We start from the raw sequence: 230,686 nt of genomic DNA, 5'->3' as shown, positions 1-230,686 counted from the left end.
TATTCTTTTTTTCCACATCTCAATTTAATTTGGATTTTATGGAAGAGTTTGTAGCATATATCGTAAAGAATTTAGTTGCTGATCCTGAAGCTGTGGAAATTCGTTCTATTCAGGATGAGTCAGGTGAATCTATAAAGCTAGAAATACGTGTGGCTCCCGATGATATAGGGAAGATCATAGGTAGACGAGGAAATACCATACACGCACTAAGAACCATTCTTAGACGTGTGTGCGCGAGACTAAAAAAGAAGATACAAATCGACTTGATTCAGCCCGAAGGCAGTAGAGAATCTGTTGACGAAAACGAGGATGCTTCTAGTAGTTTTTGTCTTGATTCAGACAACTCTAATGACTCAGGAATGGCCCATCAATGTTGTGGCCGAGGCAACTGCTGTTCAGCTGATGAGGAAGATTCGGAAGCATCTTCAACGCATCACCAATGCAGCCATAATAACCATTCTGAATAATATTCACTACTTTCTTACATTTCATAAATAGAGTTTGGCAATAGCTAAAAACCCCTTAACGGAGTTTTTAGCTCTTCGCGGTTAATAAGGATTGCTTATTAAAATTATTATTGACTTTCCTTTTCTGATCAAACTTATGTAATCCCGATATAATTAGTTGATGCACGACTTGTTCGAAAGTCCATCCCAAACGCACAAAATCATGTAAAAATGGGCTAGATTCTGTCATTCCTGGAATAGGATTCATTTCAGAAAGCCAAAAATTTCCTTCTCTATCTAAAAAGAAATCGATTCTACAGGATCCTTCACCTTGAATAACACGATATACACGTTCTGTAAGTTCTTTCACTCGCATTTTAAATTCTTCAGGAAGATCCAGATTATATTGTATTTTAGCACTAGATTTACCATTTAATCCGTATTTCTCTTCGTAATCAATAAATCCTTTTGATCCGCGACGTTCGTGTGGTTCAGAAATATAATAACAACTGGTGGCATCCCCAAGACAAGACACTTCGATTTCTCGAGATCCCAAACGGTTTTCTTCAATAAATACGTCGGTATCGTATAGAAATGCTTCAGATATTTTTGATTTTAGTTCTGTCTCATTATGAACTTCAAATATACCGATACTTGATCCTAAATGAGCTGTTTTCACAAACATAGGAAAAGTAAAAGTCTCTAAAATTCTGTGCATGCATATTTCCGGAGTCCGTTTCCAGGCATGTAAAGTTAACGGTTGATAAGGAACCACAGGGATCCCTACAGAAGCTGCAAGACGTTTTGTCATAATCTTATCCATACTGATGGCCGAGAAAAGCAATGATGGCCCTCCATAAGGCTTATCGATAGTTTCTAAAAATCCTTGAAGCATACCGTCTTCCCCACAAGGGCCATGTAGAATTGGAAGAATAAAGTCTAAACCAACTAAAGTCTGGGCAATTTCTGAAGATAGCACATGATGACATGTCCTCTCGCAATAACTTCCTTCATCAAAATTCGCTACTTTCGACCACAATCCCTGTCGATTAATAACAAAATACTGCATATCATAATATTGCGGGGAAAGATACTGAACAACATTTCTTGCGGATAATAAAGATATATCATGTTCGCAAGATTTCCCTCCGCAAATCACTCCTACAGATAATTTCCTTGGTTCAAAATCCCTTAGAGCATTTCCTACAGCATAAATATTCCCTGCTCCTAAAGATACACAGACATCATGAACGCGGACTTCTCGTTTTAAATACTCTACAACATTATCATAGGGAATATAGGTACAACAAACATAAGAAGATAAAGAAATTATCTCTGCCAGTCTCTCAGGAGAAGGTAAATCTAGTGGTGTTTCTCCTGCACTATAGATATCTGTAAGAACTACCTCATCAGCATCTTGAAAAGCGCTAAAAAACTCGTCTAAACAATATTGTAATCTAGAAAATCTATGGGGTTGACATATAGCGACTATACGACGCAATCCTATGGCATCTCGCAGCGCTCTTAAGGTACAAGAAATCTCAGAAGGATGATGAGCATAGTCCTCAAGGAACAAGAATCTCTCAGAAACATTCTTCCTTTCCATACGTCTTTGCACGCCAGAAAAACTTTTCAGAGCTTCTCTAATGCTTGCCTCTTCAATACCAAAGGTTAATGCTATACCCACAGCTACCGCAGCATTTGCGATGTTATGCTTGCCTATCAAATTGAGGTTTATATCCAAGTAATCTTTTCCTAGAAAAGATAGAGAAAAAATAGAACACCATCCTTCTTGACGATGCGAATAAATATACAGATTGCAATCTTGAGAAAATCCATAAGATGTTCCTAAAATCCTTCCCTTAAGTCCTGGGCAATCGCCATTATAAAAACATAAGTTCGGGTTATCAACTTTACGGGAGAACTCTTCGATTGTTAATGCAAGTTTTTCCTTACTTCCTTCAAAATTACTTAGATGTTCATTATCTAAGTTTGTAACTACCGCAACCTTAGGAAGGTAGTGTTTTAAAGAGCCATCACTTTCATCAGCTTCCGCAATAAAGTATTCTGACTTTCCGGAATATCCATTTAAACATAAAGAATTCAACCCTCCAATAGCATAAGAAGGATCTTTTTTTGCTGTTTGAAAAATTGCTGTAATTAGCGAGGATACGGTAGTTTTCCCATGACTTCCCGAAACTAAAATGCTGGTTTGCTCCTGCATTAAAAAGGCAAGAAGCTCAGCACGATGTAATATAGGCAATTGTTTTCGTAAAGCTTCCTTATATTCTACATTATCCTTAGCAATCCCCGATCCATAGATAATAGTACAATCTTCAGGAACGTGACTTTCTTTATGTCCGGGAAAATACGTTATACCTTTAGCAATAAGTTTATCTACAATAGCACCTTGATTTAAATCACTACCTGATACGGAATACCCACGGTCTAATAAAATATGAGCTAATGCACTCATTCCTATTCCACCAATACCTATAAAATGATAGTGGTTTTTCGTATCCATAGATTACCTACAAACATTCACAAATAAATTGATAAAAAGACTTCGCGGATTTGTTATGATAATAAGCTCGCAGCGCCTCTCGCCTATTTTTAATAGTTTCAGAATCTAGAGCAAGCAAAATGTTTTTAGTCAAAACCTCTTGAGAAAGTTGTTTTTCTAAAATCATCGACCCTCCCCCTACAGTATAGACAAGGAACTTTGCGTTTTCTTCCTGATGTCCGTAAGCCCCTGGATACGGGATGAGTATCGAAGGACTTTGCGCCCATAACAACTCATCTAAAATTGTAGCTCCTGCGCGACTAATTACCAGATCTGATGAAAGTAAAACATTGAGCATATCTTGCTCGAAATGTTTTACACAGAAAGATACATCACCACGACTGTAGATATGCTGTATAGAAACAACATCACCTTTAGGTCCTGCAATATGGTGAACATACATATTCGGGTAATCCTTGGCAACCTCTACAAGGGCAGATGGAACGTAATCATTTAATGTTTTAGCTCCTTGAGAGCCTCCCACAACACAAATTGTTGGAGAATGCGATGTGAGACGTTCTACAATAGGACTAAAAGAAGAAAAGGCTCTTTTTGGTAAAGAGATCTCTTGTGAAGGACAACGAAAATTCTTAGTTACTGGAGAGAAAGATACTCCTACACCTTTAGCAAAACGTGAGAAGAGCTTGTTTACTTTACCAGGAACAAGATTTTGCTCATGTAAAAATATAGGAATTTTCTTTTTTAGTGCCGCCATCAATACAGGAAGAGAATGATAACTACCGAATCCAATAACAACATCGGGATCAAAAATCATGAGCTCTTTTTTAGCTTTCTTATATCCCTTATATAAGGAACATGTTCTACGAATAGCTGTTACAGGGTTAGTAATTATCGGCAAGCCTGAGGGAATTTCTTTGTAATGTACATTTTGTTCATAAAGATTCGGGTGATTATCCAATCCCTTCCCTAAAAGAAGAACGTCTATACCTTCTTTACAAAATGCTTCTCTTGTTGCCAGAGCTGGAACTATATGTCCTCCCGATCCTCCGACGGCTAAAGCTATTTTGTTGATTTTCTTCATCACACACCCTTAATAGCAAGGTAACACCACACATATTAGCAATCAAAGAGGATCCTCCTTGGCTGAAAAAAGGAAGATTTACTCCCTTACTCGGTAATAATCCTGACACAACGCCTAAATTCATAAAAGCTTGCATTCCGATAATTACTGTAATAGCTATTGCTAACGAAGCTGCTTCTAAAGAAGATGCTCGAATAGCAACAACGTAACCGCCATAAACAAAATACATATATAGCAGAATCAAAAGCAGCATACCAATGAAACCAAATTCTTCAGCATATATAGCAGCAATATAATCATTTTGCGCTTCAGGTAGGTAAGTAAGCTTCTGTAAACTTGCTCCCGGTCCCTTTCCTAATAATCCTCCTGATCCCGCAGCAATTTTTGCCTGATATGGCTGATGGCCTCGCCCTTTAATATCCAATTCTGGATGGAGATAGACATTTAATCGATGCCGTACGTAAGGCATTCTATAGGCAAGAGCACCTCCAACAACAAGAATGCATAACAAAGGAAGCAACCAATAACGCAACCGCACAGCTGTCATAATAAATACAGGAATCAAAGAAAAAGCAATCACAGCTGCAGAACCATTATCAGGCTCTATGGCGATCAATAAAATAGGAATAAACAGCGTTGTAGTTAGCTTAAGAAATAGTTTAAAATTTTCTCGATATTGAGGACGGAAAACGAGGTATTCTATAGCCACACAAGGAACAAGGTACTTCACAAATTCAGAAGGCTGTAAAGTAAGTTGTCCTATACCTAACCAACGTTTCGCGCCATTTCTACACACTCCTATCCCAGGAATTAAAACAGCAATAAGAGCTATTCCTGCAATAAGCAATAATGTAGGACTCATTTTTAGAAAATCTTTCCATCCTGTCATATAAACTAAAGAAGAAAGACTTAATCCTAACAATAGATAAGTAATCTGACGAATTAAAGCTTTATGTGTACTGCAGGCTAGAGAACGATCCAGAATTTCAGCTGAAGAAGTATCGAAAACCATAACTAGACCCAGAGAAAAAATCCCTAACAAACATGAAACAATGAACCACTTCATATTGGGCCTAGAGAAAGATTACCGTATACGCAACTGATCTCCGGGTCTAAGTTTACGTGCCTTATTTTCGTCAAGATCATTCATCCTTAGTAAATCTTCAAGACGGATATGATTACGTAAAGCTATAGTCCAAGGACTATCGCCTTCTTGAACAGTATAGAAATCTTCAGCACTAGAGACTTTCACCTGAGGTTTTTTAGATTCTTCTTGCTTATCAGACACGGGCACCTTTAATACCTGACCTATCTTCAATTGTGTAGAAGATAGATCATTAATCTGCATAAGAACAGCTACAGTCGTATGATTTGCCTTAGCAATACGCTCTAGGAAATCTCCTTTTTTCACAATAACCGTCGCATAAGCTTCTTTGTTAGGAGCTTCTTTAACAACTTGGACTTTTGGTTCAGGAGTAGGATTTGTGATTGGAACCGGAGGAGTTGTCTGAGGAACATTAGGTACTGGAGAAGCTTTGACAACTACAGGTTTATTTTCTGCAAATTGTACTGCCAATTCCTCTTTAGAAACACGTTGAGGGACAGTCTCTACGGTAGGCTTTTCAAGCTTTTCTATTTTTTCTTGTACTTTTTCCGTAGAAGTAGGAACAAATTCAACAAGCTTTGCTGGTAAAGGAGGAAGCAATACATCTGCATTTTTCTTATCAGCATGTTTTGCTGTAGTGAATAATACTAGCACCAAAACTGCATTCACTAAAGTTGCAATTATAATCGTATCTCTACGGTTCATACTTGTAATGCCTCCATGTCACCAACCAATTGCTTAAAGCAATCTCCTCGTTCCTCAAAGCTCTGAAACTGATCAAAACTAGCACACCCAGGAGATAATAGTATTACATCACCAGGCTGTGCGATACTCTGGGCTATACCTACCGCTTCTTGTAGATCGCGGGCTTGAGTTAAAGGAAGACTACCAGATAAAGCTTGGGTAATTTCGTTTCGACATTCCCCCATAGCCACAATATGTTTTACCGTTTGAGTAAGGACTGGAATCAAAGAAGTAAAGTTACTCCCCTTATTCCTTCCGCCTAAAATAACAATGACGTTTTCTTTCACAGCTATCAGAGCTTTTTCTACAGAGCTCATAGTTGTAGCTTTACTATCATTGATATAACGCACGCCATCTTTTTCTCCCAGATATTCTATTCTATGGGGAGGTTTTTTAAAGGTTTGAATTGCCTGTAAAAACGCTTCCAAAGGAATATTCGATATCTCATTAGCTAAAGTGTAAGCCGCGCAATAATTATTCCTATCATGCAAGTATAGTGGTTTTAATGCACTCCCTTTATCTAAAATTGAAGCTATTTCTCTAGTATAATCCAAATAGGATTTTCCAGATGAAATACCTTCCCCAACCCATAAAGACTTAGATGATTGCAAACATTTAACAATGTTATTTTTCGCTTCGCTATAGGCTGCTAAGGTTTGATGATAATCTAAATGATTATCAGAAACATTTAAAATAGCAGCTCCTGATAGTACAGGGACCTCTATTTCTTGCTCAGCCAATTGAAAAGAACTAATTTCAACAACACGAACACCTTTTTGACGCATTGCCTGAAGAATAGGCACTCCTATATTCCCCATAGTAAAAGCATTAGTTCCTACAGAGCGTAGTAAATGGACTAAAAACAATACCGTTGTTGTTTTCCCTGCGGATCCTGTAATTCCGATGGAGGGATATCGATGAAATTCTGCATCCTGAAAAGCAAGTTGGACATCAGTGATAATAGGAATATTCCTACGTTTTGCTTCAATTACCAAGCCATGTGAAGGTTTGATCCCCGGGGAACGTACAAACAAATCGATATCTTCAGGAAATTCTTCAATATTATCTAGATGACGCTCATAGAAGAAACTACAAGAATTTAGAGCATCTAAAGATCCGTCGATTCCAACAACATAATCTCCTCGATTATGAAGAAACTCTGCTGCAGATTTCCCTGTAACACCTGATCCTAAAACTATAACACGTTGGTTGTGCACAAATTATCTCCATAATGCTGCGGTGATCCCTAAAATCATACAAAGCAGTCCCGCCACGTAAAAACGCAGGACAACTTTTGTCTCTGGAATACCTTTATACTCATAATGATGATGTAGAGGGGAACATAGAAAAATACGCTTTTTCCTCAATCGATAACTACCAACTTGTAAAATTACCGATCCTGCTTCTGCGACAAAAACACCGCCCAATAAAATTAAAAGCAATTCCGCACGAAGCATAACAGCACAACTACCTAATACTCCTCCGATAAGTAAGGATCCTGTATCACCCATAAATACCTGAGCAGGAGAACGATTATATTTTAGAAAAGCGAAGCTTATCCCTATTAATGCAGCTAAGAGTATGGATACATCTTGTGCTAAAGGAATTGTAGGACTTGCAACAGCAACTACTAACAAACCAAAAGCACTCATGCATGTAGTTCCTGCTGCCAAACCATCGAGACCATCGGTAAGATTTACAGCATTGCTAGTCCCTACGATTGCCAACATTGCTAAAGCAAAATAGAAAAGTTTACTTAAAATACCATGTCCAAAAGAAATAGCCCCAAAAAAAGGAACCTTTAATGTGTAAAATAGGGCATTACCTTTATATAGAGAAAATATAGCTAGGATTGTGAGTGCGGAGATTAATAGCTGCAAAACAAATTTCTGTTTTGCTGTTATTCCATGTCCTTTTTTTCTTTTCTTTTTTACTATATCGTCATACCAACCTAAAGCTCCCCAACTGACTATCAGAAACACGAATAGCCACGTTGCAAGTCCCCCTAAAGGAAGCCAAAAGAATACAGTAGTTAATAAAACTACACAAAAAAGTATACCTCCAGCTGTAGGCGTGTGTTTTTTATCTTGATGAAGGATATCGAGCTTCTCACAGTAATCCTTATGCACTTGATCGTAATGATTCTGTTTCTTTAACCAGCATATCATAGGTTTCCCTAAGAAAATCCCCAGGGAAAATGCCAGGCCAGATACTGTTGCCAATAAGAGAATCGATGATTCATTAAAATAAGGAAATACAGAACTCATAAGTAAAGTATTAAAAATTAAAAACAGCTTAATAGAGACTCTAAAGCTAAGGATCGTGATCCTTTTAACAAGACAATATCTCCTTGCTGAACGACTTTCTTTAAAATTTCTTCTATACTCTGAGCAGATGGATGAAAAGAAACTTCACAAGGACCTTGTTTTAATAAGTGCTGAATCGGTAACCATTTTTCTCCAATGAAGAAAATAATACCCGCTTTTGATAAAGCTTTTTCAGCAACAACGGTATGACCTGCCTCAGAATAATTCCCTAATTCTGCCATATGACCTAAGATGAGTATAACTTTCCTACCTTCTGAAGGATTAGGAATCGCATCTAAAGCAGCAATCATTGCTTCTGGGCAGGCATTATAGGCGTCATTGATTACTTGAATACCATTTCGCATGCTTTGCTCAAAACGCATGGGGGGGAGTTGTAAATCACAACAAGAGTGGGCAATCCTATCGACAGGAACATCAAGAAGCCAAGCCAAGGACAAAGCTATTAATAAATTACTATAGGCTGGTTGATACGGGAAAGAAATTGCAAAATCTATATCACCTTCAGGAGTACTTATGACCACGCTATCCTTACGAATAGCTTTATAATAAAAATCAGCAGTTTCGTCATGAAAAGCAAAAGAAAACTTCTCAGAAGATGGGGACTGTTTTACAAAGTGAGAATACCATGGAGAATCTTTAGGGAGAAGTTGTACGCGACTATTTTGTAAGATACGCCCTTTTTCTTCAGCAATGCCTTGAACTCCTCTATCAGAGAAATTCATAGCATGTTGATCCGCCACATTGGTAATCACAGAAACTTCAGGTTCCACTATAGAAAGTAAATCCTTCATATTTCCTGGTTCAGAAACACCCATTTCCAAAAGTATAAAATCCTCATCACCATCTGCCATTAATAGGCTTAAAGGAACAGTAAGTTGAGAGTTATAGCTTTTAGGACTGGCATATACCCTATAAACTGAGGAAAGGAAAGTTTTCGCAAATACTTTTGTAGTTGTCTTTCCAATAGATCCGGTAATACCGACGATTGTTCCCTGAAATAAATGACTTTGACTTTCTCCTGCTTCTTTCAATGCTTCCGTTGTGTCGTTAACAACAACTAACTCTAAACCAAAAGAATCTCCACAATAATCTTTAGAAACGACTGCCGCTACAGCTCCAGCTTGAGCTGCCTGTTTAAGGAAACGATGCCCGTCTGTACATTGTCCAGAAAGAGCAAAAAATAAGTCCCCGGGATGCACCCGACGGCTATCAATAGCAACCCCAGAAATCTTTTTACCAGACCTTGGATATTTCACATCGGATAGCATTAATGATACCCAATCTTCTAGTAAGATAGATCGCATTCTTCAGCCTTTTGTATCTTATTAAAATACATCTACTCAGAGCTATACTGTTAGAATAAACACATCATTTGTGAGTCGTAGGATTAAATCAGAGCGCATTTCGAATATTCCGTTCGTTAATATAAATAAATATACTACATGAATGCAAGCAACGTTATATATTCTCGCAAGATTTCCTACTGACTATAAAATCGTATTTCGCTTAAACTAGGATTTCCTTACGTTTTTTGGTGGCATAGCCAAGCGGTAAGGCCGAGGCCTGCAAAGCCTCTATCCCCGGTTCGATTCCGGGTGCCACCTTTCTTTTCATCTAAGGTATTGTACTCTAAAAAATGACTTGGTAGTGTGAGTTTTGCTTAAAACTTCTTTAGAGGCCACCAATGTTAGACAAGGAAAACTCCCTGTACGATACAGATAAAAAACTTTTCCTTGGAATAGACAAAGTTTTTCATTCCGTTAAGGATCACTACGGTCCCCTTGCCTCGTCTCTATCTTTTTTTGAAAACGAAGGTTATCTAGTTTTATCTCGTATAACCCTAGCCGATCCTCATGAAAATATTGGCGTAGATTTTGCCAAGGCTATGGCAAAGAAAATCCATAAGAAATATCTTGACGGTGTCACTACTGGCATCATTTTACTCTACACTATTCTTAAAGAAAGCTATCTTCTTCTAGACCAAGGTTTATCGCTTTATAAGCTTTGTTCTGCTTTAAAAAGAATGGGGGAAAAGCTTCTAACATCTTTGGAAATATATTCTTGGCCTTTAAAAGATAGTAATAAAGCCAAAGGGATCATCTTTTCTGCTTTTCCAGATCTTACAATTGCTACAGAGTTGTCAGAAGCTTTTTCAGCTGTAGGCACTGAGGGATTTATTTCGTTGTCGCAACTCGCAGTATCGAATATACAGATCACCCGGGGATTAAAAATTCCCTGTGGTTACATATCTCCTTATTTTATTTCTCAATCTACACAGCGTACAGTCATACTTTCCCATCCCCGTATCTTTGTTACTGATAAGAAAATTACTTCAGTACTTAGCTTCCTCCCTTTATTACAAGAATTACAAGAGAATGGCGAACAGCTGCTTATTTTCTGTAAAGGTATAGATCAAGATGCTTTTGCCACATTCATGGTAAATAAATTCGAAGAGCTTCTACAAATTGTTGTTGTTGATTTGAATCATCCCTCTCTTGATCCAACTTTTTTTGAGGACATCACCTTATTCACAGGAACTACAGTTTTCTCTCAAAACTTTTCTCCAGCTATGCAACTCCCTGAACGTACGTCTTTAGGTTCCTGTGCCTCTGTAGAAATCTCTCAAGAAGAAACGGTAATCATTCATGGAAATAGCGTATCTGAAGTTCTAGCATTAAAAATACATCAAATAGAGGAAGAGATACGCACTAACTCTTCTCAAGAAACAAAAACTTCATTAATGAAAAGAAAGCATCGCTTACAAAGTTCCGTTGCTATTGTTCCCGTCCGAGAAAAAAATAAATTTTTCTATTCCTTAGCTCTCTCTACATTAACATCTGCTTTAGATAAGGGTTATGTCACTGGAGGTGGTACGGGTTTATTCTATGCTTCTTTAAATCTATGTGAAGAAGATAAAGTTTCCGAAGAAGAACGCGGAGCCATGAATGTTGTACAAGCATGCTGCCGGGCACCTTTAGAGCAATTAATCAACAATTTAAAATTAGACAGTAAGGTTGTTATCAATAAACTCATATCATTATCGACTCCAAGTCTCGGCATGAATGTTCTTTCACAGCAAATTGAAGATCTCATTGCTTCAGGAATCTTAGATCCTCTAGCCAAAATAAAGGATATTTTTTCTTTAGCATTAGAAACGGGATTAAATATACTTTCATCAAAAGTAATCATTAATGATACAAAGTAAACTATTCAGAAATCTTTTATATCCCAATATAAGGTATTTCATTCTCTAAACATCCCCAGTTTTAATATTTTGAGAATGCGTCACCTTGCTACGGTTTCATAAGATCTATAAATAAAGCAGTTAATAAGAAAATCCCAACACAGTACTATGTCTATTTTAGTGTTTTATCCCAGAAATATTTTAGAAAGAGAACATTGTTTCCCTCCTTTCTAAATATCAGAACAACACGTTATCTTTGTTCTTTTGGAGAGAAAATCTCACAAGTATATTTCCTTTCTCTTTGAGGAAAGAACTCGAATTGTTGTTAAAGATTCATGGTAAAAAATAGGGATCTTAAAAGTAGTTTAGCGTAGAAAAAAGGGTCGATTTTTTTATCAGCTCATGCTTCTAAAATTAAGATGCCCTTGGGGGAACAGGTGATATGCATAACAAATCTTCAGAAGCTCATCGTATTATCCATATCTCTGATGTGCATTTTTGTGTTTTTCCCAAGAATCCATTGATCTGTCTTAATAAAAGATTTAAAGGAGCATTACGCCAAGTATTTGGTGGTGTTACATTCCAATCATTAACTATATCTGAACGTTTTCCTGACTTAGCTGTAAAATTACAAGCTGATAGTATTTGTATTACGGGAGATTTTTCTCTTACAGCTTTGGATGCAGAGTTCCTACTTGCTCAAAATTTTGTGAATGACTTAGAACAATACGCTTCCGTCTACGTACTTCCTGGCAATCATGATGTTTATACCCAGAAGGCACTGAATCATCAAACGTTTTATCAATACTTTCCTAATACACAATTGCAAAATGAACAAATTTCTTTTAATAAACTTATAGACCACTGGTGGCTAGTCTTATTAGATTGTTCTTGTTTGAATGGTTGGTTCTCAGCAAACGGGATGATAAAGTCATCTCAAATTTCTGTTTTAGAAAATTTCATTCTTAGTCTTCCTCCAAAAGAAAATATCATCATCGCTAATCACTATCCTCTTTTACCTACAAAAGACCCTTCTCATGATTTAATTAACCATCTACTTTTACAACATGTCCTGAAAAAGTATACTAATGTACGTTTATATCTTCATGGGCATAATCATCAGGCTGCAGTTTACAACTGTAAAGATCATGCACCAAATATGATTTTAAATAGCGGTTCTATCTCATTACCCTCTAACGCACGTTTTCATATTATAGACTTATATCCTCAAGGATATCATGTTTATACTGCAGCAATAACAAATCTCCTAGACACAAAAAAACCCTTAGAGATCTCTATAGAAGCTAGTCTGGAGTCGTGGTAGTTAAAAAAGAATAGAATGAAAAACAGAAGAAACTGTGTAGAAAAACTACACACCTTCTTCATAAATTTTTTCTGCGACAACTCGAAATACTTCTGGAGTATCAGGAACTTCGCAATGGGAAATGTCACGAGTAGATTCCGGCATAGCTAAAAGTTTTTCAACCCAAACTTTCCGTTTTCTTTGTTCTTCAAGAACTAAAGACTTATCTCGCAATTTTTTAAGTAGCTCTGCTTCTGCAGATAGCTCTTTCGTTTTTTTTGTTTCCATACCACGGAATCTAAAAAAATCATGTTTTTTACACAATAGAACTTCTTATAGTTAGCAACTACTTGGAAACTCGGGATTCATAACTCCCTGTACGTGTATCTATTTTAACAACTTCACCTTCTTCAATGAAAATAGGAACCATAATTTTTGCTCCTGTATTTGTCACTGCTGGTTTTAATACTCTTCCTGAAGCTGTATCTCCCCGTACACCCGGCGCTGTTTCAGCAATAGTAAGTTCCATAAAAATTGGAGGTTCTACCCCAATAACGTTACCGTTGTATAAGACTAATGTATAGATTGTATCTTCTAATAACCACTGACGGATATTTTCTATTTTGTCCCAGAAAATCATCTCTTGCTCAAATGTCTCATCATCCATGAAGGTAGCACCTTCTTGATCTGAATAAAGGAAACGCATCTGTTGTTCTCGTACATCTGCGGTTTCTACAAATTCTCCAGACTTAAATGTCCTTTCAATGACCCTTCCCGTCAAAAAATTCTTTACCTTAATCCTGTTAAAGGCTTGTCCTTTTCCTGGTTTTACAAAGTCATTTTGCAAAATCAAATAAGGTTGACCATCTATTTCTATTCTTAATCCTACACGAAATTCACTAGTACTTACACGAACCATGGGGCCATTTATCCTTAAAATTCTCCTATTTATGTTATCTAGGACATTTTCCTTTGTCCAGAAGAATGTCTCGTATAGCATAGGTCTATGCATCAACAAAAAATTATTGATTTTAGTTTAAACGTGCAAATTTCCTATACACCGTATAAAACAAGTTATTATTTGATCTCGATAATATCTAGTTGAACTAGGGAGCAAAAGCATGTTTAAGCAAAAAGACACAAATATCAATGAATCAAAAATAGCCCAGGATATGTTAGAGCGTTATTCTGGATCGACTATTGAAGAATTCTGTCCTTATCTTCTCTTAACGAATTTTGCTTATTACACCCATGTATTTGCAGAAGCTTATCAAGTACCCATTTCAAAGGGATCGATGTTTTCCGCAGCACACGCACCTCAGGTGAATGCTTCTATTCTTGATTTTAAGTTAGGATCTCCCGGAGCAGCTTTAACTGTAGATTTATGTTCATTTCTTCCCAATGTGAAATCTGCCGTGATGCTGGGCATGTGTGGGGGACTACGTTCACACTATCAAGTTGGGGATTATTTCGTGCCCATAGCCAGTATTCGAGGAGAAGGAACTTCTGACGTTTATTTCCCTCCCGAAGTCCCTGCTTTAGCAAACTTTATGGTTCAAAAAACTATTACAGAGATACTAGAAGAAAAAAAAGCTAATTACCATATCGGGATTACCCACACTACAAATATTCGCTTTTGGGAATTCAATAAGGAATTTCGAAAGAAGCTTTATGAAAATAAAGCCCAGACCATAGAAATGGAATGTGCTACATTATTTTCCGCGGGTTATAGAAGAAATCTTCCTATGGGGGCCCTACTGGTTATCTCAGACTTGCCGCTAAGAAAAGAGGGAATAAAGACTAAGGAAAGCGGAAATTTTGTATTGAAGACATACACAGAAGACCATATCACTACAGGAATTGATGTCGTCACCAAGCTAGACACAGTATTGAAAAGCCGTCCGACAAAAATCCAAAAAGGCTTACCCCATATGGAACTTGGAGAGGCTGACGATACTATGCCTAAAGATTCTGGAATCTCAGATAGTGATTATTGAGAAAGTATTCTTTGTAAAATACAGTCCGCAGTAAATCCACAAGCTTCTGCCACATCAGCGGGAGCTCCAGAATAACCGAATCTATCCATAGCAATAGCTAAACCATTAGAACCAATATATTTATACCATCCTAATGCAGACCCCGCTTCTATAGATACTCTTAAACCTAAATCACCACCAATTACACTCTCTCGATATTCAAAATCTTGTTGTTCGAATAGTTCCCAACAAGGGAAGGAAATTACACGAACTTTCTTATCTAAGTAGATTAACTCCTGAGCCACAGCTAAAGCTAAGTGCAGTTCTGATCCTGTAGCAAATAAAGTGTAATCTGGCTTGCCTTGAGTCTCTTTTAAAACAATATAAGCTCCCCGCTCCATACCTTCTTTAAACGGTCTGTTCGTTTGGGCTAGAGTAGGTAAATTTTGCCGGGAAAGAATCAATGCCGTAGGACCGAGATAGCGTAATGCTGCGTGCCAAGCTCCTTTCACTTCATTAGCATCTCCAGGACGGATAACTTGCAAACCTGGAATTGCTCTTAATGACATGATCTGTTCAATAGGTTGATGTGTTGGACCATCCTCACCAACAAAAATAGAATCATGAGTAAATTGGTAAATAACAGGTAACTTTGCTAATGCTGCCAAACGAATCGCATTCCTTAAGTAATCAGAGAATACTAAGAATGTTCCTCCAAAAGGCCGGAAAACTTGAGAATAGGCTAAACCATTCATAATAGCCCCCATACCGAATTCTCGAACACCGTATTTAATATTCCTACCCGAGAAGTCGTGACTATTAATATCTTTAGCATCTGCTATCCATGTTCCATCTGAACTTGATAGATCTGCAGACCCCCCAATAAGGGAAGGGATGTTCTTAGCTAAATTTTGAATTATCTTGTTAGACGCAGCACGGCCAGCTATGGCCTCTGGCATTTCTACACTTTCAAGTATTATCTCTAATTTTTCTGAAGATATTGGAGATTTTAGCGAAAGAAATTCTTGATGCAAATCAGGGAATTGACGTGACCAAACACGAAAATCGTCCTGCCATTCCTCTTGAACTTTACGATCTTCTTGTAATTTATGGGAAAAGAAAGACTTTACTACAGGAGAAATAAAGAATTTCTCCTCAGGAAGATGCCAGAAACGTTTTGTCTGCTCCACCCCATCTTCTCCTAAAGGCGACCCATGCGCCTTATGACTTCCTTCTTTAGGAGAGCCATGACCTATAATCGTATGAGCTACTATCAATACAGGACGTTGCTGTGATTGTTTAATTTTTATAAATGTTTCATGGATCGCGGAAAAATCATACCCATCTATTTCATAAACTTCCCAACCGTAAGATTCAAAACGTTTTTTCACGTCTTCAGAACTTACTTCCCCTAAGAAGCCATCTAAAACAATATTATTGTAGTCATATATAACTACGAGATTATCTAAACCTAAAGTTCCTGCTAAACTACAGACTTCATGGCTAACGCCTTCCATCATGCATCCATCACCAGATAAACAATATACTTTACTATTGAAAATTTCATGCTCGGGTCGATTAAAGCGAACTTGAAGCATTTTCATAGATAAAGCCATACCTACGGCATTCCCTAAACCCTGACCTAAAGGTCCAGTAGTGGCTTCAACACCCTCCGTTTCTCCAAATTCCGGATGACCGGGGGTTCGTGAATGCAACTGACGAAATTGCTGGAGATCTTCTAAAGAGACGTCGTATCCAGCAAGATGAAGACAGGCGTATAATAAAGCCGAGCCGTGTCCTGCTGATAGAACAAACCGGTCTCTATCAATCCATAAAGGATCTTTGGGATTATGTCTCAAAACATAACTATACAAGTATGCGGCAAGTTCCGCACAACCTAAAGGTAATCCCGGATGACCAGAACCAGCTTTTTGAATGATCTCTATGCTTAACTGTTTAAAAGTTCCCGAGATCTTTTCTAAGATATCTATATCTACTTCTCTGTTCACCATTTGTCGGACCTAAAAGTGCTTCACAAGAATACAAAGATCAAAATTATAGGGCATGCATTACCAAAAAGCAAGACTACTCAATTCATACACGCTTTCATAACTCTTATACGTCCATTGCACACTGATTTATCTCAACTGAACAAAACATTTGTCTATGTTTAAAAACAAAAAGATTCTTTCTTAGGACAGTATTAGAGACTAAAATCAATCTCTCCCATATAATTAGAGCAAGTTCAACATTTTTGACATTATAAAGTCATTCCTTATGTTAAGTAACACTCTTCGATCTAATTTTTTAAAATTTTACGCTAATCGCCACCACACTATCGTTCCTTCTTCCCCCGTTTTCCCTCATAATGACCCCTCTATTCTTTTTACCAACGCAGGAATGAACCAATTTAAGGATATTTTTTTAAACAAGGAAACTGTGAGCTATTCGCGAGCCACCACTTCTCAAAAATGTATCCGAGCTGGAGGTAAGCATAATGACCTCGATAATGTTGGACATACATCACGTCATCTTACTTTCTTCGAAATGTTGGGAAATTTTTCTTTTGGTGATTATTTTAAAGAGCAAGCGATTGCTTTTGCCTGGGAAGTATCTCTATCTATATTTAATTTCGATCCTAATTTTATTTATGCAACTGTTCATGAAAAAGATGACGAAGCTTTTGCTCTTTGGGAAAAACACCTTCCCTCGGAGCGTATTTTCAGATTAACTGATAAGGACAACTTCTGGAGCATGGCGGAAACCGGTCCTTGCGGATATTGTTCTGAGCTTCTTTTTGATCGCGGCGAAAAATTTGGCAAAGCAGCCTCTCCACTAGAAGATACTGAAGGCGAACGCTTTTTAGAATATTGGAATCTTGTTTTCATGGAATTCAATCGTACAGCCGAGGGTTCTCTATTATCTTTGCCTAGCAAACATGTCGATACGGGTGCGGGTTTAGAACGCCTGGTTTCTATTATTTCGGGGACAGATACAGTTTTTGAAGCTGATGTTCTACGTCTCCTTATCTCAAAAACAGAAGAACTATCAGATAAAACGTATCACGCAGACGAGGCTTTAGGCGCTGCCTTTAGGGTTATTGCAGATCATACGCGCTCGTTATCCTTTGCTATTGCTGATGGTTTGCTTCCGGGAAACACAGAACGTGGTTACGTATTAAGAAAAATTTTACGAAGAGCTGTTAACTATGGGAAACGTTTAGGATTTACTAAACCTTTCTTAGCAGAAATCGTCCCTTCTTTAGTCAATGCCATGGGAGAGGCTTATCCTGAATTACGCCTATCTCTGTCTCAAATTCAAGAAGTTATGACTATGGAAGAAGAGAATTACTTTAAATCTCTTCATCGCGGTGGGAACTTACTCCAACAGGTACTTAAATCATCATCGTCATCTTCAACCATTTCTGGGGAGGATGCCTTCAAATTAAAAGACACTTATGGGTTACCCATTGATGAAATTGCTTTATTAGCTAAAGATTACGATTTCTCCGTAGATATGGAAACCTTTTGTCAATTAGAAGAAGAAGCCAAAGAACGTTCTCGAAAAAATATTGCCAAGTCTCATAGTTCTACAGATGCAATTTATGATGCATTATCCCTAGGAGAGAATTCAGAGTTTGTTGGTTATAATGATCTATCCTGCGATACATTTATTGAAGCAATAGTTTGTGACGGCAAACGAGTGTCTTCACTTAAGGAGAAAGAAAAGGGCGCCTTAATTTTAAAAGTCTCTCCTTTCTATGCAGAAAAGGGCGGTCAAATTGGAGATGCTGGAGAAATATTTTGCTCTGATGGTACATTTATTGTTAGCCAAACAACTTCTCCAAAAGCAGGAATGATAATTCATCATGGAGAAGTTTCCCAAGGACAACTTTCTCAAGACCAAGCAGTAACCGCACAAGTAAATTGCATTCGCAGAAAGAAAATTGGCAATAATCATACCGGCTGTCATCTTCTACATAAAGCTTTAGAAATGACTCTTGGTGATCATGTTCGCCAAGCAGGATCTTATGTTGACGATTCAAAAATTCGCTTAGATTTCACTCACCCTAAAGCTATTGCTCCAGAAGATTTAGCTTCTATTGAACTTTTAGTTAATGAAAAGATCAGGGAAAATCATCGTGTAGAAACTCGTGAAGCTATGTATTCTGATGTTATGAATTCCAAAGAAATCAAACAATTTTTTGGAGACAAGTATAGCGATGTTGTCCGCGTAGTCTCAGCAGGATTTTCTCATGAACTTTGTGGAGGAACTCATGCAGAATTTACAGGAGATCTCGGTTATTTCCGTATCCTTAAAGAACATGCTGTAGCCACAGGAATACGCCGCATAGAAGCTGTAACGGGTAGAGAGGCTGAGGCTCTAGCACATCAAGACAATGAGGATCTCAATGAAATTTCTCTTATCTTACAATCTCCTCGAGATCAAATTCTGAATAAATTACAAAACATTCTAGAAGAGAAAAAAGAACAAGCAAAAGAGATTTGCGAATTAGAGAATAAGCTCATTAATTCTCTATTGGATAAGCTTATTGACCGTTGTCAACAGGTTGAAGATGTTTCCTATTTTATTCACCATTTACCTGAATCAGAAAGTCATCGTCTACAACAATATGCTAACTGCTTACATCAGAAAATACCCTCACGTTTAATTTCCTTATGGACGACTCAGAAAAATGGAAAATATATCATCTTTTCTCGAGTTTCTGATGATCTTGTTAAACAAGGGCTGCAGGCTAAAGATCTTTTAAAAATATTACTCACACCTTGTGGTGGTCGTTGGGGAGGAAAGGATATATTTGCACAAGGTAGTGCAGATCATCTCCCACAAGCAGACGCATTAAATAATACTTTATGGCAATGGATTTCGACCCAGTTAATTTAAATCTACCTCTCTTATCTGAAATAACTAACGCCTCTATTCCATTACTAATAGAAAACATCCGTCCCGGAGCTCGCGGATTCTTAGCTGCCAAGTTTTTCCGCGAGAGGGAAGAATCTGTAGTAATGATCACTACACGTTCTCGTATTGATGATCTTTTTGAAGATCTCTCCTCATTCTTAGGCTTCCCCCCTATTGAATTTCCTTCATCAGAAATTGATTTGTCTCCTAAGCTTGTTAATATTGATGCTGTTGGCAAACGCGATAAAACTCTTTATGAATTATATGAAAAGAAAGCTCCTTTATTTTGCGTAACAACCCTAAAAGCTTTATTAGAGAAAACACGCTCGCCAAAAGATACCGCGCATCAACATTTAGATATCCAAGTTGGAGATATGCTAGATCCCGAAATGATGATCGATCTATGCAAAAACCTGGGCTATCGCCATGAAACCCTCGCTAGTGATAAAGGAGAGTTTGCGTATAGAGGAGGGATTATTGATATCTTTCCTCTGTCTTCTCAAGAACCTTTTCGGATAGAATTTTGGGGAGAAAAGATTATCTCTATACGTCCTTTTAATCCTTCTGATCAACTTTCGACAGGGAAAGTTTCTAAGCTATCGATATCTCCAGCTACAAAAGATTCAGGGAAAGAAGTATTATCACACTGCCTATTGGATTATTTTAATACACCCCCAAAACTTATCTTTGATAACCTAACGATGCTAGAAGATGATTTTTCTGAAATTTCAGGAACATTATCCTCGTTACCCAACCGCTTTTTGTCGATTACAGATCTATGTGAACGCGCTTTCCAATCTCCCACTATTTTCTTTGAAGAGAAAAGTTTCCCTAATGTCCATAATCTTAAAAATAATGAAGTAAACATCGAAGTCTTTCATCGTCATATAAAAGCCTCTCGACTCGTCGCTCCATTTATTTATCCCAATGAAACTATCGATGAACAGGAAAATCCCCTTCTAGGTTTTCTAAAAAAACTTCAAGAATATATCCCTAATAAAGGCCAACCCTTTAATGTGGCCCTTTACAATACAAAAGCAAAATCTTTAAAAGAAGCTCGTGCTTTAGTAGAAACACTAGCAGAAAATTCTATACATATTTGCGAAAGACCTGGGAATCTCTCTTCAAGCTTTGCTCTTGTTGAAGAAAGATTTGCAGCGATTTCCCTTTCGGAATTTTCATCTACAAAAGTATTGAGAAGACAAAAACAGAGAAATTATTTTTCTGTAACCACAGAAGAAGTTTTTGTTCCCATTCCTGGAGAGACCGTTGTGCATCTTCACAATGGTATCGGTAAATTTATCGGGATGGAAAAAAAGCCAAATCATTTAAACATTGAAACAGATTATCTGGTTCTTGAATATGCTGATAAGGCTAGGCTATATGTACCTTCTGATCAAGCTTACCTAATTTCACGTTACGTAGGGGCATCTGAAAAAGCTCCCGATCTTCACAACCTGAATGGTTCTAAATGGAAAAGATCTCGAGATCTCTCTGAGAAATCCCTCGTGCTTTATGCTGAAAAACTTCTTCAGCTCGAAGCACAACGTTCTACTATACCTTCGTTTATCTACCCTCCTCATGGTGAGGACGTGATTAAATTCGCAGAAAACTTTCCTTATGAGGAAACTCCTGATCAATTAAAGGCTATCGAACAAATTTATTCTGACATGATGTCAGATAAGTTGATGGATCGATTAATTTGTGGCGATGCCGGATTTGGGAAAACAGAAGTCATCATGCGTGCTGCTGTAAAAGCTGTTTGTGACGGTCATCGACAAGTTATTGTTATGGTACCTACAACAATTCTAGCAAACCAACATTATGAGACTTTCTCACAACGTATGGCAGGATTACCCATCAATATTGCTGTTCTTTCACGATTTTCTGAAAGGAAATCAATGAAAAAGATCTTTGAGGATGCAGCCAAAGGCGATATTGACATCCTAATCGGAACACACAAGCTAATAAACAAAAATCTCGAATTTAAAAATCCTGGATTATTAATTATTGATGAAGAACAGCGTTTCGGTGTTAAAGTTAAAGACTTCCTAAAAGAACGTTATCCTACTGTAGATTGCTTGACAGTATCTGCAACACCAATCCCTAGAACATTATATATGTCTTTATCGGGGGCTCGTGATCTTTCTTTAATTACCATGCCTCCATTAGATAGGCTTCCTGTTTCCACTTTTGTTTTAGAGCATAATGAAGAAACATTATCAGCAGCCTTGCGTCATGAATTACTGCGTGGCGGTCAAGCTTATGTGATCCATAACCGTATTGAGAGTATTTTTAGATTAGGGAATACAATACGAACATTAGTTCCTGAAGCACGCATTGCTGTTGCCCACGGACAAATGTCATCAGATGAATTAGCTTCTATTTTCCAAAAGTTTAAAGACCAGGAAATCAATATTCTTGTCGCAACAGCATTGATAGAAAACGGTATCGATATTCCTAATGCCAATACCATTTTAGTAGATCAAGCAGATAAATTTGGTATGGCCGATCTTTATCAGATGAAGGGTAGAGTAGGAAGATGGAATAGAAAAGCCTATTGTTATTTCCTAGTTTCTCATTTAGATAGGTTATCAGGTCCCGCTGCAAAACGTTTAGAAGCTCTGAATAAACAAGAATATGGTGGGGGCATGAAAATAGCCCTTCATGATTTAGAAATTCGTGGAGCAGGGAATATCTTAGGAACTGACCAATCAGGTCACATAAGTGCAATCGGTTTCAATCTCTACTGTAAACTATTGAAAAAGACAGTCGCCGCATTAAAAAACAATACCTCTCCCCTGCTATTTAATGACGACGTAAAGATAGAGTTCCCTTACAAATCACGTATTCCTGATACCTATATTGATTTGGCTTCTATGCGTATAGAATTCTATCAGAAAATAGGTAGTGCTGAAGATACTGAACAGCTTGAACTAATAAAAGAAGAGATGAGAGATCGCTTTGGTCCTATTCCTGAAGAAGTTTTATGGTTATTTGCCCTAGCTCAAGTACGCCTGTTTGCTCTACAACACAACATCTCTAGCATTAAAGGTACGGGAAATGCTTTGTATATTCAACAATGTCATGGAAAAACAGAGCAAATAAAGAAAACATTACCGTATTCTTTGTCTCCAACTCCAGAGTTGCTAATATCTGAAGTTTTAGAATCTATAGAAAAAGCTTTTCCTCTAAAAACCCCTCGTTAAGGAGGCGTTATGTCGGGATTTTACGACGTTATAAAGCCGAAAACTACACGGCCACCTGTCTGGTTTTTACGACAGGTAGGAAGATATATGCCTCAATATAAAGAGCTCAAGGGCTCCCAAACATTGAAAGCCTTTTTCCACAATACCGAAGCAATTACCGAAGCAACTCTTTTAGGACCGAATTTATTGAAAGTGGATGCAGCAATTCTCTTTGCTGATATTCTTTCTCTATTAGACGGTTTTAACATCTCTTATGATTTCGCTCCCGGACCGCAAATCTTATTTTCTCCTAATCAAGAATTGATTTTCACAAAAGATCCCCAAGAGACATTTTCCTATCTTCTTGAAGCAATTAGGAATCTTGTGAAGCGTTTAAAAGTCCCTTTAATTGCTTTCGCAGCGTCTCCTTTTACTATGGCAAGCTATCTTTTAGATGGAGGAGCTTCTAAAGATTTCCCAAAAACGATGGCGTTTCTTTATCAATATCCTGAAAGATTCGATGCTTTGCTTAAAAAATTAACAGAAGGAACGATTGTTTATCTAAAGGAACAAATTCATGCTGGAGCTTCGGCTATTCAGCTATTTGAATCTTCAAGTTTACGTTTACCCTCAAAACTCTTTTCCCAGTATGTGACGACACCAAATACACGACTTATTTCTCAATTAAAGCAGAACGTCTCCTCTCCTATAAGTTTATTTTGCCGCTGTTTCGATGAAAACTTTTTAGACCTTTACTCTACGGGTGCGGACACACTACATCCTGACTATCATGTAAATCTTAATAAGATCTATAAAACAGTTGCAGATCCAGGATCTTTACAAGGAAATATCGATCCTGCACTATTTCTACTTCCTCAAGATGAACTTCTCGCTCATCTTGAAAAATACATTACCACTTTGAAATATCAACCTAATTATATTTTCAATTCAGGGCATGGCATTCTTCCCGAAACTCCCCTAGAAAACGTTCAAGCTGCGGTATTATGTTTAACGTCAATTTCAACTTCTTAGAAGGTCTCCATCAACCTGCACCAAGATACACAAGCTATCCAACAGCTTTAGAATGGAAATCATCCGATGCTAATCCTGCATACCTTGCTTTTGAACGTCTCCAAGAAGATGAACGTCCATTATCACTATATTTCCATATTCCTTTCTGTCAGTCGATGTGTCTATACTGCGGATGCTCTGTAGTAATCAATCGTCGCGAAGATATTGTAGAAGATTACATCTCTACTCTTATTAAAGAAATGGAACTTGTTCATACTCTTTTAGTGGGGAAACGGAAAACTTCACGAATTCATTTTGGAGGAGGAACTCCAAGTCGATTATCTAGAGCACTATTTGAGAAATTATTTTTTCATATCCATCGTTTATTTGATCTTTCTGAAGTTGAAGAAATTGCTATTGAGTTTGACCCTCGTTCTTTAAGGAATGATAGTGAAAAAGCTGAATTTATCCAGTCATTAGGATTTAACCGTGTCAGCTTAGGAGTTCAAGATACACAGGATGCTGTTCAAGAAGCTGTACGACGACGTCAAAGTCATGAAGAATCTCTACATGCTTATCAGAAGTTTCGAGAACTAGGTTTTGAAAGTATAAATATAGATTTGATTTATGGTCTCCCCAAGCAAACAAAAGTAACATTTACACAAACAATTGCTGATATTTTACAGATGCGTCCTGATCGCCTAGCGTTGTTTTCTTTTGCCTCCGTTCCATGGATAAAGCCTCATCAAAAAGCTATGAAAGAAAATGATATGCCCTCTATGGAAGAAAAGTTCGCTATATATTCTTATGCACGACATACATTAACAAAGTCGGGATATCAGGCAATTGGTCTAGATCATTTCTCTCTACCTGATGATCCCTTAAGCATAGCCTTTAAAAATAAAACTCTAATTCGTAATTTCCAAGGATATTCCTTACCTCCTGAAGAAGATCTTATAGGGTTGGGAATGACCTCAACAAGTTTTATCCGTGGTATATATTTACAAAATGCAAAAACTTTAGAATCGTACCATGAGCAAATCCTTGGAGGATCTCTAGCAACAATTAAAAGTAAGATTCTTTCAGAAGATGATAGAATAAGAAAATGGGTAATCCATAAGCTTATGTGTACATTTGTCGTATCCAAAGAAGAATTTTCAGATCTTTTTGGCTATCGTTTTGATGAATATTTTTCCGAAAGTCAAGAACGGATAGATGGTATGGTAACGACAGGACTAATCCAAAATAGCTCTTCTTTTCTTACTGTAACTCCCTTAGGAGAGCTATTTGTACGTGTAATTGCTACAGCTTTTGATGCGTATTTCTTAAAAACTGTTTCTTCAAGCCCTAGGTTTTCAAGATCTATATGAGAAAAGTCATTGTTATAGGAGCGGGAATTTCAGGATTAGCAACAGCGTGGTGGCTACATAGAAAATTCCCTAATAGCGAACTTATGATTATAGATAAGGCAGATCGTCCTGGAGGACTTATCTATACAGACCATCAAAAAGACTTTCCGTTAGATCTCGGTCCTAAAGGTTTTTTAATGCGGGGAGAGGGAGAGTATACTCTCGGATTAATCCATGATCTAGAATTACAAGATTTCCTCATAGCTAGTGATAAAACAGCAAAAAAACGTTTTATCCGCTATAAAGGGAAAACTCGCAAAGTCTCTCCTTGGACATTGATAAAGGAGGGCTTACCCTTTGCCATGGTCAAAGATCTCTTCGCCTCCCGATATACAAAAGATAGTTCTGTTTATGATTTTCTACGTCGTCATAGTACAACAAGTCTTATTCAGAATGTGTTAAATCCCGTTGTTACAGCAATTCGTGCGGGACATAGCGATCTACTTTCTGCGCATATGGCTTTTCCAACTCTTTCTCAACGCGAAGCAAAAACAGGATCAATATTACGCAGTTATCTGAAAGATTTTTCGAAGAAAAAAAATAAGGATGCTCCTTATCTCGCCTCCCTACGTCCGAATTTAGGAATTCTCATTGATACTTTAGTGAAGAAAATCCCAGCCACATGGAAATTCTCTTCACCAGTCACAAAGATAAACTGTTTTCCCTCGGAAGTTATGGTATCAACAGTAAACGAAACATTCTCGGCTGATTTGGTGATCTATACAGGACCTACAAATACTCTTCCTTCTCTTATTGATATTCCTGGTATCCAAAATCTCTCCAATAAAATACTCCATTGGGATCTTTCTTGTGTGACTTTAGGATGGGATAAGAATCCTCCTTCCATTCCGAAAGGTTATGGGATGCTCTTCGCCGATGAACCTCCCTTACTTGGTATAGTCTATAATACTGAAGTTTTCCCGCAGCAAATACCTGGAAAAACGGTCATCTCATTATTATTAGAAAATCGCTGGCATGACGAAGAAGCTTATGCTTTTTCTTTAGCAGCAATTTCTGAATATCTAGGAATTGCTACAAAACCTGATGTATTCTCATTATTCTCCCCAGAAGAGGGTCTTCCCCAGCATTGCGTAGGATTCCTAGAAATGAAAAAGCAGGTACTTCCTTCTATTCCTCATAATCTAAAAATTGTAGGACAGAACTTTGCAGGACCAGGGCTAAATAGATGTGTAGCTTCAGCCTATCGTGCTGTCGCTGCTATCTAAAGGAAGGAAACGTTCACAAAGAGAAAGCGTTGTGGTTAACATCTCTCCGAAATATTCCCGTCGCGGAGACATTTCGAGTAGTCTTTTTTCAATATGATCTAGGAGATGTTCAACTAACTTTTCTTTTTCATTAAGTTTCTTGTAAGCATAGGCGAGTCCCGATACCCAACGCATTTCCATAGCGACACGATTGGTAATTTCTTCGATAAGGATCACCTGCGGATGATTAGGTGTTTGCCAATCTCCTTTTATCTCTTCAAAAACCTCAATAGCTCGTGAAGTATTTCCAAATGCAAGATAAGCATCAGCAAGATCTAACTTCAAAGTATAGTATATATATGTCCAAGCTTTAGCATTTTCTCCAGATAAGGTAACTTCTGAAAACTCATCTAGAGCTTTTATAAACCAACTAATTTTCCTAATTAGTGAGGGTTCCACATATCCCTGAAGATAATAAACCAAAGATAATAACGAAGAATGAGGGAAGAGTTCTTGAAAACGAGACAAATGAAATAGAGCGGCATCTCCCCCCGAAAGATAGTCTTCTATATCATAAGCAAGAAGATACAAGCGATCTCCATACAAACGAAGGTCTAGATTATCGCAATAGAGATCGAGATTCTCTCTAAACTTTCTTGTTAATGCCCAAACCAACCTAACAGTAGACTGTAGCGAAGAACGTTCTTGAGAAAAGACACTGGTTAGCGATGCGTAAGCTTGCGCATTTTTATAATATAGAGAAACAAAACAACATTTCGCCAGATCTTCTAGCGATGTGGATGGATTTATCGCAGCGGTAGGAGATACTTCTTTAACTAGTTCCCCACGACGAAATGCCAACCATAAAGTTAAAGCTCTACTATACTCACTATCCACCACGCTCTCTTTAGCTTTTTCTAAATACTTTTGTTCAGCTAGATCTATGTGCAGATCAATGAGAGAAAGTATAGGACTATCGTTATGAATCTCACAACGCTTTATCATATCATAGATAAAATAGTGATAGAGATCCTCAATGGATATTCTACTGTTACTGCTTAATGATTCACAGACCTTAACAACATTAGATGAAGATGCGTGATCTTTATTTATAAATAACGCATCTAGAGATTTGAGAATCTTACGATGTAGAAATGAAAAATGAGATTTAGAGGTGAGCTCTTTATAAGCATCGATCTTTTTTTGAAGGGCATAGGTAAGAAACAATCCCAAACCAGCCTCTTCACGACTCCAACTTTTATAAGCCCTAAGAAAAAATTCCTCAGCATCGCCATATTTTTGTTGTCGGCAAGAAATACATCCTAAATATTCATATACTCGAGCTAAAGTCACTCCTAATCTAGAAGCATGATTTAAAGTAGATAAGAAAATTTCTCGAGATTTCATGAAATCTTGTTTTTCATAGCTATAGCAACCCAGGAAAAAACTATATTCTGGGAAATAAGCATGCTCCGAAACAAATATAGATTCTCCAGCAACTAATAGCCTCTGCATATCTGAGAAATTTTTGATCTGATGATAGATTTCTAATAATGAAAAGTAGCCGTAATAAAGTAATGTCGATTGTAAATAGTTTCCATGATCTATAAGGACTTCTAATTCACGAATGCCTTCTTCTTGATTCCATGGAAGCGTATACAAAGCATGAGCAAGAAGAAGTACATCAACTTCATGAGCACGTTGTACTTCTCCCTTTGCTATCCTCAATACCAATTTATCAATAGATTGCGCGTATTCTTTTTCAGCCTGACAATAGGGCAATAATAAAGATTCGCAGGAAGTCTTAGCCCCTCGCGCTTTTTCAATTTCCAACCCTAAGACTATTTTCCTTAAAAAAATCTTCTCTATATCAATAACATCAGGATGGGGACTACATGTACCTGCTTCAACATTATGAGAAAGTTTCTCACACAATCTTAAAGCTTCATCGTAATTTCCTCTTTCCTTCATTATGAGAATCTCTTGTTTTCGATCCTCATAACTACTGTGTAAAGTCATGCTATAGAGCTGAAGAAGGAGATTATCTTCTAAAGTTTCTCTACCACTGCTGATATTATGAAATTGTGTTATCAAATCCCTAAGGGAAACACCATCGGGATTCAATCTCTGCCAAGCAAGACGCATTTCAGATCTGATATGAGGAGGAATCGTAACTACAGATAATAATTTTCTTACTATATCTTTGCTTGTTGATCTATCGTCTTGTTTTATTTTCACCTGTACGTACTGACGCGTTAGTGATGCTACAGTTTCCCAATCTCTAGAGGATAACATTGTTTTTTCAGAAATTATACGTTCTACAAATGCTGAAAAAGCTTCATCACAATCAGTTCCTGACTTCAATACTGTATGTAGATCTGCAAAATAATGGCCGAAAGACAACTGCTGAGTTGGAGCGGCACTGACAACTCCTACACTCATAATCAAACAAAATTGAAAAACGCATACACAAGTGCGAAGATATACTTTCATGATAGATTTCTCTCTACCATAGTACTGGCAGGAAATATAAAAAAATTCGCAATAGTTCAAAAAAAACAAACTATATGCAAACCAAAAGTATAGGAAAAGACACTATTACTAAAAAAGAAAGTTATTTTTGAAATTTCTTTATAAATTAAATAGCGACAGAACCTCAACACTACCTAAAAACATACAAAAAAAAACCTCATTAATGAAAATCAAAAGTTTACTTCTTCCAAAAAAGACTCCAGCATTATATCAACTAACACACTGACAAACAAAGAAGTACGAAAAATAAAAAAAAGTAAAAATGATTCTCTGTTTTCTTTTCTCTAAAAAAATTGTTGCATGAATTTGAACAAACAAACTAATTAAAAATTAAAACAAGTAAAAATAGTTTAAAACAACAACTAGAGGACGCTTTTCATGGCGCTAAAAGATACGGCAAAAAAAATGAGAGATCTGTTGGAAAGTATCCAACATGACTTAGACAAAGCCGAAAGAGGAAATAAAGCAGCAGCTCAGCGAGTACGTACCGACTCCATCAAATTAGAGAAAATTGCTAAGCTGTATAGAAAAGAATCGATCAAAGCTGAAAAGTCTGGCTTGATGAAACGTAAGCCTGCGACAAAAGCTAAAAAAGCCACTGCCGCTAAAAAGCCTGCAAAAGCTGCACCTAAGCCTAAGGCAAAAGTAAAAGCTAGACCAAAAGCAAAAGCAGCTCCTAAAACAAAAGCTAAAGCAAAAGCCCCTGCAAAAAAGACTCCAGCAAAAGCAAAAGCCAAAAAAATCTCTAAATCTCGCTCCCTAAGAAAATAATTTTTTCCTTGTCTTGGTTTTTAGAGGGTAATTATATTTTATAACTTGCCCTCATTTTTTTCTTTCCCCCAGTTTTCAAAAGATTGTCCCTAGAAAGCATCTCTTATGATAAAATTCCATAGTAATTTTATCTGCGGAACATCCTACCCTTATTACATTCCTGCAGGTACGTGACGAGTTTTACATAAAACCCTACCTAAGGGGGGCTATGCCTACAGTAATGAATTGTAAACATCTAGGCATTTGTGGAGGATGTTCTTCTCCTCAGACTGCCTATGCTGATTCTTTAAAAACTAAAGAACACCTTTTACATGAACTTTTTTCTCCTATTTTTCCTTCTTCAGAAATTCTTCCTGTAATTCCTTGCAATCCAATATTGCGAGGGAGAAATAAGATGGAGTTCTCATTTTTTCAAACAAATGAAGGAAAGAAAAGTCTAGGATTCATTACGCCCACAAAACCTAAACAAGGTGTTCCCATTACAGAATGTCTCATGATTCATGAACACGCTGTCGATATTCTAAATCTTACACGCACTTGGTGGGATAATCATCCTGAACTGACAGCTTACTACCCTCCTTTTAATAAGGGTTCTCTCTGCACCCTTACTGTGCGTATCGGGAATCCAAAACAGACACTCATGGTTATTTTAACAACATCTTCAAGAGAAGAGTATGCTGTTAGAAAAGAACTTATTGAGGAGTGGAAAAATGCCCTTATAGCTTCTAATCTCCCTATTATCTCTATCATTTGGGAAGAAAAAGTCAGCGCAAAAAATGCTCCGACATATTTCCGTTCTCAATTAATGCACGGGGAACCATTTATTAAACAAACATTAACACTACCCAAAGATGGCAATTCTGGAGTGTTCCATGTACGTCCTAGAAGCTTCTTTCAACCTCAAAGTCTTCAAGGAGCAAAAATTATTGAAATTGCTAAAGAGTTTATGAATCCACAAGGATCCGAAACATTACTCGATCTCTATTGTGGCGCAGGAACTATAGGTATTATGCTCTCTGCCTACGTAAAAAAGGTTATAGGAGTAGAAATTGTCCCAGATGCTATAGACTCTGCAAAAGAAAATATTTTAATAAACAAAAAAGAAAATCTCATTGAAGTACATTTAGAAGATGTAAAAACATTTTGTAGAAGACATCAAGACTGTCCTCCTCCCGATGTCGTTGTTATTGACCCTCCACGTTGTGGAATGCAAAATAAAGTTCTTAAATATCTTCTGAGAATTTTTCCAAAAAAAATTATTTACATCTCTTGCAATCCTAAAATACAGTTTGAGGAATGTTGTAGTTTAATTTCTGCGGGTTATTGTATTAAAAAAATTCAACCTTTGGATCAATTTCCCCATTCTCCGCACTTAGAAAATATTATTTTGCTAGAAAGGGAAGATAGCCTCTAGGAAAAGCATTGAACGTACGCTTCCTATTATGTTAACCTTTCCCTGAAATAACCGAAGTAAAGGTGGTTTAATGTTATCTCGTTTATTCATGTGTTTTTTATTTCTGTTGAGTTCGTCATCTCTCCTTGCGGATGAAGAGGGCACTCAAGTAAAAAGTACTTTTGCTCAACCCGCTGTAATGCTAGGCATTGCCATTTTGTTCTTTTACTTCATTTTATGGCGTCCTGAACAAAAACGCAGAAAAGCTATGGAAAAACGCAAAAATGAACTTGCGAAAGGCGATAAAGTTACTGCTATGGGGATTCTAGGAACTATTGACGAAATCCGAGAACATACTGTAATCCTTAACATTACCTCTGGGAAAATCGAAATGCTAAAAGCAGCGATTTCTGAAATTTTGAAGCCGGATGGAACTAAAGCATAAGCTTTAAGATATAGACATTTACTTTCTGTGATATTAGAGAGATCTACATTGATTTTTTATAAGCCAAGTTATAACTTGACACCATAAGCTATTCAAAGAAGTCGAGGATTTTTAGGATCATGACTTGGCTTTCAGGCCTATATTTTATCAGCATTGCTAGTTTAGTATTTTGTGTTATAGGTTTGATACTTTCTGGGATCATTCTTATTTCCCGCAAATTTCTAGTTAAAATTCATCCTTGCAAGCTAAAAATTAATGATGACGACTCTCTTACAAAAACAGTAGATAGCGGTCGCACTCTGCTATCTTCTCTTTTAGATTCGGGGATTCCTATACCTTCTCCGTGTGGGGGTAAGGCTACTTGTAAACAGTGTAAAGTAAAAATCGTAAAAGACGCTGATCAACCTTTAGAAACAGATCGTGCTACTTTTTCGAAACAACAGCTAGAACAAGGTTGGCGTCTTTCCTGCCAAACAAAAGTTCAACATGATATGTGTTTGGAAATAGAAGAACGTTATTTAAATGCTTCTTCTTGGGAAGGTACAGTTGTTTCTAATGATAACGTAGCAACATTCATAAAAGAACTCGTTGTATCCGTTAGTCCTGAACATCCTATTCCCTTCAAACCTGGGGGATATCTACAAATTAGCGTTCCCGCGTATAAAACCAACACTTCCGATTGGAAGCAAACTATGGCTCCTGAATACTATAGTGATTGGGAACATTTTAATTTATTTGATCGGACTATAGACAATAGTCTCCTAGAATCAGATTCTGCAAATAAGGCGTATTCTCTAGCCTCATATCCTGCAGAGCTTCCGGTTATTAAATTCAATATTCGTATTGCAACACCACCTTTTATTAATAATGCTCCGAATCCAGAGATTCCTTGGGGAATATGCTCATCGTATATTTTTTCATTAAAACCTGGAGACAAGATTACTGTTTCGGGTCCTTATGGAGAATCTTTCATGAAAGAAAACAATCGTCCTCTGATTTTCTTAATCGGTGGTGCGGGTTCTTCATTCGGTAGAAGTCATATTTTAGATCTCTTATTAGACAAGCACTCTACAAGAGACATTACGTTATGGTACGGAGCTCGTTCTCTAAAAGAGAATATCTATCAAGAAGAGTACGAAAAATTAGAGAAGAACTTTTCTAATTTCCATTATCATTTGGTATTGTCAGAACCTCTTCCTGAAGATATCGCTTCAGGTTGGGATAAGAATGATCCCGAAAAAACAAATTTCCTCTTCCGAGCTTTTGAGCTTGGACAGCTAAGTAAATTGAGTAATCCTGAAGATTATCTATATTATGTATGTGGTCCGCCACTACACAACAGTAGTATTTTAAAATTACTCGATAACTACGGTGTAGAGCGATCTTCTATAGTTCTCGATGATTTCGGAAGCTAGTCTTTCTCCTTGTGTTTTTTCGCCATAGATATTTATCGGTTATTAGATCTTAACATTCGAATTAATGACATGATATAAATCATCATGGCGAGAAAACTAAATGTCATATGTACAGCCTGGCTTATTTCATAAGCACGACCACTTTTAAATCCATCTAAAAAATTTGCACTATTTGGCGATACAGTTGGAATAATAGGCCCGGTTTCATTTGTTCCATTTATTGCTCGACAACTAGGAGCAACTTCTAAACCTCCCAATGTTGTCATTGCTGATAAAAAAGTTAGAAAAATTCCAAACACAGTCGTGTTCACAATTCCAATAACTCTATAATGGCTATCAACATTCTGACGACGAACCCCCACTCTTCCTCTATTTTGGGGTTCTGTTTGTTCATTATTTTGATCTCCATTATTTCCAATCCATCTCAAGCATCGGTTAAATAAGACGTCGCGAAGTCCCGGAGCGGTATATTCTAACAGATCTCTACCGAGCATAGTCCACCCAAAGAATGTCACTAAACCATATAAAGCTACTGTACATTGTGTAATAGTAGAACGCGCAGCCATCCGAATATTGTTTACGACATCGTATAGGTTTACAATGGGGCCAAAAGCACGAAAACACAAAGCTGCTATACGCATATTTCGGTATCTTTCTCTTCTAGCACGAGGATTTGTTAGCATTAAAAACACACTACAAATGCCATCAATACCAAAAAAGAGGATGCTTACAGCTAATAAAGAGCCGTTCACAGTGGTATCAACAATAGGGAAAATCCATAAAATAGACACTGCATCAGAAACTCTCATGATATTAGTAACAACTTCTGCAGCCCTATCAAGAAAGTTTTGAGGAGGCAAGGCTATCTCTTCAGCCTGAACATCGGAGTCCGGCATATTGATTAACGTCTGTATCCTAGCAAATACATTGGGGCTAGAAGACCGCGTTATAGAAACTCCTTGAACACTATAACCCACAACTCCAAAACTTTCTTCTTGATCATGTCCACTCAATGGCGATGATTCACTAATCTCTACCACACTAGATTCAGAAGTAACATTAGTAGTAACAGCGTCGATTCCTGCAGTTAACATAAACGTGTTCACAATTGCATTGTTAAAAGCAGGATCATAAAAATTCACCCAGAAAAAGCCTAAACTTGCAGAAGAATAGGGTAGCGTTGTTACCCCAGATCTTGAAAATCCTTCGGCATCCATACAGGAAAAGAAATCCCCGGGAACTCTAAAATAAAAAGACCGAGGGTGATTAGGATAATGTGAAGGACAAATCCCTACTAAAACTATATTACGAGCGTGTCTTGTACGTTGAAGGGCTTCTTGAACATGTTCTGCACCATTTCCAAAAAAATAATGAATAAAAACACTGCCTCCAGGATGAGAGGCAAAGAAAGCCTCCCAAGTATCTAAGATAGCTTGAGAAACTGGGGATATCTGACTCGGATCTCTTCTACAGAAAAATGATGAGAACCTTCCACTTCCATCATTATAGATTCCTACAACTTCTCTACCTCCTAATAATTGGCTCAAATGCATAGCCTCATTTTGAGCTCCATAATATCCCGACTGACTGCCATTTGTATACCCTACTCCGACTAAAGGTGCAGGGATAGGTGATGTTGTAGAACTTTCATAAATAGCGTCAAAAATAGGCACTTGGTGTCTATTTGTAGAAGATGGCACTCCATGGGTAAATAAATATGTAGAGTCTTCATAGCTAGCATCTGGTTCTGAACTAATAGATACGGAGACTAACGATGCCTCGGGGCTCTCTGCAGCAATGTTCGCAGTATCAATAGACTCTTGTATAGATTGTATATCACTGAGTAGAAGGGATTCAGTTGCATTAGATTCCAGAGTAGATTCAGAATCAGTGGAAGAAGTGTTACTAAGTAAACTAGATCGATTTGAGAATGATGCTCCTTCATCTGCTAAAGAATATTGCGGAATAGATGCCGAGAATCTATCCGGAGTAGAATTACGTATGGGGGTAGACATAAAAAATTAACGGGTGTTCTTACATGTTTATCTCATGGATGAAAAATTAAAAAACCCCATGAGATCTGAACAAAAATCAGTCAAATAAATAAAAAGTATGACTTTATAATCTCCGAGAAACAAAATTCGGAGTCCAGTATGTTTGAGGCCCGTTAATAAGGAAGAAAAACAATGAAACTATTTAATAACTTTTGGGGACTAGCTCTCTACGAGAATCTAGAAATACCCATAACGGAGTATCTCAATACATTTGCCTAGGCAATTAGGCACCGCTTGTAAGCGCGCTTGTACTTATGCATTATTGATACCAAAATTACTAAATAACTTAAGAAGAGTGAAGTAAGTCACTTCACTTGGGAGAAAATTATATCCAAAGGAATTTATTTTGCAAGCATCAAAAAGAATGCAGGCAAAAAAAAAGGAGAATATTTCTATTCTCCTTATAAAAAACTCAGTTTACGAGTCAAAATAACTAAAAGCTTGGCAACGACCTACTCTCCCATACTCTTGTGTATAGTACCATCGGCGATAAAAGGCTTAACTTCTGAGTTCGGAATGGGGTCAGGTGTGTCCCTTTTTCCATTATCACCAAGCAAATTCTTGTAACGTAACAATTCACGTATACTAATAGACGCTTAAGAGGGTCTTTAGTATCAACTTACATCGATCGATTTATTTCAACAAAAAAGCCTATTGAGCTTTTTATATGATAAAAACCAAGTCAATGGACTTATTAGTATTGGTTAGCTAAACACATTACTGTGCGTACACACCCAACCTATCAACCACATAGTCTATATGGAGTCTCATAGGGATACCTTATCTTAAGGGAGGCTTGGCATTTAGATGCTTTCAATGCTTATCCTTTCCGAACGTAGCTACTCGGCTATGCTTTTGGCAAAACAACCGACACACCATTGGTTCGTCCATTCCGGTCCTCTCGTACTAGGAACAGCTCCTTTCAAGTATCCTGCGCCCACAAAGGATAGAGACCAAACTGTCTCACGACGTTTTGAACCCAGCTCGCGTACCGCTTTAATTGGCGAACAGCCAAACCCTTGGGACCTTCTCCAGCCCCAGGATGCGATGAGCCGACATCGAGGTGCCAAACCGCCACGTCGATATGAACTCTTGGTGGCGATCAGCCTGTTATCCCCGGAGTACCTTTTATCCGTTAAGCGACGGCGATTCCACTTTCCACCGCCGGATCACTAAGCCCGACTTTCGTCTCTGCTTGACTTGTAGGTCTTACAGTCAACCTATTTTATACCTTTACGCTCTACTCGTGATTGCCAACCACGATGAAATAAGCTTTGGGCTCCTCCGTTACTTTTTAGGAGGATACCGCCCCAGTAAAACTGCCCGTCTGGCAATGTCCATATTCCAGATTCATGGAATTATGTTAGACTCCCAACTTGTTAAGACCAGTATTTCAACGATGACTCCCACTCTCCTAACGAAGAGTGTTCATAGTCTCCTGGCTATGCTACACATAACAAATCAAGAATCAATACCAAAGTACAGTAAAGGTTCACGGGGTCTTTTCGTCCTTTTGCGGGTAAACAGCATCTTCACTGCTACTACAATTTCACCGAGTCTTTCGTTGAGACAGTGCCCAGATCGTTACACCATTCGTGCAGGTCGGAACTTACCCGACAAGGAATTTCGCTACCTTAGCACCGTTATAGTTACGGCGGCCATTCACCAGGGCTTGGGTTCAATGCTTTGCCTTGCGGCTGACATATTCCTTTAACCTTTTGGCATTGGGCAGGCGTCACACCATATACTTCCCCTTAGAGGTTTGCATAGTGCTGTGTTTTTGTTAAACAGTCGCCTGGGCCATTTCTCTGCGGCCTCCCGGAGCTCATACCGTAAAGGTAATCACCCTAGAAGGCTCCCCTTCTTCCGAAGTTACGGGGATAATTTGCCGAGTTCCTTAACGAAAGTTATCTCGCGCGCCTTAGAATACTCATCTCGCACACCTGTGTCGGTTTAGGTACGGTCACCATCAACAGCTAGAAATTATTTCTTGAAAGCATTGCGCCACACTATCAGTTCCTCCGAAGATTTCCCTTAACCACAACCTAACCTTATGTTAGCGGATTTGCCTACTAACCAGTCTCATTGTGATACGGACATTTCCAATCGTCCGCGTGCTTAACGTACTCCGTCATTCCATTGCTAAAGTTTTAGGTGGTACAGGAATATTTAACCTGTTGCTCCATCGTCTACGCATTTGTGCCTCGACTTAGGGGCCGACTAACCCAGGGAAGACGAGCTTGACCCTGGAAACCTTGTGCTTACGGCGAGGAAGATTTTCACTTCCTTTATCGTTACTTATGCCATGGATCTTCACTAGTATCCGCTCCAGTACTCCTTACGGTATACCTTCGCTGCTGAATACTACGCTCTCCTACCGCGTATATATAAAATATACACCCGCGATGTCGGTTTTATGCTTGAGCCCCGATTATTATTGGCGCGATGATTCTCGATTGGTGAGCTGTTACGCACTCTTTAAATGATTGCTGCCTCTAAGCCAACATTCCAACTGTCTTAGAATCATCACTTCCTTACTCACTTAGCATAAAATTTGGGACCTTAATCGGCGGTCTGGGCTGTTCCCCTCTCGACAACGAAGCTTAGCCCCCGCTGTCTATCTCCCGGACTCGCTTTTGGTATTCGGAGTTTGATTTCCGTTGGTAAGCCGGTAGGCCCCCGCTAGAATTCAGTGCTCTACCCCCAAAAGCTTAATATCCGAGGCTAACCCTAAAGTTATTTCGGAGAGAACAAGATATCTCCAAGTTTGATTGGCCTTTCACCCCTATTCACAACTCATCCAAACATTTTTCAACATGTACTGGTTCGGTCCTCCACAAGGTCTTACCCATGCTTCAACCTGGTCATAAATAGCTCACTTGGTTTCGTGTCTAAATCAAACGACTATACGCTCTATTAAAACTCGCTTTCGCTTCGGCTCCGGAATGTAAATCCCTTAACCTCGCCGTTTAACTTAACTCCCTGGCTCATCATGCAAAAGGCACGCCGTCAACCATCGCTTCCGAGGAAGCTATAGGTCTCCGACCGCTTATAAGCTACTGGTTTCAGGTTCTATTTCACTCCCTTAACAAGGGTTCTTTTCACCTTTCCTTCACAGTACTGGTTCACTATAGGTCATTGACTAGTATTTAGACTTGGAGAGTGGTCTCCCCAGATTCAGACTAGGTTTCACGTGTCTAGCCCTACTCAGGTATCGAATAGAGTCTCTTGTTCTTTCGCTTACGGGACTATCACCCTGTATCGTTCTACTTTCCAGAAGTATTCAACTAAAACTTAAGATCTCATGTTATCGACCCTACAACCCCACACCAATGATGTGGTTTGGTCTTCTCCCCTTTCGCTCGCCGCTACTTAGGGAATCTCTTTGATTTATTTTCCTCTGCTTACTAAGATGTTTCAGTTCAGCAGGTGTCGCCTTATATGCCTATGTATTCAGCATATAATGGTAGACGATTAATCTACCGGGTTGCCCCATTCGGATACCTCCGGGTCATAGCTTTATACCAGCTCACCGAAGATTACTGCAGGTAAACGCATCCTTCATCGCCTGTCAATGCCAAGGCATCCGCCAATAGCTCTTAACAACTTGGTCTGTAAATTATTGATCCATGCAAGTTAACTTCACCAAAGACAGATATTCTTAAACGTCTATTATTATATGTGAATTTACTTGTTACCATATTATTTACATAACATACTTGATCGTAAACTGAATGTTTTGAAAACAAACGCTTAACAATGCAAAAGAAATAGAATACAAGTTTTCAAAAGATGCTTGCCCAACCTAGTCAAACCGTCCTAAGACAGTTATCCTTATCCTTAAAAGGAGGTGATCCAGCCCCACCTTCCGGTAGGGCTACCTTGTTACGACTTCATCCCAGTCATCAGCCTCACCTTGGGCGCCTCTCTCCTTTGCAGGTTGAGTCAACGACTTAAGGCAAAACCAACTCCCATGATGTGACGGGCGGTGTGTACAAGGCCCGGGAACGTATTCACGGCGTTATAGCTGACACGCCATTACTAGCAATTCCGACTTCATGTAGTCGAGTTGCAGACTACAATCCGAACTGGGGCCAGCTTTGAGGATTTGCTCCATCTCGCGATATTGCTACCTTCTGTACTGGCCATTGTAGCACGTGTGTGGCCCTGGGCATAAGGGCCATGCTGACCTGACGTCATCCTCGCCTTCCTCCTGGTTAACCCAGGCAGTCTCGTTAGAGTTCCCACCCTAAGTGTTGGCAACTAACGATAAGGGTTGCGCTCGTTGCGGGACTTAACCCAACACCTCACGGCACGAGCTGACGACAGCCATGCAGCACCTGTGTATCTGTCCTTGCGGAAAACGACATTTCTGCCGCGGTCAAATACATGTCAAGCCCAGGTAAGGTTCTTCGCGTTGCATCGAATTAAACCACATGCTCCACTGCTTGTGCGGGCCCCCGTCAATTCTTTTGAGTTTCACCCTTGCGAGTGTACTCCTCAGGCGGCATACTTAACGCGTTAGCTACGACACGGATAGGGTTGAGACTATCCACATCAAGTATGCATCGTTTACGGCAAGGACTACCAGGGTATCTAATCCTGTTTGCTCCCCTTGCTTTCGCGCCTTAGCGTCAGGTGTAAATTAGAAAAGCGCCTTCGCCACTGGTGTTCTTCCACATATCTACGCATTTCACCGCTACACGTGGAATTCCCTTTTCTCCATCTACCCTCTAGAAAGATAGTATTAGATGCTGGCTTGGGGTTGAGCCCCAAGATTTAACATCTAACTTTCCTTTCCGCCTACACGCCCTTTACGCCCAATAAATCCGATTAACGCTAGCACCCTCCGTATTACCGCAGCTGCTGGCACGGAGTTAGCCGGTGCTTCTTTACCTGGTACGCTCAAATCAATTGGATATTAGCCAATTTCTCTTATTCCCAAGCGAAAGTGCTTTACAACCCTAGAGCCTTCATCACACACGCGGCGTCGCTTCGTCAGACTTTCGTCCATTGCGAAAGATTCTCGACTGCAGCCTTCCGTAGAAGTCTGGGCAGTGTCTCAGTCCCAGTGTTGGCGGTCAATCTCTCAATCCGCCTAGACGTCAAAGCCTTGGTAGGCCATTACCCCACCAACAAGCTGATATCCCATAGACTCTTCCTTAACCGAAAGGTCCTAAGATCCCCTTCTTTAATATGTTTTAGATGCCTAAACATACCACATTCGGTATTAGCGGTCGTTTCCAACCGTTATTCCCAAGTTGAGGACAGATTATCTATGTATTACTAACCCTTCCGCCACTAAATAACAACCGAAGTCATTATTCCGTTCGACTTGCATGCCTCATCCACGCCGCCAGCGTTCAATCTGAACCAAGATCAAATTCTCAGAAAAAATAAACTTAAAAATTAACGGATTTTAAAAATCCGAACAAGCATTCTTTATACTGGCTTGCATTCTATCTCATTTGCATTGTTAAGAAGAGAAGATCGGCTACGCCGAACCCTCATTTGCGCATCCACATCGAAGTGTAGACTCTTCCTTCTTTCGCTTTTCGCGGTGAAGAAGAAATCAATATCTTATATAAACGGTATTTATTTATGCAACATATTTTGCTCCACTTTTTTCAGAACTGCAAATTCTATAAATTGCATTTATGCCCTCACAATGCTATCACAGCCAGAAAAAACGTGTTTCTTATTTTTTTGTTTTTCGACCTTAATTTTATCGATTTCCTAACCTCGATGTAAACCCATTAAAATTCTATCTCGCGCTAAACAACCTGAGAAATCCTTTAAAACAAATTTATTATCTAATCTTTTTTTGATTCTAGTCTGACTAAGATTATAAATTCTAATTTCCTATTAAGGTATAGAGGTCTAACTCCGACAAGCAATTCATACTTTTCTTTCATTCCCTAACTATCGTTACATATCATTTAGGCCTTCCCCTTAATTAATAGGGGCCTGGCCTTTTCTATGTACAGAGGGTTATTCTGCTAGAATTTAAGAAGTATTTAGAGTCTTACGAAAGAAAAATGATTTAGGTAGCTATCTTATTTGTAAGCCCGATTAGCTTTAACTAACGAATTATGTTTGAGATCATAGGCTTTTTGTCTTGGATAAATATTATCGTCGAGATAATATTTCTCCTTAGCTTTCATAGCTTGTGGCGAACGTAGCTCAGTTGGTTAGAGCGTCGGATTGTGGTTCCGAAGGTCGCGGGTTCAAGCCCCGTCGTTCGCCCTTCTTTATCTTCTTTGTTTCTTTTGCGATTCTTGCTATAACCAAGTATTAGAATAAATTCTCACTCTACTAAAAACCTTGTGTCTATTCATGGTAAGAGAGCGACAGAAATCTAAATCTGCCTTATTTCCTTCGATTCCCTTCGCGGTTAGGGCGAGCATCTATTTGTTTTTGGCTTGTTTCTCAGGTCTGAGCTTATGGAGTTTTCATAATACACAGCCCTGCACCCAAAATTGGATAGGATTGCTGGGATGGTCTTTAAGTTCCTTTCTTTTATATTGCTTCGGAGCAGCATCTTTTCTTATTCCACCATATTTTTTATGGCTATCCTTTCTAAATATAAGAAAAACACCTTCAAAGATCTTACATCGTAAAGCCCTTGCATTTGCATGTATCCCTATTTGTTCGGCAATATTGCTATCGATGTTCTCTCCTGTACAAGTATTGCCCCATATTTTGGACGCTCGTCTTCCTAAATTTATTTTAGGAATTAATCCTCCTGTTTCTTACTTAGGAGGTATTCCTTTCTATATTCTTTATGCTGGACAATCTTTCTGTTTGAAGCATTTGATTGGTTCCGTCGGTACCGGTCTTATCTTTTCATTTATACTGTTCTTTTCTATTTTTTATCTCTGTGGGGGTATAGTCCTAATTAAAAAAAAAATTCTGCAAAGATTCCTCAAAAACAGATTTCAAGCCTGTTGGCGTATTTGCAAAAGCATTTTAAAAAGACTAACTAATAAGCAAAATTATCTCCCTAAACCTTCAATCAAAGTCCCTTCTGCTCCCATAGCAAGGAATGATGCAAGGAAACTTCCGACTCCAGTTGTTTCCCTGCCCATAGAAAAGGGAGACCTATTTGATGATCCACATATAACTCCCCAAGATTCTTCAGAAAAAGCAACTCTTTTTCTAGCTCCTCATCCTGAAAAACGTATTTTATCTACATTCACGAAACCACAAAATACAGCTCAAAAAGAATCTAAGATTACTGTATTGCCTCAATCCCTACCCCGACCAAGTAAGAGAGTTGAAAAATCTCCCCCTATGGATTTATCAACATTTGGAGGAGGGAATTCTGAGCTACCTCAATACCATCTGCTGAGCAAAAGCGATAATTCAAAACCAGAATCTCTTCGTGAAGAACTTCAAAAAAAAGGCATGCTTTTACAACAAACTTTAGAAAGTTTTGGAATAGATGCTGATATTGGGAATATTTGTTTCGGCCCTACTCTAGCTGCATTTGAAGTACAGCCTCATACAGGTGTAAAAGTTCAAAAAATAAAAGCTTTAGAAAATGATATAGCTTTGAATTTGCAAGCTTCAAGTATTCGTATTATCGCTCCTATTCCCGGTAAAGCTGCTGTTGGCATTGAAATTCCTAATCCCTATCCACAACCAGTAAATTTCCGCGACTTATTAGAAGATTATCAAAAACAAAATCATAAGCTACAGGTTCCTCTTTTACTTGGGAAAAAAGCCAATGGCGATAATTTCTGGGCTGACTTAGCAACAATGCCTCATTTAATTATTGCGGGAACAACAGGATCAGGGAAATCCGTTTGTATCAATACGATTGTCATGTCTCTGATTATGACAACACTACCTTCTGATATCAAACTTGTTATTGTCGATCCGAAAAAAGTAGAGCTCACTGGATATTCTCAACTACCCCATATGCTAACTCCTGTGATCACAGAATCTCGTGATGCTCATAGCGCTCTAGTTTGGCTCGTGAAAGAAATGGAACTCCGTTATGAAATTTTAAGATTTCTGGGTCTTCGAAATATTCAGGCTTTTAATGCTCGTGAACGCAATATTGAAGTAGAAACTTCTTTTGACAAAGAAATTCCGGAAAAAATGCCTTTTCTTGTTGGTATCATCGATGAGCTTGCCGATCTCTTACTTTCTTCTTCTCAGGATATAGAAACACCCATCATTCGTTTAGCACAAATGGCGCGAGCTGTTGGTATTCATTTAATCTTAGCCACGCAAAGGCCTTCTCGCGACGTAATTACAGGATTGATTAAAGCGAACTTTCCTTCTCGTATCGCATTTAAAGTCGCTAATAAAGTGAATAGTCAAATCATTATAGATGAACCTGGAGCAGAAAATCTGATGGGGAATGGTGACATGTTAGTTGTTTCTCCTTCCTCCTTTGGAGCAGTTCGTGCTCAAGGAGCTTATATTTGCGATGAAGATATTAATAAAGTTATAAAAGATCTATGTTCTCGGTTCCCTACAAAATACGTTATTCCTTCATTTGATACTTATGAAGACTTTGTTGGAGATGATTTAGCGGATAGAGATCCGCTATATAACCAAGCAAAAAATCTTGTTTTGCAAACAGGAAATGCTTCTACGACTTTCTTACAAAGAAAACTTAAGATTGGCTATGCTAGAGCAGCTAGTTTGATAGATCAACTTGAAGAGGCGAGAATCATTGGTCCTTCAGAAGGTGCGAAGCCTCGTCAAATCTTAATACAAATACCTCCGCAAGAAGGATAAGTTTATGGAAGGTTTTTTCCCTTTAGCCTCGGGTTCGAAGGGGAACTGTACCTATTTGGGAACGGACTCCTGTAAAATTCTGATAGATTTAGGTATTAGTAAGCAGCTTGTAACGCATGAACTATTATCTATGAATATCCATCCTGAAGACATTCAGGCTATTTTTATTTCTCATGAGCACTCTGATCATATTTCTGGAATTAAAAGTTTTATAAAAACATACAACACGCCAATTATCTGCAACCTTGAGACCGCACGCAGTTTATGTCAGTTATTAGATGTTCATCCTAATTTTAAGATTTTTTCTACAGGAACAACATTTTCCTTCTATGATTTAAAAATTCAAACTTTTAACGTTCCTCACGATGCCATAGATCCTATAGGATTTATTTTCCATTATCACGATGAAAAGTTAGGTTTTTGTACTGACTTAGGTTGGGCAACCTCATGGATCATTCATGAACTTTATGATTGCGACTATTTGCTTATAGAAGCAAACCATGATCCCGAACTTGTGCGGCAATCAACGCGTCCTGATATTTATAAAAAACGTGTTCTCAGTAAACTAGGACATATATCTAATCGTGAGTGTGGAGAACTATTACAAAAAATTCTTACTCCTAAAATTAAGAAAATCTATCTTGCTCATCTTTCTAGCGAATGCAACACTCCTCAATTAGCTCTGTCCGAAGTATCGTCTGCTATAGAGAACATCGTATCAGTTCTTCCTGTAATTGCAAAGAGTCAAGGAATTTCTGATCCTATTTATTTTAAATCTTTAGTAAACGCATGAAATTAGAATCCTCTTCATCCGAGACTCTATACATTTCTCTAGATCATAACTGGGAAGAAAGCACTCTCTATAGTATGGAGAGAGCCTCGCAACTACTTAATTTCAAATTTCTTCCTTTTCTTACTTTTACAGATTGGAAAGTAGAAGAAAAAGTCCGAAAATTATGTGATAAGGCTAAGAGAAAACGTTTCATTTCTCCACTAGCCAAATGGCTTGGGGAACTTCATAAACAAGATCTAATCACTCCTCCCATGTCTCCTATAGCAGTATGCTGGGTAAATTCGTATATTGGTTATGGGGTTTTTGCTCGAAAAAGAATCCCCGCTTGGACATATATTGGTGAATATACTGGAATACTTCGTCGCCGTCAGGCTATTTGGATGGATGAAAACGATTATTGTTTTCGCTATCCCCTATCTTTAGGATTATGGCGCTATTTCACTATCGATAGCGGGCGTCAAGGGAACTTTACTCGTTTTATTAATCATAGTGATAAACCTAATGCGGAGGCCATAGGTGTTTTCCAAAATGGATTATTTCATGTGGTTATTAGAACAATTCAAGTAATTGAAGCGGGCGAGGAATTATGTTATCACTACGGCCCGCTATATTGGAGACACAGGAAAAAACGAGAAGAGTTCGTTCCTGAAGAAGAGTAAATATTTAGCTCTTCTCGTATGTTCCCATTAACTCTGCACTGTCTACAACGTGATTTTCCATCACTTCAAGAAGCTGATCTCTGGTTACGTTTTCTTCTGCTGGTAAGATAGTATCTAAAGCATAGCAGTAGAAAAAGTAGCGATGTTGTCTATCTGGTGGGCAAGGGCCTTCATAACAAGCTTTTCCTGAAGTATTCAATCCCTGAACAGCAAAAATACTTGCGCCCTCTGCTAGTTCGGTTATGGTTGGAGAGAGGTTATATACCACCCAGTGAATCCAAAGACCATCGGCTCGTAGACTTCTAGGCACATCGGGATCTTCAATGATCAATGCTATGCTTTTTGCTTCTGCAGGAACATCTTTAAATATTAGAGGTGGAGAAATGTTAACGCCTTGACATGTATATTTTTTCGGAATTGGTTTCCCGTAGTCAAATGCTGGTGAGAGTAATTGCATAATTCATCTCCGTTTAGATATCTAGATTTTGCAAAACATTGGATTTAGCATCTTCTTCCAGTCTAAGTAGGGCAACTTCCCGATTTGTAGATAATACATCCTTAAACAAAGCTACCAAAGCTATAGAATTTAGAATTACCATACCCGCAAACCCTGTATCAGAAAGACTCCAAATCAATCGCATGTCTATAATTCCTCCGAAAGGTATAACTGCAACAAACAGAATCTTTAACCAGGAATTAGCTCGTTTCCCGGGTATCATATATTCTAAACTTTTTTCTGCGCAAGCAAACCAAGTCAAAGCTGTTGTATATCCAAATAAGGCCATCGCAAGAATAACAACAAGCCCTCCAAGAGATCCTAAACTTGATTTAAACGCATGTAGCACCATAAGCGTTCCTTCTTGTCCTGAAGCATAGGCTCCAGATACAATAAGTACGAGAGTTGTAATCGAACAGACTACCATAACGATAACGGGTGGCAAGAGAGTAACCAAACCATCAATCACAGGATTTTTACTTTGAGAGTCAGATTGCAAAATTGACACCATACCACTACCACAATCAGTTGCCATGATAGCGCGGCTCATTCCTGTTGAGATCACTTGAGTTATTGTATAACCTCCCAAACCTGCAACAGTAGCTTTTATTCCGAATGCAGACGAAACAACCAGTTTTAATGCAGGAAGAATCATAGAACTGTGTTGTGCAAGAATAACAAGACAAGAAATTGCGTAGAAGCCGGCAATAAAAGGAATTACTCTAGCTGAGAATCTAAGAATACGCGTATTTCCTCCCACGAGCACAGGAAGAATTGTTAAAGCAAGAATAAAGCCTATCAAGAACTTCAGGGGTGTACTTTCAGCACAAAGAGGAACGATACAATTAATTTGTGCAAAATTCCCTGCTGAAAATGCTGTGATAATTGTGAATAGACAGAAAAGACCAGCAAGGAACTTGCTCCCCATACCATAGGCCAGACATGCCGTTGGACCTCCGATAAATTCTCCTGACTTCCCGTGAAGTTTACGATATTTTATCCCTAAAAATGATCCCGAATATTGAACGATCGCTCCTAGGAGAGCTGCTATCCAAATCCAAACTAAAGCACCTGGCCCCCCGCAAGCAATAGCAATGGCCATACCCGCGATATTCCCTGTACCAAAATTTCCAGCAAGAATCCCCGCTACAGCTTCATAACGAGATACCTTACCGTCTTCAGTAGACGGGCTCTCCTGTTTATTTTTTAGCATGAGCTTAAAGCCAAGCCCTAATCCCGTGAATTGTAAACCACGAAGTTTCCATGTTAGTAGCCCACCAAGAAATAAAATCATGGGGAATACACAGAAGGAAATGCAAAAATTATTTAATTGTTCTAGAAAATGTAACATTGATCTCTCTTTTTATTGCTAATAGTGTTCTTAATGGAAGATCACAGCAAAATTAACTCGTGGCTTCCTCTCCTTGTTTAGGGGAAAGGAAGCTTCGTTGTAGAGAGCTTAAGAAGGTTGAGATATCACGATATCTAAAAGCTCAGGCCACCTTTCCCCTTGCACAATGGAGGCAACGGTCCCGGAATCTAATCCTAAGGTGGAGGCAAAAGCAGCAATATCTTCTTCAGTGATAACACCCTGAGAAGCAGCTTGAGAAAATACTTCGCTTAATTCGGACATAAACATATTCCAAATCCAATCACGGCTTTGCATTTTCTTCATACCCTCAATCAATGAAGGATTTTCAGCTAACAGCTTTAATAAAGCTAAAGGGTGAAGTTCTCTGATACGGTTTAAAGCACTCTTAATCTCACTTTGAGACATAGCTAACGAAATAGAGGATTTTTCAGAAGCAGCGTCAACGACGAAAGAGATGTCTCTTTTGTCTTGATCTGTTATCTGAGCTTCGTATTCCTTAAAATTAGCGTGCACTTTCTGTATGTCCTTCTTAGATTGACTACGTCGAGCAAATAATCTTCGCGAACGACGTGAAGGCTTCTTTTCACTTTCCGTGAGTATAACAGATTCGTTATTTATGTCCTTCGAGTTTTTTGAGTGCTGCTTAGATCCATAAGGGTTCAAGCAGCAACTACTCAAACTCAAGAGCAATACCAAACCGCCAAAACTGTACTTATAGATATATTTTTTCATTACTTTAGTTAAGTTTAAAATTAAAAGTTATACTATTATATCACAAACACATTAAAAATAGAGCATATTGGCATTTTTATTTTTTAATATTAAGATTTTTAACATCATAACGATATCTCTCTAATTTCTCTCAGGGAAATCATTCTTGAGTTTCTCGGGTTGATTTGTTATTGGCCATTTTGTTATCAACATGGGGCATTTAGTTAATCCTCTTTATCAAGAGAAATTAACAAAACAATTAGGTGCCAGAGGATCTTATGTTAAAAATCCTTATAATTCGAAGCTGCGCTTGTTTAGTAGCTTGTCTTTTAAGTTTTCCTTACATTTCTTACGGAGCTCCGACTTCATCAGCGATGCTCTCCATGAATACGCCTTCCGGCAAAGGGAAAATAGGGTCTGATTCTTGGATCGAATACAAGCTGCGTCAATATCCAGAACTACTTTGGTTAACAGAGCCGTCGACTGCAGCAAGTATTACCTCAACATCTAAAACAGCCTATTCTTTATCACTATTTGATAAAAAAATCCCTGCCTTTGATGTGGCTATACGTAGTTTGATATATCTCCATTTATTAATACAAGGCTCACGCCAATCTTATGCTCAGCTCTGTCAACTACAGCCGTCAGAAGATAGCATCACGTTTAAGCAATTCCAAACTACCCATAGACAGTTGATTTATTTCTTAAACTCTCCGAAACATTTTGATAACACTCTAAAAATCTTAGAGACAGCTATTGTTTTAAAACACATGGGGTGTTCTGCAAAAGCTGCTGCAAACTTTAAACCCTACTTCACAGAGTCTCGCGTTGATGCTTTCTATGCGAAAGCTCTACATGTGTTAAAGGCGTTTCCAGAATTAAGCCCCTCGTATTCTCGATTGTCTCCTGAACAAAAAGAGGTATTTGTTACCCTACGCCGCTTAGCTGATTATGATTCGCTCTTCAATCTTACAACGATGCCGAGTTCTCAACTTCTATCCATTGGCAGAGCCAAGCGTCCTTTAGTAGTTTTAGATTTATATCTCTATTCTCTGGATATCTGCGGCGAAAACAATTGTTCTCAAGAATTTTACTATAATTTTGCTCCTTTGTTATCCATGCTGCAACAACATGCGACTGTAGAGGAAGCCTTTTCCCGTTACTTCACATACAGAGCAAATCGCTTGGGGTTTGAAGGATCTTCCCGTAGTGATATGGCTTTAGTACGCTTAGCAACTCTTATGGAGCTTTCACCCGTAGAAGCTAATGCTCTTACCTGGAGTTTTAAAAATCTCCCTATTGATGAATCCGAAGGTTTAGTAAACAGTTTCTATACAACACAAGGGGAACACGTTCCTTTAGAAATCCGAGGCCTTCCTAATCTCATTACCGGTTTACTACAGGCAAATCATGGAACAGCAACAGCAAGTCCTGAAAGCCGTTTACGTCAAGTTTACTCTACAGCATTATCTTTAGTAGTAAAAAGTTTGCGTGTTCACAAGGACATGCTAAAAAAGCAATTGCTTGACCAAACAACTATTTTAGACTTTTCAGAAACTACGGTTTCTTGTGGAGGTTTAGATATCTTTTCTGAGAATATTGCTGTGCGAGTGCACTTAAATGGTTCTGTTAGCGTTACACTTTAAAGTGCAACGCTACATTATTATAACTTTTTAAAAAGATCAGCCATTTCTAAAGCTGTTTTCATCCCGGAAATTCCTAAATTTGACCCTTTAATTCCTGCACGTTGCCATGCAGAATCTATGCAGGGTGCTGTGATAACTGAAAAGGTAATTGGGAGATTAAATTCTATAGATAATTCGCTAATTCTTGCTGAAACCTGATCAGCTATATGGTCATAATGTGTGGTTTCACCTTTAATAAGGACACCGCAGGCTACTATAGCATCGTACTCTATACCTGAAGTAAGAAGTTTCTTCAATGTACAAGGAATCTCAAACGATCCGGGAACACGTACTATGGTCAACATATCTTCTGTTCCCCCTAGATCCAGAAAAGTCTGTTGTGCTCCTGAAACCAATGCGTCGGCTATAGGCCCATTAAAACACGCACCAACGATAGCAACCCGCATGCCTTTTGCCGATGCCACCCCTTTAAATGTTGTCATTATAATCCTAGATTATCTTGTGTTCACTTCCTCAATATAGGGGAAGTCTATCCAATGCCCCATACGCTCCTTTTTTGTGCGTAGGTAATACTCGTTTTCTTCGGAGACATTAATTGGGAGAGCAATTCTATCAACAATCTCCAACCCAAAACCCTGAAGCCCGAAATATTTGTGGGGATTATGAGTAATCAATTTGATCTTTGTCAATCCTAGATCAACTAAAATCTGTGCTCCTATTCCATACTCTCTAGAATCTACGGGAAAGCCAATTTCTAAGTTAGCATCAACAGTGTCATAACCGCGATCTTGTAAAGCATAGGCACGAACCTTATGACCTAAGCCAATACCGCGTCCTTCCTGTCCACGTAGGTAAACGACAACACCCTCTCCTTCCAACCCAATATATTCCATAGCGGAGCGTAGCTGATGTCCACAGTCACAACGCATGGATCCCATAATATCTCCAGTAAGACATTCAGAATGCACACGAACAAGAATATTTTCTTTTCCCCTTATATCACCTTTCACCAAAGCAATATGTTGGATACCGTCAAGAAGAGATTCATAAACATGAATATTGAAATCCCCGTATTCTGTAGGAAGACGAGCTGACGAAACAGGAATTACCAACCTTTCGGATAACATACGATAGGCTATCAAATCAGAAATAGAGATTACTGAAAGCTTGTGTTGTTTAGCGAATTCTATAATTTGGGGAAGACGCATCATGGTATGGTCTTCGTTAACAAGCTCTGAAAGAACCCCACAAGGCTGCATATTTGCTAAACGCATAAGATCTAAAGCAGCTTCTGTATGTCCAGCACGTTTTAATACGCCTCCTGGAGTGCCTACTAGCGGGAAAAAATGTCCTGGCCGGACAAAATCTTCGGGACGACTATTAGGATCAGATAATAGCTCTACGACTTTTGTTCTGTCCGCTGCAGAAACTCCTGTGGTTATACCTTTAGCAGCATCTACCGAAACTGTAAATGCTGTACGATAACGACAACAATTGTCTTCAACCATAAGAGGGAATTCTAAATCTTTTATTCTTTCAGGTTCTAAAGAAGCACAAATAATTCCTGTCGTATATTTAAGAAGAAAAGTCATCTTTTCTGTGGTCATCTTCTCACCAGCGATGATAAGATCCCCCTCATCTTCTCTTGAAGCTTCATCAACAACAATAACAAATTTCCCTTCAGAGATATCTGCGATTGCCTTTTCTATTGGGACAAAACATGATGCACGTGCATCCTCATCGGATTTTATCACTAGGGTTCCTCCCAATCACTGACCTCTATTCTCTAGGAATGCTAATAGAAATCCCCTATTCACTTCAATCTCTTCCCCTATTTCCTCTATCCAACAACTTCCCAACACGTTTTTAAAGAATTTCCTAAAATCTTAGAAAATTTAGGAAGAATTTTTTGAGCAGAATCTAAACGATACCCCAAATCTCCAAAAAGAGGCTTCCTTTGATCTCCAAAAATTTTTGGTCCCAGATAAACAATTAGAGCATTCGCTAAACGTTCTTTCAAAAATGCAGTGTGTAAAATAGATCCACCTTCAATAAGAACCTGTAAAATATGTTTTTTAGATAAATATGAGATTAATTCATGTAAATTTACTCTAGAATTTCGAGGTTCAGTAACTAAAATCTCTACACCTTGTTTTTCAATATTTTTAATATGATCTTTTGGACATTGCGACGTGGTTACATAGAGTGATTGTCCATGACTATGAAAAATTTTTGCCTCTGCTGTTACAGTACCCAAACTATCAATAACAACACGTAACGGTTGATGAGAATAGAGCTCTCCAGAAGGTTTCCTTGCAGTCAACAGAGGATTATCTTGTACAACAGTTTTAGAGCCCACAACAACAGCCTGAGAACTAGCACGTAATTTACCCACATCCATGCGAGCTTCCGGGCAAGTGATCCACTGAGATTCTCCATCCCTGTCGGCAGTCTGACCATCCAAAGTAGCCGCACTTTTAAGCACAATCCAAGGCTTGCCAAAGGTACGCTGGTAAATATAAGATTTTAAAGACTCCTCAGCCTCTTTTTTACCTAAGCCTTCAAAAACATGTATCCCTGCTTGCCGTAAAGCAAAAACTCCCTTACCAGCAACCCGATTATCAGGGTCTAATAAAGCAACATAAACAGTAGAAATTTTATATTTGATTAATAGATTCACACAAGGAGGTGTGCTTCCATAATGACAACACGGTTCTAAAGTTACATAAACATCACTATCTTCTACTGATACGGATGTAGAGTTTATCGCATTTTCTTCTGCGTGCGGTTGACCTTTTTTCTCATGATATCCCTCTCCTATAATCTGTCCATTTTTTACAATTACACAGCCCACCCAAGGATTCGGTGGGGCAGAAAATCTTCCCTTTTCTCCTAATTCTATAGCTCGATGCATAAAAAATAGTTGTTGCTCAGAGAAATCTTCCATATACTTTGCCTTTGTGAGAAAAGGTAATTAAAGAGATACAAGGATGTTGGATATAAAATTAATACGCAAGGCACCTGAAGAATGCGCAACCCGTCTTCGTAGGAAAGATCCTAATATTTCTCTTCTTCCTATTCTTGATTTGGATAAAGAAGTCCGTCAATTGAAAACAGATTCAGAAGCTCTACAATCTCAAAGAAAACTGCTGTCTACACAAATCCATAAAGCTAAGGCTCAAGGTGAAGATGTATCTAATATGATTGATGAAGTTGAAAAACTCTCTCAAGATTTGGAGAAATTAGAGGCTTTACTTGAAGAAAAAAATACTACTTTACAAGACCTTCTCGTACGTCTTCCTAATTACCCTGAAGAAGATGTTCCTGTATGTCCTGACAAATCGGGTAATCAAGTAATTAAAAGTGTGGGTTCTTTGCCGACATTTTCTTTCACTCCTAAACATCACGTAGAGCTAAATCAAAAATTACAAATTTTAGATTTTAAACTTCCTGCAAAAACTTCAGGATCTGGATGGCCTGCCTATAAGAATCAGGGTGTTCTTTTAGAGTGGGCATTACTTACTTATTTATTAAATAAGCAGCGCGAACATGGATTTCAATTATGGCTTCCTCCTCTTCTTGTAAAACGCGAAATTCTTTTCGGCTCGGGACAAATTCCTAAATTTGATGGGCAATATTATCGTGTAGAAGACGGGGATCAATCCCTTTACCTGATTCCTACTGCTGAGGTTGTTCTCAACGGATTCCATTCTCAAGAAATTTTTAATGAAAAAGATCTACCTATATATTACGCGGCATGTACACCATGTTTCCGTAGGGAGGCAGGGGCTGCGGGTGCTAATGAACGTGGGCTTGTTCGTGTACATCAGTTTAATAAAGTAGAGATGTTTGCTTTCACTACTCCAGAACAAGCTAATCAGGCTTATGAAAAGATGCTTGCTGTTGTGGAAGATATTCTCACAGAATTAAAACTTCCTTACCGTTTATCTTTACTTTCCACAGGAGATATGTCCTTTACAGCATCAAAAACCATAGATGCTGAAGTTTGGCTCCCTGGTCAACAATCTTACTATGAGGTTTCTTCTATCTCCCAGTGTACAGATTTCCAGTCACGTCGTTCAGAAACTCGTTATAAAGATAGTCAAGGGAAGATGCATTTTATTCATACCCTTAATGGTTCGGGTTTAGCAACACCTCGTTTATTTGTTGCAATTTTAGAAAATAATCAGCAAGAAGATGGCTCTGTAATTATTCCTGAAGTTCTACGCCCTTACTTAGGGAATCAGGAAGTATTATTACCTCAAAAATAGGATCTGTATTGAAAATATGAAAAAATCTAAGGCAATATAAACTATATACCGTACGGATAAGATTGATGAAGACCGATTATGACCATTTCAAAAACGGAACTCCTGAAGAACACCTCAAGACTGTTAGAGATCAACACGGGGTTTGTATTGGCGAGCCCCATACAACAATAAAAGGCTTTTTCTATCATCTAGCAAGTGATGCCTTATCTACGGGTATCTTCCTATTTTTCATCAGAACACTCGCCTTTCTTCTTCCTATTTCTCAAGGAACACAAACAGAGATTCTATTTTCACTAGGATTAGGATGGATTTTTTATCGAGGCTGCCTGAAGGCAAAAAAAGCCTGGTCCTACATGGAGCTTTCCCATCGTTTTATGCTTCAGGAAAAAGAAGAAATAGAAAAACATCCTGAACAAGAACGTTTAGAACTCAATGTTATCTTTAAAAATCAAGGATTCAAATCACCCCTTCTTGAAGAAATGGTAGATTATGTCAGTTCTGATTCTACGCTCCTTCTTGATACTATGATCCGCGAAGAACTTCATATTTCTATGGAGAACTTCCCTCATCCTTTAAAACAAGGTGGGACACGTACGCTCGGAGGACTTATCGGGCTAATTCTCTTCTTACCATTAGTCCTCTGTTCTAGTTATACAGTAGCAGGTGTATTATCCGGAGTACTTATCACCATACTCTCTGCCACAAAAGCAAAAATATTAGGAAATGATGTGATCACAGAAGTTGTGTGGGTTTTAGGTATTTTTATTACCTCCATAAGCATCGTTTGCACTTGTGTAAAATTTTTATAGAGCCCAGGTATCGTAGTGTTTTCACGATTATTCTCCACCCCATTTTCACCAGAAATATTAAACAATTTTTTTGAATCAGGCATGGCAGAAGATAATAGCCCCATGTTATCCCAAAAGAATCGGTTATTGAGTCGTAATCTTTCTTTAAAGTCCGCGTGTATTTCTTTAGGAACATATCTGTGTGCGTTAGCTTTTTATTGGTTTCGCATTGTTGATATTTCTAATTTATTTGTTGTTTTTACATTTTTTCTTGCTGGAACCCCAGCCCTGATAAAATCTTTAGATGATATCCGCAATAAGACTGTGAATATTGATATTTTAATGACCTCAGCAGCCTTTGGTTCTATTTTCATTGGTGGAGCTTTGGAGGGGTCTTTACTTCTTGTTTTATTTGCTATTTCTGAAGCCCTTGGACAAATGGTATCAGGGAAAGCAAAGAGCACACTAGCTTCTCTGAAACATTTAGCACCCACTATTGCCTGGATAGTTGGTGAAGATGGGAACTTAGAAAAAACGCCAGTAAGTCAAGTTCAAGTTGGTGATATTATCCGAGTCAAAAGTGGCGAGATCGTTCCCTTAGATGGAGAAATTATTCACGGTTCCTCTTCTATTAATCTTATGCATCTTACTGGAGAAAAAATTCCTAAATCTTGTCAGATGGGCTCCATAGTTCCCGCGGGAGCACATAATCTTGAAGGGAGTTTTGACCTGAAGGTTTTAAAAACAGGTGCAGACTCAACAATTGCCCATATTATTAATCTAGTTATTCAAGCACAGAAATCCAAACCTCGTTTACAACAACGTTTAGATAAATATTCTTCAGCCTATGCATTAACAATCTTCGGTATTTCGACATCTATAGCTGTTTTAGTTCCTTTATTTACCTCTATTCCTTTCTTAGGACCCAATAGTGCTTTTTATCGCGCCCTAGCATTTCTCATTGCAGCATCTCCCTGTGCATTAATTATTGCTATTCCGATTGCCTATCTAAGTGCAGTAAATGCCTGTGCAAAACATGGAGTTCTTCTTAAAGGCGGTGTCGTCTTAGATCGCTTAGCTTCTTGTAATTCTATTGTTATGGATAAAACAGGAACACTAACCACAGGAGAGCTTACTTGTATTGGTTGTGATAATTTTGGAGAAAAAAATCCCGATTTCTTTCCTGCCATTTTAGCTTTAGAACAATCTTCTATGCATCCTATTGCACAAGCAATTGCTGCCTATCTTATAAAGAATAATGTTTCTTCTCTTCCCGCTGAAGAATACTGTATGATTCCTGGGAAAGGAGTTCGGGGTATTTTCCAAGGTCAGGAGGCGTTTGTAGGAAGAGTCGATACAGCCCTACAAAAAGTCCCTCAAGATTACGTTCAGGAATTAGAAGAGCGTGTACATACTGCCAGACAACGTGGGGAAATATGTTCACTAGCTTATTTACAAGGAAGCTGCGCATTATTTTATTTTAAAGATACTCCCCGTCCTGATGCTGGGAAAATTGTGAAAGAACTTAGAGATGAAGGTTATCCTATTAGCATGCTCACAGGAGACCATCAAATTAGTGCGGAAAATACTGCGAAGCTCTTAGGGATTTCTGAAGTCTTTTCTGATCTATCTCCAGATGATAAATTAGAAAAAGTACGCGAACTCGCGAAGAAACGCCATATCCTTATGGTTGGTGATGGCATTAACGATGCCCCTGCTCTCGCACAAGCAACAGTTGGGGTTGCTATGGGAGAAGCAGGAAGTGCCACGGCAATAGAAGCTGCGGATATTGTTCTTCTCCATGATGCAATTTCTCTATTACCGTGGATCATAAGAAAAGCAAAGAAAACGCGAAAAATCGTCACACAAAACCTAGGCTTAGCCTTAGCGATTATCCTTCTTGTTTCATGGCCTGCCTCACTAGGAATTATTCCTTTATGGCTTGCTGTAATTCTCCATGAAGGCAGCACCATTGTAGTTGGACTTAACGCCTTACGGCTGTTAAAGTAAGCTTTTAGTATTTTGAGAATCTACGACTATAGATACTTTGTAAAATTCCTAAAGATGCCATTGTAGAAATCACTGAAGACCCTCCGTAAGACACTAATACTAAGGGAACTCCGGTAATGGGCATCAAGCCGCACATCATGCTGATATTGATTAACACGTGCATAGAAATATGCACGGTAATTCCTGCAGCTAATAATCTACCGAAATCATCAACAGCCACAGCTACAGTTCGGCAACCAAAACAAATGAGACAGTAAAACATCCATAAGGCAAAAAATAGGCCCATCAGACCGAACTCTTCTCCTAAAGCAGAAAATACTGAATCTGTATAACCGTAAGGCAACCATCCTCTACCAGCAAATTCCCCAGACTTCCATCCACGACCTTTAACACCACCTAAGCCAATAGAAATTAAAGACGCACGTTGATGATGATTCGAAGGGCTTAGCCTTTCGTATTGATATTCTTTAATCACCTTTAGTGCATAAGGCTTAACCTTCTCGTGAGAAATTATCCCTGAGAAAATCAGCAAAGAGCAGAACATGCCTAAACCTGCAATTGTCGCACAGATTTTCACAAATAAAGGGTGGATATTCCCTAAATAGAAAATTGCCAAAGCGACAGGACATAGCACCAGGGCAGTACCTAAATCTGGCTCTTTAAAAATAAGCAAAAAGGGAATACCAACAATAATACAAGCAAGTAAGGCTGTAGTCTTCGAAGAAATTACTGATTTGCGCACATCTAACGTATAGCTAAGCATGATTACAACAATAAGCTTAGCATATTCAGAAGGTTGAACACTCAAACCGATAAAAGGGATCTTGTACCATCTATGAACATTTTGCACTGTGGGGACAAAAAACAAACCTACAAGGCTCAAAAGCATGAGAATATAGAGAACCCATGCCCAGCTTCTTAAGCTATGGTAATCAAGATACATACATAAAGAGAAAGCTAGCCATCCCAAAGCAAAATGACGAATTTGCATGATGCTTTTATTCGTGAATAATCCCTTGGATGATGTGACTAGGATGGTAGAGGGATCCATCGAAGAAATAACAACTACGCTAATCATCATTAATAAAATAATGACAATAAACACCCAAGAATTGACATAGCTGAAATATCTAGCGTTTCTCATAATGCTCTTTATAGCTTAAGAGTGGGATACTTCCAATGAAAGTTATTTATTATGAAATAGCAGAAACTCCTTCCACGAATGAAACAGCAAAACAGCTTATGCATCTATGGAGTCCCCATGTTCTTACTGTTATTTCCACTCAAAAGCAAACAGCTGGGAAAGGTAAATTTAATAAAACTTGGCTTTCGTCCGATAAAGATCTTACCGTATCGCTGTGCTTTTTCATTACCGAATTAGATATCGATATTAGCCAATTATTCCGTTTAGGAACAGAAGCAGTTCTCAATCTTATTCAAGATCTGGGCATTCGTAATGGAACTATAAAATGGCCTAATGATATTTTAGTAAATGAAGAGAAACTCTGCGGGGTTCTTAGTGAAACTATGCCTGCGCAAGGCTATTTAGGAATAGTTTTAGGAATAGGGATAAATGGCAATACGAAAAAAGAAGAACTTACTTCTATAGACCAACCAGCAACATCCCTTTCAATACTATTAAATCGCACTGTAGATCTTGAAGAAATTCGTGAGAAGCTTATTGAACATGTAAAAAAAAGTATCTTACAAAGATTCTCAAAAATCCTAGCGAGAGAAATAGATCATAGGTAGATCAAGAAAACGAAATAGTCTAGAGGCTATCCACAACGACGGACTTGATCGTTGCTTTAGATATTTTTCAACGGCCTGCTCGTAAGCAGCGGTCTCAAAGGCAAATAAATTATCCCTAGCCCAAAAATCCTCTAGAGAACGAACAGTATCCTCACATTCATGATGTTCCCCTATAGATTCTAAAATCTGATGGACTAGTTTAGGAAGAGTTTCTTCCATTTCTTGAAATGCAAAAAGAATATCGTAACCATGTTTTAAAAACTCTCGCCAAGACATCTTATGATGCTGCATTAAAAACTCTGCTTCCTGAGATAATTGTGGTGAGGCAAAATTTACTGAAAGAGAAAGTAACGCCTGACGTTTTGCTATTGCATGAGCAAGCAAACACTCCCAAGAAAGCATAATATTCTTTATGAGATAATATAGCTGACAATATGCCCCAAGAAAAGCGCCGAATAATACGCTAAAAATAACTACAAAGACTAATCCTGCCATAGGTTGCATATGGCTCACCGGTGATAAAAAAGCAACAGAGCGCTACATATACGTAAGAATCTCAGCATCGGTAAGCTCACGATATTCCCCATAACGAAGACCTCCAAGAACAAAGCTTCCTATACGAATACGTGTAAGCTCTAAAATAGGTAACCCCGCAGCTTCTGCAAACAAACGGATTTCATGTTTCTTCCCCTCATTTACAATAATTTTGATTGTACCCCGACGGATCTTCTCAACAGAAACAGGACGAATTCTCTTACCATCAATAACAGTCCCTTCCATAAGATCTTCAAGATTTTTCGCAGTAATTTCGCGGTTTACCTTAAGCAAGTATTCTTTGGTAATTCCAAAAGAAGGATGGATAATCTTATTAGAAAATTCTCCATCATTCGTTACTAAAATCAGTCCAGAAGTTTCCTTATCTAATCTACCGACAGTAAATACCCGATAAGGAAGATGGGAAAACAAATCGATAACTAGTTTATCTCCTGGGAATTTTTTCTCGGAAGAACATAAATATCCCAAAGGTTTATGGACCATGAAATATACTTTCTTAGTCATACCTACGCGCTGACCATCTACCTTCACAGTATCCATTTCTTCATCTACTGTCACAAAAGGGCCAGGAGCCACACGACCATTTACAGTTACATGCCCTGAAAAAATAATCTCATCACACTTCCTGCGTGATGCAACACCAGAAGAAGCTAAAAACTTATTGAGACGAACCTTTGCCATAATATTCTCCATTCGAGACATATATTGTGCCCAAGAATGACAATAGAGGTCCACTGTTCTTTGTTATAAAAAAATATTGTCGGGGAAAAGATCTTTCTTCTAGACAAAAGTTTTTTTGTTCCTATGCTAGTTTTCTTAATCCACCACTCAGGAAGTCATGGCTTTTCTTATCTTATTACGACACGGAAAATCCGTCTGGAATGAAAAAAATCTTTTTACAGGATGGGTAGATATCCCTCTAAGTCAAAAAGGAATCGACGAAGCTATTCTTGCAGGTCAGGTAATAAAAGACCTCCCGATAGACTGTATCTTCACTTCTTCTCTAGTTAGAAGTTTGATGACGGCATTGCTTGCAATGACACACCACAACTCTAAAAAAATTCCTTATATTGTTCATGATGATGAGCAACAGAAACAAATGAGTAGGATCTATAGTGATGAAGAGAAGAATATGATTCCTCTTTATCGTTCTAGCGCATTAAACGAAAGAATGTATGGAGAACTTCAAGGGAAGAATAAAAAAGAAACTGCCGAGAAATTTGGTGAAGAACAGGTCAAATTATGGAGACGAAGCTATAAAATAGCACCTCCTAGCGGAGAAAGTCTCTATGATACTGGGCAACGTACCGTTCCCTATTTTGAAGAAACCATCTTTCCTTTATTGAAGAATTCAAAAAATGTATTCATATCTGCTCACGGAAATTCCTTACGTTCACTTATTATGGATATAGAAAAATTAAGTGAAGAAGAGGTACTCTCTTTAGAGTTACCTACAGGAAAACCCATAGTATATTTATGGACCGGCCACACATTCGAACGACATCCAGAACCATTTGGTTAAACAATCAACAAGCAATACCTCCTTCAGCTTCAGTTCGAGAGAGTTTGGAGACTTATTCTGATCCATTCTCTTTAACACCTTCATCAGCAATGAAATTGCTTAATGAAACTGAAGAGGTTGCTCGTAAGCTCGTTGGTTGTTCTGAAGAAACCCATACATTTCATTTTCTTCCGCATTTTCCCCATGCTGCAGCAATTATCGTAGCTGCTTTATTAGAAAACCTTACCTTTTTCCAAGGAAGGAATCATCTTTTAGTCTCCTCTCATGAGCAGCAATATAATATTGATGCTATTTGCCGCCGGCAAGGATTAGGAACTACTTATGATTGGGTAACAATAAACTCTTCAGGAAGACTTTCTCCAGAACAACTTACAGAGGCACTAACACCGCGCACCCTACTCTTTTCATTATCTGCTGCCAACGGTATGACAGGATTCATTGAACCTATAGAATCTCTACAACCCTTATGTAAAGATCGTGGCGTCGTTCTACATTTAGACCTTTGTGATATTTTAGGACGTGCAGCAATCACTCCAGAAATGCTCGATGCTGATATTCTTACATTTTCTTCTTTATCTTTAGGAGGAATTGGAAATGTCGGAGGAGTGTTTATTAAAAAATCTCTGAGTAAGTTCTTCAATTTATGGCTACCTACAAATTCTCCAGGAACTTTGTGTTTGGGCTCTGTAGCAGCTATGAAAACAGCATGTCAGGAACGTTTGTCTTCTTTTTCTTCATTGATCCTATCTTCGATAAATCTAAGAAATAAACTTACAAAAGCGCTCCAAGCGGCCTGTCCCAATGTGCAGTTTCTTTTCCCAGAATTAGAAAATAAACTTCCTAATGTAATGATTGCTACTATAGGAGATATCCCTGCTGAAAGCTTAGCTTTCTTCCTACACCAACAAGGCATCTATCCAGGACTTGGTTACGAGCGTTTCCAACCCCTATCTCAAATACTACAGAATTGTGGGGTATCGCCTTTTCTCTGTCACAGCGCTCTACATTTTTCTTTCACAGAGAGAACGAAAGATGAACAATTTACAACTTTAGGACGCGTTATCCAAGAGGGTAGCGCCCACCTTCAATCTGCAGTTGCGAGCTCAGTATGACAATTCCATTTCAACCTGTAGCCTCTTGGGCAAATGTATCTCCAAAAGTTATGAAGAAATTTCACAAATTTTATTGCGGAGGAACATTTTCAGCAGAAGATGCCGAAACAAAAGGAGCTAATCTGATTATCGGCAGTCAAGGCCATAGGCTTATGGGCAATTATGTGATATTTTATTGGTTAATAGATAAGATAAATGGAAAAATTATCGATGCAAAATTCCAATATTTTGGACACCCTTTTCTACTTGTACTTGCAGAAACAACATGCAACTTAGTTATTGGCAAAACTTATGCACAAGCTTATAACTTAACTGTTAATAACATCGATACTGAGCTACGTTCCCATCCTAACAAACCTGCTCTTCCAGACAATAGTTCAGCTTTATACCACTGCGTCATTGATGCTTTAGATATCGCTGCTGAACAATGTATGGAAATCCCCCTCGAAGATGGTTCCCTACCCCTAAAAGAATCCTTTTTACCTTCAGAGATTGAAGATGCTAATCCTTATACTAAAGAAGCTTGGGAAAGCCTCTCTTTAGAATCACAACTACACGCTCTACGAACAATCACTGAAGATAAAATATCACCTTATGTAGCTCTCGATGGCGGTAGCGTGCTTATTGAAAATCTTGAGGGGAATATTGTAACAATTGCCTATGCAGGAAATTGTTCTGGATGTTTTTCTGCTATAGGATCTACATTGAATTCTATAGGCCAACTCTTACGCGCCTATGTTTATTCTGAATTGCAAATTAAAGTAAATGAGGCATCTTTAGATTTTTCTATGTCTCAATACTCTGACGAAACTAATTAACTTTTATAGTTCGTGAATTGTCAATAATTCATATCTTTTGATAAAGAATGATGAAATGTTAATAACTCTATAATTATTTCATTATTTTTTCTTGAGGATTGTTGTGTTTTTTCAATTCCTAAAAAAGAAAGCTGCTTCGTTAGGCATCTCTCCTTTAGGCCTTTTAGTTGTGTCTACAGCTTTAGGGAGTGCCATCTTTTTCGGAAAAAACACTTCCAAATCTCCTGATTTTTCTCAGACATCTGAAAAAAAAACTACAGGTTGGTTTAAGCTTAGCCAAGTAGGAAACCCGAAATTACTAGAGTCCTTAGCAAAAAAAGAACAGATAGAAAGAGATCTTACAATGTTTCAATCGGTAGCTAATGCTACTGTAGCTCTATCTTTGCCTACAGAAGATGATCCTGATATCGTTCCTCAAGTTTCAGTTATTCTTTCGTCTCATAGAAACGAAGTATTCTCATCATCTTTGTTACTGTCTATCACGGACTATCTATCCAGTAGCATTCCTGGATTAAACAAAGAACATATTACCCTATCGGATAATCTAGGGAATATCTACTCCCCAGGAGAGTTTTCTACCAACTCTCTATTACTATCTACATGCGAAGATTACTTAGGCAAAATTTTCCCTAAGGAACATTTTGCTCTTGCCTATCTAATAACAAAAAACACTCCTACTGTGCAGCTAACGGTTAATGAGAAGTACCTAGCAAAATTCCCAAAAGAAAAAAGAGAAGCTTTTCTAGTTCATGCCGAAGATCATCTAAAGAAGATCTGTGGGAGTAATCATCCTATCATTATTGAGAAATTTCCTTTTTCACAAACGATACAAAAAGATCGCCTCTCCTATAAACTTCTCGTTGGAGGGACTATTCTACTTTCTAGTTTAGGAATTATTGCTTTGGCAAGCTTTTACCTTGCTTTTTACGCTTATGAGCACATTCCTTCAGAATCAAAAAAAATAAAACAGGGCATAAATATTGCAAAGCTGGTAGAGATACTACAAAAAGAATCTCCCGAAAAAATTAGGCTGATTCTCTCGTATTTGGATCCCAAGAAAGCCGATGAGATCTTCAAACATTTGCCTGAAGATGTAAAACACCAAGTACTGAAATTATAAACATTAAGAATTAGGTATATCTTGTGACACTGTCTCAATCCCCTTCAGATACTGATGGTTCGCTAGATTCCCCAGAGAGAAATAAAGACTGGGATGAAGGATTCTCCCAGGGCTTTTCAGAAGGAGAAACCTCAGGATATGATAAAGCTTTTCAAGAACTTCTATCCTTAATTCAGATATTTCGGAAATTATCGATTCGCATGCTTTCTGAAATAGAGAAGGTTCCTCAACAACTGAAACCCGATCTTGTAGAACTCGCAATTTTAACCTGCGAGAAATTCCTCTATAAGAAATTAGACAATGTTGAAGAGCTCGCACTTTTAATTTCCTCTGCTCTACAGCAACATACATCTTTGCGATCTTTATCTCCCATAAAGATCTTCCTTCATCCCGAAGATCATAAGAAACTTAATGATTGGATAGCAACGCATGAAGTCCCCATGATTAAACATGCGGAGTTTCTCCCTGATACATCTTGCAAAAAATCCAGCTATAAAATGGAGGTTCCCTCAGGAATCCTAAGACAAGAAATTGGAGAAGAATTAGATCATTTGCTTTCTGTTTTAACTGCATGACACATCTAAATTACGAAAAATCCCAACTTCAATATTGGCAGCCTTACCGCACTTGCGGACTTCTCTCTAGAGTCTCAGGGAATCTCTTAGAAGTTCAGGGGTTATCGGCATGCCTTGGTGAACTTTGTCGTATTTGCATGCCAAAATATCCCGATCTCCTTGCTGAAGTTATCGGTTTCCACAATCAGACAACATTATTAATGTCGCTATCCCCTATGCACTATGTTGCTTTAGGATCCGAAGTTCTTCCTCTACGTCGTCCCCCATCACTACATCTTTCTGATCATCTTCTTGGTCGTGTCATCGATGGTTTCGGAAATCCATTAGATAATAAAGAAAACCTACCAAAAACACATATAAAACCCTTAATCGCTCCCCCGCCATCTCCGATGTCCCGACAACCTATTCAAGAAATTTTCCCCACGGGAATTAAAGCTATCGATGCTTTCTTAACTTTAGGGAAAGGACAACGTATTGGGGTATTCTCAGAACCAGGAAGTGGAAAATCTTCGTTATTATCTGCGATAGCTTCGGGATCTAAATCTACAATTAATGTCATCGCTCTTATCGGAGAAAGGGGAAGGGAAGTACGTGAATATATAGAGCAGCATGCTTCAGGACTCAAACAACACCGAACTATTATTATCGCCTCTCCTGCTCATGAAACGGCACCAACAAAGGTAATTTCAGGCCGTGCTGCTATGACAATAGCAGAATATTTCCGAGATCAAGGTCATGATGTTTTATTCATTATGGATTCTCTATCACGATGGATAGCCGCCCTTCAAGAAGTTGCCCTAGCAACCGGTGAAACCCTAGCTGCTCACCAATACGCAGCTTCTGTTTTCCACCATGTATCAGAATTTACAGAACGTGCGGGGAATAACGATCGAGGTTCTATAACCGCCTTATACGCTATCTTACATTATCCTAATCATCCGGATATCTTTACAGATTATCTAAAATCGCTCTTAGACGGGCATTTCTTCCTTACTAATCAAGGGAAAGCTCTAGCTTCACCTCCTATCGATATTCTTCTTAGTCTATCGAGATCAGCGAAAAAACTAGCTCTTCCTCATCACTATGCAGCAGCTGAAAAACTTCGTGCCTTATTAAAAACATACCAGGAGGCTTTAGATATCATTCAATTAGGAGCCTACACTCCAGGACAAGATAAAGATCTCGATGATGCTGTAAAAATTCTTCCTAGCATAAAAAGTTTCCTCTCCCAACCATTATCAAGTTACTGTCAGTTAGAAAACACCTTGAAAGAGTTGGAGGCTTTGGTAAATCTTGAATAAAAAATTAGTGAGCCTTTCTACTCTATCAAAAATAAAAATCTATCACTCTTTATTAAAAGTACGCCACTTTAAAAGTAAAAAGTATTATCTATCTCAAGAGCTCGTAAATATAAAAGACCAGATGATGGTGACTTCTAAAATCAGAAAGGAAAGGTTTTTATACCGCAACAATATAGAACATTACAATTCGCTTTTAGAACACTTGCAAACATTACAAGTATCTATTTATAAACAACACAATATCTCCTGTAAGCGTCTACAAGAGCATCAAAATAAACTACTAGAACTAATTAACCGTAGAAAAATCATCGAAAAGATCAAGAATAATAAGTATTCTAACATCAAGAGATAGGAACGCAAGGCTAACTGTAATGACCGACTCTGTAATCTTTCCGTCTGTCGTGGAAATGTCTTCACTAACAGAAAAACTCAAATCTATTAATCAAGAGCATTTATTAGATTCATGGTCGTCTCTTTCTCAAAAACAACAACAACGCCTCTACTATCAAATTTCTTCTATAGATGTTGAGCTTTTCCATAAACAACGTCAGCTCATTACTTCTCCAAGATCTATCTTAAAAGATTTTCATCCTTTAACTTCCTTTGCTTCTTCTGGAGAAGATTCCGAAAGAACAAAAATAGGAACTAATCTTCTAAAAGAAAAGAAAGTCGCTTGTGTAGTTCTTGCTGGCGGGCAAGGATCTAGATTAAAATGTGATGGTCCCAAAGGGCTTTTCCCTGTATCTCCTATCAAAAAAAAGCCTCTCTTTCAGCTTGTTGCTGAAAAAGTCTGTGCAGCAAGTAAACTTGCGAATCAGCCTCTACCTTTAGCTTTTATGACATCTCCGTTAAATAATCGTCAGACACGTTCCTACTTCGAATCTAATGATTATTTCCATCTTGATCCCAATCAAGTGGACTTTTTCTGCCAGCCACTTTGGCCTTTATTATCCTTATCAGGGGATCTCTTTTTAGAAGATGCTGATACCCTATCCCTAGGGCCTAATGGCAATGGTTGCCTAGCAACTCTTCTATACACCTCAGGGCTTTGGGAAAAATGGAAAAAAGCCGGGGTCGAAATGGTTAGCGTTATTCCTATTGATAATCCTTTAGCTCTACCTTTTGATGTGGAACTTTGTGGATTCCATGGGATGGAAAATAACGAAGTAACTATTAAAGCTGCTTCGCGACAAACGGCAATTGAAGATGTTGGCATCTTAGTACAGTCTAATGATTCAGGGAAAACCTCAGTTATTGAATATTCCGAAATACCTCAAAACGAGCGTTTTGCCACAAATCAAGATGGCACTTTGAAGTATTGTCTAGCTAATATTGGATTGTATTGCTTGTCTATGGACTTCATTGCCCACGCAGCTCTACGTGAACTTCCTCTTTATAAAGCTCATAAACATGCAAAACAGTTAGGACTCTATTCCTCTGAGAAAAATTCTTGGAAATTTGAAGAATTTATCTTTGATCTATTTTGTTACAGCGAGCGTTGTCAAACTCTTGTTTATCCACGTCAAGAATGCTTCGCACCATTAAAAAATCTTGAAGGCAATCACAGTCCAGCAACTGTTCGAGAAGCTCTCTCTGCTAGAGAACGTCAAATTTTCCATAAAGTGACCGGGAAAAAACTTTCTCCAAACACAACATTTGAATTAGAAGCCGATTTCTATTATCCTTCAACCTCTACCTCCCTGCATTGGGAGAATAAAGCATTTTTCGAGGAACCGTTTTTTGAGGCCTCATGAAGGAAAAAATTGCCTACTTAGGTATGGGCATTTGGGGATTTTGTCTCGCATCATTATTAGCAAATAAGGGTTATCACGTTGTTGGATGGGCTCGCAATCCTGAATTGATTGCTCAGCTACAAATAGAACAACGTCATCCCCAAGCTCCTGATATTCCTATTCATCCTAATCTGTCCTTTACTACAGATATGGCAGAAGCTGTAGAAGGAGCTTCTATGATTGTTGAAGGCGTATCCTCAGCAGGCATACGTCCCGTATCCGAACAATTAAAAACAATCACAGATCTCAATGTGCCTTTTGTCATTACCTCAAAAGGTATCGAACAACATACGGGATTATTACTTAGTGAGATTGTTGTAGAAATTTTTGGTAAAGATGCTTCGCAATATCTTGGTTATCTTAGTGGGCCTTCTATAGCTAGAGAAGTTCTTAAAGGCTGTCCATGTTCCGTAGTGATCAGCGCATATAATCCAGATACTTTAAAAAAAATACACAATGCTTTCCTAACTCCAACATTCCGAGTATATCCCAATAGTGATCTTAAAGGTGTGGCTCTAGGCGGAGCTTTAAAAAATATCATAGCAATCGCTTGTGGGATTTCTGATGGATTCCATTTTGGAGACAATGCCAAATCAGGATTAGTCACTCGAGGACTTCATGAAATACGGAAATTCGCAACAATTATGGACTGCCGCCCTGACACTCTGAATGGTTTAGCAGGTCTTGGGGATCTCTGTACAACGTGCTTTTCTTCATTAAGTAGAAATACAAAATTCGGGAAATTAATAGCTCAAGGAATGACTCTTGAGAAGGCAAAAGCAGAAATTGGCATGGTTGTTGAAGGTGCCTATACTGCCCTTTCAGCATACCAAATTGCCAAACATCATAAAATCGATATGCCGATAACTACGGGCATCTATCGCGTATTATATGAAAATCTCGATATTAAAGAAGGCATCGCTGCACTTTTACAAAGAAATACTAAAGAAGAATATCTTTAAAAGAAGAAGATTTCTATCTTCCTCATCTCCTTAGATAGAAGTCCTATCTCTACAGAGTTTTCATTTGTACATTTTTTTATCATTTGTTAAAGATGAATTTATAACGCATAGTAAATAAGGCCATCTACTAAATGAATAGCAAGCTGAAAAAGCATCTACGTTTAGCATCCCTCTCTCTCCTAGCTTTATCAGGAATTTTTTCTTCCTCAAACCTTAATGCTATGCCGTCAGGAAATCCTGCTTATCCTGTCATCCCAGGAATTAATCCAGAACAGAAAGGAATGTGTGCATTCGAATTTTGCAATAGCTATAGTCTCTTTGCAGCACTTACAGGGAGCTTAAAAATAGGATTTTCTGGAGATTATATTTTTTCAGAAAGCGCAAGAGTAAAGAATGTTCCCGTAGTGACATCTGTTAACACAACAGGAACCGGACCTTTACCTACAATCACCTCAACAGTAAAAGATTTCGACTTCGATCTAAATGATTCTAAAGTTAGCGCTAGTTGTATTTTTGCTTCAGTAGCTTTTCAAGATACTTCACCTGCTGCTATTCCCCTATTAGATATCAGCTTCGATGTAAAAATCGGCGGATTGAAACAATACTACCGTCTACCTCTTAATGCCTATAGAGACTATACTTCTTCACCTCTTGCTTCTGAATCGCAAGTTACCGACGGTTTGGTAGAAGTACAAAGTAACTATGGTTTTGTTTGGGATTTAAGTTTGAAAAAGATCCTTTGGAAAGATGGGATTTCTTTCATTGGTATTGGTGGAGATTACCGCCATGCAGCATGTCCTATTAACTACATCGTAGTAAATAGCCAAGCAAACCCTGAAGTATATTTTGAAGATTCTAACGGTAAAATTAGCTATAAAGAGTGGTCAGCAAATATAGGAATCACTACCTATGTGAATGACTATATTCTTCCTTATGTTTCTGTTGCTGTAGGAAGTGCATCAAGGACGGCACCCGCAGATAGCTTTAAGCGTCTAGAAAGCCAGTTCTCTAACTTGAAGTTCAAAGTACGCAAAATTACAAACTTCCATAGAGTGAACTTTTGCTGTGGAGCAACAAGCTGCGCATCAGATAACTTCTTCTATAGCGTTGAAGGACGTTGGGGCTGCCAGCGTGCTATAAACGTAACTGCAGGATTCCAATTCTAATTATACGAGCTGATTAACGTACGATATACGTTATGTATCAGTTTCAATGATGCTGCAATTAAACTCCATTCCTGCTGCATAGCACGCATCTGAAGTTCTAACATCAATTGATGCGTTTGAGCTAAATCTCCGTAATTTTGCACATCAGAAAGACAGTTGTTAAAGAAATTCAACAAGCCACCCTTTGCAGTTCCTGTATTGATGTCAATTTCTCCATCAACAACCTTATGTTCCAAATCCTGCAATGTAATTATAGAAAAATCAGAACCCATAATCTTATAAGAAGGATCGTATTCACTATTCCCAGGAATAAAAACAAGAGCATTCAGATTCAACATCAGATTCTTCATCTGATTTATCATAATGCTTAGTTCATTATTATAGCCTGTAACGATGTCCTCGAGCTGTTTTTTTTGAGCATCAGAAAGAGAACTATTTCCCTGAATATTCTTAGAAATTTGCTTCAATAAAAGCTGTGCATTCTCAGCACTTTTAATATCATTTCTCAACTGTAAACGCTCTTCTTCATAGCGATCTACAATCATCTGATAACCAAATTTAAAATTCGCAGTTCCTGATGTTTGAGAAATATAAGATCCTAAATTATACATAATAGGAGCAGAGTTAAAACTCTTTATAGTCTCTAAAAGAGGACTAAATAAGTTCTGAGCATATCCTGAAAGATTTAATTCTCTTCCCAATGCATATAAAGCAGTTTCTTGAGCAGGGATATATTTATCTAAAAGGATATAAGCAAATGCCGATTGGAAAGGCATTTTATTGACTATAGAACCCTCTACCGGAGCAAGCTCTGGAGCTGTTGTTAACGCTTGCGGAGATATTCTATCCAAATGCTCTTGAAAAATCTTATTTGCTTCCTTACGTAGCTCTTTATTTTCTTTTTCTGTAAGTACAGTTTGTATTACAGCAAGTTCGAATCCTGTATCTAAAAAGTCATGCTTCAAAGAAGATACAAACTCTCTACGCAATCCCAAATCACTAGCTTCCTTAAGTAAGTCTTGCATGATTTTTAAATGAGAAGCTACCTCGTTCATCTTTGTATAATCTGCTGCTACTTCAGCAGGAGATACACGACGTTCTGCAAATACCGGACCTTCAGAAATTTGATTAATCTGTTGATAGCCTTGTATTGGAGAGTTTTTCATAACTTCACCTATTTAAATCTACGTGTTAACTTCGCAAATATCTGATTCATCAATGCTAAAGCAGCGCTGACCATAGTCCACTCTTGCTGAATTGCGGAAGATTCTAACTGTAATGCGAGCTGTTGGTTTTGGTTAAAGGTTGTAAAATTCTGTTGGGTAGCTTCTAAACTCTGTAAGATCTGCTGCTCGCCACCAGGAACAACACCGTTTTCACCACCTTCAATAACAAAGCTTTCAAAAGACGATAGAAAACGGGCCCAATCATCTGATATCTTACCGTTAACCTTGATAACAAATGCCTTGTCAGTCTCTTCGGGTTTATCTACCGAACTAAATTGCATATTACGTAACAAAATAAACAAATTTCCTAAATTACGTATCAAAGCATTGAACTGGAATTCATACCCGGAAATTGTCTGACGAAGTTCTCGTTTTTGAGAAGATGTCAATTCTGTGTCACTGTTTATGCTTGTCAAAATTTTTGTGAGTTCAGTTTTTACTCTTTGACAACGCTCAATATCACTTCTACAACGTACTTTTTCTTTATCTAAAACACTCTGGGCTTTTCCTAAAGCATCAGTAAGAGCCTGTAAGTTCATCTGACGCAAGTATATTGCTAAAGAATAATAAACATCTGCAGTTTGGAAATTCGTGACATGAGTAATAATTTGATTCATGTACTTAGCAGCTTTATTAGAGAAAGTCATCTGTACACCTAATGTCTCTAAAACGTGCTGCTGATTGGGTAAATACTTATCTAATAATAGAGAGGAGTAAACCATTTGTATTGGAGAGGTATCTACAAATGTCTTTTTACCCTCTTTCATACTCTCAAAATAATTTAATTTCGTAGGATCCATAGAATCTTTTTGTCCCATCAATTTGGCTGATTCTTCTGTCCATTTGGTAATCTGATCTTGGATTTGCTTAATACCATTATTCATCCCATCAATCACTTTCTGATAGTCAGAGCGCGACATCACGGAGGAAGGATTCTTCGTCATTAACTCAATGCATTGTTTGAAAAATTCAGGATTAAGATTAGTGTTACTGTCGTTATAAAATAACTTGATACCTTGATACTCAGTATAAGGGTTAGTCTTAAATGTAACCAAGGGTACATCTGCAACATTAAAACTGCTATTACCTCGTTCATCCCAATAAGACTGTTCTTGTGTAAGAACTGTTTTATAATCTTCTTGAGATGAGGGAATTTTTACCCCATATTGCCCAGCACACACTAAATAGGAATACAATAAACTTAGGAAACTCGGTAAAGACACACTGGCATTCATCTTCAAGCTACCCATAGCACTGATAAATGTAGTTACTCCCTGTTTGACTCCTTCAGGCATCTTATCTACAGCATTACCTGAATACTTATCCATAAGCATGCGATATACTCCACCCAGCACTATATAGGTGCGTGTCATACCGCCTTGCATAGCGTTATAACCAGAACCATTTAAATTAGTTGCTGTTGAAGAGATATCCCAAACAGGATTAAGTAGATCTTTAAGAGAACTTGAGAACTGACGTATTAGCTCAATGACTTTATTCGCTTCATCAATATTTAATGAGCATTCAGCAAGTTGGATATTCAATTGTTCAGAAACAGGATAAGACAAGGAAACCATGGCATTATAAACTACCATCATGTTCTGCCAAAAATTGATCACCTTGCTTTTTGGAGGAGCGTCTTTCCCTTGGAGTTTTTCTATTGCTGCTACAAACTCTTTAGGCAAAGCATATATTGCATTATATTGATCAGCTGTAGGATTACCTGTAGTGAATGGTTGTTTCAAAGTGCTTAGCTTAACTTGGAAATCTTTAACTATAGTTTTCTCAGCTTCTGTAGGATCAAAAATCCCTCCCTGATCGACTTCCTTTAACCAATCATCAAAACTCTTATCAAGTCCCTCTATATAAAGTTTTGCAGCAGCAAGATTTGGATTTGCTAAAACCTCACTAACTTTACCAGAATCATATGTAACATTCAGAAGTGTGATTTTTTCTTCAGGAAGATTTTCGAAAGAAACATCTCCTATAAATTCTGAAGAAATTTGCGCTACGGGCAACTTAGCCTCTGCTTCTTGCAACAAACCGAGTGCGTGCTTTAATCCCCTTGCTTTTTGATCTAGTTCTTGAAAAAGAAACACAGAACTAGAAAACGGTGTTGTCATATCTACCTGATCACCAAGTAGTGCCGCCGTTACATTGCGATTAAAAGTAATGTATGAAGGTTGTACCGTCACCGTAATTTATCCAGAAGAGATTAATTATTTTTCTAATTTTAAAATAAAAAAAATATTTCAAAAATAAAAAATAATTAACTTTAAAACTAAAACATAAATAACAAGTGACTTTGATTATTTAATTATTTTAATTCTCTTTCTATTCTGAATAATTCATCAGTGATTGTTTGAGGAAGGTCAGATCCAAAAATCTTGCAGTACTCTCGAACATTAGCAACCTCTTTCAGCCATCCGGGAACGTCCACAGAAAGTAGATCCTGAAGAGCTTGTGAAGATAAGTTGAGTCCTTCTAAGTTTAAAGAAGATTCTTCTGGTAAGTAACCAATAGGTGTTTTCTTAGCGATGGACTCTTCCCCGTTAGTTCTTCGGAAAATCCATTCTAAAACACGAAGATTGTCGCTAAATCCTGGCCAGATAAAATTGCCGTCTTTATCCTTGCGAAACCAATTCACACCATAGATCTTTGGTAGTTTTAAACTTGTGTTAGAAGCAAAAGATAACCAGTGATCAAAATAGTAAGCCATGTTGTAGCCACAGAAAGGTAACATAGCGAAAGGATCATGCCGTAACTTCCCTTGTTCACCAACAATAGCTGCGGTAGTTGCCGAAGACATGCTCGCACCAATTGTGACTCCATGTTGCCAACTTAAAGCCTCATAAACCAAAGGTATAGTCTCAGAACGACGACCACCAAAAATAATCGCCTCGATTGGTACACCTTCAGGATTATTCCATTGAGAATCTAAAACAGGGCACTGTTTTACAGGAGTAGTGAATCTAGAATTAGGATGTGCTGCAGGAGCTCCTCCAGGTTGCCAAGGATTACCATGCCAATCTATAAGACCTTCAGGAGGTTGACTCGTTAAACCTTCCCACCAGACATCTCCATCTGGAGCCAAAGCAACATTAGTGAATATCGAGTTAGATTTGCAAGTGGCTAAAGCATTAGGATTTGTAGTTTCTGATGTTCCTGGAGCAACACCAAAAAAACCAAATTCGGGATTCACAGCGTATAATCTACCGTCAACACCAGGACGTATCCATGCAATGTCATCGCCGACACATTCGACTTTCCAACCAGGAATCTTAGGCATGAGCATAGCGAGATTAGTTTTACCACAAGCACTAGGGAAAGAAGCTGCAAAATACTTCTTCTGTCCTTGGGGATTAGTCACACCGATAATCAACATATGTTCAGCAAGCCAATCTTGCGAACGAGCGATATATGAAGCTAAGCGTAGTGCTACGCATTTTTTCCCCAGTAAAGCATTTCCTCCGTAACCACTACCAAATGACATTACACTACTGTCATCTTGGAAATGTACTATACGCATATTCTTAGGATTACAAGGCCAAGCTACATCTTTTTCACCCGGGGATAAAGGAACTCCCACACTATGTAAACACTTATGGAAGGAACCAGATGTTCCTAGGGATTTTAATACCTCCGCTCCCATTCGTGTCATGATCTTCATAGAACAAACAACATATGGAGAATCGGTAATTTCAATACCAATAAGAGAAAATGGAGAATTTAATGGTCCCATGCAAAAAGGAATCACGTAGAGAGTCCTACCGCGCATACAACCTCGGAAAAGACCATCTAATTCCTGACGCATTTCTTGAGGATCACGCCAATTATTGGTAGGGCCTGCATCTTCTTTTTTTGTAGTACAAATAAAAGTGAACTGTTCAACACGAGCAACATCTTCAGGAGAAGAACGCACTAGAAAACAGTTGGGATGTAAATCAGAGTTTAAAGGAATAGCTACTCCTGATTTTTGCATCATGCTGTAAACTTCAGCATATTCAGCATCGGAACCATTACATATACGGATATCCTTAGGAGTTACTAATTCAACAACCTCTTGGATCCATTGTCTTAAACCTTCATGCTGAATTTCATTGCTCCATGCACTGATCATACCATATTCCCTTTGCGTTTCTTGAATTGATCTAGGTGTTCTAAAGCCTTTCCTGTTCCTAAACAAACAGCAAGTAAAGGATGCGGTGCAGTAATTACAGAAAGCCCTGTATTTTTACTTAAAGCCTTATCGAGACCTTTAATTAAAGCCCCGCCACCAGCTAATACCATACCACGCTCAACTAAATCAGCAGAAAGTTCGGGAGGACACTTCTCCAAAGTTAAACGAACGCATTCAATAATTTGTTGGATAGGCTCTGCTAAACATTCGCGAATTTCAACAGAGTTAATCCTTTTTGTGATTGGTAATCCTGCCACCTGATCACGGCCTCGAACTTCCATTTCAAGCTCATGATCTCCCAAAGGATATGCAGAACCAATAGTGATTTTTATTTCTTCAGCAGTACGCGGACCAATCATAAGATTGTAAGTACGACGCATGTAATTAATAATACATTCATCAAACTCATCGCCAGCAATACGCAAGGAACGAGATTCTACAATCCCTCCTAGAGAAATGATAGCAATCTCCGTAGTTCCACCACCAATATCAATAATCATACTTGCAGCAGGTTCATGAACAGGAAGATCCACCCCAATAGCAGCCGCCATAGGCTCCTCTATTAAGATCACTTCCTGAGCTCCAGCATGTAAAGCAGAGTCTTCAACAGCACGCTTTTCGACACCAGTAATCCCCGAAGGCACAGCAATTAAAATTCTAGGTCGGAACATACTACGAGAAGGTGTTACACGTTTGATCAACGCCTTTAACATACCTTCGGCTATTTCGAAATCTGCAATCACTCCATCTTTCATAGGACGAACAGCCATAATTTTCCGCGGAGTTTTTCCTAACATAGCCTTAGCTTTATGACCAACAGCAAGAACTGTATGTGTTTGAGCATCTACAGCAACTACAGAGGGTTCACTGAGAACAATACCCCGACCACGAACATAAACTAAAGTGTTCGCTGTTCCTAAATCGATACCAACGTTGCCAGAAAAAAAGTTGAAAACTTTATCAAAACGGCCTAGAGTCTTGTTGTACAATCGATTAGAAAGATTTTTAATTTTAAATAAGCTTCGATGTGGGCTCATAGCATCATATCTGTAGCAATTCTAGTACTTCTTCCCAAGTCAACTTGGAAACGACTTCATCATCAGAGTTGATCACTTTCTTTACAAGGCTCTTTTTCCTGTTTTGGAGAGTTAGAATTTTTTCCTCAATGGTATTTAACGTAACTAGCTTATACGAAGACACTGAGCGATTCTGTCCTATGCGATGTACTCGATCTGTAGCTTGATTTTCTACAGCAGGGTTCCACCACATGTCATAATGAATCACCGTATCTGCACCAACGAGATTTAATCCTGTTCCTCCAGCCTTTAACGAAATCAAGAAAACTAGAAGTCCTGGATCTTCGTTAAACTGGTTGACTATTTCTAATCTGTTCTTGGTGGAACCATCTAAATAAACAAAGCGTACTCCACGAGCTTCTAAGTCTTTTTTTATGATGCTTAACATCTTGGTATATTGACTAAAGAGCACTGTTTTATGTCCTGTCTCAACAAGAGAAGAAAGAAGATCCATAAGCAAATCATACTTTGCAGAATCACCCGGTTCAGGCACATCTTTGGCAAAAATAGCTGGGTGACAACAGATTTGTTTTAGACGTGTAAGTGTTGCAAGAACATGGATATGTATACGATCAAATCCTTCTTGTTTAACTAAACGAGAAAGTTCTTTTTTAGCTGAAGCAGCATAAGAATGATATAGCTCTTTTTGAGAATCTGTAAGGTGACAATGGTATAGAATTTCTGAGACAGGAGGTAAATCTTCCAATACGTCTTCTTTCATACGACGAAGAATAAACGGTGCGACCTTCTTCTTCAAAGCAACCATATTATCGGTCTTATTCCCCATATAGTTGCCTGTACGGATATATTTGCCAACAAAACGATCATAACTACTTAATAAACCAGGCATTAAGAAGTCGAAGAGGCTCCACAATTCTTCAAGAGAATTTTCAATAGGAGTACCTGTTAAGATTAATCGATGCCCCGAACGAATCATTTTTACGGATTTTGCATTACGCGTCGTACGGTTCTTAATATGATGAGCTTCATCTAAAACTACATAGTCAAAGACAAAATCCTTATAAATATCGATGTCTTTTTGCAACAGATTGTATGAAGTAATGGCAACGTCATAATCTGATAGAGCAGCTAGCTGTCTACGTCTATGAGAAGGGATCCCATCAACTATCATCGTTTTGAATTCCGGATTAAACTTACGGAATTCTTCTTTCCAGTTATATACTAGAGATGTTGGGCAGACAATTAGAGAACATCCCTTTCCTTTCTCTAATCTACTTTGTGTAATAGCAATAATCGCTTGTAAGGTTTTTCCAAGGCCCATATCGTCAGCAAGAATGCCATTTAAATGCATTCTTCTAAGACGTTCTAACCAATGAATTCCTTCTGTTTGATAGCTACGTAATGTAGCTTGTATTTGCTTAGGAACAGCCTGGAAATCAAAAGCAACTTCTCCACGAATTTGCTTTTGTATCTCGGCGAGTTTATCCGTCATTTTAAAATTGACCGGTAAACCTTTAAATAATTCAGGAGAAATACCTGTTAAACTCCACAAAGGACACTTTTCTACGAAGTCATCAAGAACTTTAAAGCCTATTTCATTAAAAATCTGAATAACTGGAGAAATTTTTTCTAAATCTAAAACTAAAATACACGGAAGTTTTGCAGAACCAGGAGTTCTACCTCTTCGAGGAGTTTTTACATTACGCCCTCGCTTTGGCAACTCCAGGAAACGTTTTTTAGCGCTTATACAATCCCAAAGTAAGTCTAAGCTAATTCCCTTCAACAAACCGTTAACTTTAAGCTCGGCTTCATAAGTATTAATTTCAGAACTTTCCTTAAAGGAAAGATCAAAGATAGTTTCATCATAAATAAACTGATCAGAAAGAGTCTCAGGACAATTAAACGTTATCCTATGCTGATTGTTAGGAATTGTTTCTGTCATAAACTCTACGATTTTCTTTTCACTTTTTACATGAAAAGCACCATCACGCTCATCATAAATAAAGCCTGAGAAAATCTCTTCTATGATTTTACGTTCTTCAACAAGATTCCTAGCTAAGATTCCGTCATCACGAATAAATGCACGAATATCTTGGTATTTTAAAGAAAAAGAAGCAGCTGGAATCGTAAGCGAATCATAGATAAAATGTAATTTCGCCTCCAATTCGCCATCTAAATAACTTATGTTACAGACACCACGGACATCTTCAATATAAGGCAGAGTGATAAAAGAGTTTAGAACTTCGACATTGGAAACTTCAGCGTATTCTTTAAACACAGGAAGAGCATTCTCTCGGAAAGAACCGAATAGAGCTTCTGGGATAGTAATATCTCGTAGCCTTGAAAAAGAACGTAAATGCGCGCGTCGAATTTGAGGTGCGAAGTGATGGTAAACGTTATTATGAATAATTCCAGGAACATTAGATTCTAAGAGAATTGCTTGCTCAGGCTGAAGAGTTTCATCGTCCACTAGGATTAGTGGAGTCATTAACAATGCTTTGTAGGGAGTGTCGAAAAAATCTAAATCAAACTTCATCTTAGCTGATGAAACCGACCAATATAAAGGTTCTTCAAGGTTACCACAAAACATCCCTGAAAAACTTTCTTTCTCTCCAGCTTGTCCTCCACCACGATCTGCCATTTGATGTTCATACATTTTTGCTAAAATTACACCTAGCGATGTTAATGTAAGGTAAGCAGATTTTAATAATTTTTCTTCAGGAGCTTGATTCGCATAACGAACATAGCGAATCAACAAATCTATAAGCTTGCGATCAGAAGCGTTGAAAGATTGCATTGTGAAAAAGAAACGACGCCCATTAAGGATAATCGGCTCTTGATATAAAACTCCTTCAAGAAAGATTTTAATATTTGAAATATAAAACGGTTTAGAACGTCCGGGAAGGCGTAAAACTAGTTGAAATTCAACATGCTGGTTTGGACGAAATACTTCATCGTTGGAAGCAACAAACAAAACAGCAAGTTCTGCAGAATTCTTCTCTAAATATTCTTGAGGCAAGAAAAATGGATTCGCGCTTAATACATTCGCTGCGTGAACGTACTCACTCAAAATTTCTTTTTGATGAGCTCGGTCTTTTCTCTCTTCTTCTCTACTGGCTGCAACAACAAAAGTTTCTTGAAGCTCTTTTTTTACTTCTTCATTTATCTCTTGATTCGTATCTAAGTCGGCTTCTTGAGAATAAGCCACCACCATTTCATTAAAATACTTCTCTAGATAAAATAGTAGTGCCACTATGTGCTGACAATCATAATTATAAGAGCAATCACAGTTAGAATCTATAGTATCAGATTTCGATCGATCAACTTCTATTTCACATTCATATACGTTGTCATATAGGCCTCGAATCTGTGCTCCTATACACACCGATTCCCCATTCATAGACAGGATTTTCGCATTAATCACAGCTCCTTGGTCAAAAAGTTCCTTGCCATCCTGCAAAATGTTAGCTGTAAAATCCCTTCGTAATTTGCGAAAATTGAGCATTTCTCCTCTAAATTATAGAGTTCTGATTGAATCAGCTTACTTGTACCTGTTTACCCATGCTAAATCAATGAAAAATTTTATCAGGCCTTTTCTCTTGTATTTTAGCCCATGTTTTTACACTAACTATTACTACTGTAGTTGACTAGTCATTGATAAAAACTCATGAAATATCTAGAATATCACTTTTCTTGCGGGTGTAGCTCAGTGGTAGAGCGCCACGTTGCCAACGTGAAGGTCGTGAGTTCAAGCCTCATCACCCGCTTTTCCTTCCAGAAAAGCTTCAAAAGGTAGTCTTGTGTCGCGAAATTTTTCTAACGAGCAATTTTCTATTAATTTAGAAGAACAGTCAGGATGTGTTGTTTCTGCTGTAGTAAAAACCACGCCGCAACTCTTAGATAAACTTCATAAACAAGCTATAAAAAAGATAAAGAAAGATATTGTCTTATCAGGATTCCGAAAAGGCAAAGCTCCTGATGAAATTATTGTTTCTCGCTATCCTAGCCAGGTAACAAGAGAATTGAATCAATTATTGATTCAATCAGCATACCAAGCTTTATCTACTGTAGGAGATCGCCGACCTCTTTCTCCACAAGCTATCAAGTCTACATCTGTAGCAAAAGCAGATCTAGCCGAAGGTGGGCAGGTAGATTTCACTTACGAAGCTTTTCCTGTGATTACTGATATTTCTTGGGACAAATTATCACTAGAAAAAGAAGCTCCTATAAAAGATATCACCGATGAAGAAATGGAAAAGGGATTGCTGAATATCTCTTATTTCTTCGCCACAAAAACTCCTGTAACTCGTCCTTCTCAAGAAGGGGATTTCGTATCCTTATCTCTTTATGTTTCCAAACAAGACGAAGAAGGAACTCCTGTAGCAATCTTTGAAAATAAATATTTCAAACTTTGCGAAGAAGAAATGACTGATTCTTTTAAAGCTAAATTTCTAGGTATTTCTGCAGGTCATCGCGTTACAGAGATCATCACCTCTCCTGACATCCAATCATTTTTAAATGGAGATGTTCTAACTTTTACTGTTAATGCAGTGATTGAAGTTGTTGCTCCAGAACTTGATGACGAGAAAGCTCGTCAGTTACAAGCTGAATCCTTAGAAGACCTAAAGAAAAAGCTACGCATTCAATTAGAAAATCAAGCAAAAGATAAACAACATCAACACCGCTTTACTGAAGCAGAAAATGCTCTAGCAAGTATTATAGATTTTGATCTTCCAACATCTATGTTAGAAGATCGTTTAGCCATGCTAACGAGAGAAAAATTACTCAATGCTCGTTTGATTCAATATTGTTCTGATGAAGAACTAGAAGATAAAAAATCAGATTTATTACAAGAAGCAGAAGCAGAAGCTAAAAAAACGTTAAAATTATTTTTCTTAGCTAACAAGATTTTCACAGATGAAAAGCTTGTGATTAGCCGTGAAGAGCTTCAATATATGATGGATGTATGTTCTAGAGAGCGTTACGGCATGCAACCTCCTCGAGATATATCTAACGAAGCTTTGCAAGAACTAGTGATGGCAGCTCGCGATCGTCTAACTTACCATAAAGCCATGGAAACAGTTCTATCCAAAGCAAAAGAATTAGCGACAGCACCCTCTGCGTAATTTAGCTAGAGGAAAACACTTGACCCAAGAAAGTCTTAAACATAGAATTCAACATTTTAATGCGTAGGCTTGTTTCCAGGCAAAAAAGCATAAAAAATGAATTATGTGTATTGTTGGAATTGCTTTTGCGCATCTTATGTATATGCGGGAAAGAAACTATTTTGAGAGGAAATGCAAATGACATTGGTGCCTTATGTGGTCGAGGATACAGGTCGTGGCGAACGCGCCATGGATATTTACTCGCGTCTTTTAAAAGATCGCATTGTAATGATTGGCCAAGAGATTACAGAACCCCTCGCGAATACTGTCATTGCCCAATTACTTTTCCTAATGTCTGAAGATCCTAAAAAAGATATTAAAGTTTTCATTAACTCTCCTGGCGGATATATCACAGCAGGACTAGCTATTTATGATACTATTCGTTTCTTAGGCTGTGATGTAAATACTTATTGCATAGGTCAAGCGGCTTCTATGGGGGCTCTACTACTTTCCGCAGGAACTAAAGGTAAGCGTTATGCTCTACCTCATAGTCGAATGATGATTCACCAACCTTCGGGAGGGATTATAGGAACTTCTGCAGATATTCAGCTACAAGCTGCAGAAATCTTAACACTGAAAAAACACCTCGCTAACATTCTTTCCGAATGTACAGGACAACCTGTAGAAAAAATCATAGAAGATTCTGAAAGAGATTTCTTTATGGGAGCTGAGGACGCTATCTCCTATGGTCTAATTGATAAAGTGGTCTCTTCAGCAAAAGACACGAAAGATAAGGATACTATCTCCTAGAGAGTCATTATGAACAAAAAAAATCTCACCATTTGCTCTTTTTGTGGGCGTTCTGAAAAAGATGTAGAAAAACTCATAGCAGGTCCATCTGTCTATATTTGTGATTACTGCATTAAGTTGTGCTCAGGGATTTTAGATAAGAAACCTACCTCGACTCCATCATCAGGGACGCCTACAGAAGCTACGCAGCAGCATCCTGATCTTCAAGTTCTTACTCCAAAAGAAATCAAAAAACATATCGATAAATATGTTGTAGGACAGGAAAGAGCAAAAAAAACCATAGCTGTAGCGGTATACAATCATTACAAACGCATACGTGCTTTATTGAACAATAAACACGTAAGCTATGGAAAATCTAATGTCTTACTCTTGGGCCCTACAGGATCAGGGAAAACCCTTATTGCTAAAACCTTAGCAAAAATTTTAGATGTGCCATTTACAATCGCTGATGCGACAACCCTTACCGAAGCTGGCTATGTCGGTGAAGATGTGGAAAACATTGTTTTAAGATTATTGCAAGCCGCTGATTACGACGTCGCTAGAGCAGAGCGTGGTATTATCTATATTGATGAAATCGATAAGATTGGTAGAACTACAGCTAACGTTTCTATTACTCGTGATGTTTCCGGTGAAGGCGTTCAACAAGCTCTATTAAAAATTATAGAAGGCACTACTGCTAATGTTCCTCCTAAAGGAGGACGTAAACACCCTAATCAAGAATATATTCGTGTAAATACTGAGAATATTCTTTTTATCGTTGGCGGCGCTTTTGTTAATTTAGATAAGATTATTGCCAAACGTTTGGGGAAAACCACAATCGGATTTTCTGATGATTTAGGAGATTTCTCACAGGAAGATCGTGATCATTTGCTTACTAAGGTGGAAACAGAAGATCTCATTGCCTTTGGTATGATCCCTGAATTTGTTGGTCGATTCAACTGTATTGTTAACTGTGAAGAGCTCTCTTTGGACGAACTTGTCGCTATTCTTACTGAACCTACAAATGCAATTGTAAAACAGTATATCGAGCTATTTTCAGAAGAAAATGTAAAGTTGATATTCGAAAAAGATGCCCTATATGCTATAGCAAAAAAAGCTAAGTTGGCAAAAACTGGTGCCCGTGCTTTAGGTATGATCTTAGAAAATCTACTCAGAGATTTGATGTTTGAGATTCCTTCCGATCCTACAGTAGAGGCGATAAGGATTCAAGAAGACACAATCTTAGAAAATAAAGCGCCTGTGATTATCAGAAGAGCTCCAGAAGCTATAGCTTAAATTTCTTCTCTTCTTTATTTAGGGATGTAATGACAACGATCGCCCTAGAAGCTGCAAAAAAAATTCTCTTAAAATTGCGTAATGCAGGTTATCAAGCATACTTTGTTGGAGGTTGCGTTCGCGATATGCTCATGGGGAAACCCATAGAAGAAATTGATATTGCAACCAGCGCATCTCCTGTCATTGTTTCCACTATTTTTACTGATACTTTAGCACTAGGCGCTGCCTTCGGTATCATCGTCGTTAAAGAAGATAACCGACTATTTGAAGTAGCTACATTCCGTAGTGATGAAAATTATGAGGATGGTCGTCATCCCGAACGTGTTGTATTCTCATCGATGAAAGAAGATGCTCTACGTCGAGATTTTACAATAAATGGAATGTATTACGACCCTTTCGAAGAAAAACTCTTTGATCTTGTTGAAGGAAGAAGAGATCTTGAAAAACGCGTCGTCCGTGCCATCGGGCATCCTAAATTACGTTTCTCTGAAGATAAACTTCGTATACTACGAGCTATACGTTTTAGTTCTTCATTAGGTTTTGCTCTAGACCCAGCTACGGAACGCGCTATTATTAGGGAAGCCCCTACCCTAGTGAATTCCGTATCTCCTGAAAGAATCTGGCAGGAACTAAGGAAAATGCTGAAAAATCATCCCTACAAAGCCCTATCCTTATTAATAAAATTAAAAATCATTACTGTTATCTTCCCTGAGCTTCGCGATGTTCCTCCTAGTTTATTACGAACAAACATCGAATTTGCTAAAAGGATCAGTCCTATAGAATTTCCTGAGATTTGTTTCCTACTTCCGCTATTTCAAGGGGTTAGTGAAGAAGCCGCTTGCGTAGCATTCACGCGTTTACGCGTATCAAATAAAGATTTAAAACTTATACAACTTTGGTACCAAGCTCTTCCACAATTCCAAAATATCAGTAATAATCGTGTTTTTTGGGCGCATTTTTTAGCCTCACCAACAGCCCATCTATTTCTATCTCTGTTTTCAGCAATCCAACAAGATCCTTCTAAACAGCAGCATTTCATCGCTCGCGTGCAAGAATTAGAAACACGCTTAGAACAATTCATTTTAAGAATCAAAACTTCTTCACCCCTGGTTTCTGCTCCAGATCTTATTTCTAGAGGGATTGCACCAGGTCGACTACTCGGGGATCTTTTAAGAGAAGCCGAGATACTATCTATAGAAAATGAATGCCACGACAAAGAAAAAATTTTATTACTCCTGAAGGAAAAAGGCTTCTGGAAGTAAGATTTATCTTAAAATAAACTTTTCCCTTAAACACTCAATCGATTTTATTTCTTTAGATTTAATTTTTTAGCTTTTATCATTTTCTTTGTAATTATTCAAAACTGAGATTAATTGGCTTATCATGCTACGGATTGCTATCTTAGGAAGACCCAACGTTGGGAAATCTTCTCTTTTCAATCGCATGTGCAAACGATCTTTGGCTATTGTTAACTCCCAAGAAGGGACTACACGAGATCGCCTATATGGAGAGATACGTGGATGGAGCATCCCTGTACAAGTAATCGATACTGGGGGAGTTGATAAAGATTCCGAAGACCACTTCCAAAAGCACATCTACAAGCAAGCTTTAGCGGGTGCTAATGAAGCGGATATTTTACTTCTTGTTGTTGATATTCGCTGTGGAATTACAGAACAAGACGCTGAACTTGCTAAGTTACTTCTTCCTTTAAAAAAGCCTCTTATTCTTGTCGCAAATAAAGCAGATACTTTTAAAGACGAACATCGCATTCATGAATTATATAAAATAGGAATCTCTGAGATTCTTACTGTATCAGCAAGTCACGATAAACATATTGATAAACTTTTAAATAGAATTAAAACTCTTGGTAATGTTCCTGAACTTGTAGAAGAGTTGTCAGAAGAAGAGATCGAAGAGGAAATAGTTTCTTCGATTGAGACGTTACCCGAAGAATCCCTATCAGACTACGAAGAAGAAGAAATCCCTTTCCCTGCAGCATCAGCATCAGATAAACCTTTAAAAATTGCTCTCATTGGTCGTCCTAACGTAGGCAAGTCCTCCATCATTAACGGATTATTAAATGAAGAGCGTTGTATCATCGACAATATACCAGGCACGACTCGCGATAATGTCGACATTCTATATTCTCATAATGATCGTTCGTATTTATTCATAGATACTGCCGGTCTAAGAAAAATGAAAAGCGTGAAAAACTCCATAGAATGGATATCTTCGTCTAGAACAGAAAAGGCTATAGCACGTGCAGACGTTTGCTTATTAGTTATCGATGCCATGCATCACCTATCTTCTTACGATAAACGAATTCTTTCTCTGATATCTAAACATAAAAAACCCCATATCATCCTTGTCAATAAATGGGATTTGATTGAGGGGGTCCGTATGGAGCATTACATCCGTGACTTACGCGCCACCGATGTTTATATCGGTCAATCTAGAATTCTTTGCATATCTGCTGCAACAAAACGTAATCTACGACATATCTTTTCATCAATCGATGAACTCTATGAAACAGTATCTAGTAAAGTCCCCACGCCTGTTGTTAATAAAACACTCGCTTCAGCACTACAAAGGCATCATCCTCAAGTAATTAATGGAAGAAGATTGCGTGTTTACTATGCCATTCATAAAACAGCTACACCTTTCCAATTCTTATTATTTATTAACGCAAAATCGTTACTAACTAAACATTATGAGTGTTATTTAAAAAATACTTTAAAATCATCTTTTAATTTATACGGGATACCTTTTGATTTAGAATTCAAAGAAAAAACGAAAAGAACAAATTAATTTGTTTAAAAAATGAAATATTATTATTACAAAATAATAATAACAAATTAATTATTTCTTGGAGACTTTAACCATGAACCATGATCATTATGATGCATCAGAAGCTGATTACCACCACTCACTCGACGAGCTTCTTTACCAATCAGAAGAAGCTTTCTCTTTGGATAAATACCAAGAAACTGGAGTTTATGTTGAAGAAGACAAGGAGAATGGTGATCTCCTTATAGTTCTTGGAGAATCTATTCTTAAAGGCGTTATACGCCAATTCTATATTAGTGATGATAACTACGCTTATACGCGTAGTTGTCTGACAGGAGATTGGGAACTGTGGTTTAATATCCCCCCAAAAACAATAGAAAGTAAAACTTATGACTTCAACTCTCTATTAGAATCCGACTTCCTTCTTACTACAAATGTAGAAACATTTGTCAACGCTCCCGAAGATTTCCCAAAGGGATCCGAATCCTTAAATAATATTATTATTTGTATGACAACTCGCAATCGAGATCATCATGTACAGTTTTTGATCGGGGATAATCACAGAACATTTTGGATACGCCACCATGATACAAATGCATGGTCTGAGTGGTCCACATTTATTTAAAATCATGAATTAGAAAGGGGAAAGGCTGGAAGCTAGCCCAGCCCTAAAAGCTTTTTTATTCGTCATCAGAATCACTGATAACAGTTAATTCCATAGGACCAAAGTTCTCATCATTTTGGAATGACGTAGCAACAACAGGAATAACATTTTGAGGACGCTGTTCTCTAGTCATAGTTAACTCTAGACGGAATAGATGTTTCACAATAGCAATACGAATATCCCGGACAAGGCTTTCAAATAACAAGAATGATTCGTGTTTAAATTCAATTAAAGGATCTTTCTGACCAACAGTACGTAAACCTACTTCACTACGGAGTAAATCCATATCCACAAGATGAATTTTCCATTGTTCATCAATATGCATAATCATTACTGAGCGTATAATATCCTTACAGATCCCATTAGCATCAACGTCATCTCCAGCAGCTGTAGTAATTTCTTCTACCATAGAAGAAAACTTATTCTGGAAAACCCCAATCAAATCATCTGCAACTTTTTCTGCAATAGCATCTAAAGTATCTAACCTGCGTAGTTCCTCAAGATTTAACTTTAGAGGGAAAGAGTAATTCATCCATTCTTCTAAAGTAGGAAGAGAGTGACCTGTGGGATGATTACGACTCGTGATCAATGAAGCTATCATCAATGATACATGATATATCGATTCCTTAGCTAAAGTAAAGATATCCTCAGAACGTATAACTTCGTTACGAAAAGCATAAATAGTCTGTCTCTGCTTATTCATAACATCGTCATACTCAAGAGTATGTTTTCTAATTGTATAGTTTCTTGCTTCAACACGCTTCTGAGCAGTCTCAATTAGCTTGTTAAACATAGGATCCGACATAGCCTCTCCTTCAGGAGGACGGAAATGTCGAATCAATGCGTTTAATTTTGGCGAAGCAAATAAACGCATTAAACGATCTTCGAAAGACAAGAAGAACTTAGCTGCACCGGGATCTCCTAAACGTGCGCAACGTCCACGTAATTGTCTATCAATACGTCGAGACTGATGGCGACTTGTACCGATAACATGAAGACCACCAACAACTACAGCTTCCTGGTCTAGCTTGATATCGGTACCACGACCTGCCATATTTGTAGCAACAGTAACAGCACCTAGCTTCCCAGCTGCGGCAATAATCTCTGCTTCTTGAGCATGATTTTTGGCATTTAAGACTGTATGCTCTATACGATTTTGTTTCAAAATACGAGATAGCTTCTCAGAAACCTCAACAGATTCTGTACCTATGAGAATAGGATTCCCGTCTTTATGTATACGAGCAATTTCATTAACAATTGCGTGGTACTTCTCACGCTCTGTCATATAAAATTCATCGTTATGATCTACACGTAAACATGTTTTAAATGTAGGCACTTGCAGAACATATAGATTATAAATCTCTTTAAATTCTTTAGACTCGGTAATTGCTGTCCCAGTCATACCTGCAAGTTTTTCGTAAAGACGGAAGAAATTCTGCAAAGTTACTGTTGCAAAAGTTTGTGATTCCTTACGGATAGTTACATGCTCTTTTGCTTCTATTGCTTGATGAAGACCTTCGGAAAAACGACGGCCTGGTTGTGGACGACCTGTATGTTCATCAATAATGACAATTTGATCATCGCGGACAATGTAGTCCACATCACGTTCCATAAGCAATTGTGCTCTCAATAGCTGTCGCAAACCATGAGCTCGAGCTTTTCTTTGAGTGTCTTCTTCAGAAACGGCTATTTTTCTATTAATTTTATCTGTTGGAGAAAGAGAGTCATCACCATCTATGAGAGCATATTCGTGTCCCATATCCATCATGACGAAATCTTCGGCAGAACCTCCGGCTCTATCAACCCACTGTTGCATGCCACGATCTGTCAATTCAAAATCATTATTGTGCTCATCAACAATGATATAAAGTTGAGATAGTTTTTCAATGCTCTCTTCTTTATTTTGCTCAGCATGATAATAAGTATCCCACTTATCAATCATAGCTCGCAAATCAGGGTGTTCGCGTACTCTACGCAAAACACGATTTAAAGGCATACCCTTACTAACTAGCCATAAACTACGGCAAAATTCAGAAATACCTTCGATAACTTTTTTATCCTTAGGGAGAATATCCATATCTAAGAAGAGTTCTAATCCCCGTCTAGCATCAAGAGCTAATTGATTACATAGTTCTCTTTGTAATTGAACTAGTTCAGCAACTTTATCCTTAAGCTCGAAATAAACAGGATTATGCTTTTCTCCAGGCCCGGAAATAATTAAAGGAGTTCTTGCTTCATCAATTAGAATAGAATCCACTTCATCAATAATAGCAAAATAGAATCCACGACCTACCTGCTCATCAACAGAAGTTGCTATAGAATTATCTCTAAGATAATCGAAGCCAAATTCTGAGGCTGTACCATAGACAACATCACAACGATAAATTTCCTTGCGTTTTTCTAAAGGCGAGCCAGATATCAATACTCCGGTAGTTAGACCTAACCAACGCAATATGGAGCCAACCCATTCACAATCTCTTTGAGCAAGATAATCGTTAACTGTGACCAAATGCACAGGCTTCCCTGTTAAAGCATTTAAATACAGAGGCATAACTGCAGTGAGGGTTTTCCCTTCGCCTGTCTGCATCTCAGTAATAAAGCCCTTATGCATAGCTATAGCACCAAGAACCTGAACATCATAAGGAACCATGTCCCAATTTTGATGATAACCGGAAACTTCTACAGGAGTTCCTGTCAAACGTCTACATACGTTTTTAACAATGGCATAAGCTTCAGGAAGCATATCATCTAAGGATTCGCCCTCCTGATAGCGCTTTTTCAACTCTACTGTTTTATTACGCAACTCCTCATCAGACAAAGGAGCAAGCATCTCATCATAGAGATTTACCTTATCCACAAGTTTTTGAAATTTTTTTAAGGTACGCTCTTGAGAAGATCCAAAGAAACGTTTAAGAAAATCTAACATACGTCGCTTAATTCAATATAATTGCTTGGAAAATAATCTATTAATTCCTACGAAAACTCATCTGTCAATACCATACTCGATTCTGATGAATAAAAGGAACAAAAGTTCCCTTACTTATATTCTTCTTTCTCCTGAATAGGAGGCAAAAAACTTTTACCATAAAGATAGTGAAATGAAAAAAAGAATTTAAGCAGCAAGTAGTGTATCTACTTCCACAATATGCTGATGATTCAAAGGTAGTTTCTGGCGTAAATTACGCATAATTTGCGAGCGACGCTTCTTTTGCTGCAAAGACACATCTTGAGCTGATAGAAATGCTTGTATTTCATAAGCAGCGTCGAAATTCCCTGCACGAGCTTCGCAGGCACTTAACAGTTCTAAAGTTTCTGAGGAATGATTTAATTGGAGAGCTTTCTTTGCATACTCTAAACCAGTCTCTGCTGTCACTATTGACGCATATCCAACTCCTGAAAGCCAAGCTAACGCTTTGCATGCTGTAGGACAATCAGGGAATTTCTGAATTACTTTGAGATACATTTTTTCAGCGTCAGAATATTTCTTTAAGCAACATAAACTAAATCCATAACCTAAACCACATTGCCAATCTTCAGCATATGTGCCGCATTGAAATGCTAAATTCCAGCAATATTCTGCTAAAGAATGATCATTTTGATCCATAGCTGCCAAAGCTGCGTGTTTCATTAACAAAGCATCTCCTCGAGACCACAAATCACTACTTTGATAAATAAGTAACGCTTTTTTCGATTGCCCTTGTTTTTGTTCACACAAACCGATGTTAAATAAAGATTCTTCTCTATAATTGGGTTCGGATAACAATTTACGAAACAGCTTTCCCGCCTCAACATAATTACCACAAATACGAGAAGAATGAGCCAAATTATAGGTAACCTTCAAAGGACACGGCCCTAAAGCATACGCACGATTATAAAACTCTATCGCATCTTGATAACGTTTCGAGGTGAAATAAATATCCCCAACGGTAATGTAGGTTTCTTGATGAGCTAGAGGAGAAATCCAGGGTTCAATAATACTACAAGCAGCATCCAAATACCCTAAATTCACTAAGGCAGATGCATACTTCGCAGCATCCTGTTCTTCGAATATATCTTTCGAAATTAAGGAAAAGGCTTGGCAAGATTCTTTATATGCCCCATGACGATAAGCTTTATAAGCAATCTCTAGCAAAAATTGAGGACCGCGCAAATTTAATTTTCGTGCCTCGGCTAATAGCTTTTCTACCTCATCAAAACGGTTCATACCTCGGAGAATGCGCATGTAATCAAATAGACACTGACGACGATAGCAACGCTTTTTTAAAATAGGCAAGAGCTTCTGTTCAGCGACAGACCATTCTTTCAGTTCCATGCTCAGATGAACTTCTCGAATAACCTGCGCCGCGTAGCGACGGAAACGGGAAATGTGACAATAGACTTTAAACACTAAAGCTATTGTCAAACTTGCAACTAAAGCCCATAGGATGACTAGCCACATAATTCGCCAATTTTCACTTTTCTCTCTCTTTGCAATACCAAAAAAAACCTTTAAAGTCTTTAAAATTATTCTCTCAAAGAACATCCCAAAGATTGTCCCATGAGGCAACGTGTTTCTAATCCCATCCGTGAATTCTTCAATAAGTCCGCATCAAACTGAACAACTCCTGGCTCAAACAATACAATAACAGTGGATCCTCCAATTTCAAAAAACCCCTTCTCATCACCCTTAGAATACTTTTCTCCAGGTGTATAGGTTTGAATAATGGAGCCGACATTTAATGCCCCAACTTCCAAATAGAGCACATCACCGAACGCCTCTGTTTTGAGCTCTGTTAGCGTACGTTTGTTTTCACAAAAAATATTAAAATTATCCTTCAATGCCATCGGATGCACAGAAAATAAATAACCATTGATATTATGCGTTGGTCCGGCCAAACAATCGACAGGGAAATGAAAACGATGATAATCGAAAAGAGCTAACCGAGCAAAGACTACACTACCAGATGCATACTTCTCGACAAGCTTAGGGTCTCCTAAAAGTTTCGCAAGAGAGAATCGTTTGGATTTAACAACAAATTCTCCAAATTCAGACACATTTGGATAAATAAGATACGCCCCATCAACAGGTGTCACACAAATATTGTCTCCTTGAGCAATGGGCCGTGCTTCCGAACGCAGCTCTCTAGTAAAAAAATCATTGAAAGAAGTGAATTCTGCTATGGATTTTTTGAATTGTTTTGCACAAATATGATTTCTCTTTATAAATCCTGGAATCTTTTTACGTGTCCAAGAACGTTTTTGAATCCAACCATAAAGACGCGACAAAAACGGAGACCTTGACAATAGCGTGGATACCCATTTCCCTAATCTAGAAGTGTATAGAAATGTCATAGTCTTTTCATAACACACGGACTCTGTCACTCTTTGATTAGTTAAGCGATCAATATATTGCAGTTTCTTCACTTGTCCTCGATCTGGAGATCAAAACAGGCGACTATAAAAAGTTATTAAAAATATTCCAAACTAATTAAATAGAAATCGTTAAAAAACCTACGTACATCTTTAATGGGAAACCTGATATCCTAGCTCTCAAGTTAGTTCCATTTTCATCCGTTTTTCATGATTAAAAATGATACTATTGTTGCTATAGCCACCCCTCCAGGAGAGGGAAGCATTGCTATTGTTCGTGTATCCGGCCCCGAAGCCATTCAAATCACAGATAAAATATTCTCAGGATCTGTACCGTCGTTTTCCTCACATACTGCTCATTTAGGAACAATAAGTCGCAATGATCAGCAAATTGATCAAGTGCTTTTATTAATTATGCGGGCTCCACGTTCATTTACTGGAGAAGATGTCATAGAATTGCAATGTCACGGTGGTTATTTTTCTTGTTCTCAAATCCTGGAAGCTTTGGTATCCGAAGGAGCTCGGCCTGCACTTCCCGGAGAATTTTCTCAACGAGCTTTTCTAAATGGAAAAATAGATCTCATCCAGGCAGAAGCAATTCAAAATATTATTGCGGCTGATAATTTAGATGCCTTTCATATTGCTCAGAATCATTTTCAAGGACATTTTTCTAAAAAAATTCAGTTTATTTCTTCATTGATCATCGAATCCTTGGCTTTTATTGAGGTTCTCGCAGATTTCCCAGAGGAAGAACAGCCTGATATGGATGTTCCTGACAGTCGATTAAACGAAGCCATACTGATTATTGAGGATCTCATCTCGAGTTTCGATGAAGGCCAACGACTCGCCCAAGGGACGAGTATTGTTCTTGCAGGGCATCCTAATGCGGGAAAATCTTCTCTTCTTAATACGCTAACCAACAAAAATCGCGCTATTGTTACCGATATTCCTGGAACTACAAGGGATATATTAGAAGAAAATTGGATGCTGCAAGGGAAACGTATTCGTCTCATCGATTCTGCAGGACAACGAGAAACAGATAATCCTGTCGAGCAAGAGGGTATAGAACGCGCTATTTCTGCCATGGAACAAGCTGAGGGAATACTCTGGGTTATGGATGCTACACAACCTCAACCTGATCTCCCAGAAATTTTATTTCAAAAACCTACCCTCCTTCTTTGGAATAAATCTGATCTCACATCACCACCACAAATCGATACTTCTCTACCCCAACTAGCTATTTCCGCAAAGACAGGGGAGGGAATTTTCGAGCTCAAACAGTTTATCCAAAAATGGATGCAACAACAACAGTTAGGAAAGAATGCAAAAGTCTTTCTTGTTTCTTCTCGACATCATACGATATTACAACAGATGCGTGCGTACTTGCTCTCAGCGAAAGAAGGATTACAAACCCAACTCCCTCCAGAACTTGTTGCTCTAGAACTCAGACAAGCCCTGCAAGCCACAGGGAATCTTTCCGGATCTGAAATTAATGAAACAATATTGGGAGAAATTTTTAGCAGGTTTTGTATTGGAAAATAAAATACGTATTAAAAATTTTATTATTTCTACTTTGAACGAATTCTTTCCCAATCCAAAACCATCTTTAACCGGGTGGGAAACTCCATTTCAACTACTTGTTGCTATTTTGCTTTCAGGAAATTCTACCGACAAGGCTGTGAATGCTGTGACACCGAAGTTATTTGCCTCCGCTCCTAACGCGCAAGCATTAGCACAACTTCCCTTAGAAAAATTATATTTAATTATTTCGCCTTGCGGTCTTGGCAAGAGAAAGACGGAATACTTACATAATCTATCAAAGATCCTATTAGAAAAATATCGCGGCGAACCTCCGGCTTCTTTAGAATTATTAACCAAGCTACCTGGCATAGGAAGAAAAACTGCTTCTGTTTTTTTGGGAATTATTTACGATATGCCAACGTTTCCAGTAGATACACATATTTTGCGACTATCCCAACGTTGGGGAATTTCTAATAAACGTAGTCCTTCAGCAGCAGAAAAAGACCTTGTTCTTTTCTTTGGCGACATGAATTCTCCAAAACTTCACCTACAACTTATCTATTATGCCAGAAATTACTGCCCCGCCCTCTATCACGATATAAATAAATGCAGAATATGTTGGTACTTAAGCAATTCCTGTAAAAATCACTCTAAACCCCTTAAGAAATAAAGGCTTCTGTTTATTGAAGCAGAAACGGTTCCACATAAAGCTTTCTCTCTGTATATATCGAGAATGAAATTTACTTTGCTTTCTAACGGAGAAATCTTTTAGACTGGGCAACTACTTACTACTTCGATATCGCAATTTTTTAATATAATGAATAAAAACGCTTCTAATAGGGTTAGTTCTAAAAAAGAGCTCTCTGTTTGGTCGATCGGAGGATCTATTTTTGCTATGTTCTTTGGAGCGGGCAATATAGTATTTCCTTTAGCCTTGGGTTATCACTACCACTCACATCCCTGGTTCGCTTGTTTTGGAATGATGCTTACCGCGGTTTGTGTTCCCCTATTAGGTTTGTTTAGTATGTTATTGTATTCCGGAGATTATAAAAATTTTTTTTCCTCTATTGGGAAAATCCCTGGAATGGTTTTCATTATAGCAATTTTATGCTTGATAGGTCCTTTCGGGGGAATTCCTAGAGCAATTGCCGTATCACATTCAACTTTAGCTTCTTTATCAGATTCAAAAACAACATTATTGCCTAGTCTTCCTATTTTCAGTTTGATTTGTTGTGTTTTGATTTATCTATTTGCATGCAAACTTAGTAAACTTATCCAATGGTTGGGGTCTGTATTTTTCCCCATTATGTTAATCACTCTACTTTGGATAATCTTCAAAGGATTAACCATTCCTGCAAATCCTAGTTTCTTGGAATCTGCGAATCCCCAACAAGCTTGGTTAGCTGGAATTACAGAAGGCTTCAATACTATGGACCTTCTTGCAGCCTTCTTCTTCTGCTCCATTGTATTAATTTCTATACGACAAATGCTAGCAAATGGGGATGCTGATGACGAAACACCTTTAAACTTTCAAAAAATCAATAAAAAAGACAAACGCACTTTAGGTTTAGCTTTTGCTTTAGCTGCAGCACTTCTTGGATTAATTTATTTAGGATTTGCCCTATGTGCTTCTCGACACGCAGGTTTACTAACTCATGTAAGTAAGGGACAAATTCTAGGAAGAATTTCTGCTATTGCTCTTGGGCCAAATAGTTTATTGACTGGTGTATGTGTGTTTGTTGCTTGCTTGACCACAGAGATTGCTTTAGTTGGGATTGTTGCTGACTTTTTAGCCCGCATCATCTCATCAAAAAGAATGACGTATTCTAATGCAGTAATTTTCACCCTGATACCCTCATATCTAATTTCTATTTTAAACTTCGAAAATATCAGTCTCCTTCTATTGCCCCTACTACAGCTAAGTTACCCTGCATTAATCGCTTTGACTTGCGGAAGTATTGCTTATAAGTTGTGGAATTTCCGACACGTCCAAGCTTTGTTTTATTTAACCCTCTCTCTTACAATCGTTCTGCGATTGGTAAGTTGAGATAACGCTTATATTTGCTAACTAGCATAACGTTATGGTTTTAAACGCTTTAGCTGGCTTTCGTCAAACAGCGATGGATTATCTCGCTACGAATCGCCAAGACATCGCTTTAGATTTTTCTGGAGATTGTTACAGCATCCGCATCCCTGATGAAGATTCTCCTGACGGGAATTGGGTCAGCACACTAAGATTTAGTGATATTGACAATCTGACTTTTGCCTCTTGTAGCTGTCCTGATGGGGATTGTTGCGTTCATTTAATGACCGCATTTTTCTCAGCTTACGATGCTCACGGGTGGTTGCCTCTACATCATAAATTTGACATATCTTTTTGGTATGCATTGTTTTGGAAGTTGTTTGTAGAGGAAGCACAGCTACATGCTGATGGTGATAGACACTATTCTATAACATCTTCTCATGCAACATTAGAGATTTCTGCGTTGTCTCCGGAAGCTTTTACAGAATGGTTGCCTATCATTCATCAAACTCCAGAACCTAAAATTTATACTGAAAAAACTTTCCCTCAGTCTGTTTTGTATCGCATAGCAAAACACTTTTTCTTTTTTTCTGAAGCAGGTGCTCGCCTAGATCTTATTGAAAACAGTCAAGGATTTCCAACGCAGTTTGCAATGCAATGGGAAGGCATCTCTTTGAAAGGAGAAATTTTAGATTTTGCAACTTTAGAAGATCTATTCCCAAAGATTAATTTCTCTCAAACATCTCTTGCAGGGAATTATAATGATTTTTCTATAACAGTAGTACGTGTTGCTCCAGAAGAATCTAAAATATACTTCACCATTGCACCTATTGCACAAGACTATAAAAACCAGTCTATAACTGAAATTGGTTCTATTGGTTATGTAGCAGGCTCCCGACAAGTTATCCTTCCTTCGGAAGAAACCTTCGTTTCTATTTATGTAATATCCTTACTTCCTGAAGCTCTGAAAAAACAAATATTATCCTTGTTGCATTATGATTCTGAAGAACGTCCCATCCGCTACTCTATTTATTTTTTAAGAGATTCTTCTATTTCTTTTTCGGCATATCTAGATACCCCGGGGGATCTGGAAAACGGAAAATTAATTTATCCCGACTTTTGTTATGTTCCCGAAAGAGGATTATTTACAGTAACCGGTCTGCTCTCTCCTCAAATCTCATTCGTTGTTAAAGCAGATCAAGTTGAGGAGTTTTTAGATAATGAAGGTTTATTAATTCGTGAACCAGGATTTGAAGTATTCACCGATCGTATTCCTGAAGGGCAGTTAACGTATAATATTACACAACAAGGTGTTTTACTATTCCATTATAACACTGGTGATCCTGCAGCTATAGATATTCATTATGGTCCTTGGACATACTATTCTGGACAAGGATTCTTCCTACAAAGGAAAGCTGATCTAGAAATTCAGGATGGTTTGATTGTAGAAGCTGATCAAATTCCTAACTTCATTATGAAACATGAAGTCGTTTTAAGAACGATCCCTAATTTCTTTGCTCCTACACCACCTCTGAAGAATCTTTTCTTTGAAGTACATAAAGAAACTAAAGGTTCAGGATTGTATTTAAAACCTGTATTTCAAGGTTTAGAAGAAGAAAATTGCCGACTATTTGGTGTGTTTCTTTATCGCGAAAATCTTGGATTTAACTTACTCCCTACTCCTTTACAATCATTATGCTCCCTACCTAAGAAAATTCCTCCTGAGCAAGTTCCAGAGTTTATAAATCAAAACTTCCATAATGATAAGCTCGTTTTTGCAGATCCTCAACTTTGCCCTCCAGAAACATTTGAGCTTGTCATCTTATCTATAACACGCCCCCATCCCTCATCACCTTTGCATCTACACTTAGAGATCAAAACAAACGTCGGTTCTATCCCGTTGGGGGTTGTGCTACAAGCATTGAAAAATAAAAAAGCTTTTGCTTTTACTAAAGCTGGATTTTTAAGTTTCCAACATTGCCTATTTCAGTTCTTAAAACAATTTATCTCTGCTCAAAAATGTCTAATTTCTGAAAATACTGTGATTGCTACAGTTACTGACATCTTCAAATTAGATGCTTTAGCGCCACTGTCTACTCATGAAAAAGTTAATGCGAGTGCATCCGATCTAACGTTTTTCTCCCAGCTTAAAGCAGCTTGTTTGCCACCTATTCCACAAAGTCTATTTTCCACAGATCATAAACTCCGCCCGTATCAAAATAGCGGCTTGTTATGGTTATGGTTCTTGTATAACCATCGTTTATCTGGACTACTTTGTGATGAAATGGGGTTAGGGAAAACTCACCAAGCCACCGCATTATTAGATATTGTTTTCCAATCTGCAGAACCTACAGAACGACCTAAGTTCCTCGTTGTTTGTCCAACCAGCGTATTGCCTCATTGGGAACACACATTAGCAACACACCTGCCTACAGTAAGTATTTTTGCTTTTCATGGTCCTAATAAACCCGAACACCTTCCTCCTACTGACGTAATTATTACTTCATATGGAACCCTAAGACAAAACTACGCTAAGTTTTACAAGATTTCATTCACGGTAACGGTATTTGATGAAATCCATATGGCAAAAAATAAAAATAGCCAAATTCATAAAATTCTCTGTCGATTAGATTCTCAAATGAAATTGGGATTAACAGGAACTCCTATAGAAAATAACCTTCTTGAATTCAAAGGTCTTTTAGACATCATTCTCCCTAATTATCTCCCATCGGATGCCCTATTTAAGAAGCTATTCACGAAGAAAAATGCTGCGGAAATAGATGATGAGATTATTCCATCACAAGATCTATTACTCAAATTAACTCGGCCTTTTATCCTAAGAAGAACAAAAAAACTTGTTCTTCCAGAGCTTCCTGAAAAAGTAGAATCGATAATTCCTTGTACATTATCTCCAGAACAGAAAAAGCTCTATCTATCTACATTAAAAAGAGAAAAAGCGCAGATTCAACAATTGGAATCTCCAGAAGAACAGACAGTCAACTATCTCCATGTATTTGCCTTATTGAATCATCTCAAACAAATCTGCAACCATCCAGCAATCTTCTTTAAAAATCCTGACAAATACCGAGAACACGAATCTGGAAAATGGGAAGCTTTCGTTCGACTTCTTCACGAGTCATTGTCCTCAGGATATAAGGTTGTTGTCTTTTCTCAATACATTCATATGATTCGTATTATTATGTTATATCTCGAAGAGATTGGCGTAAAATATGCCTCTATTCAAGGAAAATCCTTAAATAGAAAAGAAGAGATAGAATATTTTACTACAGATCCTGAATGTCGTGTATTCGTAGGTTCATTACTTGCTGCGGGGACAGGAATTAACCTTACTGCCGGTAACGTTGTAATCATGTACGATCGCTGGTGGAATCCTGCTAAAGAAAATCAAGCCTTGGATCGTGTTCATAGAATCGGGCAAAAAAATACCGTATTTATCTACAAACTCATGACAGAGGACACGTTAGAAGAACGTATCCACTACCTCATTGAAAAGAAAATCCGCTTACTAGATAAAGTTATCTCTACCCAAGATTCTAATATTCTCCATATGTTAAATAGAGAAGATTTGATCACCATTCTATCGTATAAAGATGAGCGCAACGGAGTGGATGATACAACAGATAGCATTCCCGATGATACGGAAGAGCCTCTTCTTTAAATAGAAGAAGTTAGGGAATATCTTATTCCGAAAGTTTCAAGTAGCCGCGATAAGCAAACACAGCACCAACAATACCGTAAAGGTAGGCTCGGTTTTTAGGCCATGTCAATGTCAACCCAGCATCTGTAGCAAATAAAAGAATGATCAAAGCAAAAGCTAAAAATCCCGCGCCTAAAAATAAGGCAACAAGCGGCCAATGCTGTAACCAGTTCCAATCAGCTTCAGATTGTTCTGTAGGTTTTTGGAAAGTATTTTGATCACTCAGAACAGCTTCCCAATCCTCTGAAGAAACAGCAAAAAGATCTTCAGATTCTCCCTTTGTAGAGCCTTCTGGGAAAGAAATATGGCATGAAGAAAATCCTCCCGAAGCTACCGGAGGATCTTGAAGAAATGCACTGCAGTAGGGGCACTGGGGCATATGCATAGATACGCTACCTTCACACTTCCAACATGTGCGCTGCATCTCTGCTTCTTTAGCAAATGGCATGGCAACCTACCTTCCCAAATTAGGATTTATATAAAAAAACAGAAAGTTTCTTATATGTCGATTTGTACACACTACGACTAATTACAGTACATAACTTAAATTATAATTTCTATTGGGAAAAAATCAATGCTGAAAATTAATCTTTAGATCTAGAATAAGCAAAAAGCTCTTCATGAAATAATATTACGACCTAGCGTCTTAAAAACGATCTTCTTAAGAACTTTTAAATTTCGATACTTATGAGAATTGGGAACAGAATATGAGTACAGATTTTGACTGTGTTGTTATTGGTGCTGGACCTGGGGGTTACGTTGCAGCGATTACTGCAGCGCAACAAGGATTAAAAACCGCAATCATCGAAGAACAACAAGCCGGAGGCACATGTTTAAATCGTGGCTGTATTCCCTCTAAAGCTCTATTAGTAGGTGCGGGCATTGTTTCCCAAATTAAACACGCCAAGCAATTCGGGATAAATATTGATGGTTATTCTGTAGATTATCCTGCAATGGTCCAAAGAAAAAATACTGTCATTAATGGCATACGTCAGGGATTAGAAGGACTCATACGCAGTAATAAAATTACTGTCTTCAACGGCCGAGGCTCTTTAATTTCATCCACTGAGGTAAGAGTTAAAGGTCAAGATACAACAGTTCTCAAAGCTCAACATATTATCATAGCCACAGGATCTGAATCTCGTCCCTTTCCGGGTGTTCCTTTCTCATCCCGCGTCTTATGCTCAACGGGTATTTTAAACCTCACAGAACTTCCTAAAAAGCTCGCTATTATTGGTGGTGGTGTTATCGGTTGTGAATTTGCTTCTCTATTTAATACTTTAGGAGTGGAAATCACTGTCATAGAAGTCGCTGATCAAATTCTTTCCGTAAACAATGCTGATATTTCCAAAACCATGTTGGATAAGTTTTCACGCCAAGGAATTCGTGTGCTTACTAAAGCATCCATTGGACATCTAGAAGATCTTAATGACAGAGTAAAAATCACTGTAAATGATCAGACAGAAGAATACGATTATGTTCTCGTTGCAATCGGACGTCAATTCAACACCACAGACATTGGGTTAGACAATGCTGGAGTGATTCGCAATGAGCGTGGTATTATTCCTGTAGATGAGACTATGAGAACCAATGTTACGAATATCTTTGCTATTGGAGATGTCACAGGAAAATGGTTACTTGCTCACGTTGCCTCCCATCAGGGAATTGTTGCAGGTAGAAATGCTGCGGGTCATAACGAAGTTATGGATTATTCAGCAGTCCCCGCAGTAATTTTTACCTTCCCAGAAGTTGCTATGGTAGGGCTTTCTTTAGAAGCCGCTCAACAACAAAGTATTCCTGCAAAACTCACCAAGTTTCCTTTTAAAGCTATTGGCAAGGCTGTAGCTATGGCAGAAGCTGATGGGTTTGCAGCTATTATTAGCCACGAAACTACACAACAGATTCTCGGTGCTTATGTGGTAGGCCCTCATGCAGCATCATTAATAGCAGAGATGACGTTGGCAGTACGTAATGAGCTCACTCTACCTTGTATCTATGAAACTATCCATGCTCATCCAACTCTTGCTGAAGTTTGGGCTGAAAGTGCTCTATTAGCAACAAACCATCCTCTACATTTACCTCCTCCAAGACTATGAATGAAGTTCCCGATGAAACACAAAAACCTCAACAAGGTAAACGTTTCGCCGAGCGTCTTCCCAAATGGCTAAGGCAAGTTTTACCTAAAGGTTCAGTCTTTGCCCATACGGATGCTACTATAAAGCGTACGGGAATGGCTACAGTCTGCGAAGAGGCCTTATGCCCTAACCGCACACGCTGCTGGTCAAGAAAGACAGCAACGTATCTAGCTTTAGGAGATGCATGCACTAGACGTTGCGGTTTCTGTAATATTGACTTCACGAAAAAACCCATACCTCCTGACCCTGAAGAACCTCAAAAAATTGCAGAATCAGCAAAAATTCTTCAGCTTAAGCACATTGTTTTAACTATGGTAGCTCGCGATGATTTAGAGGACGGTGGCGCAAGTTGCTTAGTTCGTATTATTGATACCCTACATCAGGAACTTCCCGAATCTACTGTAGAAATGCTAGCCTCAGATTTTCAAGGAAATGTTGATGCTTTGCATACATTGTTAGATTCAGGATTAACTATTTATAATCATAACGTGGAAACTGTTGAACGATTAACACCCGTAGTACGGCATAAAGCAACATATCGCAGATCTTTATTTATGTTAGAGCAGGCAGCTCTGTATCTCCCTGATCTTAAAATCAAATCAGGAATTATGGTCGGACTTGGAGAACAAGAAAGTGAAGTAAAACAAACATTAAAAGATCTTGCAAATCACGGAGTCAAGATCGTCACTATAGGACAATATCTGCGTCCTTCTAGATTACACATACCAGTAAAAAGCTATGTCACCCCCGAAACCTTTGATTACTACCGCACAATGGGAGAGTCTTTAGGACTCTTTGTTTATGCAGGACCTTTTGTTCGCTCTAGTTTCAATGCTGACATCGTTTTACATGACCTCGAAAATAAACAATCTGAAGTAGCAAAAATTCCAAACTAATCTACATTTTCGTGCCCATTTTTTTTAAAGCAGCTTTATTTATAAACGTCTTTTTTAGATCTAAACTTGTATAACTATAACGTTATATAAAAGAGTTTTTACCATCTCATGTTGATAGAAATCAAAAACATATTTATTGTTTAATGTTCACGATTGGCACTAATCCCCCCTTTTGTTATGGTGAGTAAAAAGGTATGCGTGGGTTATGTTTCGTAGTTCTATTTCTTGGTGCTTATTCTTTGTAATGACCTTATTTTGCTGTACAAGTTGTAACAGCAGATCGCTAATCGTTCACGGGCTTCCAGGAAGAGAAGCTAATGAGATTGTCGTTCTTCTTGTTAGCAAAGGAGTCGCTGCACAAAAGCAACCACAGGCTGCAGCTTCTACAGGAGGAGCCTCCGCTGAACAACTATGGGATATTGCCGTTCCCGCTGCACAAATTACCGAAGCTTTAGCAATTTTAAATCAAGCTGGTCTTCCTCGCATGAAGGGGACGAGTCTCTTAGACCTATTCGCCAAGCAAGGTCTTGTTCCATCAGAAATGCAAGAAAAGATCCGTTATCAAGAAGGTCTTTCTGAGCAGATGGCTTCTACTATTAGAAAGATGGATGGAATTGTAGATGCTAGCGTACAAATTTCTTTCACAACAGAAGCTGAAGACAATCTTCCTTTAACTGCCTCCGTTTACATCAAACATCGTGGAGTTTTAGATAATCCAAATAGCATCATGGTTTCTAAAATTAAACGCTTGGTCGCCAGTGCTGTTCCAGGTCTTTCTACAGAAAACGTTTCCGTTATTAGTGATCGCGCTTCTTATAGTGATATTACTATTAATGGTCCTTGGGGACTATCCGATGAAATTGATTATGTCTCCGTATGGGGAATCATCTTAGCGAAATCTTCATTAGGTAAGTTCCGTCTCATCTTTTATTTCTTAATACTTACCTTATTCGTTATCTCTTGTGGGTTACTTTGGGTAATTTGGAAAACACATACATTGATTCTTTCCTTAGGTGGAGCTAAAGGTTTCTTCGATCCTTCTCCATATTCTAAAGTTGCCCTAGAAGCTAAGAAACCTGAAGAAGGTGCTGGAGAGAAAAAAGAAGGACAACCAACGCAACCTAATCAAGAGGAAGCAGAAGGTCCTAAAGACAATGCACCAGAGGCATCAGAAGGAAACGAAGAAAATGAGGATGTCTAGTGACCGCCAATACTTTTGGAACTTTAAACATCTTAATGAAGTATTCCAAAGAGGATGATCTCGCAAATTTTCTTCCGGAAAATCTCTTAGTTACGCCCTCACACCATGAGGATATTCCTCTAAGTTCTTTATCTTTTACCATGTGCTGGTTGGCAACAATTCATCCCTCATGGATTAGCGTAGCTATTAAAGACTTCCCAGAAGTCATACAAAGCCAATTACTTTCTTGGTTGCCAGACTCTTTAATTCAGGAATTAACTCCACTTCTTCCAAAGATTTCCATTGCGAAGCAACGTTGTTCTAATTTCGGAGCCTTCTACCTATTAGATATGTTGAGCAAAAAAATCCGTCCTCCAGGAATTACTGAAGAGATATTTCTTCCACCTTCACCGTTCAATGCTATGCTGTATTACTCAGGAACGACGAAGATGACATTGATTAATTGTTTAGGATTATTCGCTATAGCAAAAGAACTAAGAAATATTGTTGATAAAGTGATTATCGATCGTGTACATAAGGTCCTCTCTCCTACGGAACAACTGTTTCTATCTTATTGCCAATCACATCCTATGAAACATCTCGAAACAACTGAATTTTTAGTTTCTTGGGATAGCGATAATGATTTCCGTAATTTTATTCATAAACAAGGTTTACAGTTTCTTGCTGTAGCATTAGCAAAAGAAGATGCCTCCTTCCTTTGGTATTTTCTACGTAGGTTGGATATCGGCCGGGGATATATTTTTGAACAAGCTCTACGAAAATCCTATGAACACCCCCATAGTGACTATTTTAAGAGCCAGTTAGAATTATGTATTAAGATCTTAGTACAATAAGATCTCTACAACTCAGAGCATGAAATAAAATATAAAGATACTTTCTTTTTTCTCCTTGCGTATGAGTCGATTGTTAATAATAAGGAATTAAAACAACAACAAGAAGGAGCAGCGTTTCCTCCCTAAACTTTAAGAAATCTCAGGGTTTTCTACGCTGTCAAATAGATGAAGTTTTTTAGTTTAATTTTTAAACATGATGAAGTCGCACCGAACAAAAAAATCCTTTCTCCTGAGGCTTTTTCAGCTCTGCTTGATGCTAAAGAACTCCTAGACAAAACAAAAGAAGATAGCGAATCTTACACTAATGAAACAAAACAAGAATGCGAAGTACTTCGTAAAGAAGCTAAAGATCAAGGATTCAAAGAAGGCAGTGAACAATGGAGTTCTCAGCTTGCTTATTTAGAAAAAGAAACCCATGATCTTCGTAATAAAGTTAAGGAAGCACTTGTTCCTTTAGCAATTGCTAGTGTCAAAAAGATTCTCGGTAAAGAATTAGAAATTCATCCTGATGCGATAGTTTCTATCATTGCCAAAGCATTAAAAGAGCTTACGCAACATAAAAAAATTATTATTCACGTAAATCCAAAAGATCTTCCAATTGTTGAGCAAAATCGTCCTGAGTTGAAGAAAATTGTCGAGTATGCTGACACTCTAATCATTGCCCCTAAAGCTGATGTTACCCAAGGGGGTTGTGTTATAGAGACAGAAGCTGGTATTGTAAATGCTCAATTAGATGTACAATTAGCTGCTTTAGAAAAAGCGTTCTCTACTATACTAAAACAACAAAATCCTGTAGATGAACCTCAACCTAAGCAACAAGCACCTGTAGATGAAGCTCAGGGCAAGCAAGAATAAAGGTATTTGACATCATGCGTTTCATTTTTCGTACTTTCCTTTGTATGTTTATCTTGAGCGCACCGTGGTGTTTTGCAGATACCTACGAGTCGTCTTGCTCTTCTCGTTGTAATCCTCCTACATCTACAGAATTATCGATAGCTACTCAACAACCTGAGGTGAAGAAAACTTACCCTCAGCCGACTTTCCGAGAAAGAGTAACTGCTAATGATGTGCTCCCTCAAGAACATCTGTCTGAAGGGAGTTTTTCAGATACCTATCCGGATCTGACAACACAAGCAATTATCTTAATTTTCTTAGCATTATCACCTTTCCTTGTGATGTTGCTAACATCATACTTAAAAATTATCATTACTCTTGTTCTATTAAGGAACGCTTTGGGTGTTCAACAAACACCTCCCAGCCAGGTCCTTAATGGTATAGCATTGATTCTTTCTATTTACGTGATGTTTCCTACAGGAGTTGCTATGTACAACGATGCTAGGAAAGAGATACAAGGGAATGCTATTCCTCGAGATTTATTCTCTGCAGAAGGAGCTGAAACTGTTTTCGTAGCATTAAATAAATCTAAAGAACCTTTGCGATCTTTTTTAATACGTAATACACCAAAAGCTCAGATCCAAAGTTTCTATAAGATTTCTCAGAAAACATTTCCTCAAGAGATCCGTGAGCATATGACGGCCTCGGATTTCGTGATTATTATTCCTGCTTTTATTATGGGGCAGATTAAAAATGCTTTTGAAATTGGCGTTCTAATTTACCTACCGTTTTTTGTGATCGACCTAGTCACAGCGAACGTTCTGGTAGCTATGCAAATGATGATGCTTTCCCCATTATCTATTTCGCTACCATTAAAATTACTTCTTGTTGTGATGGTGGATGGTTGGACATTATTACTTCAAGGTCTCATGATTAGCTTTAAATAGGGATATGCCGTGATAGCACTTGCCGCAAGCTTTAAATCTATGCTCTTTGAGTATTCATATCAGTCATTGTTACTGATTTTGATTATCTCTGCGCCTCCTATTATCCTTGCCTCTATTGTTGGTATCATGGTCGCGATTTTCCAAGCCGCAACGCAAATCCAAGAGCAAACATTCGCTTTTGCTATTAAACTCGTTGTTATTTTTGGTACCTTGATGATTTCCGGAGGATGGCTAAGCAATATGATTTTCCGTTTTGCCTCTCAGATCTTCCAAAACTTTTATAAATGGAAATAAACAGCTATGGCAATCTCTTTACCAGAGCTTGTTTCTGTTTTTGGTTCTTCATATCTTGATTATATTTTGCAAAAGCCTCCTGCCTACGTCTGGAGCGTTTTTTTGCTTCTTTTATCCCGATTACTTCCCATATTTGCTATTGTTCCCTTCCTGGGAGGTAAGTTATTCCCAGCACCTATTAAAATAGGTATTGCGCTTTCTTGGGTGGCCATTATTTTCCCTAAGGTATTGATGAGCACTCATATTGCAAACTATCTAGATGATGATGTGTTCTATATCCTCATTGTCAAAGAGCTTTGCATAGGCACCTTAATTGGTTTTATCCTGTCTTTCCCTTTCTATGCTGCCCAATCTGCAGGATCGTTTATTACCAACCAACAGGGTATTCAGGGTTTAGAAGGAGCAACATCACTGATCTCCATTGAGCAAACTTCTCCTCATGGAATCTTTTATCATTACTTTGTAACTATAGTTTTCTGGCTTTCTGGAGGACATAGAATTGTTTTAACACTCTTACTACAGTCTCTGGAAATAATTCCTATTCATAAGTTTCTCCCTATGGAGATGATGTCTTTAGATGCACCGATTTGGATTACGCTAATCAAAATGTGTCAGCTATGTCTTATTATGACTATCCAACTCAGTGCCCCAGCAGCAGTAGCCATGCTCATGTCTGATCTATTCTTAGGAATTATTAATAGAATGGCTCCACAAGTGCAGGTTATTTATCTTCTTTCTGCCTTGAAAGCCTTTATGGGTTTATTATTCTTAACTCTTGCTTGGTGGTTCATAGTCAAGCAAATTGACTATTTCACTTTAGCGTGGTTTAAGGAAGCTCCCATCATGCTTTTAGGATCGAGCCCTAAAGTTCTATAGGAAAAGAACTTTCTCAAATAAGGCTAGTTTTAGAAAAAATAGAAATACAGCGGGAAAAAGCTACCTACATTAAGCAGCTTTTTTCGCTAAAGTTCCTCTAGATTATAGAGGTTTTTGAGAAGAGTCATTGCTCTTGTTGTCTTTGTTATCTCCAAGTAAAACAAGAATCAAACATAAGACTAAAAACGATAGTGTAAAAGGGAAGACGTTCAAAAGAAAAAATAGCAGTAAACCGCAAAGAAGAGCGTTCTTTGCGGGGCCGTTCTTCGCATAGTAGCTTTGAAGATTTTTCAAAACAGTACGGATCTCGGGATAGAAACCTAGCACCACACCACAAGCGACGAATAAGCCTCCAACCCACGATACAAAATCAGTAATAATACCAACTAGGACTAGTGCTCCACTAATGGCTTCGCGAGCGTGATGAGAAAAGAACCTCTTCATTCTTCCCACTTTAGGATTGGCATGCAAATCCTTCACCTTACGCTTCAAAGACTCAAACTGAGAGGACGACTCTTTTGAAGAAGAGTTTTCTTTTGGTGTCTCATCTGCCATGGCCTTACCTTTAAAAAATCTTTTTTTATTTAAAAATACTTATAATAGACAATTATCAAAAAAAATATTTAAAGATAAATAAGAAATTTTTAATTATAATTTACTACTCTTTGGAGAACAGCGACATCGAGAAACAGCTCCTGTTTCTGGATCAATAAGATAAATGTAATCCCCGGCACTTCCTAGTGTAAAGTCGAAGATCTTTTTATTCAGCAGTGGGAGCAGGTCATACTGAGAGAGAAGAACCTGGGTTTTATCTCTTAATTCCATACGAAAATCCGTTCGCGTTTTAAACAGTTCTAAAGCTGCCGCTTCTCCGTGCTCTTGAATAGATTGTTCTTGACGTTTCACACTTTCCCAAATTCCCCCGCGAAAAGTTTCTAGTTCTTGACATGCAACTGGATGATCTACAATAGCTTCCAAAAGCAAGGAGTCAGCAAATACCAGATTTACCTTAATTAAACCTTGAGACTTCTCTTCATAATGAAGAAAGTTTAAAAGAGATTGGGTTTTTTTAGAGCCGCGCAACATTATGTAAAGAGTATCCGCTTCTTGAGAGGGAAGGGTGAGAGTCTCAATAACATCAGCGCCGAACTTTTTCCCCCCCTCTAGAATTTCTGCTCTTTTACTTAGCAAAGCTTCGGTAATCGCATATTCAGATCCTGGTGGTACGCATCCGGTATCTACATAAACACGTTTTAAGAGGCGCACAAATATTGCATGCCAAGAGGCTGCGTCTGCATAATGTTCCGGAGATTCTTGCATGAGAGCATAGAGGTTAAATCGAGAGTTATTTGGTGGTCGTGAAAATGGTACTTTTAGAAGACGATATTTACGTTTTTTCTTAGTAGCTACCTTTGCTGTCTTTTTTGGAGAAACAATTTCTTCATCTTTAGAAATCTTCTCTACGGCGGAAATCTTTTTAGATTTTTCCTGATACTCGACTTCAGCACATGCTGAACGCTGTGCTGTAAAGAGATTCTCATTACTTTCAATAATCCTAGAGCATACGCAACGCTTTCTCGCATTTACAGCATCAAAAGATACCATCGAAATTAAGGAGGTCAAGCATAATAAAGTAAAAATGTAAGACTGCATAGCTATTTCCCCAACGCGAATTGATATGACAGCATCCGCTCATTACCTTCAGGGAAACTCCTATGAATTACTATCAATAATCTCGCTGGAAGCCCTTGATCCCCTGTGTTCCTCTGAGGAACAATATCGACTTTCGAGACGTTATCTAAAAGTAATGCAGTTTCTACCTTAGTATGATTTCGTAAACTGCGTATTTGCAATTCTAACCTACCCTGACTTTGATGATAGTATAGAGAGCCGGCAACTTCTCCAGCAAGGTCAGGATCTCGATACACACCTCGATCAAAAATTACCGTGCACAAAGCTCCAGGAATCTCTTCAATACGCGATGTCGAACAAAATGCCGTTCGCAATTTCTTATAGGCGTAGTTTTCCTGTAAAAAAGTTTTATAGGCACGCTCGTCACGTCTGCTAGAGCAAAACATTTGCCTTTGCCAAAACCCCAAAACACTAAAAAGCAGGGCGAATAGGGTTATGGATACTAAAACTTCCATAAGGAGGAAGGATTGTTTCCTTTTCTTCGAGGATGTTATATTACTACGCATACGCTTCTTTGCACGGATGTTGTATATTTTTGATTAGGGAAAATCTCTATGACAACATCTGCAAAACATGCTTTTACAATGTTAGCCTCTATACGCACTCCCTTACGAATATCCATAGAATATACATAGGGAACACGAATTTCATTTCCTCGACTCGTATAAACAACACAGGAAAGCTCTCCAGAACCCGATGTTGGAAAATTTCCATTGAGCATTTGCTCCCGCATGCTATCTTCAACAGCAAAAAAACAATTATCAATCACAGCGGGCAACTGTAAGTTAACAATATCGTCTTCAAAAGACCTACGAACGCCGCAATAAAAACGGATGCAGGGCATTAGCACTAGACAAACTAATGATAATGACAGCAATACCTCTATCAGCAGAAAATTCCGCTTTGATCTTTTTTTATGGAGCGTCATAGGAATCTTTACCCACGCTTACTATTTGTTCCGGCGGCTCTCTGTGAAAAAACTATCAAATCATCACCCTGATCATTGAGTTTCACAACAATATCTTCTCCCCAAGCATCTTTTAATAATTTTTTTCCGTCTTTGCACCATGCGGCTCCTTCAAGAACAGACTCCTTCTGATCTACGATCTCTCTTAGAGATGCCCCTCCGGTTGCATACTCCATCATTAGGATGTCGTAGACTTTGGCACAATTTTGCTCTGATTGAAAAACCTTCCCTTTTTGAATGCTACCACGCATATTAAAAGCTAAAGCTCCTCCAACAATACCGATCAGTGTGATAACAACCATCATCTCGATTAATGTGATGGATTGTTTACGTTTTTGTTTTTTCATAACTTTTGCCCTGTTTGTTCTATAAAATTTGAATGTTGCTGGTTAACGGAATAAGTATTGCCAACATAATAATTCCTATAATTCCTCCAAGAAACACAAGGATAACCGGTTGGCACCACGAGGTTATCCAGGTTAGTGTTTTTTGGGTATCTTCATTATAAATATGAGCGACATGCCCCAATACATCAGCAAGCTCTCCAGATTCTTCTCCTAAAGAGACCATACCCAATGCTAATTTCGGCACCCAAGGTCGTTTTGCTAATTCTTTACTTAATGAGCTTCCCTCGATAACAGCGTGGATTATTTGTGTCATATCTTCACGCAACATATCGTATGGGACTGCTCCACAGCCTAGTTCTAAACCTTCTATCAGCGTCCCTCCGCCACGAAGAATTGCTGAAACTACTGAACAAAACCTGCTAAATCCTAATTTGATAAAGAATTTCTTCACGCCAGGAATTGAAAATAGGGTTTTTTCAAACCATTTTTTCCAAAAGGGTTTGCGTCGTGTAGTAACTATACTTGCTATCCCAGCTCCTAATGTTGCAAGAAGAAGATACTTATACTTACAAACAAAATCGCTAAGACCAAACACTATAGAAGTAAGTGTATTAGGCTCCATATTCTCAAATGTCTCTTTTAAAGAGGGAATTACTCCTGTGAGAAAAAAGAGAATTACAGCTACAGAAAACACAAGTAAAACTATTGGGTAACTAAGAGCTGCCATAAGCTTTTTAGACATTTGCTCACGCTCTTCTAAAACAGCAATAATGTTTTGCAAACACCCTTCTAAATTCCCTACACTTTCTCCGGCGAGAACAGCGCTGCGATAAAAATTATCAAAAATATCGGGATATGCTGCCATTGCCTGTGATAGGGAGCCTCCCGAACGTAAATTTTCCATGAATGCCGTCAATAATCCTGACATTCCCTGTCCCTGATATTGATCTCGAAGGGAAGACAGGCTTTCATATAGAGGTAATCCAGAACGAAGAAGAAGAAGCATCTGCTTTGAAAAGATGATTAACTCACTATTTTTTATTCGTACACGACCCGGGGACACTTCGCGAATAGAGAGCAACTGTACTCCTTGTTGGGCGAGCTTTTCTCTTGCTTCTTGAATATGTAATGCTTCTAGCCAGTCTTGTTTACGTCGTTCTTTTGCGTTGAGGTAGGTATAGCGATATCGTGGCATATCTTTATCCCCTCCTTAGTCATACCGTTTCGTAACGCGGAATATTTCTGCTAATGTTGTATCTCCTGACAACGCTAAAGCAACTCCGTGTTGTAGTAATGGACGAAACCCCTTCTGTTCAGCGTGTTCTCGCAATACATGATAAGGTTTATGCATGGCGATTTCAGAACGTAAAGCTGTATCAGGATGTAGGAATTCATAAATTCCCTGACGTCCTTTATACCCTGAACGGAAACAATGAGAACATCCCTCTCCACGGTATAGCGCTACATCGGGATCTTGACCTATAGATTTTAAGAATACCCGTTCTTGAACATCTGCTGTGCATTGCTGCTTACAGTGAGGACATATTTTTCTTACTAATCTTTGAGCAACAACGCCAATGATTGTTGCTGATAATAAATAAGGCTCTACCCCCATATCTAAAAGACGGGGAATTGCAGAAACTGCATCATTAGTATGCAGCGTGCTTACAACAAGGTGCCCTGTTAGCGCTGCCTGTATGGCAATTTCTGCTGTTTCTTGATCGCGAATTTCTCCAACCATTAAAACATCCGGATCCTGACGTAATAAATGTCTTAGACCACGGGCAAACGACAAACCAATCTTTGGTTTCACAGCAATTTGAGCTATTCCAGACAGTTTATACTCAGGGGGATCTTCTATTGTCATAATATTAGTAAAAGGTCCTGAAAGATGTTGAATAACACTATAGAGTGTTGTTGTTTTTCCACTTCCGGTAGGACCCGTTACTAAAAGTATCCCTTCAGGAACTGCAATTACCTCTTTAAAAGAATTTTCAATATCTTTAGGCATTTGCAACCCGGAGATATCTAAAATCACATTACGCTTATCTAAAATCCTAAGAACAACACGTTCGCCATAGATTACAGGAACAGTGCTTACACGCATATCAATTTCCTGACCACCTATTTGGATTTTTATTCTTCCATCTTGAGGGAGGCGATGTTCCGCTATGTCCATCTTCGCTAAAACTTTAATCCTAGTGATTAATGCTGAACGTAGATGTGCTGGTGGAGAATGACGATCATGCAAAACCCCGTCTATACGGTAGCGTATGCGTAAAGCATCTTCTAAAGGTTCAAAATGAATATCCGAGGTACGTTCTTCAATAGCCTCTTTTAAAATCAGGTTTAAAAAACGCACGACGGGAACAGAGTCCGTACTTTCTAAAAGATCTTCCTCTTCATTTATTTGAGCAGAGTCTCCTTCTTTCATGCTTAACAGCATATCAGAGGCTTTGCCCTCTAAATTAGAGTAGATCTTTTGTAAACTCTGTAAAATGTCTGTCTCATCTTTAAGAACAAAAAGTACGGGCTTTTTTATAAGCAGCTGCACTTCATCTTTCGCCATGAGTGACGTAATCTTCGCATAAGCTATCGTTACACTATTTTCCTGCTCTTTTAACGGCAACAAACAATGTTTCTTTAGAAAGCTATAGGGCAGAGCACTTAAAAGCTCTTGAGATAGTACAGTTTTACCGCCCATCATACTCTAGCCCCTCTAATTGAGACGCTGGTAGTTCTATGGCGGAAATCAGTTCTAATTTTTTATGTGCTGCTTTTGCAGCCTCTTCTCCAGCGAATAGTGCTTTACGAAATTCAGCGTTTTCTCCAGGACGCGAAGAAAGAATAGCTTCTTCATGACGCTCTTTTTTCTCTACAGGATTATCTAGAATTTTCGGAGTGATAAACACAAACATTTCTGTTTGACTATCCGACGTAGAGTTCATCCCAAACAACTTCCCTACGCCGGGAATCTCCCCGAGGAAAGGAATACCATCTTGAGAATCAGAGGCATGCTTACAACGTAAACCTCCGATAATTACCGTCTCTCCATCAGGAATACGGACCTTATTTGTGATATTACGTCGAGTAACATCAGGACGCTCATTAGTATTTTTCCCTGTAGTGTCAAAGGTAATATCCGTCTCTAGGGTAATGTAGCTTTTCCCGTCTTCCTCGCCTACATTAATTACGGGAAGCATTTTAATCATAATTCCGTATTGGGCACGATTATACTGGGCTTTCTCCTTATCCGCGGAAACTGCTATCGACATTTCTTCCACAATTGCAATTCTTGCGGGAGTTTGGTTCATTGTCACCACAGAAGGACTTGCATTTATGCGTATATCTTCTTGAGCCATTAAAAATTGATAAGCAAGGTCGTAGCCGGGAATCAAAGAAGATCCGGTACTTCCTTTAAATAAAAATTCTAAGATCCCTGAACTGGTCCAAGAGACTGCCGCGGATGTTTTCTTACAGACCTCTTCTCCAAGTCTTAAAAGATTCAATCCCGCCTTACGTTGGTTAGAAAGCTTTCTTTCAAATAACAAAACTTCGATGCGAACCATCTTCTTAGGTACATCGAGTTTTTTTAATAACATCTTAATTCTAGGTATAGCTTCTTTCTCTACAACCATGATCAAGGTGCCTGTCTTAGAATCTGCTATGAAATTCCCATATTTTACAGAACCTTCCTTAGCAGTTCCTACCGAAGATGTATCGATATGTATCGTAGAGGCAGCTTCTCTTAACATAGTTTCAGAAGAAGCAAGCGAACTACCTTCTTTACCCGCAAAAACATCATGCACTTGTGATAATAATACCGCGAGTTCTTGAGGATCAGAGTGCTTCACACTATACCAAAAGACGGTTTTGTCTGTGGGATTCTCAATCCCCTCCTCAAGATCTTTAATCAAATCAATTGCTTGATGAACTAAAGTAGCCGTACCACTTAAAAATAAAGAGCGCCCTTGATGTTGTAGAGGAACAACTTTAAGACCAAGGTTTTCATCATCTCCCTCTTTAGTAATATCTTCTCGAAAAGCTGCCTTAAGAATAGAGATCATTTCCGAAGCTTCTATCTTAGTTAAAGGGACAACGCGATATTCCTGGCGAACGCTATCTTCTTGGATGAAATCGTAAATTTTAAGAAGCTCGCTAATTTCCCCGACAGAACCGAACACCCATAATTTCCCTCCAAAAAGATCAATATGCGTGGTATCAAGGTTGGCAAATTTTCTTAAGATATGCTGATCTGCGCGAACGTCGATATTCTTCGAGTTTAGTACATAACCAATATAGGAAGTTGAGGGAAGTAAATCTAAATCCTTTCTAGAAGAAAAAACTCCGGCAACCCCGCAACTCTCTTTGTGGGTTGTATAGAGCTCTTTAATCCACGGGCTTACCTGACGCACGCCAATACCAAGACGTGTTAGCAATTGCGTAAGACACTCTTCAAAACCTTCTTTGGGAACAGTAAATTTTGATAACGCTGAGACCTTAATTGATCCGATATCTTGGGGCACTAAATAAACAACGTTATCTTCACCATAATCAGAAACTAAATTATAAATTGTCGTCTCGGGATGATGCCACAAGGCATAGTCATCAGGATTTTCTCCTCTTTCGCGAATCTCTGCCGACCAAAGATTTTCTATATGCTTAATTTGCTTCTTAACCTCTGACAGCTTACTTAGAAGCTCTTTCCACCGCGCCTCATCTTCACAGCCTGACGCTCGCAGGGCTGCAGCCTCTTCATAAAGAGTTTTTAGCTGAAGATTACACTCCTTCATATCTGCATTAAATGAAGCCAGGCCCGGGGAACTATCTATAAAATCTCTGGATTTTTCTAAGGATGCGGCTTTTTCCGAAATAGTCAAAGCTAGAGCAGGTGTGCAACATGCAAGTCCTGACAATCCAAAGAAATAAACTAAAGGGTTACGCAAAAAACGCATTTATGATCCCCCACGATTGGTTCCCTCGCTACCTACAAGCGGTTGTCGTCCTGGATGCACCTCTTCTTTAGAAGAAGAGGATCCAAAATCAAAACCCTGTTTCAATGGCAGCGTCACAGATTCTACTAACGTCCTTTGTGCATTAAATACGTGAGCACGAACGACAAACTCTCTAGAATCTTTTTCTAATTTATCAAAAACCAATAATGGCCCTTGAGTCTTTCCTGAAAGGTAGTCCTCCAACTGTTCTTTGCGAGAAATTTTCTCCCAAGTTTTTCCGGTGTAGACTACCCAATCATCGGGAGAAAGGATCATCCTTTGTCCCCCAGCTTGTATAATAGGACGAGACCAGGAACGCATCCCAATAAATTCAAATTCCTTAACGATCTCAGTAATTTCTATAGGAGAACTCATGGTTTTTACCAAACTCATGGACTGGTGGGAGGTTCCCCCCACGTTCCATAACTCTATCACCATGACTTTTTCGTCTATTTTCTTAACTTCTAATAGAGGTGCCTGAGAACTCTCTCCTCGAAATTCCCCACAAGTCTGCCAGCAATTTCCATCCCAAAGCAAAATATCCCCAACAGCGAGATAACGGCTGTAATTCTCGTCAGATAGCGAGACAAAATCCACTCGCTCCTTAACAGCTTTATCAGCATAATCCGATCCACCATGCATCAAAAGGAACTTATCACTGCCTATACGACGAATCTTTTGTTTCACAGGGAAACTCGCATCTATACGAATACCACCAATTTCCCAAGATTCCAATCCTTTAGCGGGAGCGGTTAAAAATAAGGTTTCTCTCTCTTTTGGAGATACAACCAGCTCCTTATTTACGCTCATTAAACGCACTTTTACTTCTATACGGTTATCCATACTCAAAGGACGACATTCCAACCACAGCTCCGTGGGCTTTCCTTCGGGACTAAAAGTAAATACCCCTCCCTCAGGAGAGGAAACAACCTGTAAATATATTTTTTCATTAACGCCAGCCACACAGGAATCCTTAGAAGTAGCTAGCTCTAAAAAAAATTTGCCTCCAAGAGCATCAGGACGCTTATTGCTCCCTAAAAATATAAGTTCTTGTCTAAGATCCGGCAGTCTTTCCCTAAGCTCTGGAAACTCTAAAGACCAAATCCCTGAAGAAACGTTCTGAGCCATAGGGAACGTCTTTTGTTTCCCGTTCGAACCGTCAAAATTCAAAGAAATACTATAAAGATTTTCTAAGTGATTCGGGGCTCCACACACCATCCAGAGTAAGGCAGCGATACTTATCAGACTGTATCCGATCGAAAAAAGCTGGTGCATATTAGAAACAAACTAAAAATAAAGTTATAAGATAACCGATTAGAGAAAAAAAATCAATTTATACAAACAAAAGTAACAGTGTTTAACATTAAAAAATAATTAAACAAAGAGAGAATACTTTTATAAGAAAACTAACTCCGTAGATACGGGTCGATCGGTTAAACTAAAATTTTTATTACCATCTATCAACACCGTATCTTCGATACGTATGCCTCCAATTCCTGGAAAATAAACTCCAGGTTCAACAGTAACTGTCATTCCAGTTTCTAAGGTAGTTGCGCCAGATTTTGGAGAAAGCTGAGGATATTCATGAATATTCCTTCCTACACCGTGTCCTACGCCGTGGCAAAAATATTCTTCGATTTCGTATTTTCGTAATATGCGTGCAGCCTCTTCATGAATATCTAGACATAAAGCTCCGGCACAACACAATTTCATAGCAGCTTGCTGAGCTTTTACAACCGCGGGATAACTTTCAACAAGACGTGTATCAGGACGACCCCATGCCACTGTCCGTGTCATATCCGAACAATAGCCCTGATATAGAACTCCTATATCAATAAGTACGATATCCCCTTTGCGTAACGCCCTGTCTGTAGGCACTGCATGAGGAAAGGCAGAATGATGACCAAAAGCCACAATTGGAGAAAATGAAGGCCCTTCAGCACCGGCTTTTGCCCAAAATACACGAAGTAGGCGCACAACTTCTTGTTCTGTTATACCCTCTTGTAATACCGAAAGAACATGATCATATCCTTCGGAACCTAAAGCGGCTGCTTGACGCATTTTTTCTATTTCATCTGCGGATTTTATGCTACGCAACTTCTCTGTAAATAATGTTGTAGGCACCCAAGAGCAGGAAGCATTTTCTCTTTCTTGGTATCTATGATACGAGGTGTGAAGACTATCGAAACCTAGAGTTTGATAAGCTGTTGTTTCAAGATAGGGGAGAAGAAATTCTGCTATATTTCTATCACAAAATATAAGAGAGGGGCCTTGAAGATCTGCGTAAAGGTCTTTATCCATACGATAGACAAAGAAAACCACCTCATCTTTACCTATGAGAAGCGTTCCTGTGGTTACTTTATCTCCGAGAAAATACGCAAGATCCTCGCTTCTTTCTACCACAAATCCATCTATACTATAATCTGTAAGAGCTGCTTGTGCTCTAGCCACACGATCTTGGAACATAATTTACTCCTTAATAAAATCCTCGTCTAAAATTAATCGACGTATTTGTGTACCGTCAAATGCTTTTTCAGGTTTACCTAATTGCCAGAGCAAAGACAGCCAAGAAATATCGAATGTCCGCAATGTTTTACAAAACATGGCCCCTGTTAGAGTTTCCTTAATTAAAAGAGCCATGGATCTTTTATCAACTTTGGCGTGACCTTCTTGCGCTAAAGAAAGTATCCAGGATTTTAACTCTTCTTCACCCACAAATGTGGGAGCACTTTCAATCGCGAATACACAGGGACCCATTTGAGAGATTTCTATTCCTAACTGTTTAAATTCCTCAATATGAGTGGACAGGAAAGCACGCTCTTGAGGGGTGATTTCTAAACATAGAGGAACTAAAAAAGACTGACTTTTATAATTATGTTGTTGGCTATCCACCAAAGACAAGTAAAATAAATGTTTTCTAGCAGCTTCTGTAAAAATAGCATGAACGCCTTCCGAGTCCTCTGCAAGAACTATTTTCCCTAAAGAAGTTAAAAAACGCACTTCTTGAGAAACTCCCCAGGTAATTTCCGTTTGTTTATCCGTAGGCATAGGATCTTGTTCTCTATCCAAGAAAGGAAGAGAATCGAAGGAAGATGATGTTAATTCTACTACCGGCAAAGAAACAGGGTTGAGAGGTTCTTCTGAAGTAGTCTCAAAACATGGCTCCTCAAAGAAACGTAGCGCAGGCAAAGCAAATGTTGTTTTATCAAAAACAGGTACTGCTTGAGGACGTGCTAATACCTCTCCTACTGCCTCTGAAAGAAATTCTCCAACAAACTCCTCTCTAAGAATCCTTACTTCTGTTTTTTGAGGATGGACATTAAAATCGCACCATTCTGGGGGCAGATAAAGTTTCAAAACAAAAACAGGATATCTTTGTGGAGGTAAAAGCATTGAGTAGGCCTCACTTATCTTTTTTGATATAAACATGGAGTCTACGGGACGATCATTGATAAATACCCTTTGGCCTAATCGTGTAGGCCTATGAAAGCCTGGTGAACCTAGAAAACCTACAACACGCGTAAGATTACCTCCCTTATCCACGCGTAAAGCTTCCTGCATGAAACCATCTCCCATCACAAAAGCAACCCTCTCAGAGAAATCCTGATGTTTCAGAATATGAAATTCCTGCTGTCTTTCACTTATCCATGACCAGCCCACATTCTCCACAGATAAGATCCTATTCTCCAAAAGCTTTCTCATAGCTATACGATCGGTTTGAGGACTTTTCTGAAACCCCCGACGCACAGGAACATTGTAAAATAACGAGTCTATAGAAATCGTAGTCCCTAGCTGACGAGGCTTAGCTTCAGATAGAATAACCTCCCCTCCGTGAATGATTGTCCTAGAACCCTCTCCTACTATGGGGCAAGAAAGGATCTCCATTTTAGAGATAGAAGCGATTGCAGGAAGAGCTTCTCCACGAAAGCCAAAACTTGACAAAGAAAAAACATCAGAAAACTCGCCTATCTTTGAGGTAGCGTGACGCTTAAGAGCAAGAGTAACATCTTCGGAGCTCATCCCACAGCCATTGTCTTTTACAACAATTAAGCCCTGTCCTCCTCCTAGAGTTTCCACTTCTATTTCATTAGCCCCAGCATCTAAGGCATTCTCCACCAACTCTTTAACAACAGATATGGAGTTTTCGATTACCTCTCCTGCAGCTATCTGATTGATAGTGATCGTATCGAGTAGTTGAATAGGATTTCTTGAACTCATAGCAAATTCTAATCAAGGATCTTGCGAAAGCAAAAAGTAAAATACCCAAAAACTAATGTCAAGAAACCTAATTTTTATAATCTCCAAGCCTTGGAATAAGAACTACTTACAGAATAATTATTTATAAAGATCACAAATTACATTAAATTAATAACTTGTCTTTTCGAATTAATTAATTTTAAAATTGATTTATGAATTAAATAATTTTAATTTTAGGAATTATATTAATGAGCAAGCCTACTTCCAATAATTCTAAAAAGCCATCAGCCTCGTTTAACAAAAAAACACGTAGCCGACTCGCTGAGCTTGCTGCACAAAAAAAAGCTAAGGCTAATGATTTAGAACAGAAATATCCAGTCCCTACAGAAGAAGAAACAAAGAAAGCTTTGATGGACATCTTACAGGGTCTTGGTGACGGATTAACTCTTCAACAAATCTTAGGTTTATCCGACGTTTTATTAGAAGAGATCTACACAATCGCCTATAGCTTCTATTCCCAAGGGAAATACAATGAAGCAATTGGTCTTTTCCAAATCCTTACAGCTTCAAAACCCCAGTGCTACAAGTATATTTTAGGATTAAGCTCATGCTATCATCAGCTCAAAATGTACAATGAAGCGGCCTTCGGCTTCTTCCTTGCTTTTGATGCAGAGCCTCAAAACCCAATTCCTCCTTATTACATAGCTGATAGCTTGATGAAGATAGATCAAGCCGAGGAATCTCGAGATTTCTTAGATATTACCATTGATATTTGCGCTAACAAACCTGAGTACAGAATTTTGAAAGAACGCTGCAACATTATGAAAGACTCTCTCAAAGATATGATCAAAGAAACAGCTCCAAAAAAGAAAAAAACTACCGCTGCTAAATCAAAAACATCGGCCAAAAAAAGATCCGGTGGGAAACGTTAATTTAGGGTTAGGAGAACTCCAAAATGAATAAAAAAGTTAGAAAAACGAAAAAAAGCACTACTAAAAAGACATCTGCAAAACATGCAGATACCACGCCTGTGTTATTCACTAATGAAACAGACAAGCAAGAAGTAGCAATCTCAAATCTAGAGAATTTAGTTTCTTCTATTTATGAAGATTTACCTCTGGCTCAGACATTTTCTGGGATTCAAGACGAAAAACAATTAACGCAAATGATGGCCGCGTTAAACGGAACTTTAGATTCCCTACCCATTGAGAGTCTAACAGAAGGTTTATTTAACAATCCTAAAGAAGATGCAAAGTTTGCTAAAGATTTAGCTTCAGTTCTCCACGGATTGAAGAATTTATCTTCAACAGTCAATAAGCATATCTCTGACAAACAATAGTCTTAGAAAACATTAGATAATATAGGGTAATTTAGCAGATGTCTCTCTCTACCTCAGGTCCAGACAATACTAACCAGAAAAATATCTTGGCTCAGGTACTAGCTTCTACACCACAAGCTGTACCAACCCCTGATAAACTTGCTGGTAATGAAACTAAGCAAATTCAGCAAACCCGACAGGGAAAAAATGCTGAAATGCAAAGTGATGCAGGTATTGCTGGAACACAAGGCAAAGAAAAAACTAGTGCTGTTTCTGAAGCTCAAAATTCAGAGAATATCATGGCTGGGCAAGGAATTGCCGCGGGTCAAGAGACTGAATCTGCAGAAGCTGCTGCCGGAGCTAACCAAACTGCCGGCGCTGCTGCTTTCCAAGCTGTAAACTTACAATCTACAATTGAAGAAGCTAACAAAACATTGGAGACTACACTCTCCTCTCTATCTTCTGTAGATTCTTCACAGTTACAAGAAATCCAAGAACTAGTTGCTGCTGTTGTCAATGGGACATCGAATTCCGCTATTCAAGGATTAGAAACTCCAGCTCTTCCTAAACCTTCCATAACTAAGCCTAGACAGGAAGTTATGGAAATTAGCATGGCCTTAGCAAAAGCTATTGCTGCTCTTGGAGAAGCTACAGCTTCGGCTCTTTCTGACTATCAAAGTACACAGGCCCAAGCTTCAACTATGAACCGCCTATCCTTAGAATCTCAAGGATTGAAGATCGATTCCGAGCGTGAAGAATTCCAAAAAATGAAAGAGATTCAATCAAAGGCAGATAGTAACAGTACGCTAAATACCGTAAACACTGTGATGATTGCTGTTTCTGTAACCATCACTGTTATTTCTGTTGTTGCCGCACTATTTACTTGCGGTCTAGGTCTTATAGGAACTGCTGCTGCTGGAGCTACTGCCGCTGCTGCTGCCGCAACTGCAGGGGCTACTGCAGGAGCTACCGCTGCAACATCCGTAGCAACAACTGTAGCTACACAAGTTACCATGCAAGCTGTGATGCAAGCTGTCAAAACAGCTATTGTTGAATCCATTAAGCAAGCTATCACACAAGCTATTAAAGAAGCTGTAAAACAGGGTATTAAACAAGTCATCAAACAAGCTATTAAAGCTGCTGTGAAAACATTGATGAAAAACATGTCTAAGATCTTCCAAACAGGGCAAAAAGCCCTTGCTAAATCCTTCCCAAGGCTTTCTAAAGTGCTGAATACTTTAGGAAACAAATGGGTCGCTGCCGGAATGGGGCTGGTTGTTGCCGTTCCTGCCTTAGTTAAGGGTATTGGAGATCTTAAGTTATCTGAAATGCAAACCGAACTTGCCGACATTCAGAAAAAAACGGGAATGCTCACCGCTCAATCTGAGATGATGAAGATGTTTACGATGTTTTGGCAACAGGCAAGTAAAATCGCCGCGAAACAAACTGACAGTGCAAATGAAATGCAGCAACAAGCAACTAAATTAGGTGCTCAGATTGCTAAAGCCTTCCAAGCTATCAGCTCGGGCTTAGCGTCAGCAGTATAAAATTATTTATTAAGGGGACATTTTTGCTATGACATCAGGAGTTAGTGGAAATAATAATACTGATCCTTCATTAGCTGCTCAGCTTGCACAAAATGCCAGTCAGGCAGCTTCTAAAGCTCAAGGACAACAAAAACCAGCTAATGCTCAAGGAACTCAAGAAGAGGCTGCGGCTGCAGGTTTTGAGGATCTAATCCAAGAGACGCAAGCTCAAGGAACCTCTAAAAAAGAATCTACCTCACAAACATCAAAAAGCTCTAAAACTGATAAATCTGGTAAAACTTCTACCTCTACATCAGTAGCTAGCGCATCGAGCACTGTTACAGCTCAAGCTGTAAAAGGACCCAAAGGTCTACAGCAAAATAACTACGAGCTCCCCCAACTTCCTGTCCCTGACAATACAGAAGTGAATGGCGTAGTAATCAAAAAAGGTATGGGAACTCTTGCCTTATTGGGACTAATTATGACTTTACTTGCACAATCTAGTGCAAAATCTTGGTCTTCACAGTTTCAACAACAAAACCAGGCAATTCAAAACCAAGTGGCTTTGGCTCCAGAAATAGGGAATGCTATTAGAACTCAAGCAAATCACCAAGCTGCTGCTACAGAAACTCAAGCTAAACAAAGTATGATCTCCGGTATCGTTAACATCGTTGGTTTCGCAGTTTCCGTCGGTGGAGGTCTTCTCTCTGCAGCAAAAAGCTTAGGGGGATTAAAATCCGCTGCATTTGCAAAAGAAACAGCAGGTGCAGCGGGATCCGCAGCGAGTTCTGCTGCCTCTCAAGCTTCGAAAGTTGCCACAGATGCAGCCACGGCAGCCACTAAAACAGCAACAACGGCCGCTTCTGGTGTTGCAGGTTCTGCTGCTTCTGGAGCGGCGAAAGCAGCAGCAGGATTGGCGAATGATATGGCCGCGGGGGCTGCGAAAGCAGCTGCAGGCGCTGCAAAAGGCTCAGGTGGATTATTCGGTAAAGTGTTAAACACTCCTGGCTGGAAAGATAAAGTTTCCCGAGGGATGAACGTAGTAAAAACTCAGGGGGGACGTGCTGCTGCTTTTGCTGGTAGAGCCCTTTCTACATCCATGCAGATGTCTCAAATGGTTCACGCTCTCACAGCAGGTATCGACGGGATCGTTGGAGGTGTTATGGGTGCTGAAATTGCTCATCACCAAAAACAAGCAGGTATGGCTGAAGCTCACGCTGAAGAATTGAAACAACTTTCTTCTATTCAAAGTCAGTACGCAGGACAAGCGCAACAGCTTCAAGAGCAATCGCAACAAAGTTTCAACTCTGCCCTGCAAACTCTACAAAACATTGCTGATTCTCAAACACAAACAACATCAGCAATATTTAGTTAAGATATTTTTTTATATTCTTAAGATAATAAAAAGGCTCAACCATTGTTGTTGAGCCTTTTTTTATGTAAAGCTGCTGTACATTAGGAAACAATGTAGCCCTGGCGAAATTCTTCATGATAGATTAGGCGACAACCTACAACCATAAAAACAACAGCTAGCAGTAAAGATCCTGATAGACTCTCCCCTAACAACAACCAGCCGTAAAATGCCGAAAATAAAGGCATAACGAGATTACAGAAAGAAAGGAATGTCGAAGAATATTTTCTCAACAACTTCGCATATAAATTATAGCTAATAAGGTTGGAGAACAATACAAGGCAGAAAATTGCTTGAATAAATACGATTCCGTTACTCACAGGAATAGGATTCCATGTCTCAACAATTATAGAATGTCCTAAAGATAAAACTCCGGATATAAGCATCGCATAGGCGTTTATCGCCATTACCGATAAAGAGGAATTCTTTTCTATTTTTCTTAATAATGTCCAACCAAACGCAGAAAAACAAGTCGCTAGTAACAATAGAAGTTCAGGAATCCCTAATTGCCAACTCCATGTATTTGCAGACCTATCTCCCCCAAAAAATAGATAAGATAGGTAGCCGAATAACCCGAGGCTTAATCCACCGATTTTCTTCATCGTTACAGTTTCTCGTAACTGGATGTAAGAAAACAAAGCCGAAATAAACGGAGAAAGCCCGTAGATAAAACAAGCCTTTGAAGAAGATAAGTTTTGTAAACCTAAAAACTCGCAGACATTCGTTAGATAGAATCCAACTACAGCCAAAATTAAAACAGGAATATAAACCTGTTTTGGTAATTTCAAAGATCCCTTTTTCCAAAAAACTATCCCTGCTAAAACCAAACCAGCAATAAGCATCCGGCTTCCTGTTACAAATAAAGGAGCTGAGGCCTCCATGGCTAATTTGCTAAAAGCAAAAGATGAGGACCAGATAAAAGCGGTAAAAAATACTAAAAAAATAGACATGAAGAAATCATTTCTGGAATAGAAAATAGCTTATTGTAAAAGAATAAAACTTTGGCTCCAACTCAAATATATTGTTATCTATAAACTCATCAAAAAAAACCTTTATCCTCTCACCTAAATATTAAGTTTTTTTTTAAGAAAACTCCCTTGCTTTGATCCGGAAAAACGTTACAATAACAGACTTAGAAAAACTCTTAATGGAGAGAAGATGATCCGCGTAATTTGCAACAATGAAACTTTTGAGCTGCCTGAAGGCGCTACTGCTGCTGATTTCGCGAGCAAAATAAAAAATTCTCATTACTTTGCTGGCGTTGTCATAAATGATCAAATTAAAGATCTATCCACAACCCTAAAAGAGGGAGATGCCTTAAGATTTGTCACCTGCGAAGATCCTGAAGGACGAGAGATTTTTCTACATACTTCTGCCCACATCTTAGCTCAGGCTGTATTACGTCTCTGGCCCAAAGCCGTTCCAACAATTGGTCCTGTTATAGATCAGGGATTCTATTATGATTTTGCCAATCTTTCCGTAAGCGAAGACGATTTCCTCATGATCGAAAATATGATGGAGCAAATAGCCCAAGCAAAGTTTGAAATATCTAAAAAAACATTTCATGATAAGCAAGAGGCCTTAAAAGAATTCGCTTCCAACCCATTTAAAGTAGAGTTAATCCAAGAACTCCCTGAAGGAGAAAGTATCACAGCCTATTCCCAAGGAGAATTTACAGATCTTTGTCGAGGGCCTCATCTCCCCTCTACTTCTCCTGTAAAAGCTTTTAAACTCCTACGCACATCAGCAGCTTATTGGAGAGGCGATCCTAGCCGGGAATCCTTAGTAAGAATTTATGGAGTATCTTTCCCCACAACAAAAGAATTAAAGGAACATCTTCATCAATTAGAAGAAGCGAAAAAACGCGATCATCGCGTTTTAGGAGCAAAACTCGATCTCTTCTCACAACAAGAATGCTCAGCAGGCATGCCTTTTTTCCATCCTAGGGGAATGATTATTTGGGACGCTTTAATAGGTTATTGGAAACGTCTCCATCAACTTGCGGGCTACAAGCAAATCCTAACCCCTCAGCTTATGAATCGTAGTCTTTGGGAAGTTTCTGGACATTGGAGCAACTACAAAGAGAACATGTATACTCTAAAAATAGATGAAGAAGACTATGCAATTAAACCGATGAACTGCCCCGGATGCATGCTATATTATAAAACACGCTTACACAGCTATAAGGAATTTCCTTTACGTGTTGCGGAGATTGGGCACGTTCACCGTTATGAAATTTCTGGAGCTCTCTCGGGACTGATGCGTGTACGCGCATTCCATCAAGATGATGCTCACGTATTTCTAACTCCAGAGCAAGTAGAAGAAGAAACTCTGAATATTTTAAATCTAGTTTCTGAATTATACTCAACATTCGGTCTTGAATATCACCTAGAACTATCCACACGTCCAGAAAAAGCAACTATTGGCAGCGATGAGCTATGGGAATTAGCAACAACAGCTTTAGAACGTGCTCTTGTAAATTCTAACACACCTTTCATCATCAATCCTGGAGACGGAGCCTTTTACGGACCGAAAATTGATATTCATGTAAAAGACGCTATTCAACGTACATGGCAATGTGGAACGATACAATTAGATATGTTCTTGCCCGAACGTTTTGAATTAGAGTATACAAATGCACAGGGAGAGAAAAGTACTCCTATTATGCTACACCGCGCTTTGTTTGGTTCTATTGAGAGATTTTTAGGAATTCTCATTGAACATTTTAAAGGAAAATTTCCTCTATGGCTAAGCCCTGAACATATTCGGTTAATCACTGTAGCAGATCGCCATCAACCCCGAGCTAAAGAGCTTGCTACCGTATGGCAAAAATTAGGTCTTATAGTTACCGTGGATGATTCTAATGAATCCGTGAGCAAGAAAATCCGGAATGCACAAAATATGCAAGTCAACTATATGGTCACTTTAGGAGATCGGGAAATAGAAGAAAATACTCTAGCTGTACGCACCCGAGACAACCGTGTTTTAAATGCTATGACAGTAGAGACATTCATAAACACTATACTTGAAGAAAAGAACTCTTTGAGTTTAACTCCACTATTGTAGAAAACCCAGATCCAAGGACGAGCATCTCGCATGAAAACCATCGCTGTCAATAGCTTTAAAGGTGGAACAGCAAAGACATCAACCACTCTGCATTTAGGAGCTGCTTTAGCACAATATCATAACGCCCGCGTGCTTCTTATTGATTTTGATGCTCAAGCAAATCTTACTTCAGGACTAGGTCTGGATCCCGATTGTTATGATAGCTTAGCTGTCGTACTCCAGGGGGAAAAAAATATTCGTGAGGTGATCCGTCCTATTGAGGATACGGGATTAGATCTAATTCCCGCGGACACCTGGCTAGAACGTATCGAGGTTTCTGGAAATTTAGCTGCAGATCGTTATTCTCATGAACGACTCAAACATATTTTAGCCTCTGTTGAAAATGAGTATGACTACGTTATTATTGACACTCCTCCGTCTTTATGTTGGCTTACAGAATCTGCTTTGATTGCAGCACAATATGCTCTAATTTGTGCTACTCCTGAGTTCTATAGTGTTAAAGGCCTAGAAAGACTATCCTCATTTATTCAGGGCATTTCCTCAAGACATCCCCTGAATATTCTCGGGGTCGCCCTCTCTTTCTGGAACTATCGTGGAAGAAATAACGCAGCGTTTGCTGATTTAATTCATAAAACATTCCCCGGAAGGCTATTAAACACTAAAATCCGTAGAGACATTACGATTTCTGAAGCAGCAATCCATGGGAAGCCTGTATTTGCCACAGCACCTTCAGCACGAGCTTCTGAGGATTACCTAAACCTGACTAAAGAATTGTTAATTTTACTGAGGGATATGTAATCCTATGGGAAATTTAAAAACTTTGTTAGAGAGCCGCTTCAGGAAAAACACTCAAGATAAAATGGAAACGCTAACACGCAAGCGTATGGAAGGAGAGCTCTCACCTTTCTTAAGCAGATTTTCCGATGTAAAATTATCCCAAAAAGAAGAAGAAAAGTTCCGTCAACTTTTAGAAAACTATACATTTGAAGATCAGATTTCCGAAGAAGATTTTAAAAGTCTCTGTAATCTCTCTGCTCAAATAAAACAAATCCATCATCAGGCAGTGCTCTTGCATGGGGAACGCATAAAAAAAGTCCGCGATTTATTAAAAACTTATCGTGAAGGAGCCTTCTCTGCTTGGTTACTTATTACCTATGGGAATCGACAAACTCCCTATAATTTTCTTGTATATTACGAACTATTTTCTACTCTTCCTGAGCCTTTGAAAATAGAAGCTGAAAAAATGCCCAGACAAGCAATTTATACATTAGCTTCTCGACAAGGGCCTCAAGAAAAAAAAGAAGCCATTATCCGTAACTATCGTGGGGAGAGCAAAGGAGAACTCTTAGATATTATTAGAAAAGAATTTCCTTTAATTTCTACAGATCGTCGTCAAACTTGTTTGGCGAAACAAGCATTAGCTATACTTTCCAAAGGCTCGCAATTATTAAAAAAATGCTCAGAATTATCTCCTGAGGATCAGGCTGCCCTTGAAAAATTGATAAAAAAGCTTCAAAAAGTTAAAAGTAATTTCTTTCCCAATACAAAGGTCTAAATATGGCAGCTAAATCAAAAACACTAGAACTAGAAGATAATGTTTTTCTTATTCTTGAAGGAAATTTAAAAAGAATTTTCGCCACTGCTATTGGCTACACTACATTCCGAGAATTTCAAAATGTTGTTTTTAACTGCTCTAACGGCCAACAGGAAACAGCGAATTTCTTTTTTGAAATGCTTATCAACGGAAAACTGATTCACGAGCTTCCTGTAGAACAAAAACAAGCGGCTCAAAGCCTAATTGCTGAATTTATGATGCTTATTCGTGTAGCTAAAGATATTCACGAACGTGGGGAATTCATTAACTTCATTACATCAGATATGCTATCTCAGCAAGAACGCTGTGTATTTTTGAATCGTTTATCTAGAGTAGATGGACAAGAGTTCTTATTAATGACCGATGTTCAAAACACCTGCCATTTGATTCGTCATCTATTAGCAAGACTTTTGGAAGCACAAAAGAACCCTGTGGGGGAAAAAAACCTCCAAGAAATTCAAGAAGATATAGTATCATTGAAAAATCATTTCGAAGAACTAGAGAAATCTTTTCAATAAATAAAGATTTATGAATAAGAAAAAGCGCGTACTTACCGGTGACCGACCAACAGGAAAGTTGCATTTAGGTCATTGGGTGGGTTCCATAAAAAATCGCTTATATTTACAGAATAACCCTGCCTACGATTGCTTTTTCATCGTTGCGGATCTCCACACTCTTACAACTCGAATACGTAAAGAACAGGTCTTAGATGTTGATAATCACATTTATGAAGTTCTTGCAGATTGGTTGAGTGTGGGGATAGATCCAAATAAGTCTACTATTTATCTACAATCAGCAATTCCTGAGATTTACGAACTCCATTTGCTATTTTCTATGCTAATTTCCATTAACCGAATCATGGGAATTCCTAGTCTTAAAGAAATGGCAAAAAATGCCTCCATTGAAGAAGGTGGCTTGTCTTTCGGACTAGTAGGTTATCCTGTATTACAGAGCGCTGATATTCTTCTTGCAAAAGCTCAGCTTGTTCCCGTAGGTAAAGATAACGAAGCTCACGTAGAGCTCACACGTGATATTGCACGCAATTTCAACCGGTTATACGGAGAAATTTTCCCTGAACCTGAAACTCTACAAGGAGAGCTTACCTCTCTAGTAGGTATTGACGGACAAGGAAAAATGAGTAAATCAGCAAACAATGCTATATATCTTTCTGATGATGACGCCACTATCAAAGATAAGATTAGAAGAATGTATACCGACCCAAATCGGATTCATGCCACGACTCCAGGTCGCGTCGAAGGGAACCCCCTATTCATCTATCATGATATTTTCAATCCTAATAAAGAAGAAGTTGAAGAGTTTAAAACACGTTACCGTCAAGGATGTATAAAGGATGTCGAAGTAAAAGCACGTCTTGCTGAAGAGCTGATTTTCTTCTTACAACCTTTTAAAGAAAAACGTGCTGAGCTATTAGCAAAACCTCTAATTCTTCAAGAAGCATTGCAGCAAGGCACGGAAAAAATGCGTGCTATAGCAAAAGAAACTATGGAAGAAGTTCATAGTACCCTAGGGTTAAGCCATAAATGGCGTTCTCGTCTATCGCTATAACTTATTCATGCCTATGACTTTTGAATTACGAGCTGCTTTTTCCCCTTGTGGCGATCAGCCGGAAGCTATTGCTAAACTTACTGAAGGCATACGTAATAATACACAATCGCAAGTACTCTTAGGGACCACAGGGTCAGGAAAAACTTTCACCATTGCTAATGTTGTTGCGAATGTTAACCGCCCCACACTCGTATTGGCGCATAACAAAACATTAGCAGCACAGTTATACCAAGAATTCAAAGAGTTCTTCCCCAATAATGCTGTTGAGTATTTCATCTCTTACTATGACTACTATCAACCTGAAGCATATATCGCTCGTAATGATACTTACATAGAAAAAAGCCTCTTAATCAATAGTGAAATCGATAAACTACGTTTATCTGCAACACGATCTATTTTAGAGCGCAGAGATACTTTAATTGTTTCTTCTGTATCTTGTATTTATGGTATTGGTTCTCCTGAAAACTATGCTTCTATGGCTTTAGAATTAGAAGTAGGAAAGGAGTATCCTCGTATAGCACTTGCTGCTCGGCTTGTAAAAATGAACTACCAAGCTTCTCCAGTAGCACAACGTTCAACATTTCGTGAACGCGGTAGCGTCATAGATATTTTCCCTGCCTATGAAAGTGATCAAGCTATCCGTCTAGAGTTTTTCAATGATACGCTATCTTCCATAGAATACAGCGATCCTTTAACTATGATTCCTATGGCATCCGTAACCTCAGCCATTATTTATCCAGGATCACACTACGTCACTCCCGAAGCTGTGCGAGAACAAGCTATACGTTCTATACGTGAAGAATTAGAAGAACGTATGTTGTTCTTCCAGGATCGCCCTATAGAACAAGATAGATTATTCCATAGAACTACTCACGATATCGAAATGATAAAAGAGACAGGCTTCTGTAAAGGAATAGAAAACTATTCTCGTCATTTCACAAAAATGCCTCCGGGAGCACCTCCCGCTTGTCTATTAGATTATTTTCCTAAAGATTTCCTATTAGTAATAGATGAATCGCATCAAACTCTACCTCAAATACGAGCTATGTACCGTGGAGATCTATCTAGAAAGCAATCCTTAGTAGAATACGGTTTTCGTCTTCCCTCTGCTTATGATAACCGCCCTTTAACTTATGAAGAAGCTCAGAAGTATTTCCATAATGTAATTTATGTATCTGCAACTCCAGGAGAGACAGAATTAAACGAAAGTCGTGGATATATTGTAGAACAAATTATCCGTCCTACAGGAATTCCTGACCTCATTCCAGAAATTCGTCCCGCAACAGGGCAGGTAGATGATCTACTTGAAGAGATCCGAAAACGCTTATCTAAATCTCAGGAAAAGATTTTAGTAATTTCTATTACTAAAAAACTTGCCGAGGATATCGCCGCATTCCTTTCAGAATTAGATATCGCCGCAGCATATCTACATTCTGGAATAGAAACTGCAGAACGTACTCGCATTCTTGCAGATTTGCGTTTGGGAAATATTGATGTACTTATAGGCGTAAACTTACTTCGAGAAGGATTAGATCTTCCTGAGGTCTCCTTAGTCGCTATTCTTGATGCGGATAAAGAGGGCTTTTTACGTAGTACATCTTCTTTAATACAGTTTTGTGGAAGAGCAGCAAGAAATGTAGCAGGTAAAGTGATCTTTTATGCCGATCAAAAGACACGCTCTATAGAACAAACTTTAAAAGAAACAGAACGTCGTCGACAGATACAACTGGATTATAATAAAGCAAATAATATTACGCCTAAGCCAATTATTAAAGCGATCTTTGCTAATCCTATTCCTCAAGGAGGGAAAAAAGAAACTGAAGAAACTCCTAAGGTTCCACTTTCTACAAAAGAATTAGAAAAACTTATAAAAAAATATGAAAATCTTATGCAGCAAGCTGCTCATGAATTTCGATTTGATGAGGCTGCAAAATATCGAGATAAAATGAAAGCCGCTAAGGAACAGCTTCTTTATCTCTCATAAAATATTGTAAAAATCTCAAATGAAATCTGCTTGCTTTTTGTAAAATCAGAACCTAATATTGCCATTAAGCTCTCCCCACACGTAATCTCATCTGATAATATAATCAGCACATTCAGATTATGTTAAATAGGTCTTTGGGAGCTAGTATCCAACCCCTTGACAAAAGAGATTAAAGACTCATGTTAGAAGTTGTCATTTCCGATATCCAAGCTAGAGAAATTTTAGACTCCAGAGGATATCCAACATTATATGTTAAAGTAACTACAGACGCAGGCACTTTTGGAGAAGCTTGTGTGCCTTCGGGAGCTTCTACAGGAATAAAAGAAGCTTTAGAACTTCGTGATCAAGATAGTTCTCGATTCCAAGGGAAAGGTGTTTTACAAGCTGTAAAAAATGTAAAAGAAGTACTCCTTCCGGTCTTACAAGGAGTTAGTATATTCGATCAAATCCTCATTGACTCTATCATGGTAGAGGCTGACGGTACGCCAAATAAAGAGAAACTAGGAGCTAATGCAATTTTAGGAGTTTCCCTAGCAGCAGCAAAAGCTGCAGCAGCTACCTTAGGACGTTCTTTTTACCGTTATATAGGGGGGTGTTTCGCTCATGTGCTTCCTTGTCCTATGATGAATCTTATTAACGGCGGTATGCACGCGAATAACGGATTGCAATTTCAAGAGTTTATGATTCGCCCTATTGGAGCAACGTCTCTAAAAGAAGCTGTGCGCATGGGTGCTGATGTTTTTCATACTTTGAAAAATATCCTCAATGACAAGAATTTAGCTACAGGAGTTGGTGATGAAGGGGGCTTTGCTCCACAACTAAAATCTAACTCTGAAGCTCTGGATCTTCTCGTACTTGCTATCGAAAAAGCTGGTTTCCAACCTGGTGAGGATATCTCCTTAGCTCTCGACTGCGCAGCATCTTCTTTCTATGATACGAAAACAGAAACCTATGATGGAAAGAGTTATCAAGAACAAGTTAGCATACTTGCTGATCTTTGCGACCACTATCCTATCGATTCTATAGAAGATGGTCTCGCCGAAGAAGATTTCGATGGTTGGGAATTACTAACAGCAGAACTTGGTGAAAGCATTCAAATCGTGGGGGATGATCTCTTCGTTACCAATCCCGAATTGATAGCGGATGGGATTAGTAGAGGTCTTGCTAATACTGTATTAATTAAACCAAATCAAATTGGCACATTAACAGAAACTTCTGAAGCTATACAACTTGCTCATAATCAAGGGTATACGACTATCCTCTCCCACAGATCCGGAGAAACTGAAGATACAACAATTGCAGATCTTGCTGTAGCTTTCAACACAGGACAAATTAAAACAGGATCACTATCACGCTCTGAGCGCATTGCCAAGTATAACAGGCTTATGGCCATAGAAGAAGAACTCGGTCCTGAAGGATTATTTAAAGATTCTAATCCATTTTCTGGAGAATAGAATAGCACGTGTATCGCTTTCTGGGAACAACTAGAAAGCGATTATCTTTTTGTAACATCTCTTTGTTAAACATCTTATTTTTTTTCTCAGACAAGCTACAAGATATAAAACTCTCCTGGTACGTTAAATAGTAGATGTCTGCTTAAGCAAAATTTTCTATATACTTAAAAAAATGAAAAAAGAAGATTTATGAAGACCAGCACGATCTTGCAGAGACCTTCTTATAACTACTAATTTAATGTAGATGATCCCTTTTACAAAAACGATAGGCTATCGTTTGTGGCTAGCATGTGTAGCTGCAATATTAATTCCTCTAGGGATTAATATTGTCCTACTCAACCTCAGACAATACCAGACTACAGTTTCATCAGTTATGGTAGCTTTTAAAGAAAATGCTGCTTTTAAAGTGGATACTCTCATGCAAATAGTCCCGCTAAATGCTGATGTTTTAGCTCTATTCTCAGAAGTTTTAGATCTTGATGAGGGGATTCCCTCTATTCCTAATGTTGAGCTTAGTAATGAAATGCAAAGAATATTTAGCTCAACATATGACGAAATCTCTTTAATTAAGCTCCAGTCTAATGGAGAGAAAATTGTTGTAGCCTCTAGTCTTCCGAACCATCTTGGAGAAAATTATCAAAATAAAATAGACATTCCCAACGATTTGCCTTTCTCAGCAACATTTAAACAATCTTCAGATAGTCATGAAGTTTTTTCAATAATGCAGGTAAATATCTTCGATAATGATACTCATGAACTTCTAGGTATTCTTTATACAACACATAATATTGAAAAATTTCTTGAAGATATTCTTGTAAATACTCAGGCCTACTTCAATATAAAAACAGCTATTTTATCTAAAGATGGTATCATCTTAAAAGCTTCTGATCCGGGCTTAGATCTTCGATCTATTTATCATAATGTTACTCAAAAGCAATTTTGCGATACTTTCTTAGATGAAAGTACATGCCCAAAAGGCATTTCTCTAAAGCCCCTCTCGCTAACTCCCTTACCTATAGAACCAAATTTTTTCTCTTTTAAAAATGGGAATCGGGAAATATGGAGTTATCTCGCTAACGTCCCTAATATGGATTTGCAGGTTCTTTCTTATGGGACAAAAGCTGAGCTTTTTTCGTCCTTCTGGAAACGTACGTTAATTTATTTTGCTTACTTTTTATGCGTTGTTTTAGGAAGTATGATCGCTTATCTCGCTGCTAAAAGATTATCCTTGCCTATTCGCAAACTCGCCACTGTCATCATACAAACGAGAGAAAATATTCGAGATCCTTATGTCGATGATTCCCTAGGATTCGAAGTGAACAGGTTGGGTCATATTTTTAACGCCATGGTACAAAGTCTAGACCAACAACAAACCTTAGCAGAGAAAAATTATGAAATAAAAGAAAGTGCTCAAAATGCTCTCCGCCTTGGAGAGCAAGCTCAGCAAAGACTCCTACCAAATACTCTTCCTAACTATCCTTATACGGAATTAGCGAAAGCGTATATCCCTGCTATTACTGTAGGGGGTGATTTCTTCGATGCCTTTATCGTAGGTGAAGGTAATCAAGCTACATTATTTTTAATCGTTGCTGATGCTTCTGGGAAAGGTGTCCACGCTTGTGGATACTCTCTATTCCTGAAGAATATGCTGCGGACATTCCTATCACAAATCCCTTCGATAAAAGAAGCTGTAGAACAAACATCCTCTTTATTTTATAAAAACACCGCTGATTCAGGAATGTTTGTCACCCTATGTGTCTACAGTTATAACTATAAAACAGGAGTTATAGAGTTTTATTCCTGTGGTCATAATCCTGCATGTTATCTATCTCCTAATGGAGATGTTTCCCTACTTTCTCACCAAGGCATGGCCTTAGGATTTCTTCCTAACATTCCTGATGTTCCTACAGAAAGTTTCCAACCAGCTCCAGGATCTTTGATTGTCTTATATTCAGATGGAATTACAGAAGCTCATAATAAAGATTTTGAAATGTTTGGTGAAGAACGGTTAAAAAGCGCTGTACAAACCTTAGTAGGGAAAAGCGCAGAAGATGCTATGCATTCTTTAATGCTATCTGTGAAAACTTTCGTAGGAAATTGCCATCAACATGATGACATTACCTTGCTGATTCTTAAAATATCGGACTCATGAAACAAACTTTTACCAAACGTATCTTGCTCTTCCTTTTTTTGGTAATTCCGATTCCTCTAATTTTGAATCTGGTAGTTCTATCATTATTTTCTTTTTCAGCAGCAAAAAATAACCTTATGGAGAATCTCCATACTCATGCGACAAACTTCAGCTTAGAATTTGAAAAGAAACTCACAATCCACAAAATCTTCCTCAAGCGTCTAGCAAATACTTTAGCACTTAAAGCTTACGCATCATCATCAGAGGATTTCTACTCTCAAGCTTATGATGAGATGTTCGCCCTATCTGACATGGATTTCTCTCTTTGTTTAATTCCTCTTCTTGATGGGAACGTAAAAACAAAAAATCCTCATGATCCATTTATCCACTATTTAAAAAGTCATCCTGAAATAAAAAAGAAGTTGAGCATGTCTGCAGGAAAGGCGTGTATCATTACTATCTCTTCAGAAACTTCCTCGAATTTTCCTAAAAATTATCTTGTGATTACTGAAGATATCGAAGTATGGAACTCACCAACAAGCGCAGGATTGCTTGTTAGTTTTTATCCCATGGATTTCTTACAAAAGGATCTATTTAAATCTCTCCATTTAAAAAATGAAGATATCTGTCTCTTAAACAAATATGGTGAAGTGCTTTTCGCTTCAAATCCTCAATTCTCTTCTGAAGTATTTTCTGTAGATATTTCCAACCTTCCTAAAATCACTGCTAGGAAACAAGCTATTCCCGTTAAAATAGCCCCAAAAATACTCCAAGAACACAATCTTATAAGCGTAAAAATAAACAATAAAAAATACCTAGGCATTGTTTTAAATAAACTGCCTATTCAGGGAACCTATACCCTATCCATCATTCCACTTTCTTGGTTTATCACTAAGGCCATTCGTCTTCCTTTGAATGTAATTTTCTTCTACTCTTTGGCCTTTATCCTAATGGGTTGGATACTCACGAAAATCAACAAACGGTTAAATCAGCCGATTCAAGAACTTACAACATGTATGGAAGCCGCATGGAGAGGAAATCATAATATCCGTTATGAGCCCCAACCTTATGGATATGAAATTAATGAATTAGGGAATATCTTTAATTGCACATTACTCTTACTGCTCAATTCAAGAGAAAAAGCAGAAATTGAACGTACCTCTGGAGATAAGCTCCAGAAAGAATTGGCTATTCTTGCCTCCCTACAACAAACTCTACTTAGTCCTACTTTCCCAGAATTTCCTAATGTCTCTTTTATATCCAAACATCTTCAAGGTATTCAGCTATCAGGTCATTTTTATGGATGGAAAGCCTCTATCCCTGATCAGAATCTCATTGGCGTTGTAGGACTTGCTGGAGATATAGGACTTCCATCCTATCTTTATGCCCTATCTGCACGAAGTTTATTCCTTGCTTATGCAAATCTTTCTTCTTCTTTAGAGAAAATAAGCTCTAATACTTTCGATGCCTTTGAGAAAACCACAGAGGGTGATGAAGCAACAGTCTCCATGACTTTTATTAGCTACTGTTCAATAGATACTACTTTGTCTGTTCTATCAGTAGGAAAGACGCCTCCTATAACCTTTTTAAAAAGGCAGGAAACATTTTCCCGCCTTACCTCACCCACCAAACAAAAGATAGAACCCGGGGATATTCTTGTCTGCATTACAGGGAACTATGAATTGACTGAATATCTCATGCGTCTACCTATTGAAGAGCTTATTAAAGATCCTTTAGCACCTTTAAATTCAGAAAATTTCATAGAGACTCTTACAGAAATGCTGAATAAAGAAACGAAATCACAAATAGATGGGACCTTAAGTTTCCTGTCTTTCAGTTAAGTTGAGATTTTCAATGGTTATACTTTCACTACCAGGTTCTGAAAGTAATTTAGGCCCCTTCCCTAACCATAACAATATTGCTGAAATTACAAGAGCAATAACACCAACGATAGTAATCCCAGAGATAACAGTTACAAATGCTGGTGAAGTCACTGCTAAGCTAATCAAAACTAAAGCAGCTCCAGTAATAACAAGAGCTATGAACGTTTTATTGATTTTTGATAATTTCGACTGGTGAGTCTGCACAAAATCCATAACTTTAGGACAGTACGGTTTTAGATGTTCCTGTATACTCATACTTAATACTCATTAGTTTAAAATTAAAACGGAACATGTTATCCATTAACGTCTTTTCTTACAAAATGATAAAAACTTCCTAACAGTAGTTCTTGAAGCTTTTTATGCGCTTTTCCTTATAGTGCATCCATCCTATTCATTCTATGAGGACTAATAATCTGCTCTTCCTAAAATAACTTTTCTTGAGTTTTCCTTCAGGGAATCGCTTGCTGACAGAAACCAGGAATTCATGATAAGAAATGGGAAAAGCCCAAAGTTTTCTCTGTATTTCCTATGTCACGACTGGATTTTTTTGTTTTTGATTCACTAGTTCTTAAGCAAAAGCATAATGAATTAGAAGAGATCTTCTGCTCAGAAGATAATGATCTATTTCGTGCCTATCAAACGACCTCTCTACAATCGCCTCTCGCAGCAAAAAATCTCACTATAGCAAGAAATACAGCACGTTATATCCTCGCAGAAAATGGAGAGATCGATGTAGCTAAAGTTGTAAAAGCTATAGAACATCTAACAAAATGCCTCTACCCTCTAGGCCCTCATAGACATAATGAAGCTAAGCCTAGAGAACATCTGCTAAAAATGCTTCAAGCTATCAAAAAAGAATCTGAGATTAAAGAAAGAATCAAAAAGCTCTTTGTTCCCTCTTATAAGAGCATTCAAGATCTCATTCGCAATACTTTAGCTTTACCTCCTGAAATTGCTTTAACGCCTATTCATGCACGTCAAGCAGCACTCACAGCAATGTTTTGTTACCTACGTCAAGATGTTGGCTCTTGCTTTGCAACGGCTTTTGCTATTGTCATTCATCAAGAATATCCTATGCTATTCATAAAAGATATTGATGATCTATTGACTTCGGGAAAACTTACAAGAATCATAGGCACAAGAGAAGTCTCCGTACCTATAAATCTATCAGGATGCATTGGAGAATTATTCAAGCCCTTAAGAATATTAGATTTATATCCTGACCCCATAGCAAAACTTTCAGCATCTCCAGGTTTACAACGAGCTTTCGAAGCTGCTGGTATCGTGGATACTTTAGATAACCCTCAAGTTCGTGTTCAACAAATCTTGGCTCACGAATATCTCCTAAAGAAACTACAGCATGTCGATGATATCATAACAGCTAATGAAGTCATTCAAAGTACGTTACTGCATCATTATCAAATTACAGCGAGTTCGGTACGCTCTATCTTATTTCAAGAAGGGTTCTACAGTAAAGAGCAGGTCTTTTTCTCTATTGAAAATTCTCATAAGCTCTCGCAAACACAAAGAGTCTATAGTTACCTCACCGCTTACGAACAAGCCAAATCAGCCTTTATCGGTGATACGCAAAATCCTCTATTGAAATCCTGGGAATATACATTAGCAACTCTTGCTGATTCTAACGATTCATCAACTCTAAATCATATTCGTGTAGCTCTAGGATGGCATCATGATGATCCTGATAGCCTAGCCCATATTATCCAAACGTTTGTAGAAGAAGAAGTTGATAATGCTCGTGATCTTATACAGCAGTGCGAGCAAACTTATAATGAAGCACGCGCTCAGCTTGAATACATAGAAAGTCGCATGAGAAATCCTTTAAATGAACAAGACAATAAGATATTGCTCATGGATCATTTGCGTTTTCGCCAAGAGCTCAACAAAGCTCTCTATGACTGGGATACTGCTCAAGAAAAAGCAAAAAAACTCTTCGCGCTTCCTAATTTTCTACTCTCTTTTTATACAAAGATTATTCCACAATACTTCCGTAGCTCTTATGACGCCTTCATCCAAGAATTCTCTCATCTTTACGCAGATTCTCCCGCAGGATTTCGTATTCTTTTTACTCATGGAAGAACTCATCCAAACACATGGTCTGCAATCTATTCGATTAATGAATTCATCAGTTTTTTATCAGAATTCTTTTCCTCAACAGAAATAGAGCTTTTAGGAAAACACGGAGTTTTAGGATTAGAAAAAGAAACTTCGGCTCTTATCCATCGTATTATCTCTTCTCTTCATAAGAACTCTTTCCAAGAAGCTGCCATAACACGCATCCTTGAAGGTTATAACCTTCCTATTCCACAACCTATTCTTAATAATTTAGATAAAATTTCCCATACACCTTGGGTATATGTTTCTGGAGGAACAGTAGAATCTTTATTGAAAGATTATTTCGAAAACTCTGAAGAACTTACACACATCGAAAAACATCCTGAAAATGCTCACGAGTTGGCTGCTTTTTTTTCAGACGCTTTAAAAGATCTGCCGTCAGCAATAAAAAGCTATTTAGAAGACGGCTCGCATTCATTAATAGCTTCTTCTCCAACACATGTATTTTCTGTAATTGCGGGGTCTCCCTTATTTCGTGAAGCTTGGAACAACGACTGGTATAGTTATACTTGGTTACGCGATGTTTGGGTAAAAAATCATCAAGATTTCCTAGCCGACACTGTATTAGATCAACAGGGAATCTATACATTTATAGAAAGGTTCTGCACGAAATATAGCCTAGAAAAAATTACTTATGATTTTCATGATTTCTGTTCTGACCACTCTTTATTACTTCCCGAACTCTATGAAAAAGCCTCGCGATTTTTACAAGAAACTCTACCAAGATCAAAAAATATCTTCCTCTTATATCAAAGACGCTTAGCTCATCAAATTGTCCAAGATATTCCCTATACTTCTGATCAACAACTCCCAGAAGTTTTAGATAATGTTTGCTCTTATTTGGGAATTTCCTCGCGAATTACTTATGAAAAGTTCAATAAACTCATAGAACGATTTATTCCCAGTTTCTCCTTATTATCGTCGGGAGAGATTCGTCATCTTTTTAAAGGATTGATGATGGAGAGCTATCAGCAGTTGTATTTTGAAGAGGACATCTTTTTAAGATTAGCGACAGCTATGCGCCATCATAATCTCGCCTACCCAGCTCCTCTACTCTTTGGAGATAGTAATTGGGCATACAGCTATTTCGGATTTATTCTTCATCCAGGAACCCAAGAAATCGATCTCTGGCAATTTAACTATGCCGGTTTGCAAGGATATCCATTGGAAAACATAGACAAATTACTTTCTGTATCAAGACCTTGGACACTCTATGCAAATCCTATAGATTATGGTATGCCGCCGCCTCCAGGATACCGTAGTCATATGCCTAAAGGATTTTTCTAATCCTCATCACTATCTTTTTTCTTTCTTTGGAAAATCGAACGAAATAAAGATTTTAAAGAATATTTGGAAATTTCTCTTCCCATTGCAGAAATACTTTCTGTTAATGGGAGTTTTTTAGGGCATACACGTACACAGTTGTGTGCTTGCCCACAACCTTCTATACCTTTCTTCCCCATAAGCGTACGTAAACGTTTTTTAGACTGCTTATCTCCAGGATACGTATTAAACAAACGTGCCTGAGCAATAGCTGCCGGCCCGATAAAATCATTATGCTCATTAATTTGAGGACAAGCTTCCGTACAACATCCACATGTCATACACATAGATAAGGCATACATTAACTCTTGCTGTTCTTGTGATACCTTCACACCACAATTTTCTCCATCGGTATCAGCAGCTACCCAACCTTGTATCTTTTGTAAATTATCAAACATGATTGAACGATCAACAATAAGATCACGAATTAATGGAAACTTCGTTAATGGAGCTAAAACAATCTCTCGAGATCCTGTTTCTTTTATGTACTCTTCTATAAGCGCAGTACATGCCTGACGAGGTGTACCATTTACTAATAATGAACAAGAACCACAAACTTCTTCTAAACATCCTTGCTCCCATACAACAGGATTTACTGTTTCTCCTAGGGTATTTACAGGACGTTTTTCAATTTCCATAAGAGCACTGATTACATTCTCTCCTGGATGTAACATCAATTCAAAACTTTCCCAATATTGCTTTCCCGGGGTTCCCCGATAGATTTTCAATATAAAAGTTTCAGGAATATCCATAGTCCTCTCTTTATTTATATGGGCAAACGAATAATTTCAGGAACGTTGGCAAACTCGATTTTCCCTGTCGAAGATTTTGTATAATCTCGTAATGTAGGTTCCACATGACGTGTATCTACCGGTCTATAAGTAATCTCAGGTTCTTCAGGAGAATATGATGCTAATGTTGTCTTTAGCCAATGGACATCATCACGTTTCGGGAATTCTTCTTTATAATGAGAACCTCGGAATTCATCTCGCAATAGCGCTCCTTTTGTAATTGCTAATGCTAGCTCTATCATAGGGCCCATCTGACGTACAAAATGAAACGTCTTATTGGCAAACTGTGAAGAATCATGTACAGAAACCTTTTGGAGTCTCTCTCTAAATATTTTCAGCTGTTCTAGAGTATCGCTTAAATCTTTGTTGTTTCGTTTCACGGTAACATTTCTAATCATGACTTTAGCGATCTCTTCATGTAAAACAAAGATATTCTCACCTCCACTTCTTGAAAGTAAAAGAGCATTTTCTTCCTTCTCTTGCTGAAGAGCATCAGAAAAATCTGTAGAGGTTGTTGGACAAGAGCCAAAAGCAGTTATGAAACGCGCTGCCTCTTCTCCAGCAACAAGTCCCGCATATAAACAAGATAATAATGAATTTGCTCCTAAACGATTCGCTCCGTGATATTGGAAATCAGATTCCCCACAATTGAAACATCCTGGAATATTTGTCATTTGACGATAACGACTATCACGATCAGGATCATCCGCAGCAGGCCAATCTACCCAAGCACCACCCATGGAATAGTGCACAGCTGGGAAAATTCTCATCGGGACTTTATCAGGATCTTCTCCAGTAAATTTCCTATAGATATCTAAAACGACTTCTAGCTTATGCCGTGTGGAGGCCGGTAGATGAGTAACATCTAAAAAGACTTCCATGCGTCCATCAACTCCCAATCCTGCTTCACATACCTGTAAGATAGCTCGAGCGCCCACATCACGGCTAACTAAGTTTCCATAAGCAGGATACATTTCTTCTAAGAAATACCAAGGTTTTCCTGTTTCTCCACACGGACGTTGCGAACCATCAGGGAAAATGATTGTCTTTGAGGCATCTCCAGGAACCCAAACGCGTCCACCTTCACCACGAACAGATTCAGATATTAACCGTAGCTTATCAATACCAGGAATTGCTGTAGGGTGAATTTGAATAAACTCTGGATTTGCATAGGTCATTCCCTGTAAGAATAATCGCCCATTTGCTGCTCCTGTACAAAATGTCGAGTTTGTGGACATTTTGAAAATAACTCCTGGGCCACCTGTAGCAAAAATGACAGCATCTCCCTTAAGAACTTCCAGACGATTATTGAATAAATTCATCAATACAATCCCACAGGTCCTTCCAGAACTGTTAGTAATTAATCTTACAAATTCATGATTTTCGAATTTATTAACCTTCCCCTGACTTTCTCGACGACGTACCTGTTCGTCTAGGGTATACATAAGCTGCTGTCCCGTAGAGGCTCCACAAAACACTGTACGATGATATAGAGTCCCTCCAAATCTACGCACATCTAATTCTCCATTAGGAGTACGATTAAAAGGACATCCAAAATTATCCAACATACGGATAATTCTGGGTGCAGCCAAACACATTTCTAAAATAGGAGGCTGATCTGCTAGGAAATCACCACCTTTGATTGTATCGTATGCATGTATGTAGGGAGAATCTGCTTCTTCATGTTTAAGATTAAGAGCAGCGTTTATTCCTCCCTGAGCACATACAGAATGAGATCTTTTTACTTTTGTCAATGATACGAGATCAACAACAATACCGTAATCCGCCAATTTCATGGCCGCTGATAACCCTGCTAAACCACCACCAACGACAATAACTCTACAACCCTGTGCTTCCATAATCTTATGCCACGCTATACAAATTCCAAATCACACTAATGCCCATGGCAGCAACAACAACCATGGCAAAATAACACAAATTACGTAAAAGAGCCTGAGACCGTAAAGATATAACAACTCCCCACCGGGAACAAAATGTCCAAAAACCATTAAACCCATGAAACGCAGCAGCTATCACAAGTATAGTATAGAAAATGGCCATCCATAAGGATCCCAAAGAATCACGAACAATATACAGAAAAGCCGTCCCTACATTGGGCGTAAGAAGATATTCCTTATTTCCTGACAATTTAGAAACAGCGCTACCTTCTAGATCCTCCTTATCCAAACGGATAGTTCCCGTTTGAGGAGCTGAAAAATTTATAGTGAAAAATCCTTTGGTGCCACGGACTATCGCCGAATAGCGAGAGGAATCAATATCCACAACATAATATGTTTGTCCATGCAGCTCTACATGAACAGGATAACGAAGAAAACGAAACTGAACAACGTGAAAAATAAGCCCAAAAAGTAAAATCCATGCTGTTCTTCTCTGCCAAGTATAAGCAATGTTTCTCGCATAAATTAAAGCAGGTTTACTACCATCAGACTTCCCAGAATTACTCTGGGCCTGGAAAAGATAAACTATACCTATGACAGCATGAGTTATAAAGGGTAATGCTAAAAAGGTGATTTCTATAATCTTCAGACCGGGAATCTGATGGAATTTACTCACCAACTGAACAAATCCCTTTCCCTCATTAAAATAAGAAGAAGCAAGCATATTCGTAAACATATGCTCACAAAGAAACAACGTAAATGCAACTCCCGCTAAAGAATGAACACAACGTAAAACAAAGCTGGTGTAGTACTTCCATGGCTTCTGAGTCATCTCAGAACATGCTTCCCTTTCGTTCATCGTAAGCCTTTATTTCACAATCTCTTTTTCTAGCAACCATAAAAGCTTAAATAGAATTATGTGAAGCTATTTTTACTAGCAAATTAGAGATAAGGCTAACCTTTTTTACGACCCTCTAAAAATCGTAGAATATTACCTCGAGCTATATCTGCAAGCTCTTGAGAGTCGATACCATGAATATTAGCAATAGTCTCAACTGTATATGTGATGTAAGCCGGCTCATTTTTTTTACCACGATAAGGAGTTGGGGCTAGAAAAGGAGCGTCTGTTTCTATTAACAAATGGTTAAGAGGGATTTGGGCAACTACAGAACGTAAATCCTGAGCATTTTTAAACGTAATAATCCCACTAATAGAGACGTACCATCCACGAGAAATGAGCTCCTTAGCCTCTTCTAAAGTTCCTGTAAAGCAATGCAACATCCCAGGACAGGAGCGTTCATCATGATGATAGTATTGATCTATCATATGGAAAAAATCATCGAAAGCACCACGACAATGGACAACCAAAGGCAATTCGCATTCTAAAGCTAAAGACAAATATTTCTTTAGAACCTCTTTCTGACGCTCTTTAGCTGAATCATCTGCGCCGAAACAATAATCTAAGCCTACCTCACCAATAGCAGCTAATTTTCCAGACTGAGCTAAACCTTGGAAATATTGAAAATGTTCATCTATATCTGTATGGGCATCTTGGGGTGGAGTTCCAGCAACATGACAAAAACGCAATTCTGGGAAACGCTCTGCATAATCAAAAGATTTATTCAACTCGTCAATAGTTGTTGTTACATTAACAAAGAGGGAAACTCCGGAATCTTTTGCACGGTGAATAACATCAGTAGCATCTTCCATAAATGCTTCATCCGAAAGATGTAAATGCGCATCAGCTAAATCCATAACCCTTCTCCTTAAAATCTTGACACGAGGAAATGTACAATCATACATCTCCTAATGAAATATCTTCAAAAAAATCGATCTTTTAAGAAGCATTTCTTAAATTAAGAAAAAAAAGAGTGTATTTATTCAAATACACTCTAAAAAGTCTAACATCTAAAGTTATAGATTAATTTTTCGAAAAAACCATATCTTCAAGAACTGATTGCGTAATCTTTTCAGGAAGCACTATAGGTTCCGACTGATCAGCAGGATAATAGACATAGGAAGGAACGCTTGCACGTCCTAAACGCGCTAGCTCCTCAGTAATACCCGGGTCCTTACGTGTCCAATCTGCTTCCAGAGTAACTACCCCGCGTTCTTTAAACATCTCCTGTGTAGCCGTTGCATATAATACAGGTTTGTTCATCTGACAGGTTAAGCACCACTTAGCTGTGAAATTTACAAATACAGCTTGTCCCTCTTTACGTAGCTGCGCAAGTTTTGTTGCAGAAAAGGGCTGCCAGGAACTTCCTCCCTGAACTACTACAGTTTCTACTTCTTCTGTGAAATTTCTTGAAGCTATAAAGCTCAATGATAGGGCCCCCGCAACAAATCCAAAAAATAATGTCGAAGCGAATACTCTCTGTTTCTTAGGAGAAACAGGAGTTCCCCATTTCCCTAAAATCCATGCTCCTAGTCCAGCAAGCCACAACCCAGCAAGTAAAAAAATTAACGCTGTAGTACTTGTTTCTGAACCAAAAATCCAGGCCAGCCAAGTTACCGTTCCTAATAACATGAATCCAGTAAGTTGTTTAAAAGTGCTCATCCAACTTCCAGGTTTAGGAAGAATAGATAACATCTTAGGAAATACAGAAAAGACAAGATAAGGTGAGGCCATTCCCAAGCCAATAGATGTGAATATCATCAACTGCTTGATAAATGATAGAGACATAACCAAACCTAATATAGAACCTAAAAAAGGTCCCGTACAAGGTGTTGTTACTAAAGTAGCTAATACTCCATTAAATACAGCTCCTACAGCTTTATTCTTAGAAGCTCCCGACTCTGTAGACTGAAGTTTCCCACCAAGGTTAGCAAACATCGTTCCCATTTCAAATAAGCCTAAAGAGCTCAAAGCAAATAGAAAGAATACAATCATTAAGGTGGCTACAAACATAGGCTCTTGCAGCTGAAAACCCCAACCAATGTTATGACCTAACATTTTTAGAAGAAAAGCGACTCCTGCCAATCCCCAAAAACAGCCCACCACTCCTAAAGTAAAACAAAGACCATTGACAATCACAGAAGAGCGATGTTCTCCTGCAGATTTAATCAATCCATAAACCTTAAGAGTTACTAAAGGCAGAACACAGGGCATGACATTAAGAAGAAGTCCCCCGAGGAACGCCATCGCTATAATTGTCATATAATTCCAGAATTCTGAGGTTTGTCCAGAATCACTAATTTGACCCTGGATAACGAAAGACTCGATCTCTCGACCTGCGCTATCCGTAAGTAATAAAACACCTCGTAATTCCTGATTCTTCTGAACTCCCGATAGCGTTTTAACCTTAAGTTTCCAAGCTGTCCCGGAAGTCTCATTTATCGCCTCTTCAGAATAAGCAAAGATTTTATCAGCCTTCTCTGAGATAAACCAAGCTTTCTCTGCTCGGTTTGAGCTGCCAATAATATTTAAAATAAGCTCTCCTTCTTGACTACGGCCTAATGTAATCGTCTGATCATCCTTCAATAAACGTGGTCGAGATTGTAGAGTTTGAGCAAACTCTATGGATCTTTCAGGATGTAAAGGAGCAACGCCATCGCGATACGGCAACGACAACTCTAAATCAACATTCCCAGGGACGCAACTCTCTCCACAGGCCAACCATTCCACATGGGCTTTTAATACTATAGATTCGTTATCAGCACCACTTTCGGGAGCGCGGATATCTGCAACTATAAATGCATTATCATCGTAACCAAAGAATGTCGTACCGTCTTCTTCGAAAACCTTTGGAGCAGGCCAATGCTCCTCCTCAACGACAAACCCGTTGGGTAAATTCCAATTAATTCTTAATGGACTCCCCACTTCTCCTGGGTTTTTCCAATAAATATGACTTCCTTTAGGGGCGGATATTTTAATCCCCAATCTGAATATTCCACCTTTAGGAATATGAGATCCCTCAGAAACTAGAGTAGCACCAGGCAAAGCTTTTTCCTCTACTACGGGCTCTGCGGCACGCAGTTTCTGACCATGCGCACTAAAGGCAGGCAGAGAAAGTAGAAAAGCTACCAATATAGTTTGAAAATGCTTTTTGATTTTATTCAAAATAACTCCAATTATTTCTAAATCAGGTAGATAATTATACACTATATATAGTTTTATTTTTATAAATGCTTTCGTAAATCTCTTTAACAAAACCTACTTGGCTCTATACCAGAATTTTGATAGGATCGTCTTTTGTACAATCCCCTCATTATGTAAAGAATTTTACTCTATGTTACAATTCACCCATAATCCAATTATCCAGGCCTTCAAAGAAGCCGATCTTTTCGGTAAGGGGATATTCTTTAGCTTATTGATTCTTTCCCTGTGCACTTGGACGGTACTACACCAGAAGCTTGCTATTCAAAAAAAATTTCTAAAATCAGGAAAATCTCTTAAAGATTTCTTAATAAAAAATCGTCATGCTCCGTTATCTTTAGAAATTCATCCGGAGCTAAATCCGTTTGCAGATCTATATTTCACTATTAAACGAGGAACTTTAGAACTTCTCGATAAAAATCGTCAGCAGGCTCCTGATCATGGACCAGTGTTGTCTATTGAAGACATTCAGTCTCTGGAGACTCTACTAGGAGCGATTATGCCCAAATATCGTGCAATTATGCATGAAAACAATTTTATCCCTGCTACGACGATTAGCTTAGCACCCTTTTTAGGTCTTTTAGGGACTGTTTGGGGTATTTTGGTAGCTTTTTCTCATATTAGCTCGGGACAGGCTGGAGGAACAGCAATGATGGAAGGGCTAGCGACAGCATTAGGAACAACAATTGTGGGGCTATTTGTTGCGATTCCTTCTTTAATTGGGTTTAACTATCTTAAAGCTCATTCTTCTCGATTAATTCTAGAAATAGAGCAGACAGCATATTTGCTGTTAAATTCTATAGAAGTTAAGTATCGTCAGACAAATTTATGAAACGTATTATCGTTGAAGATAGTGAAGAAGATCCCAATGTCAATCTCACTCCGTTAATTGACATTGTCTTTGTTATTTTGATGGCATTTATGATTGCGATGCCCTTAATACGTCTTGATTCCATAGCTCTAGCTCCAGGAACCAAAGAACATAAGGTTCTCGGGAAAGATGGAGAGCTTCCCACAACAATAAAAGTATTAGCAGATCATACGATCACATTAAATGATCAGGTTCTTTCCTTAATGGAATTAAAAACACAACTGACCCTTCTATATCAACGAAACCCAAATAGAGTGCCTCTGCTATTACAAGATGGCGATACACCTTTTAGATTATACCAAGAAGTAAAAACTACGATAGAATCAGCAGGATTTCACGAACTCCATATAGCTTTAAAAAGCTAATTATGAAAAAGACGCTTCCTTATATTTTCTTTGCAACTTTTCTCCACGGAGTCTGTATTGTTCTCCTTGCATATTCTCCGGTGCAAAAAAAACAACCTAAGCTCCTACCTTTTAAAGAAAAGCTCGTTATTTTGAATGAGTCTCTTTCCATTACAAAAACATGCACAATAGCAACACCTCCATCACAGAAGCAAGTAGTCAAAACAGAAAAAAAACAAACTATTGCTCAGGAACAGCCTCAACAATATCCTCCGAAAATTCCTGCTAACAAGAAAAAAATCGATAACCTTAAACCGGTAGAAAAAGAAAAATCCGAATTAAAATCACAGGCAGAGGCTAAAACTTCTGTAAAGAAAAAAGTCGAGAAAGACGCCAAACTCAAAACTATTGCTGATCTTGCAAAAACACTTTCAAAACACCTCGATGATAGTGATGCACGACTTGCGGATATTTCTCTCCCCATAAGCAGGGAACTCGCCATACACTCATCTTTAGCAGCAACTCAAGAAGAAGAATTGTGCCAACTACTTCGTGAATATATTGTTTTACCCTTTTCTGGGGAGGTTCGAGTAAAACTTGTATTAACACCTCAAGGGAAACTCCAGGAATGTGTTTTATTATCCGAAATTAGCGAAGCTGAAAAACAACTCGTTCTTATGCGAATTCATGAAATTCCTTTTAAAAAATTCCTAGACAAATACAAAATCTCGAAAAATATCACTTTTCATATTAAACTCCTGAGTAGTGAATCTTAACACAGTAGGGGCTGTCGGAATGATACGACGTATATTTGTCAGTGCCTTCCTTATTTTTGGGATAGTTTCCCTCTATGCTAAAGATTTAGAAGTTACCGTACGTTCTGAGATCTCCCTATTACCAATTCACGTAGAATTGAAGATAGGTCCTAATGATGCAAAACAACAAAAATATCTACGCACATTATGTAATACCTTCATTAGCGATTTAGCTCTCGGAGATCGCCTCCAGCCCTCTCTCGTCAAATCTGAAACTCTTTCTACTCCTTTTAGTATTGCCATTGTTTCTCGTTATCCCGAAATCGTATTTACCATAGCTAGAGGTTCTCAAAACCATCAGCCATTTCATTCATTAGTACTTACAGAAAATAATGTTAGTAACCGTCAAAAAATACACGAAGCAGCAGATAAGATTCATTATGCTCTCACTAGCGTTCCTGGAATTAGCTCGGGGAAAATTGTTTTCTCGTTAAGCAAAAATCCACAAGATTGTGAATTAAAACAGGGAGAACTTTGGTCTGTAGACTATGATGGAGGCAACCTGTGTGCTCTTACGCAAGACAATTCTTTATCCATCACTCCCAATTGGATGAACATAGGAAGTGGTAACCCTTATCTTTATGTCTCTTATAAATTTGGTATCCCTAAAATTTTCCTAGGTTCTCTAGAGAACACTATGGGTAAAAAGGTTCTCAATTTACAAGGGAATCAGTTTATGCCTACATTTTCTCCTAGGAAGAAACTCTTAGCTTTTATTTCGGACACCTACGGGAATCCTGATCTGTTTCTTCAGAGTTTCTCTTTATCAAGAGGTGCTGTGGGGAAACCACGAAGAGTACTGAATGAAACTTTCGGAACTCAAGGAAACCCTTCTTTCAGCCCCGATGGTTCTAAGCTAGTCTTCGTTTCTAATAAAGATGGTAGACCTCGCTTATACATTATCCAAATAGATCCAGAAATTCAAACTCCACGTTTACTCACGAAAAAATATAGAAATAGCAGTTGCCCTTCATGGTCTCCAGATGGTAAAAAAATAGCCTTTTGCTCTGTAATTAAGGGAGTTCGTCAAATTTGTCTGTACGATCTTTCTACAGGGAGAGATTATCAACTAACAACAACTCCTACAGACAAGGAAGGACCTTCATGGGCTATTGATAGTCATCATCTTGTTTATAGTGCAGGAAATTCAGGAGAGTCAGAGCTTTATTTATTAAGTCTGATTACCCAAAAAACTAAGAAAATTGTTATAGGAGTGGGGGAAAAACGTTTTCCTTCCTGGGGAGGATTCCCTAACAACCAATAAAGAGAATCTTATGAAAAAGAAATATTTAAGCGTTCTGAGTTGTTTACTACTTGCGCTTTTCGCTTTACCTTCTTGCTCTTATCCTTGTGGTGATTGGGATACCGTTTGCGAAGATTGTCAGCATCCAAAAAGAAGAAAACAAAATTTCGCTTTTGTTCCCCTTTATACTGATGATGAAATGAATCAAAATTTCGCAGATACTTACGATTCCAAGGAAGAGCAATTATATAAAACGAGTAGTCAATCGGTTACTTTTAGAAATATTACTTTCGCCACTGATAGCTACACAATAAAAGGTGAAGAAAATTTAGCTATTTTATCTAGTCTTGTTCGCCAAATGCAGAAGTCTCCAAGAACAACATTATATATAGAAGGTCATACTGATGAGCGTGGTGCAGCAGCATATAACCTAGCTTTAGGATCGCGACGCGCTAATGCTGTTAAACAATATCTAATTAAACAAGGAATTTCTGCAGAGCGATTATTTACTATATCTTACGGGAAAGAGCAGCCTGTAAACTCCGGTCATAACGAGCTTGCTTGGCAACAAAATCGTCGTACAGAATTTAAAGTCCATGCACGTTAATTATAAACATTTGTTCTCCTGTGGATTATGGTTGTGCCTGGGGATTATCCTCCCTATGGATGCTGCGGGGAAAACCCCATCCATACAAACTGTGCTTGCAGAAGTTGAGGATACTTCTGCAAAGTTATTATGTCATGAAGCTGAAATACAGATACTAGCAGACCGTATAGATGAACAAGATGGTAAAATTCAAAGATTGTCTTCTGCGAAACCAGAATCTCTTACAAAACAAATTCAGCAATTAGAAATTGAACAAAAAACTCTAGCGAAAACTGTTGCTGTCCTTACAGCTTCTGTAAAGGACATTCAAGCCACTCTAAATAATAAACTTCAAGAAATACAAAAAGACCATAAGACTCTCTCGCAAGATATTCGTCTCTTACGCCGTTCTCTTTTAGCTCTTGTTGATGGCTCTTCTCCTGAAACTTACACCGATCTTTCTGATGAGGTACCCTCACATATCCATATTGTGAGACCTGGTGAAACCCTAGGTAAAATCGCTGCGAAATATAAAATTCCCGTATCAGAATTAAAAAGACTTAATAAATTAAATTCTGATGTTATTTACGCTAATCAAAAGCTTTGTTTGCCAGAGAATAAGAAATAAACATCAGTTTTTTGATAACTAATATTTACTTCTAACTATAGATAATAAACAAAGTCTTTTGTAGGATCGGAAATAAAGTCCGATTTATCCATAATTCAATGAAATTGACAATTGCTTTATTTGGTGAAGCAGAAAAAGGAAGCTACGACACTGCTTACCTATGTCGCACTACGGCAGATCTTTATGACCATCTTGGTGGAAGATCTGCAACAACTAGGTCAGGAATAGCCTTAGCGATACAAGCTTTGATGTACGACTACAATGTGCTTTATTTCAGAGTGAAAGAAGAAGGGTATTGCGTAGATAGTTATTTTTTCGGTCTACACTTCTTAAATACTCAAACTAATTTAAAAAATATTATCGCCATGGGCCTTCCAGGTGTTGGAGACCAACACATTATAGAAGCCTCTAAATCTCTCTGTCGAAAATACAAGAGCTTTCTTTTGTTTTTCGAACAAGATCTCTATGATTTATTAACTTTTAATAAAGTTTTCTAATCAATGGTTCCGAAGTACTCTTTTAAGCCTTCTTCATTAGGAGCCATAGCCTTCTCCCCTTGATGCCAATTTGCGGGGCATACGAGTCCATGATTTTCAAAGAAAATCAAAGCATCTAACACACGGAGCTCTTCATCTATAGAACGACCCAAAGGGAGGTCGTTGATTACCATATGTCTAATTATACCATCCTTATCGATCAAGAAAGATCCACGGAATGACAATCCGGATTGAGAGTCCAATACACCATAGAGTTTAGAAAGTTCATGAGTTGTATCAGAAACTAGAGGATAAGTAACACCTTTAACTCCTCCAGATTTTTTGTCAGTATCTAACCAACGTTTGTGAGTATCGAGATCATCAACGGAGCAACCAATGATTTGTGCACCGCGATTTTCAAATTCTTCTAAAGAATCTTGGAAAGCATGAAGCTCCGTAGGACACACATAAGTGAAGTCTTTAGGATAAAAGAAAAGAATAACGTATTTACCACGATAATCTTTCAAAGAAACATTCTTTACTTCGCCGTCAACGACTGCTTGTACAGAAAAATCTGGGGCAGTCTTCCCAATAAATAGCGATCCCATTACCACCCTATTTTTTATGATTATGCATCGCACCAGAGAGGACTTGAACCTCTGACCACCTGGTTCGTAGCCAGGTACTCTATCCACTGAGCTACTGGTGCACAGCTCTTTCGATAAAAAGTGTAGTCAAGTTAGGCCAAATGATCAAGTCTTTCTCCTTATCTTTGAAAAAAAGATCTTTCTAAACCAAAAAGACATTACTATATCAGGGGATGTATAAAATTTATTTACTTATGCATCCTTCGAAAATTAGGGTTCCGGAAAGGATGGATTTTGCATTTCTTCCGAAGAGTCTGCAATCAAAAACGAACTACTCAAAAGTAAACAAGAGATAGAAATAGAATATTTCAAAGCAAATTTAATCATTGTGAAAGAATCAAACACTCCTGAAATAATTAAATTTTCAAAAGTATCATTAATGCAATTATATCCAAAGTAAGGGTCTGGATGCGCTAAAACAGTATCTACTACATATTCTGGAACTTTCCCGCAATTCGTAGCTAAGACTCTAAGAGGAACTTCTGCGGATTGCAACATGCACTTACACCCAAACAGTACTCCCTTAGACAATTGCTCAGGGATTTTCACGATAGATGCTGCGCGGGCTAAGGCTGAACCTCCTCCAGGAAGACAACCTTCTTTAAAAGCAGATTTTATACATTTTAAAGCATTTTCTAAGTGAATTTTCTTTTCTTTGAATTCGTTTTCTGTCGTGGCTCCTAAATATATCCGAGCTACTCCACCAACAAATCTGGCTAAACGCTTTTCTAAATCCTGAGTATCCATTTCAGAGTTACTATGTATGATAGCCTGTCGCAAATATTCTATACGTTGTTCTATTCTTTCCTGGTTTCCTTTCCCTTCAAAAAAAACAGTTGTATTTTGTTTAACAACGATTTTCCCTACCCGACCTAAAATATCTAAACTACTCTTATCTAAAGAAATTCCTAATAAATCTCCTACAAGAGTGGCTCCTGTCAAAATAGCAATATCTTCTAAAATTTCTCTACGCTGTTGCCCATATCCCGGGGCCTTTATTGCACATACAGGAAGGTTCCCTTTCAGTTTATTAACAATCAAAATAGAGAGAAGCTGAGGATCAAAATCTTCCGCGATGATAATTAAAGGATCACAACTCGTTTGGAAGGTCTGTTCTAAAAAATGAATAAACGATTGATTTAAAGAAGATAATGTCTGGTTACACAATAAAATAGACGCATTTTCATAGATGACTTCCATCGTCTCGGGATGCGTTATAAAATATGAAGATAAATATCCCGAATTGAATCCTACATGTGTCGTAGTTTGTAAAGTAGTCTCTAGTCCTTCTTTTACTACAAAAACTCCCTCAATTCCTACCCGAGCTATAGCATCGGAAAGGATTTTTCCAATGGATGCATCATAATTGGCTGAGGTTGTAGCTATATGAAATATATCTTCTGTTTCATTGATTTCAACTGCGAGCTTAGTAAGCTCACTATCTAACATTTCTCCAGCAAGTTGAATTCCTTGTTTGATTTCTAAAGGATCTAATCCAACGGCAATACCTTTGAGTCCCGAAGAAAATAACGCATCTGTGAGCACAATAGCTGTGGTAGATCCATCCCCTATCTGAGCTTCCGTTTGTAATGCAGCTTCCCTAGCAAGTTTTAGACCAGTATTTTCAAAAACATCAGATAAATGGATCTCTTTAGCTATTGAAGCACCGTGTTTTGTGACGTAAGGAGGGGAAAGATCTTTTTTGATAACAACATGGGACCCTTGAGGTCCTAAGGTTGAGGTGACGGCCTTAGCTAAAGCACGCACGCCTCGATTTAACGCGCTAAGCCCTTCTAATCGATTCTTGAATATTTTAGACACGTTTTTTCTATGTCTCCCCTAGATTCCAGGGATAAGGCGACCCTATAAGGTCGCTTATAGAAACAACAAAAATTCCTGTCAAACAGAGGAATCCCTAGAGGAAATTACTTTTAATCACCATAGTCCGCTATTAAGAAGGGCTTACGTATATTTTCAAACTTTGTTCTGCCTTCAATACATAATTTTTTTAACGGCCAAATAATATACCGCTCGTTTTGGCAAATATATAAAAACTTTTCTTCTCCTAGACAACGATGAATAGACGTTCTTCGTAAGGGAATTTTTTCCAAAGCTTTAAAAGCATTCTCAACTTGTTTAGGATAAAGAGTCTTTAGAGTTCCTAAAATTGTACACTGCGTTTCCATGGGAAGAAATTCTTCAGGCTTTTCTAACATAAGTAAAACTCCTGAACAAAATTCCATTTTATATTTACCAAAAAAAGGTTCGTAACAAAAAGGATAGAACCTTACTCCTGGTAATCGCGCTTCATTTAACTTCTTCGCAACAAGATTACCATCCATCCAGGGCGCTCCAATTACTCTAAAAGGAAGAGTGTAACCTATACCAATACTTGATACAGATAAAGCTCCTATAATCCCCGTTGCTGCATAGAAAAAAGTCGTTTGTGCATCAGGAATTTGTGGGCTAGTAGGAATCCAGTTTAATCCAGTTTGAGAGAATGTCATCGAACGTTTCCATCCTTGCATGGGAACAATAGATACTTGAGCATAGGGGGCATACTTTGCTTTATAAAATAACGCTAGTTCGCCGGGAGTCATCCCATAGCAATAAGGAATTTCCGGAGTATAATCCGATTGAGACGCAGGCAGGGGGCCATCGATTATCCTACCTCCCATAGGATTTGGACGATCTAAGATGATCAAAGTCTTTTTATACTTTTGTGCAGCACAAACTAAATGAAGTAATGAAGAAACGAAAGTATAGGAACGCACTCCAATATCTTGTACATCATAGATTAAAACATCACTACCTTGCACAGCACATTCAGGGATGTCTTTAATACCGTAGAGAGACACTGTACGCACTCCTTGAACTCCTGGAGCAGTTCCAGGAGTTTCTGCAGGTGCAGTACCATAATAGCCATGTTCTAATGTGCAGAGGATATTCAAGGAGCATAGATCTTTATGCTCTTGAAAAACAGATAAGGCATCCTTTCCTTCATTATTAATAGCAGCATTATGAGAAATTAATGTTACTTTCTTACCACGAATCCAAGAAATATAAGATTCATCGTTGAAAATACGATCTAACCCTACAGAAACTTGAGAAAATCCTAAGTAAGGAAATAAACATAATAAAATTAAAAACGAGCGTATCACTCTCATAACACCTATCTGCCTATAAAAAAATAACATTCTGATAGTTTGTATGTTGGTTAAGTACTGCTAGCAAAAAAGATATCTTTGTGCAACCGTGCGAGTAGTTGTGTAGGTGCGTCTATTTCGATTATTTTGTAATATAATCGCGGAAGACGCTACACTCGACAAAATTGCTAGTGTGATTTCAAACAAGACAAAAACTTCTAGTTATTTGCTCTTTCCCTTTTGCTAAGGAGAAACCCATGAAGATAGTAATTGCTAGCTCCCACGGTTATAAAATACGAGAAACCAAGACTTTTTTAAAACAATTAGGAAGTTTTGATATTTTCTCATTAACAGATTTCCCTAACTACCACTCTCCTAAAGAAATAGGTTGCCTTCCCGAAGAAAATGCTCTAACAAAAGGTCTTCATGCAGCAAAAGAGCTCAATTCTTGGGTTATTGCGGATGATACTATGCTCATGGTGCCTGCATTAAATGGTCTTCCTGGCAAACTATCAGCCATTTTTGCTGGAGAAGATGCATGCGATAAAGATCACAGAAAAAAACTCCTACAAGAGATGCAATCTTTAGAAAGTATTGTAGACCGTTCTGCATATTTTGAATGTTGTATTGTTCTTGCTTCTCCTGAAGGGAAATTCTTTAAAGCTCGAGGAATTTGCGAAGGCTATATTAGCAATCAAGAAAAAGGTTCTTCAGGGTTTGGCTATGATCCATTATTTTTAAAATATGATTATAAACAAACATTTGCTGAACTTTCTGAAGATGTAAAAAATCAGGTCTCACACAGAGCTAAGGCTTTACAAAAGCTAGCTCCTTATTTGCAAGACCTGTTAGAGAAACATTTAGTCTCTAGGAACTAATGTTTCTAATGAATGTTTTAAACAGCCGCGAATTTCACGCATCTCTGCAAGTATAGCTTCTGCTCTTAAGAAATCTGCCTCTAAACTTGCTGTAGCAGGCATGCCTTCTTTACCTTGAAGTTTCTGCGTTGCTACGGGCATCTCTAAACTAACTGTAGATTTCGCTGTAAGTCGGTGTGTCTTGTTAAAAGAAACTGTTTGAATACCTTCATTCATGGGAGCTTCCAATTAATCATGGGCTTATTCAGCTTTTTAAGCAGGTAGTTAATTTTTGAAAAGTGCGAACAGCCAAAAAAACCTCTATGTGCCGCTAAAGGAGAAGGATGCGGGGCTGCTAAAATAGCATGTTTATGTGTGGAACGAAAAAGCAAATCACATTTCTTTCTTGCGGCATTCCCCCATAATACAAAAATTACATGAGAACGGTTTTCTATAAGCTTAGCAACAATAGCATCAGTAAATTGTTCCCATCCCCGACCAGCATGAGAAAAAGGAGTTCCCGCACGTACAGTTAATACAGTATTTAATAATAAGACGCCTTGATCTGCCCAAGATTGCAAACATCCTGTAGTATTTTCTATTCCCAAATCAGTCTGTAATTCGCGAAAGATATTAATAAGAGATGGGGGTAAACGTACGCCTTTCGGAACGCTAAAGCTTAATCCATGAGCTTGCCCTTCTCCAGGATAGGGATCCTGGCCAAGAATAACAACGCGTACACAATCAAAAGGTGTGCTTTTTAATGCAGTAAAGATATTGTCTTTTGCGGGATAAACGATTGTCTGGGAATACTCAGATTGTAAAAATTCCCTAAGCTTACACATATAGGGCTGGGACCATTCACTTTTAAGCTGCTCTTGCCAAGACAAAGGAAGCTGGTCTATAGTAAAGGCATTTTGCATAAACCACCCACTTTTATTATTTGAAACTAGAAATATATTAACCTTCTTAGATTATTTTAGCTTCAGTGATCCTGATTTTTTCAGCCAGAAGCTATAAGTTAGGATACCACTATGCTCACTTCAGAATTAAACGAAGCACAAATTGCAGCTGTTACCTCACCATTAAGCCCTATTTTGGTTCTTGCTGGAGCTGGAGCTGGGAAAACTCGCGTGGTAACATGCCGTATTCTCCATTTAATTAATGAAGGCATTGCTCCTAAAGAAATCCTGGCGGTTACCTTCACCAATAAAGCAGCAAAAGAGCTTAAAGAACGTATTTTGCATCAATGCCCTCAAGCTCATGGTGCGGATATTCCTATGGTATGCACATTCCATAGCTTAGGAGTCTTTATCCTACGTCGGTCCATACAAGCTTTAAACAGAGAAAATAATTTTATTATCTATGATCAAAGTGACACCGACAAGCTTCTTAAGCAATGTTTACAAAAATTTAATTTAAAAAAAACTCTCAGTAATTCGATACAATATCACATATCCCAAGCAAAAAACCGTCTATTGTATCCTGAAGATTTAGATCCTGAAGAATATGTTGATCCGGTGGTTTCTATTTATAAAGAATATCAACAACGTCTAAATGAAACTAATGCCCTGGACTTTGATGATCTTTTATTTCTTACTGTAAAGCTATTTAAGGAATTTCCTGAAATCAGAAAAGAATACAGCGAACTATGGAAAGCCCTCCTTATTGACGAGTATCAAGATACCAACCACGCACAATATATGATGGCTCAGACTATCGCGGGGAAACATCAAAATATATTTGCTGTAGGAGATCCCGATCAATCTATCTACTCTTGGCGCGGAGCAAATATTCATAATATTTTAAACTTTGAAAAAGACTATCCCAGAGCTCTTGTTCTACGTTTAGAAGACAATTACCGTAGTTATGGGAATATTCTTAATGCTGCGAACGCTTTAATTCAAAATAATGCCTCGAGATTAAAGAAAGACTTACGAAGCGTAAAGGGTCCTGGAGAAAAAATTCGTGTATTTCTAGGAAAAACAGACAAGGAAGAAGCAGAATTTGTAGCAGATGAAATCAATCGTCTCCATAGAAGAGCAAATATTCCTCTACGTGATATTTGTATTTTTTATAGAACAAACTTCCAATCTCGCACCTTTGAAGATGCTTTATTGCGTAGACGTATTCCCTATGAAATTCTTGGGGGATTATCTTTCTACAAACGCAAAGAAATTCAAGATATCCTAGCTTTTCTAAGAATGTTCACCGCTAAATGTGATGTTGTTGCCTTTGATAGAACGGTAAATCTTCCCAAACGCGGTTTAGGACCTTCTACGATTTCTTCTTTAACAGACTACGCTCTCACCAATAACCTACCCATGTTAGAAGCATGTAGAAATGCTTTAGAAAGTCAGGCTGTAAAGTTATCTAAGAAACAACAAGAAGGTTTAAGAAGTTATCTAAGTATTTTCCAACAACTTGAACATGCTTATGAAACTCTTCCTCTTAATGAGTTTGTTGTCGCCACCATACGAATTACAGGATACCTTCAAGTATTAAAGGAAGATCCTGATACTTTCGAAGACAGAAAAAGCAACCTTGATGAACTTGCTTCAAAAACTTTTGAGTGGGAACAGCAAAATACAGAGGGCACCTTAGAAAGTTTCTTAGATGATTTAGCCTTAAAAAGTTCTACTGACGAAACAGAACTTATTACAGATCGTGTCAATCTTATGACCATTCATAATGGCAAGGGACTAGAGTTTCGCATAGCCTTTGTCGTAGGATTAGAAGAAAATCTCTTTCCCCACGCAAACTCTAAAGGAAATTATGAAAATCTTGAAGAAGAACGGCGGCTATGCTACGTAGGAATCACTAGAGCCCAAGATCTCCTTTATTTAACCGCAGCACAAACTCGTTTTCTTTGGGGCACAGTTCGTGTCATGAAACCGAGTCGATTTCTTAAGGAAATCCCTAGAGATTACTTGATTCAAGTACATTAGGTATGTTTCAGCAACATCAAAAGCTTTCTCAAAACTACCTTCCCTCGCTGCGTATGCAGCAGGGATTGCAGATGTTGCAATCTTCAATTACTGAACTTTCTTCTTATGTACTTCAACAAATCATCCACAATCCCTTCTTCGATATCTCCTCTTTAGAAGATGAGGAGTGGTCTGTATGCTCTTCTTTACCCTCTATAGACGCCGCGTACTCTCGTCCCGAATCTTTATTTTCTCATCTTTTCACACAAGTACAGCAGACGTTTGATAGCTCCGAGGAATTGCTCATTGCTCAGCACATTATAGGCAATCTATCAGATCAAGGTTTATTCCTTTCCTCTCCTGATGAGCTATCATTACAGTTAGAAATTCCTGTAGAAATTATTCATACTGTTTGGCAAACGATTCAGCATTTTCATCCTTTAGGTATCGCGTCCCCCTCGTTACAAGACTATTGGCTACTACATTTAGAAAGCTCTTCACATACTCTCGCTTATAAAATTATCAAAGAACACTATTCTCTTTTGATTAACTGCGACTTTCTACGTATAGCAAAAAAATGTCGCTGCTCTCCTTTAGATATAAGAAACGCTCTAAAACTAGCTCTAGCGAAAATTCCTTGGTGTCCTGCAGAAGGTTATGCATCTTTATCTAATATACAACCCGCGCTTCCTGATGTTTACGTTACTAAAAAACATCAGATTTGGGAAATTCAAGTTAGTTCTCGAGGATTACCTCCTATAAAACTTAACAGTGAAGTTTTTCATATTTATGAACAGCTTCCTAAAGAAGAGAAAAAAAATCTCACACAGCAAATTCTTTCTGCTAAATGGCTTATTAAAAATTTAAGAAAACGAGAACAAACTTTATTTGCTATTGTAGAAAAGGTCCTCCCTCATCAAGAAAGCTTCCTTCTTGGTAAAACGTCTTCCCCTAAAGCGTTATCTGTAAAAAACTTATCTGAAGAACTCTCTTTTCATGAATCAACAATATTTCGTGCTATAGAAAATAAGACATTGGCAGCACCTATCGGAATTATTTCTATGAAACAGCTATTTCCACGTGCTGCGAGTAATGATACTTCTCAATCTAAAGAAACGATCTTACAGTGGATTCATCAATGGATAGCTTCAGAAACAATACCTTTATCCGATGCTGATATTAGTGAACGAATTTCTCAACAAGGAATTCAATGTGCCCGCCGTACAGTAGCTAAATACCGCTCACAATTAAAGATTCTTCCTGCGCATAAAAGAAAATCGTATTCTGAAATGTAAAGCAGTTTTACATCTTAGAAGTTAAGTAAAGTAAGCAATATAGATTTGCTGCCATCGAACACTTTCTAACTTTTGCTCTCTAGCATATTTTTCAAGGATTGGAATCGGTTGCGTTGCAAACATACGAATTTCTGCATCTGTAAGTCTTAGCATCACCCATAAAGGAGGAATGCCAAGCATCCTACGGATCTTTTTCATAGCACGACGAAAATAACTCTGTACAATGAACAGCCTAGCTCCAAAATAGGCAGGGGTCGCAAGAATACAAGCAAGACCAGCCAAAGGAGACCATAAGCTTAACCCTAAACCAGACAGCACGAAAAAGAATAAACAATAACTCTCTCCTGGAGAGCGAAATAAAGGTCCTAAAAACCGTCGCCACACCTTTGATGAGGTTTGATAAGCCAAAGCTTCTTCAAACATAGGTTCGTAGAACTTCATACGTGCAGCGTGGACGGCCTCATGAGCAAGGATCTCTTCTTTAGAATACATATAAAACCAACGCGCCGCTTTACGTAAGTGTTTACGCAACTGTATAATCACCTGATTATTTGCTATCCAAGTGCATCCTGCCTCCCAAACATCCATACCTTCATTAGAATAGATCACTTCTAAATGTGTAGGGTTAATATCGAATATTTCTTGTAATCTTGGGGGGAAAGCTGTCGGGTGATCAGGGGCATTATCGATAATGTCTTGGGCCCGATGTAGAAAGGGAGGTTTTAACTCTTCAGGCCCAGCTATGATCCCCTGCTTATTCAAATCAAGCAGATCATCTTCTAAAGATTTTGGAGGAATTAAAAACTCAAACTTTTCCACGTTTTAGTTCCTTTTTTCTAAGACACTAACTGCACTTCAGAAACTACTTACCCATCGTCAAAATCAAAAACGTAGTTAAAATGGATCAATGGATTTGAAGCAAATATTCTGATTAGATGTAAGGTTTGTTTCTTATCTTTTCAACTTTCAAAAACAAGAAATATTCTTATTAAAGTTTTCTTGTAGAGCTACATTCCATAAGTATTACATTATTCCCTTGAAAAGAATCTACCTCATACTGAATAACCATTAGGACGTGCCAGGGCCTCTGGTCAAATCTCTGCTGAAGAATTAGGGTTTTGTTCTTTTGAATATGTTTCATATGGGATCGGCTCTACAAATCGTAGAAATTATCGAGATAATGAATTCTCAATAATAAACGATATTTTCCTCTAAGAGAAAAATAAAATTACCTATTTTAAACCCTTCTTTATTTTGGAGATTTTCTCTCTATATTAAGAAGGTTATTGTCAAAAATTCTAGCTTGTCCGTTATTACAATGAGCTGAAATACGTGTTCGTAGTGAAAGCTTGCAATAAATAATAGATGGTTGCATGAGGGTTTTTTTAGATAGGGAACATAAACAATAAAAAAGGAGAGGCGTTTTTACTCCGAGTAAAATGCGGAGTTCGCCATTTAATATTAATGAAAAAATCCTTAATCGTAGTGGAATCTCCTGCTAAAATTAAAACCTTGCAAAAACTCTTAGGGAAAGGTTTTATTTTTGCTTCATCACTAGGACATGTTGTTGATCTTCCCGCCAAGGAATTCGGTATCGATATCGAACATGATTTCGAACCTGATTATCAAGTTCTTCCTGACAAACAAGAAGTTATCAGTCAAATTCGTAAATTAGCCTCTAGCTGCGAAGTTGTTTATCTATCTCCCGACCCTGATAGAGAAGGAGAAGCTATAGCCTGGCATATTGCCAACCAACTTCCTAAAAATACACATATGCAGCGGATTTCCTTCAATGCAATTACCAAAGGTGCTGTCAACGAAGCTTTAAAGCATCCTCGAGAAATCGATATGGCTTTAGTAAATGCTCAACAAGCCCGTCGCCTATTGGATCGTATTGTAGGTTACAAAATTTCTCCTATTTTAAGCCGCAAGCTTCAGCAGCGATCAGGAATATCTGCAGGACGTGTACAATCTGTTGCATTAAAGCTTGTTGTAGATCGTGAAAAAGCTATAGAAGCTTTTGTCCCTACAGAATATTGGAATATTCGTGTTTTTCTCCAAGACCCTAAGACTTCAAAAACTTTTTGGGCTCATCTCTATTCTGCAGACGGGAAAAAATGGGAAAAGGAACTTCCTAAAGGAAAAACCGAAGATGAAATTTTATTAATCAACTCTGAAGCTAAAGCTCAACATTATGTAGAGCTTTTAGAAAATGCTTCCTATAGAGTTACTCGTGTAGAAGCTAAAGAGAAACGTCGCAACGCAGCACCACCGTTTATTACATCAACCTTACAACAAGAAGCAAGTCGTCATTTTAGATTCTCTTCTTCTAAAACAATGTCTGTAGCGCAAACATTATATGAAGGTGTTGAATTAGATAATGAAGATGCCACAGGATTAATTACATACATGCGTACAGACTCTGTACGTATAGATCCTGAAGCGTTAAATAATGCCAGAGACTATATACAGGATACATTTGGTCAAGAGTATCTTCCCAAATCTCCTAATCTCTATGCCACAAAGAAAATGACTCAAGATGCTCACGAAGCCATTCGTCCTACAGATATTCAGTTGTCTCCGGATAAGCTTCAAGGAAGGTTGACTGATGATCAGCACAAACTCTATTCTCTCATTTGGAAACGTTTCGTTGCCTCGCAGATGAATCCTGCGGTTTATGATACGTTAGCGATGACAATCTCTACAAACGTGAAAATAGATTTACGTGCTTCTGGATCGTTACTGAAGTTCAAAGGTTTTCTAGCTGTATATGAAGAAAAAATAGATGATGATATAGCTGAAGAAGAAAATCTCTCTCTTCCCCAACTGCATGCTCAAGATATTTTAGATAAAGAAAAGGTTTCTGCAGAACAGGCTTTTACAAAACCTCTTCCTAGATTCACAGAAGCTTCTTTAGTAAAAGAATTGGAAAAGTCTGGAATAGGCCGTCCATCCACATATGCAACGATTATGAATAAAATTCAAAGTCGTGAGTATACAATCAAAGAAAACCAACGTCTGCGTCCTACAGAATTAGGGAAAATTATTTCACAATTCTTAGAAACAAATTTTCCTAGAATTATGGATATAGGTTTTACAGCTCTTATGGAAGATGAGCTAGAACTTATCGCTGACAATAAAAAATCTTGGAAACTACTTCTTAGAGAGTTCTGGGATCAATTTCTTCCTGTAGTCACCACAGCAGAAAAAGAAGCCGTTATCCCACGTGTTATAACTGATATAGAATGTTCGGCATGTCATAAAGGAAAACTTGTTAAAATCTGGGCAAAAAATCGCTATTTCTATGGTTGTTCAGAATACCCTGAATGTGACTTCAAAACTTCTGAAGAAGAACTTGCCTTTAATAAAGATGACTATGCTGTTGATACACCTTGGGATAGTCCTTGTCCTGTTTGTGAAGGAAACATGAAAGTCCGCCATGGGCGTTTCGGCACGTTTTTAGGATGCTTAAACTATCCTAAATGCCGTGGAACAATCTCTATCCATAAAAAGGGAGAGGAAGTAGAAAAAGAAGAATCAATTCCCTGCCCTGCCACAGGATGTTCTGGAAAGATTCTAAAGAAGCGTTCACGTTATAATAAAACATTCTATTCTTGCTCAGAATATCCCGACTGCAGTGTGATTGGCAATACTATAGACGCTGTTGTTACAAAATATAAAGGAACACCGAAAACTCCTTACGAAAAGAAAACAACGGGAAAGAAAAAAGCTGCAGGAAAAACAAGTAGTAAAACCACAAAAACAACAGCAAAGAAAAAGAGCGAAAAGAAAACCACTAGGGCAGGTTCTTTACTTACACCTTCTCCTGAGCTTGCCCTGATGATAGGCAATGAACCTGTGGCGCGTGGAGAAGCCACAAAGAAAATTTGGAAATACATCAAAGATCATAATCTACAATCTCCTGAGAATAAAAAGATGTTAATCCCCGATGATAAATTCCAAGCAATTATTGGCCCCGAACCTGTAGATATGTTCCAGTTACCAAAATTGTTAAATCAGCATTTATTTAAAGCTGGTTGATCCCGATGCTCATCGTCAGCTTCTTCATAACTATCGATAAGCTGGTACACTTCTTGTACTGATGTAGCTTTAGATAAAGCTGAGCGTAGAAATCGCACTTTAGAAGCGGATATTAAATAATGTCCGCAAAGCTTTCGTGTTTCACAGAGAAATTTCGCTTCACTTTGATAATATTCATCTACCCACTGTAAATGTTGAATAAACGCCTGTTTCCTCATCGAAAAGGGCATTTTTTCATATGTTCCTGTTGTAAGATAGTCTTGTATTTGTCTTACTATCCAAGGAGCTCCCATTGTACCACGTGCAACAAGCACGCCGTCACATCCCGTAGTATCTAACATTACTTTAGCGGCTTCTGGAGAAAACACATCACCATTTCCAAATACAGGAAGGTCTTTGCCCGCAGCAGCTTTTGCTCGTGATATATATTCAAGATTACTAGGACCAACGTAGCCCTGGGCACGCGTTCTTCCATGTACAAAAACAGCGCTAGCCCCGGAATTTTTGATAACTCTTACTGTTTCTTCGATATTAATATTATTTCCATCCCATCCAGAACGTATCTTTACAGTAACAGGAATGGATACAGCCTCCATAATCTTTTCTAAAACTTTCCCAATAAGCTCAGGAGATTTCAGCATCCCCGATCCACTACCATCTTTTGTAATCCTATCTGTAGGACAGCCGCAGTTTAAATCTATTAAATCAAAACCCAACCCTTCTAATACCTTAGCAGCTTCCCCAGCCATCTCAGGTTTACTACCACAAAGCTGTCCGCCTATAGGACGCATCGATTCAGAATATTCTAAGAGTTTCAATGTACGTGAAGGAGAGTAGTGTAACCCTTCTATTTTCACCATCTCACAAAACATCAGGGCGGGCGGGCCATAAAGTGAAGACATCCTCCGATAAGGATAATCCGAAAAGCCCGCTAAAGGTGCATAAACAATAGGAGATCTTAGTAAAATATTTCTTATATATATTGAAGAAGCCATGGAGACTGGAAAATATTAAGAATAACAAACCTCAGGGTTCGTATCACAATAAAAGGAACAGCCTCTAGGCAAAGTAAAGCGATCAATGGACTAATATCAATGAAGCCAATACGAGGAATAAATTTTCTAAATAGAGCTAAATAAGGGTCTACGAACTTGTATACGTATTGGTACCATTTTGTATTGTGACATTCAGGAACCCAAGAGGCAAGAATATACACCAAGATTAAAAAACTATAAACATTAATAGCTGCTTTCAAAAAATAAGATACCATTTCTTTTCCCTTTATAAACAATTAATATGTGTTTTTCTTGAAAAACAGCCATTTATTCTTTAAAATGGTTACCTTTATTTTTTAAGAACACCGTACTATGGATTTTAAACTGCCCATATACCACATCGGGGTAACCCAAGATGCAAATAATACTATTAAAATAGCAATTTTGCAGAAAACATGTAAAGGATGGATAGTTTCCCATTGCGAGCATATCTTTGAAGATCAAGAATGGCAACTTCCAAAAAAATACTTAACAGCCTCTATAACTTTTTCTTTAAAAGGAACCAGTAGTCTAATTAGAAGCTCTGTCTCTTTATTAAAAAATAAAAAAAACATTTTAAAGATAGCTTTAACCGATTTAGAAACTAATGCGGCATTCCCCTGGAATTCTTTGATAGTTGCTCCTAGATTAGGTAAAAGAAATGAGAATGGAGAAACTTCAGTAACTTTATGGCTAACACAGAAAGCTACGGCGGGACGTGAAATAGCTCTTCTACACAAAGCCCGCATATTTCCGGATACGATATCTTGCCAACCTGCAGATATATTTTCCCTGGCCCAACAGACACCTTTAAAAGCTCTCCCCGCATATTTTTTGGTTTATACGGGTTCTGCTGAGACTACATGTCTTTTTGTCCAAAATGGATCAGTTCTGGTCTCCCGTTCTTTTTGTAACCTGCCAAAGAAAAATGGCGATGACATTCTCACTACGTTAGATTACGTAAAAGAAACCTATCCTGCTGTAGAGTTGACTGCTATACATACTGTACAACTTCCTGAAGAATTAAAAAAATACCTAGAACAAAAGTTGTCTTTACCCCTGACTTCCTGTCAAACAATGACTTTTGGTTTAGAAGAAGAGGAATGGGCAAATTATAGCGATGCGATTACTACGGCATATCATGGAGCTTCCCGAAGGACACTAACATTTCCCTATAATCCTGTTTTTAACTGTGCAGAATCTCAGAAACATTGGTTAAAACGTTCGGCATTTATAATAGGAAAACTTGCCTTGCTATCCACAATATTTGTGGGTCTAGGCTCTACTTTAAAACTCGCCTCTATTTCTCATCGAGTACGAGAACATTTTGCCTTAGTATGTCCTGAAACAAAAAAAATTCCTAAATCCCTTCGTAGTGTAGAAGAAGCGTTGCACGCCGCTGTATCATCGAGCACGCACTTTGAGTATCCCTACCTGCCTACAATTCCAACAAGTAAAGAAACTATGCAATTTCTGTCTTCTGTAGCGCAGAATACTCCTTCCGTGAAACTTTCGTATTTCTGTTATTCCTTAGCATCATTCCCTTCACAACAGAACCCCACTCTACCTTACAAAGCACATATTTCCGTTAGGGGTGAAGGAAATCCTGAAGAAGTGTCTGAGTTCCTCCGTAAAGTATCCCTACATCCTAAACTCTCTAATGTTAGCAAAACATTATGTAGCGGACACTCTTTTGAATTACAATTTACTATAGTTTCCCAGGAAGCCCTATGAAAAAATGGTCATTAGTTTGCGCTCTTATTGCGCTAAGTTTAGTTAGCTGTCTTCCGATTATAGGCATTGTTTACAAACATGTCCGGACAACAAAACGTTGGGAAGCTCTAAACTCGCACATTCTTACTCTAAAGGTTATGAAAGATCAATCCGATCTGATTAATAAAATGAACGAGCGTCTTAAACAACAACATAAAAACATTCAGCCTCAAGAATTTATTCATGCAAGTAAGAAAATTCGTCTATTAGGTAGGGAACAAGACCGTTTAGCGTCTCTTAAAGAAAATTCCCTGATTTCCCAGAGTAAAGAGGTATGGTCGAGGAAACAGCTGTTTCTTTCATCAAACAATCAAGCGATATGGTCCATCGGACAAATTTCCGATGATCTCATATCCCTACATCTGGAAAATCCTGTAGAAGCTGATAACGATAATCTTGAAGAACTATTTTATCTAATCGATACTAACAACCCCAACGCACCTTTAGCTTTCTTCACACATTGGGAAATGACAAAACTGACCACACCGTTAAACAATCAGGTATGGTCTATAAATGCTGAGGCTATAAGTCGATGGTTATAAGAAAATTTTTATGCCTATTCCTTCTATGTTTTGCTTGTACTCCAAGCTATGCTGCTGGGACCTATGAGAAGCTGACATTAACAGGGATTAACATCATTGATAGAAATGGCTTATCGGAGACGATCTGTTCCAAAGAGAAGTTGAAAAAGTATGCCAAGGTAGATTTCTTATCTCCCCAGCCCTATCAAAAAGTTATGCGTATGTATAAAAATACACGAGGAGAAAATGTTTCGTGTTTAACAACATACCATCCGAATGGTCAATTAAAACAGTATCTAGAATGTGTAAATAATCGCGCTTGTGGACGTTACCGAGAATGGCATAGCAATGGAAAAATTAAAATCCAAGCAGAAGTCATAGGAGGAATTGCAGACCTTCATCCCTCTGCAGAATCTGGGTGGTTATTCCATGGGACAACACTAGCTCATAGCGATGAGGGCATGTTAGAAGCCGCCATCAATTATGATAAAGGTTTGCTACAAGGGACTTCATATTACTATCATTCGAACGGTCAAGTATGGAAAGAATGTTCTTATCATAAAGGCCGCGCTCATGGTGATTTTCTTACCTATACGGTAGAAGGTTTCTTACTGAAAAAGCAAACTTATCAAGATGGAGAAAAGCATAGCATATCCGTTCGCTATGGAGAACGTTCCAATATCGTGCTTTCTGAAGAGGAGTATGATAATGGTTTGTTATTAAAAGGTTCTTATTTAGATCCTCAAACACACCAAATATTTTCTGAAATCGTTAATGGTAACGGATTACAGGCAATTTATGGGAAACATGCGATTGTAGAAACTCGTGTGTTTATACGAGGTGAAGCCTGCGGAAAAGTTACCGTATTCGATAGTCTTGGAGATCAAATTCTTCAAACATACGCACTGGTTGCAGGTGTGAAACATGGTGAGGAGTTATTTTTCTATCCCGATACAGGAAAATCCAAACTTCTTTTAACCTGGAATCATGGCATTTTACAAGGTCCTGTAAAAACCTGGTACCCAAATGGATCATTAGAAAGTTGTAAGGACTTGATAAATAATAAAAAATCCGGCCTATTAACTCTGTACTATCCTGAAGGCCAAATTATGGCTACTGAAGAATACGACAATGAACTGCTTATAAAAGGGGAATACTTCCGTCCTGGAGATCGTCATCCCTACTCTAAGATAGATAAAGGCTGCGGAACAGCTGTATTTTTCACATCTTCGGGAACTATCACTAAAAAGATCCCTTATCAAGATGGCAAACCTCTGATCAATTAGCTATGAATACTTCTGTAATTGCTGAGAAAAAGAAACAGCGTGATTTTTTTATTTCCCTAAGGCAATCTATACAGGAACCGCGATTATCACAAGCTTCTCAAGCCGTTGCTGCTTTTATTCGTGAATTACCCAAGGGAAGCTTTGTGCTTTCCTTCATTCCTTTCCGTTCAGAAATCAATATAGATTTAGCAAATCGCATTCTCATTAATGAATTCTCTTTAGCTTTACCACAAACGCAAAATCACGAACTTACTCCCGTTCACGTGCCCTCGTTAGAGGTTTTATCAAAGCTAACACATCCTTTACGGCTTTCTGAATTTAATTTGGAGCCCATTCCATCTCAACAAATCACTCATGCTCTCATCCCGGCCCTAGCCTTTGATAATGATAATTATCGTCTTGGTTACGGCGGTGGTTGTTATGATCGTTGGTTAGCAGTAAATTCCCACCCAATAACTATAGGCGTGGGGTTTAAGGAACAAAAAACTCTTATTCTCCCTAGAGAAAACCACGATATTCCCCTATCTCAAGTATTTTTCGCATAACAAAGTCTATTTTAAGAAATGTGTTCAGAAATATCTCTTAGAGATTTTTACCTCTTAATTATAAAGACCTTTGTGTTTTTTCTGATAAATCAGTGAATTGTCAATAACACATTCTGTGTGTATGATGACAGTCCACTGTCAAGGTGAACCCACGAAAAATCTTTTATCCTCATTACGACGAACTTTACAGATACAGAAAATGTTACATTTACAACTGCTTTCTATCTTGACTGGTGTGAAAAATTGGGTTATCCATAAAAATCAAAAGAAAAGCCAAGCATACATCTATCATAAAAAATCACCACTCTGACATCTCTTAGCTAATTTCGAGAAGAAGCTTACCCATTCTTCTCTCAAAGTCCAAAAATGAAGGACTATTGCATAGAAAGTGTGGAAAAAAGGAGCACCTATTAAATGAATGTACCTGATCGTAAAAAAGCACTAGAAGCAGCAATTGCCTATATCGAAAAACAATTTGGCTCTGGATCTATCATGAGTCTAGGGAAACACTCTGCCACTCATGAAATTTCAACTATAAAAACAGGAGCCTTATCTTTAGACTTAGCTTTAGGTATTGGGGGTGTTCCAAAAGGACGTATTGTTGAGATTTTTGGCCCTGAATCTTCAGGAAAAACCACATTAGCTACCCATATCGTTGCCAATGCTCAAAAAATGGGCGGTGTCGCTGCATATATCGATGCGGAACATGCTTTAGACCCCAGCTACGCTTCTCTTATAGGTGCAAATATCAATGATCTTATGATCTCCCAACCTGATTGTGGTGAAGATGCTTTAAGTATTGCTGAGTTATTGGCAAGATCAGGAGCTGTTGATGTTATTGTTATTGATTCTGTAGCTGCTTTAGTTCCTAAAAGCGAACTCGAAGGAGATATCGGTGATGTACATGTAGGTCTACAAGCACGTATGATGTCTCAGGCATTACGTAAGCTTACAGCAACACTAGCACGCAGTCAAACCTGTGCGATATTCATTAACCAGATTCGAGAGAAGATAGGCGTTAGCTTCGGAAATCCTGAAACAACAACAGGTGGACGCGCTTTAAAATTTTATTCATCAATACGTATGGATATCCGTCGTATTGGAGCTATTAAAGGTAATGAAAGCTTTGATCTTGGAAACCGTATCAAAGTGAAAGTTGCTAAAAATAAATTGGCTCCTCCATTTAGAACTGCAGAGTTTGATATTCTCTTTAACGAAGGTATTTCTTCAGCAGGGTGTATTCTAGATCTTGCTGTAGAGCACAATATCGTGGAGAAAAAAGGTTCTTGGTTCAATTACCAAGATCGCAAGTTAGGCCAAGGAAGAGAGGCTGTTCGAGAAGAACTCAAGAAAAATAAAAAGCTATTTGATGAGTTAGAAAAACGTATCTTTGACATAACCTCATCATCAAAATCTGCAATTGTAGAAGAGAAAAAAGAAGAGCAAACAGCGCAAACTGTAGCTTAAAACTATCTCTTTAAGTTCTCCTTCTCTTTGTAAAATTAAGAGAAGGAGAACTATTCAAATTAATGACGGCAGTTACAGCCACATGAAGAGGGTTTTGAATCCAAAACAGGAGGTGGAGTTGCTGAACAAGTATCTTTCTCGTCTAAGAAAGTGTCTAAAAAGTCATATAAAGCATCACATACTTCTCTAGAAGCCTGTAGTACCTTATTGCAATCACTATTTAGTAACGTTTCTATCAACTCTCTTTCCTCACGAGCATGTCTTACATCAACATCTTGATGTATTGTGAAATACTCGTAATCTTCAGGAGCAGTAAAACCGAAATACTGTTTTAATCCAGAAATTTTAGTCTCTGCAACTGTAGGGATTTGGCTTTCATAGGTATATAAAGCTGACACACCTGCAGATAATGAATCTCCGGTACACCAACGCAAAAATGTATCGACTTTCTTTTGTGCAGCTGCACTGGGGACATGATTTTCTAATTCCTCCTCAGTAACACCTAAAGCATAAGCAAAATTTTTCCATAGATCTATATGATTAGGATAGCCTGTTTCTTCATCCATAAGATTATCAAGAAGCAATTTACGTGCTTGTAAATTATCACAACGGCTATGCACTGCTGAGAGATAACGCGGAAAAGCTTTGATATGGAGGTAATAGTCCTTAGCGTATGCCTGTAATTGCTCTTTCGTTAATTCTCCCTTAGACCACTTCATGTAAAAGGTGTGATCTAACATATGTTTTTCTTTGATGTTTTTATCTAATAAATCTAAACAAGGTTTCATTAACGCCTCCCAAAAATTAAAAATGTATAGATTCCCAAGCTACAGAACGGAGGATAGGTCCATATAGATCTTCTGTTTCATCAATACCTAGTAATGATAAATCGGACTGTAACGTAGGGGAAGAATGAAAAGTGATTTTAGGTGCATCTTCTATAAGCGCTAGGGGAGTATGTTCATCTCCTTCTCCCATACAAAGTACAGCAGAGACCGCCAGGGCATCTAAAAGATTAATTTGCGTCATGCGTAAGGGTCGGCCAAAACAATCAGGTTTCCCGACATAACTATATAGAGGAGAAAATCCGTACCAACATAATCCTAACCCTAAAACACCCCGACGCATAGGGGTTGTATGACTGTCTACAATAATTACTCCAAGATTCTTTAATTGATACAAATCCTTTAACCAAGCCCCTAAAGCATTTGTAGACGCCAATAAATCCCGAGGATATAAAACATAATAATCTTGGGCATTGGACTCATCAATTCCTGCAGATGGAATCAAAATTCCGTGTTTCTTCGTCAGATACAAATCATGAGAATCAGAATAAACATAGGCATCTGATTCCTGCTTGATTAAAGCCCCTTTTGTTGTTGTCTTAGTATCAACAACCGCGCCTTCACAAAGACTCAAAACCTTTGAAGATAAAGCAATTATAGAATTCTCAGACAAAGAGGGAAGAGATTCTTCTAAAATTTCATAGAGATCATCATGAACATGAACTCTACGCGTGACAATCGGCGAGACTTTCATAATAGCAAAATGTTAAATCTTTTTTTTCATCTAAAATTGTCTTTTTCCAACCTTCCAGTGAAGATAAAGGGAAAAAAACATCTCCGTCATAATACTTATGAATGTGCGTTACAAAACACCCATGCAACATGTGATTTTCTAAAAATAAAGAAAACAAATCTCCTCCTCCAAGAAGGAAAATCGGAGAAGGAAGTTCCAAATTATGAAATTCCTCTAATGAAGATACCCAAACCATATCCTCAGAATTCTCATGAAAATTCTTAGAAAAGATTACTACCTTACGGTTCTTAGTATATTTATCGGGAAGACCTTCGAAAGTTTTCCTACCCATGATTAGGGGCATATTTCCTATAGTTTTCGAAAAAAAATTTATGTCCTCAGGATAGTTCCAAGGTAGTTTTCCTTGATTTCCAATCACTCCATTAGGATCACAAGCGGCTATACCAAGTATTTTATACATAAACTCCGGGCCAAACTGCTGCGGACAAAGCTCTTTGGTTAGCTTCCACATCATGAACTCGCAGATAGTTCACGCCTTGCTGCTGCAACAATACTGATAAGCTAACAGTTTCCCAATCACGATCTTTAGCATCATATTTGCCTAAAAGAGCGAAACAAGATTTCCTTGAATGGCCCACTAACGTAGCACAACCAAACTTTCGAAATTTTTCCATTCTATGTAACACATTCAATGCTTGTATTTGGGTTGTTCCAAAACCGATACCCGGATCAAAAATAATTTGATCTTGATTCAAACCTAAGTTAACAAAAGCTTCTATTTGCTTTTCTCCCCAACTTAATAATTGATCAGAAGCACAAGAAGTAAACGCTAGTGTCTTATCAGCACGAGGAGGAAGAGAGCATGAGTGGTTAATAACTAATAATAAATTCGCATCTCTGGCGATCTCTGCCATTTCTTTAGAACCGCCTGAAACATCGTTAATCCATCGAATAGGATAGATCTCCAAAGCTCTTCTAATAATTTCGGGATAAAACGTATCTAATGAGACATCAGGATATTGCTCACGTCCAATCCATTTTTCAGCAAGTAGCTTTAATACAGGTTCTAAACGTGCCCATTCTTGTTCTACATCAAGTAGCTGTTTTACCTTAGGATTATTAGTCGCCTGTCCCCCAAAATCTATGACAGAAGCTCCCTGAGCAAACAATTTTTCAGCATGAGCGACTGCTTTAGAGGCTTCAAGATACAATCCTCCATCTGAAATGGAGTTATCGGTGACATTGACTATTCCCATTAATAAAGTACTAGGAGAAAAACTATTCAAAATCATCTCTTGAGGGCAAGGAAGAAGATGAGCTATTTCTCCAAACGTTTTTAAATGGTAATCAGAAGCTGGTTGATGAAATTTTCTAGTAGGACAAAGTGAAGCAACGAGAGAAAGTAAAAAAGGCCTTTCTAGGATTCTCTCATGAGGTATGCTGATATCTTTCTGTTGGTAATTTTCATCCCCATACAAAAGGATATCAATATCCAAAATTCTCGGAGACCAAGGTAACGCATTAGAATCTCTACCAAGTTTACGCTCGATATGCTTTATTTCTGATAACAATTGTTTCGGAGATAGTGTTGTTTTCCCTATAAGTACAGAGTTAAAAAAAGGTATATCCCATTCTTCTGGAGAACCAGGAAACAACAAGGCCTTTGTTTCTAAAATTATAGAGCTTTGCAAATCCTCTATATCTAACTCTTTTAAAAGAGAGAATGCCTTACGAAAATTTTCAAATCGATTCCCTAGATTAGATCCTAGAGATAAACAAATAAATTGAGCTGTTGTCATAGCGAGATTTTCCTACTTATTTTAAAGCAAATGGGCTTCAACAAGTTAGGAACAGGAGGACGTTCTTTACGCACCTCTAAATCTATTTTAGAAACCTTGTTCTTTAACTTTGATTCTAAAGCATCCATTAAGAGCTTAGACAAGTGTTCAACTAAAGCACAAGGTTTACTAGAAGCAACTTCCTCTATTAAAGACGTTATCTCAACATAACAACATGCGTCACTGAGATCGTCTGAAACACAAACAGAGGGCTCTTCAAAAAAAGAAAGAACTATAGAAACTAAGATGGGCTGCTTAAAATGCCGTTCTTCAGGAGAACATCCAAGACGCACCCATACACGAAAATCTGGAATAATTAATTGATATGGTTCTGCGGTAACACCTAAAAGTTATGAAATGTGTTTGGTTACTTACCTTTGATATTTTTTGCCTTACCCGAGCCTGTTTTCTCCTCTTCCAAAAGATCAAGAAAAGCGCGTAGCTGTTTTGAACGAATTGGGTGACGCATTTTCCTTAAAGCTTTAGCTTCAATCTGACGAATACGCTCTCGAGTTACATTAAACGCTGACCCTACTTCTTCTAATGTTTTAGGCTTCCCATCTAAAAGGCCGAAACGATGAATCAATACAAATCGCTCTCGATCTGTAAGAGTTTTTAGAACCTCTTTCATCTTATCTTTAAGCATCGAATAGCCCGTAGCTTCTGCTGGAGATTCTACACCAGTATCTTCTAAGAAATCACCAAAAGAACTTTCGCCTCCTTCACCCACTTCTGCCTGTAAAGAAATAGGATGCTGGGCAATTTTATAAATCTCTCGCACCCGATCAGGAGTTAATCCTAATTCTTCGGCTAATTCCTCTGGAGTGGGCTCTTTACCTGTTTCCATCATCAATTTCTTCGCGCCCCGAAGAACTTTATTGATGGTTTCAATCATGTGCACAGGAATACGAATAGTTCGCGCTTGATCAGCTATAGCGCGAGTAACGGCCTGACGAATCCACCAAGTGGCATAAGTAGAAAATTTATAGCCTCTGCGGTATTCAAATTTTTCCACAGCCTTCATCAAGCCCATGTTACCCTCCTGAATCAAATCTAAGAAGGATAGACCGCGGTTTGTATATTTTTTAGCTATAGAAATTACTAAACGCAAATTGGATTCAACCATTTCTTTTTTAGCTTCTTGGCTCTTGTCCATCCAACGTTGCAACATACGCACGTCTTTTTTAAACTCTTCCAGAGTTCGTCCTGCAGCAACTTCGCGTTTATATAATCTACGTTTAGCAGCATCTAATTTTGCTGCTGCGAATTTGTTTCTTTCTGCTCGAACTTTCAAATCATTAATTTGCTGTTCTAACTGCAAGAAGGAGTCGTACGCTTTAAAGACAACTTCGCCAAAATCCTCTGTAACATTATGACGACAGTGGAAACAACGTAAATACGCTTGCGTACGGATACGACATTTTTCTAAATTATCATTTAATTTCGTACTTTCTTGTTTTGATAAATTACTCTGCTTCAGGGCTAAGAGAAGTGATTCTAAATAGACATCTTCTTCCTTAAGCAAAGTAATTAACTTGGGAAGCAACTTAAGAAAATGCGTCTTATCTTCTACTTCTTTTTCTGAAATAATTTTATCAAAACGCTCTTTTCCATTAATTAGATACTGCGCAATGGAAATAGCTTCTTTTGAGGAATAACGAAAACGTAAAATAATACGTTCGATTTGAACTTGCGCTTTTTCTATTCTCTTAGAAATTTCAACTTCTTCCTCTCTAGTTAAAAGAGGAACCGTTCCCATTTCTTTCAAATACATACGTACCGGGTCGTCTGGGGTTCCCTCTGTACGCTTGGCTAAGCCTTCTAGCTCTTTGGCCTCTTTTTTTCTTTCTTTTTGTCTTTCAACATCTGCCTGGTTCAGGACCTGAATATCCATTCCCGTAAGGAAAATCAGCACCTGATCAATCTGTTCAGGCGTATCGAAAGACATAGGAAGGATCTCGTTGATCTCTTCATAAGTGATAAAGCCCTGATCTTTAGCAAGAGAAACAAGCTCCTCTAGCTTTTTTTGAGCTTCTTCTTCATGAGCCGCTTCCGTAGCCTGGCCATTTTGTGTATTCATGAGCATTTAATTATTGGGTTGCAACAAAATAATAAGACCCTAGCCTTTGGGTAATAGTTTAGCCAAAGAAAGATAGGAAATCTAGGGATTTTTAATAAGCACGGTCGATGATGAGTCTATCTACGAAGAACATCTATGCGTACCGGATAAAGAACTCCCAAAACATGATTATGCAGAGGGCCTTTATTTAAAATAGTTAAGCAGTAGTAAAAAGGAATTTGACCGTGGTTTTTTGTTTTGATTATTACCTTCCCCAATCGTTCTTGTCGATCAAGTAAACGAAGGTCTGTTTCCCACTGAGGCAAACCAGAAATAATAATATCGCTATCCGCATTCAAAAAATCTTCTACACCATATCCCGTCCAAGTCTTAAATAAAGAATTTGCAAAAACTGCCCTCTGAGATTGCGGGGTGTACACAAAAAGCATGCCAAGCCCCTCCTCCCTTAAATTATCAAATAGCTGACGACACTCTAAAGAATAGTTATGTACAGAAGATTCGGACCTTATATAACGAGAAGCTGTCAAAGATGAAGCCGCCTCTGCATTCTCTACTTTAAAAGCTATCTTTTTTAACTCTGAAAGAAGTTGTTTAGATAATTCTTGAGAATTGACCGTAGCTTGTCTTGGCAAGCTATCTACAATATTCGACTCAAGCTGCAATAAGTTACGAATCTCACACATCAGATCCTGCACTTTTGACTCTAGCTTCCCAATATATACTTGTCTGATATCCAGCATATTATGTTGTTCTGTAAAAGTTGCCTGATACTCTTCATTAAGGACTTGCTGGTAAGCTAAGGCATCTGCAAGTTCGCGATTCAATTGCTGACTTTCTTCTTCTTTTTCACGACACTCTTGAGATAGTGCATCTAACTGCAACTGTAAACATTGGTTTTCTTCTCTTAAACGCGCTGCCGTCCCCTCCATTCGTTGCGCATCAGATTTGGTTTTCATAAACACAGCGCGAACATGGAGTAATTGATTAAGAAGCTTTTGATTTTGGGATTTTAACTGTTGACTCTCGTATTGACGCTCTTCAACCGATTCACATATTTTTCTTAACCCTTCGTCTTTTTCAACAATTTTACGAATTTTAGTTTGTAACAATTGACCAGCAGCAGCTTTCAATTGCTTTTCTCTAAGTCCGATAGAAAAAAACCAGCCCATAAAGGAAATGATTGAAAAAATGAAATAGCTATATTTTTTTTGAGAATCTGAAAGAAAAGGCAAACAAATTAGGGGAAGGAGAAATGCAGCTATAGGGAAAAGATAATTATAGTACCGAGAAATTGGGTGAAAAAATTTTTTCACAAACGACATAAAAATTCGAATCCTTGTCTCATTAACTCACAAAAATATGCTTTTTCCGTCAAAGTCTTTTTAGAAAAACTAAACGGTTAATTCTATTTTTTTATGTTCGCACAAAAGTTTATTTATCTCCCCCATAAAATACGGTCTATTTTTCTCTGTTTTTATTCCTTTTTATTGTTCTTTCTTTTACAATCCTGACCTTACTGCAAGACAGTATATTATAATTGTGAAGTCTTATTTTGAATGTTAAGGCAGAGCTTACTCTTTTGCACTAAAAAAGCCTTGGTTTTGGAGTAATAATGGCACCAAAGAAAACAACTAAGAAGGGCGGTCCAAAAAAACGACCTTCTGCAGAAAAGCGTATTTTAACTGCGCAAAAACGTTATTTGATCAATCAAAGTTTTAAGTCAAAAGCAAAAACTATGATGAAGAAATTTGAGACCGCTTTAAAAGCTGGTGATCAAGCAACTATCACTTCTGGATTACAGTTAGTCTACAGTGTTACTGACAAAGCTGTGAAAAGGGGTATTTTTAAAAACAATAAAGCAGCTCGAATCAAGTCACGTGCTACTTTAAGAGCTAATGCAAAAATATAATTTTAATCGTTTGTAGGTAATTATGACCACTTCCTCCATTACTAGATTTTGTCCTTTTCTATCATCTAATATTCTTTCAAATCCCATGTTGAAGATGTGTGGTAATAAGGTTCGCAAGGAAGCAGGAAGACTTCATGATAGCATGAACCTCTTAGGAGACATGATTGGAGTTGTTGGTTCTTCTACAATGATTACTAAAGCGTCTCTAGGACTAGGCGCTCCTAATACTCTCGCAAAACTTTCCTCTTTAGAGGATGCTTGCGGGATGGCTTCGGGAATAAATAATTGTATGGATACCATCGCCCTGTTCTCCCAATTTGCAACAGGAGCTATGTTCTATGAAGTTGATTCCGCTACCGGTAATTTCATAATCGACACAAAAACTATCCAAAAAGAAGATGGAACTGTTCAGCTTGTTTCTAACCGCGTTTTAAGATCTCCTCTTTCTATTGCAAGTAAAGTTACTCGCCTGGCTTCGAGAGCAACGGGCTCAGCTTGCTTTATGGGTGGTGATTTAAAACTTATGGCTCTAGGTAAACATGCTAGAGGTTTGGGAGGAGTCACTACAAGCTTGTCAGCAATTAGCTCGGCTTGCGGTGCTGCTGACGATGTTGTTAATATCGTTGGGGCTATACGCTCAACAAACAGTGAATCCTCGGCTGAAGACCTCGCAGAGCGTCGTCAAACATTAAGAGAGAAATTCTTCTCCCTACTTTGCAACATAGTCGATTTACTCGGTGATGTTCTTGGTCTGTTTGCTTCGTTCGCACCAGCTTTGTTAGGGCCTCAATCTGCCCTAATTATCGGAATCTTCTGGTTGATGTCTTCAGTACTCAACTTTGTTCAAGATTTTATCGGTTAATAAAAGTCTTTTTAAAAGAAGCAATTCATTTTACCCCATAAGTGTACTTGTGGGGTTTTTTTATGATCTTATTCAATGTCTCACTATCTGCCCATACAGCTATACTATGTTTAGCTCGTGTAATCGCTGTATAAAGAATAGATACATCAAAAATTTCACATCCCTTAGGGATGATGACAATCACATTATCATATTCGCTCCCCTGACTCTTATGTACTGACATAGCGTAATTATAAGTATAATAAGAAAATTCCTTAGCATCTATAGAGCGTGTGTGAGGGAAAAATAGCTGCTGTGTTTTTGGGCAGAGAAATCCTGTATCTCCATTAAATAATCCCCAAGCTTCATAACGTTCTGTGATCATAATAGGGATAGGAAGATCAGAATGTGTTTTTTGTATTTCATTAAAGATTAGCTCATTGAGACGTAAATATCCCCAGGGACCGTGACGCATAGGTGTTAAAATACATAACTGCGTTTGAGATAAGGGTGTTTTTACAAACGCCTCTTTAATCATAGTAATTGCGGAATGTATAGGCGGTAACGGCGTAAAAGGAATCGATTGTTTTTCTAAAATTGCTTTCGAAAAATTCTGGACTTGATCTGTTTTTGCTCTATGAGAAACACAAAGGTGTAAAGCTCTTTCAGGAAAACGTAATATCAAATCCTGAAGAGGATTACCCGCACCTACCCCTATAGGAGGAAGCTGATTTTCATCACCTAATATAATTAAATTATCTGCAATAATTTTTCCATTCCTGCTTTCCCCAGATAATGTATTGACCAGGCTATGTAAAAGGTTAAACGTCACCATAGAACCCTCATCAACTAATAATAGATCCACAGAACTACATTGATGATAAGCATGCTCCTGTAAAAACCTATGGATTGTTTGGGTAGTGACATTATCCTCAGAAATATTATGTCGGGAGAGTATATGACGAATGTGCGAAGTTGCTTTTCCTGTAGGAGAAACTATAGCAATACGAATTCGAGGATATTGCTTAATTAAAGCGAGTATTATCTCCACAGCTAAAAATGTCTTTCCAGTTCCAGGGCCTCCACAAATCAAAGAAAAACAACTGTTAATAGCTTTTTGAAAAACAGTATTTTGTTCTGCGGATAGATTAGGGAGAAGTTTCGTAGTTACATGATATCGTGGAGAAGCTTGTGATAATAAAGAAAGCTTTTTGAAAAGCTTTTCCCGAATTGTATACAAAGAGCGTAGATATACCCTATTGTTTTCTATAACAAACAAAGATGAACAAATGTCTTTAGGAAGAGCCCTGAAGTATTCATAAAAAATCTTTTCTGAAATTCCAGATAAAGAGGGAAATAATCGATTATTATCTATATTAAGAAAAGGGTATCCACAACGCCAAAGAGCAGAAGAAATAGCAAGAAATGCGAAAGCTTTTTTTGAATCTGAAGAAATGTATTTCTTAGCGAAAGCTAAGTCTAAAGGTAAAACAAGTTGTTGTTGAACCACATCATAAAGGAGATGGGAAACGTCTAAACTTAATGAAGGCATAAAGCTATATGCGTTTTACCCTCTTTTATAACCAGCTCCGTGATCTTTTGGTAGATGTTTTTGACATATTGCTAATGCTTTCTGAACTTTAGGATCATACATACGCTCATTCGAAGGAAGAGAATGTAGGTAATCCCACGCCTCCAAATAACATTTATTTTCTAGAAGACATAGCCCCAACAAACGATAAGTCAAAGGTGAAGGAGCAATTTTTGTAAGCCATAAACTATAAAAATAACATTTATTATATTCTCCCTGAGCATATAAAAACTCTGCATCTGCTAAAAAGTTAGCTATTTCTTCTTCTCTTATCGTTATAGGAGTTAAGCCCAACTCTGTAATGAAATCTTCTAATTTCAATAGACGTGCTATGGAATGTCCAGATAACATTTGCTTATATGCTTGCTTTATAAATAGAAAAACGATGTTTTCACTTTCTATATCATAATTTGTAAACTGTAAAACGAGACGGAGTAAGTTCAGAGCTTTATCATCACAGATACCCTGATTCCAAAGTTGCTTGGCTCCTTTCATCAAATAATGAACAAGTTGCTGCTTATCTATATCATAAGACTGTATGGCTTCCCAAAGATTTAAATACTTTTTTAAATTTGTGTAATCAACATCATCTTGGGAAATAATGTCTTGAAGAGCATGGGAAGAAATTATCAATTTCTCACTTACCCATAAATCCGAGTCTAAAGTTTTTAATACTGAAAGCGTTTGTTTAGCTTTGGTAGTTTGTACTTCTTGTACTTTTTCAGATAAAATAATCCCGAAGGCATCTATAAGCTTTTTCTTAAGAGGCTCTATTCCGAAAAAAGTGATAGAATTACAGAGACTTACAACTTGTTCTGGGCAAGAAAAAAATCTATCTATTAGAGGTTGAATTACTAAATCATAGTTGGCGTTGAAATAGAAACGTTCCCAATTTTTGATTATCTGCATTAAAGGAGCTAAACGTTCTTCAGGAATAACAAAAAGATGCTTCATAAGCATCGTGAATAATTCCTCTTGCGGAATGAATTTTTCATAAGATCTTTGATCTATTGCATGAACCTTCTTCTTATAAAAAAGAATCATTTCATAATAATCCGGATAAAGCTTACAGCAATTCGATTGTTTTAACTCTAAAAAGTAGCTTCTACTCAACATCAAAACGGCATAATCGTAAGCTTCAGAATCCCAGTCACACTCTCTTTTTAATAATTTCTCAATAATACGATTAAGAATAGCTCGTCCTTCTGAAAACTCTCCTAATTCTATCAAACAATGAGCTTCTATATTCTCTAAAAAGAAATCAGAAATTAGCTGTTGAATATTCAAATCCAATAAAGAAGATTCTGAACCCTTTAACTGATTTTTCCATGCTGATAAAGCTTGTAGAGCCTTACCAAAATGTTTCTGTTTATAATTCAAAAGGAATTCAAATAAAGAAAGATATTGAGATTTTACAAATTGCTGACGCAAAGAACCAATTAGAATCTCCATTTTTTCTATATCTTCTAAGAAAAAAGCATTAAGAATCCTTCCGCCTATTACCTCTTCTTTAAATAAAAATTGCGTATTCTCTATTTCATCATAAATCTTAGAAAGAATCTTCTCAGATTGATTCATATTTTTCTGCTTTTGCAGAATAAATCCTTGGAAACAAAGAAGACATTGTCGTTGTTGACTCGGAAGCAAACGATGTAAAAAAGACTCTACTTGTTCTTTTTGACCATCAACCCATAAGGCTGCTGCTTTTGCACTTTCTGAAGAGGTTACAGAAGGGTTGTGTGAGGAACATATAAAATATACCCCCCCTCCCATACCGAAACACGAGAGAAAAAATAAGCAAAACACTATATAGCGAACCATTAGAGCCTCTATCGGCTTTGTTTAAAACCGTTGGTTTTTAATTAATTTTTTAACTTGTTAAAGTTAAATTATATATATTGAGTTGTCTTTATGCAAAATTATTTTTAATCAGAAAAAAATTAAAAAATAGTAAAGGATCTTTGAAAAATAAAAGATTTTGTATTAGTTACTCAAATAATATAGCTCATCTTGTTCACTCATGCTTACGGATAAAATTATATTATTTGTTACCGAAGACAGTAATATATCTTTGCAACTGAAAGAGTTTGCTCAGAATGTCGAATATAAGATAGTCGTTTCTTCTGCGCTTACAGACACTTCTGAAGCCGATTTAATTTTTTGTGAATACTTACTTCTCCCTGAAGTTATGTTCGCTAACAAAATTCCATCTGAAACAGATCTAGTTGTATTATTTGATACGTTTGAAGAAGAGGCTATTGTAAAAATTTTAAATAATAGCGCAAGCAGTTATTTACTTCGTCCTATAACAGTAAAAGTTTTAGATGCTGTTATTCGAGCTTTTTTACGCAATCATCATCATTTCGAACACGCAATTCCTGAATCTATTTCTTTTGGTGATCGAACTTTCCATCTTTTAAGTCTTTCTATAGATTCCCCTCAGGGCACTATTCACTTAACTCCTTCAGAAGCAGGAATATTAAAAAAACTTCTGATGAATCGTGGTCAATTGTGTCTAAGAAAACACCTACTAGAGGAAATAAAGGGAAATACCAAGGAAATTATAGCTAGAAATGTCGATGTTCATATTGCTTCTTTAAGAAAAAAATTAGGGCCTTATGGGTCAAAAATCTCTACAATTCGCGGTGTTGGTTATTTATTTTCAGAAAATGATAATCTAATTAACTCATCAACAAGCGAACCGACAACAACCTATCCTTAAAATAGCTCTTGATTACTCCTTGTCACTAAATCGCCATAACTAGACAATATCTTAAAAAGCTATGACCCGTCATGATATTTGCATCCGTTTTATTTTCTCCTGAAGATTTCCCTTTTCCAGAACTTATTACAGAAGCGTATTACACTTGGGATATTTTAGCATTAATAGATAAAAAATTATCTACACATGTGTTCTCAGGTATTCATGGGACCGTGGAGTCTGGAGCTTTTCTAAAGAACGCAGAGAGTATAGAAATTGCAGAAGGTGCTTACGTAGAATCAGGAGCTTATATTGTTGGTCCTTGCATTATAGGTCCTCAAACAGAAATACGCCATGGTGCCTACCTACGCGGTGGTGTGATTACCGGAACTGGGTGTGTGATAGGACATTGCACAGAAGTAAAGAATGCTTATTTTGGTCATCATGCTAAAGCAGGACATTTTGCTTACGTAGGAGATTCTGTTTTAAGCTCAGAAGTTAATCTCGGTGCCGGTGTGCGTTGCGCGAACTTCCGTCTTGATGGAAAAACTATCTCTATTACTTACGAAGAAGGAAAGATAGACACCCAATTAAGAAAAGTAGGAGCATTTCTTGGTAGAAGAGTTTCTGTAGGGTGTAACACTGTTATTAATCCTGGGCATTGTATTCCTGCTCTTACAACAATTTATCCCGGAAAAGTCATCTAGTTAAGGGGAAGTTTTATGGTCGTTATGGATATATTTGAAACTTATCGAGTAATGATAGAAGAAGGTATAGAGTCCTCTTTAGAAGATTTTGGAGCTAAAGGACTGTCTGTACGTGCACCTGTAGAATATTCTCTAACAAGTGGTGGGAAACGCATTCGACCTATGTTAGTTTGTATGATAGCTAAAGGCCTCGGGATGAATAGAGATGTTTTAGACTCTGCCTTAGCTATAGAATTTATACACACATCTACGTTAATTGCTGATGATCTTCCTTGTATGGATGATGATGATGAACGTCGTGGACGTCCTACTGTACATAAAGCTTTTGATGAAGCTTCAGCTTTACTAGCATCTTATGCCTTAATCCCATCTGCGTATTCTCGGATCCGTTTAAATGCAAAGAAACTCAAATCTCAAGGTGTGGATCCTAGAGAAGTAGATATTGCTTACGATATTATCTCTGATGTCACAGATAAGAACTTTGGTGTTAACGGTGTTTTGGGGGGACAATATGAAGATATGTTTTTTAAAAATGATGGGCCTGAATATGTCCAATCGATCATCAACAAGAAAACCGGTGCTCTTTTTGAAATAGCCTGTGTTTCTGGTTGGTTATTTGGAGGTGGTGATCCTTTATGTGTTCCTCAAATAATTGAATTTTCTCAAGCTTTCGGTCTTTTATTTCAAATGAAAGATGATATTTTAGATATGCATCAAGACGGTCAAGATGTGGGATTGAACTATGCGCTGTTATTTGGATTAGACGCTGCAAAAGAGCTTTTAAACACTTCAATGGATAAGTGCATTAGATTAATCAACCATCTTAGACAATATGGTTTGAAAGATTCTTCAGAATTGGAAATGCTTATAGAATATATGGGCGTTCGCGATTATTAAAGTAAGAAGTATTAAAAAATCTGGGTGAGAGGATTTGAACCTCCGCCCCCTTGCACCCCATGCAAGTGCGCTACCAGGCTGCGCTACACCCAGGAAAACTTTAATTTACAAACAGGTAATTCCTTCGAACTGGAATTCGCACTTCTTAAATTCTGCAACACCAATTTGAGCGCATCTTTCAATAATAGTCTCTAAACTATCTCCCGCAGACACATCCGCAGATTCTATATCTACTGCTATAGATGCTGTAAAAGATGCTCCCCCTTTCTCTCCCCTAACTTTGAAGTTCACAAAAATACCCTGCTTAGTTTTAGAAATATTTTTAAACCTAACTATGTTATTATCGATAAGGTTTTTCATTTTATGACCTTCTCCTTAGAAAGTAACAAAAATACCAACCTCTGCGGTTCCTGTAAACGCAAAGATTATATTTAAGAAATTACTATGAAGATCTTTTTCGTGATTCTTGTTTCAGCCTACCTAAATCACACTCGGAATAATCTACGAATTTAAAAAATGTTTCGTATGTTGGGTCAAAATTAATTACCTCTTTGGCCATATCTATGGCAATTCTTCGGTAATTTTCATGCCCTTGAATTTGTGAACGCAGTTCACAAAGCCATTGTAAAGCTCTTCCGTTGATATGGAAAAACCAGCGTATATTGTAGGCTAGAGGAACAACATATTGAGCTTCTTCAGGAAATTCTATAGAGATTTGGTTGTAAGCTTCTTCAGCCTTCTCCATAGCTTCTCTAAAATCCTTCTCCATAGGAGTGTCTAATAACTGCTCAGGAATATGATATCCTAGATTTGTTGTGAGTAATTGGCGTTCTTGAGTAAGTATTCTATGTCTCTGAAGATCTCTATAAGCTCCGAAATCTGCAGTAATATCGAATCCAAATTCTAAACATTCCAATCCTCTTGGAGATTTATGTCGGCGATTTTCTCTTGATGAAGATCCTGCTTCTAAAACACGGATAAGATCTTCCCTAGGCATAGACCGGCAGATATTAATAAGTTCTTCGTAGGTATGCTCTGAATAAGGAAAAAGGAATCCCGCAGCCACTTTATAAATTCCCTCAGCATCCCCGTAAACTAAACGAACTCCTATTTGTTTAGACGGTGAAGATCCTTCACTAAATTTCTCAGCTAAGCTTGTTAGTTGCTCTTTAAGAGTCTGTCGATAGCCCAACATAACTTGATGATGGTGATGATGAGACTCAGCACGACTTACAAAAGAAGGAATTATTTTCATTAACTCTGTTAAAGAGTTCTCACCAATTTGTCTTATTTCTGTGAGATTGTGGCCTTGAATTTTGTGTAACAATGTTTGCCAAAATCGTCCATTACCAAAGAATCCCAAATTCGTTAATGTAGCAGCAGGAAGAAGACCTCGTAAACAATCAAGAACTTTAGCTCTTAAAGAAATAGTGTAAGCTGATTGTGAAACCTCAGCTTCTTTTGGGTAGATCTTTTCAAAATATGAACGCACTTTAGGAATCAAATCCGTATACGTATCGAATAAAGAATCACACGTGCCCAAAAACACATCTTTAAAGGCCGAGGTCATCAAAATAGGGTCACGGTAGTATAAATACTCCCCTTTTACCTTTTGGTCGAAATAAACGTATCTAGAAGACTTTTCTAAAGGAGATCCTCCTATACGCGCATCTTCTAAGATTTTTGCAGCAAGCATGGAAACACTTTCCATGGCTAGGTGAGCACCACCTAGTTCTCCTATAGAATCATCCCCGAACCCATCAAGAACTCGTCTATAAAAATCAGCAGCTTTATGTATTCCAACCTCAAAGTCCACACCAGAATCATCTAAGAAGTCTCCCCCCTCGCCTTCCAAAAACTCTTTTAAAAGCAAAGAACGCAAACCTAATGTAGATCTAGAATATTTAGAAAATAGAGCCCCTTTAACCACTTCAGGGAGATTCTTCAAAGCAAAAATGTTTGCTTCTAGGTTGGTAACGAAATGAGACAAACTCTTCTTTTGTTCTGAAGAAAACTCATCATCTCTGCTCAACATGAAAAACCTCAAAAATTAAAAAGACTGCCACATGGATTAGAAAAAACAAAAACGTTTTTGCTTAAAAATCCTGTTGAAAAATGGTTGATCTTGTGTTCACAAACATGCAAAATCTCGATTTATTTACAAAGTGAACAATGTTTTAACAAAGTTTTAAACAGGTTAACCACTCAATTTCTCCTCTATAAATTGAGTTTTAAACATTTTCCACACCCCCTAAAGAAGAAGAAGTAATATTTATATAAATACTCTATCTTTTTCTGAAGGTGTGGAAAGTGTTGAAGGATTGTAAAAATGAGCTCATTAGCATTACTTCGACGTCCTCGAAGAAATAGAAGGACTGTAGCTATCCGAGATTTGGTAGCCGAAACGTCTTTATTACCCCAAGATTTTATCTGTCCTTTTTTCGTTAAGGAAGGGAAAAACATTTGTGAAGAAATAGAAAGTCTTACAGGTGTTTATAGGTGGAGTATTGATCTTCTTTTAAAAGAAATAGAGAGGTTGTGTTCATTAGGATTAAGGGCTGTGATTCTTTTTCCTGTAATCCCTAGTAATCTTAAAGATGCGTATGGTTCCTATTCTTCCAATCCTAAAAACATCCTTTGTAAAAGTATTTATGAGGTAAAAAAAGCTTTTCCAGATCTATGTGTGATAAGTGATATTGCTTTAGATCCTTATACTACTCATGGACATGATGGTATTATGGATCAGGGTGAAGTATTAAATGATGAGAGTGTTCGCATATTTGGAAACATAGCGACTTTGCATGCTGAGATGGGAGCTGATATTGTAGCTCCTAGTGATATGATGGATGGTAGAGTTGCACATATTCGCTCGAAATTAGATCAATCTGGATGGGCTAAGACTTTAATTCTTTCTTATAGTGTTAAGTATGCTTCTGCTCTCTATAGTCCCTTTAGAGATGCTCTAGGATCACATTTACAATCAGGAGACAAACGAAATTATCAGATGAATCCAAAAAATGTTTTGGAAGCTTTATTGGAATGTTCTTTAGATGAGCAGGAAGGTGCGGATATGCTGATGATAAAACCAGCAGGACTGTATCTCGATGTTTTACATCGTGTTAGAAATTCTACAGCGTTACCTTTAGCAGCATACCAAGTTAGTGGTGAATATGCTATGATTGCAGCAGCAGCTAAGATGGGATGGTTGGATAAGGAATCCATGTTTTATGAATCTTTGATAGCTATAAAACGCGCAGGAGCAGACATGATCATTTCCTATGCAACTCCATTAATTTTAGAGATAATAGCGTCTTCACAGCTCTAAGTTCTTCGAAGAACTTTATTCTTCATTTTCTGGATTTAATATACCTGTTTCCTTCGCATAATCTTTTAAGGATTCTTTGATGATGCTTAGCATTTCCGTTTTCGAAGGATCTATGAAAGTTGGTAGGGCGAAATCTTCAGGACAAATTTCTAAAAATCCTAGCATACACGCTAATTCGAAATCCTTAGTGATCACTGCTTTAATTAAGGGAACTACAGGAATTTTCATCGGCATGACTTTATCATAAATTTCTGTATCTATGATAGGACGTGTTTCACCATGAAGATTAGTATCTGGATCCATATACGTATGCTTTCTTTTTAAGAATCCAGAAAGATAAGTTCTTGTACGTGTAGGCTTATTAATTCCTAATCTTAAGAAATTGAAAGCTTGTCGTATTTTTGGGTTGGGGATTACAGATATTGTAGAATCTCGCATACCAAGACAGGGAACACTTTCTTTATCACAAAGTCTTCCAGTTAAAGGGTCTCCAGAGATTAGAGATACATCTAAAGAGATATCTTCTAGAGAAAGTAAGCTTTGAAAATCTGCACCTTTCGTAGTTATAACATAGCGTCTTAAAGAAGATTTTAATCCTGATCCCGCAAGAGCTACGACTTGTTCATTTAGAATTCTTCCTTTTAAGAATAAGTGTCCTATCGTTAGGACTTCTTGGAAGGATATCGTAAAGACTATGTCTTTTTCGTTAGTAATAGGCGCTATGTAATGAATATGTGTTGAAGGAGATCCTGAAGGATAAGGACCTGAGATCTTATGCAAATGTGCTATAGACTTTAGATCTTTTTCAGGAATAGCAAGTCTATCGGTAGAAACAATATGAGGGCATAAACCGAAAAGTTTAGCTATTGCACGAACTCCTACATTAAAAACATAAAATCCTTCTTCTCTAGAAGAAAAGACAGCGAGATGTTTTTCTGTGGATGGTGTGAAAGGCCGGTTGTCTGCAAGGTTTATGAAAATATCTCTAGGGGTTTGATTGGGAAGAGCGGGAATGTCAAAAGGTCGTTGTTTAAAAAGAGCGAAAAGACCTTCTTTCTTAAAGATCTCTAACAGTTCTTTTTGTGATAATTTAGATAGATCGTAAGAATATTCTGTTAGATTTTGTCCTGGGTTTTTTTTAATAACAACATCTAATAGAACTCGTTTATCTCCTCTACGTATTTCCTTTACGGTTCCAGAAACTGGAGAGGTAATGAAAACGCCGGGGAAATTTTTATATTCCGCAACAGGTGATCCCGAAGTGATAATATCATCCTGCTCCACCTTAAGCTTTAAAGCTAAGGCAGAATATGGGCGCAGGTCTATGGAAACTAGAGACGGATCTATTCTTTTTAAAAACCCAGACTCTTTAGGAGACCCTTGCAAAGATAAATCTAAACCCCGAGTAATCGCAATTTTCATACTTTAGGGATTATAGGCGTTTTTATAAGGGAATCCAGTTTTTTTTCTTATTTTTTTTGGATGATGTGGTTTTTGTTTTCTTATTAGAATCTGGTGTTGCTATTTCTCCTCCTAAGTCCTTAGTAACTTCGTTAATTAGAGCTTCTGTCTCTTTTTTATATTCACTACACGAAGATCTAATGTTTTCTAAAGCCAACCATTCTTCAGGTGAAAAGTTATCTGGGTTATTAGCAAACACTTCCATTTGTTCTTTAGTCATCCCTGTTTGTTGGAGGATTTCTTGAGAACGTTTATCCAATTCTTGGATTTTTTCTTGGGTTTTTTCCATCAAGTATTCGTAATCTACTTCAGAGTCAGAAGATAAGGCAGAACCGAATGAGGGATCGAAGTCTATATTATAAAGAGTGAGTATTTGTTTTATAGAATCTATTATTTTTTGCGCAGAATTACTATTCATTAATACACCGTGAATTTTAATTTATTATAAAACAAATATTATTATTTTGTGTTGTGATATTGCTCTTTTTTATAGTTAAGCGTATATTTCCCGTTAAAAACGGGAGACATCGTGGACTATCTAGAAAAGTTGCAAGTCTTAATAGACGAAGAGCAACCCTCAAGTTTCTTTAATTTGTGGGAAGAATATTGTTTTAACGATGTGGTGCGAGGGGCAGAACTTGTCCAGATCTTAGAAAAAGTAAGGCATTCATCTTTAGCTCCTTTGTTTGGTAAAATATCAGACACGGTTCTTCCTTTATGGGAAAGAATACCTGATGGAAAAGAAAAAGATCAGGTTCTTCAATTAGTTTTGGATATCCAAAACACTAATGCTAAACCGTTTTATGATGCGGCCATCGACTATGTAAATAGAAAGTATCAAGGTAGAGAAAATTTTAACGAGGCCTTAAGAGTTGTTGGTTTGCGTGATGGTCGTGAGTTTCAATATAGTTTAAGCCGTTTTGATTTCTTAATGCATTTACATGAAGGGAACTTCGTCTTTCATTCTGGGGGATGGGGAGTTGGAGAGGTTATGAGTGTATCCTTTCTTCAACAAAAAGTTCTCATAGAATTTGAGGGAGTTATGATGGCTAAAGATATCTCCTTTGAAACAGCTTTTAAGAGTTTAATTCCTTTAGATAAAGATCATTTTTTATCACGAAGATTTGGTGATCCCGATGGTTTTGAAGCTTATGCTAAGGAACATCCGTCAGAAGTTATAGAAATTCTTCTTAAGGATATGGGTCCGAAAACTGCTAAAGAAGTAAAAGATGAACTTGTAGATTTAGTTATTCCTGAGGCTGAGTGGAATCGTTGGTGGCAAGCAACCAAGAGTAAAATCAAGAAAAACACTCGTATAGTAGCTCCTAAGACAATAAAGGATCCTTATAAATATAATCCTGGAGGAGATTCTTTAATTTCTCAATTAGAAAGCCGGCTTTCTCAAATCGAGGATACTTCAGGAAAACTTATTGAGATTTATCAGTTTATTCGTGATTTACATAGCGAGTTAAAGAAACCAGAGAATCGAGAAATTATAATAAAAGCCTTAAAAACACTTGCTATTGAGGATAACCAGTCTTTAGAAATTCAAAGAGATTTATTGCTTTCAGATTTTTTAGGCGAGAAATCGAGTGTTTTAGATAGCAAATTCATATCTTCTCTTGATGAAGAGGAGATTATTTCCATAGTTAACAATATTTCTATAGTAGCTTTGCAAAAAGTGTTCTTAATGTTGATAAAGAAGCACTCTCCGGTTTGGGAGAATGTTTTTATGAAGATTTTTCTTTCGACAACATCTCCATCTCTTAGAGAGCTTACTTTTAAAGTGTTTAAAGGAGAGGATTCTTATCGTAAAAAAATTGAGAAAAAACTCCTTGAATGTGCTGAACATCCAATCATGTATCCTGAAGTTTTTGCTTGGTTTTTCTTAAAACTCGGATCTCATGATGACGGTATTTTTGATCCAAATAATAAAGAGATTGAAAGATTGTTTTTAGAGGCAGCTATGGTGTTTATGTATCATATTGCTTCAACGCCACAGAAAGAGTTGGGGAAAAAGATTTATAACTTTCTTGTGGGGCAGCGTTATTTAGTTGTTCGTAATATGATAGAGGGGGCTCCGCTATCCTATTTAAAGGAGATTTTATTGCTGTCTACAAAGTGTAGCCAGTTTTCTTCAAGTGATCTTAGTGTTTTACAAAGCCTTGCTGAGGTTGTGCATCCTGATTTGAAGAAAAATACAGTTGTTGTAGAAGAAGATATTCTTTGGACAACTTCTGAAAGCTTCACCAAAATGAAAAATAAGCTTCAATCTCTTGTTGGTAAAGAGATGGTGGATAATGCTAAAGAAATCGAGGATGCAAGAGCTTTAGGAGACCTTAGGGAGAATTCTGAGTATAAATTTGCTTTAGAAAAACGAGCACGTTTACAAGAAGAAATTCGAGTGCTTTCTGAAGAGGTAAATCGAGCTAGAATACTGACTAAGGACATAGTCTTTACTGATAAGGTTGGTGTGGGTTGTAAGGTTTCTTTAGAAGACGAAAAAGGAAATTTTATTACTTATTCGATTCTTGGTCCTTGGGACGCTGATCCAGACAACTATATTCTTTCTTTAAAATCTAAACTTGCTCAAGAAATGCTCGATAAAAGTGTTGGAGCAACCCTACAATTTCAAGGAAAGAAATATAAGATAAGCCGAATACAATCTATTTGGGATGTATGATAGAAAATGGAGCATAGCGGAATCGAACCGCTGACCTCAACAATGCCATTGTTGCGCTCTACCAATTGAGCTAATACCCCGAATGGATAAAATTATCATGAGATAAGGTTTAGAATCAATCTTTGTTCTAATGCGAAGGATTTTCTTTAGTATGAGTTTTTTTAATCAGTTACCCACGTTTGCTCCTGATTCTATTTTAGGTCTGCAAAAACTATTTTTAGAAGATGACCGAGAGGAAAAGGTCAATCTTGTTATAGGTTCTTATGAAGATCCTAACCAAGCATATGGTGGTTTTTCTAGTGTACGTAAGGCACAATTTCTATTTTTAGAAGATGAGATGAATAAGGGGTATTTACCTATCAGTGGATTACCTTCTTTTAATCAAGAGATGGAGAAACTTGTTTTTGGTAATGTAAATTCTAGTTTTGTTGTTGGTGCTCAGGCATTAGGAGGAACAGGAGCTTTACATTTAGGTGCTAAGATTTTTTCCATGGCCCATCCTTCAGGAAAGGTGTACATTCCCGAACAAACTTGGGGGAATCATGTAAGAATATTCGCTCAACAAGGTTTAGAAGTTCTTAAATATCCTTATTATAGTTCAGAAAGCAAGACCTTGCTTTTTGATGAGATGCTTTCTGTATTAAAATCCGCTCCCAAATATTCTTTAGTCCTTTTGCAATGTTGTTGTCATAATCCTACAGGTATGGATCTTGATGAGAATATGTGGACACGTCTTGCCGAAGTGATGAAAGAGCATCAGCTGCTACCTTTTTTCGACACTGCTTATTTAGGGTTTGGTTTGGGTATTAAGGAAGATAGGCGTCCTATAGAGATTTTTATAGAATCTGGAAATTCAGTGTTTGTAGCTGCATGTGCAAGTAAGAATTTTTCTCTTTATGGAGAGAGAGTCGGTTATTTTGCTGCCTATAGTAAAGTTGTTGATGATTTAGATAAAATTTCTAGTTGTCTCGAAGAGAAAATCCGTGGTGAATATTCTTCTCCTCCTAGACACGGAGCTAAAATTGTTTCGACGATCTTATCAAATGATGCTTTGGAAAAAGAATGGTTATCAGAATTAGATACTATTCGTAATTCTTTAGGAAAGACACGAGCTCGATTTGTTCAAGCTATGCGTAATCACATTGGTCATTCTTTTGACTTTATTTTGTCTCAGAAGGGTTTTTTTGGATATCCCGGATTTTCTCTAGAACAAGTGCTTTTTCTGAGATTAGAAAAAGGTATCTATACCACAAGTGGAGCAAGGTTTAATTTAAACGGAATCACTGATAAGAATATCGATTATGTTGCAAAGAGTTTTTCTGAGACATATCAATTATCCTAGTCTTTATGATTAGATAAGAGTTTTTCTTTATTTGATAATCTGTCTATTCCAAGTGAAAATATTCACTATGAATATTAGCGCAGAGAGGTTCCTGCGCGTATTTCTATTTTATTTCATGTTGAATTTTAATTATGTTTTATTTTGTCTGTTAGTATCATAAAACAAGGAGTTAAACACTGATCATCAACACAAAATAAATATATTTTAGACGGATAGAAAAGGTGTCTTAATTCTGTGTTACAATCAAAACATTAAGAAATATGTGTGTGATAAAAAAACCAGAAGGACATCGTTCTGCGATTAAAACAGCAGGCTCTGTTGCTTATCGTCGTCATAGAAAAAACAGGCTCTATGTCTATTTAGTACTTGCTTTGAGTATTATTTTATGTTGGTCTTTACCAAGACCTTTTTATGAAAATCTTCAAAAGCAATTCATATCTTTACACACGCGTGTTTTTTTTAAACACGATGAAGCGGTTCCTATAGATTATTCGATACAAGATGTTGAAAATATCATCTTAAAAGACCGTATTGCTATTTTAGAAGAGCGTTTACAAGCTTATGAGGTTGCTAATTATACACCTCCATTATTTTCTGAGATCTTATCTCCTTATTTTCGTAAGTTAATTGCTAGTCGTGTTATTTATCGTGATCCTTCTCATTGGGGAAGTTCTTGTTGGATAAACGTAGGTAAAGAGCAAAAGATACAAAAAAACTCTCCAGTATTATCAGGAAAGGTGCTTGTTGGTCTTGTAGATTATGTAGGGGAGCAACAATCACGAATACGCTTAATCACTGATGTGGGTATGCAACCTTCGGTAATTGCTGTTCGTGGAGGAATACAAGCCTGGTTGGTAAAAGATCAGATACAATCTCTTACAAAACACCTTGAACGTCTTTCTGATTCCTATATTCTTGAGAAAGATAAATATGAAAAAATAGATCAATTAGAAGAGCTCAACTCATTTATACATTATAATGATGAAAATACCTTGCTTTTGCGAGGTACATTGTCGGGTAGTGGTGGCCCTTTATGGAAAGATGAAACGCTAATTTTACATGGTGAAGGATTTTGTTTTTCTGATGGAAAAGGTCTACGTGTTGGAGATATTTTAATTACAACGGGATTAGATGGAGTATTTCCTCCGGGATTATTTGTTGCTGAGATTACCAAAGTTTGTCGACCTAGAGAGGGCGCTTGTTCTTATAAAGTAGAGGCTAAGTCGTTAGCTGAAGATTTAACAGATCTTTCTTCTGTTTTGATTCTTCCTGCTATGGAATTTAATCCTAATGATAGACCGGATATTTTTGGTTTACTATGGGATTAGGCATTTTTTGATGCGGTAAGCGTAAAAATCCATTTCCTTCAGAATCTAAACCTCGGATAAAAACAAATCCCATTTCTACATCGCTAGAGATCTCAAATTGTTGAAGAAATCGTTTCGCTGCATGAATATAAATAGCTCCTTGATAGTCGAGATTTTGCTCCTTTATATAGTTGAAGAGGTTTTCTTGAGAGTATTCAGAACTTGTTTCTCCTAAGAATGATGTCTTCCAATCGATAATATAATACCTATTATTATGTTCGAAAAATAGATCAATAACTCCTTGCCACAGCTGTTCTTTGTTAGAAAATAGGAAGAACTCTTCAGTAAATATTTTTCTAGGGACAATATCTTTCAGAGAAAAAGATTCTGTAGCAAAAGATAATGGGGAAGAGAATGTTGTTGTGAGTTTTTTAGAAATAATTTCTTCGTACCCCTCTAAATGAGTATTTTTCACGAAATTCGTAACTGTTGACGAAATTTTAGAAAGAGAAATTTTGAAGTTGGGAGAAATATTCTCTAAGATTTTATGAATGATAATACCAGTTTTTCTTCCTTTGGGAAGAATAGAAGAAGCCGTAGCTTCTGTGGTATCATCATTTAAAGAAGTTTCGTTGTCTAATGCCTGTTTTACAGAAGAAAAAGAGAAGATTTGTTTAGCAGGAGCTATAGGCAATGTAAAGGTTGATGGAGGAATTATTTTATAAACTGGTTCTGTAAATTTAGGGTCTGTTTCTATAGTTGATATGGAAAACATAGTGGGGTGTTCTTTTGCAAACTGTTGTGCTAAATCCATAATAGATTCGTGAGAGCCTTCAATTTTTACATAGTTAGTTAGAGCTGAATTACGTCGTGAATTTGAGGAATTTTGTATAGGGATAAATAATTGTTTTCTTGCCCGCGTACAAGCAACGTACATTTCTCGAACCCATTCTGATGCGCTTTTATTTTTCTTAGACTTATCCAGTCCTGGGCAAAAAACCACATCATATTCTAACCCTTTAGATGCATGAATGGTGGTAATTTTTAATATTTCTGTATCTTCAGAATATGAAGAGAAGGAAAGATTTTCTTCCCAACGCCCAGTTTCAGAGAAATATTGTAGATAGAGTAATTGATGTTGGGGATGAGAAGAAACGGTGTTTAAATAAGCACACAACCTCTCCATTTCTTGGAAAGTAAGATCTCCCTGTGGCGTTTTTAATAACGCTTCTCCTTGCATAGTCATGAAATGATAAAAAGTTGCTAACAGTCCATGATCAAAAATATAACTACGGAGTGAGAAGAAATATGTAGAGTAGAACTCTTTTTTTTCTATAACCTCGCTAAGATTATGTCTGAAAAGACTGCTTAATAGTACCCTCTGTATTTTTTCATAATTTTCTGGATGAAAAATAGCTTCTAGCCACGCTAAGGTTAACAAATAAGTTTCTGTAAGATGGAAAATTGATTTGTTCTTAGAAAATGCTACAGGAATACTGCAATGAGTAATGAGATCAAAAGCTTGAGCAGAATCCGACACTAAAATTGCCATGCGCCCTAGGGGAATATCGTGGGTTTCTTGTAAATAAGAAGCAGTATGAGAAATCCAGGCAGCCTGATCAGAAGTATCATTATAGGAGAAAAAGTGTATCGGGGAGTGCTGAGAGTTTTCAAAATGCTCAGAGCTTTGGGGTTGTAGGGGGTGATATTCTATAGGTTCATAACCTGGAATTTCTAGAAATGGGGAGCATTTGCAAAAGAGGAAGTTAATTGCTTCCATGAGTTTTGCGGTGGAGCGATAGTTATTTATGAGGTGTAATTGTGAGGATTTAGGAAATATTGATTTAGCTTTTAAATATGTAGCGAGATCTGCGTTTCTCCACTCATAAATAGATTGTTTTGGATCACCTATTAAAAATAGAGACCCCGAGAAAGCATCATTTGCAAATAGCTTTGAAAATATGTTCCATTGTTTCCTGTCAGTATCCTGAAATTCATCGATTAAAACTAACTGAAAACGTTTCCTTAGAGCTTTTATGATTTCTTCAGATCTTGGAGAGAGGAGAATATTTTCTAAAGCTGAGATGCTCTCATCTGGAGATAACCACCGCGTATAATGATTTTTTAAATATAGTTGTAAGTCTCGAAGTAGGGTATTAAAGATTAGGTCTACATTGCAAAATTGTTCAGTATAGAGAAACCAAGAGGTCTGTTCTATATAGCTAAAAGCTCTAGAGGGCTGATAACGTGCTAAACGGTTTTTAGGATGAAAAGTTTCTGCAATTTTAGAAAAAGAAAATAAGCGTATGGATGTCTCTTCAGCATACAAGTATTTTACAAAAAGCAACAGGTCTTCATCTATAGAAAAGGGTTGTTTTCTAAAACTCTCTTTGTGTTGGAGTAATTGCTCTAGGAATTCTTCCTCTGGAATATCTTGTATTTTAGATCGAATGGAGCTGTGCCAGGATTCTAAAGATTCTAAAGTAGAAGTTTTTGAGGATAAATACTCAAAAGTCTGAAGAGTATAACTAGAGAGCAGCTTATCAGTTAAAAAAGATGAGTGTTTAGAATTCGAATTATATCTGGACGCAAGAAGATAAAATTGCTCGGGAAATAAAACAGAACTCCAAAGATCTTGGGATAGGTATTTTCGGATGTGATGAAATACGGATTGTGTATGGGTAAGAACAGCATTACTCTGTGTCATTTGCATTTCAGGAAAATACTGCTGTAGAACGTGATTACAAAATCCATGAATAGTAAAGATCGCCATGCGATCTATAGTTGCCAAAGCATTGCGCACTTGCATGTAAAGCTGTTTTACATCACAAATGTCTTTTAGGTAAGGAGGAAGAGATACTGAAGGATCTTTGAGCGCGGATTTTAACTGAGATAATGCGTGTTTAAGATTATCTTGAATCCTGAGTTTTAATTCGTTAGTTGCAGCGTTTGTGAATGTTACTGCAAGAATGTTTTCAACATGGGAGACAGAACCTTCTAGAAGAGCGCGCAATACAATTTGTTCAATAGTAAATGTCTTGCCTGTACCGGCAGAGGCTTCTAAGAAATATTTTCCATAAATGGATGTTTGAGAATTAAAAATATCAAACGGTTTCATCTGTGTCCTTAAACAAAGAAAGAATCAGTAAACGTTGCTCTTCGGCAACTATGAATTGATCTTGATAATTACGATTATGAAATTTCCAGAAAAGCGATAGGGCAGGATTATTAGCATCTGTTTCGATAGCGGCATGTATAGATTCATGAAACTTTTCAGCATTATCTAAAAATTTCCAGCATTCAGAAGAAATTAAAGGAATCGGCTGCTCTTTTATCATTTGGTATACTTGTAGGACTCGATTTAAATATTTTTCGGGATCAGAAAAAGGAACGGGTAGATCTTCAAAGTGATCTTGAGAGATAATATTTCTTATAATTGCGTATTTTGTAATAGCATCGGATCGTTGCAACATTGCTATAGCTATGTAAGCCTTCAAATAATTTTGCATTTCAAAAGAGTTGTCTGGAATAGCTTTAGTCTTTTTTGCGACTTTTCTTGTCTTGGCTATGGGATCAATAGAACATGAATATATACCGTTAGAGAATACACCAAAGAAGGTTCCATGTAGAAACATCTCTTTATTATTCAGATTTACGCAAACAGGCGGGAGAACCTGATCTTGATCACGAAGATGATCATGGAATAAAGAAGAGGAAAAAATTACTGAATAAGGATCTGTCAGGGGATTTAATCTTACCTTTTCCAACCATTTTTCTATAAGTTTATTGTAAGAAGCGAACAAATCTTTAGAGAAAGAGGATTGGTAATTATTCGGAACATCCTCAGGTATATTCGAAAGATGATTTTCCCAAAATGACAAGACTTGCTTTTTGGTTGGAAAGAGTTTTTCTCTGATTTCTAACGGCGCAGGAGATCGAAGAGAAACATGATAATTGGATTTTAAGAAAAAATCTAAGGGAGAAGAGACAGCCTTGATTATTTGCGATACAGATAAATGAATCGGGAGATTTGAGGTCTTCTTAGGGATTTGAAATAAGGAAGGCAGAGGCTCTTTGATAGAGCAGAATGCCTGTGCAAGTTTGTAATGATATTCTTGTGAGATATGCACCAAGTTGTCTTTGGAGAATAATGAAGGAGCATAGGCTTTAGAAGGAAGATGAGTAACAGATAAATTTAAAGCTTCCTGAAGATAATTTACATATGCACTAGGTAAAACAGGGTTATGAGCAGAAGATTGGTAGCTAATATGAAGTTCGTGTTTAGTAGATACTAAAGTCTGAAGAAAATGGAAATTTTCTTCATTTTCCGAAGAAGAAAATACGAGTTCTTCTTGAGCTGTTGAATCGACAAGATCTAGTAAATCAATGGCTTGTGTATGTTTGTTTGCTCCGAGAATAAATGTGTAACTTTTAGGGACGAAACTTAAATCTCCCAAGGAGCCCACATAAGGACCGGGCTTATCATAAACAGGACTGTTTCCACAAAAACGGTTAAAGAAATCCAAACAAAAATCAGTAAAAAACATCAAAGAACATTTTGAAGAAGAAAATGTTGGGAAAATAGAATTTCTAAGAGATGCTATCAAGGATAGCTCCTCCGAAGATAAAACAAAGCTCGATTCTAAAGAAGATATAATGTGGGTAAAATGAGCCTCGTAAGTTTGAGTCGTATTTGTGGAGTAAATATCTATAAGTTTCTGTAGATCATAGAGCAAAGGAAGAATACGTTCCCAAATTTCTATTTGGCTTATCTTCCCATATTCTTCAACAAAAGGGTATTCATTCAGAATATTATCACCCAAGCTTTGTATATGAGCCCCATCTCCTTTGAAAAGCTTTTCCCATTCACTAGAAAGTCTTTTCAAAAGATAGGGAGTTTTATTGATATCTATAGGATTTTGTAGTTGTGGATGAATGAGTAGTTGAAGTAGGCGATAGAGATTGCCTTGTGTTTGCAGAATAGATGATAGGAGTAAAAACTTTTCTTTTAAATTTTCAGCATATGGAGATGTAGTGTTTGTGAAGTATAGAGGTAGATGAGGTTGGAATACTGCTTTTAAATACACCTCATAGGTTTCCAATTGAGAAGACAAAATAAAGATTTCTTCAGGAAGTACACCTTTATGTAATAGAGAAGAAATCTTTAAAAACACTTCATGAACCTCTCTAGAAGGGTTTAAAGCCTTGCTGATAGTTACAGTTTGTTCTTTATCTAGAGTGTCCTCAGGTGAATTGGGACGTAAGTGAAATAGATTACTTTGTAGAACACCTAAAGATGTCGTTTCTTGAGGAGCCACGAAAGCTTCGCTATAATGCACTTCCTTGTCTAAAAAGAAATTTTGAGATGCTTGGGATTTATGAGAGAGATTGGCAAGTAGTGCTTGTCTGTCCGCTAAAATATAATGTCCCCAAGCATCTCTATTGGCTTGATCCTCGAGCTGACGCCATAAGAAATCAATAGATTTATCAGAAAGTAAGTCTCCAAAATATTCTCGACTTGGTGAAAAGCAATAAAAGTATACCGGGAAAAAATTACTTAATTCCGTAAAAAAAGTTGCAAAATGCTTAGGTAAATGAGAATAGCCAAAGATATGCAAAGAACGATCTTGTTTTTCAGCCTCTAGAGCATCTAGTATCGAAGAAAAGACTTTGTTTGTAGGCATAAAGTGTTTATCTAATTGAGAAAACAAGTCTTTATGATAGCGATTTTTTTCAGAAGGCGCTTGCGAGAATGTATAAAATTTTTTAAAAATAGACGCTAGACTCTTTGTTGAGCTGTAAGAGGGTTCTGAAAGCAGTTTGCTCTGTGTAACATCTATGGATGGAGGAGCAATATTTAGTAGCTCGTGTATAAATAGAGGAAGTGTTATATAGTCAGGAATTAACGGTTTTTCATGACAAACTTCAGCGAATAAATGTTTGACAAGGGAGTCTGAAGAAGAGAAAATAGTCGACCCCATGAAAATGTGGTTACTCGTAGCATTAGTAAGTTCTCTACGTAGCCAGTGCCCTATTTCTGTATTGGCAACAAGAATCCATCTTTTAATAAATGGCTGTTGATAAGTAGAAAATAGATCTTCTGCAAGTTTAGCTAATAGATGAATGGGAGAGTTGCTAAAAATTGCCTGACTATGTTTGGTCGCGTTCATGGGTATATCAATACAGAAAAAGTCTTTTCGTGCTTTAGTAATAACGCATTTTCTTACGATATTAAATGATAATCTCTACAAGTTTCTTTTAGTGTTTTTCCTTCTTGAAGGCAAAAGTTTGACAGAGAATGCGAAGATATTATCTTACGTAAGTTTATTCTTTGCTTTACCATTTCTATTGCTAGCACCTTTAGCTGGAAGTTTATCAGATAGGTATCAGAAGCGAAACATTATCTTGGCCACGCGTCTGGTAGAGATTGTTTGTACATCGCTAGGGTTATATTTCTTCTACATACAATCTGCGGTTGGTGGTTATGTAGTTTTGATTCTTATGGCAAGTCATACAGCTATTTTTGGTCCTGCAAAGATGGGGATCCTTCCAGAGATGTTGCCTTTAGATTACTTATCTAAAGCCAACGGCATAATGACTGCCGTAACTTATACAGGAAGTATTTTAGGGTCGTGTTTTGCTCCTTTGCTTGTCGATCTTACAAAGAATCTCGCAGTTAATTGTTACGTACTTTCAACATCATTTTGTGTTATTTCTTCTATTGTAAGTACATTTGTTTCTCTAAGGATACGCCCTAGCAATATTAAAAATCGCAGTCAAAAAATTACTTATGTATCTTTTAAGGATCTCTGGGAGATCTTAAAAGATACACGTCATGTACACTATCTAACTTTATCTATTTTTCTTGTTGCTCTTTTCCTTTTAGTCGGAGCCTATACACAGGTAGAAATCATTCCCTTTGTAGAATTTACTTTGGGCTATCCTAAGCACTACGGAGGTTATTTATTCCCTCTTGTTGCTTTAGGTGTTGGAGTTGGATCCTATGTTACAGGATGGCTTTCTGGGAAGGATATTAAACTAGGTTATGTGCCCATCATGACTTTAGGTTTAGGGATTGCCTTTATGGGGCTTTATGCGGTCTCCTGTTCTTTAGTTGGAGTGATGTTTTTTCTACTCCTTTTAGGATTTTTAGGTGGGGTATATCAGGTACCTTTGCATGCCTATGTACAATATGCTAGTCCTGAACATAAGCGGGGACAAATTCTAGCTGGAAATAACTTTTTGGATTTTGTCGGAGTATTAATTGCGGCAGGAATCGTAAGGATTTTAGGATCAGGTTTGAGTTTACCTCCAGAGACGAGCTTCTTGTATATGGGGATAATTATTTTCTGTATAGGTTTATGGATTCTATGGATTTGGAAAGAATTGGTCTATCGTCTGGTGCTCAGCGCTGTATTAGTAAGACAGCTGGGAAGCTATCTTAGACTCCCTAAATCAATAATTCCTGTTTGTTACATGGTATGCACCCATTCTTATCAAGAAGTGCGTCGTGTATTAGCTATGCTACCAAAAACCATACGCAGTACGGTCGTGATATTAGATCAGAAATTACAACCAGGCTGGACAACTAGAATAATTTCTTACTGCGTGCCTACAGTAATTTCTGATCTTAATGACACAAGTGATCATAGTATGAAAGAAGCCTGGGCTGTTTTACAGGCTAAGCGCCTGCAGGTATTGTTAAAAAAACAACCAGATCTATGTGTGATTTGCTTGGGAAAAGAAGAAAACATTGAAATATTTTCTAAGGTGTTGCTGGAACAAGGAATTAATATTAAGAACATTCACTTGTCATGCAATAAGGTGTCTTACCGAAGAAAAATTTATGATTTATCCTTGAACCAAACTGAAGAAGCCTAGTTCAAGGAAAAATTTCACGGTTTTTAATGTAAACAAGAACAGCAGCAGCTAGGAGTTTCTTCCTTCTCTTCTGCACTTTCACATAGATGCATACGACGGAAAGGTTTGTTTCCTCTAGATGATGAGAAGGAGCGAATTCTCGGCGCTTGAGAACATTCTTGAGAACAACATCCTTTTGTTGAATCAATACAATTTTCACAACAGATGAATAAGTTGTTGCAGTCAGTATTGGCACAATTGTAATAAATATCGCAGTCAGCTTCACAATGAGAGCATTTAGCAATGGGAGCTACATCGGTGTCTGCTTCATCGATAGGCACTGCCATACGATCGTCAAACACGAATAATTTTCCTCGCCATTTACCTGTTCCCACAGCTTGACCGTAGGCTATAACGCCACCATCGAGTTGATAAACTTCTTTAAAGCCTTTTTCTAAGAGCAGGGAGGAATATAGCTCGCAGCGTATACCGCCGGTACAATACATCATCACAGGAGTGGTTTCTGGGTCATGCTCTTTAGATAACCGCTCGGCATACTCAGGAAATTCACGGAAAGTTTGAATATCCGGAAGAACAGCATTTTCAAAATGTCCGATTTTCCATTCGTAATTATTCCTTACGTCTAGAACTAGACAGCGATTTTCTTCCAGCTTCTCATGCCATTCTTTTGGAGAAATATGTTTGCCTTGAGTAGATAGATCCACGTCACAACCAAGAGCTACAAGCTCTTTGCGATATTTCACAGTCACACGAGGGAAAATATTTTCTTCAATATGATGAATTTTAAATTTTACATTTGAAAATCCAGGACGCTGTCTTAGCCAGTTCATGTAGTGCTCTGCATCGGGTTGATAACCACTAAACTGGCCATTAATTCCCTGTTCAGATATGTAGATACGACAAGAAACATCTAAATTTTTAAATAGTTCCTTGTGCAATGTAATTTCCTCTTGAGGATTATCTACACGAGTCAAATAATAATAAGCTAAAGCGTAATAATTCTTTTTCATAAGAAATACCCTAGCATATTCTCGGAAATAATTCCATTGTAGAAAATTAGGATTGGAACTAAAATGCTCTTTGGTATTTTGTCAAGTAGATGAGTAGTCGTTTTTCTTTATTAGCGAAGAAAATCTTCCAGGTTATACCGAAAATAGTGCCGCTACCTTTGTCTAAAATGAAGAAGGCCGGGGAGGCGTGAATAATTTCTAAGGACTAAATAAAGGACTAAAATACATGGCTCGATATTGTGGCCCTAAAAATAGAATAGCAAGGCGTTTTGGAGCAAATATTTTTGGAAGAAGCCGAAACCCTCTGCTCAAAAAGCCCCATCCTCCAGGTCAGCACGGTATGCAGAGAAAGAAAAAGTCTGACTACGGTCTTCAACTTGAGGAAAAGCAAAAATTAAAAGCTTGCTACGGAATGATTTTGGAAAAGCAGCTTGTCAAGGCTTTCAAAGAAGTTATTAATAAGCAAGGCAGCGTCACAAAGATGTTCTTAGAAAGATTTGAATGTCGCCTGGATAACATGGTTTATCGCATGGGATTTGCTAAGACTATTTTTGCAGCACAGCAGTTAGTTGCTCACGGTCACGTATTAGTAAATGGGAAGAAAGTAGATAGAAGATCCTTTTTCCTACGTCCTGGAATGCAGGTTTCTCTAAAAGAGAAGTCTAGAAAGTTACAGTCGGTTCAAGAATCTTTAGAAAATAAAGATGAAAGCTCTTTGCCATCCTACATTTCTATAGATAAGAATGGTTTTAAAGGAGAACTTTTAATGTCTCCAGAACAAGATCAAATGGAAGCACAACTTCCTCTGCCTGTTGACATTTCTGTCGTTTGTGAGTTTTTATCTCACAGAACATAAAGAAAATTTCTTTCTTCCAAGAAGAGAGGCGTCGACTAGTCTTAGTTGACGCTTTTAATTTCTTTTTTCTATTTTTGAAAACTTTGTAACTGACGAATTTCCTTAGCCCATAGATCTGGACCTCCGGGAGTCTCTAGATATTTAGGGATCATTCGAGTGTGTTCATTAGTCATAAGAAATTTGAAACTTTCAATACCGATATCTCCTTCCCCTAATGGTGCATGACGATCCTTATGTTGTCCTAAAGGAAACATGGAATCGTTAAGATGGAAAGCTCTTAAATATGATAGGCCTACATTGTCATCAAAATTTTTGAGTACTTGCTTCCAAGACTCTGGAGAGGTAATATCGTAACCAGCAGCAAAGATATGACAGGTATCTATGCAGACTCCTACGGGAATTTTGTGCTTAAGTTTGTCTATTAGATAGCCAAGTTCTTCAAAATTACTACCAACAAGGGTGCCTTGACCCGCCGTAGTTTCCAAAAGAACGACAAGGGGAGGAGAGTCTTCGAATAAAGGCTCCATCAAGGAAAAACTTGAAACAATTCTATCTAAGCAAGCTTCTTTAGTGTCGTTGACAGCTGCACCTGGATGGAAATTAACGAAGTTAATTCCTAAAGATATGCAATCCTCGATTTCTTGCTGTATGCAGACACGGCTTTTTTCTAGGATTTCTGGATTAGGAGCCCCGGGATTAATTAAGTAGCCAGCATGGCTCATAATATAAGATAGAGAAGTCTCTTCAAGAGCTTTTTTAAAAGAATGTACTAGAGAATCAGTGAGAGCACGCCTACGCCACTGTCTTTGATTAGCGGTAAACATTTGAATAGTAGAAGCCCCAATTTCTTGCCCTTCGTAAATGGCATTTTGAAGGCCTCCAGCGGTGGATGTATGGGCACCCAACAAAGGAACTTGGGGAGGCGGAAATACCTGCATTTTAATGCTCCAAAAATCTCTATCTGGTATGGATAAATCAAGTATTAAGGGAGTAAGACATTTTAATGAATAAAAAAGACGGCCAAGGATCAGTAGCCAGCTCACTTTTTAATTTATTGTCAGGAACCTTTTTTAGTCGTGTAACAGGAATGTTACGTGAAATTGTGATGGCAGCTTATTTTGGAGCCGATCCTTTAGTAGCAGCTTTTTGGTTAGCATTCAGAACCATTTTCTTCTTAAGGAAAATTCTTGGGGGACCGATTTTAGGGCTAGCGTTTATTCCTCATTTTGAATTTTTAAGAGCAAAAGATATAAATCGTGCTGCTTTTTTCTTTAAAAGTTTTTCAAGATTTTTTTGTTTTAATGCCTGCGTATTCACATTAGTTATCGAAATAGGGTTAGGAATATGGTTGTATTATGCTCAAGGAAATACAGCCGATGCCCTGCAGTTAACGATGATTCTCTTGCCATCAGGCATATTTCTTATGATGTATACGGTGAACTCAGCTTTGCTACATTGTGAGAAAAGATTCCTTAGTGTTGGTTTAGCTCCTGCTGTTGTCAATGTACTTTGGATTCTTACAGTGTTCCTCGCAAGACATAGTGATCCAAGACAACGTATTGTTGGGTTATCAGTAATCCTTGTTATAGGATTTATTTTAGAATGGTTTGTTACTGTGCCTGGAGTGAGGAAATTTTTAGGAACAGCAACAACGCCACCTAAAGAGAGGGATAGTATAAAAGCTTTGATAGCTCCGCTATCTTTAGGACTACTCTCTATGGGAGTCTTCCAGATAAATCTTCTAACTGATATGTGCTTAGCCCGCTATATACATGAAGTCGGCCCACTATACTTAATGTATTCCATACGAATCCAACAGCTACCCGTACACCTGTTTGGTTTAGGAGTCTTTACCGTTCTTTTGCCCTCTATTTCTCGATGCGTTCAAGAAGATAATAATGAAGAAGGGTATGAACTTATGAAGTTCGCTTTGAATCTTACAGTTTCCGTAATGATAATTATGACTGTGGGATTATTGCTTCTTGCTCTCCCCGGAGTTCGTGTACTCTACGAGCATGGTTTATTTCCAACTAGTGCTGTACACGCTATCGTACAAGTCCTACGCGGGTATAGTGGAAGTATCATCCCTATGGCACTTATTCCTTTGATTTCTGTGCTTTTTTATGCACGGCGCCACTACACGATACCTTTAGTTATCGGAATTATAGCTGCTATAGCGAATATGATACTTAATGTAGTTTTCGGTTGTTGGTTAATAAAACACGTTTCAGGATTAGCTTACGCCACTTCTATTGTTTCTTGGGCGCAATTATATTTTCTTTGGCAGTATGCCTCAAAAAAACATCCTACATATTCTGGATTAATGTGGATTACATTTAAACGTGCTATAAAGGTTATTGGAATTGCATGTTTAGCCTTCGCAGCCACTCTAGGGGTTAATATTCTTACACATACTACATATGTAATTTTCCTCAGCCCTATTACACCACTAGCTTGGTCTTTATCATCTTTTGTAGCGCAAAGCGCTGCTTTTTTCTCTGAAAGCGTCATTTTCTTGGCTTTTTTGTTTGGTTTTGCAAAACTGCTTCGGGTAGAAGATCTTGTAAACTTAACATCTTTTCAATATTGGAAAGGACGCCGAAGCTCTTTGCATAATTCACCAGTTATGCAAGATAGTCAGAATTAGCGAGTTGTTTCCTCCTTTCTCATTTGCAACTGTTTGGTTAGGGTTGTCCAAATAACCATCCTTTTCGATCTTCTCATATTGAATAATTAAATCGACGCTAAGGAAACTATGAAAAAATATATTTATCAATGGTTAGTGTGCATGACCCTATCGACAGTAGTGTCTCAAGGGTTTGCAAATACACCTTCTGGAATGCAGAGAACGAACGATTCTCAAACATTTATGAATTTAGATGATGTGAAGGCGTATTTAGATACTCGTGGTTTTGTAGAAACCAGAAAACGAGGTGGAGTTTTAAAATTAGCTGGTGATGTACGCGTTAAATGGATTCATGCTAGAGAAGATATAAAAACACCTCCTACTCAGCCAGATAAATATAAACCATTACCAGTAAATCGTTATCGCAGCGAATTTAATCTTTATGTAGATTACAACGCTGATAGAACTTGGCTAACTTCAGAAATGAGTTGGGCAGCAATTGCTGGAGGCGAATCTTCAGCCGCTGGTATGGATATTGATAGAGCATTCTTAGGATATCGTTTCTATGAAAATTCAGAATCCCGCACGGAACTCTTTGCAGAAATCGGCCGTTCTTCTTTAGGCAGCATTTTTGAATCAGAAGTGCAATTTAATAGTAACTTCGATGGTCTCCATCTTTATGCAACTCGTCGTCTTAGCGAACGTTTTCCTTATAATGTAATCATCCACGGTGGACCGTTCGTAGTAAATATGGCGAAAAAACACTATGCATGGGTTGTTGAAGGTATTGTTAACAAACTACCAGGGAATTTCTCTGTCAAATGTAGCGTTATTGATTGGAATTCCTTCTCTCCTTCAGAAGCTCCAGATCCTGCAAAAACAGCAACAGGTCCTGTCGCTGCTAATTTAAAGTATAAATATTGCGTATGGCAATGGTTAGTTGGTAAACACTCTCAATTGCCTTGGTTCCATGGAAAGAAAAAGCCTTTGTATGTCTATGGTGCTTATTTGACAAACACCTTAGCAAAAGCAACTACAACAACCTTAAATGAAAAGCAAAATAGGGCTTGGTTCGTTGGAGGAACCTTAGGTAGATTACGAAAAGCTGGAGATTGGTCAGCAACAGTACGTTATGAATACGTAGAAGCTTTGGCAATCCCTGAAATCGATGTTTCCGGTATCGGAAGAGGAAATCAATTGAAGTACTGGTTCGCTCAAGCAATTGCTGGGAAATATGATCCTAAAGAAGCTAACGGATTTACGAACTATAAAGGTGCTTCCTATCTTCTTATGTACGGAATCACAGATTCGTTATCTTTCAGAGCCTATGGAGCTTACTCCAAGCCTGCAGATAGCCGTTTAGGTAGTGACTTCACTTACAGGAAGTTCGATCTTGGGTTAATTTCCGCATTTTAATTTAATTTTAATAAAATCTTTAAAAATAGCTCACATCTAATTAAAAGATGTGAGCTTTTTTTTTATGTTTTATAATAAAGAAAAGATTTTATTAGTTTTTTATTATTATGGTTAATCCTGTCGGCCCTATAGATGAATCAAAAAACATTGCTCCTGCAGACCTATCTACCTTAGGTATGGAGGCTAGCGCAGCAAATCGCAGCTCAGAAGCTGAAGCGATATCCGGAGCCGCGGGCAAGTCCGGACCGTCTCAGCCTTCTGTAGAAACCGTAGGACGACTAAGGTTTTTAAGTTCGGCAAGAAGTGCTCTGTCTAACTTTTTCGACAAAATAGCTGCCTTCTTCTCAGGAAAAACGATACCCGCATCTTTTGATGATGCTAAGACGCAAGCTGATAGTGCTAAAAATGCTTTGCAGAGCGCGACTACCTATGATCAGTTCAAGACCGCTTTACAACAGCTTCAAGATGCCATCAAGTATATGGAAAAATTAGCTACTACTGATGCAGAAAAATCTACGGCTGCGACATGGAAAGCGGATCTCGCGGCTAAACAGGATACTATTGATAAAATTAATCAATTAGGCGGCATCCTCGATGAAAATAAAAAGCTTTTAGAAGCGATAAAGACTACCTCATCCATCGATCAGGTTACAGGTGCTGCTGGACAGGTAGAAGTCAATAAAGCAGCAGCTGCAGCATTAGTTAAAGAGCTGAAGGATGCCGGGGTTAACTATCCTGTAATAGATAATCTTGAAAGCAGTATCACAACTTCTGGAACAGAAGTTAACGCATTAGCTTCTGCTTTAATGAATGCTTATTCTGAAGGTAAGGGTAGTACCGCAGCCGTTGGACAAGCTCAGGCAAATAACAGCCCCTCAAATATAGAAGCATGTAAGCAAACTATTGAAGATGCAAAAAAGGCCATAGACGCGGCTTTAGCTTTAGCTCCAAACTCTCCTATAGCTAAAGCAGCTCAAAAGGAACAGCAACAAGCCGCAAAAGATATTCTCAATGTTAAGCCAAGTGGGGGTAGTGATGTGCCTATCGGGGGGCCCGGAGCTCCTAGTAGTGTGGGGACGTCTCAAAATCGGGGAGCTACCCTAGGAGAAGTGCGTGTATCAATGTTACTTGCCGATGTTGATAATGAAACTGCAGCAATAATCATGCAAGGTTTCAGAAATATGATCGATAACTTCCATGCTCAAAACTCTGATTTTACAGCACCATTGGAAGAGGTTATGAATCAAGTAACCGACTTATCAACCCAAATCAATCCTGCGGATGCAGAGGTTACGGCACAACTACAAGAAATACAACAAGCTCTCCAAGACGCACTTCAAGGAACAGCAGGTCAAGATGGCATGATCAATGCCTTAGGAGCAATAACAACAGCAGCTTCAATTTCTACAGGAGCTCCAATTGCTTCTGCAAATCAAGGTGGATCAGCTGTAAAGCAGCTTTACAAAACAGGATCTACTGCCTCGAGTTCTAAATCTTATGCAGATTCTTTATCTGCGGGTTATGGCGCATATCAATCTCTAAATGATGTTTACTCACGTAGTAGTGCGTCTAATCGTGAGGTTTTAGATCGGACATCTACTCCAGCATTAACGCAGACGGTTTCTAGAACAGAAACTCGACCTCGTGATAACGATAACGCTGCTCAACGTTTTGCAAGAACTATAGCTGGAAATAGTAATACCCTTGGAGATGTTTATTCGTCGGTAGGAGTGTTACAAACATTGCTAGGCGTATTACAAAATAATCCCCAAGCGAATGAAGAAGAAATTAGACAGAAACTGACATCGGCGATTACAAGAGCTCCGCAGTCAGGTTATCCTCATGTACAGATTTCTAACGATGCTACGCAGAAGTTTATCGCTAAACTTGAGGATGAATTTTCTCGGGGATCGAAAAGACTCGCTGAAGCAAAAGAAGCTGCATTTGAGAAACAGCCTCTGTTTATCCAGCAGGTATTAGTGAACATAGCTTCACTATTTTCTGGATACCTACAGTAAAATTAAGAATTTCTTAGGAAGATTTATTCCCAAAAAAGCCCGCTTTGTATTTTGCAAGACGGGCTTTTTCTATGCTTCAATTTAGATGTGATTAGAGCTTACTTTGATATCTCAATATCATGGAGATTTAAGTGAAAGTTAGATGAAAATGGAGAACCTACCAGGTTCTCCATTTCGGTTAAGTTATCTAATTGGGGTAAATTTCGCCTACTAGCTTGGAAAGGATTTGATTCAGCACTTGCATGGATGTTGATACTAACGTCCATTCTTGTTGTACGTTAGTCATCTGGTTTTGCAAGTTTAGCTGCTGGGTTTGTCCTTGAGTGGTGTAGTCTTGCTGATCGGCTTGGATCTGAGTAAATAGGGGTCCTAAACCACCCGTGGGCGTTATATTAGGGAATCCATTGGAAATAAAGCCTTCTAAAGAGGCTAAAGTAGGGATCCAATCTTTGGGACCAGTAATTTTGAAAACAGTATTTTTGTATGTCCCATCACTATTCTTTTGTTCTTCGATTTTCAGATTGGATAGCAGTGCATTTAGAAGGTTGAGCTGATTAAATGTTATTGTTAGAGAATATTTATAATTAGATGTAGCGTTAAGCATCTCAGACTTTTGAGATGAGGATGCTCCAGGTAAGTCTTTAATTTTACCTAACAAGGCTTCCACTAAACCTTGAGCACGTCGGCAACGATCAGTATCACGAGCTATGTATTCTTTTTCCTTTGATAGAGCGAGACATGTTTCAAAATAATCACCACTGAACAGGTCGTTACCCTCCTTACTTTGGATAAGATAGGAGGAGAGATTGTAGTACACCGAAGTCGTTGAAAAATGATTTGTGATTTTTAAAAGATCATTAATTGCGTTTGCAGCCAGATTATTGAAGTTGATCTCTTCTATTAGTGGATTTAAGAAGGCAGATTGCTTGGGTAACTGTGAGTTCAAAATCAGATAAATAAAGGCAGACCCAAGGCTCTCGGAATTTAACCAACTTTCTACAGCTTTTTTGCGATCCGCAGTGAAACTAGCATTTGCAGGATTGTAGTCGCTATATTTTTTATCTAACTCTGCAATTTGTTGTTGGAGTTGTTTAATGTGTGCGTCAGCAGCTGTTTTAAAGTTTTGTAATACTGTAGTTGCTTGAGACGAGAAGTTGCCATCAATAGAACTAATTTTTAATGCTTTTTGAATAAAATCATCAAAACTTGGAATTTGGTAACTACCTTCAGATTTAACATAATTAGTTAAACTACTAGCTATTGTTGTAATTTCTTGACCAACCTCAGAAAAAAAAGGATAACTACTAATAGAACTACCTTTGCTTGCCAGGTATGTTTTTACCTGTGCTTGATCTGTTATAGCATTATTTAGAGTATATTCTGAGATTTCTTGGAAGGCATTCATCTTTGCAATGAATTTAGTTAATGTAGTTCCATTATCTATAGTCAGTGCTAAATATTTTGGAACATGTGTGTTGAAAATTGTTTTTTCTGAATCGGTCAGATTCCCTTGCATCTGCGATAAACTAGTTAAACCCGCATTTGCTTCCATAGCTGAGGTTACCAGCACAGAAGTATAGTCTTTCCCGGCTACAATATTTTTTGAATCATTTACCCAAGCTGTAAAACAGCTTACAGTTTGTTGGAATGCCGCTAGTTGATTTTCTAGAGTCTGTTTTTCATTTTCTATTGAAGAACGTACTGTAGTTAGATTCTGTACAGCAGCTTGATAGGCTCCTGTAATACCTTCTCGATATATAGCAGCATCACGAGGTTTTAGATATAAATCTAGAGATGCTTTACTAGGTAGATCTGTGGCGTCATAAATCTTTTTTAAATCCGCATCATCCAATGAATTTTTAGTTAGAAGATTGCTCAAAGCAAGCTGTGTTTTGATAACATCTTCCTCTCCACCTAATGCAGGAATTTTTTTTGTAGCATCTGTAAGGCCGTTAAAAATAGCTTGAAGCATTATCATTCCATTGACAGTTTGTACATTATCTTTAGTAGGGGTAGGAACTTGTGCTTCAATAGCTTTCATACTTTCCATCATTTTGAGAGTTTCCCCTCCAATAGATGATCGGTAAGCCATGAATTGTTCTTTAACATGAGCATTGAAGAAATCTGATGCAAATTGATCAGCATATTCGTCGATAGCTTTTTTAATTTCCTCTTGCGAAGCTCCCGCAGATTCAAGCTTAGCTGATAGTTTATCTTGACCTTTCTTGATTTCAGTAGTCTGCTCTTTTTTAATTTGATCAAGGATATCTTGCTTACTTGGTTGATAGCAGTTATTGAATACTTGTTTTTGCTGATCTTCTGTAAGCGAGGGTTTATCTTTAAGAGAAGTAATTAAGGCGATGGCAAGAGTTATAGAAGCTATTTGAGTCAAATTAACATCGGGGGTTGAAGCCATGAAAGTCTCTAGACCACCAAGAATAAGAGGCACCAGAGCGACAGCTGTTTCTCCTTGAATACTTGCGATAGTTTTAGAACTGCCCGGAGCAGGATTTGGATTGCTACTTGTATGACGTTTAGGTGCTACAGGTGGAGAGGGGAATATAGTATTATTGGGATTTAACAACATAGAAGCTTGGACATTGCCAGCTTCTATTACAGATGCTAAACGTTTTAAGACATATAACCCAGAGTTCAATGCTTCTATGTCTATAGCTGGCTGAGCTTTAGCGTCAAAATTAGAAAACTTATGGTTTAACTTAATATTAAATAAACCATCACCGGAAACTGTTTTGGGCCTGTTCTGTATATAAAAAGAAGACATAGAAATTATTTTTTATAATTTTTATTTTATTTTCTTATTTTGTGAACTTTTTTTCTATTCTGCTTTTTAATTAAATTTTTTATTTATCTTATAATGTTGCTGGTTTTGTTTTTAAGAAAAACTATTTATTTTTGATTAATTATAAAAATAGTTTTCATGTTAACTTTATTAAAAATAAAAGTTAATAAGACTGTTCTCCGTATGGATATCATCAATAGTTATTCTGTTTCAGCAAATTATAAAAAATTGCCGATAACACCTTGTTCAGAGTCGATACAAAAAAGACACCAGTTATTGGAAAGTATTTTTCATTATGAAAGAACTGAAGCTGAGCGTCATATTGTGCAACGTCTTTTGTGTATTTTAGATCAACAATCTGATGAAAAATACCGACAGTTAATAGAGAAGCTCCGCAAATCTGAAATAGAAGATCGCGTGGTGAGCAAGAAGAGCCATACTGTTGCTGTTCATCATAAACCCTTATCTGATTTACATTCACCGATTGCAGTAGTGGCAACAACATCTTCTGTAGGGGTAAGTGATAGTCCAAGAACAGAAGATCCATTTTATAATGCTACTAAACAGCAATGGGCACATAACTTATTAAAGGGGATTCAAGAGGTTGTTAATAAGATTGTTCAGGCTGCGAATGGACAGTCATCGTCAGCAGATGCACAGGCTCTCCAAAAGATTCAAACAGAGGTTAATCGTTTAGTTGATGCTGGTGTAAACTTAACAAATAAGGATTTCGAATCTTTATACGCTCTTCCTACATTAATTTTCACTACTGTTCAACGATCTACTATCTTTACAGGTGGTCAGAAAACAGATTTTATAAATCAGTTAGCAGAAAAATATGGTAACGCCAATCAATTAGCTCAAGTTTTTGCCGATGGCCGTGTTGAAGGACTAAAAGATGTTCTTGATGTGGTTAAGACTAAATTAACAGAAGAAGAATTCTCTATTTTTCTAGAAATTCAAGAAGAGCTAGGCCAGTTACAATCTTCAGTAAAGACTTATGATAAAGAAAAATTTGATCGTATAGATGCGGTAGGAGATCAACTCGCAGATACTATTAGTATCTCTGCCTTATCAAGAAATGATAAAATCGATTTATGTTCTCAGATTTCTTATTTGTATAAAGATCAGGTGTCTGCTGTAGAATCTTTTAACACAGTTATTGAAGCTACAATCTTCGTGAATCGTCACCAAGAAGCTATTTTTGCTCAGGTATCCAGTTTAGTTGCTTCTTTGATGGGAGTATTTGCTCCTATTGACCTAGGGAAAGTGACTTCTGAGATTAGTAGTGCCGCTATTGCTGGTGCATTACAAACAGTAAGAGCTATTAATTCCAGGTTCAATGATCTAACAGCAGAACAACAAACATTAGTTAATGACGCTGTGAAGGCTATCTCTACCTTTAAAGGAGAGGAGTACATAGCCGCTGTATGGGCTTATTTTGTTGCTTCCACTGTTCTTGCTGATAAACCAACAGCAAATCTTAGTGAAGTCGGATCTGCAGTTGCTGAGGCTGCCAAGGAGATAGAAAACACAGCATCATTTACGTTAGCTGTATCTATTAGATCTACTATGAACAAAATTCAAACGGCAAGTGGGACATTTATTCCCACCAATAATAATAGTGAAACTTATACGATCTACTCACAAAGTAATGGTAAAGTGTCTATTAACGCTTCTCTTTTAAATCGTGGAAACATTGGATTTTTGCCAAATATAACATCTGCGGCGAATAGGAACGCGGAATCTACTGCTAGAGCCTATTTTACATTTAAAGGATTAGCTGAAGTAGAAACAGCAAAGCTACAATCTAAAGTTGAAGAGACTCAAAATCAGCATAAAGCTTTTCAAGATCTAAAAACAGAGCTTTATAAAGATCAACTATTTGCTCAAGCTAATGAGTTGCAAACCATGGCCTTGCCCTCGGCTGTAGCTTCTGTGCTAATCGATCGCTATATGCCTAAGGAAGTAGATTTTCTAAATGGGATTTATGCTCAGCTTTATTATAGCAATTTAGGCTCATCAGTTGGAAATGCTTTGATAGATGCTATCTCAGAATATGTTAACGCAGCCACCTACTTTAATTTTGCAAGTTATGTTGGTCAGCAGCCTGCTGTAGGAGAGAAGGCTAAAGATGTATTCCCTGGGACAGCTGATAGTGCTAGAAATAAATTAGAAACAGAACGTCAAAAAGCTGCTGCATATCTTAAAAGTACACAGAACGCAGAAACAGTGCTTGAAGAACAAGTAAAAAAAGTTACTGAAGATTCAAAAATTACTAATGAACAACGTACACGTATCATCGATTCATTGAATAATTATCGAGATAATCTCAATGCCATATCGGGATCTTTAGTATTATTACAAAACTATTTGGCTCCTTTAAGCATTGATAACGGTACTGTGGATGGGACCTTTACTGTTAAGGGAGGAGAAGAACAGTGGCAAGCACGACTAGAGATCTTAGAGGATGCTTTAGTATCAGGGTTATCGGGTAATGCCATCAACGGGGGCATGTTTCCGCTACAGGCAACTATACAATCTGATCAGCAATCTTTTGCTGATATGGGTCAAAACTACCAGTTAGAATTACAAATGCATCTGACATCCATGCAACAGGAATGGACCGTTGTTGCGACTTCTTTACAAGTGTTGAACCAGATGTATTTGAGTTTGGCTAGAAGCTTGATGGGGTAGCGTTTTTCTTAAAATTATAAGATTTTTCTTATGGTTTAGCGGCGGTTGGCATGATTCTCGCTCCTTGTCTTCTTGTGAAAGCAAGAAAAGATGGGGAGGAGATTATGTCCACACCGCATATTCAACAAGAATTAGCACGTTTAGAATTCATTAATGATCAGCTACGTACAGAACTAGAATATGTCAATACGTTATTGTGTGATATAGGATTTCCTGAAGGACTAACTACTATCAAAGCGATAGCTAAAGAAGTTCTTACAGAAGATGATTTCTTAGATTAATAAGAGAAGGAATCTCCAAGGTAGTGCTGCTTTACCATAGGATTGGCTATCATTTGTGAGGAAGATCCTTCGAAGAAGATTTTTCCATCAATAATGAGATAACAACGATCAGCTATAGAAAGTAATTCTTTAGCATTATGATCCGTAATGAGAATGCCAATACCACGGCTAGAGAGAATTTTAATTAAGTATTTTACGTTTTGAATAACAAGTGGGTCAACGTTTGCAAAAGGCTCATCAAGTAAAAGAACACTAGGGTTTAAAGCTAATACACAAGCGATTTCCAATCTCCGTCGTTCTCCTCCGGACAATGTTCCTGCTTTTTTATTAATGCATGAGGCTAACTGTAGATCATCGATTAGAGTATCTAAAAGGTGCGATTGCTGTTTCCTAGCTTTGTAGATGATCTCCAAGATGCAGATGAGATTTTCTTTTACTGTGAGATCTTTGAAAACTGTAGGCTCTTGAGCTAGATAACCAATGCCTAATCTTGCCCGGTGATCCATTGTTCTTTTAGTAACGTCAGTATTTTTAAAAATAATCTTTCCGGAATCAGGACGGATCAATCCTACTGTAAGATAGAAAGCTGTTGTTTTCCCTGCACCATTGGGGCCTAACAGCCCGACCACCTCTCCTGCATTTACCTCAAAAGAGACATCATTAGTGACGGGTTTTTTGTTATATTTTTTTACTAAATTACAAACAGAAAGTATCGGCATAAAAACTCACTTTCTCAATAAAGATAGGGATAAGGTTTTCATGCCTCCTACAGCGCGTTCTTCGGGAGCATCGGGATCAGGATGGATAGGATCTACATGAAAGCGACAATCATAAATATTTAAAGAGCAATCTTGGTAGTTTAACAAACCACCATTGCCTTGAAATGTCATAAGCTTGTCTAAATCTTGCGTATGGATATGTCCTGAAAGCTTGGATAAAGCCTCCTTACATGCATAGTTTGCATCGGAGAAATGAAGTTCCATACAAGATTTATCTACATGACAGTTAAAGAACTGCCGTTCGGGAGAAGCAATTTGCTTATGTATTCCGAGTTTTTTTATTTTTAAAAAAGGCGGAGCCTTTTCAAAATGCTTGTTCATACAAGACACGTCACAAATGCTGTCTACTTTGATTATAGCGACAATTGTTGTGCAGGCAATACCGAATATCCCTAAAGAGCATAACAAGCCATAGAATAAGAATTTGGTCATACTGAGGCCATTTCAAATGAACGTACGCAAGTATAGAGTTGATCCCATATCGGAAGAAGAGCTTCGAAGGTGTTTAAAGGCAACATGGAAGCGGCATCACTTTTCGCTATAGTAGGGTTAGAATGTGTTTCTATGAATAAACCGTGTGCTCCTGCGGCTAGGGCAGCCCGCGTTAATGTCGGGATAAACTCTGTCTGCCCGCCGCTATGGGTTTTTAATCCTCCAGGAAGTTGTACAGAATGCGTTCCATCAAAAACCACAGGGAAACCCATCCCTGAAAGCACGGGGATAGCGCGCATATCTGAAACAAGGTTATTATAGCCGAAAGAGCAGCCTCTCTCAGTTAAAATGATCTTATCGTTCCCAGTAGAAAGAACTTTATCTACAGGACCCCGCATATCCCAAGGAGAAAGAAATTGGCCTTTTTTAATATTGATAATAGCATTTGTCTGTGCAGCAGAAACAAGAAGGTCTGTTTGACGACATAAAAATGCAGGAATTTGAAGAATATCGCAGACTTCTGCTGCTGTACGAGCTTCTTCAGGAGAATGTACATCTGTAAGAATTTGCACGCGGAAGGTTTCTTTAACTTTAGATAGGATTCTTAAACCTTCATTTACCCCAGGACCTCGATAAGAATTTATAGAAGAACGGTTTGCTTTGTCATAACTGCTTTTAAAAATCCAATGAATACGGTCGGCATATGGAGTAACTAATTCTTGAATTTTTGAAGCTATTTCTAACGTAGTTTCTTCTTCTTCTATCACACAAGGACCGGCAATAAGAATCATCTTATCTGAGAACATCGCACGCACTCTTTTTCTTCCGTTAAAAAGCCACTATAGAGGTTTATTTCAAACAAGTCCACCCACGATTTTGCAGAGAGAGCGCTCTTCGAGGAACACAGGGAAGTTCAACTCGGGTCGAGTCTTAATTGACTTTTTTAGATTTAGATTTATACTAGAGCCTGAATTATCCCTGTGCCTGGGCTGAGGTGACATGCTCTTAGCCGAGGTTTAATATTTCTTATATAGATCTGGACCGATAGCTCAGTGGATAGAGCATTCGCCTTCTAAGCGAATGGCCGCAGGTTCAAATCCTGCTCGGTCCGAATTCCTTGTTAGAAAATCTTTAATTTGAATAAAATTATTTCTTTATTTGCCTGCGGAAGCTCCGCAGGCTGAAACAGAATACGTTGGAGAGAATGAAATATTCTGGAAAATGTATTTAGCGGGAGAAGATTCTAAAACTACTTATCTTCCATAATTTCTAAGCTAACTTTTACGTTGTTTCTGCTAGCTACAGAGACAAGTAGAGTGCGAATAGCTTTAATTGTGCGCCCTTCTTTCCCGATGATTTTACCAATATCGGGCTTCGCAACTGTTAATTCGTAGATAATCGTGTGGGTGCCTTGAACTTCTTTGATATGCACTTCCTCAGGGCGATCTACAAGGTTTTTGATAATATAAGCTAAAAAGTCTTTCATAAAGTAATCCTATAACTAAATTCGCGTTATCTGCGGGAGAACGGTAAAAAAATCGAACTCAGATTAATTTAATTTTAATTTGTCTGTTAAAATAATCAAACTTAATTAATGATCGATGTTTATTTTATAATTGATTCAAATAATTGTTTGTTGATAACAGTTTTACTATTATGAAATTCTTTTATTATCAAGATCTTCATATCTCGGGGTGGTTTTGTTGTTAGGTTTAGATGTTTACGTGTCTGTGGATGGATAAAATCCAAGCTATAGGCGTGCAATTGTTGTTTGTCAAGACCATAACCGGCGTTTTTAGAGGCTGATCCGTAGACAGGGTCCCCTAAGATTGGGGTATTTAGATACTTCATATGAACTCTAAGTTGATGAGTCCGTCCTGTTTCTGGATGTAGAAGTACTAAACTTAGTTTTTCATTATAAGCGAGTACCTCACAGTGAGTAACAGCATCCTTCCCTATGGAAGAGACAGCCATTTCTTTACGCTTACTGTGGTGTCTGGCAAGTTTTGTTTGGATTTTAGCTACTGTTGGCTTCCCTATGCAAATAGCTAAATAACTCTTTTTTAGTTGCTTGGTTGCAAATAGCTCACTGTAAATTTTCTTTGCTTGTCGGGTTTTCGCTGTCATTAATAACCCAGAAGTATCTTTATCTAATCGATGAATAATCCCAGGCCTCCAAGGTTCCTCAGGAAACTCTTGTTTAAGACGTTCTCCTATTTCATGAAGCAGGGCATGAACAACTGTTCCTTTAGTATGCCCCGGAGCAGGGTGTACCACCATATCTCTAGGTTTATTTATAACGAGAATCATCTCATCTTCATACACCTTATTGAGAGGTATCGCCTCGGGAATAAGCTCCAAAAGTTCTTCTTTCTCTTCGATTACAATGGAAACAGAATCCCCAGGAACTAATTGTGTCGAGACTTTCGTTAGTATCTGCTCATTAACTGTAACGCGTTTATCTAAAATATGTTGTTGATAGAAAGCACGAGAATATTCTGAATTTTGAGAAACTAAGAATTTATCTAATCGATTGCGATTAGTTTCATTAACAATAAAAGTAAGAGAATTATTTGATTTCATTGCAATGAGCGACTTTTTTTTATTAAAACATTTTAAAATAAAGAAACTTATGGTTCTAGAGAAAAGCTATTGAAAAATAGCTTTATTAATAAGTCCTTATATAAGGCTTATTTAATCAGTCGAGTAGAAGATAATTTTGTTTTATGAATGTTTTTTTATGAAGAGTTTTCGTTTCGCAGAAGCAGTACTTTATTATTTTTTAGGAGGACTTTTTACATTTAAAAATTTAATTAGCAGATGCTGTTAATTCAATTTGTTTAAATTGCATACATGCTAGAAAAGTGAGTGCGTCAATAGACGTACATAAGAATATATGGGTAAGCAAACTAGATACATGGTTTATCGATTTTTCCCATTCTTCAATTGAGCATGGAAAGCAAGAAACCTCTTTAGCAAGATAATAAGTGTCGTTATAAGAAATGAGAGAAAGGTAGAGCTCTTGATTCAAAAAGGGAGCCCAGCGTTTTGCAGAGTTTAGAAAACGGGAAGCATCTTCTTCATTGAGAGGTAGGGCTAGAAAATAGGTAATTCCCATATTACTCTTTATAAACAGAACGCATTTTTTTAGATGCTTTCTGAGCACGATCCATTTCTTTATGAATATTGCCAAAAGAAGAAATTAGAATAGATTGAATAAACTTGTCGTACATCTCTTTCCCTTTTTCTTCTCCCATTTTTTGAATGAGAGCTAGTCTTAACTGATCTAAGGTGCGTACAGGACCTTCAAATGTCATGTTTGTTGGCGATAGATATTCGGGAGTATTAATCTCTTTTGTTGGTGAAGCTTCTTGAGTCTCAGCTTTTTTGATGTTGATGTAACGTGGTTCCATAACCCTATAGACCTTGGTGCCTAGCTTAATTATGTATTTTACTACGCAGAGAAGTTATTTTCTATAATCATAAAATAAAAAGTTTCAAAAACAGAAAAATTTTTATTTTATGATTACTAAAGTTTGTTGTTTAAGAACTGATTTCTTTTGTTTAGAAAATGATAAAACTTGTGTTTTTCTTTTTCCAAGCTCGCCGTATTTTGCTAAAAGACCTTTGAGATATTTAATTGTAAATTTTTTCATATTACTCAGATCTTTTTCTACAGCCGTTTGTTTTTTTTCTATCGCTGCAAGATCTTTAGTGTAGTTACTTTCATTAAAGCAGAGGATTTTTTTAATAGCTAATGAGGCAAGCTGTCCCGTGGCTTGCTTACTTGGAATTTCAGGTAAACTCGCAAGGAAAGGAGCTAAAGAATTTAAAACAGCCTCGTGGAGATCTTCCTGAGAGACTTTATTACCTAATTTAGAGAGATTTTCTCTGACTGTATCATACAGACGATGCTTAATGAAAATGTATTCTAAAGACTTATAGTAGTGTTCTTGAGAGAGTTCGTCGTGAAGTATTTGGAGCTCTTTTTGTAAATAGCTTTCGAGAACTTCTGTATGGAGTCTTAGAATTTCAGAAACAGACGTTTCTACGGGTTTATTATTATAAATAGCTGTAGGCTTTGATGTGAGAACGACCTGGCATTCAGTATATTGAAATAGAGGCTCAAGAATATCTTTAGCATAAACTCCCTTTGGGAGTTTTATTTCTATATGAGGTTGATCTGTTGAGAAATCTTGAATTGAATCAATTTTAATTACACCGCGTTTTGCAGCATTTTCTATAGAGCGAATTAATGTTTCTGTTGTTGTTGAAGGGCAAATTTCTTTTATGATTAGAGTTTTTTGATCTACGGTTTGAATAGAAGCTCGAATCATTATAGAACCTAGTCCATCTTGATATTCAGAGGCATCCATGACGCCTCCCGAATAGAAATCAGGAAACAGAGTAAATGAACGATTATTCAAAATAGCAATTTGTGCTTCTATGAGTTCACAAAGATTGTGAGGGAAAATTTTCGTTGTCATGCCTACCGCAATTCCCTCAACACCATGGAGTAGAAGAAGGGGAAGCTTTGCAGGAAGAATATCAGGCTCCTTTTCTCTTCCATCATAGGAATCATGAAAAGACATTAAATCTGTATTAAATAAAATTTCTTTAGCTAGAGGACTTAGGCGGGCTTCAATATAACGAGCAGCAGCATGAGGATCTCCCGTTAGCGGATTCCCAAAATTCCCCTGCATATCAATAAGATAACCTTTATTTGCTAGAACAACAAGAGCTTCAACAATTGGAGCATCTCCATGGGGATGCAACGCCATAGTGCGCCCAGCAATATTGGCCACCTTGTGCATTTTGCCATCATCCATACGAAATAAAGTCCAGAGAAGACGTCGTTGTACAGGTTTAAGGCCGTCAAGAATGTGGGGAATGGCTCTTTCTAAAATCACATAAGATGCGTAGTGCATAAAATGTGTTTTAAAAAGATCTGAAACATCATGCATAAACTATAAGTTGGTAATAAGGTTATCCATAATAAACTGTTTTCGTTCTTTAGTATTTTTTCCCATATAAAATTGTAAAAGGGTCTCTAAAGAGTCTAATGAACCAATTGTTACAGGAGTTAGGCGCATATCTGCACCAATAAAAGCTTTAAATTCTTTAGGAGAAATTTCCCCCAAACCTTTAAATCTTGTTACTTCTAAATTAGTTTCCTTTTTTCCTAGTTTTTGTACTGCCTGTATCTTTTCCTGATCCGAATAGCAATATAGAGTTGTATCTTTGTAACGCACTTTAAATAAAGGTGTTTCTAAAATAAATAAATGATGATTCTCAACAATCGGTAAGAAGGTTTTTAAGAAGAATGTAATGAGTAAATTGCGAATATGCATACCATCTACGTCAGCATCAGTAGCGAGGATAATTTTATTATAGCGCAAATGTTGCGTACTATTTTTCGTAATACCTAATGCGGTAGCTAGGTAGAATAGTTCATCATTTTTATACATTTTTTCTTCTTCCAAAGAAAAAACGTTCATAGGTTTTCCTCGAAGTGAAAACACTGCTTGTGTTAGTGGATTCCTCGAAGATAAAATAGAAGCTGAAGCAGACTCCCCCTCTGTTACGAAAATAGACGAAGCCTCTCCATAAAGAGAGCGCTCATTATAGTGAAACTTACAATCACGAAGTTTTGGAATTTTATAGTGGAGTTTCTTTTGCTTATCTTTAAGATCTTGCTTTATAAATTGAATATTTTTACGGGTTTTCTCGTTTAGCTTAATCTTATCGAGGAGCAGGTCTGCGTAGGATTTATTTTTTTTGAGCTCTTGAATGATAACGCTTTTGACATCCTTAATTATTCCCGAGCGAATTTGAGTATTTCCAAGCTTATTTTTTGTTTGCGATTCAAAAATCGGTGAAGCAATTTTTATTGCAATGCATCCTACTAAGCCGTCACGGATATCATTACTTGTAAATGTTTTCCCGAAATACTCATTAATTCCCTTAACAATAGCTTCTTTGAATGCTGTTAGATGTGTTCCGCCATCTACAGTTTCCTGACCATTAACAAAGGAGAAATAGCGTTCGTTATGTGCTTCTAGATGGGTAAATAGAAAAGATAATTCAGAATTTTGGAATGCTATAGGAGGATAGAGAGTTTCTTCAGGAATTTCTTCTTTGAATAAGTCTTGAAGACCTTGTTGTGATACAAAAATTTCATCATTACAAATTATTTCAAGACCAGGATGTAAATAGGTATAACGTCGGATTTTCTTTCTTAAGAATTCATCGTTGAAAGAGAAATTGGTAAAGATTGTTGGATCTGGAGAAAAAGTAATTTCTGTTCCGTCAGGATCTTTTGTAGATCCTTGACAAGAGTTTTGTAAAATGCCTTTGCAAAATGTTGCAAGATGGTATTTTTTTTTACGTACAGAGCGTACTGTGAATATCTCTGAAAGGGCATTTACAGCTTTTAGCCCGACACCATTTAATCCTACAGAAAAATGGAAAACATCTTGGGTATACTTTGCCCCTGTGTTGATTTTAGAGACGCATTCGATCATTTTTCCTAAAGGAATTCCTCGACCACGATCACGCACAGTTATACTAGTGGAATCAGCACAAATGGAAATGGTTTTCCCATGTCCCATGATAAATTCATCAATTGCGTTATCTACAACTTCTTTAAATAAAGTATAGATCCCATCTTCAACTTGGGAGCCGTCTCCTAATCTGCCTATATACATACCCGCACGTAGGCGGATGTGTTCTAAAGAGGCTAGAGAAACAACACTAGCTTCAGTATATGTTGCCATATTTTTCTATTCTTCTTATTGCGTTCTAGGAAAAAGATTTATATTAGAATTTTATTGTGCGATGTTTGAGTGAACAATTTAACGATTAGCCATAGCAATGCTATGAGTATTTCTCAATACTAGCTCTGTTTGTTGTTAGACTCAAAGGGATCTAAGCTCTTCTCCTAGAAGATTTGCCAGATTACGACATTTCTTTTTCTCAATCAAGATGGACGTAATTCTTAGACTAATGTTCAAGAATTTGATATTTTATAATTCTTTTTCTAATTGTGGTTTTAAAATTGGTAATATTCTCGTCTTAGATTTTATCTTGTAAGATGGTATTTTCCCTGGACTAGATTGGCAATTTGTAAATTAGAACATTCAAAAATTAGAGGGAAGCAAGTAGGGGGTTATCTTGCATTCAAGATAGTGACGCGACTCCATTTATTTTTGTTTTTTATACAGAAAATACAGTTTGAGAATGGATAAATAGATGGCATCTAATTTTGTCTTGGGCTATACACCTAGATTACTTTCGTTCTCAATTCTCTATTATTTTCTTGTATTTAGAGAATAAGCGGAAAAATTACTACAACGTGCTTATGGTCTTAGGGGTTGTTGGAATTAGCTATCGAGAGGCTGCTTTAAAAGAAAGAGAAGCAGTTATTAATATCTTAAAGGATTTTGAAGCTAATTCGTTATTTTCTCAACGTTTTTTCGGTGGTGACGGATCTTTCGTTTTACTACTTACATGTCATAGAGCTGAAATTTATTATTTTTCTAAAAGCAATAGTAATGTTCAATCAGAATTGCTTTCGCGAATTTCTGCTTTAGGAGCGCGTCCTTATTGTTATCAAGGATTAGCGTGTTTCACTCATTTATTTACTGTTACTAGTGGTATGGATAGCTTGATTTCTGGTGAGACAGAAATTCAGGGACAGGTGAAACGCGCTTATATTAAAGCGAAAACCGAACGAGAATTACCTTTCGCCCTACATTTTCTATTTCAGAAGGCTTTAAAAGAGGGAAAGGATTTTCGTTCTCAAGTTTCTTTGTCTTATCCTGTTGTAACGATAGAGTCTGTAGTTGAGGAAACTCTAGACTTGCATGGTAAATCAACAAAAGACAAACTTTTATTTATTGGTTACTCCGATATTAATCGGAAAATCGCAAATGGGTTGAGTGCGAAAGGTTACCGAAATCTAATTTTTTGCTCTCGAAAAAATATTTCCATGCCCTACGATACGGTGGCTCGTAGTCAACTTTCTTTTAGGGAACCCTATGATGTCATTTTCTTTGGATCTTCGGAATCAGCTAAAGATTTTTCCGGATTATCTTTAGAAAGTTTGGCAAGCATCCCAAGCCGTGTGATTTTTGATTTTAATGTTCCACGTACTTTTACTTTAATGGAACGTCCAAAAGATATCATATGTTTGGATATGGATTTTATTAGCGAGCGTGTGCAGAAGAAACTTCAAATTAGTAAGCAATGTACAAATAAAGAAAAACCATTTTTAGCTCTAGCAGCAAGAAAACAATGGGAAGTTTATGAAAAAAAGTGCTCACATATATCTTCGAGCCAGGTTCGAGCTTCTTGTCCTAAGCTGTTGATTCTTTAGCGTCTAATTCATCTCTTGACATATACAGCTATCGAAAATACTCTAGGCTTTCATCGTTAACTGCGATGGATTTGTATGCAAGTGTGGTCTAGTACTCGCAGATTGTAGTTGATAACAAGTGCAATAAAAATCAGCCCGATTTTTCTTAGGTCTTTTGTTCTTTATAGTGAAAAAGATGAACAAGAAAACGAACATGATATTGTTTATAGAAACAAGAAATCGTTTTTATTTTTAAAGTTTGTATTGGCATAACTCGATTTAAAGGCTGAAAAAGCTAAGTCTAGAAAAGAGGTTGTCTAAATTTTCGATGAAGAAGAGACAGCCGTTCCTGTATAGGAAGAGCGTGCATGTTGGAGAAATTGATAAAAAATTTTGCCACGTATATTGGTATAACGTCAACCCTCGAATTCGATGCTGATGGAGCATATGTCTTGCCTATAAGTGATCTTGTCAAGATACGTGTACTACAAAATGCAGATAATGAAATTGTATTTAGTGCTTTCTTAGGGGAGTTGGCTCCTTCTATGGATGCAAATAAAGTATACTTACAAATGATGGTAGCGAACTTGTTTGGCAGAGAAACAGGAGGTAGCGCTTTAGGATTGGATTCCGAAGGCCATGTTGTCATGACACGTAGAATTCCCGAAGAAGTTTCATATGAAGATTTTGCTCGTTATATAGAGAGTTTTATGAATTTTTCTGAAACCTGGCTAGAAGATTTGGGACTAAATAAAGCACAACAAGGACAATAGGCAACAGGGGTAGAAAAACATGGGTGCACGTTTAATTATTGATAAAGGCCCGTTGTCAGGATTTGTTTTAGTTCTTGAAGAAGGAACAAGCTGGTCAATAGGAAGAGATGATGCAACTAGTGATATTCAGCTAGAAGATCCTAAGCTTGCCGATACTCAGGTTGTTATAAGTAAAGAAGCGGGTGTTTATTCTGTCACAAATTTAGACAGTACACATCCTGTTACTGTGAATGGAAAAGAGATACTAGAGACAACATCTCTACAAAATGGTGATATCTTAATATTTGGTAGCAATCAATATTCTTTTTTCACGAATGAATTTGATCCTGAAGATGTTGTTTACGATTTTGACTTTTCTTCAGAAAATACAACTAATGTCTCGCCTGAACCTGCCGATAGTAAAAAGAAGACGAAGAAGAAAAGCAAGTCTTCTCAAGACAATGGAAAAAAGTCTTCTTCTTCAAAGCAGCAAGATTCTTCCGATACTTCCCCTACTGATAAAGACAAAGAACTTGCTGAGGCTTTCTTAGCTTCTGCAAAGTCAGAGAAGAAAACTTCCGATCAGAAGGTAGATATAGATACGCTACCCGATTCCGGAACAAAAAAGAAAAAATCCCCATTGGGGGATGTAAAAAATACTGAAACCCAGCATGCTACTATGGAAGAAAACGGAGCTTTGCCTAATCAAAATCAGCAGCCGTTGCCAGATTCTGACTCTGCTAAGCAGGAACAGTCTCTAGAAAGTGATCGGCCTAAAGAAGGTGAGCCTGTCAAAGAATCTCCCGCTTCTAAAAAAGAAGAAGTAACTCCCCAAGGAACTACAACTGATGAGAATCAGGATGTAGAAGAGCCACATGACGACAAAGAAACTTCTGAAGAAACGACTGATAACAAAGAAGAAGCTGAAGAGAAGCCCGAAGAGGAAAATCAAGAAGAGAGCAAAAAAACTGACAAAGCTGAAGTCTTGTCTCCGTTTAATGTACAAGATCTCTTTAGATTTGATCAGGGTATTTTTCCTGCAGAAATAGATGACATTGTTCAAAAAAATGTTTCTGTGGATCTTTCTCAGCCCTCACGTTTTTTATTAAAAGTATTAGCTGGAGCCAATATCGGTGCAGAATTCCATCTAGATACGGGAAAATCCTATATTTTAGGTAGCGATCCCGCGTCTGCAGATATTGTCTTTAATGATCTTAGCGTTTCGCATCGTCATGCAAAAATCATCGTAAGTAACGATGGTTCTATCATGCTGGAAGACCTAGGAAGTAAAAACGGTGTGATCATTGAGGGGAAGAAAATAGAGCACAGCTCTACCCTAAGTTCCAATCAAGTTGTTGCTCTAGGAACAACTTTATTCTTGCTGATAGATCATCTTGCTCCTGCGGATACAATTGTAGCTTCATTTGCTCCAGAAGATTATGGTTTATTTGGACGTCCTCAAGATGCTGAAGAAGTAGCTGAACAAGCTGCTCAGGAAGAAGAAGAAAAGCGTAAGCGAGCTACCCTTCCTACAGGATCATTTATACTTACATTATTCATTGGCGGCTTAGCTATACTTTTCGGTATAGGCACAGCTTCTTTATTCCATACGAAAGAAGTTGTCCCTATTGAAAATGTGGACTTCCAAGAAGACATCGAACGTGTAGTAAATACATTTCCAACAGTTCGTTACACATTTAATAAAAATAACGGTCAGCTCTTTTTAATCGGACATGTGAAAAATAGCATTGATAAAAGTGAGCTTCTCTATAAAATGGACGCTTTGTCTTTCATTAAATCTATCGATGACAACGTTATTGATGACGAAGCTGTGTGGCAAGAAATTAATATATTGTTATCGAAAAGAGCAGAGTTCAAGGGTGTGAGTATGCATTCTCCAGAACCTGGACAGTTTGTGATAACAGGATATCTAAAAACAGAAGAGCAAGCTGTATGTCTCTCTGATTATCTTAATGTGCATTTCAATTATCTTTCCTTACTTGAGAATAAGGTAATCATAGAATCACAAATGTTGAAAGCTATTGCTGGTCAACTGTTGCAATCAGGATTCGCAAATATTCATGTAGCTTTTGTTAATGGAGAAGTTGTTCTTACTGGTTATGTAAATAATGCGGATGGAGAGAAATTCCGTTCTGTTGTCCAGGATATCTCTAATTTGCCTGGTGTACGCCTTGTGAAAAACTTTGTTGTTTTGTTACCTGTTGAAGAAGGGATAATAGATTTAAATTTGCGTTATCCTAGCCGTTATCGTGTAACCGGGTATTCAAAATACGGTGACGTAAGCATTAATGTTGTAGTCAATGGTAGAATTTTGACCCGCGGTGACGTTATCGATGGAATGACGGTAACAAGCATCCAACCGAACTGTATCTTTTTAGAGAAGGAAGGGTTGAAATATAAAATCGAGTACAATAAATAGCTAATGTTAAGGCTTGTTAATTCTTTTGTATTTAGGAAGAAATACTATGTTTAATATGGAAAATACAGCTGCTAAAGAAGATAAATCTTCTCATCAGCTGTTTGATTTAGAGAAAGATATGCAGGATCTGAGTAAAGCTCAGGAGATCAAAGCTAATGTGCAGGATAAAGTGCAAAAATTGAATGCTTCTCTTCGTGAAGGTTCTGATAAAGCATTTTTTGAGAAGCAACAAGCATTGTTAGCAGGATATCTAGCCCTTCAGAAAGTTCTCGGGCGGATGAACCGCAAAATGGTTTAACAGACTAGATAAGTGGAGAATTTA

182 protein-coding genes, 7 tRNA genes, 3 rRNA genes and 1 pseudogene (1 of these 193 only partly in view) are annotated in these 230,686 nt (G+C 37.8%); 104 read left to right on the top strand and 89 right to left on the bottom strand.

Translation table 11 applies throughout. The annotated features are described in order from the left end of the window. Nucleotides 1-38 precede the first annotated feature (38 nt). Complete coding sequence (locus O1W70_RS03740; protein ID WP_332381033.1) at nucleotides 39-467, top strand: KH domain-containing protein; 429 nt, start codon at nucleotides 39-41, stop codon at nucleotides 465-467. Between the two features lie 67 nt (nucleotides 468-534). On the opposite strand, the gene O1W70_RS03735 is transcribed toward O1W70_RS03740, so the two are convergent. Genes O1W70_RS03735 through murF form a run of 7 tightly spaced genes read right to left on the bottom strand, consistent with a single transcriptional unit; the run spans nucleotide 535 to nucleotide 9,531 of the window. Further along, on the bottom strand, nucleotides 535-2,970 hold the full coding sequence (locus O1W70_RS03735; RefSeq protein WP_332381031.1) for a bifunctional UDP-N-acetylmuramate--L-alanine ligase/D-alanine--D-alanine ligase: 2,436 nt from the start codon (nucleotides 2,968-2,970) through the stop codon (nucleotides 535-537). Nucleotides 2,971-2,977: 7 nt separating this feature from the next. Next, entirely contained in the window at nucleotides 2,978-4,054 is a 1,077-nt protein-coding gene (gene murG, locus O1W70_RS03730) for an undecaprenyldiphospho-muramoylpentapeptide beta-N-acetylglucosaminyltransferase (RefSeq protein WP_332381030.1), read from the bottom strand. Beyond that, on the bottom strand, nucleotides 3,963-5,117 hold the full coding sequence (gene ftsW / locus O1W70_RS03725; RefSeq protein ID WP_332381029.1) for a putative lipid II flippase FtsW: 1,155 nt from the start codon (nucleotides 5,115-5,117) through the stop codon (nucleotides 3,963-3,965). Before ftsW ends, murG begins: the two co-directional genes overlap by 92 nt. 18 nt (nucleotides 5,118-5,135) lie before the next feature. Next, entirely contained in the window at nucleotides 5,136-5,861 is a 726-nt protein-coding gene (locus O1W70_RS03720; protein ID WP_332381027.1) for a LysM peptidoglycan-binding domain-containing protein, read from the bottom strand. Next, nucleotides 5,858-7,117 carry a UDP-N-acetylmuramoyl-L-alanine--D-glutamate ligase gene (murD, locus tag O1W70_RS03715; RefSeq protein WP_332381026.1) on the bottom strand — a complete coding sequence of 420 codons (1,260 nt, stop codon included), beginning with the start codon at nucleotides 7,115-7,117 and terminating at the stop codon, nucleotides 5,858-5,860. Before murD ends, O1W70_RS03720 begins: the two co-directional genes overlap by 4 nt. Nucleotides 7,118-7,120: 3 nt before the next feature. Continuing rightward, nucleotides 7,121-8,167 carry a phospho-N-acetylmuramoyl-pentapeptide-transferase gene (mraY, locus tag O1W70_RS03710; protein WP_332381025.1) on the bottom strand — a complete coding sequence of 349 codons (1,047 nt, stop codon included), beginning with the start codon at nucleotides 8,165-8,167 and terminating at the stop codon, nucleotides 7,121-7,123. Nucleotides 8,168-8,184: 17 nt separating this feature from the next. Continuing rightward, on the bottom strand, nucleotides 8,185-9,531 hold the full coding sequence (gene murF, locus O1W70_RS03705) for a UDP-N-acetylmuramoyl-tripeptide--D-alanyl-D-alanine ligase (RefSeq protein ID WP_332381023.1): 1,347 nt from the start codon (nucleotides 9,529-9,531) through the stop codon (nucleotides 8,185-8,187). 229 nt (nucleotides 9,532-9,760) lie between these two features. Between murF and O1W70_RS03700 the strand changes: the two genes are divergently transcribed. The 3 genes from O1W70_RS03700 to O1W70_RS03690 all read left to right on the top strand — a co-directional run bounded on the left by O1W70_RS03700 (nucleotide 9,761) and on the right by O1W70_RS03690 (nucleotide 12,735). Continuing rightward, nucleotides 9,761-9,831: transfer RNA gene (locus tag O1W70_RS03700), tRNA-Cys, on the top strand. An 80-nt stretch (nucleotides 9,832-9,911) separates the two neighbouring features. Next, nucleotides 9,912-11,432: a variant chaperonin GroEL3 gene (gene groEL3, locus O1W70_RS03695; protein WP_332381021.1), complete on the top strand. Its 1,521-nt coding sequence runs from the start codon at nucleotides 9,912-9,914 to the stop codon at nucleotides 11,430-11,432. Nucleotides 11,433-11,853: 421 nt separating this feature from the next. Next, nucleotides 11,854-12,735, top strand: a complete 882-nt coding sequence (locus O1W70_RS03690) for a metallophosphoesterase (RefSeq protein WP_332381019.1) — start codon at nucleotides 11,854-11,856, stop codon at nucleotides 12,733-12,735. A gap of 45 nt (nucleotides 12,736-12,780) precedes the next feature. Here O1W70_RS03690 and O1W70_RS03685 read toward each other — a convergent pair whose 3' ends face one another. Continuing rightward, the gene (locus tag O1W70_RS03685) at nucleotides 12,781-13,002 is read right to left on the bottom strand and encodes a hypothetical protein (protein WP_332381017.1); all 222 of its coding nucleotides are present in this window, start codon (nucleotides 13,000-13,002) and stop codon (nucleotides 12,781-12,783) included. A 58-nt stretch (nucleotides 13,003-13,060) separates the two neighbouring features. After that, nucleotides 13,061-13,633 (bottom strand): elongation factor P, encoded by a 573-nt coding sequence (gene efp / locus O1W70_RS03680; RefSeq protein ID WP_332381015.1) that lies wholly within the window; start codon nucleotides 13,631-13,633, stop codon nucleotides 13,061-13,063. A 202-nt stretch (nucleotides 13,634-13,835) separates the two neighbouring features. Between efp and O1W70_RS03675 the strand changes: the two genes are divergently transcribed. Continuing rightward, nucleotides 13,836-14,711 (top strand): AMP nucleosidase, encoded by an 876-nt coding sequence (locus tag O1W70_RS03675; protein ID WP_332381014.1) that lies wholly within the window; start codon nucleotides 13,836-13,838, stop codon nucleotides 14,709-14,711. Here the strand turns inward: O1W70_RS03675 and tkt are convergent. After that, complete coding sequence (gene tkt, locus O1W70_RS03670; protein ID WP_332381013.1) at nucleotides 14,705-16,702, bottom strand: transketolase; 1,998 nt, start codon at nucleotides 16,700-16,702, stop codon at nucleotides 14,705-14,707. The two genes, O1W70_RS03675 and tkt, sit on opposite strands and share 7 nt — an antisense overlap. Before the next feature lie 265 nt (nucleotides 16,703-16,967). Between tkt and alaS the strand changes: the two genes are divergently transcribed. The 5 genes from alaS to O1W70_RS03645 are packed head-to-tail and all read left to right on the top strand — an operon-like array spanning nucleotide 16,968 to nucleotide 26,447. Beyond that, nucleotides 16,968-19,595, top strand: a complete 2,628-nt coding sequence (alaS, locus tag O1W70_RS03665; RefSeq protein WP_332381012.1) for an alanine--tRNA ligase — start codon at nucleotides 16,968-16,970, stop codon at nucleotides 19,593-19,595. Next, entirely contained in the window at nucleotides 19,565-22,822 is a 3,258-nt protein-coding gene (gene mfd / locus O1W70_RS03660; protein WP_332381011.1) for a transcription-repair coupling factor, read from the top strand. The genes alaS and mfd overlap by 31 nt, the downstream gene beginning before the upstream one ends. A 9-nt stretch (nucleotides 22,823-22,831) precedes the next feature. Beyond that, nucleotides 22,832-23,833 (top strand): uroporphyrinogen decarboxylase, encoded by a 1,002-nt coding sequence (hemE, locus tag O1W70_RS03655; protein WP_332381009.1) that lies wholly within the window; start codon nucleotides 22,832-22,834, stop codon nucleotides 23,831-23,833. Continuing rightward, nucleotides 23,806-25,182, top strand: coding sequence for an oxygen-independent coproporphyrinogen III oxidase (gene hemN, locus O1W70_RS03650; protein WP_332381007.1), 1,377 nt, complete (start codon nucleotides 23,806-23,808; stop codon nucleotides 25,180-25,182). The genes hemE and hemN overlap by 28 nt, the downstream gene beginning before the upstream one ends. After that, the gene (locus O1W70_RS03645; RefSeq protein ID WP_332381006.1) at nucleotides 25,179-26,447 is read left to right on the top strand and encodes a protoporphyrinogen oxidase; all 1,269 of its coding nucleotides are present in this window, start codon (nucleotides 25,179-25,181) and stop codon (nucleotides 26,445-26,447) included. Before hemN ends, O1W70_RS03645 begins: the two co-directional genes overlap by 4 nt. Here O1W70_RS03645 and O1W70_RS03640 read toward each other — a convergent pair. Further along, nucleotides 26,418-28,919 (bottom strand): DNA-binding protein, encoded by a 2,502-nt coding sequence (locus tag O1W70_RS03640; protein ID WP_332381005.1) that lies wholly within the window; start codon nucleotides 28,917-28,919, stop codon nucleotides 26,418-26,420. The two genes, O1W70_RS03645 and O1W70_RS03640, sit on opposite strands and share 30 nt — an antisense overlap. 417 nt (nucleotides 28,920-29,336) lie before the next feature. Between O1W70_RS03640 and O1W70_RS03635 the strand changes: the two genes are divergently transcribed. From O1W70_RS03635 to nqrF, 4 genes are all read left to right on the top strand, one after another. Continuing rightward, complete coding sequence (locus O1W70_RS03635) at nucleotides 29,337-29,729, top strand: histone (RefSeq protein ID WP_332381003.1); 393 nt, start codon at nucleotides 29,337-29,339, stop codon at nucleotides 29,727-29,729. 208 nt (nucleotides 29,730-29,937) lie between these two features. After that, the gene (locus tag O1W70_RS03630) at nucleotides 29,938-31,143 is read left to right on the top strand and encodes a class I SAM-dependent RNA methyltransferase (protein ID WP_332381002.1); all 1,206 of its coding nucleotides are present in this window, start codon (nucleotides 29,938-29,940) and stop codon (nucleotides 31,141-31,143) included. 70 nt (nucleotides 31,144-31,213) lie between these two features. Continuing rightward, a complete protein-coding gene (gene yajC / locus O1W70_RS03625) occupies nucleotides 31,214-31,567 on the top strand; it encodes a preprotein translocase subunit YajC (RefSeq protein ID WP_011006839.1) in 354 nt (117 codons plus the stop codon). Between the two features lie 119 nt (nucleotides 31,568-31,686). After that, entirely contained in the window at nucleotides 31,687-32,982 is a 1,296-nt protein-coding gene (gene nqrF, locus O1W70_RS03620) for an NADH:ubiquinone reductase (Na(+)-transporting) subunit F (protein WP_332380999.1), read from the top strand. Between the two features lie 32 nt (nucleotides 32,983-33,014). On the opposite strand, the gene O1W70_RS03615 is transcribed toward nqrF, so the two are convergent. The 4 genes from O1W70_RS03615 to O1W70_RS03600 form a co-directional block, all read right to left on the bottom strand. Next, entirely contained in the window at nucleotides 33,015-34,997 is a 1,983-nt protein-coding gene (locus O1W70_RS03615) for a DUF687 family protein (protein ID WP_332380997.1), read from the bottom strand. 478 nt (nucleotides 34,998-35,475) lie between these two features. Next, a 5S ribosomal RNA gene (rrf, locus tag O1W70_RS03610) occupies nucleotides 35,476-35,590 on the bottom strand. A gap of 119 nt (nucleotides 35,591-35,709) precedes the next feature. Then, nucleotides 35,710-38,649 (bottom strand): 23S ribosomal RNA (locus O1W70_RS03605). 230 nt (nucleotides 38,650-38,879) lie between these two features. Beyond that, nucleotides 38,880-40,431: ribosomal RNA gene (locus O1W70_RS03600) — 16S ribosomal RNA — on the bottom strand. Together the 16S, 23S and 5S rRNA genes form the textbook arrangement of a ribosomal RNA operon. Nucleotides 40,432-41,208: 777 nt before the next feature. Between O1W70_RS03600 and O1W70_RS03595 the strand changes: the two genes are divergently transcribed. The 4 genes from O1W70_RS03595 to O1W70_RS03580 all read left to right on the top strand — a co-directional run bounded on the left by O1W70_RS03595 (nucleotide 41,209) and on the right by O1W70_RS03580 (nucleotide 45,242). Beyond that, nucleotides 41,209-41,282 (top strand) — tRNA-His (locus O1W70_RS03595). A gap of 90 nt (nucleotides 41,283-41,372) precedes the next feature. After that, nucleotides 41,373-43,790 carry a DNA translocase FtsK gene (locus O1W70_RS03590; protein WP_332380995.1) on the top strand — a complete coding sequence of 806 codons (2,418 nt, stop codon included), beginning with the start codon at nucleotides 41,373-41,375 and terminating at the stop codon, nucleotides 43,788-43,790. 4 nt (nucleotides 43,791-43,794) lie between these two features. Continuing rightward, a complete protein-coding gene (locus O1W70_RS03585) occupies nucleotides 43,795-44,583 on the top strand; it encodes an MBL fold metallo-hydrolase (protein ID WP_332380993.1) in 789 nt (262 codons plus the stop codon). Beyond that, a complete protein-coding gene (locus O1W70_RS03580) occupies nucleotides 44,580-45,242 on the top strand; it encodes an SET domain-containing protein (RefSeq protein WP_332380991.1) in 663 nt (220 codons plus the stop codon). Before O1W70_RS03585 ends, O1W70_RS03580 begins: the two co-directional genes overlap by 4 nt. A 4-nt stretch (nucleotides 45,243-45,246) precedes the next feature. On the opposite strand, the gene O1W70_RS03575 is transcribed toward O1W70_RS03580, so the two are convergent. From O1W70_RS03575 to O1W70_RS03565, 3 genes are all read right to left on the bottom strand, one after another. Further along, a complete protein-coding gene (locus O1W70_RS03575) occupies nucleotides 45,247-45,699 on the bottom strand; it encodes a YbhB/YbcL family Raf kinase inhibitor-like protein (protein ID WP_213241680.1) in 453 nt (150 codons plus the stop codon). A gap of 13 nt (nucleotides 45,700-45,712) precedes the next feature. Next, nucleotides 45,713-47,089 (bottom strand): sodium:alanine symporter family protein, encoded by a 1,377-nt coding sequence (locus O1W70_RS03570; RefSeq protein WP_332380989.1) that lies wholly within the window; start codon nucleotides 47,087-47,089, stop codon nucleotides 45,713-45,715. A gap of 108 nt (nucleotides 47,090-47,197) precedes the next feature. Next, complete coding sequence (locus tag O1W70_RS03565) at nucleotides 47,198-47,842, bottom strand: hypothetical protein (protein WP_332380988.1); 645 nt, start codon at nucleotides 47,840-47,842, stop codon at nucleotides 47,198-47,200. A 257-nt stretch (nucleotides 47,843-48,099) separates the two neighbouring features. Between O1W70_RS03565 and O1W70_RS03560 the strand changes: the two genes are divergently transcribed. Then, a complete protein-coding gene (locus O1W70_RS03560) occupies nucleotides 48,100-49,467 on the top strand; it encodes a hypothetical protein (protein WP_332380986.1) in 1,368 nt (455 codons plus the stop codon). Nucleotides 49,468-49,484: 17 nt separating this feature from the next. Here O1W70_RS03560 and ribH read toward each other — a convergent pair whose 3' ends face one another. The 3 genes from ribH to ribD all read right to left on the bottom strand — a co-directional run bounded on the left by ribH (nucleotide 49,485) and on the right by ribD (nucleotide 52,414). Continuing rightward, complete coding sequence (ribH, locus tag O1W70_RS03555) at nucleotides 49,485-49,949, bottom strand: 6,7-dimethyl-8-ribityllumazine synthase (RefSeq protein ID WP_332380984.1); 465 nt, start codon at nucleotides 49,947-49,949, stop codon at nucleotides 49,485-49,487. A 12-nt stretch (nucleotides 49,950-49,961) separates the two neighbouring features. Beyond that, nucleotides 49,962-51,221 (bottom strand): bifunctional 3,4-dihydroxy-2-butanone-4-phosphate synthase/GTP cyclohydrolase II, encoded by a 1,260-nt coding sequence (locus O1W70_RS03550; RefSeq protein WP_332380983.1) that lies wholly within the window; start codon nucleotides 51,219-51,221, stop codon nucleotides 49,962-49,964. An 86-nt stretch (nucleotides 51,222-51,307) separates the two neighbouring features. Further along, nucleotides 51,308-52,414: a bifunctional diaminohydroxyphosphoribosylaminopyrimidine deaminase/5-amino-6-(5-phosphoribosylamino)uracil reductase RibD gene (gene ribD, locus O1W70_RS03545; RefSeq protein ID WP_332380981.1), complete on the bottom strand. Its 1,107-nt coding sequence runs from the start codon at nucleotides 52,412-52,414 to the stop codon at nucleotides 51,308-51,310. Between the two features lie 43 nt (nucleotides 52,415-52,457). Here ribD and serS point away from each other — a divergent pair, with 43 nt between their 5' ends. The 3 genes from serS (at nucleotide 52,458) to O1W70_RS03530 (ending at nucleotide 56,536) form a co-directional block, all read left to right on the top strand. Beyond that, nucleotides 52,458-53,738, top strand: a complete 1,281-nt coding sequence (gene serS / locus O1W70_RS03540; RefSeq protein WP_332380979.1) for a serine--tRNA ligase — start codon at nucleotides 52,458-52,460, stop codon at nucleotides 53,736-53,738. 65 nt (nucleotides 53,739-53,803) lie between these two features. Then, complete coding sequence (locus O1W70_RS03535; RefSeq protein ID WP_332380977.1) at nucleotides 53,804-54,547, top strand: VIT1/CCC1 transporter family protein; 744 nt, start codon at nucleotides 53,804-53,806, stop codon at nucleotides 54,545-54,547. A gap of 15 nt (nucleotides 54,548-54,562) precedes the next feature. Next, on the top strand, nucleotides 54,563-56,536 hold the full coding sequence (locus tag O1W70_RS03530) for a cation-translocating P-type ATPase (protein ID WP_332380975.1): 1,974 nt from the start codon (nucleotides 54,563-54,565) through the stop codon (nucleotides 56,534-56,536). A 4-nt stretch (nucleotides 56,537-56,540) separates the two neighbouring features. On the opposite strand, the gene O1W70_RS03525 is transcribed toward O1W70_RS03530, so the two are convergent. Next, a complete protein-coding gene (locus O1W70_RS03525) occupies nucleotides 56,541-57,680 on the bottom strand; it encodes an FtsW/RodA/SpoVE family cell cycle protein (RefSeq protein WP_332380973.1) in 1,140 nt (379 codons plus the stop codon). A 35-nt stretch (nucleotides 57,681-57,715) separates the two neighbouring features. Here O1W70_RS03525 and O1W70_RS03520 point away from each other — a divergent pair, with 35 nt between their 5' ends. Continuing rightward, nucleotides 57,716-58,288, top strand: a complete 573-nt coding sequence (locus O1W70_RS03520; protein ID WP_332380971.1) for a biotin--[acetyl-CoA-carboxylase] ligase — start codon at nucleotides 57,716-57,718, stop codon at nucleotides 58,286-58,288. Here O1W70_RS03520 and O1W70_RS03515 read toward each other — a convergent pair. Together O1W70_RS03515 and O1W70_RS03510 are read right to left on the bottom strand one after the other, a co-directional pair. Further along, nucleotides 58,262-58,783: a hypothetical protein gene (locus O1W70_RS03515; RefSeq protein WP_332381185.1), complete on the bottom strand. Its 522-nt coding sequence runs from the start codon at nucleotides 58,781-58,783 to the stop codon at nucleotides 58,262-58,264. The two genes, O1W70_RS03520 and O1W70_RS03515, sit on opposite strands and share 27 nt — an antisense overlap. A 42-nt stretch (nucleotides 58,784-58,825) precedes the next feature. Next, on the bottom strand, nucleotides 58,826-59,524 hold the full coding sequence (locus O1W70_RS03510; RefSeq protein WP_332380970.1) for a pseudouridine synthase: 699 nt from the start codon (nucleotides 59,522-59,524) through the stop codon (nucleotides 58,826-58,828). Between the two features lie 157 nt (nucleotides 59,525-59,681). Between O1W70_RS03510 and O1W70_RS03505 the strand changes: the two genes are divergently transcribed. The 10 genes and pseudogenes from O1W70_RS03505 (at nucleotide 59,682) to O1W70_RS03460 (ending at nucleotide 69,212) form a co-directional block, all read left to right on the top strand. Further along, entirely contained in the window at nucleotides 59,682-60,365 is a 684-nt protein-coding gene (locus O1W70_RS03505; RefSeq protein ID WP_332380969.1) for a 2,3-bisphosphoglycerate-dependent phosphoglycerate mutase, read from the top strand. After that, nucleotides 60,320-61,477, top strand: coding sequence for an aminotransferase class V-fold PLP-dependent enzyme (locus tag O1W70_RS03500; RefSeq protein WP_332380968.1), 1,158 nt, complete (start codon nucleotides 60,320-60,322; stop codon nucleotides 61,475-61,477). Before O1W70_RS03505 ends, O1W70_RS03500 begins: the two co-directional genes overlap by 46 nt. Further along, nucleotides 61,474-62,295: a NifU family protein gene (locus O1W70_RS03495; RefSeq protein WP_332380967.1), complete on the top strand. Its 822-nt coding sequence runs from the start codon at nucleotides 61,474-61,476 to the stop codon at nucleotides 62,293-62,295. Before O1W70_RS03500 ends, O1W70_RS03495 begins: the two co-directional genes overlap by 4 nt. Before the next feature lie 103 nt (nucleotides 62,296-62,398). Beyond that, nucleotides 62,399-63,415 (top strand): type III secretion system protein, encoded by a 1,017-nt coding sequence (locus O1W70_RS03490; protein ID WP_332380966.1) that lies wholly within the window; start codon nucleotides 62,399-62,401, stop codon nucleotides 63,413-63,415. 23 nt (nucleotides 63,416-63,438) lie between these two features. Further along, the gene (locus O1W70_RS03485; RefSeq protein ID WP_375797192.1) at nucleotides 63,439-63,990 is read left to right on the top strand and encodes a flagellar biosynthesis protein; all 552 of its coding nucleotides are present in this window, start codon (nucleotides 63,439-63,441) and stop codon (nucleotides 63,988-63,990) included. Beyond that, a complete protein-coding gene (locus O1W70_RS03480; protein WP_332380964.1) occupies nucleotides 63,987-65,291 on the top strand; it encodes a FliI/YscN family ATPase in 1,305 nt (434 codons plus the stop codon). The genes O1W70_RS03485 and O1W70_RS03480 overlap by 4 nt, the downstream gene beginning before the upstream one ends. Next, nucleotides 65,284-65,657, top strand: a pseudogene (locus tag O1W70_RS03475) (hypothetical protein). The gene O1W70_RS03480 and the pseudogene O1W70_RS03475 overlap by 8 nt, the downstream one beginning before the upstream one ends. 5 nt (nucleotides 65,658-65,662) lie before the next feature. Beyond that, entirely contained in the window at nucleotides 65,663-67,045 is a 1,383-nt protein-coding gene (locus O1W70_RS03470) for a UTP--glucose-1-phosphate uridylyltransferase (protein ID WP_332380963.1), read from the top strand. Next, nucleotides 67,042-68,046: an NAD(P)H-dependent glycerol-3-phosphate dehydrogenase gene (locus O1W70_RS03465; protein ID WP_332380962.1), complete on the top strand. Its 1,005-nt coding sequence runs from the start codon at nucleotides 67,042-67,044 to the stop codon at nucleotides 68,044-68,046. Before O1W70_RS03470 ends, O1W70_RS03465 begins: the two co-directional genes overlap by 4 nt. Nucleotides 68,047-68,177: 131 nt before the next feature. Then, nucleotides 68,178-69,212 (top strand): hypothetical protein, encoded by a 1,035-nt coding sequence (locus tag O1W70_RS03460; RefSeq protein WP_332380961.1) that lies wholly within the window; start codon nucleotides 68,178-68,180, stop codon nucleotides 69,210-69,212. On the opposite strand, the gene O1W70_RS03455 is transcribed toward O1W70_RS03460, so the two are convergent. The 5 genes from O1W70_RS03455 to O1W70_RS03435 form a co-directional block, all read right to left on the bottom strand. Next, a complete protein-coding gene (locus tag O1W70_RS03455; protein WP_332380960.1) occupies nucleotides 69,209-70,378 on the bottom strand; it encodes a CT620/CT621 family type III secretion system effector in 1,170 nt (389 codons plus the stop codon). The genes O1W70_RS03460 and O1W70_RS03455 overlap by 4 nt on opposite strands. Before the next feature lie 8 nt (nucleotides 70,379-70,386). Continuing rightward, entirely contained in the window at nucleotides 70,387-72,633 is a 2,247-nt protein-coding gene (locus tag O1W70_RS03450) for a CT620/CT621 family type III secretion system effector (RefSeq protein WP_332380959.1), read from the bottom strand. Between the two features lie 122 nt (nucleotides 72,634-72,755). After that, nucleotides 72,756-74,558 carry a phosphoenolpyruvate carboxykinase (GTP) gene (locus O1W70_RS03445; protein ID WP_332380958.1) on the bottom strand — a complete coding sequence of 601 codons (1,803 nt, stop codon included), beginning with the start codon at nucleotides 74,556-74,558 and terminating at the stop codon, nucleotides 72,756-72,758. Continuing rightward, the gene (locus O1W70_RS03440; RefSeq protein WP_006343575.1) at nucleotides 74,555-75,655 is read right to left on the bottom strand and encodes a rod shape-determining protein; all 1,101 of its coding nucleotides are present in this window, start codon (nucleotides 75,653-75,655) and stop codon (nucleotides 74,555-74,557) included. The genes O1W70_RS03445 and O1W70_RS03440 overlap by 4 nt, the downstream gene beginning before the upstream one ends. Nucleotides 75,656-75,659: 4 nt before the next feature. Further along, nucleotides 75,660-79,160, bottom strand: a complete 3,501-nt coding sequence (locus O1W70_RS03435; RefSeq protein ID WP_332380957.1) for a DEAD/DEAH box helicase — start codon at nucleotides 79,158-79,160, stop codon at nucleotides 75,660-75,662. A gap of 190 nt (nucleotides 79,161-79,350) precedes the next feature. On the opposite strand from O1W70_RS03435, the gene O1W70_RS03430 reads away from it, so the two are divergent. The 7 genes from O1W70_RS03430 to O1W70_RS03400 all read left to right on the top strand — a co-directional run bounded on the left by O1W70_RS03430 (nucleotide 79,351) and on the right by O1W70_RS03400 (nucleotide 86,257). After that, nucleotides 79,351-79,422, top strand: a tRNA-Gly gene (locus tag O1W70_RS03430). A 33-nt stretch (nucleotides 79,423-79,455) separates the two neighbouring features. Continuing rightward, nucleotides 79,456-80,781 carry a trigger factor gene (gene tig, locus O1W70_RS03425; protein WP_332380955.1) on the top strand — a complete coding sequence of 442 codons (1,326 nt, stop codon included), beginning with the start codon at nucleotides 79,456-79,458 and terminating at the stop codon, nucleotides 80,779-80,781. Nucleotides 80,782-80,958: 177 nt separating this feature from the next. Further along, on the top strand, nucleotides 80,959-81,570 hold the full coding sequence (locus O1W70_RS03420; RefSeq protein ID WP_006343578.1) for an ATP-dependent Clp protease proteolytic subunit: 612 nt from the start codon (nucleotides 80,959-80,961) through the stop codon (nucleotides 81,568-81,570). A 9-nt stretch (nucleotides 81,571-81,579) separates the two neighbouring features. Continuing rightward, nucleotides 81,580-82,845: an ATP-dependent Clp protease ATP-binding subunit ClpX gene (clpX, locus tag O1W70_RS03415; RefSeq protein WP_332380953.1), complete on the top strand. Its 1,266-nt coding sequence runs from the start codon at nucleotides 81,580-81,582 to the stop codon at nucleotides 82,843-82,845. A gap of 29 nt (nucleotides 82,846-82,874) precedes the next feature. Beyond that, nucleotides 82,875-84,107 (top strand): CCA tRNA nucleotidyltransferase, encoded by a 1,233-nt coding sequence (locus O1W70_RS03410; RefSeq protein ID WP_332380951.1) that lies wholly within the window; start codon nucleotides 82,875-82,877, stop codon nucleotides 84,105-84,107. Nucleotides 84,108-84,228: 121 nt separating this feature from the next. Next, nucleotides 84,229-85,653 carry a ribosome biogenesis GTPase Der gene (gene der / locus O1W70_RS03405; protein ID WP_332380949.1) on the top strand — a complete coding sequence of 475 codons (1,425 nt, stop codon included), beginning with the start codon at nucleotides 84,229-84,231 and terminating at the stop codon, nucleotides 85,651-85,653. A 73-nt stretch (nucleotides 85,654-85,726) separates the two neighbouring features. After that, on the top strand, nucleotides 85,727-86,257 hold the full coding sequence (locus tag O1W70_RS03400) for a hypothetical protein (protein WP_332380947.1): 531 nt from the start codon (nucleotides 85,727-85,729) through the stop codon (nucleotides 86,255-86,257). 55 nt (nucleotides 86,258-86,312) lie between these two features. Here the strand turns inward: O1W70_RS03400 and secA are convergent, their stop codons facing one another. The 3 genes from secA to O1W70_RS03385 form a co-directional block, all read right to left on the bottom strand. Then, the gene (gene secA / locus O1W70_RS03395; protein ID WP_332380945.1) at nucleotides 86,313-89,222 is read right to left on the bottom strand and encodes a preprotein translocase subunit SecA; all 2,910 of its coding nucleotides are present in this window, start codon (nucleotides 89,220-89,222) and stop codon (nucleotides 86,313-86,315) included. Between the two features lie 186 nt (nucleotides 89,223-89,408). Continuing rightward, nucleotides 89,409-90,734: a tetratricopeptide repeat protein gene (locus O1W70_RS03390; protein WP_332380943.1), complete on the bottom strand. Its 1,326-nt coding sequence runs from the start codon at nucleotides 90,732-90,734 to the stop codon at nucleotides 89,409-89,411. 65 nt (nucleotides 90,735-90,799) lie between these two features. After that, complete coding sequence (locus tag O1W70_RS03385) at nucleotides 90,800-91,699, bottom strand: phosphatidylserine decarboxylase (RefSeq protein WP_332380941.1); 900 nt, start codon at nucleotides 91,697-91,699, stop codon at nucleotides 90,800-90,802. A gap of 156 nt (nucleotides 91,700-91,855) precedes the next feature. Here O1W70_RS03385 and mnmE point away from each other — a divergent pair, with 156 nt between their 5' ends. The 4 genes from mnmE to O1W70_RS03365 all read left to right on the top strand — a co-directional run bounded on the left by mnmE (nucleotide 91,856) and on the right by O1W70_RS03365 (nucleotide 98,868). Further along, nucleotides 91,856-93,187, top strand: coding sequence for a tRNA uridine-5-carboxymethylaminomethyl(34) synthesis GTPase MnmE (gene mnmE / locus O1W70_RS03380; protein ID WP_332380939.1), 1,332 nt, complete (start codon nucleotides 91,856-91,858; stop codon nucleotides 93,185-93,187). Then, nucleotides 93,138-93,836, top strand: coding sequence for an endonuclease III domain-containing protein (gene nth / locus O1W70_RS03375; protein ID WP_375797191.1), 699 nt, complete (start codon nucleotides 93,138-93,140; stop codon nucleotides 93,834-93,836). The genes mnmE and nth overlap by 50 nt, the downstream gene beginning before the upstream one ends. 147 nt (nucleotides 93,837-93,983) lie before the next feature. Then, nucleotides 93,984-95,213, top strand: coding sequence for a branched-chain amino acid transport system II carrier protein (gene brnQ / locus O1W70_RS03370; protein WP_332380938.1), 1,230 nt, complete (start codon nucleotides 93,984-93,986; stop codon nucleotides 95,211-95,213). Between the two features lie 34 nt (nucleotides 95,214-95,247). Further along, on the top strand, nucleotides 95,248-98,868 hold the full coding sequence (locus tag O1W70_RS03365; protein WP_332380936.1) for a DEAD/DEAH box helicase: 3,621 nt from the start codon (nucleotides 95,248-95,250) through the stop codon (nucleotides 98,866-98,868). 22 nt (nucleotides 98,869-98,890) lie between these two features. Here O1W70_RS03365 and O1W70_RS03360 read toward each other — a convergent pair whose 3' ends face one another. Continuing rightward, nucleotides 98,891-99,355 (bottom strand): phage holin family protein, encoded by a 465-nt coding sequence (locus tag O1W70_RS03360; RefSeq protein ID WP_332380934.1) that lies wholly within the window; start codon nucleotides 99,353-99,355, stop codon nucleotides 98,891-98,893. A 259-nt stretch (nucleotides 99,356-99,614) separates the two neighbouring features. Here O1W70_RS03360 and lpdA point away from each other — a divergent pair, with 259 nt between their 5' ends. From lpdA to O1W70_RS03320, 8 genes are all read left to right on the top strand, one after another. Further along, nucleotides 99,615-101,003: a dihydrolipoyl dehydrogenase gene (gene lpdA, locus O1W70_RS03355; protein ID WP_332380932.1), complete on the top strand. Its 1,389-nt coding sequence runs from the start codon at nucleotides 99,615-99,617 to the stop codon at nucleotides 101,001-101,003. Continuing rightward, a complete protein-coding gene (lipA, locus tag O1W70_RS03350; protein ID WP_332380930.1) occupies nucleotides 101,000-101,938 on the top strand; it encodes a lipoyl synthase in 939 nt (312 codons plus the stop codon). The genes lpdA and lipA overlap by 4 nt, the downstream gene beginning before the upstream one ends. Nucleotides 101,939-102,143: 205 nt before the next feature. After that, a complete protein-coding gene (gene sctJ, locus O1W70_RS03345; protein ID WP_332380928.1) occupies nucleotides 102,144-103,139 on the top strand; it encodes a type III secretion system inner membrane ring lipoprotein SctJ in 996 nt (331 codons plus the stop codon). Further along, nucleotides 103,139-103,972 carry a hypothetical protein gene (locus tag O1W70_RS03340; protein ID WP_332380927.1) on the top strand — a complete coding sequence of 278 codons (834 nt, stop codon included), beginning with the start codon at nucleotides 103,139-103,141 and terminating at the stop codon, nucleotides 103,970-103,972. Before sctJ ends, O1W70_RS03340 begins: the two co-directional genes overlap by 1 nt. A 165-nt stretch (nucleotides 103,973-104,137) precedes the next feature. Beyond that, on the top strand, nucleotides 104,138-104,827 hold the full coding sequence (locus O1W70_RS03335) for an HrpE/YscL family type III secretion apparatus protein (RefSeq protein WP_332380925.1): 690 nt from the start codon (nucleotides 104,138-104,140) through the stop codon (nucleotides 104,825-104,827). A gap of 14 nt (nucleotides 104,828-104,841) precedes the next feature. Beyond that, nucleotides 104,842-105,753, top strand: a complete 912-nt coding sequence (gene sctR, locus O1W70_RS03330; protein WP_332380924.1) for a type III secretion system export apparatus subunit SctR — start codon at nucleotides 104,842-104,844, stop codon at nucleotides 105,751-105,753. A 9-nt stretch (nucleotides 105,754-105,762) separates the two neighbouring features. Then, nucleotides 105,763-106,047, top strand: coding sequence for a type III secretion system export apparatus subunit SctS (gene sctS / locus O1W70_RS03325; RefSeq protein ID WP_006343598.1), 285 nt, complete (start codon nucleotides 105,763-105,765; stop codon nucleotides 106,045-106,047). Between the two features lie 6 nt (nucleotides 106,048-106,053). After that, on the top strand, nucleotides 106,054-106,923 hold the full coding sequence (locus tag O1W70_RS03320) for an EscT/YscT/HrcT family type III secretion system export apparatus protein (protein ID WP_213241768.1): 870 nt from the start codon (nucleotides 106,054-106,056) through the stop codon (nucleotides 106,921-106,923). Between the two features lie 102 nt (nucleotides 106,924-107,025). On the opposite strand, the gene O1W70_RS03315 is transcribed toward O1W70_RS03320, so the two are convergent. The 11 genes from O1W70_RS03315 to mutL all read right to left on the bottom strand — a co-directional run bounded on the left by O1W70_RS03315 (nucleotide 107,026) and on the right by mutL (nucleotide 119,141). Further along, nucleotides 107,026-107,478 (bottom strand): hypothetical protein, encoded by a 453-nt coding sequence (locus tag O1W70_RS03315; protein ID WP_213241770.1) that lies wholly within the window; start codon nucleotides 107,476-107,478, stop codon nucleotides 107,026-107,028. Nucleotides 107,479-107,571: 93 nt separating this feature from the next. Next, complete coding sequence (locus tag O1W70_RS03310) at nucleotides 107,572-108,576, bottom strand: hypothetical protein (protein ID WP_332380922.1); 1,005 nt, start codon at nucleotides 108,574-108,576, stop codon at nucleotides 107,572-107,574. A gap of 2 nt (nucleotides 108,577-108,578) precedes the next feature. Continuing rightward, nucleotides 108,579-109,121: a DUF1494 domain-containing protein gene (locus O1W70_RS03305; RefSeq protein ID WP_375797190.1), complete on the bottom strand. Its 543-nt coding sequence runs from the start codon at nucleotides 109,119-109,121 to the stop codon at nucleotides 108,579-108,581. Next, nucleotides 109,106-109,543, bottom strand: coding sequence for a type II secretion system protein (locus O1W70_RS03300; RefSeq protein ID WP_332380921.1), 438 nt, complete (start codon nucleotides 109,541-109,543; stop codon nucleotides 109,106-109,108). The genes O1W70_RS03305 and O1W70_RS03300 overlap by 16 nt, the downstream gene beginning before the upstream one ends. Nucleotides 109,544-109,551: 8 nt before the next feature. Beyond that, a complete protein-coding gene (locus O1W70_RS03295; protein ID WP_332380920.1) occupies nucleotides 109,552-109,929 on the bottom strand; it encodes a type II secretion system protein in 378 nt (125 codons plus the stop codon). A gap of 19 nt (nucleotides 109,930-109,948) precedes the next feature. After that, nucleotides 109,949-111,124, bottom strand: a complete 1,176-nt coding sequence (locus O1W70_RS03290) for a type II secretion system F family protein (protein WP_332380918.1) — start codon at nucleotides 111,122-111,124, stop codon at nucleotides 109,949-109,951. A gap of 15 nt (nucleotides 111,125-111,139) precedes the next feature. Further along, nucleotides 111,140-112,636: a GspE/PulE family protein gene (locus O1W70_RS03285; RefSeq protein ID WP_375797189.1), complete on the bottom strand. Its 1,497-nt coding sequence runs from the start codon at nucleotides 112,634-112,636 to the stop codon at nucleotides 111,140-111,142. Then, nucleotides 112,623-114,884 carry a type II secretion system protein GspD gene (locus O1W70_RS03280; protein WP_332380917.1) on the bottom strand — a complete coding sequence of 754 codons (2,262 nt, stop codon included), beginning with the start codon at nucleotides 114,882-114,884 and terminating at the stop codon, nucleotides 112,623-112,625. Before O1W70_RS03280 ends, O1W70_RS03285 begins: the two co-directional genes overlap by 14 nt. After that, nucleotides 114,885-116,198 carry a hypothetical protein gene (locus tag O1W70_RS03275; protein ID WP_375797188.1) on the bottom strand — a complete coding sequence of 438 codons (1,314 nt, stop codon included), beginning with the start codon at nucleotides 116,196-116,198 and terminating at the stop codon, nucleotides 114,885-114,887. 120 nt (nucleotides 116,199-116,318) lie between these two features. Beyond that, nucleotides 116,319-117,389 (bottom strand): Xaa-Pro peptidase family protein, encoded by a 1,071-nt coding sequence (locus O1W70_RS03270; RefSeq protein WP_332380915.1) that lies wholly within the window; start codon nucleotides 117,387-117,389, stop codon nucleotides 116,319-116,321. A 3-nt stretch (nucleotides 117,390-117,392) separates the two neighbouring features. Next, nucleotides 117,393-119,141 (bottom strand): DNA mismatch repair endonuclease MutL, encoded by a 1,749-nt coding sequence (gene mutL / locus O1W70_RS03265; protein ID WP_332380913.1) that lies wholly within the window; start codon nucleotides 119,139-119,141, stop codon nucleotides 117,393-117,395. Between the two features lie 227 nt (nucleotides 119,142-119,368). Here mutL and O1W70_RS03260 point away from each other — a divergent pair, with 227 nt between their 5' ends. The 4 genes from O1W70_RS03260 to sctE are packed head-to-tail and all read left to right on the top strand — an operon-like array spanning nucleotide 119,369 to nucleotide 123,339. Beyond that, the gene (locus tag O1W70_RS03260; protein ID WP_332380911.1) at nucleotides 119,369-120,052 is read left to right on the top strand and encodes a SycD/LcrH family type III secretion system chaperone; all 684 of its coding nucleotides are present in this window, start codon (nucleotides 119,369-119,371) and stop codon (nucleotides 120,050-120,052) included. Nucleotides 120,053-120,075: 23 nt separating this feature from the next. Next, nucleotides 120,076-120,459 carry a hypothetical protein gene (locus O1W70_RS03255; protein WP_332380909.1) on the top strand — a complete coding sequence of 128 codons (384 nt, stop codon included), beginning with the start codon at nucleotides 120,076-120,078 and terminating at the stop codon, nucleotides 120,457-120,459. Nucleotides 120,460-120,497: 38 nt separating this feature from the next. Further along, entirely contained in the window at nucleotides 120,498-121,985 is a 1,488-nt protein-coding gene (locus tag O1W70_RS03250) for a secretion system protein (protein ID WP_332380907.1), read from the top strand. 28 nt (nucleotides 121,986-122,013) lie between these two features. Further along, complete coding sequence (gene sctE / locus O1W70_RS03245) at nucleotides 122,014-123,339, top strand: type III secretion system translocon subunit SctE (protein WP_332380905.1); 1,326 nt, start codon at nucleotides 122,014-122,016, stop codon at nucleotides 123,337-123,339. 80 nt (nucleotides 123,340-123,419) lie between these two features. On the opposite strand, the gene O1W70_RS03240 is transcribed toward sctE, so the two are convergent. Then, nucleotides 123,420-124,325: a DMT family transporter gene (locus tag O1W70_RS03240; RefSeq protein WP_332380904.1), complete on the bottom strand. Its 906-nt coding sequence runs from the start codon at nucleotides 124,323-124,325 to the stop codon at nucleotides 123,420-123,422. Nucleotides 124,326-124,533: 208 nt separating this feature from the next. Here O1W70_RS03240 and thrS point away from each other — a divergent pair, with 208 nt between their 5' ends. The 9 genes from thrS (at nucleotide 124,534) to O1W70_RS03195 (ending at nucleotide 137,011) form a co-directional block, all read left to right on the top strand. After that, nucleotides 124,534-126,441 carry a threonine--tRNA ligase gene (gene thrS / locus O1W70_RS03235; protein ID WP_332380902.1) on the top strand — a complete coding sequence of 636 codons (1,908 nt, stop codon included), beginning with the start codon at nucleotides 124,534-124,536 and terminating at the stop codon, nucleotides 126,439-126,441. Between the two features lie 30 nt (nucleotides 126,442-126,471). Then, nucleotides 126,472-127,239, top strand: a complete 768-nt coding sequence (locus tag O1W70_RS03230; protein ID WP_213241803.1) for a ParA family protein — start codon at nucleotides 126,472-126,474, stop codon at nucleotides 127,237-127,239. A gap of 4 nt (nucleotides 127,240-127,243) precedes the next feature. Continuing rightward, nucleotides 127,244-127,996 (top strand): pGP6-D family virulence protein, encoded by a 753-nt coding sequence (locus O1W70_RS03225; RefSeq protein ID WP_332380898.1) that lies wholly within the window; start codon nucleotides 127,244-127,246, stop codon nucleotides 127,994-127,996. Between the two features lie 2 nt (nucleotides 127,997-127,998). Beyond that, nucleotides 127,999-128,553 carry a CT584/Cpn0803 family type III secretion system protein gene (locus tag O1W70_RS03220; RefSeq protein WP_332380896.1) on the top strand — a complete coding sequence of 185 codons (555 nt, stop codon included), beginning with the start codon at nucleotides 127,999-128,001 and terminating at the stop codon, nucleotides 128,551-128,553. 10 nt (nucleotides 128,554-128,563) lie between these two features. Then, nucleotides 128,564-129,601, top strand: coding sequence for a tryptophan--tRNA ligase (gene trpS, locus O1W70_RS03215; protein ID WP_332380894.1), 1,038 nt, complete (start codon nucleotides 128,564-128,566; stop codon nucleotides 129,599-129,601). Nucleotides 129,602-129,614: 13 nt separating this feature from the next. Further along, nucleotides 129,615-131,585: an excinuclease ABC subunit UvrB gene (gene uvrB / locus O1W70_RS03210; protein WP_332381175.1), complete on the top strand. Its 1,971-nt coding sequence runs from the start codon at nucleotides 129,615-129,617 to the stop codon at nucleotides 131,583-131,585. A gap of 179 nt (nucleotides 131,586-131,764) precedes the next feature. Next, entirely contained in the window at nucleotides 131,765-133,039 is a 1,275-nt protein-coding gene (eno, locus tag O1W70_RS03205; RefSeq protein ID WP_332380892.1) for a phosphopyruvate hydratase, read from the top strand. Between the two features lie 244 nt (nucleotides 133,040-133,283). After that, nucleotides 133,284-135,191 (top strand): PP2C family protein-serine/threonine phosphatase, encoded by a 1,908-nt coding sequence (locus O1W70_RS03200; protein ID WP_332380890.1) that lies wholly within the window; start codon nucleotides 133,284-133,286, stop codon nucleotides 135,189-135,191. Beyond that, nucleotides 135,188-137,011: a regulator of sigma subunit gene (locus tag O1W70_RS03195; RefSeq protein WP_332380888.1), complete on the top strand. Its 1,824-nt coding sequence runs from the start codon at nucleotides 135,188-135,190 to the stop codon at nucleotides 137,009-137,011. The genes O1W70_RS03200 and O1W70_RS03195 overlap by 4 nt, the downstream gene beginning before the upstream one ends. Here O1W70_RS03195 and O1W70_RS03190 read toward each other — a convergent pair. Then, nucleotides 136,988-137,308 (bottom strand): hypothetical protein, encoded by a 321-nt coding sequence (locus O1W70_RS03190; RefSeq protein ID WP_332380886.1) that lies wholly within the window; start codon nucleotides 137,306-137,308, stop codon nucleotides 136,988-136,990. The genes O1W70_RS03195 and O1W70_RS03190 overlap by 24 nt on opposite strands. A gap of 273 nt (nucleotides 137,309-137,581) precedes the next feature. Here O1W70_RS03190 and O1W70_RS03185 point away from each other — a divergent pair, with 273 nt between their 5' ends. After that, nucleotides 137,582-140,473, top strand: coding sequence for a hypothetical protein (locus O1W70_RS03185; protein ID WP_332380884.1), 2,892 nt, complete (start codon nucleotides 137,582-137,584; stop codon nucleotides 140,471-140,473). Here the strand turns inward: O1W70_RS03185 and sdhB are convergent. The 5 genes from sdhB to O1W70_RS03160 all read right to left on the bottom strand — a co-directional run bounded on the left by sdhB (nucleotide 140,470) and on the right by O1W70_RS03160 (nucleotide 147,261). Further along, nucleotides 140,470-141,261, bottom strand: coding sequence for a succinate dehydrogenase iron-sulfur subunit (sdhB, locus tag O1W70_RS03180; RefSeq protein ID WP_332380881.1), 792 nt, complete (start codon nucleotides 141,259-141,261; stop codon nucleotides 140,470-140,472). The two genes, O1W70_RS03185 and sdhB, sit on opposite strands and share 4 nt — an antisense overlap. Before the next feature lie 14 nt (nucleotides 141,262-141,275). Further along, on the bottom strand, nucleotides 141,276-143,159 hold the full coding sequence (sdhA, locus tag O1W70_RS03175) for a succinate dehydrogenase flavoprotein subunit (protein WP_332380878.1): 1,884 nt from the start codon (nucleotides 143,157-143,159) through the stop codon (nucleotides 141,276-141,278). 4 nt (nucleotides 143,160-143,163) lie between these two features. Next, a complete protein-coding gene (locus O1W70_RS03170; protein ID WP_332380877.1) occupies nucleotides 143,164-144,057 on the bottom strand; it encodes a succinate dehydrogenase cytochrome b558 subunit in 894 nt (297 codons plus the stop codon). Between the two features lie 95 nt (nucleotides 144,058-144,152). Beyond that, nucleotides 144,153-144,953, bottom strand: a complete 801-nt coding sequence (locus O1W70_RS03165; RefSeq protein ID WP_332380875.1) for a TatD family hydrolase — start codon at nucleotides 144,951-144,953, stop codon at nucleotides 144,153-144,155. Nucleotides 144,954-145,119: 166 nt separating this feature from the next. After that, nucleotides 145,120-147,261, bottom strand: coding sequence for a thioredoxin family protein (locus O1W70_RS03160; protein ID WP_332380873.1), 2,142 nt, complete (start codon nucleotides 147,259-147,261; stop codon nucleotides 145,120-145,122). A gap of 169 nt (nucleotides 147,262-147,430) precedes the next feature. Between O1W70_RS03160 and O1W70_RS03155 the strand changes: the two genes are divergently transcribed. The 7 genes from O1W70_RS03155 (at nucleotide 147,431) to O1W70_RS03125 (ending at nucleotide 152,281) form a co-directional block, all read left to right on the top strand. Then, complete coding sequence (locus O1W70_RS03155) at nucleotides 147,431-148,129, top strand: MotA/TolQ/ExbB proton channel family protein (RefSeq protein ID WP_332380871.1); 699 nt, start codon at nucleotides 147,431-147,433, stop codon at nucleotides 148,127-148,129. Beyond that, complete coding sequence (locus O1W70_RS03150) at nucleotides 148,126-148,533, top strand: biopolymer transporter ExbD (protein WP_332380870.1); 408 nt, start codon at nucleotides 148,126-148,128, stop codon at nucleotides 148,531-148,533. The genes O1W70_RS03155 and O1W70_RS03150 overlap by 4 nt, the downstream gene beginning before the upstream one ends. A 2-nt stretch (nucleotides 148,534-148,535) precedes the next feature. Next, nucleotides 148,536-149,288 carry an inclusion-associated protein gene (locus tag O1W70_RS03145; RefSeq protein WP_332380868.1) on the top strand — a complete coding sequence of 251 codons (753 nt, stop codon included), beginning with the start codon at nucleotides 148,536-148,538 and terminating at the stop codon, nucleotides 149,286-149,288. A 19-nt stretch (nucleotides 149,289-149,307) separates the two neighbouring features. Then, nucleotides 149,308-150,591, top strand: coding sequence for a Tol-Pal system protein TolB (gene tolB, locus O1W70_RS03140; RefSeq protein WP_332380866.1), 1,284 nt, complete (start codon nucleotides 149,308-149,310; stop codon nucleotides 150,589-150,591). 10 nt (nucleotides 150,592-150,601) lie between these two features. Further along, nucleotides 150,602-151,177, top strand: a complete 576-nt coding sequence (locus O1W70_RS03135) for an OmpA family protein (protein WP_332380864.1) — start codon at nucleotides 150,602-150,604, stop codon at nucleotides 151,175-151,177. After that, nucleotides 151,167-151,784 (top strand): LysM peptidoglycan-binding domain-containing protein, encoded by a 618-nt coding sequence (locus O1W70_RS03130; protein ID WP_332380862.1) that lies wholly within the window; start codon nucleotides 151,167-151,169, stop codon nucleotides 151,782-151,784. The genes O1W70_RS03135 and O1W70_RS03130 overlap by 11 nt, the downstream gene beginning before the upstream one ends. Nucleotides 151,785-151,882: 98 nt before the next feature. Continuing rightward, nucleotides 151,883-152,281 carry a hypothetical protein gene (locus tag O1W70_RS03125; protein WP_332380861.1) on the top strand — a complete coding sequence of 133 codons (399 nt, stop codon included), beginning with the start codon at nucleotides 151,883-151,885 and terminating at the stop codon, nucleotides 152,279-152,281. On the opposite strand, the gene O1W70_RS03120 is transcribed toward O1W70_RS03125, so the two are convergent. The 4 genes from O1W70_RS03120 to O1W70_RS03105 form a co-directional block, all read right to left on the bottom strand. After that, a complete protein-coding gene (locus tag O1W70_RS03120) occupies nucleotides 152,278-152,868 on the bottom strand; it encodes a peroxiredoxin (RefSeq protein WP_332380859.1) in 591 nt (196 codons plus the stop codon). The genes O1W70_RS03125 and O1W70_RS03120 overlap by 4 nt on opposite strands. A gap of 28 nt (nucleotides 152,869-152,896) precedes the next feature. Beyond that, nucleotides 152,897-152,969 (bottom strand) — tRNA-Arg (locus O1W70_RS03115). A gap of 148 nt (nucleotides 152,970-153,117) precedes the next feature. Continuing rightward, nucleotides 153,118-154,728, bottom strand: coding sequence for a molecular chaperone GroEL (locus O1W70_RS03110; protein ID WP_332380858.1), 1,611 nt, complete (start codon nucleotides 154,726-154,728; stop codon nucleotides 153,118-153,120). A gap of 110 nt (nucleotides 154,729-154,838) precedes the next feature. After that, complete coding sequence (locus tag O1W70_RS03105) at nucleotides 154,839-156,074, bottom strand: exo-beta-N-acetylmuramidase NamZ domain-containing protein (RefSeq protein WP_332380856.1); 1,236 nt, start codon at nucleotides 156,072-156,074, stop codon at nucleotides 154,839-154,841. Nucleotides 156,075-156,310: 236 nt separating this feature from the next. Between O1W70_RS03105 and rdgB the strand changes: the two genes are divergently transcribed. Further along, nucleotides 156,311-156,931 (top strand): RdgB/HAM1 family non-canonical purine NTP pyrophosphatase, encoded by a 621-nt coding sequence (gene rdgB / locus O1W70_RS03100; protein WP_332380855.1) that lies wholly within the window; start codon nucleotides 156,311-156,313, stop codon nucleotides 156,929-156,931. On the opposite strand, the gene O1W70_RS03095 is transcribed toward rdgB, so the two are convergent. Together O1W70_RS03095 and ung are read right to left on the bottom strand one after the other, a co-directional pair. Then, nucleotides 156,914-157,147, bottom strand: a complete 234-nt coding sequence (locus tag O1W70_RS03095) for a hypothetical protein (RefSeq protein ID WP_332380854.1) — start codon at nucleotides 157,145-157,147, stop codon at nucleotides 156,914-156,916. The genes rdgB and O1W70_RS03095 overlap by 18 nt on opposite strands. Beyond that, on the bottom strand, nucleotides 157,144-157,833 hold the full coding sequence (gene ung, locus O1W70_RS03090; RefSeq protein WP_332380852.1) for a uracil-DNA glycosylase: 690 nt from the start codon (nucleotides 157,831-157,833) through the stop codon (nucleotides 157,144-157,146). Before ung ends, O1W70_RS03095 begins: the two co-directional genes overlap by 4 nt. A gap of 111 nt (nucleotides 157,834-157,944) precedes the next feature. Between ung and O1W70_RS03085 the strand changes: the two genes are divergently transcribed. Both O1W70_RS03085 and rpoN read left to right on the top strand, forming a co-directional pair. Then, the gene (locus tag O1W70_RS03085; RefSeq protein WP_332380850.1) at nucleotides 157,945-159,858 is read left to right on the top strand and encodes a UvrD-helicase domain-containing protein; all 1,914 of its coding nucleotides are present in this window, start codon (nucleotides 157,945-157,947) and stop codon (nucleotides 159,856-159,858) included. Between the two features lie 2 nt (nucleotides 159,859-159,860). Further along, a complete protein-coding gene (gene rpoN / locus O1W70_RS03080) occupies nucleotides 159,861-161,132 on the top strand; it encodes an RNA polymerase factor sigma-54 (protein WP_332380849.1) in 1,272 nt (423 codons plus the stop codon). 21 nt (nucleotides 161,133-161,153) lie between these two features. On the opposite strand, the gene O1W70_RS03075 is transcribed toward rpoN, so the two are convergent. Next, nucleotides 161,154-161,951 (bottom strand): hypothetical protein, encoded by a 798-nt coding sequence (locus O1W70_RS03075; protein WP_332380848.1) that lies wholly within the window; start codon nucleotides 161,949-161,951, stop codon nucleotides 161,154-161,156. Between the two features lie 645 nt (nucleotides 161,952-162,596). Here O1W70_RS03075 and topA point away from each other — a divergent pair. After that, entirely contained in the window at nucleotides 162,597-165,173 is a 2,577-nt protein-coding gene (gene topA, locus O1W70_RS03070) for a type I DNA topoisomerase (RefSeq protein WP_332380847.1), read from the top strand. Here the strand turns inward: topA and dusB are convergent. Both dusB and O1W70_RS03060 read right to left on the bottom strand, forming a co-directional pair. Then, nucleotides 165,149-166,168: a tRNA dihydrouridine synthase DusB gene (gene dusB, locus O1W70_RS03065; protein WP_332380846.1), complete on the bottom strand. Its 1,020-nt coding sequence runs from the start codon at nucleotides 166,166-166,168 to the stop codon at nucleotides 165,149-165,151. The two genes, topA and dusB, sit on opposite strands and share 25 nt — an antisense overlap. Further along, on the bottom strand, nucleotides 166,147-166,443 hold the full coding sequence (locus tag O1W70_RS03060; protein ID WP_332380845.1) for a YggT family protein: 297 nt from the start codon (nucleotides 166,441-166,443) through the stop codon (nucleotides 166,147-166,149). Before O1W70_RS03060 ends, dusB begins: the two co-directional genes overlap by 22 nt. 97 nt (nucleotides 166,444-166,540) lie before the next feature. Here O1W70_RS03060 and O1W70_RS03055 point away from each other — a divergent pair, with 97 nt between their 5' ends. The 5 genes from O1W70_RS03055 (at nucleotide 166,541) to recA (ending at nucleotide 171,799) form a co-directional block, all read left to right on the top strand. Further along, entirely contained in the window at nucleotides 166,541-167,941 is a 1,401-nt protein-coding gene (locus O1W70_RS03055; protein ID WP_332380844.1) for a hypothetical protein, read from the top strand. Continuing rightward, complete coding sequence (locus tag O1W70_RS03050; protein ID WP_332380843.1) at nucleotides 167,938-168,522, top strand: hypothetical protein; 585 nt, start codon at nucleotides 167,938-167,940, stop codon at nucleotides 168,520-168,522. The genes O1W70_RS03055 and O1W70_RS03050 overlap by 4 nt, the downstream gene beginning before the upstream one ends. Further along, on the top strand, nucleotides 168,513-169,787 hold the full coding sequence (locus O1W70_RS03045; protein WP_332380842.1) for a hypothetical protein: 1,275 nt from the start codon (nucleotides 168,513-168,515) through the stop codon (nucleotides 169,785-169,787). The genes O1W70_RS03050 and O1W70_RS03045 overlap by 10 nt, the downstream gene beginning before the upstream one ends. Nucleotides 169,788-169,789: 2 nt before the next feature. Beyond that, nucleotides 169,790-170,332, top strand: a complete 543-nt coding sequence (locus O1W70_RS03040; protein WP_332380841.1) for a 5-formyltetrahydrofolate cyclo-ligase — start codon at nucleotides 169,790-169,792, stop codon at nucleotides 170,330-170,332. Between the two features lie 414 nt (nucleotides 170,333-170,746). After that, nucleotides 170,747-171,799 (top strand): recombinase RecA, encoded by a 1,053-nt coding sequence (gene recA, locus O1W70_RS03035; RefSeq protein ID WP_332380839.1) that lies wholly within the window; start codon nucleotides 170,747-170,749, stop codon nucleotides 171,797-171,799. Nucleotides 171,800-171,858: 59 nt separating this feature from the next. On the opposite strand, the gene O1W70_RS03030 is transcribed toward recA, so the two are convergent. From O1W70_RS03030 to O1W70_RS03000, 7 genes are all read right to left on the bottom strand, one after another. Beyond that, complete coding sequence (locus O1W70_RS03030) at nucleotides 171,859-172,587, bottom strand: CADD family putative folate metabolism protein (RefSeq protein ID WP_332380837.1); 729 nt, start codon at nucleotides 172,585-172,587, stop codon at nucleotides 171,859-171,861. A 16-nt stretch (nucleotides 172,588-172,603) separates the two neighbouring features. Next, the gene (locus O1W70_RS03025) at nucleotides 172,604-173,338 is read right to left on the bottom strand and encodes a putative folate metabolism gamma-glutamate ligase (RefSeq protein WP_332380836.1); all 735 of its coding nucleotides are present in this window, start codon (nucleotides 173,336-173,338) and stop codon (nucleotides 172,604-172,606) included. Continuing rightward, a complete protein-coding gene (locus O1W70_RS03020) occupies nucleotides 173,310-173,798 on the bottom strand; it encodes a dihydrofolate reductase (protein ID WP_332380835.1) in 489 nt (162 codons plus the stop codon). The genes O1W70_RS03025 and O1W70_RS03020 overlap by 29 nt, the downstream gene beginning before the upstream one ends. Continuing rightward, a complete protein-coding gene (folP, locus tag O1W70_RS03015) occupies nucleotides 173,791-175,137 on the bottom strand; it encodes a dihydropteroate synthase (protein ID WP_375797187.1) in 1,347 nt (448 codons plus the stop codon). The genes O1W70_RS03020 and folP overlap by 8 nt, the downstream gene beginning before the upstream one ends. Next, the gene (folB, locus tag O1W70_RS03010; RefSeq protein ID WP_332381173.1) at nucleotides 175,134-175,493 is read right to left on the bottom strand and encodes a dihydroneopterin aldolase; all 360 of its coding nucleotides are present in this window, start codon (nucleotides 175,491-175,493) and stop codon (nucleotides 175,134-175,136) included. The genes folP and folB overlap by 4 nt, the downstream gene beginning before the upstream one ends. Before the next feature lie 50 nt (nucleotides 175,494-175,543). After that, nucleotides 175,544-177,262 carry an RNA polymerase sigma factor gene (locus O1W70_RS03005; RefSeq protein WP_332380833.1) on the bottom strand — a complete coding sequence of 573 codons (1,719 nt, stop codon included), beginning with the start codon at nucleotides 177,260-177,262 and terminating at the stop codon, nucleotides 175,544-175,546. 110 nt (nucleotides 177,263-177,372) lie between these two features. Beyond that, nucleotides 177,373-178,578 carry a hypothetical protein gene (locus O1W70_RS03000; RefSeq protein WP_332380831.1) on the bottom strand — a complete coding sequence of 402 codons (1,206 nt, stop codon included), beginning with the start codon at nucleotides 178,576-178,578 and terminating at the stop codon, nucleotides 177,373-177,375. Nucleotides 178,579-178,868: 290 nt separating this feature from the next. Here O1W70_RS03000 and rpsT point away from each other — a divergent pair, with 290 nt between their 5' ends. Further along, complete coding sequence (rpsT, locus tag O1W70_RS02995; RefSeq protein ID WP_117274738.1) at nucleotides 178,869-179,165, top strand: 30S ribosomal protein S20; 297 nt, start codon at nucleotides 178,869-178,871, stop codon at nucleotides 179,163-179,165. 187 nt (nucleotides 179,166-179,352) lie between these two features. Further along, a complete protein-coding gene (locus tag O1W70_RS02990; RefSeq protein WP_332381171.1) occupies nucleotides 179,353-180,027 on the top strand; it encodes a hypothetical protein in 675 nt (224 codons plus the stop codon). Nucleotides 180,028-180,052: 25 nt separating this feature from the next. Here O1W70_RS02990 and recD read toward each other — a convergent pair whose 3' ends face one another. Both recD and O1W70_RS02980 read right to left on the bottom strand, forming a co-directional pair. Continuing rightward, nucleotides 180,053-181,558 carry an exodeoxyribonuclease V subunit alpha gene (recD, locus tag O1W70_RS02985; protein ID WP_332380828.1) on the bottom strand — a complete coding sequence of 502 codons (1,506 nt, stop codon included), beginning with the start codon at nucleotides 181,556-181,558 and terminating at the stop codon, nucleotides 180,053-180,055. A 15-nt stretch (nucleotides 181,559-181,573) separates the two neighbouring features. Beyond that, the gene (locus O1W70_RS02980) at nucleotides 181,574-183,418 is read right to left on the bottom strand and encodes a DUF1347 family protein (protein ID WP_332380827.1); all 1,845 of its coding nucleotides are present in this window, start codon (nucleotides 183,416-183,418) and stop codon (nucleotides 181,574-181,576) included. Nucleotides 183,419-183,617: 199 nt separating this feature from the next. On the opposite strand from O1W70_RS02980, the gene O1W70_RS02975 reads away from it, so the two are divergent. The 3 genes from O1W70_RS02975 (at nucleotide 183,618) to O1W70_RS02965 (ending at nucleotide 185,902) form a co-directional block, all read left to right on the top strand. Then, nucleotides 183,618-184,319, top strand: a complete 702-nt coding sequence (locus tag O1W70_RS02975) for a response regulator transcription factor (RefSeq protein ID WP_332380826.1) — start codon at nucleotides 183,618-183,620, stop codon at nucleotides 184,317-184,319. Nucleotides 184,320-184,390: 71 nt separating this feature from the next. Then, nucleotides 184,391-185,005, top strand: a complete 615-nt coding sequence (locus O1W70_RS02970) for an LpxA family transferase (protein ID WP_332380825.1) — start codon at nucleotides 184,391-184,393, stop codon at nucleotides 185,003-185,005. Nucleotides 185,006-185,020: 15 nt separating this feature from the next. Then, on the top strand, nucleotides 185,021-185,902 hold the full coding sequence (locus O1W70_RS02965) for a polyprenyl synthetase family protein (RefSeq protein WP_332380824.1): 882 nt from the start codon (nucleotides 185,021-185,023) through the stop codon (nucleotides 185,900-185,902). 19 nt (nucleotides 185,903-185,921) lie between these two features. Here O1W70_RS02965 and O1W70_RS02960 read toward each other — a convergent pair. The 3 genes from O1W70_RS02960 to O1W70_RS02950 all read right to left on the bottom strand — a co-directional run bounded on the left by O1W70_RS02960 (nucleotide 185,922) and on the right by O1W70_RS02950 (nucleotide 187,937). Then, a tRNA-Pro gene (locus O1W70_RS02960) sits at nucleotides 185,922-185,995 on the bottom strand. Between the two features lie 12 nt (nucleotides 185,996-186,007). Further along, nucleotides 186,008-186,262 carry a hypothetical protein gene (locus O1W70_RS02955; protein ID WP_332380823.1) on the bottom strand — a complete coding sequence of 85 codons (255 nt, stop codon included), beginning with the start codon at nucleotides 186,260-186,262 and terminating at the stop codon, nucleotides 186,008-186,010. A gap of 82 nt (nucleotides 186,263-186,344) precedes the next feature. Then, the gene (locus O1W70_RS02950; protein WP_332380822.1) at nucleotides 186,345-187,937 is read right to left on the bottom strand and encodes an FAD-dependent thymidylate synthase; all 1,593 of its coding nucleotides are present in this window, start codon (nucleotides 187,935-187,937) and stop codon (nucleotides 186,345-186,347) included. A gap of 294 nt (nucleotides 187,938-188,231) precedes the next feature. On the opposite strand from O1W70_RS02950, the gene hemB reads away from it, so the two are divergent. Then, on the top strand, nucleotides 188,232-189,227 hold the full coding sequence (hemB, locus tag O1W70_RS02945) for a porphobilinogen synthase (RefSeq protein ID WP_332380821.1): 996 nt from the start codon (nucleotides 188,232-188,234) through the stop codon (nucleotides 189,225-189,227). Nucleotides 189,228-189,242: 15 nt separating this feature from the next. On the opposite strand, the gene O1W70_RS02940 is transcribed toward hemB, so the two are convergent. Both O1W70_RS02940 and O1W70_RS02935 read right to left on the bottom strand, forming a co-directional pair. Then, nucleotides 189,243-190,649, bottom strand: coding sequence for a Na(+)-translocating NADH-quinone reductase subunit A (locus O1W70_RS02940; protein ID WP_332380820.1), 1,407 nt, complete (start codon nucleotides 190,647-190,649; stop codon nucleotides 189,243-189,245). A 22-nt stretch (nucleotides 190,650-190,671) separates the two neighbouring features. Beyond that, on the bottom strand, nucleotides 190,672-191,106 hold the full coding sequence (locus O1W70_RS02935; protein ID WP_332380819.1) for a hypothetical protein: 435 nt from the start codon (nucleotides 191,104-191,106) through the stop codon (nucleotides 190,672-190,674). A gap of 111 nt (nucleotides 191,107-191,217) precedes the next feature. Between O1W70_RS02935 and O1W70_RS02930 the strand changes: the two genes are divergently transcribed. Beyond that, nucleotides 191,218-193,371: a GreA/GreB family elongation factor gene (locus tag O1W70_RS02930; protein WP_332380818.1), complete on the top strand. Its 2,154-nt coding sequence runs from the start codon at nucleotides 191,218-191,220 to the stop codon at nucleotides 193,369-193,371. 7 nt (nucleotides 193,372-193,378) lie between these two features. Here the strand turns inward: O1W70_RS02930 and O1W70_RS02925 are convergent. Continuing rightward, nucleotides 193,379-193,451, bottom strand: a tRNA-Ala gene (locus O1W70_RS02925). Nucleotides 193,452-193,522: 71 nt separating this feature from the next. Between O1W70_RS02925 and O1W70_RS02920 the strand changes: the two genes are divergently transcribed. Together O1W70_RS02920 and O1W70_RS02915 are read left to right on the top strand one after the other, a co-directional pair. Then, a complete protein-coding gene (locus tag O1W70_RS02920; RefSeq protein ID WP_332380817.1) occupies nucleotides 193,523-194,713 on the top strand; it encodes an amino acid aminotransferase in 1,191 nt (396 codons plus the stop codon). Between the two features lie 260 nt (nucleotides 194,714-194,973). Further along, nucleotides 194,974-196,041 (top strand): rod shape-determining protein MreC, encoded by a 1,068-nt coding sequence (locus O1W70_RS02915; protein WP_332380816.1) that lies wholly within the window; start codon nucleotides 194,974-194,976, stop codon nucleotides 196,039-196,041. Here O1W70_RS02915 and recB read toward each other — a convergent pair. Together recB and O1W70_RS02905 are read right to left on the bottom strand one after the other, a co-directional pair. Continuing rightward, nucleotides 196,001-199,138 carry an exodeoxyribonuclease V subunit beta gene (gene recB, locus O1W70_RS02910; protein ID WP_332380815.1) on the bottom strand — a complete coding sequence of 1,046 codons (3,138 nt, stop codon included), beginning with the start codon at nucleotides 199,136-199,138 and terminating at the stop codon, nucleotides 196,001-196,003. The genes O1W70_RS02915 and recB overlap by 41 nt on opposite strands. Continuing rightward, a complete protein-coding gene (locus tag O1W70_RS02905; protein WP_332380814.1) occupies nucleotides 199,125-202,190 on the bottom strand; it encodes an exodeoxyribonuclease V subunit gamma in 3,066 nt (1,021 codons plus the stop codon). Before O1W70_RS02905 ends, recB begins: the two co-directional genes overlap by 14 nt. Here O1W70_RS02905 and O1W70_RS02900 point away from each other — a divergent pair. Further along, the gene (locus O1W70_RS02900; RefSeq protein ID WP_332380813.1) at nucleotides 202,189-203,901 is read left to right on the top strand and encodes an MFS transporter; all 1,713 of its coding nucleotides are present in this window, start codon (nucleotides 202,189-202,191) and stop codon (nucleotides 203,899-203,901) included. The two genes, O1W70_RS02905 and O1W70_RS02900, sit on opposite strands and share 2 nt — an antisense overlap. A gap of 23 nt (nucleotides 203,902-203,924) precedes the next feature. Here the strand turns inward: O1W70_RS02900 and O1W70_RS02895 are convergent, their stop codons facing one another. Further along, a complete protein-coding gene (locus O1W70_RS02895) occupies nucleotides 203,925-204,911 on the bottom strand; it encodes a rhodanese-related sulfurtransferase (protein ID WP_332380812.1) in 987 nt (328 codons plus the stop codon). A gap of 226 nt (nucleotides 204,912-205,137) precedes the next feature. Between O1W70_RS02895 and rpsD the strand changes: the two genes are divergently transcribed. Next, on the top strand, nucleotides 205,138-205,767 hold the full coding sequence (gene rpsD / locus O1W70_RS02890; RefSeq protein ID WP_213241925.1) for a 30S ribosomal protein S4: 630 nt from the start codon (nucleotides 205,138-205,140) through the stop codon (nucleotides 205,765-205,767). Between the two features lie 68 nt (nucleotides 205,768-205,835). On the opposite strand, the gene O1W70_RS02885 is transcribed toward rpsD, so the two are convergent. Beyond that, a complete protein-coding gene (locus tag O1W70_RS02885; RefSeq protein ID WP_332380811.1) occupies nucleotides 205,836-206,705 on the bottom strand; it encodes a deoxyribonuclease IV in 870 nt (289 codons plus the stop codon). A gap of 65 nt (nucleotides 206,706-206,770) precedes the next feature. Here O1W70_RS02885 and O1W70_RS02880 point away from each other — a divergent pair, with 65 nt between their 5' ends. The 3 genes from O1W70_RS02880 to O1W70_RS02870 all read left to right on the top strand — a co-directional run bounded on the left by O1W70_RS02880 (nucleotide 206,771) and on the right by O1W70_RS02870 (nucleotide 211,827). Beyond that, nucleotides 206,771-208,414, top strand: coding sequence for a murein biosynthesis integral membrane protein MurJ (locus O1W70_RS02880; RefSeq protein WP_332380810.1), 1,644 nt, complete (start codon nucleotides 206,771-206,773; stop codon nucleotides 208,412-208,414). A 108-nt stretch (nucleotides 208,415-208,522) separates the two neighbouring features. Continuing rightward, nucleotides 208,523-209,809, top strand: a complete 1,287-nt coding sequence (locus tag O1W70_RS02875; RefSeq protein WP_332380809.1) for a hypothetical protein — start codon at nucleotides 208,523-208,525, stop codon at nucleotides 209,807-209,809. 107 nt (nucleotides 209,810-209,916) lie between these two features. Then, nucleotides 209,917-211,827, top strand: coding sequence for a cell surface protein (locus O1W70_RS02870; protein ID WP_332380808.1), 1,911 nt, complete (start codon nucleotides 209,917-209,919; stop codon nucleotides 211,825-211,827). A 187-nt stretch (nucleotides 211,828-212,014) separates the two neighbouring features. On the opposite strand, the gene O1W70_RS02865 is transcribed toward O1W70_RS02870, so the two are convergent. After that, nucleotides 212,015-214,609 carry a CT620/CT621 family type III secretion system effector gene (locus O1W70_RS02865; protein ID WP_332380807.1) on the bottom strand — a complete coding sequence of 865 codons (2,595 nt, stop codon included), beginning with the start codon at nucleotides 214,607-214,609 and terminating at the stop codon, nucleotides 212,015-212,017. A gap of 201 nt (nucleotides 214,610-214,810) precedes the next feature. On the opposite strand from O1W70_RS02865, the gene O1W70_RS02860 reads away from it, so the two are divergent. Next, nucleotides 214,811-217,324, top strand: a complete 2,514-nt coding sequence (locus O1W70_RS02860; protein WP_332381169.1) for a CT620/CT621 family type III secretion system effector — start codon at nucleotides 214,811-214,813, stop codon at nucleotides 217,322-217,324. A gap of 104 nt (nucleotides 217,325-217,428) precedes the next feature. Continuing rightward, entirely contained in the window at nucleotides 217,429-217,605 is a 177-nt protein-coding gene (locus tag O1W70_RS02855) for a hypothetical protein (RefSeq protein ID WP_117274746.1), read from the top strand. Here the strand turns inward: O1W70_RS02855 and lptB are convergent. Genes lptB through kdsA form a run of 3 tightly spaced genes read right to left on the bottom strand, consistent with a single transcriptional unit; the run spans nucleotide 217,602 to nucleotide 219,622 of the window. Next, entirely contained in the window at nucleotides 217,602-218,324 is a 723-nt protein-coding gene (lptB, locus tag O1W70_RS02850; protein ID WP_020350121.1) for an LPS export ABC transporter ATP-binding protein, read from the bottom strand. The two genes, O1W70_RS02855 and lptB, sit on opposite strands and share 4 nt — an antisense overlap. A 6-nt stretch (nucleotides 218,325-218,330) precedes the next feature. After that, nucleotides 218,331-218,816 carry a DUF1137 domain-containing protein gene (locus O1W70_RS02845; protein ID WP_332380806.1) on the bottom strand — a complete coding sequence of 162 codons (486 nt, stop codon included), beginning with the start codon at nucleotides 218,814-218,816 and terminating at the stop codon, nucleotides 218,331-218,333. Next, a complete protein-coding gene (gene kdsA, locus O1W70_RS02840; protein ID WP_332380805.1) occupies nucleotides 218,813-219,622 on the bottom strand; it encodes a 3-deoxy-8-phosphooctulonate synthase in 810 nt (269 codons plus the stop codon). Before kdsA ends, O1W70_RS02845 begins: the two co-directional genes overlap by 4 nt. A gap of 232 nt (nucleotides 219,623-219,854) precedes the next feature. Here kdsA and O1W70_RS02835 point away from each other — a divergent pair. Then, nucleotides 219,855-219,927: transfer RNA gene (locus O1W70_RS02835), tRNA-Arg, on the top strand. Between the two features lie 138 nt (nucleotides 219,928-220,065). On the opposite strand, the gene O1W70_RS02830 is transcribed toward O1W70_RS02835, so the two are convergent. The 6 genes from O1W70_RS02830 to O1W70_RS02805 all read right to left on the bottom strand — a co-directional run bounded on the left by O1W70_RS02830 (nucleotide 220,066) and on the right by O1W70_RS02805 (nucleotide 225,592). Next, complete coding sequence (locus O1W70_RS02830) at nucleotides 220,066-220,302, bottom strand: KH domain-containing protein (protein WP_011005996.1); 237 nt, start codon at nucleotides 220,300-220,302, stop codon at nucleotides 220,066-220,068. A 119-nt stretch (nucleotides 220,303-220,421) separates the two neighbouring features. Beyond that, nucleotides 220,422-221,399 carry an RluA family pseudouridine synthase gene (locus tag O1W70_RS02825; protein WP_332380804.1) on the bottom strand — a complete coding sequence of 326 codons (978 nt, stop codon included), beginning with the start codon at nucleotides 221,397-221,399 and terminating at the stop codon, nucleotides 220,422-220,424. A 226-nt stretch (nucleotides 221,400-221,625) separates the two neighbouring features. Further along, a complete protein-coding gene (locus O1W70_RS02820) occupies nucleotides 221,626-221,934 on the bottom strand; it encodes a hypothetical protein (protein WP_332380803.1) in 309 nt (102 codons plus the stop codon). Nucleotide 221,935: 1 nt separating this feature from the next. Beyond that, nucleotides 221,936-222,229, bottom strand: a complete 294-nt coding sequence (locus O1W70_RS02815; protein WP_332380802.1) for a hypothetical protein — start codon at nucleotides 222,227-222,229, stop codon at nucleotides 221,936-221,938. Between the two features lie 102 nt (nucleotides 222,230-222,331). Beyond that, complete coding sequence (locus O1W70_RS02810) at nucleotides 222,332-223,780, bottom strand: DNA gyrase subunit A (RefSeq protein WP_332380801.1); 1,449 nt, start codon at nucleotides 223,778-223,780, stop codon at nucleotides 222,332-222,334. A gap of 3 nt (nucleotides 223,781-223,783) precedes the next feature. After that, entirely contained in the window at nucleotides 223,784-225,592 is a 1,809-nt protein-coding gene (locus O1W70_RS02805) for a DNA topoisomerase IV subunit B (protein ID WP_332380800.1), read from the bottom strand. Nucleotides 225,593-226,176: 584 nt separating this feature from the next. On the opposite strand from O1W70_RS02805, the gene O1W70_RS02800 reads away from it, so the two are divergent. The 5 genes from O1W70_RS02800 to O1W70_RS02780 form a co-directional block, all read left to right on the top strand. Next, complete coding sequence (locus O1W70_RS02800) at nucleotides 226,177-227,193, top strand: glutamyl-tRNA reductase (RefSeq protein WP_332381166.1); 1,017 nt, start codon at nucleotides 226,177-226,179, stop codon at nucleotides 227,191-227,193. Nucleotides 227,194-227,540: 347 nt separating this feature from the next. Beyond that, on the top strand, nucleotides 227,541-227,945 hold the full coding sequence (locus O1W70_RS02795; protein ID WP_332380799.1) for a CesT family type III secretion system chaperone: 405 nt from the start codon (nucleotides 227,541-227,543) through the stop codon (nucleotides 227,943-227,945). Nucleotides 227,946-227,964: 19 nt separating this feature from the next. Continuing rightward, a complete protein-coding gene (sctD, locus tag O1W70_RS02790) occupies nucleotides 227,965-230,364 on the top strand; it encodes a type III secretion system inner membrane ring subunit SctD (protein WP_332380798.1) in 2,400 nt (799 codons plus the stop codon). 46 nt (nucleotides 230,365-230,410) lie between these two features. Continuing rightward, nucleotides 230,411-230,662 (top strand): DUF5398 family protein, encoded by a 252-nt coding sequence (locus O1W70_RS02785; protein ID WP_117273728.1) that lies wholly within the window; start codon nucleotides 230,411-230,413, stop codon nucleotides 230,660-230,662. A 23-nt stretch (nucleotides 230,663-230,685) separates the two neighbouring features. Beyond that, nucleotide 230,686, top strand: partial view of a DUF5407 family protein gene (locus O1W70_RS02780; RefSeq protein ID WP_011006005.1) — a 1-nt sliver only. Its footprint extends 260 nt past the window's final position; just 1 of its 261 coding nucleotides falls inside the window; only part of the start codon is in view: it crosses the right edge, with 1 base visible at nucleotide 230,686; the stop codon falls past the right edge of the window.

The sequence above is a fragment of the Chlamydia sp. 16-02 genome, assembly GCF_042235055.1.
In the GTDB taxonomy this organism is placed as follows: domain Bacteria; phylum Chlamydiota; class Chlamydiia; order Chlamydiales; family Chlamydiaceae; genus Chlamydia.
The sequence above is the reverse complement of the archived record's forward strand: the minus strand, read 5'-3'. Positions and strand labels throughout refer to the sequence as shown.

What these genes read in the sequence shown, in the direction of transcription:
- O1W70_RS03740 (WP_332381033.1), top strand. Translation starts at nt 39, where the DNA reads ATGGAAGAGTTTGTAGCATATATCGTAAAGAATTTAGTTGCTGATCCT.
- O1W70_RS03735 (WP_332381031.1), bottom strand. Translation starts at nt 2,970, where the DNA reads ATGGATACGAAAAACCACTATCATTTTATAGGTATTGGTGGAATAGGA.
- ftsW (WP_332381029.1), bottom strand. Translation starts at nt 5,117, where the DNA reads ATGAAGTGGTTCATTGTTTCATGTTTGTTAGGGATTTTTTCTCTGGGT.
- O1W70_RS03720 (WP_332381027.1), bottom strand. Translation starts at nt 5,861, where the DNA reads ATGAACCGTAGAGATACGATTATAATTGCAACTTTAGTGAATGCAGTT.
- mraY (WP_332381025.1), bottom strand. Translation starts at nt 8,167, where the DNA reads ATGAGTTCTGTATTTCCTTATTTTAATGAATCATCGATTCTCTTATTG.
- murF (WP_332381023.1), bottom strand. Translation starts at nt 9,531, where the DNA reads ATGCGATCTATCTTACTAGAAGATTGGGTATCATTAATGCTATCCGAT.
- groEL3 (WP_332381021.1), top strand. Translation starts at nt 9,912, where the DNA reads ATGTTAGACAAGGAAAACTCCCTGTACGATACAGATAAAAAACTTTTC.
- O1W70_RS03690 (WP_332381019.1), top strand. Translation starts at nt 11,854, where the DNA reads ATGCATAACAAATCTTCAGAAGCTCATCGTATTATCCATATCTCTGAT.
- O1W70_RS03685 (WP_332381017.1), bottom strand. Translation starts at nt 13,002, where the DNA reads ATGGAAACAAAAAAAACGAAAGAGCTATCTGCAGAAGCAGAGCTACTT.
- efp (WP_332381015.1), bottom strand. Translation starts at nt 13,633, where the DNA reads ATGGTTCGTGTAAGTACTAGTGAATTTCGTGTAGGATTAAGAATAGAA.
- O1W70_RS03675 (WP_332381014.1), top strand. Translation starts at nt 13,836, where the DNA reads ATGTTTAAGCAAAAAGACACAAATATCAATGAATCAAAAATAGCCCAG.
- tkt (WP_332381013.1), bottom strand. Translation starts at nt 16,702, where the DNA reads ATGGTGAACAGAGAAGTAGATATAGATATCTTAGAAAAGATCTCGGGA.
- alaS (WP_332381012.1), top strand. Translation starts at nt 16,968, where the DNA reads ATGTTAAGTAACACTCTTCGATCTAATTTTTTAAAATTTTACGCTAAT.
- mfd (WP_332381011.1), top strand. Translation starts at nt 19,565, where the DNA reads ATGGCAATGGATTTCGACCCAGTTAATTTAAATCTACCTCTCTTATCT.
- hemE (WP_332381009.1), top strand. Translation starts at nt 22,832, where the DNA reads ATGTCGGGATTTTACGACGTTATAAAGCCGAAAACTACACGGCCACCT.
- hemN (WP_332381007.1), top strand. Translation starts at nt 23,806, where the DNA reads ATGTTTAACGTCAATTTCAACTTCTTAGAAGGTCTCCATCAACCTGCA.
- O1W70_RS03645 (WP_332381006.1), top strand. Translation starts at nt 25,179, where the DNA reads ATGAGAAAAGTCATTGTTATAGGAGCGGGAATTTCAGGATTAGCAACA.
- O1W70_RS03640 (WP_332381005.1), bottom strand. Translation starts at nt 28,919, where the DNA reads ATGAAAGTATATCTTCGCACTTGTGTATGCGTTTTTCAATTTTGTTTG.
- O1W70_RS03635 (WP_332381003.1), top strand. Translation starts at nt 29,337, where the DNA reads ATGGCGCTAAAAGATACGGCAAAAAAAATGAGAGATCTGTTGGAAAGT.
- O1W70_RS03630 (WP_332381002.1), top strand. Translation starts at nt 29,938, where the DNA reads ATGCCTACAGTAATGAATTGTAAACATCTAGGCATTTGTGGAGGATGT.
- yajC (WP_011006839.1), top strand. Translation starts at nt 31,214, where the DNA reads ATGTTATCTCGTTTATTCATGTGTTTTTTATTTCTGTTGAGTTCGTCA.
- nqrF (WP_332380999.1), top strand. Translation starts at nt 31,687, where the DNA reads ATGACTTGGCTTTCAGGCCTATATTTTATCAGCATTGCTAGTTTAGTA.
- O1W70_RS03615 (WP_332380997.1), bottom strand. Translation starts at nt 34,997, where the DNA reads ATGTCTACCCCCATACGTAATTCTACTCCGGATAGATTCTCGGCATCT.
- O1W70_RS03590 (WP_332380995.1), top strand. Translation starts at nt 41,373, where the DNA reads ATGGTAAGAGAGCGACAGAAATCTAAATCTGCCTTATTTCCTTCGATT.
- O1W70_RS03585 (WP_332380993.1), top strand. Translation starts at nt 43,795, where the DNA reads ATGGAAGGTTTTTTCCCTTTAGCCTCGGGTTCGAAGGGGAACTGTACC.
- O1W70_RS03580 (WP_332380991.1), top strand. Translation starts at nt 44,580, where the DNA reads ATGAAATTAGAATCCTCTTCATCCGAGACTCTATACATTTCTCTAGAT.
- O1W70_RS03575 (WP_213241680.1), bottom strand. Translation starts at nt 45,699, where the DNA reads ATGCAATTACTCTCACCAGCATTTGACTACGGGAAACCAATTCCGAAA.
- O1W70_RS03570 (WP_332380989.1), bottom strand. Translation starts at nt 47,089, where the DNA reads ATGTTACATTTTCTAGAACAATTAAATAATTTTTGCATTTCCTTCTGT.
- O1W70_RS03565 (WP_332380988.1), bottom strand. Translation starts at nt 47,842, where the DNA reads ATGAAAAAATATATCTATAAGTACAGTTTTGGCGGTTTGGTATTGCTC.
- O1W70_RS03560 (WP_332380986.1), top strand. Translation starts at nt 48,100, where the DNA reads ATGTTAAAAATCCTTATAATTCGAAGCTGCGCTTGTTTAGTAGCTTGT.
- ribH (WP_332380984.1), bottom strand. Translation starts at nt 49,949, where the DNA reads ATGACAACATTTAAAGGGGTGGCATCGGCAAAAGGCATGCGGGTTGCT.
- ribD (WP_332380981.1), bottom strand. Translation starts at nt 52,414, where the DNA reads ATGGAAGATTTCTCTGAGCAACAACTATTTTTTATGCATCGAGCTATA.
- serS (WP_332380979.1), top strand. Translation starts at nt 52,458, where the DNA reads ATGTTGGATATAAAATTAATACGCAAGGCACCTGAAGAATGCGCAACC.
- O1W70_RS03535 (WP_332380977.1), top strand. Translation starts at nt 53,804, where the DNA reads ATGAAGACCGATTATGACCATTTCAAAAACGGAACTCCTGAAGAACAC.
- O1W70_RS03525 (WP_332380973.1), bottom strand. Translation starts at nt 57,680, where the DNA reads ATGAGAAACGCTAGATATTTCAGCTATGTCAATTCTTGGGTGTTTATT.
- O1W70_RS03520 (WP_332380971.1), top strand. Translation starts at nt 57,716, where the DNA reads ATGAAAGTTATTTATTATGAAATAGCAGAAACTCCTTCCACGAATGAA.
- O1W70_RS03515 (WP_332381185.1), bottom strand. Translation starts at nt 58,783, where the DNA reads ATGGCAGGATTAGTCTTTGTAGTTATTTTTAGCGTATTATTCGGCGCT.
- O1W70_RS03510 (WP_332380970.1), bottom strand. Translation starts at nt 59,524, where the DNA reads ATGGCAAAGGTTCGTCTCAATAAGTTTTTAGCTTCTTCTGGTGTTGCA.
- O1W70_RS03505 (WP_332380969.1), top strand. Translation starts at nt 59,682, where the DNA reads ATGGCTTTTCTTATCTTATTACGACACGGAAAATCCGTCTGGAATGAA.
- O1W70_RS03500 (WP_332380968.1), top strand. Translation starts at nt 60,320, where the DNA reads ATGGACCGGCCACACATTCGAACGACATCCAGAACCATTTGGTTAAAC.
- O1W70_RS03495 (WP_332380967.1), top strand. Translation starts at nt 61,474, where the DNA reads ATGACAATTCCATTTCAACCTGTAGCCTCTTGGGCAAATGTATCTCCA.
- O1W70_RS03480 (WP_332380964.1), top strand. Translation starts at nt 63,987, where the DNA reads ATGACACATCTAAATTACGAAAAATCCCAACTTCAATATTGGCAGCCT.
- O1W70_RS03470 (WP_332380963.1), top strand. Translation starts at nt 65,663, where the DNA reads ATGACCGACTCTGTAATCTTTCCGTCTGTCGTGGAAATGTCTTCACTA.
- O1W70_RS03465 (WP_332380962.1), top strand. Translation starts at nt 67,042, where the DNA reads ATGAAGGAAAAAATTGCCTACTTAGGTATGGGCATTTGGGGATTTTGT.
- O1W70_RS03460 (WP_332380961.1), top strand. Translation starts at nt 68,178, where the DNA reads ATGAATAGCAAGCTGAAAAAGCATCTACGTTTAGCATCCCTCTCTCTC.
- O1W70_RS03455 (WP_332380960.1), bottom strand. Translation starts at nt 70,378, where the DNA reads ATGAAAAACTCTCCAATACAAGGCTATCAACAGATTAATCAAATTTCT.
- O1W70_RS03445 (WP_332380958.1), bottom strand. Translation starts at nt 74,558, where the DNA reads ATGATCAGTGCATGGAGCAATGAAATTCAGCATGAAGGTTTAAGACAA.
- O1W70_RS03440 (WP_006343575.1), bottom strand. Translation starts at nt 75,655, where the DNA reads ATGAGCCCACATCGAAGCTTATTTAAAATTAAAAATCTTTCTAATCGA.
- O1W70_RS03435 (WP_332380957.1), bottom strand. Translation starts at nt 79,160, where the DNA reads ATGCTCAATTTTCGCAAATTACGAAGGGATTTTACAGCTAACATTTTG.
- O1W70_RS03420 (WP_006343578.1), top strand. Translation starts at nt 80,959, where the DNA reads ATGACATTGGTGCCTTATGTGGTCGAGGATACAGGTCGTGGCGAACGC.
- clpX (WP_332380953.1), top strand. Translation starts at nt 81,580, where the DNA reads ATGAACAAAAAAAATCTCACCATTTGCTCTTTTTGTGGGCGTTCTGAA.
- O1W70_RS03410 (WP_332380951.1), top strand. Translation starts at nt 82,875, where the DNA reads ATGACAACGATCGCCCTAGAAGCTGCAAAAAAAATTCTCTTAAAATTG.
- der (WP_332380949.1), top strand. Translation starts at nt 84,229, where the DNA reads ATGCTACGGATTGCTATCTTAGGAAGACCCAACGTTGGGAAATCTTCT.
- O1W70_RS03400 (WP_332380947.1), top strand. Translation starts at nt 85,727, where the DNA reads ATGAACCATGATCATTATGATGCATCAGAAGCTGATTACCACCACTCA.
- secA (WP_332380945.1), bottom strand. Translation starts at nt 89,222, where the DNA reads ATGTTAGATTTTCTTAAACGTTTCTTTGGATCTTCTCAAGAGCGTACC.
- O1W70_RS03390 (WP_332380943.1), bottom strand. Translation starts at nt 90,734, where the DNA reads ATGTGGCTAGTCATCCTATGGGCTTTAGTTGCAAGTTTGACAATAGCT.
- mnmE (WP_332380939.1), top strand. Translation starts at nt 91,856, where the DNA reads ATGATTAAAAATGATACTATTGTTGCTATAGCCACCCCTCCAGGAGAG.
- nth (WP_375797191.1), top strand. Translation starts at nt 93,138, where the DNA reads ATGAAACAATATTGGGAGAAATTTTTAGCAGGTTTTGTATTGGAAAAT.
- brnQ (WP_332380938.1), top strand. Translation starts at nt 93,984, where the DNA reads ATGAATAAAAACGCTTCTAATAGGGTTAGTTCTAAAAAAGAGCTCTCT.
- O1W70_RS03365 (WP_332380936.1), top strand. Translation starts at nt 95,248, where the DNA reads ATGGTTTTAAACGCTTTAGCTGGCTTTCGTCAAACAGCGATGGATTAT.
- O1W70_RS03360 (WP_332380934.1), bottom strand. Translation starts at nt 99,355, where the DNA reads ATGCCATTTGCTAAAGAAGCAGAGATGCAGCGCACATGTTGGAAGTGT.
- lpdA (WP_332380932.1), top strand. Translation starts at nt 99,615, where the DNA reads ATGAGTACAGATTTTGACTGTGTTGTTATTGGTGCTGGACCTGGGGGT.
- lipA (WP_332380930.1), top strand. Translation starts at nt 101,000, where the DNA reads ATGAATGAAGTTCCCGATGAAACACAAAAACCTCAACAAGGTAAACGT.
- sctJ (WP_332380928.1), top strand. Translation starts at nt 102,144, where the DNA reads ATGTTTCGTAGTTCTATTTCTTGGTGCTTATTCTTTGTAATGACCTTA.
- O1W70_RS03335 (WP_332380925.1), top strand. Translation starts at nt 104,138, where the DNA reads ATGAAGTTTTTTAGTTTAATTTTTAAACATGATGAAGTCGCACCGAAC.
- sctR (WP_332380924.1), top strand. Translation starts at nt 104,842, where the DNA reads ATGCGTTTCATTTTTCGTACTTTCCTTTGTATGTTTATCTTGAGCGCA.
- O1W70_RS03320 (WP_213241768.1), top strand. Translation starts at nt 106,054, where the DNA reads ATGGCAATCTCTTTACCAGAGCTTGTTTCTGTTTTTGGTTCTTCATAT.
- O1W70_RS03315 (WP_213241770.1), bottom strand. Translation starts at nt 107,478, where the DNA reads ATGGCAGATGAGACACCAAAAGAAAACTCTTCTTCAAAAGAGTCGTCC.
- O1W70_RS03310 (WP_332380922.1), bottom strand. Translation starts at nt 108,576, where the DNA reads ATGCAGTCTTACATTTTTACTTTATTATGCTTGACCTCCTTAATTTCG.
- O1W70_RS03305 (WP_375797190.1), bottom strand. Translation starts at nt 109,121, where the DNA reads ATGCGTAGTAATATAACATCCTCGAAGAAAAGGAAACAATCCTTCCTC.
- O1W70_RS03300 (WP_332380921.1), bottom strand. Translation starts at nt 109,543, where the DNA reads ATGACGCTCCATAAAAAAAGATCAAAGCGGAATTTTCTGCTGATAGAG.
- O1W70_RS03295 (WP_332380920.1), bottom strand. Translation starts at nt 109,929, where the DNA reads ATGAAAAAACAAAAACGTAAACAATCCATCACATTAATCGAGATGATG.
- O1W70_RS03290 (WP_332380918.1), bottom strand. Translation starts at nt 111,124, where the DNA reads ATGCCACGATATCGCTATACCTACCTCAACGCAAAAGAACGACGTAAA.
- O1W70_RS03285 (WP_375797189.1), bottom strand. Translation starts at nt 112,636, where the DNA reads ATGATGGGCGGTAAAACTGTACTATCTCAAGAGCTTTTAAGTGCTCTG.
- O1W70_RS03280 (WP_332380917.1), bottom strand. Translation starts at nt 114,884, where the DNA reads ATGCGTTTTTTGCGTAACCCTTTAGTTTATTTCTTTGGATTGTCAGGA.
- O1W70_RS03275 (WP_375797188.1), bottom strand. Translation starts at nt 116,198, where the DNA reads ATGCACCAGCTTTTTTCGATCGGATACAGTCTGATAAGTATCGCTGCC.
- O1W70_RS03270 (WP_332380915.1), bottom strand. Translation starts at nt 117,389, where the DNA reads ATGTTCCAAGATCGTGTGGCTAGAGCACAAGCAGCTCTTACAGATTAT.
- mutL (WP_332380913.1), bottom strand. Translation starts at nt 119,141, where the DNA reads ATGAGTTCAAGAAATCCTATTCAACTACTCGATACGATCACTATCAAT.
- O1W70_RS03260 (WP_332380911.1), top strand. Translation starts at nt 119,369, where the DNA reads ATGAGCAAGCCTACTTCCAATAATTCTAAAAAGCCATCAGCCTCGTTT.
- O1W70_RS03255 (WP_332380909.1), top strand. Translation starts at nt 120,076, where the DNA reads ATGAATAAAAAAGTTAGAAAAACGAAAAAAAGCACTACTAAAAAGACA.
- O1W70_RS03250 (WP_332380907.1), top strand. Translation starts at nt 120,498, where the DNA reads ATGTCTCTCTCTACCTCAGGTCCAGACAATACTAACCAGAAAAATATC.
- sctE (WP_332380905.1), top strand. Translation starts at nt 122,014, where the DNA reads ATGACATCAGGAGTTAGTGGAAATAATAATACTGATCCTTCATTAGCT.
- O1W70_RS03240 (WP_332380904.1), bottom strand. Translation starts at nt 124,325, where the DNA reads ATGTCTATTTTTTTAGTATTTTTTACCGCTTTTATCTGGTCCTCATCT.
- thrS (WP_332380902.1), top strand. Translation starts at nt 124,534, where the DNA reads ATGATCCGCGTAATTTGCAACAATGAAACTTTTGAGCTGCCTGAAGGC.
- O1W70_RS03230 (WP_213241803.1), top strand. Translation starts at nt 126,472, where the DNA reads ATGAAAACCATCGCTGTCAATAGCTTTAAAGGTGGAACAGCAAAGACA.
- O1W70_RS03225 (WP_332380898.1), top strand. Translation starts at nt 127,244, where the DNA reads ATGGGAAATTTAAAAACTTTGTTAGAGAGCCGCTTCAGGAAAAACACT.
- O1W70_RS03220 (WP_332380896.1), top strand. Translation starts at nt 127,999, where the DNA reads ATGGCAGCTAAATCAAAAACACTAGAACTAGAAGATAATGTTTTTCTT.
- trpS (WP_332380894.1), top strand. Translation starts at nt 128,564, where the DNA reads ATGAATAAGAAAAAGCGCGTACTTACCGGTGACCGACCAACAGGAAAG.
- uvrB (WP_332381175.1), top strand. Translation starts at nt 129,615, where the DNA reads ATGACTTTTGAATTACGAGCTGCTTTTTCCCCTTGTGGCGATCAGCCG.
- eno (WP_332380892.1), top strand. Translation starts at nt 131,765, where the DNA reads ATGTTAGAAGTTGTCATTTCCGATATCCAAGCTAGAGAAATTTTAGAC.
- O1W70_RS03200 (WP_332380890.1), top strand. Translation starts at nt 133,284, where the DNA reads ATGATCCCTTTTACAAAAACGATAGGCTATCGTTTGTGGCTAGCATGT.
- O1W70_RS03195 (WP_332380888.1), top strand. Translation starts at nt 135,188, where the DNA reads ATGAAACAAACTTTTACCAAACGTATCTTGCTCTTCCTTTTTTTGGTA.
- O1W70_RS03190 (WP_332380886.1), bottom strand. Translation starts at nt 137,308, where the DNA reads ATGAGTATACAGGAACATCTAAAACCGTACTGTCCTAAAGTTATGGAT.
- O1W70_RS03185 (WP_332380884.1), top strand. Translation starts at nt 137,582, where the DNA reads ATGTCACGACTGGATTTTTTTGTTTTTGATTCACTAGTTCTTAAGCAA.
- sdhB (WP_332380881.1), bottom strand. Translation starts at nt 141,261, where the DNA reads ATGGATATTCCTGAAACTTTTATATTGAAAATCTATCGGGGAACCCCG.
- sdhA (WP_332380878.1), bottom strand. Translation starts at nt 143,159, where the DNA reads ATGGAAGCACAGGGTTGTAGAGTTATTGTCGTTGGTGGTGGTTTAGCA.
- O1W70_RS03170 (WP_332380877.1), bottom strand. Translation starts at nt 144,057, where the DNA reads ATGAACGAAAGGGAAGCATGTTCTGAGATGACTCAGAAGCCATGGAAG.
- O1W70_RS03165 (WP_332380875.1), bottom strand. Translation starts at nt 144,953, where the DNA reads ATGGATTTAGCTGATGCGCATTTACATCTTTCGGATGAAGCATTTATG.
- O1W70_RS03155 (WP_332380871.1), top strand. Translation starts at nt 147,431, where the DNA reads ATGTTACAATTCACCCATAATCCAATTATCCAGGCCTTCAAAGAAGCC.
- O1W70_RS03150 (WP_332380870.1), top strand. Translation starts at nt 148,126, where the DNA reads ATGAAACGTATTATCGTTGAAGATAGTGAAGAAGATCCCAATGTCAAT.
- O1W70_RS03145 (WP_332380868.1), top strand. Translation starts at nt 148,536, where the DNA reads ATGAAAAAGACGCTTCCTTATATTTTCTTTGCAACTTTTCTCCACGGA.
- tolB (WP_332380866.1), top strand. Translation starts at nt 149,308, where the DNA reads ATGATACGACGTATATTTGTCAGTGCCTTCCTTATTTTTGGGATAGTT.
- O1W70_RS03135 (WP_332380864.1), top strand. Translation starts at nt 150,602, where the DNA reads ATGAAAAAGAAATATTTAAGCGTTCTGAGTTGTTTACTACTTGCGCTT.
- O1W70_RS03130 (WP_332380862.1), top strand. Translation starts at nt 151,167, where the DNA reads ATGCACGTTAATTATAAACATTTGTTCTCCTGTGGATTATGGTTGTGC.
- O1W70_RS03125 (WP_332380861.1), top strand. Translation starts at nt 151,883, where the DNA reads ATGAAATTGACAATTGCTTTATTTGGTGAAGCAGAAAAAGGAAGCTAC.
- O1W70_RS03120 (WP_332380859.1), bottom strand. Translation starts at nt 152,868, where the DNA reads ATGGGATCGCTATTTATTGGGAAGACTGCCCCAGATTTTTCTGTACAA.
- O1W70_RS03105 (WP_332380856.1), bottom strand. Translation starts at nt 156,074, where the DNA reads ATGAGAGTGATACGCTCGTTTTTAATTTTATTATGTTTATTTCCTTAC.
- rdgB (WP_332380855.1), top strand. Translation starts at nt 156,311, where the DNA reads ATGAAGATAGTAATTGCTAGCTCCCACGGTTATAAAATACGAGAAACC.
- O1W70_RS03095 (WP_332380854.1), bottom strand. Translation starts at nt 157,147, where the DNA reads ATGAATGAAGGTATTCAAACAGTTTCTTTTAACAAGACACACCGACTT.
- ung (WP_332380852.1), bottom strand. Translation starts at nt 157,833, where the DNA reads ATGCAAAATGCCTTTACTATAGACCAGCTTCCTTTGTCTTGGCAAGAG.
- O1W70_RS03085 (WP_332380850.1), top strand. Translation starts at nt 157,945, where the DNA reads ATGCTCACTTCAGAATTAAACGAAGCACAAATTGCAGCTGTTACCTCA.
- rpoN (WP_332380849.1), top strand. Translation starts at nt 159,861, where the DNA reads ATGTTTCAGCAACATCAAAAGCTTTCTCAAAACTACCTTCCCTCGCTG.
- topA (WP_332380847.1), top strand. Translation starts at nt 162,597, where the DNA reads ATGAAAAAATCCTTAATCGTAGTGGAATCTCCTGCTAAAATTAAAACC.
- dusB (WP_332380846.1), bottom strand. Translation starts at nt 166,168, where the DNA reads ATGGCTTCTTCAATATATATAAGAAATATTTTACTAAGATCTCCTATT.
- O1W70_RS03060 (WP_332380845.1), bottom strand. Translation starts at nt 166,443, where the DNA reads ATGGTATCTTATTTTTTGAAAGCAGCTATTAATGTTTATAGTTTTTTA.
- O1W70_RS03055 (WP_332380844.1), top strand. Translation starts at nt 166,541, where the DNA reads ATGGATTTTAAACTGCCCATATACCACATCGGGGTAACCCAAGATGCA.
- O1W70_RS03050 (WP_332380843.1), top strand. Translation starts at nt 167,938, where the DNA reads ATGAAAAAATGGTCATTAGTTTGCGCTCTTATTGCGCTAAGTTTAGTT.
- O1W70_RS03045 (WP_332380842.1), top strand. Translation starts at nt 168,513, where the DNA reads ATGGTTATAAGAAAATTTTTATGCCTATTCCTTCTATGTTTTGCTTGT.
- O1W70_RS03040 (WP_332380841.1), top strand. Translation starts at nt 169,790, where the DNA reads ATGAATACTTCTGTAATTGCTGAGAAAAAGAAACAGCGTGATTTTTTT.
- recA (WP_332380839.1), top strand. Translation starts at nt 170,747, where the DNA reads ATGAATGTACCTGATCGTAAAAAAGCACTAGAAGCAGCAATTGCCTAT.
- O1W70_RS03030 (WP_332380837.1), bottom strand. Translation starts at nt 172,587, where the DNA reads ATGAAACCTTGTTTAGATTTATTAGATAAAAACATCAAAGAAAAACAT.
- O1W70_RS03025 (WP_332380836.1), bottom strand. Translation starts at nt 173,338, where the DNA reads ATGAAAGTCTCGCCGATTGTCACGCGTAGAGTTCATGTTCATGATGAT.
- O1W70_RS03020 (WP_332380835.1), bottom strand. Translation starts at nt 173,798, where the DNA reads ATGTATAAAATACTTGGTATAGCCGCTTGTGATCCTAATGGAGTGATT.
- folP (WP_375797187.1), bottom strand. Translation starts at nt 175,137, where the DNA reads ATGACAACAGCTCAATTTATTTGTTTATCTCTAGGATCTAATCTAGGG.
- O1W70_RS03005 (WP_332380833.1), bottom strand. Translation starts at nt 177,262, where the DNA reads ATGCTCATGAATACACAAAATGGCCAGGCTACGGAAGCGGCTCATGAA.
- O1W70_RS03000 (WP_332380831.1), bottom strand. Translation starts at nt 178,578, where the DNA reads ATGTCGTTTGTGAAAAAATTTTTTCACCCAATTTCTCGGTACTATAAT.
- rpsT (WP_117274738.1), top strand. Translation starts at nt 178,869, where the DNA reads ATGGCACCAAAGAAAACAACTAAGAAGGGCGGTCCAAAAAAACGACCT.
- O1W70_RS02990 (WP_332381171.1), top strand. Translation starts at nt 179,353, where the DNA reads ATGATTACTAAAGCGTCTCTAGGACTAGGCGCTCCTAATACTCTCGCA.
- recD (WP_332380828.1), bottom strand. Translation starts at nt 181,558, where the DNA reads ATGCCTTCATTAAGTTTAGACGTTTCCCATCTCCTTTATGATGTGGTT.
- O1W70_RS02980 (WP_332380827.1), bottom strand. Translation starts at nt 183,418, where the DNA reads ATGGTTCGCTATATAGTGTTTTGCTTATTTTTTCTCTCGTGTTTCGGT.
- O1W70_RS02975 (WP_332380826.1), top strand. Translation starts at nt 183,618, where the DNA reads ATGCTTACGGATAAAATTATATTATTTGTTACCGAAGACAGTAATATA.
- O1W70_RS02970 (WP_332380825.1), top strand. Translation starts at nt 184,391, where the DNA reads ATGATATTTGCATCCGTTTTATTTTCTCCTGAAGATTTCCCTTTTCCA.
- O1W70_RS02965 (WP_332380824.1), top strand. Translation starts at nt 185,021, where the DNA reads ATGGTCGTTATGGATATATTTGAAACTTATCGAGTAATGATAGAAGAA.
- O1W70_RS02955 (WP_332380823.1), bottom strand. Translation starts at nt 186,262, where the DNA reads ATGAAAAACCTTATCGATAATAACATAGTTAGGTTTAAAAATATTTCT.
- O1W70_RS02950 (WP_332380822.1), bottom strand. Translation starts at nt 187,937, where the DNA reads ATGTTGAGCAGAGATGATGAGTTTTCTTCAGAACAAAAGAAGAGTTTG.
- hemB (WP_332380821.1), top strand. Translation starts at nt 188,232, where the DNA reads ATGAGCTCATTAGCATTACTTCGACGTCCTCGAAGAAATAGAAGGACT.
- O1W70_RS02940 (WP_332380820.1), bottom strand. Translation starts at nt 190,649, where the DNA reads ATGAAAATTGCGATTACTCGGGGTTTAGATTTATCTTTGCAAGGGTCT.
- O1W70_RS02935 (WP_332380819.1), bottom strand. Translation starts at nt 191,106, where the DNA reads ATGAATAGTAATTCTGCGCAAAAAATAATAGATTCTATAAAACAAATA.
- O1W70_RS02920 (WP_332380817.1), top strand. Translation starts at nt 193,523, where the DNA reads ATGAGTTTTTTTAATCAGTTACCCACGTTTGCTCCTGATTCTATTTTA.
- O1W70_RS02915 (WP_332380816.1), top strand. Translation starts at nt 194,974, where the DNA reads ATGTGTGTGATAAAAAAACCAGAAGGACATCGTTCTGCGATTAAAACA.
- recB (WP_332380815.1), bottom strand. Translation starts at nt 199,138, where the DNA reads ATGAAACCGTTTGATATTTTTAATTCTCAAACATCCATTTATGGAAAA.
- O1W70_RS02900 (WP_332380813.1), top strand. Translation starts at nt 202,189, where the DNA reads ATGGGTATATCAATACAGAAAAAGTCTTTTCGTGCTTTAGTAATAACG.
- O1W70_RS02905 (WP_332380814.1), bottom strand. Translation starts at nt 202,190, where the DNA reads ATGAACGCGACCAAACATAGTCAGGCAATTTTTAGCAACTCTCCCATT.
- O1W70_RS02895 (WP_332380812.1), bottom strand. Translation starts at nt 204,911, where the DNA reads ATGAAAAAGAATTATTACGCTTTAGCTTATTATTATTTGACTCGTGTA.
- rpsD (WP_213241925.1), top strand. Translation starts at nt 205,138, where the DNA reads ATGGCTCGATATTGTGGCCCTAAAAATAGAATAGCAAGGCGTTTTGGA.
- O1W70_RS02885 (WP_332380811.1), bottom strand. Translation starts at nt 206,705, where the DNA reads ATGCAGGTATTTCCGCCTCCCCAAGTTCCTTTGTTGGGTGCCCATACA.
- O1W70_RS02880 (WP_332380810.1), top strand. Translation starts at nt 206,771, where the DNA reads ATGAATAAAAAAGACGGCCAAGGATCAGTAGCCAGCTCACTTTTTAAT.
- O1W70_RS02875 (WP_332380809.1), top strand. Translation starts at nt 208,523, where the DNA reads ATGAAAAAATATATTTATCAATGGTTAGTGTGCATGACCCTATCGACA.
- O1W70_RS02870 (WP_332380808.1), top strand. Translation starts at nt 209,917, where the DNA reads ATGGTTAATCCTGTCGGCCCTATAGATGAATCAAAAAACATTGCTCCT.
- O1W70_RS02865 (WP_332380807.1), bottom strand. Translation starts at nt 214,609, where the DNA reads ATGTCTTCTTTTTATATACAGAACAGGCCCAAAACAGTTTCCGGTGAT.
- O1W70_RS02860 (WP_332381169.1), top strand. Translation starts at nt 214,811, where the DNA reads ATGGATATCATCAATAGTTATTCTGTTTCAGCAAATTATAAAAAATTG.
- O1W70_RS02855 (WP_117274746.1), top strand. Translation starts at nt 217,429, where the DNA reads ATGTCCACACCGCATATTCAACAAGAATTAGCACGTTTAGAATTCATT.
- lptB (WP_020350121.1), bottom strand. Translation starts at nt 218,324, where the DNA reads ATGCCGATACTTTCTGTTTGTAATTTAGTAAAAAAATATAACAAAAAA.
- O1W70_RS02845 (WP_332380806.1), bottom strand. Translation starts at nt 218,816, where the DNA reads ATGACCAAATTCTTATTCTATGGCTTGTTATGCTCTTTAGGGATATTC.
- kdsA (WP_332380805.1), bottom strand. Translation starts at nt 219,622, where the DNA reads ATGTTCTCAGATAAGATGATTCTTATTGCCGGTCCTTGTGTGATAGAA.
- O1W70_RS02830 (WP_011005996.1), bottom strand. Translation starts at nt 220,302, where the DNA reads ATGAAAGACTTTTTAGCTTATATTATCAAAAACCTTGTAGATCGCCCT.
- O1W70_RS02825 (WP_332380804.1), bottom strand. Translation starts at nt 221,399, where the DNA reads ATGAAATCAAATAATTCTCTTACTTTTATTGTTAATGAAACTAATCGC.
- O1W70_RS02820 (WP_332380803.1), bottom strand. Translation starts at nt 221,934, where the DNA reads ATGGGAATTACCTATTTTCTAGCCCTACCTCTCAATGAAGAAGATGCT.
- O1W70_RS02815 (WP_332380802.1), bottom strand. Translation starts at nt 222,229, where the DNA reads ATGGAACCACGTTACATCAACATCAAAAAAGCTGAGACTCAAGAAGCT.
- O1W70_RS02810 (WP_332380801.1), bottom strand. Translation starts at nt 223,780, where the DNA reads ATGCATGATGTTTCAGATCTTTTTAAAACACATTTTATGCACTACGCA.
- O1W70_RS02805 (WP_332380800.1), bottom strand. Translation starts at nt 225,592, where the DNA reads ATGGCAACATATACTGAAGCTAGTGTTGTTTCTCTAGCCTCTTTAGAA.
- O1W70_RS02800 (WP_332381166.1), top strand. Translation starts at nt 226,177, where the DNA reads ATGGTCTTAGGGGTTGTTGGAATTAGCTATCGAGAGGCTGCTTTAAAA.
- O1W70_RS02795 (WP_332380799.1), top strand. Translation starts at nt 227,541, where the DNA reads ATGTTGGAGAAATTGATAAAAAATTTTGCCACGTATATTGGTATAACG.
- sctD (WP_332380798.1), top strand. Translation starts at nt 227,965, where the DNA reads ATGGGTGCACGTTTAATTATTGATAAAGGCCCGTTGTCAGGATTTGTT.
- O1W70_RS02785 (WP_117273728.1), top strand. Translation starts at nt 230,411, where the DNA reads ATGTTTAATATGGAAAATACAGCTGCTAAAGAAGATAAATCTTCTCAT.